The following is a 189752-nucleotide window of genomic DNA, read 5'->3' on the forward strand; positions in this document are numbered from 1 at the left end:
CTCCATTGTTCAGCGGATTACCGCCGCTCGCGCCCGCCCATGCTCAGAACCGCTTCCGTAGCCGCCGCATTGTGCGCGGCCTGCCTCACGTCCGCCTGCGTGCATATCGGCCCCTCGCGTCTGAAGGCCGATCAGGTCGACTATGCACGCGCGCTCGGCGACGCGAAGAAGCGCGCGATCCTCGCCGCCGTGATCGGTCTGCGCTACGGCGATGCGCCCGCGTTCCTCACCGTCAGCAGCATCATCGCCGCCTACACGTTCGACACCACCGGCGGCGCGACGCTCAACGCCGGCTCGGGCACCATGCCGAACTACGCACAGGCGACCGGCAGCGTGTCGTACTCGAACCGGCCGACCTTCACGTTCACGCCGACCACCGGTGAAGCGTTCGCGTCCGCCTATATCCGGCCGCTCGCGCCGGCGCTCGTGTTGCCGCTCGCCGAGGGCGGCGTGCCGATCGATCTGCTGTTGCGCATCACCGCGCAGTCGATCGGCGGTCTGCGCAACGGCGATGTGCTCGGCGGCAACAACAGTGCGGGCGCGCCGGGCTTCTTCGAATTGCTGCAGGCGTTGCGTCGTCTGCAACTGGCGGGCGAGCTGAACGTGGAGACGCGTCAGCTCGATGTAAAGGCCGATCTCAAAGGCGGCCAAAGCCCCGCATTGGCCGTGTTTCTGTCGATCGGTGCGACCAGCAGCGGCGAGTCGCCGGGCACGGCCGCCGATGTCGCGCGCGTGCGCAGGCTGCTGCATCTGTCTACGAAGACACGTAGCTATGAGGTCGTGTATGGGCCGTCGTCGACTTCCGCGAAGGGCGAGCGCATTACCATGGTCACGCGCTCGGTGCTCGGCATCCTCAGCGATCTCGGCGCGCAGGTGCAGGTGCCGCAGGAGCGCATCAGCGACGGTTCGACGAAGCCGACGGTCGGATTGGTCGGCGGTGAAACCAGGCCGACGATTATCGTGCACTCGGGCAACGCCGCGCCGGCCGATGCTTATGTGTCGATCGCATATGGGCCTTCGGTATATTGGGTCGAGCGCAATGACTTCGATTCGAAATACGCGTTTACAGTCGTGCAGAATCTGATGGCGCTCGCGGAATCGGATACGAGCAGTAAGGCGCCGGTGGTGACCATTCCGGCGAATTGACGAGTGAATGAAAACCTCTCACCCGCCGCTCACCCGCCGCCCTTTCGCGGCAAAGGAAAAGCCATGCAAAAGATCCCCGTTACCACGGCCTTGTTCATCGCAGGCTTTGGCCCGATCGTGACCGACGCCCAGCCAAGCCGCGATCTCTACCGCCGCGCCTTCGGTATCCCCTTCAAGGAAGAGAACGGCGGCTATCTGCATACGGAGAGTTTGAACGGCGCAAACTCTTTCGCGTTGTGGCCGCTCTCTCACGCCTCTCAGTCGTGCTTCGGCACGCAATCGTGGCCTGCCGACGTACCCATTCCGCAAGCCTGGATCGAGTTCGATGTCGACGACGTCGAAGCGGCAACGGCAGAACTTGAATCGCAAGGGTATCGAATGCTGGTCAGGAACCGGACTGAGCCGTGGGGCCAGACTGTCAGCCGCTTTATCGGGCCGGAAGGATTGCTGACCGGCATCACGTTTACGCCATGGATGCGTGACAAGAAATGATCGCGGCCGCCGTGCCGATTAGGAACGAGTGTGCATCAGATTGCCCGGTTAATTCCGAAAATCGATATTCACCATTGTGAATAATGCGCATAACTATCAGCCTTCGCTTTCCTAAACTTGGAGTTTCGCGACACTGACGGAAACGTACGAGAGCATCGCGTTTGCGTCGAAATCGCAATCCATCAAAGGAGAAGCGCTTCATGAACAAGGCAACCAGCACATTGATCGCGGCCCTCGCCGCGCTGATGCTGTCGGGCGGCGTATATGCACAAAGCAACAACACGCTGGCGACTCCGTCCACGAAGTCGCCGGCCGCTCCAACGAGTGGCTATGGCACGCCTGGCGCCACCGGCACGGACAGCGGCGCGGCGTCGCCGACCTCAGGCCAGCCGATGAACACGATGAGCACGGACGGTAGCTCGACGTCCCGCCAGCCCGCTTACGGGGTCAACAACTCACTGGCGACCCCATCCACGAAGTCGCCAGTCGGCCAATAAGCGCAAGCTTGGCTGGCAACACCGCGCGGTAAATCGGACGTCGCCTGTGCCCCAGGCATACGGTCGTTCGATCCGCGTATACGTGAACTCGCCGCGCGCGACCTCCGTGGGCGCTGACCTAGAATAAAAGCATGGTCGCGACCCAACGAGGAGGCTGCCATGACACTCACGCTAACGTCGCAAGCCTTCCGACAGAGCGGCGAGATTCCGGTGCAGCATACCTGCGAGGGCGCCAATGTATCCCCGCCGCTCGCGTGGTCCGGCGTACCCGCGAACGCAAAAAGCCTGGCGCTGATCGTCGACGACCCCGACGCGCCGAGAATGACCTGGGTGCATTGGGTGCTCTACAACATCCCGCCGACAGCCACCGGGTTAGCCGATGGCGCTGATGCACAGCCTTTGCCGGGCGGCACGCTCGAAGGCACCAATGACTTCAAGCGTGCCGCTTACGGCGGCCCGTGTCCGCCCGTTGGACGTCACCGCTATTTCCACAAGCTGTACGCGCTCGACACCGTATTGCCCGATTTGAAAAGCCCCAGCAAGGCTGCGCTCGAGAAGGCCATGCAAGGGCACGTACTCACGCACGCCGAACTGATCGGCACCTATCAGAAGCGATGAGCGCAGACGAAGAGAATCCAGCGGTTCCGGTGCCCCAGAATCAGTGCGACGACACGTAAGCCGTATCAGCGAATGCCGCCGGGATCGCGAAGCTCTCGCGCATCCGCCTCGCCTCCGCGGCCGGCGTCAAGCCAAACAGACGCCTGAATTCCCTGCTGAACTGGGACGGGCTCGCGTAACCCACAGCGTGTCCCGCCGCCTCCGCCGTCAGGTCGTGGCGCACCATCAACAGGCGGGCCTGATGAAGGCGCGTCGACTTCACGTATTGCATCGGCGACACCTGTGTAATGGCCTTGAAGTGGCTGTGGAAGCTCGGAATGCTCATACCCGCTTCGTCGGCCAGTTGCCTTACGTCGAGGGGCTGCGCATAGCTTGCATGAATCACGCGCAGTGAGCGGCCTATCTGGCCGAACTGTCCTCGCATCGCCAAAGCCTCGCGCAACGAGCTTCCCTGGGCTCCGGTGAGCACGCGGAAATACAGTTCACGCAGCAGCCCGGCACCCAATACAGCAGCTTCGAGTGGCCGATGCATCGCCTCGAGAAAGCGCAGCACGGAAGCTTGCATCGCATCATCCATCGGCGTCGACATCATGCTCTGAGGTGCTGGTGGGCGCTCAGCCTCGCCTTCGCGGTCGATGCGCTCCGCGAGTTCGGCGGCCAATGCGAAATCGAGGTGCAGATACAGCGCGAGCAGTGGATGCTCCTCGGTTGCGTCGGTCTCCATGCTGAACGGCACAGGCACGGATACGGCCAGATAGTGGCTCTCGTCATACAGGTACAGCTGGTCGCCGAAATAACCACGCTTGCGGCCCTGGCAGACGATCACGATACCGGGGTCGTACAGCACCGGCGTGCGGGATAGCGCCCGGTTCGACCGCAAGATGCGGACGCTCGGCAGCGCCGTCAGGTTGTAGCCCTCGTCGGGCGCCAACGCGCGCAGCAACGCAACCATGCGTTTCTGGCTTCGCGAGGATAAAGCTGGGTGCTGGGTCGAAGCGCGGATTGTGCTCATAGTTTTGTGCAAGAAACTCAGCGGAATTCGGCTTATTTTGCCTCGTTTGTCAGATTAGCATGCACTCTCCAATCGACATTCGGGAGAAGCTTCAATGGCATCCAGCAAAACCCTGCTCATCACCGGCGTCAGCAGCGGCTTTGGCCGCGCGCTCGCACAAGAAGCGCTGGTGCTGGGTCACAAGGTCGTCGGTACGGTGAGAAGTGCCCAGGCAAAGCGCGAATTCGAGTCCCTGGCCGCGAACGCCGCTTGCGCACGCGTGCTCGACGTGACCGACTTCGACGCGATCGACGGCGTCGTGGCGGAAATCGAGGCCAGCGTCGGACCCATCGACGTGCTGGTCAACAATGCCGGCTACGGTCACGAGGGCATCATGGAGGAATCGCCTCTGTCGGAGATGCGCCGACAGTTCGATGTGAACGTGTTCGGTGCAGTCGCCATGATGAAGGCCGTCCTGCCATTCATGCGTGCGCGCCGCCGCGGTCGCATTGTGAATATCACATCGATGGGCGGCTACATCACGATGCCCGGAATCACTTATTACTGCGGCAGCAAGTTTGCGTTGGAAGGCATCTCCGAGGCGCTCGGCAAAGAGGTCAAGCCCTTCGGTATTGCCGTGACGGCGGTGGCGCCGGGCTCGTTTCGCACTGACTGGGCGGGTCGCTCGATGACTCGGACGCCCCGCTCGATTCCGGATTACGACGAGATCTTCAATCCCATCCGCCAGGCCCGCGAGGAAAAAAGCGGTAAGCAATTGGGAGATCCTGGGAAAGCGGCGCGGGCAATGCTGGCCGCCATCGCAGCGGAACATCCGCCCGCACATCTTTTGCTCGGTAGCGACGCACTCGGGCTCGTTCGAGACAAGTTGTCGGCGTTGAACGCGGAAATCGGCGCGTGGGAGGCCACCACCGTTTCGACGGATGGCTAATGACCGAAGTCTTGTTGACGCTGTCGGGCGGCCTCACTGTCAGGCAGCCGAAGCGTTCCGCTCTTGCAAACGCAGACCGCATGGCGATGCCCGCGTCGGCCGCGGCGGCGGAACATCTGACAACATGCTGCTGGAGTAGATACCGACAGTGGGATCCTTCATCCGCTAGCCCAACTGCAATGGGTTTTCAACGTTAGCAAACCAGGCCGCCTGATGACGGCATCGTCGACACACGGAGGCAGCACCATGAACGTTCGCAATCTGCCCGCCCATCCCGTCCAGTACAAGACTCGACAGGTCGGTGATGTCGAAGTGTTCTACCGGGAAGCCGGTCCGGCAGACGCGCCCGTGATCCATGCTGCTGCATGGTTTTCCCACGTCGAGCCATATGTTCCGCGATCTGATGCCGCTGCTGGCCGACCGCTACCGGCTCGTCGCACCGGATCTTCCTGGCTTCGGTCAGACGAAGGCGCCGCCGCGCGGCGAATTCGACTACACGTTCGACAATCTCGCCAAGGTCATCGACGCTTTCACCGAGATGCTGCAACTCAGTCGCTACGCGATCTACGCATTCGACTACGGTGCGCCGACCGGTTACCGGCTCGCTGTTGCACATCCCGAACGTGTGACGGCGATCGTCAGCCAGAATGGCAATGCCTATGTGGACGCGATATTCCATCGGCGGAAGTCCATTTGCTGGATGCCGGACACTTTGCGCTCGAAACGCACGGCGCGGAAATCGCCGCGTATATCGACGAATTTCTTTCGCGCAAGCTGTCGCATAGTCGTGCGTGATCGGCGATAAACGTGCAAACCTGCACAACGCGTGGAAAGTTTCCTTTGTGTGCGACGCGCGACTTTGCCTACACTTCGTCTCACTCGCTCGAGTGATGTAGATAGAAGCTGTTCTTCGCAAATCGGCACGCGCAGTCTTCACCCTCTGGAGCTCGAATCATGAAATACGATCCCACGGACACCGCCGTTGTGTTTATCGATCCCCAAATCGATGTGCTCAGCCTTTTGGGGAAGAACTGGGGCGCTGTTGGAGCCAGCGTGACGGAAAACCGGACCGTCGAAAACATGCTGCAGATATTCAAGGCGGCAAAAGCGGCGAAATTCAGCGTTTTCATCTCGCCGCATTACTTCTATCCGACCGATCGCACGTGGAAATTCAATGGCCCGCTGGAGGCGGACGAGTTTGCAACCGGCACTTTTGCTCGCACAGGCGCACTGAATCTGAGCGGATTCGAGAAATCGGGCGCTGATTGGCTGGAGGAGTTCAAGCCGTTCATCGACGATGGGGAAACCATCGTCGTGAGCCCGCACAAGGTTTTTGGTCCGCAAACGAACGACCTGACGCTGCAGCTTCGCAAGCGCAACGTACAGAAGGTCGTACTGGGCGGCATGCTCGCCAATATGTGTGTCGAGGCTCACCTGCGCGACCTGCTCGAACAGGGCTTCGAAGTATCCGTCGTCGCCGATGCCACAGCGGGACCGCGGCATCCGGTTTGGGGCGACGGTTATAAGGCTGCGTTGACCAACTTTGCGTTTCTTGCGCACGCCGTCGTCAAGACCCGGGACGTCGTTGAGGCAATGACTCAACGATAGATCAGCAGACCGGCGCAGGAACACGCTCGATGCTGATCAGGTGAAAGGGCCGCCTCAACTTGAACCCCAAGCGTTCATACAAGCCGATCGCAGCATGATTGTCATTGCGAACATGCAGGAACGCCGTGTCCCCGCGTGCCTCGATGTTCCTGCGCAAGACATTCACGAGTCGGCCTGCGAGGCCCTTGCCGCGATAGTCGTTATGCACGCAGACCGCGCTGATCTCGACATAACCATCGACCTGCATGCGCTCACCCGCCATCGAACCACCTTGCCGCAGATGCCCCTGTCGGGTCGTCAACGCAGACCAGATGGGGGTGCCCAGAATATGTTGGGACGGCTGATTCATATCGACTCCTTGTGCTCGTCAAACGGGTTTCGGTGACGAGTAATGTAGGTGCGCCGTTCCCGCTGTACCATTGCGGTAAATGTCAACTTTGATAGCGTTTACGCCATGAAGCTGGCGTCCTCGCCCTCGACGACGTGTTCGATACCGGCCTCACTGCGGTACTGAATGCCATCAACACCGCAAACGATCTGGCGGCGCAGCAGGACCCGCACTCACGGCCCGTCGACCTTCGTGTGGTGGAAATGAAGCGTTAGGTGCGCACGGCGCTCGAAATGCGGATGTCGGTCGAGGCGCCGAGCGCAGCCGACGGGTTCGATCGGGTCATCGTGCCTGCGCTGGGAGGAGTTTTGCCATGACTGAACCTGTCGATGCCGCTGCCGATACCGGAGCAAGCGGGTTTCAGGGTGTCACGCGACGCGTGCTCGAACGTATGCCGATGCCGGGAAGTGGTCAGGAACTCGTTCTGACCGAGGTGACTTACCCACCCGGTGGCGTGGCCCCGCTGCACGCGCATCCGGTTGGTGGAATCGTCTACATACTGGAAGGCGTAGCCGAGTCTGCATACGGCAGCGACGCTCCCCGACGATACTCGGCCGGCGCGTCTTTGCAGGACAGGACGGACGTGCCACATACGCTTTTTCGCAACTGCGACCCGGAACGCCCACTTCGCTTTCTGACAATTTGTGCACTGGAGCCCGGCCAGTCATACGTCATCGAGCTTTGAAGATCAGTTGCGCTGCGGACGCTTCGGTGGCATTGTCACCCTCGACGCTGGCCGAAGTTGCCGCTGAAGCAGGCACGGTGACAAGCATTGGAGGTAATTCGCGACCGCTTTGAATGTGTGCGATAGCGCACCAAATCGTCCCGATGTTGGGGGAGCATTGCGAGGCACTCCCTACCCACCAACCGGCGCTGCCGGTTGTGGGTACCCGCGTGTTGTTGTGGCGTTAGCTCCTCACATCACCCTGTGCAGGTTGCTACGGAATCGAAATTCAAATGCTGAACATCGATCTGAGGTCACAACTGCAGACGTATCTGCGAAACCTTCGCAGACCCGTCGAATTGATCGTGTCGCCGGGCGGTAGTCAAACATCGCACTTAATGCTGGCGATGCTGAACGAAATTGCGTCGTTGACCGACCTGGTCACGGTCGTCGAGGAGCAGCACGGCGACGAGCGCAAGCCCTCCTTTTCAATCAGGCAGGTGGGAGCAGATGCCTGCATTCAGTTTGCCGCCACCCCAACAGGGCCTGAATTTTCGTCCCTTGTCCTTGCAATCCTCCACGTTGGCGGGCATCCGGTCGTCGCAGACCATACGACCATCGAACGGATTCGAACACTGGAACGTGACTACTATTTCGAAACCTATATTTCGTTATCGTGCGGCAGCTGTGTGGACGTCGTGCAAGCGCTGAACATGATGGCGGTGATCAATCCACGGATTCACAACGTTACGATCGACGGCGGAATTTTTCAGAGTGAGCTGTCCGCGCGTGATATCAGCGTCGTGCCGACGATCTACATGAACGGCGAAGTTTTCGGCGAGGGGCGCAGCAGCTTCGTCGAGCTCGGCGCAAGACTTCTCGACATAGAAATGAGCATGCGAGCGGCACTGCGTGCGGCGAGCAAGTCGTAACGCCGCCCCTGCAAACCGCGAACGACACCAGCATCGTCATGCCCTCGCTCGCCAGATCGCGCACGATATTGGGTACCTCGGAGACCGGCGTGGGGTCCAGTACCGAAGTAATTTCATCGAGAAACAGCACCATCGGGTCCATCGCCAACGCGCGCACGAACGCCACGCGTTGCTGCTGACCGCCCGACAAGCGATCCGGATATTCCTTCGCCTTGTGAGCGAGGCCAACGCGCTTGAGCAGCGTCATCGCGCGTTCTTCTGCTTCGTCTTCCCGCTGTTTCAGAACGCGAATCGGCGCGAGCGTCACGTTCTCGAGAACGCTCATGTGCGGAAACAGGGGCAAAAGCCCGGCTGGTCTCACTTCAAGCGTTTCCGGTAAGAATGCGGGCAAACACCTACTTGGCGCCGCCCAGCTGTGGATGCAACAGCCCTTAACTGCCCCAACTCAGCCACGCCTGACTTCCCCGGCTGTAGAGGACATCACCGCATCACCCGGATGCCATTACGCGCAGCACCGGGTGTCCGTCTACGTTCTTCAGCGGGAAATATGAGTGATGGGTGGCAGGGTCGATTGCGACTACATGCGCGTTTGGACCGAGCCGACCCTCAGCGATTTTGGCAACGTGCGGGCCTTTGACATTGAAGATCGAGACAACGCCATCTTCGCCAGCGACATAGACCCTCCCCAGACCGGGATCGAACGCGAGCACGTCGGGGTCCTTGCCGATGGGGAATGACTGGACGACGCGCCGTGCTTCCATATCGAAGACGAGCAGTTTGTCATTGCCCTGACAGGCGACAAAAGCAAGCCGGTCTATCGAATCGATCAACAGTCCATGGTTGTGATCGGCCCCCGGGAGGGCAAACCGGGCGACGATCCTGTCGACTGTCGGGTCAATTTCAACCAGTTCATTGCGCGTCTGCACGTTGACAAAGATGTGATGCGATTGCGCATCGTATTGCGTGTTGCCAACCTCTCCACCAAGCGGAATGGTCGTGATGCGCTGGTTGGTCCGGACGTCAACGACTGTCTCCGTGCTCCCAGTCTCGTCTGACGCGTAAAGCTTATGCACATCCGGCGCGTAAGCCATCCCGTCCGGGTAATGTCCGCCCGGCATGCGCGCGACGATCTTGAGTGTTGCTTCATCGATGGCCACAATCTCGTCCGTTCCCGTCGCCGAGGCATACACGCGCGACATCCCGGGAATGGCGAGCACGCCATGCACCGATGAAACATCAGGAATCCGTGCGACCACGCGCGAAGCATTCACATCAACGACAATCACCTCTGCGTCGCCGAGGTGCGCGATGAACAGCAGATGGCGCTCGGGATCGTAGCTTTCGTAGTCAAGCCGCGTGGCGCGACCCGGCAGCGGGATATCAGCGACGTGTGTCAGTGGGAGATTGTTGACCTCCTGCCCGGCAGCGGGCGGAATCATATGCACCAGCACACCCAAGGCTGTACACAGTCCGAGTAGGACGAGGTACAGGAGCACCGCCGGGCGCAAACGCCAAGGTTGAAAGATTTTCATCAAACCCTCCTGCGGCACGACGGCCACCGCTGCGCGCGAATGGCGGCTGCGGTGGCATCGCGCAGAATATGGCCGCGCAGCGTTAGCGCGTGATTGCGGCCTGCGCATCCAGAGCCGCCTTGACACCCCTGGCCAGGTCGGCGGCCTTACCCTTGCCCCAGTAATGCAGGAACATGATGCGGGGCGACTCGCCCGTCATATGCTGATGGATGGCCACGATATTGATCCCCGATGCGCGCATGCTCTTGAGTACCGCCTGCAGCTCGCTTTCACGCATCGCGAAATCGCCATCGACAACCGCTTCGTCGTCTATGCCGGCGAAGGCGGCCCACGTGTTGACGCCCATCTCGTTGCCAACGGTGACGCCATGCATGGTGGCTGTCCTGCCGACGACCACCTTGAACATGCCGTTGTTCGTCTGGCCCTTCGCGCCGAACACCGCTTCCAGCGGTGCAGGGGTGATGTTGCTCTGCTCCGCAATGTGGCCAGCAAAGGCATTTTCTGGGTCGGTGTGGGCGGCCCGGACTTCAGCGATTCTGTCGTAGACCTCCTTGACGCCCTCCGCGAGCTTTCCGGCATCGCCCGTGCCGCCGATATGCATGAAGTACACCTTGGGCTGGTCAAAGAAGAAATGATTGTGAAGCGCCGTCACTTCCAGGCCGGCGTCGAGCGCTGCACTAATGGCTGGACCGACTTCATCTTCGAACAATACGGTGTCGCCCATCATCATGACCTGCGAACCGTGTGCCGGCTTGAATGCTGCATAGGACGTGAGTCCCATGAACGGTGGCATTGTCCAGCCGTCTACCTGGACCTTTACATCGTTGCGCGGTTTCGTGATCTTGAACACGCCCTCCTGTTTGGAAAGTGTGCCCTTCAGGCCGGTGATCTGTTCAATGCGAGCCGTGTCCATTGACGCAGGCTGCCGTGCATTGGCTGAGCTGGTAAACGCACAGACACTGGTGGCGATCATCAATGCATGCGAGAGGCGTCTTAACGATGACATCAGAAATTCCTCCTTGAACTGGGTGCATCCAGTACGCAGCATTTTTTTGCTCTTCGGGAACTGCGCTCTGTCTGGTTTCCTCCCGCCTGCGTGGTGGAACTAGTCCGGGCCGTTTCGTTCAGCGATCCGGTTTGACGTGACGGAAGACGAAAAGTAGCGAAAGGTCATACGCGATCTTGAGCGCGCCGCAGGCGACAAGCGGCGCGCCAAGCCACCCGATGCCAATCAGGCCGCCCGCCAGAGACGGTGCGAGCGATGCAGCGAGGCTCCGTGGTACCGAAGTGAAGCTTGCCGCGGCGGACCGCTCGGCCGGCGTAACGACGGCCATCACGTAGGCGGTGCGCGTGGGAACATCCATCTGGGACAACGCGCTGCGCGCGAGCAGCAGCGCCAAAGTCACTGGCAACGAAGCAGTAAAGGCCGCGGCGATGAGGCACAGGCTTGCCGGGATGTGCGTGAACACCATCGTATTGAGCAGCCCGATCTTGCTGGCGAGTCGCGGTGCAGCCAGTTGGGAGAGAGCGGTAAGCAGCCCTGCCCAGAAAAAGAACTGGCCCGCCGCGCCCGCGGACAGGCCGAAGCGTTGCATGAGCCACAGCGACATCAGTGAATTGACGACCAGACCGCCGGCAAACGCATCGACGCTGAACAGCAACGCCAGACGTGTCACGATGCGCCGTGACTTGCCGAGCGGTGCGCTCAGGCCAGAAGTGTGTGCGCCAGCAGGCGGCAAGCGACGATAGAGCAACCAGATCGCACCGCCCGTCGCCGCATACACGATGAACATCGTGCGCATGGCCGTGAGTTCCGCCATGTGTGCATGTGCTACCAGCCACGCGGGCACGCCCGCTGCGAGCGAACCGACTGCGGCTGAAACGGCACCGACCAGGCTGTAGCGGGCGAATAGCGCCGTTCGTGCATCGCCCGTCGCCATCCCGGCAAGCTGGGATTGTTCGAGGGGGAGAAAAAGGCTGACGTCGCCAGAGCTTGGGTTGAGCGTACCAACAAAGGCGACGATGAGCAGAGGCAGCAACGACGATAGCCCCGCAAAGCCAAGGCCAGTCGCGACCATCAGTACAGCGGCGAAAATAAACATCCGGCGTGCCGCAAAGCGATTGGCAAGCACACCCACCGCGATCGTGGCCACTGCGGAACCGACCAGCGTCGCGGTGCTGATCAGCCCGACGTCGACCTTGGCGAACCCAAGCGCAAGCAGATATGCGGGTAACAGCACCGCGATGAAACCGTCACAGAGGCCCCGCAGTCCACGGCTTACCAGCAGCAGTTGCGCCGCGCGGTCGGCTCCTGCTGGCAACACCCGTCTTGACATCCGCGCTGCCAGCGAAACAGTGTGACCTTCCTCACGTGTGTTCATTGCTGCTCTTGCACCAGGCATACAGCGCGTCGTAGACGATCATGCCTTGTCGCAACTGCTCATGATCGTCTGTGAAATTGCGTGACAGGCCGATAGAGATGGCATAGAGCCCGGTCGCCTCAGGAGCCAGACCGAGCCGGCTGGTGTCGGCGCCTCGCACGATGCGCGCGAGCCTGATCAGCGCGGGTTCGTCCAGTTGATATTTCTGCAGGAAGGCATCGAAACTGCAGAGTTCGCCGTGATGACCGAGTTCGACGTCCGGCACATCGAAGGGAATCGCCCCTGTTTGCTGAGCGAGGCGCATAACCTCGTCGCGAGGCACGTAGAGGAACTCCGGTTCCTTGTCGATGAAACGGGCAATCAGCCACGGGCAGGCGATACGGTCGACTTTGGGTCGTTCGCGCGTAATCCATTTCATAACGCTGCTCCTCCTTGAACACAGCTGTGACAAAACGCTTGATCAGTCGTCGTCTTCCTCGTCGCCCCGCGTCGCGACGACCTTTCCGGTCTCGTCGAGAATCAGAGTCTGTTTCTGGTCGCCTGAGCAGCGCTCCATTAGCCGTGCGCATGGATGAGCGGGTATACAGCAAGACCGATGAGGGCCGCGGCGATGACGATGATTGGCTCCTGCAGCTTCTTGAAACGCCACAGCAAGAGCACGGTTGCGAGCGCGAGCAGAACAGTCGGCACGTCGACGATTGAGCGCCGTGCAATCACGATCACCGAGCCGGTAATGGCGCCAACAGCAGCGGCAGTGATACCGTCGACGAACGCCTTGACGGCGGGCAGCTTGCCGTACTTCTTGAAGTATGGTGCCGGCAGCACCGTGAAGAGATAACAAGGCAGGAAGGTGCCGAGAGCCGCCACGCAGGCGCCCGCGAGTCCTGCGACCAGATAGCCGATGAAACCAACCGTGATCACGACCGGTCCCGGCGTAATCATCGCGACGGCCACAGCATCGACAAACTGCTTGTCGTTGAGCCAGTGATGCTCGGTGACCACCCCACCGTAAAGGAACGGGACGATTGCCAGCCCGGAGCCGAACACGAAAGCGCCCGCCTTCATAAAGAACAGCCCGATCTGGCCGAGCAGCGGCCAGTCAAGACCACTGAGCATGCCGCTCGCAGCCGGCAGCTGGGCGGCTGCGGCTGCGTTCAGTCCGCCCCTGCTCAACCATTTCGGTGGGGCAACGACGAACCAGTTGATGAGGCCGCCCGCAATGAACAGCCACACGATCTCCGATTCGGTGATGACGGTCACCGCCGCGAGCGTCAGGTAGATCGCCCACAGCAGCCTGTTCCTGCCGATGGTCTTCGTGGTGAGCTTGTACGCGCTCATCGCGATGATCCCCACGACTGCGGCACCGACCCCGTAGAAGGCAGCCTGCATCCATGAGAGACCGCCAAAATGAGCGTAGGCCCAGCCAAGGCCAACCACCATCAGGAACGACGGCAGCACGAAGGCGATACCGGCGAGCGTTGCACCCACGATGTGATAGTGCACGTGGCCCATATAGATGCCGAGCTGTGCCGCGAGTGGTCCCGGCATCATCTGCGCGAGCGCCAGTCCCTCACGGTAGTCCGACTCGCTGATCCAGCCGCGCCGTTCAACGAGGTCGCGGTGCATGTAGCCGACGAGCGCCACAGGTCCGCCGAATCCGAACGTGCCAAGCTGCAGCATGTACAGGACCAGTTGGCTGAGCGTGTAACCTGGAGCCGTCACCGTCGCGGTGTTCACGATCGTCCTCCAGCGTCCCTGCCTTTCGCGGCCGACGCAAAGTGCGTGTAAAGCGAATCCAGCACGCGGCCCATTTCATCAAGCAACTGGTCATCATTCGGCGCGCGTTCCCTCGCCCCTGCCATCACGGCTTCGAACCCAGTGGCTTCGGGCACGGGGGCGCCACCCACGTCGAGCGCGTGAACCATCTCGCCGAGCCGCAGCAGCGCGGGATCCTTGTCGAGACCGAAGCTGACGACCAGCACTTCGAACGTCACGCGTTCGCCGACGTGGGTGAACGCGGCGCCGTCGAAGTCGAAACCAAGCACATTGGGTGGGCAGGCACTGGGCGATGTGAGCCAGATGAAGTGCGCATCGCGATCGATGAAGCGCCGGATCAACCAGGCGCTTGCTACGCGGTCGACCCACATGTGTTGCCGCGTGGCCCACGTGCGCCCCTTGTAGTCGATTACTGACAGGCTTCGGATGGGCCGCTCGGCGGAATGGGGTTCACCCGGCGAAAGCACGGTATCGACCAGACCGATGAAGTCCTGCCACGCCGCCTCGGCGCGAGTTGCGGAGTCGCCCGGAAAGAAATCGATCGCGACGATGCTTTCGTAATCCTTTCGCAGACGCCGAAGCAGCTTCGTAAGGTCCGCCGCTGAATGGCCGGAAACTGTCTTGCGTGCGTCCTTCAGCGTGCGCATGAACTCAGCATGGTCGTCACTGCGATCGAAAAGTGCCCGGAATTCCGCTTCCTGCGCGGCGTCGAGGCTCGCCGCGCGTAGCAGGTGCGCGGTGCCGCCACTATCAGCGATGGCTCCTGCGAGTTCGCGCAGCACCTGCTCGCGCTCTTCCGTGTGAGGCAGCAGATAAATGCCGTCCCGAAGCACAGCGCAGCCACGGGCCTTCAGCGCACGCCAGTAACGCATCCGCGCGGTAGCGTTCTCTGTCGGGAGAGTCAGCACCAGTAGCGACCAGGTTGAAAGTGTAGTCATGTAGATTACGTTACATTGCAGTAACGCTCCCTACAAGTTAACTTTTTGCTGCGTACGACGAATTGCATCCGTCACCCCGGCAATGGTCGGTAAACTGTCCCTTCTGCCGCGAACATGAGGTTGAAGTTGTGAGATCAGGATATGGCGCGATATTCACCGCGTTGGCCGCTGCGGCGCTGTTCGGCGCCGCGACACCGCTGGCCAAGGCGCTGCTCGGCTCGGTCAGCCCATTCATGCTCGCAGGCTTGTTTTATCTCGGTAGCGGCCTGGGGCTTGGCGTCGGCATCGCGTGGCGCGCGTTCCGATCGCGCGGGCGTCAGTCCGGCTCGCACCATCGCATCACCAAAGGCGAGCTGCCCTGGCTGATCGGGGCGATAGCGATGGGCGGCGTCGCCGGGCCCGCACTGCTGATGCTGGGTCTGTCGACCACACCAGCGGCAACCAGTTCGTTATTGCTCAACCTCGAGGGCGTGTTGACCGCCGTGATTGCCTGGGTGGTCTTCCGGGAAAATGTCGACCTTCAGGTTTTTCTCGGGATGGTGGCGATCGTTGCGGGCGGCGTGCTTCTGTCGTGGCATCCCGGACAGGCAGGCGTGCCGGTAGGTGCGTTACTGATCGTCGGCGCGTGTCTGTGCTGGGCAATCGACAACAACCTGACGCGCAAGGTCTCGGCGAACGATGCGATGGTGATCGCGTGTCTCAAAGGGTTGGTGGCCGGTCCCGTGAATCTCGGCATCGCGATCGCGGCTGGCGCTGCGCTGCCGTCAGCAGGAACCATGACCGCAGCGATGCTGACCGGGCTCGGCGGTTACGGCATCAGCCTCGTGCTGTTCGTTGTTGCGCTTCGCCATCTTGGTACCGCGCGTACAGGTGCGTACTTTTCCGTTGCGCCGCTTTTCGGTGTGATCCTTTCGCTGATCATATGGCCCGCCCTGCCCAACCTGTCTTTTTGGATCGCCGCGGCCCTGATGGCGCTGGGCATCTGGCAACATGTGCGCGAGCGGCATGAGCACGAGCACCGTCATGAGTTTCTCGAACACACGCACCGGCATCGCCATGACGAGCATCATCAGCACGAGCATGATTTTCCTTATGCCGGTGACGAGCCGCACACGCACCCTCACGTGCATCTGCCTATTACCCATTCGCACGCGCATTTCCCCGATATTCATCATCGGCATCAGCACTAGTTGGGCGCACGAGGATCGAACTAGTCCAAAGTCGAGAATGCGTCTGGCGTGAAGTCTGCGATTTCATCGAGCAGAACGTCGAGTTCAGGCACGAGGTTTTCCGGGGTCGAGTTGCGAAGGCCGCCGGCTATAACGCGTCTATCCACGCGCTAATCGCGGCGTTAACGTCGCCACTTCGGTCCTGCATGATCCAATGACCCGTATCGGTCCATACGTCCACTTTCGACTCCGGATGCGAGAACCAGGCGCGCATGCGATGCGCCTGCTCGGGGTCGCGACACAAGTGATAGACGGGAACGGTAAGGCTCCTGCAGAACGTTGCGCTCGCTTCTCCGATGCCGACCTGATCGCTGCCGAAGAACAGCGGACCGAAGGATTCGCGCACGACATGCGCCGGCATGCCCTGCACGCGCCTCGCGTGCCAACGTTTGAATGCCGGGTCGGTGTTGCGGTCGTAAACATGCTCAAACAACGCTCGAACAACGATGCCGGGATCGCTCGCATTCAGGTCATGCGTGGTTTTCGCAAAGAGCTCGGCAGCAGCGCCGGAAAAGCCGAGCGCGCCATCGACGGACACGACCGCGCTGACCAGATCGGCGCGCTTTGCGGCGAGTCGGGCGGCGATCTGGCCGCCCATCGAATGTCCGACGAGAATGAATTTCTGTCCGGGATGCTGTGTTTCGATAAGCGCCTCGATGTCCGCGACGTAGTCGGCGGGCGCATAACTCCCGGACGGCATCAGTTCCGACCTGCCATGCCCGCGCAGATCGACAGCGACGACACGGAACCTGCTTTCGAAGAACGGCAGTTGCCAGCTCCAGTCGTGGGAATCGCAGGTCCAGCCGTGGATGAACATGACGCTCCTGCCCGTGCCTGCCTCGGTCGCGAACAATGTGGCCAGTGGTTTCGTTGCAGCAAAGGCTTCATGGTTGCCGAGAGTGGCCGCAATCGCTGCCGCACCGGCGACCTTCAGCATGTCACGACGCGAAAGTTCGCGCAGTTTGATTTCCATGTGTCGTCCTAACCTACGCATAAAAAAACATGAACGAACGCGGGCGGCTGTGTGATTTTAATGAGCGCCACGCACGAAGCGATTACCTTGGCGCCATGTTATACATCGGATATCTACAGTCAATTACGCACCTTCGGGTGCGCAGATATACAGGAGGATACCGGCATGACTTGCGAGGTGGACCAGGTGTTCTTTGCGGACTGCGCGGCGCGATCCTTTTTCGATCAGGTGGCGAACAAATGGTCGGTGATGATTCTTACGCTACTGACGCAGAAGCCAACGCGTTTCAATGAGATCAAGCGTCGGCTGGAAGGGATCACTCACAAGGCACTCACCCAGGCGTTGAGGCGTCTCGAACGCAATGGCCTGATCGCTCGGGAGGTGCTCAACACTTCGCCCGTGGCGGTCGAGTATTCGATCACGGACCTCGGGCGGACGCTCCAGGTCCCGTTTGGCGCAGTGTATGACTGGTCGATCAAGCACCTGCATGTGATCGAGCAGGCGCAAAGAGATTATGACCAACATGCATTGGGGGAGCGATAGGCTTGTCAAATCATTCGGCCAGACTCGACATCGGTCATTCGCAATGAGCGGGACGGCGGTGTCCACGCGTGCCGAACAGCACGGTTTACCGCTGCCCCCGCGAGTCCGGCTGAACGCTATCTTCCGGCGACGTTTCGACGCCATCGTCAGGCGCCGACTGCACGTTTTCTTCCGGAAACGACCCGATACTCTGCACGGCAGGCGGCTGCACGCGTTCGACCACGACGGGCGGACTGGCACTTGCCGCCGGCGCCTTGCGCTGCAGATCGCTCGAAACGCTGCTAAGGCCCGTGCCGACGGTCGAGGTCGTGGTACTCGCGCTCTTGAGAATGCCCTGCGGGCCGAACATGAACACGGCTGCGGAGCTATGTGTGTCGGAGCCGCCAACCAGCGACCCGATGAACGGAAGAAAGCTTTCCGGGTGAGGCCGCGAGGTCACGTAGGTGTAGACGAGTAACGTCGAGCCGTCGTCCAGCGCACTCTCTACCGAAGCGGGACCGAGCGCGGCCACGACTTCTTGCAGCGTAGTCACGCCCGGCTTGAAGTTCGACATCTGTTCCGGGCTCACATCGACACCGGCCGACACGCATCCGGCCAGCACCGCACCGCAAATGAGCCCAACGACCTGACCACGTTTCATGGCCCCTCCTACCAATCATTCTAGGTCGCTGGTTCCATTGCGGGGAGGCGCGAGCCTCCACCGCCGCCGCCTCGCTCAAAACCGATGCCGCAACCCCGCCAGCACCGCGATCTGACTATTGCGCCCCGCCCCAGCCGGTCCGAAGAAGTTGATTGCGACGGTGCTCGCATCGCCGGCCAGACGCTGATAGACCATCGACATATGCAGATCGGTGCGCTTCGACAGCAGGTAACTGATGCCCGCGTCCACCTGATGCCATTTCGGCCGGTCGCCGGTTGCGAACGACGTCGCGCCGGTGCCGGTATAGCCACCGCCATCGGTGAAGATGTAGCCGAGCCCCGCCATCAGCGCCGGCGTGAAGTAGTAGCGCCCGTTGATCTCGTAGTTGTTGACACGCAGGCTGTGGCCGCCGCGATAGTCGAGCAGCGTGTTGGTGAAGATGAAGTTCACGTTTGCAGCGCCGAACGTATAGCCGGCGCCGAGCGCCGAGATCCGCTGACGCTCGACGAAGCCCGCGTTATAGAAGATGCTGGTCGAGCCGCTGTACTCGTCGCCGATCGCGCCGGTCGGATTGTTCCCCGACGCGAGCCCCGCCGACGGATTGTTCAGTTGCAGGTAGCTCGCAACCACGTGCAGCGGCCCGCGCAGGTAGTCGACCCCGAAGCCGTACGCGCGGTTGTTGGCGAAGCCCTGGCCGGCGTCGCCGCCCGCCTGGTTGCTGAACGCGTAGAGCGCGCCGAGCTTCAGACCCGTAAGCGGACTCACCTCGTACTTGACGCTGTTGTTCAGGCGAAACGTCTGGAAGCTGTCGTCGACGTCGCCGATGTGGGCGCCGTAGATGCTGCCGAACATCAGCCAGGACATCAGCGGCGCGACGTAGTCGAACGTGTAGTCGTACTGGCGGCCGAGCGTCAGCTTGCCGTACTGCGTGCTCGCCAACCCGACGTACGCCTGCCGCCCGAACAGCCGGCCGCCCTGCGACGACGTGCCGTTCAGTCCGCTGAAGCCGGCTTCGAGCTGGAACACGGCGGACAGGCCGCCGCCGAGGTCCTCGCGTCCGAGGAAGCCGAAGCGATCGCCGCTGCCCCAGCCGGTCGCCATCGACCAGCGCGAGGCCCCTTGCGCCTTGATCGACGACGCGACCGTATTCGTCCAGGCAATGCCCGTATCGATGATGCCGTACAGCGTGACCGAGCTTTGCGCGTCGGCCGTGAGCGGCGCCGCGAAGGCGCAAACCACCGCAGCAGTGCAGACTGCTGTTTTCATTGTGCTTCTCCGGTTTCGATTTAATCGGGTGATGCGGATGAAAGGCGCCAGCGAGCCGAGTGCGCGACGGTGCGCCGCGCACAGCCGGCCCTGCCGCCGCTGCGAGTCCTACCGCTCTGCCGCGGACAGCGGCGGCTCGGCGCCGCCCGCCAGATCGTGCTCGGCGAGGCCGTCGTCGTGCGCATCGCCGGGCCGGTACATGCGACCGAGCACGAACATCAGCGCCGCGACGGTGACGACCGGCAGCGCCGCGACCTGAAATAGCTCGCGCACCGGCAGATGTCCGGCGAGCAGCATCCCGCCGATCATCGGGCCCGAGATCGAGCCGATCTTCGCGACGCCGATCGCGGTGCCGGTGCCTTTCGAGCGGAAGCTGGTCGGATAGACGATCGATGCGACCGCATTGAGACCCGCCTGGGTGCCGGCCACGCAGAAGCCGACGCCGAACACGGCTGCGGTCAGCAAAGCCGTATTCAGGTCCATGCCGAGCGCCGCGACGAGCGGAAAGCCAACCAGCGGCAAACAGGTGACGAGCCGCACGCCGTGGCGATCGATGAAGCGCATCAGCACGAGGCCGCCGAGCGTGCCGCCGACCGAGAACAGCGTGGTCATCAGCGCGGCGCGATGCGCGGCGACGCCGGTCGCCTCGATCAGCACGGGCAGCCAGTTCTGCAGGAAGAACAGCGCCATCGAATTCGCGATGTACGCGAGCCACAGCGCGGTCGTCACATAGCGCAGGCGGCCGGCGAACAGCATGCGTGGCGAGAACCTGGCGACGCGGCGCTCGTCGGTGACGACGAACTGCGCGCCGGGCGGCAACGCGAGTTCGGGCCGCACCCGCGCGGCGGTCGCCGCGATGCCGTCGCGGGGCCAGCCTTTGAGCACCTGATAGCGCAGCGACTCCGGCATCACGAACGACAGCCCGGCCGCCACCACGAGCGGCGCGAGCCCGCCGACCACGAATACCGCGGGCCAGCCATAGTGCGGCACGAGCCACACGGCGACGCCGCCGCCGAAGCCCGCGCCGAGCGTGTAGCCGGTGAACATCAGCGTGACCCAGGTCGCGCGCAGCCGCTTCGGCGCGAATTCCGACACCAGCACGAACGCGTTCGGCACCGCGCCGCCGATGCCGATGCCCGCCGCGAAGCGCAGCCACAGCAGCTGGTCGACACTCGCGGCCCATGCGGTCGCGAGCGTGATGAGCCCGTACCAGCACGCGCCGAGCAGGATCGCGCGCTTGCGCCCGATCCGGTCGCCGATATAGCCGAACAGGATCGAGCCGACCATGATGCCGAAGATGTTGGCGCCGAACACCGGACCGAGCACGCTGCGCTCGATGTGCCACGCTCGAATCAGCGAAGGCGCGGCGAACGCCAGCGCACTGAGCTCGTAGCCGTCGGTCAGCATCACGAGCCATGTGGACGCGATCAGCAGGATCGCGAAGCGGCCGATCCTCTGTTCGTCGATCAGGCGCGACACGTCCACCGCGCGCGCATCGGGCAGGGTTTGAATCATCGTCTCCTCCAGAGGTGCCGCGTCGGCGGCCGGGCAACTCCCGGCGCGTCGCGCGGATCCGTCATATCGTCTCTAGCCGGCGCGGCAGTGGGTGCTCGTCACGAGCCTCCTCGCGGAGCTCGCGCTGCACCTCTTTGGTATTGCCGCGCCGCCGGCGGGTCGTGCGTCAGTTCTTCAGATGCGGCGGATCGATGCGATCGACGTTGTCCGCGAGCCGCTCGCGCAGCCTGCCGCGATCGATGTCGTGGACACTGCCGCCGTCGGCGAGATCGAACGCGTGCGCGGCCGCCGCGCCCATCGCGATGCACGGACCCATCACCCGCACGCTCGACAGCGCGGTCGCATCCGCGTCGATGCAGCGGCCGGCGGCGATCAGGTTGTCCGCGTCCTTCACGACGAGGCTGCCGAACGGCACGGTATGCAGGTGGTCGTCGCCGAACGGCTTCCATTCATAGCCTTCGGCGCGATCGTGCAATTCGATCGGCCACGACGTGCGCGCGACCGCGTCGGGAAACTGCCGGGCGGCGATCACGTCTTCGGAACTCAACTGCTGCGCGCCGACGATCCAGCGCGTCTGCCGGATGCCCGGCAGGCCGTAGCTGCGGATGTGCGCGTTGCGATAGATACGCGGATACTCGCCGCGCAGAAACTCGAACGCGCGGTCCGCCTGGTCGCGTCCGATGAGCGCCGTGTGCGACGCCGCCATCGGTTCGAGCGGCGTCTCGATGTGCGTCATGTTCGCGATGCCGATATTGCGGCCACGGAAATAGAACACGAGCCCGTCCTTGCGCTCCAGCCCATACGCGTGCGCCTTTTCCTCGACGCGCTCGCGAAACGCGGGCGGCGTCGGCAGATCGGTTTCGTCGAGGTTCTCGAGCACGATCATCTGCGTGCCGCGAATCGGCGTTTCCGGCTCCTGGCAGTCGAAGCCGGCCAGCCACGTGAGCGCCGCGTCGCCGCTCGCATCGACGAAGCCGTTCGCCGCGATGCGCACGTCGCCGTAGCGCGTCGCGACTTCGAGCTCGCGCACCCGCCGCCCTTCGCGCACGACGTCGCGCAACACCGCGCCGAGCACGACCGTGATGCCGGCGTCGAGGATCTTCTGCTCGATCCAGCGCGCGAGCGCGACTTCGTCGTACAGCACGACGGTCGTCAGCGGCCCTTCCTTGTAGTGCAGCGCGCCCTTCTCGCCGAGATCGCGTAGGATGCCGTCCGCGATGCCGTGCGTCACCTGGAAGCGCTGCGGCCCATTCGAGAACAGCCCGCAGAACGTGCCGATGATCGAGTTGACCGCCTGGCCGCCGAGCGCGGGCAGGCTGTCCACCAGCACGACCTTGCGGCCAAGCGCGGCCGCTTCGAGCGCAGCCGACGTGCCGGCGATGCCCGCGCCGACGATGCACACGTCGGCGTCGAGTTTCCAGCCCGTCGGTTGGCCGCCGCGGCGGACGATACGAGTACCAGTCTTCAAAACATTTCCTCCTTGAAAAACCATCGCGGTTGCGCGCGGCGAGATCAGGCGCGGCTGCGTTTGAGCACTTCGACGACGCCACGCTCGGCATCGACGCGCACCCAGTCGCCGGTTTCGATCACGTCGAGCGGATCGATGTCGAAGTCGGTCAGCGACGGCGCATGGCTCACCACCGCGCCGAGCGCGATCTTCGTGGTCATCTCGTTGAACAGCATCGCGGCCGGCGCGGTGCCGGCGATCCGCGCGATATGGAACTGGCTCGACCAGCCCGACGAGCCCTTCGCGCCGGGAAACACCAGCACCTTGTTCGCGAAGCTCTGGCCGCGCAGTTCGTGACGGGTCTCGATGATCGTGCCGGTGCGCGGGTCGATGCCGCCCCAGCCGGAGATGCGGTCGCGCGTGACGAGCGCCTCGCCCTCGACATAGCCGCCGACCACCTTGCGGCCGCGCAGCACGATCGGTGCGGCCGGCTCAGGTGCGGCCGGCTCAGGTATGGCCAGCTCAGGCGCGGCCGGCTTCTCGTTGTTCATGCTCATGCGGTCAGCCCTCCAGTCCAGCGGCCGCTCACCGCGGCCTCGATGCAATCGGCCGTGGTGCCGAACCAGGCCTGCACGCCCATGATCGCGGGCAGGTAGTGCGCCTGCTTCGCCGAGTCGAGCGCGACGACGCGCGTGCCCTTCGGCATCACGCGGCCGATCGCCGAGCAGGTGTCGGTCATCAGCACGCCGCCCGCGTCCTCGATCAGCTTCGTATAGCCGGCCTGGTCCGCGAGCTGACGGGTCGCGCGCGCGGTGAAGATCCACAGTTCGGTATTCGCGCCGATGCGGCGGCCTTCGAGTAGCTGGCAGACCTCCCAGATCTGCTCGATCGAATAGTGCGGACAACCGAGCATCACGAAGTCGACCTGCGCGTCTTTCGCGGTGGTGTTCACGCGCTCGTACGCGAGGCGCCGCTCGGCCGCGCCGTAGCGAATCGTCTCGAGCGGCTTGCGGCCGCGGAACGGTTCGTCGCGCGTGCGCGCCTCCGGTGTCTGGCCGACGATGTGATACATCTCGACACCGCCCGAGGACGCCGCGGCCGCGCCGAAGTGCTTGAGCTTCGGCAGGTTCGGCACGTCGCGCAGCCCGTCGATCACCGGAATGCGGTCCTGCACGAGTTCGCCGACGTAGTAGCCGAGCAGCCCCCAGTCCTGCACCGTCTTCACGTCGATGCCGAGCTCGATCAGATGCGTGCCGCCACGGTTTTCGTCGAGGTGCAGACCCCAGTACGGAATCTTGCCGGTCAGCATCGCGGCGCCGGTGCTCTCGCGCCCTTCCGCGTTGGTGCGCGCGCCGAGCACCGCGTTGATGTAAATGACGGCCGACGATTCCATCCACGCGCAATGCTCGCCGCGCACCGGCACGTTGCCGGTCAGGTACGGCGCACAGGTGTTCAGCGGCTGGATGCCGAGCCGCCCCGTGAACGCCTCGCCCTGGCGGTACAGCTTCACGACCTCGCTGTCGATGCCCTGACGCTGCGCATGCTGCGGGTCGAGCCCCTGCTGCAGATGGCTGCTGAACACCCTGGCCTTCGGCACCTCGACCACCTCCGGACTATCGAGGTTGAATTCGGAAAACACCGCGTCGAGGCCGCCGTGCTTCGCCGCGTAATCGCGCAGGAACGGCATCGTCGCGCCGACCGTGCCGCACACGTTGTTCGTGTCCACCAGCCTCGGCGCGCCAAGCGCCTCGCCGTAGCGCACCAGCAGATCCATCGCGCGCTGCACGGCCGCGCCGTCGCGGCCGTCGAGCATCGCCCGTTCGTCGTCGTTCAGCTGCATTTAGCTCACTCCGTGGGCAGGTTCGAGTTGCTCCGCTTGCGGCGCCGCGTGCCGGTCGATGTCCACCGTCGTCGCGCGCCGCAGCTCGCGGCGCACCGACAGATCGTGACGGCGGCCCCGGTGCAGCGTGCAGCGGTTGTCCCAGATCACGAGGTCGCCGGGCTGCCAGCGATGCGAATACACGAAGCGGCGCGCGGTCGCGTGTTCGAGCAGGTCCATCAGCAGCACGCGTCCTTCGGCAAGCGTGCGATCGGCGATATGCGTCGCGTGCGCGCCGATGAACAGATGCCGGCGTCCCGAACCGGCGTGCTTGCGCACGAGCGGCCAGCGCACCGGCGGCAGCGCGTTGCGCTGCTCTTCGCTGTAGTCGGTGTCGCCGAGCAGGAAGCGCGAGTGCAGCGCGTAGTGCTCCGCTTCGAGCCCTTCGAGTTCGCGCTGCTCGCGCGGCTCGAGCGCATCCCACGCGGCGCGCATGTCCGCGTATTCGGTCTCGCCGCCCGACTCCGGCACGACGACCGCGTGCAGCATCGAATAGCGCGCGGCCGGCTGCTGAAACGAGCTGTCGCTATGCCACAACTGGTTCGCCAGATTGCCGACGATGCGCCGGTGCGCGCGGTCCGCGATCTGTCCGGACTCGTCGACGTTCGAAATATCCGCGAGCTCCTGGTACGCGAGCCGCGCATGCGGACGCGCGACGCGCTTGAAACCGAGATCGAGCGGCCCGAGCGAGCGCGCGAACGCGAGCTGCTGATCCTGCGTGAGCGGCTGAGCGCGGAACACCAGCACCGCGTAGCGGTTCATCGCGGCGTCGATCGCGCACGCGAGCCGTTCGGAAACCGGCGCCGTCAGATCGATGCCGCTGGCGAGGCCAACGAAATCCGGATGCGCGGCGTCAATGGGCACGACTTCAAGCGACATGGGCTGCTCCTGTTTGAGAGTTGTCCGGCGCGGCATCGTCGCGGCGACGATGCAGACGGCCGAGAGCGAACGCGAGCACCGCGACGAACGCGACCGGCACCGCGCCGAGGAAGAACAGTTGCTCGACCGGCAGATGCGCGGACATCAGCATCCCGCCGATCACCGGCCCAGCGATCGCGCCGATCTTCTGGATGCCGACCGCCGCGCCCGTGCCTTTCGCGCGCAGCGCGGTCGGATAAACGAGCGCCGCGACCGCGTTCAGGCCGAACTGGGTGCCGACCACCGTGAAGCCGGTCAGGAACACGGCCGCGACCAGCATCGGACCCGGCAGCCCGGTGCCGAGCAGCGCGACGAGGGGCGTGCCGACGAGCGGCAGCGCAGTGATGATGATGGCGCCGCGTGTGTCGACGAAGCGCATCAGCGCGAGGCCGCCGAGCGTGCCGCCAAGCTGGAACATCGTCGATACGAGCGCCGCCTCGCGCGGTGCAAGGCCGACGCTTTCGATCAGCACCGGCAGCCAGCTGCTGAGGAAAAACAGCGCCATCGAGTTCGCGATGTACACGGCCCACAGCACCGGCGTCAGCGCGCGCAGCCGTCCCGCGAACAGCAGCCGCAGCGAGCCGTCGCGGCCGTCGCCATGTGCGTCACCGCCCGAAGCGCCGCCGGTCACGAAGCGCGCCCCCGGCGCGACGTGGAAACCCGGCGCGATCCGCGCGACGATTCGCGCCACTTCGGCGTGACGCCCCTTGAGCGTCAGAAAGCGGATCGACTCGGGCACCGCGAACCACAACATCGCGCTCGACACGAGCGGCGCGATGCCGCCGATCACGAACACCACCTGCCAGCCGAACTTGGGCACGAGCCAAGCGGACACGAGGCCGCCGACGCTGCTGCCGATCGTGTAGCCGGTGTACATCAGCGTGACCCACGTCGCGCGCCAGCGCTTCGGCGCGAACTCCGTCGTGTACGCGATCGCGTTCGGCACCACGCCGCCGATGCCGATGCCCGCGAGGAAACGCAGCACGAGCAGCTGGTCGAGCGCGGTGGCGCGCGACGCCGCGAGCGTGAACCCCGCAAGCACGACGCTGCCGATCACGATCATGCGCTTGCGGCCGATCACGTCGCCGAGATAGCCGAGCACGAACGCGCCGATCATCGTGCCGAACACGAATGCGCCGAACACCGGGCCGAGCACGCCGTGCTCGAGATGCCACGCGCGGCTCAGCGCCGGGGCCGCGAAGGCCATCGCAGCAAGGTCGTAGCCCTCGGTCATCATCATCACGCCCATCGCGACGATCAGCAGCATGCCGAAGCGGTTCGTCTGCTGACGCTCGATCACCGTGCCGATGTCGATTACGGTCTGGTCGCCCATCTCAACGCTCCCGCGCCGGGCGGTCCGCGCCGAGCACCGCGCCTTGCGGCATCGTGCCAACCGTCGCGCGATAGATCTTCAGCCAGCCGGTGTCGTTGACCGGCGCGGGACGCTGCCACGCGGCGCGGCGCCGCGCCAGCTCGGCTTCGCCCACCTTCAGATCGCAGACGCGCCGCTCGAGGTCGATCTCGATCGTGTCGCCGTCCTCGACGAACGCGAGCGGGCCGCCGGTCGCCGCCTCCGGCGACACTTCCGCGACCACCAGCCCCTTGCAGACGAGGCCGGACAGATGCCCGTCGGTCAGCATCGCGACCTGCTCGGACAGGCCCGCGCCGTCGATCGCGAACACCACGCGCGACGCACCGCCGCCCATCGCCGGGCCGCCGCACACGCCCGCGCCGCGCATCACGACGACCTTGCCCGGTTGCACGCGGCCATCCTTGATCGCCGCGATCGCATCGTCGGAGGTGGAGAAGCAGATCGCCTCGCCCGTGAAGTGGCGCTGCTTGGTCGGCGAGATGCCGAATTTCACGATGCCGGCTTGCGGCGCCAGGTTGCCGCGCACCAGCACGATGGCGGGATGGTTCGCGAACGCGCGCTCCGGCGGGCGGATCACGTCGTCGTCGGCGATCCGGACATCGGCCAGGTTGTCCTTCACCGTGCGGCCGGTCACCGTCAGCGCGCCGGTGTCGAGCCACGCTTCGAGCCGCTTCATCACGCCGCGCCCGCCGCCCGCCGCCTCCAGTTGCTCGATCGTGTGCGAGCCGACCGGACGCACGCCGGTCAGCACCGGAATCTGCGCGGCGAATTCCTCGAACAGCGCGTACACGTCGACATCGAGCTGGCCTTCGGCCGCGACCGCCTGCAAGTGCTTGACCGTGTTGATCGAGCCGCCGACCGCGAGCACCGTCTTCACCGCATTCGCGAACGCGCCGCGCGTGAGGATGTCGCGCGGCTTCAGGTCGTCGCGCACCATCTCGACGATACGCGCGCCGGCTTCGCGGACGAACGCGAACATCCTGTCGCTATTGGCGGCGACCGGCGTGCTGCCGGGCAACGACATGCCGAGCGCCTCGCTGACCATGTGCATCGAGTTCGCGGTGCCGAGACCGGAGCACACGCCCGGCCCGCGAATCGCGTTCTGGCTCATGCCGATCAGGTCTTCGACGGGCAGCTTGCCGGTAAGCGTATGCATCGCGCCGACGAACACGTCCTCGATGTCGACATGCTCGCCGCGGAATTCGCCGCTCGGCTGATAGCCGCACGCGACGACGATGCTCGGGATGTTCAGCCGCGCGGCGGCCATCAACTGGCCCGGCACGGTCTTGTCGCACGACGCGAGGCACACCATGCCGTCGAGCTGCGCGCCTTCGACGGCCACTTCGATGTCGTTCGTGACGAGGTCGCGCGCGGCCAGCATGTACGCGCCGCGCGCGCCCGCGCCGGTGATGAAGTCGCTCGGCGCCGCGGTGCGGATTTCGAACGGCAGCGCGCCCGCCGCGCGGATCGCCTGCTTCAGTTGCGCGGCGATGCCGTCGAGGTGGCTAAAACAGGTAGCGAGTTCGGACGAGGAATTGACGATGGCGATCTTGGGCTTGTCGAGGTCTTCCTCGCTGATGCCAAGATTGCGCCATTGGGCGGCGCGCACCGCGCCGAGATAGGAACCGCGCGGGAAATTGCTGCGCAACGGGCGTTGCGGCTTGCGTCCATCGGACATGGCGTCTCACTCCTTTGTTGTGGAAACGATGTTAGGAAGCACGATAAAATCCGTCAATTATGTGACATCGATAGGCATCATCCAAACCATGGATATTCGTCAGGTCGACCTGAATCTGCTGAAAGTGTTCGATGCGCTGCTGAAAAAGCGGCATGTGACGCAGGCGGGCGTGAGCATCGGGCTCAGCCAGCCGGCAATGAGCTATGCGCTATCGAAGCTGCGTGAGCTGTTCGAGGACCCGCTGTTCGTGCGCACGGGTCGGGGCATGGAGCCGACGCCGCGCGCGCAGGCGCTCGGCGATCCGGTTGCGCGGCTGCTGGATCTCGTGCAGACCGAAATCCTGCCGATGCCCGAATTCCGTCCGGCCGAGTCGTCGCGCAGCTTCGTGCTGTGTATGTCGGACATCGGCGAAATGGTGTTCCTGCCGCGCCTGCAGAACTTTCTCGACAAGACCGCGCCGCACGTGAGCATCAAGACGGTCGCGCTCAGCATGCCGGAGTTGGAAGAAGGTCTGGCGAGCGGCGACGTCGATCTCGCGATCGGCTACTTTCCGGGTTTGAACAGCGAGTCGCTGAAGCGCAAAGCGCTGTACCGGCATTCGTACGTGTGTATCGCGCGCGAAGATCATCCGGAAATCGGCGACACGCTGTCGCTCGATCAGTACCGCGCGGCCGCGCACGTGATGGTGCATCCCGAAGGCCGCGAGCAGGACGTGCTCGCTCGTACGCACGAACGCCTCGGGATTCGCATCAACGTGCGCTTCAGCGTGCCGCGTTTTATCGGCGTGCCGTTCGTCGTCGCCGGCTCGGACATGATTGCAGCGGTGCCTCAGGCGGTCGGGCGGCGCTTCGCGGAGTTCGTGAACGTCAAGCTGCTGCCGCTACCCTTCCCCGCGCCCAAGTACGACTTTTATCTGCACTGGCATCCGCGCTTTCATCACGAGCCGGCCAACCGCTGGATCCGCGATGCGATGAGCGAGCTGATCAAGGGGCCGATGCAGCACGAGCCGTTGCCGAATACGAAACGGACGCGCCTGAACGCGGCGCTGTAGCGCACGCCGTTACGGCGCTACGCGCTCATGATGCGGCAGTGGCGTCGCTCGCGTGGATCAGCAGAATTGGCGTTTGCGTGATTTGCAGGACCCGCCCAGCGACGCTGCCAAGTATCCAGCGTGTGATGCCGCGCCTGCCATGCGTACCCATCACGATCAGTTGCGCCTCCCAGCCGCCCGCCTCGCGCACGATCGCATGCGCAACGTCATCGTCGGTTCGGTTCGTCCTGACGAGCGCCGTCGAGACCCGCGCCGACACGCGCGCCAGAATCGGCTCCGCAGCGGCTATTGCCTCGTTGCCTTCGCCGACGAACGAGTCCTCGAGCGAATCGATGGGGATCCAATCGGAGAGTCGCACCGCGCGATCGATCACATAAACCGCTCGCAATTCGGTGCCGGACGTAGCGAACCGTATGCCGTACTGCAACGCGGACATCGACTGAGAACTTCCATCGACCGCGAACAGGATGCGCTCGGGCAGCTCGCTATGTGTCGTGCTGTAGCTCTGCGGGACGACCAGCATCGGGCAGCGCAGACGTCTCGTCAGCCGTTCGGACACCGTACCCTCGGCCCAACGCTGCAAGCCTTGATGTTGACGCGCGCCTACCACCATCAGATCGGCTCTCCATGTGTCGGCCGCATCGATCAGGGCATCCACGACGTCGTTACCGCGTTTCGCGAGGTCGATGACTTCTGAGTCGATACGGGCATCACACGCGGCTAGCGATCGTGTCGCTCGTTCGAGCGCCTCGACCGCATCGCGGAGCAATTCGTCGCGCGCCAGGTCCAGCATGTGGCCGACGCGCCGGCCCGTCGGAAAAAGCGTATGGGGATTCTCGGCCACGCTCACGAGGCGGACGTCGCATCCGGCGGGAAGGAGGTTTCGCGCGTAGTCGAGCGCCTGTCGAGAGGCTTCCGATGAATCGACTGCGATCAACACTCTGCGCGGCAGCGTCGAGATGGCGTCGCGTGAATGGAGAGAATTCATGGTTGGCTCCGTACTCGCAGTTTTGGCGGCGTTCCGATCACCATCCTACTGCCGAAGACTCGTGGTTGGTTGATCAGGATCAACTGCTGCGGGCCGATGGTCGATTAGGCGCGGCGTCGATTCCAGGAGGCCAGTTCCTGCAGATGCGACAGGGTTGGACCTGGCCACGAGGACGTTTCTGTCTGCGCGAGATCCCACACAACACACGTCATTTAGCCCGCTGAAATCCCCAATGCCGTCGACCTTGCATTCCGGTCCTGGCAAATTACCCTTCTAAAGCTAGCCGTTCGGGATTGAATGTACTGCTCTGAGGTGCGTTCCGACCACCCACGAGCACAGCTCGTCTGCTGTTATCTCTTCAGGAACTCCGACCATGCCCGACCGGCAAACAATCATCACGCAGCTCAAGGAGCTCGGCCGCGGCCAGCTCGAGAACTTCAATATGTCCGAGCCGCAGCGCAAGGCGAACGCGAAAACCGGTGCGTTGCCAGTCGCGGGCTACTCGCCCGACAATGGCTACTGTCATGGCGTTTGCGTGGACTGGATCCGGCGCGTGTTGCAGGGCGGGCGGCCGCGCTTCGGCCCCAACCCGGAGAAAAACGCCAAGGCTAGCTACGACTACCATACGCGGCGGCAGGGGCAGGCGAAGCGGCAGGGGTACGCCTGGGCCAGCTTCGACAAGATCACCAACCACTACATCGATCTCGCGAATGTGCAGAAGCAGAGCAACAAGGCTGCCTACGATCAGGCCTACGACAAGTACGTCAATGACTATCAATTGATGTCTGACGTGTACCAGCAACTGATTAGCGATTACAACGACCACATGTACCTCGGTGAGGCACACCAGGTGCAGATCGGCTACGGCGCCAAGCTGCAGAAGATTTTTCCGCAGTTGAAAACACCGCCGGCGGTGCTCACAGTGCTTCAGCTCGATCAGCTTTCGGAGAGGGTCCTGGAGAGACACAATGCACTGGAGGCACCGGTGCAGGCAACAGCGCCGTCACTCTCGGACACTCACAAGAGTAGCTTCGCCGCCTTCACGAAAAACATCGACGCGAAATTTCCGAAGAAAAGGAAGTTCGGCGGCATCGCGCTGCTGCAGAAGAGCCCGATGAAGCAGTATGGTTCACTGCTAGCGGCGATCGAGGATGTGACGAACCCCGCGCCGACGGACTTCTCGATCGGCCGTGCAATGACGCTCGGGTTCGGCATGCAGAATGGCAACGAAGACTCGGGACACGCAGTCGCCCTCTACTGGCATCCGGGTGACTTCTTCATCCTGCTGGACCCGAACTACGGCATGTTCATCTACGAGCGGCTCGCCGGCGCGAAGTCGGTCGGCTCGGCGCTGAGTTACCTGTTCGGCACCGCTTACCCGGAGCCCGGCGTAGTGGTGACGAATGGCGTCGACTACGAGATCTACGCGAAACGCGACGCCTGAGCGGCCCCTCTGCGATGCCCCGCTCATCGCACAGGGCCGTCCACGATCAAGCCGGGGGCGCTTGCCGTTCCTCCGACGTCATCATTTCCCCCGGGCGGCGCAGCATCTTGTCGACCTCGCCCGCGTGCATCTCTTCTACGTGGATCATCTGACGGGCGAACTCCTCGAGTGCCACCGAGCGGTCTTCCACCAGCGCCAGCAGGTCGCGATACAACTGCAACGCGACATTCTCGGCTTGCAACGACTCGCGAAGGATCGAAGCGATATCGAAGGTATGCGAGTCGAGCAGAGGACCGATCGCCAGCGACGGATAGGCGCCCAGCGTGGTGATCCATTCGCCCGCCTGCTGCGCGTGCAGCAACGATTCATCCGCCTGAGCGCGCAACCACTCCCTGATCGGGATGCGTCCGAATCCGAAAACAAGGAACGAATAGTGCGTATATCGGACGACGCCGGCCAACTCGGATTCGAGAATCCGGTTCAGCACCGCAACCACGTCCTCCTTATTGATCTCGGCCATTTGAACTCTCCTTTCACTCAAACCGTCGCCGCACGCTCAAGCACCCTTCCCCTTCTTCACCCGCTCGATCTGCTGCTTCGCCGCCTGATACACCGCATCAGGCGTGAAACCGAACTTCTTCTTCAGATCCGCAATCGGCGCCGACGCGCCGAACGTATGCATGACGACCTGCGCGCCGAGCCGCCCCGTATACCGATCCCAACCGAGCGACGCAGCCTGCTCGACCGCGACGCGCGCCTCGACGTCCGCCGGCAGCACCGACTCCTGATACGCGCCGTCCTGGCGCTCGAAGATGTCCCACGACGGCATCGACACGACGCGCGCCGCGATGCCCTCGCTCTTCAGCTTCTCGTACACGTCGGCGCAGATCGACAGCTCGCTGCCGGTCGCCATCAGGATCACCTCGGGCTTCTTGCCATCGGGCGCATCGGCAAGCACGTACGCGCCGCGCTTGACGCCGCTCGCTGACGCATAGCGGCTGCGGTCGAGCGTCGGCAGCGGCTGGCGCGACACGACGATGCACGCCGGCCGATGCGGCTGCGTCAGCGCGACCCGCCATGCTTCGGCCGCTTCGTTCGCATCGCCGGGACGCAGCACCGTGAGGCCGGGCACGCCGCGCAACGATGCGAGCTGCTCGATCGGCTGATGCGTCGGACCGTCTTCGCCGACGCCGATCGAATCGTGCGTGAACACATAGATGGCCGGCACTTCCATGATCGCGGACAGGCGGATCGGCGGCTTCATGTAGTCGCTGAAGATCAGGAACGTCGAGCCGTACGCACGCAGATTCGAAAGCGCAAGCCCGTTGACCACCGCGCCCATCACATGTTCGCGAATGCCGAAGTGCAGATTGCGGCCGCCATAGCTATCCGCCTGGAAGCTGCCGGCGCCTTCGAACTTCAGGTTGGTTTTCGTCGACGGCGACAGGTCCGCCGCGCCGCCGATCATCCACGGCACGCGCGCGGCAATCGCATTGAGCACCTTGCCCGACGATTCGCGCGTCGCGATGCCCTTCGGGTCCGCGTCGAAGCTCGGGATGTCGTTGTCCCAGCCCTGCGGCAATTCGTGCGCCTGCATCTGCGTGAATTCGCGCGCGAGATCCGCGTACTGCTTCTTGTAGCTGTCGAACTTCGCCTGCCATTGTTCGCGCGCCGCCTTGCCGCGCGCGCCGATGCCTTGCGCGAAACGTTCGTGCACGCCCTCGGGCACGTAGAAGAACTTGTCCTCGGGCCAGCCGTAAAACTTCTTGGCCAGCGCGACTTCGTCGACGCCGAGCGCTTCGCCGTGCGCGGACGCGGTGTCCTGCTTGTGCGGCGCGCCCCAGCCGATGATGCTGTGAACCACGATCAAAGTCGGCCGGTCGGTCACGCTCTTCGCCTCGATCAGCGCCTTTTCGAACGCGGCGGTGTCGTTCGCGTCCCCGACGTTCAGTGTGTGCCAGTTATAGCCGTGAAAGCGGCTCGCTACGTCGTCGCTGTACGCGAGGTCGGTATGGCCTTCGATCGTCACGCGGTTGCTGTCGTAAATCCAGATCAGGTTCGACAGCTTCAGATGCCCCGCCAGCGAGGCCGCCTCGTGCGAGATGCCTTCCATCATGTCGCCGTCGCCGCACAGCGCGTACACGCGGTAATCGAACAGCGGCGCGTCCGCGCGGTTGAAGTGGTTCTCGTACCAGCGCGCGGCCATCGCCATGCCGACGCTATTGCCGAGCCCCTGGCCAAGCGGTCCCGTGGTGGTCTCGACGCCGGTCGTCATCCGGTACTCGGGGTGGCCCGGCGTATTGCTGTCGATCTGGCGGAAATGCTGGATGTCGTCGAGCGACACGGCCGGCGCGCCGGTCGGCTTGCCGTGTTCGTCGACGGCTTTCACGTTGGCCAGATGCAGCAGCGAATACAGCAGCATCGATGCATGCCCGACCGACAGCACGAAGCGGTCGCGATTCGGCCACAGCGGCTCGTCAGGGTCGTAGCGCAGATGGTGTTGCCACAGGTGATAGGCGATCGGCGCGAGCGCCATCGGCGTGCCGGGGTGGCCGGAATTGGCCTTCTGCACGGCGTCCATCGACAGCGTGCGGATCGTGTTGATGCACAACTGGTCGAGGGAGGGATCGTTTTGCATGGGACGCTCCTTGTTCGGCAATTCGGGAGACGGCCGACGCACACCGCTGAGCGCGCGGACGGATCGGCGCATCGTGTCGACATGGAAAACGCGCGCGTCCAGGCGTGTCCCCAGGGACGCGAAGCCGCACGTGGAACCGCACACGTGCCGAAGTTACTGCCGAAAGCGCGCGGGAAAATCGCGGCGAAGCCCACAGATGATGCGCCTAACCGCGCAACTCTGCACGCCACCCCGCAACAGACCGGCTGCTTCGCGAACGACGAAGTTCACGCCGCCTGCAGCCAAAGCTCGACCACCGGACCATGCTTGCCGTCGATCGGATCGAGCGGCGGAAACGGCAGCGCCAGCATGTCGGTGAGTTCCTGCGGCGTCAGCGCTTCGCGGCGGATGTCCCACTGCTGCCCCAACGGATAGCCCGCCACCACCTGAAAATGCGGCTCGAACGATTGCAGACAATGACCGGTGCCAGCCGGCAGCAGCAGCACGTCGCCCGCATGCAGCCTCACCACCCGTCCGCCCGGTCCGCCGACGATCACTTCGGCGCTCGCGTCGGTCACGCCGAGCACCTCGTGCGCGGTCGCGTGAAAGTGATGGAAGTCGAAGATGCTGTTGCGCCACTGCGCGGGCCATGCATTGCGCTCGAACAGGATTTCGAACGCGGCGGGCAGATTGCCGCTGCCGGGCGACAGCGCGCGCCGGTACAGCACGACCGGCAGCTTGCTGTTGTTCGGCACCCAGTCGTGCGGTTCCAGCATGAAAGCTTCGTATTCGGTCTGCGCGGCGTCGAAGCCGTGCTTTGACTCGTTGAACATGTTTGCTCCTGGCTTGTGATGCGGTTGCCGCGAACCGGCGGTCCAGCGTCGGCTAGCCGCCGCCGATCCCCTGCAGCACCTTGCCCGTGCCGCCGCACACGGTGCAGCGAGCACCGTCGACCTTGCCGGTGCCGTGGCAGGCGCGGCAAATGTCTTCGCCCGCGCCTGGTGTGTTGGGCGGCGCTTCGTCGCCGGGGTTCATCGATTCGGTTGAATTGTCCGGTTGCATGCGCTTTCTCCGGTTGAAGGTTGAAGGATTGGATGCTCGGGCTGGCTCGCAACGCACCGCGTCATTGCTCAACCCGGCTGCTTGCGATGCGATTCGCGCCCGCCGCCGCCCGGCGGTTCGGCGTGCTCGCCGGTGCCGAGCGGCACTTCGGCGCCGTGCCGCGGGCTCTCGCTCGAGCGTGGCGGGTTGGTCGCTTTATCCACGCCGGTCTGCACGACCGGTTCGATGCCGAGCGGACTCGGCTCGACGTAGTGGGTGCCGCTCGGTTTGTTGCGGGCCTTGACTTCGTCGGACACCGCGGGCGCGGCGCGCTGATCTGGCCGCGCGGACTGCTCGCCGCCTGGTGTCGCGCCCGGCTGCTGGGTGTCGGTGTTGGTCGATTGGGGATCTGGCATCACGCCCTCCTCGTGGGTTCTGCCGTCGATTCGCGTCGTGACGCGGCATCTCGAACGGGCACCTGGTTAATGCAGCAACATTCGAGCCTTGCCGCCGAAGTCCGAGCGTAGCGCGACAGGCACGGCCATTGCGATTTCGATGGCGGTAGCGCCGCCCGTTCGCTTTGTAAAAAGTAGGACCCAAAGGAGAACCCCATGAGCATCACGACTATTCGCGTATCCGACACCGAGGTGCAAGTCGAGCGCACGCTGTACACGTTCGCGCAAAAGAGCGACGCCGATGCGTTCCAGAACTGCCTCGTCGAAGGTCCGGTCGACACCTGCTATCGCGATCATCCGCCGCTGTCGACGCGCCCCACCGTGCCCGACGAACATCCGGCCGATCCCGCGCGTGGCAGCACGATTTCGCCGTCGCTCGGCGGGATGCCTTGATCGCGTCTGCGCGTGTTGCGGGACAAGCACCACACCGGCTGCGCGCGCTCAGCCTTCGGGTGCGGCGCGATCGGCCGCGACGATCTCGCGGCCATACGCAATCGCGGCGCGGCGAGCTTCGTCGGCGGTCGCATAGGGGCCGATCTGCGGTGCGCCGTCGAACGGAAACAGAATCCGCCTGTCCGCTTTCCTCACGACCCTCAGTCCACCTATGTATCGGCCGTCGCCTGTTCCGTGATAGCTGGCGAAAATCTCGAACTCGTCGTCAGCAACGTCGGCCTTGTGTCGCGCCATGTGCGTTCCTCTGCCTGTGTTTTGCGGGGGGATGTCCGATGCGAGCCGGGCGCGCGCGGTCATCGCGATGCGGCGTGTGCGAAGTTTCAGCAAGTGGTGTTCCACACAACGGCACCCGTCGCCATGCGGCACGAGCATTGCGCGTCTGAACGAAGACTTTGTGGAGACCCTGATGGATTTACCTGACACGAGCCGGCAAGCGCCCCGTGCAATCGGGACATTCGACCTGGACGCACGACCCCTGACGCGGATTTCGATGCAGTCGCCGCATCTGCATCTGCATGTGCCGACGCCGCCCGAGGTCGACCCCGAGATCCCGCCTAAGACGCCGCCGCCGAACATCGACCCCGATCCGGTCCCGGACGACCCGCTCGGCGACCCCCACGAACCACCGGAAGGCGACCCGCCCGCGGCACCGCCGCCGTTGCACGCATGGCGCCGGCGACTGCACGGAGATCGAAGCTTGCCATGAGCGCGCCCGACCTGGACGACAACCTCACTGTCTATCGGCGCGCGACACAGAGCGGGACCACCGAATGGTGGCGCGTGACGATGCGAAGAATCTTCGCGCGACGCGGCGTTACGGGGTGGCCGCCCGCATCGTCGCGATCGGAGTCAGGAATTCCGACACGCCGGTCAGGATGATCTGCACGCCGATGCACAGCAGCAGGAACGCCGACACCCGCAATGCGACCTTGGTGCCCTCGACGCCGAGATAGCGCGCCAACACGGTCGCGCGGCTATAGATCAGATAGACGCAGACGGCCACCGCGAACGTGATCGCGACCGACGCGATGCCCGAGATCACGAACGCCGACAGCTTGTGCGTGCGATTCGCGGACAGCGCGATCGCGGTCGCGATCGAGCCGGGCCCGGTGGTCAGCGGCACGGTGAGCGGAAAGAACGCACGGGCCTTCGCGGTCTCGGCATCGACGCGCTTGACGTCCGTCTGCTCGGCCGGCGTGTCCGGTGCATTGAGCATCTGCCAGCCGCCCACGGCGAGCGCGAGCCCCCCGCCGATGCGCAACGCCTCCATCGAAATACCGAAGAAATGCAGGATCGGCGTGCCGATGAAGAACGCCACCAGCAGCACGCAGGCGGCGTTGATCGCGACCTTGCGGGCAAGCGCGTCGCGCTCGTCGAGCGTCAACGATGCGGTCCGATCCAAAAAAACGAACGCGCCTCCGAACGGATTGATGATGCTGATCATGCCAATGAAACCGAACATAATGTCCGAGATCAGACTTTCGACCATGTGCTTGTCCGTGTGTCTACGTGTGCCTGCATGTTCTCGCGCGGGTTCGCGCCTGGGCGCGGCGCCGGTCATGAATCCAGCCCGCCTCGCGCGGTCCGGAAAATGCTGCAATGCTCGCAGATCCTATCGCGGCGCGCCAGTCGCCCCAGTAATTAAGCCGCGCGATACCTGGCGCGTCACGTCGCGTCCCGCTTTGCACCGCAGCATTCCGCGCGGGAAAGATGCAATTGCAACGGTCGAAACCTCACATTTATTTTGACCGACTTTACGGGAGCGAAGCATCCGGCATACAGTCATCAGCGAAGCCGGAATTTCAACGACACATAACTACTGGTTCGAGGAGTTGCCCGCATGCTTCTTCGTGTACTTGCCGCGTTGCCGTTCATCGGCATTCTGGTCGGCGTTACGTTTGTCAATCGGGTCGAGCCCATCGTGCTCGGCATGCCGTTCGTGCTGGCCTGGATCGTCATGTGGGTGGTGTTGAGCGCGATCATCATGGCGATCGTCTACAACCTCGATCCGTCCAACCGGCGCGTCGCCGCCAATGGCGAGGAGGTTCGCCCATGAGCGCACTCGTCATCATCGCTGCCGTTACGCTGTTCGCGCTGTTCCTCGGCGTGCGCGCGAGGCGCGGCCACGACATGAGCCTCGAGCAATGGAGCGTGGGCGGCCGCAGCTTCGGCACCGCGTTCGTGTTCCTGCTGATGGCCGGCGAAATCTATACGACCTTCACGTTCCTCGGCGGCAGCGGCTTTGCGTACGGCAAGGGCGCACCGGTCTACTACATCCTCGCGTACGGCACGCTCGCGTACATCCTGTCGTACTGGATGCTGCCGCCGATCTGGCGCTACGCGAAAGCGCACCGCCTCGTGTCGCAGCCGCACTTCTTCTCGCGCAAATACGAAAGCCCGGCGCTCGGCACGCTGGTCGCGCTGGTCGGCGTTGCCGCGCTGATTCCATATCTGGTGCTGCAATTGAAGGGCCTCGGCATCATCGTCGCGACCGCGTCGTATGGCGTGATCTCGTCGACGGCGGCGATCTGGATCGGCGCGATCGTCGTGACCTCTTACGTGATCGTGTCGGGCGTGCGCGGCTCCGCATGGAACTCGGTGGTCAAGGACCTGCTGATTCTCGCGATCGTGCTGTTCCTCGGCATCTATCTGCCGCTGCATTACTACGGCGGCTTCGGCGCGATGTTCCGCACCATCGACGCCGCCCGTCCCGGCTTCCTGACCTTCCCGGCGCACGGTTCGAGCGTCGTGTGGTTCCAGTCGACGGTGCTGCTGACCGCGCTCGGCTTCTTCATGTGGCCGCATACGTTCGGTTCGATCTTCACGGCGAAGGACGAGCGGATCTTCCGCCGCAACGCCGCGATCCTGCCGCTCTATCAGCTGATCCTGCTGTTCGTGTTCTTCGTCGGCTTCGCGGCGACGCTGCGCGTGCCGGGCCTGAAGGGCGCCGACATCGACCTGTCGCTGTTCCGCCTGTCGCTTCAGACGTTCGATCCGTGGTTCGTCGGCGTGATCGGCGCGGCCGGTATCCTGACCGCGCTGGTGCCGGGATCGATGATTCTGACCTCGGCCTCGACGCTGCTCGCCAACGACGTCTATCGCGGCATGGTGAACCGCAAAGCGTCGGATGCATCGGTCGCGATGATCGCGCGCGTCCTCGTGCCTATCGTGGCGCTGGTCGCGGTCTTCTTCACGCTGAACGGCGGCGAAACCATCGTCGCGCTGCTGCTGATGGGCTACAGCTTCGTCACGCAACTGTTCCCGGCCGTGATCTGCAGCCTGTTCCCGCACAACCGCGCGACGAAGCAAGGCGCGTTCTGCGGGATCATCGCGGGTGTCGCGGTGGTCACGCTGACCACGACGCTGCACTGGAGCGTCGGTCAACTGATGCCGTTCCTGCCCGAGGCGCTGAAGGACGTCAACATCGGCTTTCTCGCGCTCGCGGTGAACGTGATCGTGTTCGTGATCGTCAGCGCGGTGACGCAGCCGAGCGCGGCCGAGCAGGAGAAGCACGCGTCGGTGCATTGAAAGACAGCTACGGCTGATGCATCTGAAGGGGCTGTTCGCTTCGGCGACAGCCCCTTATTCTTCCGGTTCACGGTTCGACCGCTCATCCCTCGATCCACGGAGCCCCGACATGTCCTACGTTCTCTACTACTCGCCCGGCGCGGCCAGCATGCCCGTGCACTGGATGCTGCTCGAAATGGGCGTGCCGTTCGAAGCGCGCCTCGTCGATATCGACGCGGGCCAGCAGCATGATCCCGAGTATCTGCGTTTGAATCCGGCCGGACGCGTGCCGACGCTGGTCGTCGATGGCGTGCCCCGGCATGAATCGGCCGCGCTGCTGATGCTGCTCGCCGAGCGCCACGCCGACGCCGGGCTCGCGCCCGCGCCCGGTTCGGCCGCGCGCGGCGAATGGTTCGAGTGGATGATCTACCTCGCGAACACGCTGCTGCCCGCAATGCGCGACTGGTTCTACGCCGGCAGCGACGGCGACCCGGCCGGCGCCGACGCGGTGCGCGCGCTCGCGCAACGCCGCATCGAAACAGCGTGCGAGCGGCTCGACGCGCATTTCGCGAGCGGCCACGCGTACCTCGCGGGCGATATGCTCAGCACCGCCGATCTGCTCGCGCTTGTGCTGATGCGCTGGACCCGCAACATGCCGCACCCGGCGACGGTGGGCTGGCCGCATCTCGCGGGCTATATCCGCAGGCTGCGCGCACGGCCGGCGTTCATCGAACTCAATGAGCGCGAGAAGCTGACCGAGTGGCGCAACGAAGCTCAGTAACGCCCGGCAGCTTCACATCGTCGCTTCCCTGCCCGTCTGCGCCGCGAATGCGAAGCCGTTCTTGCCGTCGCGCTTGACCTGATACATCGCGGCATCGGCGGCGGCGATCAGACGGCGGTGATCGTCGACGTCGTCGGGATAGCTCGCGATGCCCACGCTCGCGCGCACGCGGCCGATTCCCATCTGCTCGTCGGTCTCGACCACGCAGGCCATCAGCCGGCGCGCGATCTCGGCGAGCTCGTCATCGCCGGCGAAGGTGCGCACCAGCACCGCGAACTCGTCGCCGCCGATGCGCGCGACCAGATCGCCTTTGCGCACCGACGCGCGAAACCGCTCGGACACCGCGGCGAGGAACTCGTCGCCGGTGCGATGCCCGAACGAATCGTTGACCTGCTTGAAGCCGTCGAGGTCGATATACAGCACGGCGAGGCGCGGCTCGACGGCCGCGGTCCGCGCATTCCTGGCGGCGGCGTCGAGCGCGCCCAGCAGCTTGCGGCGGTTCGACAGGCCGGTCAGCGAATCGTGCAGCGACGCCAGTTCGAACTCGTGCGACTGCCCCGCGAGCTGGCGGTTGCGCTTCGCGTACATGCCGAGCGCGGTGATCAGCATGCAGAACAGCAGCGCGGCGAGCGCGATCAACGTGCGCGCGACGTGCGCGACGCGCAGCCGCACGTCGGCGCTCGACGCATCGCGTTGCGCGCGCCAGTAGGCCGAGACGCTGCCGAGCACCGCCGCGACGGCTTCGGGCGTCGCCTGGGTCGGTGACATCGACGGAATGGGGGGCGCCGGCGACGGACTCGCGTTGACGAGCGCCGCGAGCGACGCGAAACGCCGCGCGAGTTCCGCGCGCGCCGCGTCATAGGCCGGCACGAACGACGCGTCGTGGCTCGCCGGAGTGTCGGCCATGCGCTTCCACGCGGCCAACTGTTCGCGCGCGCTGTCGACGCGCTCGACGGCTTCGAGCACGAGGCCCGCGTACTCCTGCTTCAGCTGATCGGAAAACACCGTGCGCATCTGCGTCGCCACATACAGCAGGCCGAACAGCAGACACAACAGCGCGGCCACGGCGACGCTCGCGGGCCCCGGCCGGAAGCGCCATACCGGCGCGCGCGCGCGCGCGGCGCCGCGCAGCCCCGCTTGCCCCGCTGACCCGGCGAGCGCGTGCTCAGGGGTGGGAGTAGGGATCTCGTTGCTGTCGGCCGTTGTCATGTTGACGATAGCTCACGCGTCGAAAGAACTGTCCGATCCGCGCAAACAGACCGCCGTTGTGCTGCGACGACGCGCGCCGCTCCTGCTGCGCGACGCGCGTTTCTTTCGCATGTTGACCGCCCGCGGGCTTCGCGGTCGAATTCGCGACGTGCCGCACGGAGCGCGGCGGTGGCGTCGGAACAATCGGGGCGGTGGGCGGGTCGTCCGACAGACCGGCCGACAGATCCGCCGAGGCATCGACCGGCGTATCGGCCAGCGCGGCGGTGAGATTCGGGTCAGGCGTACTCGGGTGGATCTGACCGGACCACACGGCCGGGTTGGTGTCCTCGAAGCCGCCGTTCGCGCCGGCCGTTGCCAGCGCGACATCCGACGCGGTGGGCTGCGCGGCTGATTGCGCGGTGGCGGGCGTGGCGACCTCCTGCGGCGCGTGCGCGACGGCCACCGTCGGCACCGCGGGCGCCGACGAACCGAGCGCCTGGCGTGCGCCCGCGATGGCATCCGCGTAGGTCTGCTGATCCTGGTTGAACCAGACACCGTAGGCGACGGTGCCCATCACGCCGAAGGTCAGCGCGCCGGCTGCCGCGAGGCACAGCGCGAGGCGGCCGAAGCGCGGCGGCGGTACGCCCGATTCGTCCGTGCCGTCGGGTTCGAAAGAGGAACGGCCGTCCGTGGTGGAATGACGCAAGTCGGTATCGTCGGGATCGGTAGCCATCGCAATACGCTCCGGGTATGCCACTTCCTGCTGACAAGCTGGCGCACTGGCGAGCCGCCGCGTAAGCCGCGCTCGCGGGCTGCCGCCGCACGCAATGCTCAATGAATGTAACCCTGTCGCGAACGGCCGACAACACAGCAGCGTTGCGTTTCCGCCTCGCTTCCAGGTGCTTCAAACGACGCCGTCAGACACCGCGTGAGTTGGCAAAAAAGTGCGCAAAGCTGGTAAAAACTCCAACTCCGCTAATCGCTCGACAGCCAGCCCCCCGCCCGCCGTCACCGCGACGCCCGATGCGACGCGGGCTCCGCGAAACGCGCCATCGCGGTCGCCGTTTCGCATGCAACAAGCGGGCCTGAAGGCGCACTCATGCGCGACCCCGATAGCGCCGCTTGAAACCCTCGTGAGACAGAGCGCCGCGCGCCCTTAAGCAGCATCGCGCGAACCTGCTACCGTGCGAATTCCCGAAGCCGTTCGCGCCCGGTGGTAAGGTCACCTGCCGCATGTCGCGAACGCGCGCCATGCCTCACCCGGCCCGGCTTGACGCGGCCCCGGCCCACCTCATCGGTCAGCATGAGAATCATGTCGAACAGGTATCAGCACAAACCACTCACGCCGTTGCGCCGCGCGCTCGCGCGCTTTTCTCTTTCAGAAACCGCCAAGTACACGAAGCTGACGCTCGGCCTGTGGATCGGTTTCGGCATCCCGTACCTGCTCGGCTTTCCCGACGCGGCCGTGCCGCTCGCCGGTTCGACGATGCTGACGCTGGCGCTCGGTAGCTCGATTTCGGCGGCGCGAAGCTACTTCTACAAACGGGTGTTGTCCAACGTGGTGGCGATGCCGATCGGCACGCTGCTGATCTGGCTGACCGCGCCGCACCTGTGGATGGGTGCGGCGCTGCTGCCGCTCGTGATCTTCAGCATCGTCGCGCTGCGGCCGTCGCTGTTCCAGATGACCAGCATCACGGTGCCGATCACGCTGGTGCTCTATACCGGCGAACATCTGCCGCTGCTCGAACAGCGCCTGATTGGCGTGGTACTCGGCATGTTCCTCGGCTTCGTGATCCAGCAGATCGCGTTTCCGCCCGATCACGGCTATTGGGCGAACACGCTCGTCAACGACGGCAACGAACTGGCCACCGATGTCGTCGCGCAACTAGCCGCGGGTCAGCTCGACAAAGCGCAGATCAAGCCGGCGGCCTCGAAGCTGCGCACGCTGAGCACGAACCTGAAGCAGGCGCACCTGCTGCTGAAGACCGACCTCGAGCAGGCGTGGGTGTCGCCGCATCTGAAGCGCAACGCGGTGCGGCTGCCGGTGTTCGCGTGCTATCACGAGACTTTCGATTCGCTGGTCAACTTTCTCGAAACGATGGACACGTTTCACGATCAGTTCGCCGCGCTCGACGCCGGCTGGCGCGAAATGTTTTTCGCGCGGCTCGCGCGGCTCGTCAGCGCCCACCGGCAACTGGCCGAGGCGGCGGACCTGCGCGTCGAGCCTGCGCCGCTCGACGCGCCGCCGCTGCATATGGAGGACCTGCGTCAGCTGACCGAGGACCTGCCCGCGTCGAACGTGTTTACGAGCGTGTACCTCGGGCATCTGACCGGCTACGGGATTCTGCTGTGCCGGTTGAGCGCGCTGCATACCGCGTGAGCGGCGCGGGTCGTCCGGTTCACCGCTCATTGCACGGTGATGGTCGCCCTCATGTTCGGATGGATGCCGCAGAAGATCTTGTACACGCCCGGTTTATCGAATTTGAATTGATAGGTGTCGTCCTGATCGAGCGCGGCCGAGCGGAACAGCCCCGCGTCGTTGACTACGGTGTGCGGCTCGCCGTCGAGATTTTTCCATGTGACCGTCGCGCCCGCCTTGACGGTCAAATCCGTCGGCGTGAAATTAAAGTTTTTCATGAACATCGCGTTAGGCGTCGACGCGACGGTCTGCTGCTGCGCCGCCTTCATCGGCATCGGCATCTGCATCGGCATGGTGGTTTGCGCGAAGCCGAGCCGCGGCGACATCGCCAGGAGCGCGGCACTGCCGAGCGCAACTGCGAGTACTCGGCCCATCAGATTGGTTGGCATCATTGATCTCCTCGAGCGTAAAAGTAGCGGGTGCGGTCAGGCGAGCGTCGTGTCGTCGAGCGTCGCCTTCAGCGGATGCCGCGCGATACTGACGCTCGTCACGCCGAGCATCTTCGGCAACTGGTCGCTCGCGACCTTCAGCGGCCCCGGGCCATCGCCCTGGCCGGCGGTCGGTTGCGGATAGGCGGTCGAGCGCGCGGTATGGAACGTCACGTTGCCTTCGACCTTCGTCACGATCTGGTGAATGTGACCGTTCAGCACCGTCACCGAACCGAAGCGCTTCAGATAGTCCATCGCCTGTCCGGCGTCACCGGTGCCCCAGCCCCACGGCTCGTAGATCGTCCACATCGGCATGTGCGCGAACACGACCACCGGGGTGCTCGACGAGCGGCCTTTCAGATCGTTTTCGAGCCATTCGAGCTGCTCGCTGCCGAGACCGCCGAGGCCGTTCGGCTTGAAATGCATCACGTTGACGAGGCCGACGAAATGCACGCCCTGGTGATCGAAGCTGTAATAGCCGCGGTTATCCGACGCCTTGCCGAAACGGCTGAAGTACTCGGTGCCGGGGCCGTCGGTGACGTCATGCTCGCCGGGGACCGTGTGCAGCTCGGTGATCTTCAGTCCCGACATCAGCTGCGCGGCCAGATCGAATTCAGAGGGCTTCGACAGGTGCGTGATGTCGCCGGTGTGAATCGCGAGCGGCGGCCGCGACGGCATCGCGTTGACGTAATCGATCGTCTGTTTCAGCGTGCCCGCGACGTCGGGATTCGCTTCCTTGTTGAAGCCGATATGCGTGTCGCTGATCTGCAGGAAAAGCGGCGTGCCCGCTGCTGGCGTCGCGGTTTTGGCGTCGGCTGCGAGCGCGAGTTCGACCGGCGTCAGCACGCCGCCCGACAGCATGAACACCGTGCCCAGACCACCGAACGCAAGACACTTCAGCACGCCGCGACGCGCCGGATCGAATGAATGTTGTGACGACATGATGACCTCACGATAGGGATTCGCCGAACCACCCGGTTCGTGAGGCATGACTGTCGTGTCGCGGGTTTTATTCCCGTGTTGTGTGGCGTTTGCGGGACGCGGCGAGTGTATGCAAATGGAAAGCAGCCAGTAAACGACGAGAAGGATTGCACACTGGATTGCGCATCGCGTCAGCCGCCGACCGCCGCGATGATCCGCGCGCGCATCGCGGCGTCGGGCAGCGGACCCGATCCCGCGCGCACGTTGTCCGCCATGTATTGCGGCCGCCCGGTGCCCGGAATCACGACTGTCACCGCCGGCTGCGCGAGCACGAATTTCAACAGAATCTGCGCCCAGCTCGTGCAGCCGATTTCGGCGGCCCATGCGGGCAGCGGCGTTTTTATCACGCGCGCGAGCAGACCACCACCGCCGAACGGCTGATTGATCACGACGCCGATGCCGAGTTCGGCCGCGAGCGGCAGGATGCGTTGCTCGGCCGCGCGATCGTCGGCGGCGTAGTTGATCTGCACGAAGTCGGGCTTCTCGCTGCGCATCACCGCCGCGACGTCGTCGAACGCGCTCGACGTGTAATGCGTGATGCCGAGATAGCGAATCCGGCCGCGCGCTTTCCAGTCGCGCAAGGTCGCGAGCTGTGTGCGCCAGTCGAGCAGATTGTGGATCTGCATCAGATCGACATGCGGCTGCTGAAAACGCCGCAGCGATTCCTCCATCTGCGCGATGCCGGCTGCGCGTCCCTCGGTCCAGACCTTGGTGGCGACGAAGGCCTTGCGATGCGCGTCGAGCTGAGTGAGCAGCGCGCCCGCGACCGCTTCCGACGAACCGTACATCGGCGAAGAATCGATCACCGAGCCGCCCGCTTCGAACAGGATGCGCAGCACCTCGGTGAGTTGGGCGCGCGCGGCGGCATCGTCGCCGACGTCGAAGGTGCGCCACGTGCCGCAGCCGATCACGGGCAGCGCTTCGCCGGTAGACGGGATCGCGCGGCGGTTCATGCGCGGTAAGGTGGTATCGGCTTGCGCGGGTGTTTCAGTCTGCGCGGAGGTGACGCGCGATAACGCGAGCGTTGCCGGTAACCCGAGCGCCGCGCGCAGAAAGCGGCGGCGGCGAGCGTGGTTCGACGAAAGTGCCATAGCGGGTAGCTGCCCTCGTGCATGGAAGTTCGACCGTCATCGCAGCGGCTAAAGCACACCCCGCCGCGCGAATTCGACCGCGAGGCCATCCGCGTCGACGAACCGGTAGCCCTGCAAACCAGCCGCGAGCGCGCCGTCCACGTTGGCCTCGCTGTCGTCGATGAAGAGCGTCTGCGTTGCGGCCGCGCCGAGCCGTTCGACGCAGCGCAGATAGGTTTGCGTGGCGGGCTTCGCCGCGCCGAACGCCGCCGACGAATAGACGTGCGGTCCAAAGAGCCGCGCCACGGGCGGATTCAGATAAGCGATGTGATCGGTCAGCAGGCGGCAGTTATTCGTCAGTATCGCGATGCGGCAACGCTGCGCCGCGCGCGACGCCAGCGCGAGCACCGCTTCGTTTGGCCTGATCGACGCGAGTCGCGCGTCGAGCCATTCGGCGCGGCTCACCGGATAACCGAGCAGCGCGCCGAGTTCGCGCAGATATTCGTCGTCGCTGATTTCGCCGCCGTCGGCGCGCGCCTCGAGTCCCGAGCCCCAGATCGCATGACGCACGGTCTCTTCCCTGCAGCCCGCGACCGCCGCGAGACGCTCGACACGCGCGGCGCGGTCGTAGTGCGACAGCACACCTTCCAGGTCGAACAGAAGCAGCGTGACGGGTGCGCTCATGCCGTCGGTCTCCCGGGTTGAAGTTTGCGCGATGCGCCGTGCGCGATGCGCTTTTTGCGCGCTACGCTGCGGCCTAACGTGTTTTCTGCCGCAACGGCCTGAAGAACTTGCGAATCTCGGCCGCCAGCAACTCGGGCTTTTCCATCGCCGCGAAGTGCCCGCCAGCAGGCATTTCGCTCCACTGCACGACGTTGAAGGTCCGTTCGAGCCAGCTGCGCGGCGGATGATTGATCTCCTTCGGAAAAAGCGCGAAGCCAACTGGCGTGTCGATGCGCTCGCCGTCGGAGAAACGCATCGGCTGCAGGCGGTTTTCCCAATACATCTGCATCGCCGGACCGATGCACTGCGTGAACCAGTACAGCGAGATATTGGTCAGCAGCTCGTCGATCGAGAACACGCTTTCGACGTCGCCGCCGCAATCGCTCCACGCGCGAAACTTCTCGCCGATCCATGCGGCGAGTCCCACCGGCGAGTCGTTCAGCGATGCGGCGACGGTCAGCGGCTTGGTGCTGTGCTGATGCGCATAGCCGCCTTCGAGTGCGGCCCAGTCGTTCTTCTCGCGCAGATAGTCCTGCTCGGCCGGCGTCAGCTCCCGCTGCGCCGCGCCGATCGCGGGCTCATAGGAACTCGGCAGGAAGTTCAGGTGGATGCCGTCGACCACCCGCGGATGATGCGCGGCCAACGCGATCGACACGCCCGCGCCAAGATCGCCGCCCTGCGCGCCGAAGCGCTCGTAGCCGAGCCCGCGCATCAGCGACACCCACAGGTCCGCGACCTGGAACGCGGACATGCCGGCTTGCGCGGGCGCAGGCGAAAACGCGAAGCCCGGCAGCGACGGCGTGACCACGTCGAACGCGTCGGCGGGATCGGCGCCGAACGCGGCCGGGTCGCACAACTGATCGAGCAGCGCGTGAAACTCGAAGAACGAACCGGGCCAGCCGTGCGTGATCACGAGCGGATAAGCCTGGAAGCCCGGCGTCACACTCGCGGCGCGCCGGTGCGCGAAGTGCACGGTCTGGCCGTTCACGTCGGCGAGAAATTGCGGCAGCCGGTTCAACTTGCGTTCGGCCGCGCGCCAGTCGAATTGCCCAGCCCAATAGCTCGCGAGTTCGCGCAGCCAGGCTGGGTCGGCGCCCTGCTGCCATGCGGGCGCGGGCGTCGCGGGCGCCCAGCGGGTCGCGCGGATGCGGCGGCGCAGATCGTCGATGTCCTGATCGGCGATCGCAATCTCAAACGGGTCGATCTGCATGGGGTCGTCCTGGGTCGGTTGGCGGCTCAACGTCATCGTACGCGCGTCGAATGAAAGCCGGATAATGGGCGTCCCTTCCGTACGATTCATTGACCGACCCACAGGAGATTGACGCGATGTCCGCTTACGAATCCAAGGTGCCGCGAGTGCTGCTGACGAACGACGACGGGATCGACGCGCCCGGCCTCGCCGTGCTCGAAGCGGTGGCCGCCGAGCTCGCGCACGAAGTCTGGGTGGTCGCGCCCGAGCACGACCAGAGCGGTACCTCGCATTCGATCAGCCTGCATTCGCCGCTGCGCGTGAGCCGCCAGGGCGAACGCCGTTACGGCGTGACCGGCACGCCCGGCGATTGCGTCGTGATGGGGGTTCGTCATTTGATGCGCGAGGCGCCGTCGCTGGTGCTGTCCGGCGTCAATCGCGGCGGCAACCTCGGCATCGAAACGATGTTCTCCGGCACGGTCGGCGCGGCGATGACGGGTCTGCTGCTCGGGCTGCCGTCGTTCGCGCTGAGCCAGGTATTCGCCGATCGCGAGCGCGTGCGCTGGGACACCGCGCGCACGCTCGCGCCCGGCGTGATCCGCCAGTTGCTCGCGATCGAGCATGCGGCGCCGACCTGCCTGAACATCAACTTCCCGGACGTCGATGCCGCCGATGCGGGTCCTCTGACGCCGACGCGCCAGGGCGTCGGGCTCGTCAGGGACATCGAGGTATTGCCGGAAGTCGATCCGCGCGGCATCGCGTATCACTGGCTGCGCTTCGATCGCGGCCCGCGCGAGAACGAGGCCGACAGCGAAACGGCGACGGTCGCGGCGGGTCGCGTCTCGGTCACACCGCTCGCGTTCGATCGCACCGACGAAGCCACCTTCGCGCGGCTCGCCGCGTCGTTGATCTGACGGTTGCACGGAACGCGGCGCAATACCCCGCTTCAGTGCGCTCCAGGTCCCGACGGTGCGGGTCTGCCGAACGCGGGCATCGTGCCGTTCTCTCTCGCGCGCGCGAGTTCGGCCTGTACCTCGGCGCGGGTTTTGGGGCCGCTGTTGACAATCGCTTCAGTCGTGGCCTGGCTGCTTTGCCCCGAGCGCGGCATCGACCATGCCGATTCGACGCCTTGCGTTGCATGTTGCGGCGACTGCCGTACCTCCGGCGCGACGCCAGCCGCTTTCTTCCCGGAGCGCTCCGCAGTAGAACTTTTCCGGTGGCTGCTGCCCCGCGCATGATTACCCGATGTCGTCGCAGCGCTTTGCGCTGAACGCGGTTTCGTCGTGGTGCCCGATGCAACCTGGCTATGGTGTGAGCGCACCGTCTTTGCCGCAGGCGGCGCCTGGGTCCGGTTCGAACTGACCGCGGGCTGTGGCGGGAGATTCGCCGGCTGCGGCTGTGGTTGCACCTGCGGTTGCGGCTTGTTCGACTCCCGCGCGAACTGGAGCGCCGCGATGGCCAGTGCGTCGCCTGCCTGCGCTCCGATCGATGGCGCCGGCTGAGACCGCAACGCAGTCACGTCGTCGGGCAGCGCATGGTGCCGCGCCGCCGCCCCGCCCGTCGCGCCGACACTCCGTTCGCCATCGGCGACGAGGCTCACGTCCCGGCCAGACGACCAGTCGTTGTCCAGCTGCGACACGTAGGCCCCAATCGTCACCGCGCCGAAGACGAGACCCGTCAACACGATCATTCTCGGTTCGCTATACAAGGCACGCTCCCCCTTTCGACAGAACGACGACCCATTAGTCAAAGTGTCGGCGATCCGAAGAACAGTGTTTCGCTTTTAGACCCAACAACTGACGAATCGGCGGATCTGGTCGTGCATGTGTCCGAAACCGACGGGCATTCTTCTGTCCAAACGGGCCCTTTAACCGGAGTGCCAGGAGGGCTCAAACGAGCGGTCCTTCCTCGGTCTTGCCGCGCATCGCGACGGCAACCGAACTGCCGACGATCAACGCGATACCCAGCATCGAGATCCCGCCGATCGTCTCGCCCCACGCCAGATAGCCGAACAGCGCGGCCCACACGATGCTCGTGTAGTTGTACGGCGCGAGCGCGCCGGCGTCGGCATCGCGGAACGCCATCGTCATCAGCAACTGTCCCGCCGTCGCGAGCGCGCCGAGCAGCGCCATGATCGCGAGCGCATCGAACGACGGTGTGCGCCACGCGAAGATCAGCGACGCGCCCATCACCGCGGTGCCGACCAGCGTGAAGTACAGCACGGTCGTGCCCGAATCGTCGCTCGCGTTGATGCGCTTGATCTGGATGATCGACAGCGCACCGCACAACGCACTCGCGATCAGCAGCGCCGGGCCGAGCCAACTCGAATGCGAGCCGTCCGGACGCACCACCAGCAGCATGCCGGCGAAACCGACCGCCGCGGCCAGCGCGTCGCGCGGCTTCAGCGTTTCGTGCAACAGCAGCGGCGCCAGCACGATCACGAGCAAGGTCTCCGAATAGACGATCGCGACCGCCTCGCTGAGCGGCATGTACGGCAATCCCGCAAAGAACAGGCCCGATGAGCCGAGCAGCGTCAGCGCGCGCAGGGTCTGCCCGCGCACGTCGAGTTGCCGCAAGCGCGTGACGAGCGGCTTGCCGCGCAGACACATCGCGACGGCCGGGAACAGACCGAACAGCATGCGGAAGAACGTGACCTCGTTGGCCGGATAGGCGAGCGCGAGCGATTTCGCCAACGCGTCGACGAGCGCGAAGCAAAGCATCGACACGAGGATCAGCGCGACGCTGCGCAACGGTACGGCGCTCGGGCGGACGGCGACGACGGGCGGCATGGACGGTTCGGGTTGAACGTGGGTGATGGGAAACAGGATTATGCCCGCGCTCGCGCGCGCCCTCGCGCGTACGCCGCGCACCCGCTTTGGCAAATCAGGGAATCCACCGATACTGGTCAGACGAACTAATAATATTATTCATAGCGATTTATGCGCCGTTACATCGGCGCTTCAAGCGCCTACGTCGTATGCATTTTTAATAATAATTATGACCATCGATCAAGCGGGGACCTCTGGAGATACAGGTGCGCAATTTCTATGTACTGGCCGCGCTCGCAATGCTGAGCGCCTGCGGCGGTAATGACGGATCGCCCAACGTGTCCGCTACGGCGGACAAGCAGGTGAAAGCAATCGATGCGACAGCGGCTGCGGCCGACACAGCCGACGTGCAGAACGAGTTCAAGGCTGCCAAAGCCATCCCGGTGGGCATGAAAACGACCACCCCGCCGCTCGTGATCGCCGACCCGACGCTGAATCTGGCGCCGTACACGCCCCCGGCGCCGCCCGCCCCGACCGCGACGACGACGTTGTCGTTCGGCGATTTCACGAGCTACCTCGCACCCGGTTCGGCGAGCGCCTGGCACCCAGGCGCGAGTGCGTCGACGCTCGCGATCGACGCGCCGCCCGCCAACGGCACCGGCGCCGGCGACAAGGCGGTCGCGCTCGGCACGACCTACGCGAGCGCTTCGTACGAAGCGGACGTGACCGTCACCGCGCCGGTCGGCACGGGCCCCGCGAACGCCGGTTTCGTCGTGCGCACGACGAAGCCGACCGCGGGCGGCCCGGACAGCCTGACCGGCTATTTCATCGGTCTCGACACCGGCTCGCATGCGCTCGTGGTGGGTCGCGAGAACAACAACTGGACCAATTTCATCCAGTATCCGGTCGCCTCGATCGTCGGCGGCAGCACGCATCACCTGAAGGTGACGACGAGCGGCAACGCGATCCTCGTCGACCTCGACGGCCAGCGCGTGGTGAGCGCCAACGACGCGACCAACGCGCTGCCGGCGGCCTTCCAGTCAGGCAGCTTCGGCGTGCGGCGCTTCGGTGTCGGCGCGTCGTTCAGCAACATCACGATCCATACGTATCCGGCCGTGACCTCGCCCGTCTACGATTTCTCGAAGGTGGTCGGCGCGGTCTACACGCCGTCCAACGCGGTCAACGCGATCGACTTCTGGGAGAACTACGACCCCGAGATCGTCAACCGCGAGCTCACCTATGCGCAGACCTACGGCATGAACACAGTCGCCGTGTACCTGCACTATCTGGTGTGGGCCAACGATCGCGTGGCCTTCCTGAGCAAGTTCGAAAACCTGCTGACGATCGCCGCGCGGCACGGCATCAAGGTCTCGCCGATCTTCTACGACGACTGCTGGAACCCCAACCCGCAATACGGCGCGCAGCCCGCGCCGGTGTGGGGCGTGCATAACAGCCAGTGGGTGCAGTCGCCGGGCACGCCGGTCGAGCAGGCGTATTTCCAGGCAAGCGCGTCGAACCCGGCGATCACCTACAAGCAGAGCCTTGCGAACTACATCACCGACTTCGTCGCGCCGCATCGCAACGACCCGCGCATCATCTTCTGGGAGCCGATGAACGAGCCGGGCTGCAGCGGCAATGGTTCATTGCGGAACACGCGCGCGGTGATGATGAACGATGCGCGCATCGCGATCCTGAATGCAGGCGCAACGCAGCCGATCAACTCGCCGCAGGTGCAGGAAGACGAAGGCACCTACTTCTCGGATTTCTACGGGTTCCATCCGTACAACAACCCGTACACGGGTCCGGTGAATGGCAGCAACATCAACGCGATGAACTCGGAGACGCTGCAACGCGGCTTCACGGGCACGACCGGTCAGACGATGCCGGGTATCGTCGCGAACTACGGCGGCACCACCGGCTTCATCGTGTGGGAGCTGATGATCGGCCGCACCAATACGCGCTTTCACTGGGGCCAGACGCCGAGCGCACCCGCGGCAGTCGAACCGGCAACGCCCTTCCAGGGGACCTTCTACCCGGACGGCCATCCGTGGCAGACGTCGGAAACGCAGGCGCTGACGGGCGGCTTCGACGTCAAGCTGCCGGTGCTGCAGATCGCGTACTACAACGATCCGACCTTCAGCGCGGCGCCGGTGAAGACGTCGATCACGCCGCTGATCGACTTCGATCTGAACACCGAGCGCGGCACCGATTCGCCTGATGCATCGGCCGGCGTCAACGCGACCAACTACGGCGTGCGCTGGACCGGCGCGCTCAAGGCGGCGCAGGACGGCGAATACACGTTCACGATCAACAGCGACAATGTCGCGCGTCTGTGGATCAACGGCGTGAAGGTGATCGACAAAACGGACACGACGCCGGGCAGCGCTTCGGGCAAAGTCCATTTCGCCGCGAACCAGAGTGCGTCGATCAAGGTCGAGTACGTGCACGGCAGCGGGGCGGCAAGCATGCATCTGCTGTGGTCGAACCCGGCTGCGAAGAGCCCTGATGTGTTGAAGATCGTGCCATCGGATTCGCTGGTGACGTCGAGCTGATAGAGATGGTTGTGCCGGGCGGCGCGGTGGCATCGACGCCGCGCCACAGCGCCGGCCAACCCAAAAAAGAACGCGGCGCACCGGAAAATCCGCTGCGCCGCGTTCTTTTTAGGCAAGGCTTTTAGCAAGCTCGAGCAGTTAATTTCTCAAAGCCAAAGCCCGTTCCAAATGCCACTTCAAACTGCATAAATTTCCGGATTATCCGCAAGCGACAAAAAGTTACCGGTATTCCCATCGAGTGCGAGCATTTCGCCGCTTTCGATATTGAAGATCCAGCCATGGAGCCGCAGCGTCTTGTTCACGAGCCCGACCGCCACCGACGGATGCGTGCGGATGTTGGCGAGCTGCGCGATCACGTTGTCCTTGACCAGCGCCGCGAGACGCTCCGCATCCGAGTGATAGTGACGCGACGCGTTGATCGCTTTCGCCGCATCCGCGTGACGCAGCCAGCTCGCGACCGCCGGCATGTGCTCCAGATTCGTGCAGGACGAGATCGCCGTCATCGCGCCGCAGTTCGAATGGCCGCAGATCACGATGTCGGTCACGCCGAGCACGGCGATCGCATATTCGACGGTCGCCGACACGCCGCCCGGCTCCGGGCCGTACGACGGCACGATGTTGCCCGCGTTGCGGATCACGAACAGTGAGCCCGGCTCGGTCTGCGTCAGCAGCTCCGGCACCACGCGGCTGTCCGAACAGGTCACGAAGAGCGTGCTGGGATTCTGCGCAGTCGATAAACGCTTGAAGAGCGCGCTTTGCTGTGGAAAGACCTCGCGTTGAAAGCGGATCAGACCTTCGATGATTTCCTGCACGATTTTCTCCAGAGAATCGAAGAGACGGATTTAAAGTTTGCCGCGACTATACCGCAGCCTTTCACTCGTCGCGCGAATCACCGTGCTAATCGTCGGACGCTCCAGCGGAAAATTGCCAGCGAAATAATGGTGTGCCTGGACGCGCCAAAAAAAAGACCCGGCTGCCGGCAGCCGGGTCCAACTCTCTCGCTCACACGCATGAAGCAATGTGTGCGTCGATACTGTAGCCGCGCCGGCGTCGCGGATATAGCCGCCGCGGTGGAAGAGTCCTTTCCACCGCGGCGCGAATCAATTGACCCGATCCGCGCTAAGCGGGTCGCTCAGTCGAAATCGCGCGTCTCGAGTTCCACGGACCGTCCCCCGTTGCGTTCGAGCACCCGCCGCGTAGCATTTTCAATGCGGGCGCGGTTCGCCTCGAACGTCCCCACCAGATCGTGAGCGGACGGGGCGCCGTTGCCGAGGCTGCCGTTGCCGAAATGGTCGTTGAGCGCGTCGAGCGACACGCTGCACCATACGTCCTTCCCGTCCACATTGGCCTCGTAGGCGACGCGCGCAGCAGCCACCACTTCCCGCCGTCCGGTGAATTCGATCCTCATGATTGTCCTCCGTGTGTCAAAGGGAAATCCGAATACGCAACGCTCATGCCCAAACCGGCCGGCTGCCCGGCTGCCCTGGCGCGAGCACGCATTCTGCGCAAGGTGCATACTCCTGAGCGGCCGTCGTGCGCGGCCGCGCCGATGCGCCGCAGCAAGGCCTCCTCCGGGCCGTCGACGCACTCAACATACCGATACTACGCCCTTCATGTCCCGCAATACTCAATCTTCACGCCCGCTCGTGATCGCCGCCGTGATGGCCTCGATGGCGATGGTCGCGATCGAAGCGACCATCGTGTCGACCGCGATGCCGCAGATCGTCTCGCAACTCGGCGACCTGCATTTATACAGCTGGGTGTTCTCGTCGTTCCTGCTCACGCAGACCGCGATGACCGTGGTGTTCGGCAAGCTCGCCGATCTCTACGGACGCAAGCCGGTGATCCTCGCGGGCATCGCGATCTTCCTCGTCGGCTCGGTGCTCGCCGGCTTCGCATGGTCGATGCCGGCGATGATCGTGTTCCGGCTGATCCAGGGCATCGGCGCGGGAGCGATCCAGCCGGTCACGCTGACCATCGTCGCCGATCTGTACCCGGCGCGCGAACGCGGCAAGGTGCAGGGCTATCTCGCGAGCGTGTGGGCGATCTCGGCGGTCGTGGGTCCGATGGTCGGCGGCTTCATCATTCACAACCTGTCGTGGGCGTGGATCTTCTGGATGAATGTGCCGATCGGGCTGGCGTCGGCGGCGGGCTTCATCGCGTTCCTGCGCGAATCGGAGCGGCACGCGCGGCCGTCCATCGATCTCGCCGGCGCGGCGCTGTTCATGGCCGCGATCGCCGCGCTGATGATGACGCTGACCTACGCCGGCGACGATGCATTCGCGCCCGCCTCGCTCGCGGGCGGCGTGTTCGTGCTGTGCGTGCTGCTATTCGTGCTGCAGGAGCGTCGCGCGGCCGAACCGATGATCTCGTTCGCGCTATGGAGCCGCCGCCCGATCGCCGCATGCAACAGCGCGACGGTGCTGGCCGGCATGATCCTGATGGGCGCGACCACGTTCCTGCCGATGTACGTGCAGGGCGTGCTGCATCGTTCGCCCGTGGTGGCCGGCCTCGCGCTGACGATGATGATGGTGGGCTGGCCCACCGGCGCGACCTTCGCGGCGAAGTCGTTTCACCGGCTCGGCTTGCGGCGCATCCTGATCTGCGGCAGCGCGTTCGTGCCGCTCGGCGCGGTGCTGCTGCTGTTCCTGTCGCCGGGCGCGTCGCCGCTCGTCGCCGGATTCGCGTCGCTGATCATGGGCTTCGGCATGGGGACGTCGAGCGTCAGTTCGCTCGTGCTGATCCAGGAGATCGTCCGGATGGACGAACGCGGCAGCGCGACCGCGTCGAACCTGTTCTCGCGCAATCTCGGCAGCACGCTCGGCGCGACGCTGTTCGGCGCGGTGCTGAACTTCGGGCTCCGTCATTCGCAAGGCACCGCGACGGTCACGTCGGACCAGCTGAAGGCGCTGCTGCAGAACCGCGCCGCCGATTTCGGCGACAGCGATCTCGTCAGGCTGGTGCTGCACCAGTCGCTGCATCTGACCTTCGTGTCGATGTTCGTGATCGGGCTGTTCGTGGTTGCGCTGCTTTCGCTGGTGCCGGTGATCCGATTCGGCGAGGACAAGCCGGCACCGCTCAAGACCCTGGCGCCGCTCGAGGATTGAGTCGCGCGGCGGCGCGAACCACTTGCGTTCGCGAGCGCTACGAGCCGCGCGCCGGCAGCGTCGCCGCGAAGAAATCACGCACCTGTGCCGCGGTTCGCGCATGAATCACGGCGCGGTCGACACCCGGTCCGTCCTTGCAGATGGGCGCCAGACGCTCCATCACCTCGGGCTCGCACACATCCATGAAGGTATAGTGCGAGGCGCCCGGGAGCATCGTCACCGTGGCTTGCGGCATGAAGCCCGCGATGCGGTGAATATTGGTGTTGACGGGCGCGGTCGTATCCGCCTCGCCCGCGAGCAGCGCGACCGGAATCGTCACTTCCTTGAACGACGAACTGTTGAACGCCTCGCCGAGCGCGGGTGCGATCGCGAATGCCGCCTTGACGCGCGGATCGCGATACGAGTCGCCCGAACGCGCGCGCGATGCATTCGTTTCTGCCGATAGCCCGTCGACCGTCAACGCGGGCGCGCCCGGCGCGTGCGCGAGACTCGCGGCTTCGGGCGGCGTGCAGATCGCATCGGCTTCGGGCGACGTGCAAAAGCGCTCGAACGCCGCGCTGTCGGTACGTGCGCCCGCGACTACGAGCACCGTGTAACCGCCGAGCGAAAAGCCCAGCGCGCCGATCCTCGTCGTGTCGATGCGCGGACCGAAACGCGGGTCCGCGAGCACGCCGTCGAGCACTTCGCTCAAGTCGGTCGCGCGCTCCCACCAGAGGATGAAACCGTCGCGCGTGCGCGGCTCCAGCGCGTTGTTGCCCGGATGATTGACGCCCGCGACGATATAGCCCTGCGCGGCCAGCGACGCCGCGAGCCAGTCGAGACTGTCCGCGCTGCCGCCGGTGCCGTGCGACAACAGCAGCAACGGGTATTTGCGCTGCGCGTCGGACAGCGGCGCATCGTCGGCGGCGGCGTGGCCGATGAACATCGGATGGCCTGGCGCGCCGATATCGTGACGCGTCTCGGCTTGCGCCGCATCGGCCGGATACCAGATGCGCGTGATCAACGCCTGTGTTTGCGCGCCACGCCAGTTGCGGGCCACGGCGGGATGAAACGCGCGGCTCGTCTCGCCGACATGCCAGTCGGCGGAAGCGGTTTGCGCGTTGGCGTACGCCGGCGACGCAGCCCACAGCGCGCCGCACAGCACCCCCGACAATGCCACGCTCAACGACACCACCACCGCGCTCGACAGCGCGGCACAGCCTCGACGCATCATGGTTAGTCCTCGCGAATGGGGATCAGCAGATCGGTGATGCAGGGGTCCAGCGCGCCGCGATCGGGCGCGCTTCGATACAGTTCGAGCCCGGGCCGCTGATCGCGCCGGTAGCCACTGCGCGGCAACCAGCCGCTGTACAGTGCCCTGAAAGTGGGCGAGATCAGCGCATAAGGACCGATGAGGCGGTGCACCGCGTATAGCCCGCCTTCGAGCCGCAGCGGCTCGATGCCCGGCGGCGGCGTGGCCACACGCGAGCGTTGCGCGGCTTCGTCGAGCCGCTGCATCGCATCGCTGAACGCCGCCTGCGACCCCGCGACGACTCCCGCGTGATAGCAAAACCCGCCAGCGATCGACGGATCGCGCGCGCAGATGCCGACGCGCTGCTGCAACAGCGGGTTCTCGTCGCAGCGCAACGTCGTCATCAGCGTGTGGAAGGTCTGGCCGATCGTCGCGACCGGGCCGTCATGGCGAAGGCATAGCACGTCGAGCGGTGCGATCTCGATCACTTCGACGGATGGTGATGCGGGGGTGTTCTGGTTTTCAGCGTACTCGTCGCGGCGGCCGTCAGCGCCTATGCCATCGCCGTCGCCGCGCGGCTCGATGCGCGCATGCCCCGTTCGCCGTGTCCGCGCGGATGCCGCCGAAGCCGCCGGATTCGCCACCAGATGCCGCTGCCGCGTCCTGAACTCGCTCGGCGATACACCAGTGAAATCGCGAAACGCACGTGCGAACGCTTGGGGACTGTCGTAGCCAGCGTCGTGCGCGACCGCGGTGACCTGCGCGGCGTCGGTCAGCCGTTGCGCTGCCTCGGCGAGCCGCAGACGCTTGACGGTATCGGCGACGCTCTCGCCCATCAACGCGCGATAAATCCGATGGAAGTGATACGGCGACATATGCGCGACGGCCGCGAGGCTGCTGAGCGTGTGCCGCGCGCCGGGCTCGACCAGAATGGCCTCGACCACGCGAGCGATCCGTCGACGGTAATCACGTTCGGTGCTGGGCTTCATCATGGCGCCACGATAGCGGTCTGCGCGCCGGGTGGCGGTGCAGAACTTGCGGATTTTCGCGCTTTCGCGCTTTCGCGTTTTGGCGTTTTGCCAGGAAACGGGCCGCCAAGCTCTCGCGCTGCGTCACATTATGATCGACAACGCACGCCGCTTTCCGACACCAGACGGGCTTTCACGGCGCCATCAATTGCCGCTCCCATACAGCGTCGAATCGGCGAAACCTTCGGCGGCCAGCACCTGCCCGACCAGAATCAGCGCGGTCCGCTCGATCGCGCTGCCCCGCACTTTCGCGACGATATCGTCGAGCGTGCCGGTGATCTTTTCTTCGTCGGGCCAGCTCGCGCGATAGATCACCGCGATCGGACACGCGCCGCCGTAATGCGGCCGCAATTCATCGACGATGCGCGCGAGATGCCGCACGCCTAGGTGAATCGCCAGCGTCGCGCGATGCCGCGCGAGATCGGCCAACTGCTCGCCTTCGGGCATCGATGTTTTGCTCGCGTAGCGCGTGAGGATCAGTGTCTGCGACACGCCGGGCAGCGTCAGCTCGCAGCCGAGCGCCGCCGCGCATGCGGCCGTCGCGGTCACGCCGGGTACGATTTCGTAAGGAATGTCCAACTCGCGCAAGCGGCGGATCTGCTCGCCGATCGCACCGTACAGCGACGGATCGCCCGAATGCACGCGCGCGACATGCTGGCCCTTCGCGTGCGCCGCCGCGAGCAGCGCGACGATCTGGTCGAGATCGAGTTCCGCGGTGTTGACGACCTGTTCGGCGCTGTGACCTTCGAGCACCGCCGCCGGCACCAGCGACCCCGCATACAGGATCACCGGACAACTGCGCACGAGACGCTGCCCTTTCACCGTGATCAGTTCCGGGTCGCCCGGACCCGCGCCGATAAAAAACACTGTCATTCAGTACTCCAGTTATTTGCTCACTGATCCGAAGCCGCTTGCGCGTGCGCGGGCAGCGCATCGAGAAGATCGGCAATGGTGGCGAACTCGCGATCGACGTCGGGCAACACCGGCCGTCGCAGCATGATCACCGGCAAGCCGCGTTCGCGCGCAACTTCGAGCTTGGCCTCGGTCGCGCCGCCGCCGCTGTTCTTGCTGACGACGACGTCGAACGCCTGCAGCGCGAACAGCGCGCGTTCGCCGTCGAGCGTGAACGGTCCGCGCGCGGCGAGGATGCGCGAGCGCGCGGTGTCCGGATGCGAATCGAGCACGCGCACGGTCCAGAATTGATACGGCGGAATCTCGTCGAGATGCGCGAGCGGTTCGCGTCCGAGCGTGAATAGCGGCCTTCTGAAAGGGGCGAGCGCGTCGATCAGTGCGTTCCAGTCATCGACGATGCGCCAGTCATCGCCGGCTTGCGGCTGCCACGCCGGACGCCGCAGCGCCCAGCACGGGACCTTCGCGACGCGACACGCCGCTACGGCATTCGCGCTGATCCGCGCCGCGTACGGATGCGTCGCGTCGATCACGAGGCCGATCGCTTCGCTCGCGAGATAACGCGCCAGCCCCTCGCTGCCGCCGAAGCCGCCGACGCGCACCGCGCACTTCAGGTCGTTGGGCACCTTGCCGAGCCCCGCGAGAACGTACACATGCGCGGGACCGAGTTGGCGCGCGATCTTCAGCGCATCGCCGGTGCCGCCGAGCAACAGGATGCGGATCATCGGGCGACTCCGACGAACTTGCCCTGCCGGTCGATCGCGAAGATTTCGACGCTGACCTGCGGCGGCACGATATCGCGTGCAACGGCCAACGCGTGCTGACAGACGATATCGCCGAGCGGCACCTGTTGCGCGTGCGCGAGCGCGAGCGCCTGCTGGCTCGTGTTGGCCGCGCGCATCGCCGCTTGCAGCGCGGCGTCGGCGCCATGCCCGGCGGCCCAGCCGGCGAGTTGTTCGAGATCGATGCTGGAGTTGCGGCTATGCAGATCGAGATGGCCGGCCGCGAGCTTGCTGAGCTTGCCGAAGCCGCCGCAAATGCTCAGACGCTCGACCGGCGCGCGCTTCACATGCTTGAGCACCGCGCCGACAAAATCGCCCATTTCGATCAGCGCGATATCAGGCAGGCCGTAGTGCGCGCGCATTGCGTCCTCGCTCGCGTTGCCGGTGCAGGCGGCCACATGCATATAGCCGTTCGCGCGCGCAACGTCGATGCCCTGATGGATCGACGCGATATACGCGGAACACGAAAACGGCCGCACGATACCGGTAGTGCCGAGTATCGACAGTCCACCGACGATACCGAGACGCGGGTTCATCGTTTTCAGCGCGAGCGCTTCGCCGTTTTCCACGCAGATCGTCACTTCGAAGCCGCCTTGATACGCATGATGCGAGGCGAGTTCGTCGAGGTGCTGCGTGATCATCTGGCGCGGGACCGGATTGATCGCCGGTTCGCCAACCGCCAGCGTGAGCCCCGCGCGCGTGACCGTGCCGACGCCCGGCCCCGCGCGAAAAATCACACCGGGCTCGGGCACGAGGCGCACGCGCGCGAACACCAGCGCGCCGTGCGTCACGTCGGGATCGTCACCGGCATCCTTGATCGTGCCGGCCTCGGCGATCCGTTCGCCGTCCGTCTCCACGAGACGGCAGAACGTGAGCCGCATCGGCACATGCTGGCCCTTTGGCAACACGATCTCGGCGACCTCGCTGACCTCGCCCGCCAGCAGCAAACGCGCGGCCGCCAGCGACGTCGCGGTCGCGCAGCTGCCGGTCGTATAGCCGCTGCGCAGCGGCGCCGGCTGTTCGGGGGTTTCGTCGCGCATCACGAATCGGCTGATGGATTGGCGGGCTTGGTCACGTCGAGCAGCGTGATCGGCAACGCCTGGCGCCATGTATCGAAGCCGCCGAGCGGTTGCGCGTGCGCGAGCGCGATGCGTGTCAGCGTGCCGCCATGCTGCTCGCGCCACGCGGCGAGCACCGCCTCGCCTTGCAGCGTGACCGCGTTCGCGACGAGCCGGCCGCCGTCGCGCAGTTGCGCCCAGCAGGTGTCCAGCACGTCCGGCACGGTTACCCCTCCGCCGATAAACACCGCGTGCGGCGCGGGTAGCCCCCGCAACGCGTCCGGCGCGCGGCCCGCCACCAGTTGCAGACCGGGCACACCCAGCGTATCGCGATTCTGCTCGATGAAGCGCTGCCGCGCGTCGTTCGCCTCGATCGCGATCGCACGACAGGTGGGATGCGCGCGCATCCATTCGATACCGATCGAACCGCTGCCCGCGCCGACGTCCCACAGCAACTCACCAGGCGCGGGCGCGAGGCGCGCGAGCGTGATGGCGCGCACGTCGCGCTTGGTCAACTGGCCGTCGTGGATAAAGGCGTCGTCGGGTAAGCCGCAGGTCAGCGGCAGACGCGGTGCTTGCGCGGACGCGCGGCAGTCGAGCGCGATTAGATTGAGCGCGGCCATCTCGCCGCCCGGCCATTGATCGGCGCGGCCATCGACACGCCGTTCGCGTTCACCGCCCAGATGTTCGAGCACGGTCATCTGAGTTGCGCCGAAACCGCGCGCATCGAGCGAGGCCGCCAGCGCCGCCGGGGTGTGGCCGTCCGCGCTCAGCACGAACAGGCGCGCGCCGTCGTGCAGATGCGCATTCAGCGTGGCAAGCGGCCGGCCGACCAGCGACACGGTCGCGACATCCTGCAACGGCCAGCCGAGCCGCGCGGCCGCGAGCGACAGCGACGACGGCGCGGGCAGCACGCGCAATTCGCCGGCCGGCAACTGCCGCGCGAGCGTCGCGCCGACGCCGAACAGCATCGGGTCGCCGCTCGCGAGCACACATACCGGATGCGGACGCTCGGCGAGCAACGGCGCGAGATCGAACGGACGCGGCCACGCGGCACGGCGCGCGGCGAGCCGCGCGGGCAGCATCGCCAGATGGCGCTCGCCGCCGTACACGACCGACGCGCCCAGCAACGCACGCCGCGCGGGCCGCCCCAATCCGGCGAAGCCGTCGTCGCCAATGCCCACTACGGTCAGCCATGCCGGCATGCATCCATCCTCATCAGTTGCGTCGAATCTTCAGCGATTGCACCGCGCCGCGTCGTGCATGCGGCTGCGCGCAGGCTCGGACGGCGGGTTGCGAAAGTCCGCATGATACCGCCGCCATGCGGCCCGCGGGTCTGCGGCAAGGCGCCATGCGTCGCGACCGGCGGCATCGCGCGATGGCCGGCAAACAGGCGCTGCGGCCATTGCGTAAAGATATAATGGCCGCTTTCATTGCCCACGGTCAGCCCGAAGCGCTTTCGGCCGCATGGTTCACGCCGGCCTTCATCGGGCAGCATGCAGCGAGGCCGCCACCATGCCGTCGCGCGACGCTAAACCCGGTGCCCCATTGAATCGAGCTTCGCCTCCCCCCGTTTCGTCCCACGCGGTCACGTCACCGCGGTCCTCGGCATGTCCGGGGTTGCTGCGCATCGTCTCCGCGCGCGACGGCGGCATCTGCCGCATCAAACTGCCCGGCGGCGTGCTGAGCGCGGCGCAGGCACACGCGATCGCCGATGCGAGCACACGGCACGCGAACGGCGTCGCCGAGTTGACCAATCGCGCGAATCTGCAACTGCGCGGCGTGCGTCGCGGACACGAAGCTGCGTTGAGCGCAGCGCTGATTGGCGCGGGACTTGGACCGGCCGCCGCGAACGACCCGCACACCACCGTCCCCGCCGCGCTCAGCTACGCCGACGACGTCCGCAACGTGATGATCAGCCCCGCCGCCGGCCGCGATCCGCACGCGCTGATCGACACGACGCCGTTGTGCGCGGAACTGCTCACGCTGCTGCAAAGCGATGTGCGCTTCGCCGCGTTGTCGCCGAAATTCGCGCTGCTGCTCGACGGCGGCGAACGACTCGCGCGAATCGGTCATCCGCATGACGTGTGGCTCGCGGCGTCGGCTGACGAAGAAGGCGTGCGCTTCGTGTTCGGCCTCGCTGGGTGCCCCGGCTCGACAGGCGACAACGCGAACGCCGGCGACCATCCCGATGCCAACGGCACGGGTGCGCTCGCGGCCGCACCACCGTCGCGCGTGCCAGTGCTCGTGCGCGCGTTGCTGCACACGTTCCTCGACCTCGCCCCAGCCGACGCGACCCGCATGCGCGACCTGCTCGCCACGCACTCCGCCGATGCGCTGCTGCAGCACGCGCAACGCTACGTCGACTTCCCGCTCGCGCGCGACGCATCGCTGCGCGACTGGCAACGCCACATTCCCGCCGACGCGTCATTGCGGCTCGGCGCGCACGCACAGCGCGGCGGCGGCATGTGGCACGTCGGCGGCCAACCGCCGCTCGGCCGGATCGACGCGGCCACGCTGCGCGACGTCGCCGCGCTCGCGCAACAACACGGCAACGGCATGCTGCACGCAACGCCATGGCAAAGCGTGCTGCTGCCCGACATCGCGACCAACGCCGTGCCCGCGGTGCTCGCGAAGCTGAGCGCACTCGGCCTCGCCTGCGATCCCGCGCAGGCCATCACGCATGTGATCGCCTGCGCCGGTTCGGCCGGTTGCGCGAAGGGCCTCGCCGACACCAAGACCGACGCGCTGCAACTCGCCGAACGCTTGCCCGCCGGCGTCGACGTGCATCTGACCGGCTGCCCGCGCTCGTGCGCGGCCGCGCATCGCGCGCCGTACACGCTGCTCGCCGCCGCGCCCGGCCGCTACGACCTTTATCGACGCGACGACCATCACCCCGGATTCGGCCAATGCGTCGCGCCCCAACTGACGATCGACGAGGCCGCCGCGCTGCTTGCGCGCCTCGCCCGGAGTACTTCCCATGCTTGATTACATTCGCGACGGTCAGGAGATCTACCGCCAATCGTTCGCGACGATCCGCGCGGAGGCCGACCTCGCGCGCATCCCCGCCGACCTCGAAAAACTCGCGGTGCGCGTGATCCACGCGTGCGGCATGGTCGACGTGATCGACGACCTCGCGTTCTCCGACGGCGCCGGCAGCGCGGGCCGCCGTGCGCTCGCGCAAGGCGCGCCGATCCTCTGCGACGCGGGCATGGTCGCGCAAGGCATTACGCGCCCGCGGCTCGCCGCAAACAACGAAGTGATCTGCACGCTGACGCACCCGGATGTGCCAGCGATGGCGCGCGAGATCGGCAACACGCGCTCGGCCGCCGCGCTCGAATTGTGGCGTCCGCATCTGGCGGGCAGCGTCGTCGTGATCGGCAATGCGCCGACCGCGCTGTTTCATCTGCTCGACATGCTCGATGCCGGCGCGCCGAAGCCCGCGCTGATTCTCGGCTTTCCGGTCGGCTTCGTCGGCGCGGCGGAATCGAAAGCGGCACTCGCGCAAAACAGCCGCGGCGTCCCCTATGTAGTCGTGCATGGACGGCGCGGCGGCAGCGCGATGGCCGCCGCCGCGGTCAACGCGCTTGCGACGGAGGTCGAATAAATGACGAGCCAGCTAACGAGCCGCGGAAGGCTATACGGCATCGGCGTCGGTCCCGGTGACCCGGAATTGCTGACCTTGAAGGCGCTGCGGCTGCTTAAAGCGGCGCCGGTGGTCGCGTATTTCGTCGCGAAGGGCAAGAAGGGCAACGCGTTCGGCATCATCGAGGCGCATCTGCACGACGCGCAGCAGCATCTGCCGCTCGTCTATCCGGTCACGACCGAAGCGCTCGAACCGCCGCTGTCGTACGAAGCGATCATCGCGGACTTCTACGACACCGCCGCCGAAGTCGTCGCCGGCCATCTCGACGCGGGCCGTGACGTCGCCGTGGTCTGCGAAGGCGATCCGTTCTTCTACGGCTCGTACATGTATCTGCACGACCGGCTCGCGGCGCGCTACGACAGTGAAGTAGTGCCCGGCGTGTGCTCGATGCTCGGCGGTGCGGCGGTGCTCGGCGCGCCGCTCGTGTATCGCAATCAGAGCTTGTCGGTGCTGTCGGGCGTGTTGCCCGAAGACGAATTGCGCCGCCGTCTGGCCGATGCCGACGCGGCGGTCATCATGAAACTAGGCCGCAATTTCGACAAGGTGCGGCGCGTGCTCGACGAACTCGGACTCGCGCAGCGCGCGCTGTACGTCGAGCGCGCGACGATGCGCAATCAGCGCATCGTGCCGCTCGCGGAAGTCGATCCGATGGCGTCGCCGTATTTCTCGCTGCTGGTCGTGCCGGGGCAGAAATGGCAAGGATGAACGCGCCCGCGATCGTGATTCTCGGTACGGGCGCGCTCGCGACGGCGCGGCGGATTCAGGCGCTGTATGTCGAGCGTGGCGCGCATATCGCAGCGGGCGTTGCTCCTGATTGCCAGGTCCACGCGCTGCAAGGCCGCGTCGAGGCCGACGTCTCGTACAGCGAACTCGGCACGCATCTGCGCGAGCTGTATGCGCGCGGCACGCCGATCGTCGCGTTGTGCGCGGCCGGCATCGTAATTCGCTGCCTCGCGCCGCTGCTGTCGAACAAAGGCGCCGAGCCGCCGGTGCTCGCGCTCGCCGAGGACGGCAGCGCGGTCGTGCCGCTGCTCGGCGGCCTCGCGGGCGTCAACCTGATGGCGCGCGACATCGCCGCCGCGTTGGCGGTGCAGCCCGCGATCACGACGAGCGGTGAATTGCGTTTCGGCACCTGCGTGCTCAATCCGCCCGATGGCTATGCGCTCGCCGATCTCGGCCAGGGCAAGCGCTTCGTGTCCGATCTGCTGGCGGGCGAAAGCACGCGCATCGAAGGCGACGCGCCGTGGCTCGACGACGCGCAACTGCCGCGCTCGGAGTCGGCACGTCTCGCGATTCGCGTGACGCCGCGCGCGTGGGAGGGGCGCGAAGACGAGCTCGTGATTCATCCGCGCAGCGTGGTGGCGGCTGTCGTCGGCGACGATGCCGAGTCCGCCGATGCGATCGTCGCACGCGTGCGCGCGGCACTGAAAGGGCACGGTCTCGCGATGCTTTCGCTCGCGGCCTTGCTCGCGCCATCGACGGGCATGGCCGACCCGGCGCTTGCGCAAGCGGCACGGCTTCTCGATGTGCCGCTACGCTTCTCCGATACCAGCGCCGAACCGGGCGAATCGAGTGCCGCACGCTTGCTGCAGACCGCGCTACGTGTCCCCCACGAAACGCTGCACGACGACGCTGACCCGAACGTCGCGCTCGCTCTCTCCCCGCTCGCCATCGACCCAGTGACGCTCGGCCGTGCCCGCGGCCGCCTGACCGTGATCGGCCTCGGCCCCGGTTGCGCCGAACTGATGGTCCCGGCCGCGCGCACCGCGTTGAACGAAGCGACCGACATCCTCGGCTACGACACCTACGTGAAAATGGCCGGCCCGCTGCGCGCCGATCAACGCGTGCACGGCACCGACAATCGCGAGGAAATGCAGCGCGCGCGACACGCGTTCGAGCTCGCGAGCGAAGGCCGCTCGGTCGTGACGGTGTCGTCGGGAGACCCCGGCGTGTTCGCGATGGCGGCCGCCGTGCTCGAAGCGCTCGAAGCTTCTGGCAACGACGCATGGGCGGCCGTCGAACTATCGATCGTGCCGGGTGTATCGGCCGCGCTCGCGACCGCGGCGCAGGCCGGCGCGCCGCTCGGCCACGACTTCTGCATGCTGTCGCTGTCGGACAACCTGAAGCCGTGGACGATCATCGAAACCCGCCTGCGCCATGCGGCGCAAGCCGATCTGGTGATGGCGTTCTACAACCCGATTTCGCGCGCGCGTCCGTGGCAACTCGACAAGGCGCTCGATATCGTGCGGGAATATCGCGCGCCATCGACGCAGGTGGTGCTCGGACGCGATATCGGCCGGCCTGGCGGCACGTTGCGCACAGTGACGCTCGGCGAGCTTCGCTCGGCCGACGTGGATATGCGCACGATGGTGATCGTCGGGTCGTCGCTGACGAGAATATTCGCTTGTGGCGATAACGGCGCGCAGTGGGTGTACACGCCGCGGTGGTACGAGTAAGCGGGCCGTACCGGGTGGTGCCGGCCCGTCCCGCTCACGCCACCTTCAAATCCTGCACCGCCCGCTGCCTGACGCCCAGGTCGTCCCACAACTCCGGATGACACGTGAACACCAGAATCTGATGCCGCGTCGCCGCGTCGATCAATACGCGCTTGAGCGCGTCGCGGCGCGCCGCATCGGTGTGGACCGCGGCATCGTCGAGCATCAGCAGAGTGGGCCGGCCTGAGGCCTGCAACAGGTCCGCGTACGCGAGCCGCGTCAGGATGCCGAGCTGCTCGCGCGTGCCGAAGCTCAGCGCGTCGAGCAGTTCCGCGCGGCCGTCGCGATCGAGCATCGCCGGAATCAGATCGTCGCCGAGCGCGAGGCTCGACTGCGGAAAAATCCGCTTCAGATAATGACCGAGCCGCTCGGTCAACGGCGCGCGCAGTTGTGCCAGCGCGGCGTCGCGTTCGTCGACCAGCACCTCGTCGAGCAGACTCAGCGCGCTCGCGCGCAGGCTCAGTTCGTCCTTGCGGCGCGTGGCCTGCTCGACCTGCGCTTCGAGCGCGGCAAGCCGTTCGCCAAGGCCCGATGCGCCCATCGTTTCGAGCTGGCTACGCAGTTCCGCGATGCGCAGTTGACGCTCATGCTGCTCGTTGCGCGCCAGTTCCGCCGATGCGCGATAGCGCTTCGCCTCCGCCACGGGGTCGTCCAGACGCGCCGCATCGAGTTCGCGTTCGCGCTCGCCGCGCTGGTTCTTCAGCGCATCGACCTTCACGCGCTGCTCGACGATATGCGCCTGCCACTGCGCGCGATTGCGCCGGAACGCTTCGTCGTTCAGCTGCGCTTCTTTGCGCTGCAGTTGCGCCGTCAGCGAATCGGCCTTCGCGACGCCGGTGGATTGCGCGCCCGCCGCTTGCGCGAGCACCTTGCGCGCGGCCTCCAACGCGTCGCGCGCGATGTCGGCATTGCGGCGCGCGTCCTCGAGCGGCGGCGCCGCCGACACGTCGGGCAGACCGGCCAGGCGCTCGCTCGACGCCTGCAAGCGCGCCGCCGTCGATGCCAGCGCCGCGCGCAACGCATCGATGCCTTGCGGCGCATGGACCTCGAGTATCCTCGCCTGGCTCTTCTGTTGCGCGACCAGCGTTTTCCATTGCTCGTGACGCGCCTGCGCATCGGCCACCGACGCAACGCCGAGCGTGAGCAGCAACTGCGCGTGCTTCGCTTCGAGCGATGCCAGTTCCGACAATCGCGCGGACAGATCGGACACACCCGGAATCACGCGCAATTCGCCAAGCTCGCCGAGGCCGATGCGCTTTTCTTCATCGACACGCAGCACGCCCGTGCCGCTGATCGTCTCACCGCCGACGCGCAACTCGCCGTTCAAGCTGTATTCGATGCGCGTCATCGCCGCCTCGGTCCGCGCGCGCAGCACGGTCAACTCACCATCGAGCGCGACGAGGCGCTTGAACTGCGCGTCGTCGAGTTCGAGCGCTGCCGCGTCGCGCGCGGCCTGCAGCACCGCCATGTTTGCCTTGTCCGCCTCGCCGATCGACGCTTCGAGCCGCTGGCTCTCCGCCCGATAGAAATCGACCTGGCTGCGCAGATCGGCGGCGGTCACGGCCGCGTTCGAGAGTTCGAGCGCACGGTTCGCCTCGGCGGCTGCCTGCTCGAATTGCGCCACGCGGCTTTGCGCCTGCGCATGCGCGGTTTGCGCGGCCGCGACCTCGGCGCGCGCCGCGTCGAGTTGCTCTCGTTCGCGCGCGATGGCCGCTTCGAGTTCGAGCGCGCCCTGCTCCTGCTGCACCGACAACGCGAGCTCGGCCTCGCCGATCTTCAGCGACTGCGCGAGCCCTTCGAGACCGCGTTCGAGTTGCTCGACCGCCACGGCGCGTTGCTGCGCGAGCGCGGCCTTCTGCTCGTGAAGCTCCCACGGACGCCGGCGCTCGGCGTCGTCGAACGCCTGCTGTTGTGAGGCGAGCCGCGCGATGTTGTCGTCGAACTGCTGGCGCTGCTGTCGCAACTCGTCGCGGCTCGCGATCAGCGCGGCGAGCTTCTGCTCCGCCTCGGCGAGCGGCCCGGTGGACTTCTGCGTGCGCGCGGTCAGCAGTTGCCGCAGCTCGCGCTGCACGGCCGCGATCAGCGCGTCCTCGCCGCCCGCTTCGCGGCCGCCCGACAGTTGCGTGAGCGCGTCGCGCAGATACTGCGCCGCGTGCCCGGTCGAATCGCGCATCTCCTGCGTGCCGCCTTGCTGCACCCACAACAGACCCGGCACGCCGGCGTTCTCGGCTTTCATCGGACCGCGCGCCGCGCGCGAGAAGCCGAGCAGCGCGGCGAGCTTGTCTTCGGCTTCGTCCTCGCTATACACGGCCTGACCGATCCTCAGCTCGCAGCGCTGACGCGACACGAACTGCTTCGACAGACGGCACGCTACCCCATCGAGCTCGAAGCTGACCTCGACCGACGGCTGCCCGTTCGCGAGTCCCCACGGCAACAGGTCCTTCAGATGCGAGGCCTTGTAGCGTTCGAGGAACACCGTGCGCACCGCTTCGGCAATCGTGCTTTTGCCGGCCTCGTTCGGGCCGACGAACAGGTTGAGACCGGGCTGCAGATCGTCGATCACGAGCTGCCCGCCGAACTGCCTGAATTCCTGAATCGCGATACGTTGCAGCTTCATGCGCAGGCTCCTTCACGCGGCGCTTCAGGTTGCCGATCGCGCGCCTGCGCGGGTGGTGCGGCATGGGAATCGCGGTGCCACTGTTCGCGCTGAAAGCGCGCCAGCAGCAGCAACGCTTCCGCCGCGCGCCGCGCCTGTTGCGGATCGACCTGTGCGTCTTCCTGCAAGGCGCGCAGCCGCGCGACCACCTTCGCGAGATAGCCGCTTTGCGCGCCGAGTTCGGCGAGATCGTCGGCGGTGGGCAGCACGTGCAGGCTGCTCAGATCGGCACGCAACGCGCGCACGCACGCGCGAGCCTCTTCGACCGCGACATGCAGCGCCTCGGCATCGGCAAGCGCCGCGGTGCCGCCGACCTCGATGCGCAGCACGTCATTCGCGCCGAGTTCGGCGAGGCGGGCTTTCAGTGCGTCGATGTCGGTCGGCACCGAAATCGTCTCATCCCAGCGATGCCAGCGGTATTGCCCGACTCGCACCGCCTCGACCTGCGGCGACGCTCCCGGCTCGCTTATCGTGACGTCGAGCACGAAGCCCGGTTCGTTCGCGCGGAAACGGTCCTGTTCGTGCGTGCCCGCGTACCAGGTGCGTTCGTCGACGCGCAGATGGCCGTGCCAGTCGCCGAGCGCCAGATAGTCGAGCCGCGCGCTCACGGCGCGCGTCGGCGCGATCGGGTTCGACGAATCGATGCCCTCCTGCAGGATGCCGCCGACGCTGCCATGCGCAAGCCCCACGCGGTGATAGCCGGGCGGCGTCTCGGTGGAATCGAAGAATGCGGTGGTGTCGTCGTAGGTGATGCGCTGCGTGAGCGGCGCGCACAGCAGCGCGCAACGGCACGCATCGAGCAGCACGACGCCGGTTTGGAGCACGATGCGCACGTTCGGCGGCACGCAATTGAGCCGCTGCGCGCGGGTCCACACGCTTTCGACCAGCGCCGCGTCGTGATTGCCCGGCAGCATGATCCAGGTTCCGGAAAACGCTTGCAGTGCGCCGAACAAACGACGGATCACGGTGTCCGACACCGTCTGCAGGTCGAACACGTCGCCCGCGACGAGCACCGCGTCGACGTTGCGCGCGGCCGCTTCTTCGGCGATGCGGCGCACGGTGTCGAAGCGAGCTTGAGCGAGATGCGCGGCCTCGTCCGGTTCGAACTGACCGAACTGCGTGCCGATCTGCCAATCCGCGGTGTGCAGAAACCTGATCACTGTGCCTCCATTGCGATTGCGTTGCGCCGTCTTGCGTGAGGCTCGACGACGAGCCCAACCGCGAATGTTACCTTGCCGAAGCCCCGGCGCGTATTGCATGCGCGTATCCAGGCTGGACGCGTGCGCGGGCCGTACCGCATCATTGCAACCGAACCGGCTGCCCCGCCCACCTTTCAGCCGCCCGCCGCCCGACACGATCAACCGCGCCCGATGGACAAGACCACCGAACTGAAGAAGGCCAAGCGCACGCCCTTACTGCTGCTGCTCGCGGCCGCCTGCGTTTTCGTCGTCACCGCGTTCCTGCCGCGCGGCCTGTGGGTCGACGGCATCAAGGCCGTCGCCGAGGCCGCGATGGTCGGCGCGCTCGCCGACTGGTTCGCGGTCGCGGCGCTGTTTCGGCGCGTGCCGATTCCGGTCGTGTCCGCGCACACCGCGATCATCCCGCGCAACAAGCACAAGATCGCCGACAACCTCGCGCACTTCGTGCAGGACAAGTTTCTCGACGTGCCGTCGCTGGTCGGTCTGATCCGCCGGCACGATCCGGCGCAGACCATCACCACGTGGCTCAGCGAATCGGCCAACACCGCGCGTCTCGGCGACTACGTGGTGCGCCTCACCGGCGGCATCCTCGAGGTGGCCGACGACGCGCGCATCCAGAACTTCATCAAGGACGGCCTGCGCGACGTGCTCGCGAAGGTCGATCTGTCGCAGTCGCTCGGCGCGGTCCTCGACACGCTGACGCGCGACGGCCGTCATCAGGAACTGCTCGACACCGCGATCGATCAGGTGATCGCGGTGCTGCGCGAGGCGCCGGCGCGCGAGTTCATTGCCGCGCGCATCGTCGATTGGGTGAAAAGCGAGTATCCGACGATCGAGAAGTTTCTGCCGTCGGCGTGGATCGGCGACAAGGGAGCAGAGGCGATCGCGAGCGCCGCGAACCGTATGCTCGAACAGATCGCCGAGAACCCCACGCACGAGCTGCGCGACAGGTTCGACCGGGTCGTGCAGAAGCTGATCGTGCGGCTGAAGACCGATCCGGTTTTCCTGCAACAGGGCGAAGCGCTGAAGCGCTATCTGGTCGAAGGCGAGGCTTTCAGCAGCTACGTGAAGGACATGTGGGGCGAACTGCGCGCGCGGCTCAAGCGCGACCTGCAAAGCACCGACTCGGCACTGCATGCGCGTGTCGCCGCGATGGGCGCGTGGGTCGGTCGCGAACTCGCGCGCGATCCAGCGCTGCGGCAATCGCTGAACGATCACCTCGAAGAAGCCGCGCGCGCGATGGCGCCCGACTTCGCGCAGTTCCTCACGCGCCATATCAGCGATACCGTGAAGAACTGGGACGCCCATGAGATGTCACGCCAGGTCGAGATGAATATCGGCAAGGATCTGCAGTACATCCGCATCAATGGGACGATCGTCGGAGGATTTATCGGCTTGCTGCTGTACGTGAGCTCGCAGTTGCTGGAGATGTTGCGGGTGCATGTAGGCTGACGATTCGCGCTCATTGAGCCACCCGACACGTAGACGCGCGTGAGCCCTGCTCGCACCAAACCGCCTACAATTCGGGCATATGTCTTGCGGACGACCAGTGCTCCGCTCGGTCGTCAACGCGTCCCAACCGGAATTGTGTTTACATGAAAATATCGCTGCCGCCGCCGCATGGGCGCCCCAATCGCGTTTATCCGCCGGGCACGCCGGGCCTGCATGGCCTCGTGTCGCTGATCACCGGCGTGGTGGTGGTGTGCGCGCTGTACTTCGGCCGGGAGGTGCTGATTCCGATCACGTTGTCGGTGCTGCTGAGCTTCCTGCTCGCGCCGCTCGTGCAGATGCTGCGGCGTCTGCACATGGGCCAGTTGCCGTCCATCTTCATCGCGGTGCTGTTCGCTCTCGCGTCGCTGCTCGCGGTCGGTGCGCTGATCGGCGCGCAGCTGGTGCAGCTCGCGAACGCGCTGCCGCAGTACCAGGAAGCGATCGAGCAGAAGATCGAAACGGTGCAGGAAAAAACCGTGGGCCGCGCCGATTCGCTGATGAGCAGCGCCGCCAGCGCGCTGCAGCGCATGGCGCCGTCGCGTCCCGCGCCGCCGCGCCCCACTGGCCGCGCCGCGCGCAACGCGCCGCAGGTGCCGCAACAGGTCGAAGTACACGAGCCCGCGCCGACGCCGGTGCAGCTCGCGCAGCGCGCACTGACGCCGGCCATCGCGCCGATCGAGACGACCTTCATCGTGCTCGTCGTGACGATCTTCATCCTGTTGCAGCGCGAGGATTTGCGCGACCGTCTGATCAGCCTGTTCGGCTCCCGCGATCTGCACCGCACGACCACCGCGATCAACGACGCCGCCGGGCGCCTGTCACGCTATTTCGTCGCGCAGCTCGGCGTGAATCTGAGCGCGGGCGGCATCATCGCGATCGGGCTCGCGATCATCGGCGTACCGGGTGCGCTGCTGTTCGGCGTGATCGCCGCTTTGCTGCGCTTCGTGCCATACATCGGCATCTGGATCGCCGCGATCCTCGCGGTGTTTCTCGCGGCCGCGATCCAGCCGCAATGGACGATGGCGGTCCTCACGCTGATCCTGTTCATCGTCGTCGACGTGGTCGCCGGGCAGATCGCCGAGCCGCTGCTGTACGGTCATCGCTCGGGCCTGTCGCCGCTCGCGGTGGTGGTCGCGGCGATTTTCTGGAGCTGGCTGTGGGGGCCGATCGGCCTCGTGCTGTCGACGCCGCTCACGCTGTGCGTCGTCACGCTCGGGCGCTACGCGGACCGCTTGAACTTCCTGACCGTGCTGCTCGGCGATCAGCCCGCGCTGACGCCCGCGCAGAACTTCTATCAGCGCCTGCTCGCCGACGATCCGCACGAGGCGATCGTGCAGGCCGAACGGCTGCTGCGCGAGATGTCGCTGATCGACTACTACGACAAGGTCGCGCTCGAAGGCCTGCGGCTTGCGCGCAACGACGCGCAGCGCGGCGTGCTGATGCCCGAGCAGTTGCAGCGGATCAACGACGCGCTCGCCGATATCGTCGAGAACCTCGAAATCGCCGACGGACTGCGCGACACGCTGTCACCAGTCGAACCGGCTGACACGGGCAATGCGCTGCTTGCCGGGGCGCCGGACCTCGCGTCGCCGGGCGCGGGCGCCTCGGAGCGCTACGGCAGCGATCTGCGGTCGCGCTCGCCACAGTCGGACGAAGCGAGCAAGGTCGCAGTGTTGTGCGTGCCCGGCCGCGGCGCATTCGACGAAGTGACGACGGCCATCGCCGTGCAACTCTTGAACCGCCAGGGTTTCGCGCCGCTGATGGCGACGCACTCGGGCTATCGCAGCGCGCGCGCCGATGAGCCGAGCTTCAAGGACACCTCGATCATCTGCATCGTGTCGCTCGACGCGCCCGAGTCGCCGCCGTATCTGCGCAACATGCTGCGGCGCACGCGCGAATGGCGGCCGCGCGCGACGCTGGTGGTCGGCGTCGGCGACGCGCCGGACGACAGTGTCGAACTCGATGCGGGCGGCGAGCTGCATGCGTCGCCGACGTTCCGCGCGATGATCCAGGCGTGTCACGCGGCGACGAGTGGGCAGCCCATGCGACAGCAATCGCAGGCGGCCAGCGCGGGCTGAGACCGCGCTGGATCAACGCGTCTGCTCGCTGCTCAGCAATCGTTCGAGCGGCTCGGGCAGACCCCGATTCGGCTTGACTGGCGGCTGGGCGAAACTGCCCTTCGTCGCCTTTTTCGGACCTAACCGGATAAGGCCCTCGAGCTGCGTAATCGCACTCGATACACCATCGACCACCGGCACCGGCAATTCGTCACGTATCTCACGTGCGAGACCCGCTAGCGGCGCGCCGGCGATGATGATGACGTCGGCGCCGTCATCGTCGACGACCTGGTTGCACAGCGCCTTCAGTCTCGCTGCGTGATCCTGCTGCACGCTGCCGATATCGTGCAACGGCTCGTCGAGCGCGCGGATGCTGGCGAGCCGGCTCGCCAGATGACTGCGCTCGACAGTCTCGCGGTACCACGCCTTGATTCGCGGCGAGATCGCGATGATCGAGAAGCGCTGCCCGAGCGCTGCCGCAGTCAGCAATGCCGACTCGGTCAGCCCGACTACCGGCACGTCGAGCAGTTCCTTGATGCCCTGCAGGCCCGGATCGCCGAACGCCGCGACCACCACACCATCGTAGCTGCCATGGCGTTCGGCCGCCATGCACGCGCTCGCGTACGCGCCGACCAGCGCTTCGAAGCGGGTCTCGATGTAGGCAACGCCGAACGGCGCGGTCGCAACCTCGATCTCGGTATCAGGCGAAGCACTGCGTTGCGCCTCCGTCTGGATCAGCGCCGATACACTTTCGGAGATATTCGGATTGATCACCAGGATCTTCATACTGCTCTCCACTTCAGAGGTCGACGTACTGGGGCTTGCCAGCGGCCAGAAAGCGGCCCCGGCCCGCTTCCGGCTCGAGATAGCGCCCGCTCTCGACCAGCAGTTCGCCGCGTGACAGACAGTGCTTCGGCCAACCCTGGACGGTGCGTCCCTCGTACGGCGTGTAGTCGACGTTGTGATGCAGCGCGTCGTTCGCAATGGTGATCTGCTTGAGCGGGTCCCAAAGCACGATGTCGGCGTCGGCGCCGACGGCGATCGTCCCCTTGCGCGGATAGAGGCCGTACAGCTTCGCGGGATTCAGCGACGTCAGTTCGACGAACTTGTGCAGCGACAGCTTCCCGCGGTTCACGCCATCGAACAGTAGCGCCAGGCGGGTTTCGATGCCGGGGATGCCGTTCGGGATGTGCTCGAACGACACTTCCTCGCCACCGGGCTTTTTGCCCTGCGGATCGTCGTATGAGAACGGCGCGTGGTCGGACGAGAAGACGCTGAATACGCCGCGCTTTAATGCGCTCCACACGGCCTTCTGGCTGGACGAGTCGCGTGGCGGCGGACTGCAAACGCACCTGGCGCCGTGATAGCCGTCCTCGTGGCCGAGATCTTCGGCCGTCAGGTAAAGGTATTGCGGGCAGGTCTCGGCATAGATGTTCAGGCCGCGCTGCTGCGCCCATTCGATCTGTTCGATCGCGTCCTGTCCCGACACATGCACGATCAGAATCGGCACGTCGACCAGTTCGGAGAACGCGATCGCCCGATGCGTCGCTTCCCGCTCGACCACCGCCGGGCGCGACAGCGCGTGATACTTCGGCGCGTGCTTGCCGGCTTCGGTGAGCCGGTCGGTCAGCCACGCGATGCAATCCGAATTCTCGGCATGCACCATGACCAGCGCCTGGTTGCGGCGCGCCACATCCATCACCTCGAGGATCTCGCGGTCGCTGAGCTTGAGATCGTCGTAGGTCATATAGATCTTGAACGACGTGTAACCGGCGGCGATCAATTCCGGGAGTTCGCTTTCCAGCACCTTCGGTGTCGGATCGGAGACGATCAGGTGGAACGCGTAGTCGGTGACCGCGCGGCCTTCGGCGCGGCGATGGTAGTCGGCCACCGCGGCTTTCAGCGATTGCCCTTTTGCCTGCGCGGCGAACGGGATCACGGTCGTGGTCCCGCCGCACACGGCAGCACGGGTGCCGCTGTTGAAGTCGTCCGCCATCTTCAGCCCTTCCGGCATGGGTTGATCGAGATGGCAGTGCGCGTCGATGCCGCCGGGCAACGCCAGCAGGCCGGTGGCGTCGATCTCGCGCCTGCCGGCATCGAGATCGCGGCCCAGCGCGACGACGATGCCGTCCTTCACGCCGATATCGCAATTGAAGCGCTCGGACGCGGTTACCACGTCCGCGTTGCGGATTACCAGGTCGTACATGGTTGTCATGACGGTCCTCTCAAAGGACTTCGGAGAACAGGCGGCCCCAGCTTGCAAGCCGGGTCGTATCGTAGCCAGCCAGCTTCAACGATTTCCACACCACGGTGGAGATCGTGTCGTAGAGCGGGACACCGTGGTGCCGCTCCACTTCCGCCGCCAGATGCGCAGCGTGCAGGTTGGTGCAGAAAGTGACGATCGCTTCCGGCCGGTGCTCGGCGACATCGCGGATCTGTGCACGCAGCGTCTCTTCGCTTACCTCGGAGAACTCGAAGTTCGCCTTCAGGCCGAGGTGGTTTTCGGATGAGCAGTCGATGCCGCTGTCGCGGTAATTGGCGACGATCTTCTGCTGGACATCCTTCAGATACGGACTGACCAGGCCGAATTTCTTCACGCCGGTCTTGTCCAGAATCTCGTTCAGCGCCAGTACCGACGTGGTTGCGGGAATGCCGGTCGCTTCCTGGATTTCGCGGCACAGGCGGCGGTCGGTCTCGAAACCGAGCCAGCCGGACGAGGTGCCGTTCCATCCGATCACGTCGACCTTGGCGTCGGCCAGCAGCCGCGCGGCCTGAATGATGTTGGTGGTGTCGAACTGCCCGAGCGCCTGCCCGGATAGCGAGATTTCGGTGACCTTGAAGCGGGAAAAATGGGCACTGACACCGGGCAACTGGGCCACCATCGCGCTCGTGATCGGTTCGAGCGCGGTGTTGGACGACGGTGTAAGCATGCCGAGCATGACGCGTTTGCTCATGATGAAGTCAGCAATCAAGTGTTAAGGGTGAAAAAAGTCCGGCTTAGACGGGCAATTTGCGTTCGTAGTCGATCAGCGTCGAACAGACGAGGAGCCCTCCGCCTGCTGCGGCGAAAAACATCAACGCCAGAAAATACGAACCGGTGGCCTGCACGATCAGGCCGACGATGATCGGAACCAGAACGCCGCCGATATTGCCGCCCAGGTTCATGAAGCCGCCGAGAAAGCCGACCTTGTCGCGTGTCCCGAGGATGGACGGCAGGCACCAGTAAAGACCGCACCAGCGCAGGAAGAACAACGTGGAGGCCAGCAACACCACCACCGTCGCGGCATTCCCGACATAGGCGACCGAGAAGATCGACACGGTTGCCGCCACCGCGGCGATTCCGAACAGCGTGCGCATCACGCGGTTGGGCGAACCGCCCGCCGCCTTCCACTTGTCGGCGATCCAGCCGCCGATCAGTTCGCCGACGAAGCCGCTGAAGAAGATCGCGAAACTGGCTCCGCCCATCTGCTGGATATTGAAGCCGTGAACCTTGTTCAGATAGTTCGGCATCCAGGTGAGCAAGCCGTAAAACAGCGAGTTGAAGCACATCCAGCCAAAGAACATGCCCCACACCGAGCGATACCGGAAAAAATCCAGGCTGCGGCCGCTGGCATGAACCGGCTCGCTGAGGTGCTCTTCCTGCAGTGCCGCTTCGAGATACTCGGCTTCGGCCTGATTCACGGCCGGATGCTCACGCGGGTTGTTGCGGATGTAGTACCAGGCAAACAGGCCGGCGAGCATGGTTCCGATACCGGCCACCACGAAGGAAGTGCGCCACGATCCGAATTCGCTGATCAGCCCGGAGATGATCACCGCGCCGAGTGCCGCTCCCAGCGGCGCGCCGCCGTCGAGCAGCGTCGCCCCGCGGCCGCGTTCGTGCCGCGTCATCCACATTGCGTTGAGCTTGCCGCCCGCCGGATAGATCGGTGCTTCGGCAGCGCCCAGCCCCAGCCGCGTGAAGATCAGCGCGGTCGCCGACGTGCAGACCGCGGCAATGCCCTGGAAGAAGCCCCAGAACAACGTCGCACAGGCGATCACGATGCGCGGTTTGAAACGGTCAGCCAGCATGCCCCCTGGAATCTGCATGAACGCGTAGGTCCAGAAGAACGAACTGAGGATCAGTCCCTGCACTGCCGGGGCGATATGAAACTCCTTGGCGATGAGGGGCATCGCGACGGACAGCGAGGCCCGGTCCACATAGTTGATCGAAATCAGCATCAGCATGATCAGGAAGATTTTCCAGCGTACGCCGGTCCTGACCTCGGCCTGCACGGCCGCATTTACGGTTTGCATCTGTGTCTCCTCCGTTCGCCTGATCATGGCTTTGGGGTCTCATGTCTGTGTCCAGGGATCGCTCCGGGACCAGTGCGCTGCATGCGCAAGCGCAGTATATGATGCCTAATTATGGATTACAAGCGCTGTATTTATTTGATTTCAATACTTTTTTTATTTTCTGTAGATAGTCGGCCGAAGCTGTAAGACAATTAAGCGAAGACCGAAGATGCAAAAACGGAAACAGGCGACATGGACATGAATTCACTACCGGCTGATACACGCAAGCGCGTCAGCCTGCGCGGCACGGGTATGTACGCGGCAATCGCCGAGCGGTTGCGCGAGATGATTCTCGAAGGTGAATTGGCGCCCGGCGAGCATATCGACGAGAAAGCGCTGTGCGAGCGGTTCGACATCTCGAGAACGCCGGTACGCGAGGCGCTCAAAACGCTCGTGACCGAGGGGTATGTGACCCACCGGCAGCACATGGGCTTTCAGGTCGCACCGATCAACAAGGCCGAGATTGCCGCCATCTTCGAAGTGCTGCATGGACTGGAGGAAACGGCCGGACGGCTCGCGGCGCAGCGCATCGACGACAAGCAGATGAAGGTGCTGATGGAGCGCCATCGCACCATGGAGACGTACCACCGCGAAGGCAAGCGTACGGCCTACTACCGCGCGAACCAGAAAGTGCATCAGCACATCGTCGACGTCGCCGGCAATCCGGTGTTATCTGACATGTACGCATCGTTGATGAGCAAGATTCACCGCGCGAGAGGTGCGGCTAATGCCGATGTGCTGCGTTGGGCCGAGTCCCTCGGCGAACACAGTGAAATACTGGACGCGCTATCCAGACGCGATGGAGCATGCCTCGCCCGCTTACTGCGCGAGCATTCGGAACACACCGCCGCGGAAGTGATGAAAGTGCTCGAAACCGCAAAAGGGAACGAGTAGTGAAGGTCTGTGAAACCCGCATTGGCTTGAACGCCGTGGGTGCAGACATTGGACGTGGGCACCGCCTCACGGTGACCGCCGTCGACGTGCAGAATTTCTCCCGTGATGAACGGTGCGGAATCAAGGAAGAGAATCGCGTCGGCGATATCGCTCATCTCGCCCATGCGTCCCAGCGGGTGAAAGGCGCCCAGCGCCTGATGGGTTTCCGGCGCGTGCATCGGTGACTTGATGATCCCCGGCGCGACGGCATTCACGCGAATCCCTTGGCTCGCGTACTCGATCGCCAGCGACTTCGTGACAGCGTTCAGACCGCCCTTCGTCAGGGCCGCGAGTGTCGAATACACGCCACTGATCGCAGCGTCGACAGCGCTGGACGTGACGCTAACCACGTGGCCGCTCGAATACCTTTCCATTTCGGCGATCGCGAGTTGCGGTTTCGCATAAACCTGACATCACCCCTTTTTGGATTGCGCCAGCCACTGGTCCAGACTCACGCGGCCAATCCGCGCATCGCCGAGCGGCACCAGCGACTGTTCCTCGACGCGGCCGCCGAAGTAGCGTGCATCCTGATCCGCCACAACCGCGCGCGGGTCGCCGACAGACTTCAAATAACGGCTGACGATCGCGGCAAACGGTTCACGGTCCGGGCCCGCGATATCCACGGTGCCGTTCAGTGGCGTGGCTAGAGCGACCTGCGCGAGGATCGCTGCGACGTCATCCGCGGCTATCGGCTGGAAGAGTCCGTCCCCAACGCGCACCGTCCCGCCTTCGGTGCCGGCATCGGCAATCGCGCCGATGAATTCCATGAACTGGGTCGCGCGCACGATCGTGTAGGGCACACCCGCTGCTTCAATTGCCTCTTCCTGCGCGACCTTGGCAACGAAATAGGCGTTTTCCGGCGTGCGCTCGCAGCCGACGATCGAAAGCGCGACGTGATGGCGTACCCCTGCCGCCACTTCGGCTTTGCCGAGGTTGCGCGTCGAGGCGCGGAAAAAGTCGAGCACCGCCTGAGGCTCCCAGGAAGGCGCGTTCGCCACATCCACTACGACGTCCGCGCCCGCGAGCGCGTTGCTCAGCCCTTCGCCCGTTACCGCGTTCACACCGGTACGCGGCGACGCAGCAATTGCCTCGTGACCCGCCTCGCCGAGCAGCTTGACGACGCGCGAGCCGATCAGCCCGGAACCACCGATTACGACGATTTTCATGGGACATCCTCCAGATATGAGTCAGTTGGCACGGGCAGACGGCTGGCGGCTGTTTCATCGAGGGAAAGCGCTCGCCGCCGTCGCATCGTGTGAGGCTATTGTGGGAAGATCATGAACCATCGAATAGTGCCAAGAATTGTCGAATGGACCAGGACATCCTGATTCTGGTCCACTTGCTGGCCAGACAGTCATGACCGTGCCGCCTACTGCATTCACCGTCGATATCGATCGGCAACTCGAGTTACCGATCTACCAGCAGATCTGCGCGCGCTTCAGAACCGCGATCGCCGCAGGGCATCTGCGTTCGGGCGATCGTGTGCCCGCGCTGCGCAGCCTCGCTACGCAACTGAACACGGCGCGCGGAACGGTTGAACTGGCCTATACGATCCTCGTCGACGAAGGTTATCTGCAGATGCGCGGTGCGGCTGGCACGTTCGTGTCGCCCTCTCTGCCAGCTACCGTGACGCGCACGCGTACGCAAAGCGCAAAAGATTCGAACGGCAAGCCAAGCGCTAAAACGGCTACCGCACCTCGGACGCCGGGCGAATCCCACGGCGCGCAACCGGCGCCGCGCCAGCTTGCCATTGCGGCCGCCATGAGCGGCGAGCCCCGGCCGTTGCAACCCGGCCTGCCCGCGCTCGACGCATTTCCGGTCAAGGTTTGGAATCGCCTCGTTTCGCATCGCGCACGCAGCGGCGAGCGCGCAATGCTCGCGTACCCGGACCCTGCCGGCTACCGGCCGCTGCGCGAGCACATCGCCACGTATCTTGGGCTGTCGCGCGGCGTGACCTGCCTGCCGGACCAGGTGTTCGTGACGGGCGGCTACCGTGCGACGCTCGAACTCGTATTGCGCAGTCTCGCCCGCCCGAACGACAGCGTGTGGTACGAAGATCCGGGCTATCTGCTCGCGCGCGGTTTTCTCGCCGAAACCGGCGTAAAGCTCATCGCAGTGCCGGTGGACGATGAAGGCATCGACGTGGAACACGGCACACGGCTGGATGCGCAGGCGCGCTTCGCGCTGGTCACGCCGTCGCATCAGAGCCCGCTCGGGCACACGTTATCGCTCTCCCGGCGCATCGCGTTGCTGGACTGGGCAGAGCAAGCGTCCAGCTGGATCGTCGAAGACGACTACGACAGCGAGTTCCGCTATCTGGGCCGGCCGTTGCCGGCATTGAAGAGCCTCGACCGTCACGATCACGTGATCTATTGCGGCACCTTCAGCAAGGTGATGTTTCCCGGCCTGCGGCTCGCGTATGCGGTGGTGCCGGAGCGGGCCGTCGAGCGTGTCGGGCGGGTGGCACGCAGCATGAACGCCGGATCGCCAACCCTGTTGCAGGCCGCTTTGGCCGACTTTCTCGAACGGGGGCATTTCGCGCGACATCTGAAGCGCATGCGTGCGCTATACGCGGAGCGGCGCGTGTTGATCGTGCGCGCGCTGGAGCAGGCGTTCGGCGAAAGGCTGATCGTCAAATTGCCGCCAGGGGGAATCCAGTTCGCCGCACAGTTCGCCGAGGGCCCTGATGGCCCGGTCGACGACGTCGCGTTTGCGGCGCGCGCCCGCGAAGCCGGCTTGGCCGTACTGCCGCTTTCGATCTGGTACGCGAATGGCCGCACAGCTCGCACGCCGCGTGGCCTGGTGATGGGCTTCGCAAACATCGCCAATGCAGCCGAAGCGGGCCGCCTCGCGCGGACCTTGCGCGCGTGTCTGGACCGCTGACGACGGGCGAAGGTTCGGGTCTTTACCAGTCGTCACACGTCGCGCCGTCGTACCCAAAATGAGGACAGCCGCGCACGCACGCTGCCGCATACTGCACCGATAACGCAAGCAAACTGGAGACACGCATGACCCGTCCGTTCAAGCCCTATCCGTTCGCGCCGCGCCGTTATCCGGCCGCACTGCCGCCGCTCGTCGACGGACGCGATCCACAAACGCGCGCCGTCGCGATCGTCGGCGGCGGTCCCGTCGGCATGACGCTCGCGCTTGCGCTCGCGCGCCAGGGCGTGCGCTCGGTGCTGATCGAGGCCGACGACAGCGTCTGCACCGGCAGCCGCGCGATCTGCATCTCGCGACGCAGCCTCGAAATCTTCAAGCGGCTCGGCGTCGTCGATGGGTTTCTGCAAAAGGGGCTGGCGTGGACCGGCGGGCGCAGCTTCTATCGCGACACCGAGGTGTTCCGCTTCGCGATGCATCAGGACGACGAGCAGTCGCTGCCGCCGATGATCAATATCGCGCAGTATCAGATCGAACAGCTGCTGCTCGACCAGATCGAACGGCACGGCGATCTGATCGACGTGCGTTGGCAAACGCGTGTGACGGGCCTCGTGCAACGGCCGCAAGGCGGCGCGACGTTGACGCTGCGCAGCGCCGAATCTGCCGATTCGAAAGGCACGAGCTGGCAGATGGACGCCGCGTGGGTCGTCGCCTGCGACGGCGGACGCAGCACGATCCGCGACCTGCTCGGGCTGAAGCTCACCGGCACGACCTACGAAGGCCGCTACGTGATCGTCGATATCGAACTCGACAGCACGCGCGCGACCGAACGTCTCGCTTATTTCGATCCGCCGTCGAATCGGGGCTCGACGGTGCTGGTGCACAAGCAGCCCGACAACGTGTGGCGCATCGACTATCAGTTGCGCGACGACGAAGACCCCGACGCCGCCGTGCTGCCCGAGAACGTGATGCCGCGCGTGCAAAACCTGCTCGACTCGATGGGCGAAACCGGCGCGTGGTCGCCGATCTGGATCACGATCTACAAGGCCAATGCGCTAACGCTCGAACGCTACCGGCACGGCAGCGTGCTGTTCGCGGGCGACGCCGCGCATCTGGTGCCGATCTTCGGCGTGCGCGGCGCGAACTCCGGCATCGACGACGCCGACAATCTCGGCTGGAAGCTCGGCTGCGTGATCAATGGGAACGCTTCGCCAGCGCTGCTCGATAGCTATAGCGACGAACGTGTGTATGCGGCGCGCGAGAATCTCAGCTACGGCATGAAAAGCACCGAATTCATGGCGCCGCCGACCTTCGCGTTCGATCTGCTGCGCACGGCCGTGCTCGGACTCGCCGAGCATCATGCGGCGGTGCGGCCGCTGATCAATCCGCGCCAGACGCATGCGATCGCGTACCGGCAATCGCCGCTGAACTTCGCGGGCGACACGGCCGATGCATTCGATCGCGGTCCCGCGCCCGGCACCGTGCTGCCCGAGTGCAGGCTGCTCAAACAATCGCAGGATGGCGCACGGATCGGCATTCATCTAACCGACCTGCTCGGGCCGTGCTTCACCGCGCTGCGCTTCGACGCAGACCACACGAACGACGCTGAGTCGTGGCAGCAACTGCAAAGCACGCTAGCCAGCCAGGGCATTCCGTTCAACCTGATCGACATCGTCACCGCCGAAGCGCGATCGACGAACGGTCCTCGAGCGATCGACCCGACCGGCCGCCTGCACGACATGCTCGGCGCACAGCCCGGCACTGTCTATCTGATCCGCCCCGACGGCCACGTGCTGGCGCGCTGGCGCAAAGGCAGCCCGGCCGCCGTGCGGCACGCGCTCGATGCCACGCTGACGCCGCAGAACTAACGCGCAAGGACCCTCGACACCATGACCGATTCCGATCTCGACCTCGTCTATACGACGCTGTGCAACACGCTGACCCACGAAGGCGAAGCGCAGGCGTCGCTTTATCTGGCGCGCCTCGCGCTGTTGTGTCTGACCGAACTCGACGACCCGCGGCGGGCGTTGTCGTTGATCGAAGCGGCGAAACTGCCGGCCGCCGCCGCGGCCTAGCGTCGGAAAAAGAAACCGCCTCCCCGGAGGCGGTGGCGAGCCGATTATTTTTCCGCGAGCCGATGACTGCCGCCGTGCGGCTCAATGCGATAGCGCTGGCGAATCTCCTTCAAATGATCGAGATCGCCGGGATGCTTGCCGTCGGGAAAATCGACTTCGGCGATGCTGTGGCCAGCGCTCGCCTTGAGCATTCCACGCTTTTGGCCGCCGCTGGCCAGCACGGCGATCGCTTTGATATTGCCTTGCTGATCGTATTCGATATGGACCTTCATGGGGGACTCCTCGTCATGTTCGATGGAATTGAGCGAATGCACAGCGGCCAGGTTCAAATTGCGTCGGTCCATGCAATGAAGAGTCCGTAGGAAGCAAAGTCGGTTGCGCTCGTGTTATGCACCTCCAGCAGCGCGACACGATTGCCCTCGGCATCGCAATCGTTGGAAAGGTTGCGGACTTCGATGTTCTTGTCCCACGGCAGTCCCGACAGGGGGATGGCTGCCGCCCACAGGATTTCGCCGTAGTTCATCGGACCCACCCACCAGAACGCGGAGTCGCCCGCATTCAGATCGACTCCGCTGCCGACCAATTGGCCATTTACATTGATACCCATCGCTGTCTCCCAGTTGCAAACGGCCACAGCGACGCGTAATTGCCCGTGTGCCCGTGGCGGTCGTTACACCGCTGACTAGAGGACGGCAACGTTGGATGTGTTTTGAACGAAGTCCGGTATTCCGCGAGTGCCAAAAAAAAACCGCGCGATCAACGCGCGGCTTTTCTTCCTTCCCAGACCCGAAGGCGCTACGACGACAACCTCACTGCTTCGGATACAAGCCCAACGTACTCGCATGCAGCCGCGCGAGCCCGAGCAACGCATCCGTATAAGGCGTCGGCACGTGCGTCAGCTGCCCAAGCTCGCGCACCGCGCCGACCAGCGCGTCGAGTTCGACCGCCTTGCCGGCCTGCACGTCCTGCAGCATCGACGTCTTCATCGCGCCGAGCTTAAGCGTGACCGCGTGACGGTCATCGGGCGCCTGGTCGATCGGGATGCCGAAGCGCGCGCCGATTTCCTTCGCCTCCAGCATGATGTGCGTGACGAAGCCGCGCACGAGTTCGTCGCCGAGAATCCGGTCGGTCGTTGCGCCGGTGATCGCGCTGACCGGGTTCATCGTCATGTTGCCCCATAGCTTGAACCAGACGTCGCGCTGGATCTGCGCGGAGGCCGTGGCATGGAAGCCCGCCGCCTGCAACAGCGCGGCGAGCAGTTCGACACGCTCGCTCGGCTTGCCCGACGCCTCGCCGACGATCAGCCCATTGCCCTGGTGATGCCGGATCACGCCGGGTGCGTCGATCAGGCAACTGGCATGCACGACACAGCCGACCGTCTGCGCGGTCGGGATCGCGGCGGCGATCGCGCCGTCGGGGTCGATCGTCTTCAGGCGCTGGCCGGCGAGCTCGCCGCCGAGGCCGTCGCAGAACCACCACGGCACGCCGTTCATCGCCGTCAGCACGATCGTCTCGGGGCCGAGCAGCGGTTTAATATGCGCGGCCACCGCCGCCATCGCCGGGCCCTTGACCGCGATCACGACGAGCTCCTGCACGCCGAGGTCGGCCGGCTTGTCGCTCGCCTTCACCTGCTCGGCGTAGATCACGCCGCCTTCGATCAGCCGCAGACCGTGCTGGCGCACCGCGTCGAGCGTCGCGCCACGCGCGACCACGCTGACCTGATGCCCCGCCTGCGCGAGCTTCACTCCCATCCAGCCGCCGATCGCGCCGGCGCCGTAGATCGCTACTTTCATCGCTTGAATCCTTGCCTGTTGCTGTGTTTATCGCAGCGTTGATTGTCGCGCTCTTTTGCGGGTGGCTTCAATCATTGCCGGTAGCTCGCATCGATCCGGTCGACCCGCCGCACCAGCGCATCGAACACGTCCTGCCCGGCGCCGTGGCGCGGGTCGAACTGCAGCGCGTCGCGCGAACAGCGCATCGCGACCTCCTCCGGCACCGGCCGCGCGCGGCCCATCGAAAACGTCGCCATCTGGATTTCGCACGCGCGATTCAGCGTCCACAGAATCGCGAAGGTCTGCGGCAACGTCCGGCCCCACGATAGCAGACCGTGGTTGCGCAGGATTACCGCCTGTTTGTCGCCGATATGCGCGAGCAGCCGCGGGCCCTCTTCCGCGTGAATCGTGATGCCTTCGAAGTCGTGATACGCGATCCGGTCGTGCAACTGCGCGCTATAGAAGTTGGTTTGCTGCAGGCCCTCTTCGAGACAGGCCACCGCGACGCCCGCTGTCGTATGCGTATGCATCACGCAGTGCGCGTCGGGCAAGCCCTCGTGAATCGCCGCATGCACGACGAAGCCGGCCGGATTCACCGGATACGGCGAGCCGTCGAGCACCCGCCCGTGTGCATCGATCTTCACCAGATTGCTCGCGGTGACTTCGCTGTAGTGGAGCCCGAACGGGTTGATCAGGAAGTGGCGCTCGGCGCCGCTGACGGTTTCGGGCACGCGCAGCGTGATGTGGTTGTAGATCATCTCGGTCCAGCCGAGCAGATCGAAGATCCGGTAGCACGCGGCGAGCTGCACGCGCGCCTGCCATTCGTCCGGATGCATCGCGGCCGGTCTGGACGAGCTCGCCGGTTGCGCTTCGAGGGTCGTGGCCATCGTCAGTGTCTCCATGATTGTGGTTGTGACGGCGCGGCCATGCGCGCCGCCACCTGTTCACGCGTGCTGCAACGGCGGCTGAACCGCCGGACGGCTTCAGGCGCCCGACACCACCGCCGCGATCGACGACGCGACATAGTCCGCGTTACGCGCGTTCAGCCCGGCGACGCACATGCGGCCCGAGCGCAGCACGTACACCGCGTATTCGTTGCGCAGACGCTCGACCTGGCTTTCGGACAGGCCCGTGTACGTGAACATGCCGCGCTGCGCGACATAGCGCGCGCGCATCACTTCGTCGACGCGTCCGTCGAGCCCCGCGTGGATCACGTTGCGCATCGCCAGAATGCGCTCGCGCATCGTGCCGAGCTCGGCTTCCCACGACGCGCGCAGCGTCGCATCGGCGAGCACGTTGGCGACGAGGCGCGCGCCGTGCGTCGGCGGATTGCTGTAGTTCGCGCGCACCGCCGACATCAGTTGGCCCGCCACGCGCGCCGCTTCGTCGGCGCTCTTGCAGACCACGCTCAACGCGCCGACACGCTCGCCGTACAGCGAGAAATTCTTCGAGAACGAGTTCGCGACGATCAGCGGCACGTTCGCGTCGGCTAGCAGGCGCACGGGTGCGGCGTCTTCTTCGAGGCCCGCGCCGAAACCCTGGTAGGCCATGTCGACGAACGCGATCAGCTTGCGGCGCTGCAAAACCGGCGCCAGTTCCGCCCATTGCGCCGGGCTCAGATCCACGCCGGTCGGGTTATGGCAGCACGCGTGCAGCAGCACGACGTTCTTTTCCGGCAATGCGTCGATCGCGGCGAGCATCTCGGCGAAACGCAGGCCACCCGTTTGCGGGTCGTAGTACGGGTAGGTGTTGACCGTCAGGCCCGCGCCTTCGAATATCACGCGATGGTTTTCCCAGCTCGGGTCGCTGATCCACACCTGCGAGCCGCCGAAATAGCGCTTCAGGAAATCGGCGCCTACCTTCAGCGCGCCCGAGCCGCCGAGCGTTTGCAGCGTCGCGATCCGGCCTTCGGCGCGCGCCGCGCTGTCGGTGCCGAACACCAGCGCCTGCGCGGTGTCGCGATACAGAGGCAGACCCGCCATCGGCAGATACGAGCGCGGGCCGATCGCGTCGAGCAGCGCGGTTTCGGCGCGGCGCACCGCGTCGATCACCGGCAGCTTGCCGGCGTCGTCGAAGTAGATGCCGATGCTGAGGTTGACCTTGTTCGGCCGGGGGTCCAGCTGAAAGTCTTCGTTCAGGCTCAGAATCGGGTCGCCCGGATAGGCGGGAATATGGTCGAACATGACGGGTCCTTGAAGGCGGCCTGTGCAGGCCTGTTGTAGCGGTCGTCCGCGCGCCGCGCGATGACAGGGCAAACCTTGAGTCTAAGCGGGTTTGCCGCGCTAAGTCGACCCGCACGAGTGTCGGTCGCCGGCGCGCCGCGCACAATCAATCGTTTTTTCACGATTCGTAAGTTTTTCTTTAGAATCGATCGTATGCCTCTTACCCGCGTCACGATCCGCCAATTCGAAGCGTTCCTCGCCATCGTCGATCTGCACAGCATCGGCGCGGCGGCAGAGCGGCTCGGGCTGACTTCGTCGGCGGTCAGTCAATTGCTTGCCGAACTCGAAACGGAGCTCGGCTTCCGGCTGTTCGATCGCACCACGCGGCGTGTCGCGCTGTCCAGCGCGGGGCAGGACTTTCTGGCGTCGGCCGAATCGGTGCTGCGCCACGTGCGCGCGGCCGCCCAGTCCGCCGACGACATCCGCAATCGCGCGGCCGGCATCGTGCGGGTCGGCGCGCCGCTCGTGATCGCATCGACGGCGCTGCCTGCGGCGATCGCCGAATACGCGCGCGACAAGCCGAAGGTGGTCGTGCGGGTCTGCGATACCGTGGTCGAACAACTCGTGGAGCGCGTCGAGAGCGGCGACATCGATCTCGCGATCGGCCCGAACCGGCAAAGCGGGCCGCGCGTGCGCTCCGAGGCCGCGTTCGCGAGTCCGTGGGTCATGTGGTGCGCGGCCGCGCATCCGCTCGCCGCTCGCCGCCGCGTGCAGTGGCAGCATCTGCGCGACGTGCCGATCGTCGCGACCGGCCGCGACCATGAGCGCGCGGTCGATCAGATGCGCGCCAATCTGCCGGTCGAGGCGCGCATCATTCCGGTCGATGTCGTCGATAACGTGACCACCGCGTTCGGCCTCGCCGCGCAAGGGCTGGCGGTCACGCTCGCGCCGGCCTATGTGGCGCCGCTCGCGCGCACGTTCGGGCTCGTGATGAAGCGCATCGTCGATCCGGAAACGATTCGCGAGGTGTGCGTGTATCGCTCGACCGAACGGGCGCTGTCGCCATCGGCCGATGGTTTCGCGGATTTCGTGATGCCGTGGTTGAAACGCTGGGATCGGGAGACGCAGGCCGAGGCGCGGGGTAAGCGGAGTTGATGCGCGATGCGACGCGTCGCGCATCTAGGGCTGCATACACAGCGCGAACAGTTGCCGCTGATTCGAAATCCCCAGCCGCGCATACGCGCGCTTCTGATACGTGACGACGCTCGCCGTCTTCACACCCATCTTGCCGGCAATCTCGGCGGCGCTCGCGCCTTCGAGCGTGCCACGCAACGCGTCGAGCTCGCGCGGCGTCAGCGTCGGACATGCGCGCCGCACGCGCGCGAGCATCGCCGCGCCGGTGCCCTGCTGATGCTGCCCGTTCAGCGCGTAATGGCCCTTCGCCGCATGCGCGAACAGCGGCGCGACGCTTTCGATCCGCTCCAGATCGCCCGGCGTGAACACGCCGTACGCGCGGTCGCGATACAGGTTGATCGACAGCCATACGCTATCCGCGGGCTGAACCAACAACGACAGCCGGTCCGATACGTTCGGCTGCGCGTAGCAGGCCGCCCGATACGCTTCGTTTTCGATTTCGTCGCCGCGCTGCTGATGCAGCACCAGCCCATCCCGTGAAGCACTGCGCCGCCTGTCATGGGTCTGGCCGATGATCGCGCGATTGCCGTCGAGCGCATAAAAATGCGCGGCGTAGCGTTCGGCGACGTCGCGCAGAAAATGCCCGCCGCGATGATCGGCCGCCGACACCGTACGCGGCCGCGCATCGAACTCATACGCGAAGATCGTGCACTGCGAGACCGGCAGCGACAACGATTCCCCAACCGTCTGCAGAATGCTCGCGGCGAGCGCGTCGGCATCCGGGTGGGAGATCGCGATGACGAGGTCGGTGGCGCGCGCGGTGCTGATCTGACCGCTGCGCTGCGGTGATGCGAGGCGCCAGGAACGCATGATGGGGATTGGTGCTTGCGCTGCGTGGATTGGGTTGCGGCAAGCGTAGCACAGCCGGTGCGCGGCGCAGGTCCGCCGGCGTGATCCAGTCGTCAGCGACGCCTTATCGCCGGGTAAACGACCCCCGCTGCAACGCCACCACCCTCGGCAATTCGATCGTAAAGGTCGTGCCGGCCTCGTCGCTGGATACGACGCTGACGTCGCCGCCATGCATCCGCGCGATCTCCTGCACGATGTGCAGACCGAGCCCGAGCCCTTCGCGCGAGCGCGCGCCGTTGCCGTTCGACCCGAACGCCTTGAACAGATGCGGAAACACCTCGGCCGGAATCGTGCCGCGATTGGACACCTTCAGCCGCACGCAATCCTCGGCGTCGCCATCGACCTCGACGCCGATATCCCCCTCCGGCGCGCCATGATGCAGCGCATTGCTGACGAGATTCGACACCGCCTGCCACACGAGATCGGTATCCCACGCGCCGGCCGTATTGCCGGTGCAGGTGAACACGATCTGCTTGCCGCTGTCCTGCGACGCGAATTCGTCGATCACCGCGCGGCACAGCGTCGCCAGTTCGATCGAGCGCGGCTGCAACGGCAGACGTCCGCCTTGCAGGCGCGCGAGGTTCAGCAGCTGATCGACCATCCGCGCCATGCGCAGCGAGCTGTTCTTCACGCGCGCGGCGACGGTCGCGGCCTGCTCGTCGGCGGCCGTGCGCATCAGGTATTCCGCGGACGCGAGCACCGCGCCGAGCGGCGTGCGCAGATCGTGACTGAGCACCGCCATCAGCATTTCGTTCGCTTCGAGCATCTGACGCGTCGTCACCAGTTGCGCGGCGAGCTGGCGCTTCTGCTGCTCCAGCTGCACGAACACGTCGACCTTCGACTGCAGGATGCGCGGATCGAACGGCTTGTACAGGAAGTCGACCGCGCCCGCCTCGTAGCCGCGGAACGTGCGCGACGCGTCCTGCGCGGTCGCGGTCAGAAAGATGATCGGAACGTGCGAGGTGCGCGGGCTGCCGCGCATCAGCGCGGCCAGCTCGAAGCCGTTCATGCCGGGCATGTTGACGTCGAGAATCGCCAGCGCGACTTCGTGCTTGAGCAGCAGATCGAGCGCGGCGGTGCCGGAGTCGGCGACCAGCACCGCGACGTCGGGCCGCGCGAGCAATGCTTCGAGCGCGGTGATGTTGTGGGCGATGTCGTCGACGATCAGGATGTTCACAGGTGAGTTCGTCATGGCATCGGATCAAAGGGGAGTCGGCAGCGCGGCAAGGCGCCTGGCCAGGGTTTCGGGGTTGAAAATCGCATCGGCGGCGCCACGCGCGATCGCCGCGCGCGGCATTTCCGCCGCACCGGCGCTGGCGGGGTCCTGCACCCATGCGGTGCCGTCGAGCGCGCGCACGCGTTCGAGGCCGAGCGCGCCGTCGTCGTTGGCGCCGGACAGCAGGATCGCGAGCAGCCGCTCGCCGTACACCGCGGCGGCCGATTCGAACAGCACGTCGATCGACGGCCGCGAGAAGCGCACCGCCGCATCGGTCGACAGCGCGACCGTGCGGTCCACTTCGACGAGCATGTGGTAACCGGGCGGCGCGACGTGCACGCGGCCCGGCAGGATCAGCTCGCCGGCATCGGGTTCGAGCACCGGCAGCGCGCAGCGATGCGCGAGCGCCGGTACCAGATAGCTCGGCGAATCGGGCGGCAGATGCATGACGACCATCACGGCCGCCGCGAAGCGCGCGGGCAACGCGGCGAGCAGCACGTTGAGCACCTCGATGCCGCCCGCCGACCCGCCGATCACGACCAGCTCGTAACCGCGCGGCTCGCGCGCGCGCGCGGCGCCGCCGGCATCGGCGGTATGAGTCATGGCAGGTTCGACGTTCGAAGATGGCATCGCGACCTCGCTAACGCTTCTGATAAATGCGCTCGGCCGCGCGGAACTCGTCGAACGCCGGATAGTGACGCGAAAACCGCAGGCTTTCCTTGCTGCCCAGGCCGAGAAAACCGCGCCGCACCAGCGCGTTCTCGAACAGCCCCAACGCGCGATCCTGCAGGCCGCGATCAAAATAGATCAGCACGTTGCGGCACGACACCAGATGCGCTTCGAGGAACACTTCGTCGGTGGACAGGCTGTGATCGGCGAACACCACCCGCTCTTTCAGCGAGCCGGCAAAGCGCGCGCCGCCATACGCTGCATGATAGTAGTCCGACAGCGAACGCGTGCCGCCCGCCGCCAGATAGTTCTGCGTGAAGCCCTGGATGCGTTCGAGCGCATAGATGCCCGCCTCCGCGCGCGCGAGCGCGTCGGGGTTGATGTCGGTCGCATAGAACAGCGTGCGCTCGGTGAGGCCCTCCTCGTCGAACAGGATCTTCAGCGACCACAGCTCCTCGCCGGTGCTGCATCCCGCGACCCACACCTTGACCGACGGATAGGTGCGCAGACGCGGCAGCACATGTTGGCGCAGCGCGAGGAAATACGACGGATCGCGAAACATGTCGCTGACCTGCACGGTCAGGTACCGGAACAGCCGCGAAAATTCGTTGCCGTCGCGCATGATGCGGTCCTGCAACTGCGACAGCGTCTCCACGTTGAATTCATCGAGCGCCTGCGCGAGGCGGCGGCGCAGCGACGACATCGCGTAGTGGCGAAAGTCGTGCTGATACTTCAGATAGATCGCCTCGAGCAGCAGCTTCAGCTCGATGTCGAAATCGCTGAGACGCTGCGGTACGTCAGATGCGGACGGTTTCATCGCGTTTCTCGTCTGCGTGCTTGCGCTCGCGCTCTCAGCGCTGCCGCAGCCACACGCGGCACAGCGCGACGAGCTTGTCGACGTCGATCGGTTTCGACACGTAGTCGTCGGCGCCGGCTTCGAGGCAGCGCGTGCGATCGTTCGCCATCGCCTTGGCGGTCAGCGCGATGATCGGCAGATGCGCGAAGCGCGGATTGCGGCGAATCTCGCCCATCGCGGTCAGGCCGTCCATCTCGGGCATCATGACGTCCATCAGCACCAGATGCACTTCCGGTCCGTTCTCCAGTTCGTCGAGCGCCTCGCGGCCATTGCGCGCGATCAGCAGCTTCGCGCCGAGCGGTTCGAGCACGTGCGACAGCGCAAAGATGTTGCGCACGTCGTCTTCGGCGAGCAGGATCGTGCGGCCCTCGAACGCATTGTCACGTTGCCGCACGGTGCGCAGCATACGCTGCTGCTCCGGCGCGAGCGACGACTCGACGCTGTGCAGGAACAGCGTGACTTCGTCGAGCAGACGCTCCGGCGATTTCGCGCCCTTGATGATGATCGACTTCGAATAGCGGCGCAGCCGGTGTTCCTCTTCGTCGGACAGCATGCGGCCCGTGTAGACGATCACCGGCAGCGATGCGTGTGCGGTGTTGGCGGCGAGGCGTTCGAGCAGATCGTAGCCGGTGCCGTCGGGCAGCGCGAGATCGGTGACGACGCAGTCGAACGCCAGCGCCCCCAATTGCTCGAACGCCTCGGCGAGTGTCGCGACCGCGACGATCTCGGTGTTCTCGCTTTGCAGCAGCGCGCGGATGCTTTCGCGCATCGGCGCGTCGTCCTCGATCACCAGCACGCGCTTCAGGCGCTGCTGCAGCCGCGCTTCGAGGCGGCGGATCGCGGCCTCCATCGTCGAGCGCGCGGTCGGCTTCAGCGTGTAGCCGATCGCGCCGAGGTGCAGAGCCTTATCGGCGTGATCGGTAGCCGACACGATATGAATCGGAATGTGGCGCGTCAGCGGATCGTTTTTCAGCCATTCGAGCACCGTGAGGCCCGAGCGGTCCGGCAGACCCACGTCGAGCAGCACCGCCGCCGGCCGCATGTCGCGCACCAGCGCGAGACCGCTGGCGGCGTCGCTCGCGTGCACGAAGTCGAAGTCGAGTTCGTGCACGAGATCGCGCAAAATCGCCGCGAACGGCGGATCGTCTTCGACCGCGACGATCAGACGACCGGCGCGCGTGCGGTTGTCGCGATCGTCCGCGATCGGCGCGGCGGCGGCGGGCGCGGCCGTGCCGGGCAGCAACGCGTCGCGCAACGCGATCGGCGACGCCCGGTTTGCCAGGCCATTCGCCGGCGAGATCACCGCGGCGGGCGCGGCGTCGAGCGGCGTGTGCAGCAACGGCGCTTCCGCCGTCGCCTGCGCGCCAATGCCCGTGCCGGCGTTGATCGCGCTGCCCGCGGCCTCGCGCGCATCGAGCGGCAGCCACAGCGAAAACACGCTGCCCTTGCCCACTTCGCTCGCGACCGTGATGCGCCCGCCCAGCAGCCGCGAGAATTCACGCGAAATCGACAGCCCGAGGCCGCTGCCGCCGTATTGACGGCTCGTCGAACCATCGGCCTGCTGGAATGCCTCGAAGATCATGTCGAGCTTGTCGGCCGGAATGCCGATGCCCGAATCGCGCACGTCGAAGCGCAGCACGTTGTCCTCGACCTTGGCGACCTCGAGCGTGACCTCGCCGCGCTCGGTGAACTTCACCGCGTTCGACAGCAGGTTGCGCAGAATCTGCGTGAGCCGCTGACCGTCGGTGACGAACGTATCCGGGGTACCCGGCAATTTGTCGAAGGCGACCCGCAAGTGCTTGGTCGCCGCGATCGGCCGGAACATTTCGTCGAGCGATTGCAGCGTCGCGTCGATCGACACCGTTTCGGGTTCGACCGTCAACTGCCCCGCCTCGACCTTCGACAGGTCGAGAATATCGTTGATCAGCACGAGCAGATCGCTGTTCGACGCGTGGATCGTCTCCGCGTAGCGCACCTGCTCGTCGGTCAGATTGCCGCTGCGATTTTGCTGCAGCAGCTTCGCGAGAATCAGCGAGCTGTTCAGCGGCGTGCGCAATTCGTGCGACATATTCGCGAGGAATTCGGACTTGTAGCGGCTCGACTGTTCGAGGCGCTCCGCGTTGGCCGCCAGATCGTTCTGCGCGCGCAGCAGATCCGATTTCTGGCGCTCCAGCCGCTGCGCGTATTCCTCGAGTTGCACGTTGGTCTGTTCGAGTTCGGACTGCTGCGCTTCGAGGCGCCGTTGCGAGTCCATCAGCGCGCGGCCGCGTTCCTCGAGACCTTCGTTGGAGACCCGCAACTCCTCCTGCTGGACCTGCAACTCCTCGTTCAGCTGCTGCGTCTCGGCGAGCGCATCCTGCAGGCGCTCGCGATACAGCGCCGCTTCGAGAAAATCGCCCATGCTGTGGCGGATCAGTTCCATGAACTCTTCGTCGCGCGGCCTCACTTCGCGCAGGAAGCCCATTTCGATGACGCCGTTGACCTGGCCGTCGTTGTCGATCGGCAGGATCAGCAGATTGCGCGGCGCGCCGCTGCCCGTCGCCGACATGACCCGCACATAATCGGCGGGCACGTCGCGCAAAACCAGTGTGCGGTGCGAGCGCGCGGCCTGGCCGACCAGCGTTTCGCCTTCCTCGAAACTCGGTGCGGCGGTCTGTTCGCTGTCGCGGCTGTATCCATACGCGGCGATGCGGCGCAGCGTGCCGCTTTGCCGGTCGCGCACGTAGAGCGCGGCGACGACCGCATCGAGATATTGGGCGAGAAACTCGAGCATTGCGCGGCCAACGAGCGGCGCGCTGGTCTGACCGACCACCTTGTCCGCGAGCAGGCGCTGGCCCGAGCGCAACCAGACCTGCTGCTCGAGCAGCGTGGTCTGCTCGGCCTGCTGACGCAGCACGTTGTCGTAGGTCTCCGACAGGTCCAGCAGTTCACGACGCCCCCGCCATGCGAGCAGGCCGCTGACGACGAGGCTGAACAGCAGGAACAGGCCGACCAGCGTCCCCGTCACATTGCGCGTCGCTTCGGCGCGCTGCTGGCGCAGGCGCAATTCGACATCGAGAAAATCGCCGAATTCGCGGCGTATTTCGTCGAATTCGAGCTTGCCGCGCCCCGCTGCGATCGCGCTCTCATAGTCCAGGTTGCGGCGGCGCGCGTCGATGGTCTCTTCGGCGAAGCGCGTCCAACGCTGCTGCAACGCCTCGATCTGCTTGAGCCGCGCGATCTGCAGCGGGTTGTCGGCGAGCTGCTTTTGCAAGCTTTCGAGCTGCGCCTTGAATTTCGGACCGCCGTTTTCATACGGCGTGAGGAAGCTCTCGTCACCGGTGATCAGAAAGCCGCGCATCGACGATTCGCGATCGACCGCGAGTCGCAGCATTTCGTTGGCGTCGCCGATCACGCGCTCGGAGTGCTCGGCCCAACTCATCGTCGACACGAGATAAACGATCAGGCCGACGAACAGCGCCATCGTGACGAGGCCGACGCCCAAAGGCAGCGCGATATTGCGGCGAAGGATGCGGCGGAAACGGAGTTGATCGACGGCCTGCGATGCGGTCATTTTTTCTGTAGGTGGCATGGCGAATCGGGTCGATGCGGAATATTTTGCGGGTCTGTGCACGGTGGTGAGTACCGCGAAACGACCGCCGTCATCATACAAGGACGACACTCATCCTGTATCGGAAGGCGGCAGGTCGAGCCTTGCTGGCAGGACGCGGTTCGCTCGCGCGATCGGTCGCGTGCGGCGGGCAATGCAAAAAGAAACCTGGCCGGCTCGCACCGGCCAGGTTCCTGCATCGAACGCACGTCATCGACACGCCGCATTGCGGCTACGCCCAGCGTCTTTAGCGGCTCACGCGGCAGCGCAACCTCCCGGCCCGCTCAGGCCGGCACCAATTCCGCCTGCGCCGCGCGCGACCAGACGCGATGCTGCCCGGCAGCCTTGATGAACGCCTTCAACACATCGGCCGATTGCGAATCCTCACCGGTCGCGACGCCGTCCGACTGCGCGGGCAACTGCGCGGCCGTGAGCAGATCGCGGCCCGCGCCGAGCGCCGCGATCGCCTTCAGATGCTTGAACGCTTCGAGCACGAAGTGCCGCGCATCGCCCGACTGCGACAGCGCCTTCGCCCCCTTCTCGCCGCCGACGACGATTACCGCGTCGAACATCACCGACGGCAGCCCGGCGATCGTCGCGTCGGGTGCGAGGCCATCGATCCCGGCGAGCGTCGGCGCGATCAGCATCGGCGTCGCGCCTTCACTCTTGAGCGCCTGCTGCAGCTGTTTGATCGCAGCCCCATCTGAGCCGGGCGCAGCGAGCAGCGCGATCTTGCGGGTCTTGATGCCCGGCTTCACGCGATTGAGCAGACTCAACGCCGGCGACGCCTTCGGCCCCACCAGCTTCGCCGTGCCCTGCTTCGGCGCCGGCAGACCGAGTCCTTCGGCCACCTTCGCGGCGAGACCGGCGTCGAAGTTCGCGAGGATCTCGTTGACCTGGCGCGCGCGAATCTCGGGCTTCGTCACCTTACCGAGCTCGAACTGATAGGCCGCCGCGATATGGTCTTTTTCCGGCTGCGACATGCTGTTGTAGAACAGCGCGGCCTGCGAGAAATGATCGGCGAACGAGTCGCTGCGCACGCGAATCTTCGTGCTCTCGACGCGTTCCTGATAGCTGTCGAAGCCGCCATCTTCGGCGGCCGGATCGGTTTCCTTCGGCCAGCCGTCGTTCAGCGAGTTCGGCTCGTACGACGCCTGACCGACGTGGATCGCCTGCCGATGCATCGCATCGCGCTGATTGTTGACGGACGGACAGACCGGCCGGTTGATCGGAATCTCGTGAAAGTTCGGGCCGCCGAGACGGCTGATCTGCGTGTCCGTGTAGGAGAACAGACGTCCTTGCAGCAGCGGGTCGTTGGTGAAATCGATGCCCGGCACGATGTGCCCCGGATGGAACGCGGCCTGTTCGGTCTCCGCGAAGAAGTTGTCCGGATTGCGGTTGAGCGTCATCTTGCCGATGATCTGCACCGGCACCAGCTCTTCAGGAATCAGCTTGGTCGGGTCGAGCAGATCGAAATCGAACTTGTGCTCGTCGGCTTCCTCGACGATCTGCACGCCCAGTTCGTACTCGGGATAATCGCCGCGCTCGATCGCTTCCCACAGGTCGCGCCGGTGAAAGTCCGGGTCCTTGCCCGCGAGCTTCTGCGCTTCGTCCCACAGCAGCGAATACGAGCCTAGTACCGGCCGCCAGTGGAACTTGACGAAGCGCGCCTTGCCCTCTGCATTGACGAAGCGGAACGTGTGGACGCCAAAGCCTTCCATCGTGCGCAAGCTGCGCGGGATCGCGCGGTCCGACATCGTCCACAGCACCATGTGCGCCGATTCGGGCACGAGCGAAACGAAGTCCCAGAACGTGTCGTGCGCGGAGCCGCCGGTCGGCATTTCGTTCGGTGCTTCCGGCTTCACCGCGTGCACGAAATCGGGAAACTTGATCGCGTCCTGGATGAAGAACACCGGCATGTTGTTGCCGACCAGATCGAAATTGCCTTCCTGCGTGTAGAACTTCGTCGCGAAGCCGCGCACGTCGCGCACCGTGTCGGCCGAGCCGCGCGGTCCTTGCACGGTCGAGAAACGCACATAGACCGGCGTTTCGGCGGCCGGGTCCTGCAGAAACGCGGCCTTGGTGTACTCGCGCATCGATTCGTAGACCTTGAAGACGCCATGCGCGGCCGAGCCGCGCGCGTGTACGATCCGCTCGGGAATGCGCTCGTGATCGAAATGCGTGATCTTCTCGCGCATGATGAAGTCTTCGAGCAGCGACGGACCGCGTGGCCCCGCGCGCAGCGTGTTCTGGTTGTCGGCGATCTTGACGCCCTGATTGGTTCGCAGCGCCTCGCCTTGCGGCTTCACGCGATTGCGTTCGAGATCGTTCGATTTCGCGTCGTTCGACTGCGCCGCCCCGTTTGAGTGGGCCGCGGGCTTCTGGGTATTCGCTTTACCTGCCATGGGAATCGACTCCTTGTGTTCGGGCGCGCGGCGACGAAGGCGTCGCGGCGCGCGATTACGGAGTCAGCAAGGGCCATACCTACGAAGTCGCAGCGCAATGGCGGCGCGGCGGCGCTAGATCAGAACCGGTAGTTGATCGATACGTCGGCGACGCCCGTCGCGCGGCTGCGCGTGATCGGACTTTTGCCCGCGCTGCCGACGAGCTGCTCGAACGCGCCGTCGGCGGTCGCGAACCAGTGCTTGCTGAACAGCCAGATCGCGCTGACACCGAAACCCACCGACTTGAAGCCCGCGCTCGCGTGATACTGCGGATACTGCGAGTGAGCGGCCTGCTCCTGATTGACGCCGAACCAGCTGTTCATGTACTTGGAGTCCGCGAGCACCACGTTCGGGCCGGCGAACCAGAAGAACTGCCTGGTGCTGCCGGGCATCGGCATATAGGCACCGAGATCGCCGATCCAGCCGTTCGATCCGCCGAAATAGCGGCGGATATCGGCGCGCAGCACGAGCGGAAAATCCTTCGAAATGACGTACTCGCCCGAGAGCTTCAGACCCACCGCCGGGTTGATGTTGCCGAGCCCGTTGAGTTCCTGCGGATCGTCCTGGGCGCGCCGGCCGAGATCGTAGACTGCGGCGAGACTCATGCGCCAGTTCTCGCCCTGCGCGAAGTTCACGCCGAAGCCTTCGCCGCTCGACAGAAAGAGCAGATCCTTGTACCGCACGTCGATGCTCGGACCGGCCACCAGGTGATAGCGGTCCGATCCCTCGAAGCGCGGCTGGAACGACGTAGCCACGCCGAAGCGCAGTTGCCAGTCGGGAATGTTCGGCTGCCACATCTTCTGCAGCGGAACGCCCACCGAGTATTGCCATTCGCCGAGCGGCGACGGCGTCTGCGCGAAGACCACACCCGGCACGCAGGCCATCGCACTCAAGGTCGCGGCGACGAAGAAGCTCGCCGCGATGCCGGTTTGTTTATGGCGGGGCGAGGCGCCCCGCTTCTTTCTACGGCTGTTCACCACCGGAAGCCTCCGATCCGCTCGTCGCGATGAGGTTAGGTTTTCGCCCGGGGTCCAGCGCGGACCCAAAAAGCACGGACGACCGCCGCACCGCTACTTACGGCGTGTAATTTTTCCAATCGATGACGCGGGCGGCGCGATGCGCACGAGGCGCGGCGAGCCCGCGTGACCCACGCGGTCGTATGGCCACTGCGCATGATCCTTGCGCGCCGCGCTGACCCGGACAATGGCCCACGGAACATGGCTTCGCAAGATATGCGCCAAGTCTGTGGAAGATTGATGACGAGCGCGGCGCAACCGTTCGGCCGGGTCATTGCCCTGCTTGAACGAGCACCGGCTTGTCGCGATACAGGCTGGGGAACAGGCGCTTCAGGTTGGCGATTTTCGGCATGTCATTGAACACGATATAGGCCGAATCGGGATGCAAGGTCAGATAGTTCTGGTGATACGACTCGGCCGGATAGAAGCCTTTGTACGGCTCCGTCTTCGTGACGATCGGCGCGGGGAACACGTGCGACTTGTCGAGCTGCGCGATGTAGCTTTGCGCGACGCGCCGCTGCGCATCGTTCAGCGGAAAGATCGCGGAGCGGTATTGCGTGCCGCTGTCGGGCCCCTGACGATTCAGCTCGGTCGGGTCCTGAACCACCGAGAAATACACCTGCAGCAACTGGCCGTAGGTGACCTTGCCGGGGTCGAAGGTGACCTGCACCGATTCGGCGTGCCCGGTGTCGCCGCCGCTGACGGTCTCGTACTGCGCGGTGTCGCGTGAGCCGCCCGAGTAGCCGGACACCGCCCTCGTCACACCACGCACGTGCTGGAACACGCCCTGGACGCCCCAGAAGCAGCCACCCGCGAGCACCGCGGTTTCCTCGTGCGCGGTGCTGGCCGGGAGCGGTTCGTCGAGCGCGGGCGGTGCGATCACGACGGCGTTCTCCGCCGGGAACGCGACGCGCTGCGCGAGCGGCGACGCAAAGGCGGCGGCGCCGAGCAGCAACGACAACGCGGCCGCACGTGAGCGTTTCGAGTTGCCGCCGAGCGATGTAAGGGATTGCGGTCTGTTGCCAGTCATGGTGGTCGCTCCGAAAAAGTGCCGACGCGCGCCCGCCTTGCCACCGTGCTGCCAGGCCGCACGCGGGTGCGCCGAAGCTTGGTCGCGCGGGCGCGGCGTTTATGACAGCATGCGCGCTTTTGCGGCCGGCTGCGCGGCGTGGTGACCGAGCGGATTACAGCGGAAATTTCGTGGTCGACAGGATTTCCTTCAGCACCATGAACGAGCGGATCTGCCGCACGCCGGGCAGATACAGCAACTGCTCCGCGTGCAGGCGATTGAAGCTGTCGCTGTCGCGCGTGCGGATCACCATGAAATAGTCGAACTCGCCGGTCACCACGTGGCACTCCATGCAGCCGGCCACCTTCTGCGCGGCCTTTTCGAATTCGGCGAACGACTCAGGCGTCGAGCGATCGAGCACCACGCCGATGATCACCAGCATGCCCGCGCCCGCCGCCTTGGGGTCGAGCAGCGCGACCACGCCTCGAATCAGCCCCGATTCCTTCAAGCGCTCGACGCGCCGCAAACACGCCGGCGCGCTCAGCTTCACCTTCGCCGCGAGCGCCACGTTCGAAATGGACGCGTCGGTCTGCAACTGCCGCAGGATCGCGCGATCGATGCGATCGAGCGCGTGTTGTCGATCGGAAGGTTTCGATCCAGCACGAACTTTTGTTGCGCTAGTGGCCATCTTTGCGAAGTTTTGTGAGGAAGCGGAGATTTCCTGATTTTTAAAAATAGGTCCGGCCGATTTTTTTCGCAAGCTCATTTCCGACGGTTTTTTCTAACATGAACTCTCGGAAATCACCCACCACGGAGCCCCGATGAACCTGCAACGATTCCCCCGCTATTCGCTCACCTTCGGGCCGACGCCGATCCAGCCGCTCAACCGTCTGAGCAAGCATCTCGGCGGCAAGGTCAAGCTCTATGCCAAGCGCGAAGACTGCAATAGCGGCCTCGCGTTCGGCGGCAACAAGACCCGCAAGCTCGAATATCTGATCCCCGACGCACTCGCGCAGGGCTGCGACACGCTGGTGTCGATCGGCGGCATCCAGTCGAACCAGACGCGCCAGGTCGCGGCGGTTGCCGCGCATCTGGGTCTGAAGTGCGTGCTCGTGCAGGAGAACTGGGTCAACTACTCGGATGCGGTCTACGACCGTGTCGGCAACATCCAGATGTCGCGCATGATGGGCGCCGACGTGCGGCTCGTGCCGGACGGCTTCGACATCGGCTTTCGCAAGAGCTGGGAAGACGCGCTCGACAGTGTGCGCGCCGCCGGCGGCAAGCCGTACGCGATTCCGGCCGGCTGCTCGGATCATCCGCTGGGCGGGCTCGGCTTCGTCGGCTTCGCCGAAGAGGTTCGCCAGCAGGAAGCCGAATTGGGTTTCAAATTCGACTACATCGTCGTGTGCTCGGTGACGGGCAGCACCCAGGCGGGCATGGTGGTCGGTTTCGCCGCCGACGGCCGCGCCGAGCGGGTAATTGGCATCGACGCCTCGGCGAAACCGGCGCAGACGCGCGAGCAGATCACGCGCATCGCGAAGCGGACCGCCGAGAGCGTCGAGCTGGGCCGCGACATCACCGCGAAGGACATCGTGCTCGACGAGCGCTACGGCGGCCCGGAATACGGTCTGCCCAACGACGGCACGCTCGAGGCGATCCGATTGTGCGCGCGGCTCGAAGGCATGCTGACCGATCCGGTGTACGAGGGAAAATCGATGCACGGCATGATCGACAAGGTCCGTAACGGCGAATTTCCGGCCGGCTCGAGCGTGCTGTATGCGCACCTGGGCGGCGTGCCGGCGTTGAGCGCGTACAGCTTCATCTTCCGCGACGGTTGATGGGGTTTAGAAGATTTAGCCGACGGGCGTCCGCGGTTCGGCCGCGAGCTTTTTCCTCAGATGCGTGCGCAGAAACTCGACGAATGCCCGGATCGTGACCGAGCTTTGCCGATGCTGCGGATACACCGCATAGACACCCGTCGCCGACGGCAGGAATGCTTCTAGCACGGGCACGAGCTGTCCGCTGGCGAGCGCATCGGCGATGATGAAATCGGGCAGCCGGACGATTCCCAGTCCCGCGACGGCCGAATCGCGAATCAGCTCGCCGTTATTGGCCCGCAACGGGCCGCGCACCTCGACGCTCTTCGCCGCGCCGTCGACGCGAAACTCCCAGCTCACCGCGCCGCCATGGCCGTACAGCAGACAATCGTGATTCGCGAGATCTGCCGGCACGGCCGGGCTGCCACGCCGCCGCAAATAACCGGGGCTGCAGCACGCGATCATCCTCACGTCGATCAGCTTCTGCGCGATCAGCGACGAATCCGCCAGCGTGCCGATACGGATCGCCATGTCGAAGCCCTCGCCGACCACATCGACGGCGCGGTCGCTCAACTCCATATCGAAGCGCACGTCGCGATGCTCGCGCAGAAACGCGGCGACGAGCGGCGACAGATGCGTCATGCCGAACGACATCGGCGCGCTCACGCGTAGCAGCCCGCGCGGCCCGGCACGGCGCAGCGACATCGCCTGCTCGGCGTCCTCGACCTCGCCGAGGATGCGCTTGGCCCGCTCGTAGAACTCCTGGCCCAGATCGGTCACCGCCAGCTTGCGCGTATTGCGAATCAGCAGTTGCACGCCGAGCGCCTCTTCGAGCGCCATCACACGGCGGCTCACGAACTGTTTCGACAGCGACAGCCGGTTTGCCGCGGCGGTGAAATTGTGGGCGTCGACGGTCGCGACGAAGATCCGCATGTCATCGAGTTGCATCGTATTGTCCACTCCAACGCGACAGTGTTTCCGATTTTACCCTGATTATAACGATCCGGATTGACCTACACTGTCATTCATCGATCGCAGCCAAACACCTGGCCCGGATCACACGACAAAACTCAAGGAGAAAACAGCATGCTCGAAATCAGACACGCCAACCAACGTGGCCGCGCGGAACACGGCTGGCTCAGCTCGCGCCATACGTTTTCGTTCGCGCACTATCACGATCCGAAGCAGAACGGTTTCTCGGACCTGCTCGTGATCAACGACGACCGTGTGGCGCCGGCGCAAGGCTTCGGCAAGCATCCGCATCGCGACATGGAGATCTTTTCGTACGTGCTCGAAGGCGCGCTCGAACACAAGGACACGATGGGCACGGGCTCGGTGATCGTGCCGGGCGACATCCAGTTGATGAGCGCAGGCACCGGCGTGGCCCACAGCGAATACAACCATTCGAAGAGCGAGCCGGTGCACTTCCTGCAGATCTGGATCGCACCGGCGCAGCAAGGCACGCAGCCGCGCTATCAGCAACAGCACTTCGGCGCGGCCGACAAGCGCGGCGTGCTGCGGCTGGTGCTGTCGCCGGATGGTGCGGACGGTTCGCTGCAGTTGCAACAGGACGCACGTGTGTATGCGGGTCTTTTCAACGGCGACGAAACCGCGCGGCTCGAACTCGCGAAGGACCGTTATGCGTATGTTCATGTGGCGCGCGGCAGCGTCACGGTGAATGGCGTCGAGCTTGGCGAGGGTGATGGCGCACGGGTGCGTGGCGAAGAAGCGCTGACGTTCACGCAGGGCCGCGACGCGGAAGTGCTCGTGTTCGACCTGCGCAACATCGAGACCTCGGCGTTGTGGGCATAAGCGCTCCGCTTGCGCCGCTAATGACTCCATCTTGATCTGGCTCGTTGGACGACAATGTCCAGCGAGCTTCAACTCTCTACCCTAACGGGAAAAATCATGCGCTATACGCTGTTTGAAAACCAGAAAGACGCTGTGGTTCTCGTCGCCCGAATCCTGCTGATGGTGCTGTTCGTGATGTTCGGCTGGTCGAAGCTGACCGGCTTTTCCGGCACCGTCGCCTATATGACGTCGACCGGCGCGCCTGTGCCGGAGTTGTCCGCCGTTATCGCGGTGGTGATGGAATTGGTCGTGGGCGTAGCGCTGCTAGTGGGTTTCTTCACGCGACCGCTGGCGCTGCTGCTTGCGCTGTATACGCTCGGCACCGCGATCATCGGCCACCACTACTGGAATATGACGGGCGCGATGCAATACGACAACATGATCCATTTCTACAAGAACATCGGCATCATCGGCGGCTTGCTGTTGTTGTGCGTGACCGGCCCCGGCAAGTATTCGTTCGACCGTCGTTGATACCGATTGCCGCGCTTTAACGAAAAAGGCCCGCATGCCGCGGGCCTTTTTTCGTGCGCAAACTGAAACGGCGGCCCGCGGGCCGCCGTTTGCGTCTCTGATCTACCGGATCAAACTGCTGCTTCGGCTTCCGCTTCGCTGACCGCCGCGACTTCTTCGCTGTGGCGGATCAGGTGATCGAACGCGGACAGCGATGCCTTCGCGCCTTCGCCTACCGCGATCACGATCTGCTTGAACGGCACCGTGGTCACGTCGCCGGCGGCGAACACGCCCGGCACCGACGTCGCGCCGCGCGCATCGACGACGATCTCGCCGTGCTTCGACAGTTCGACCGTGCCCTTCAGCCATTCCGTGTTCGGCACGAGACCGATCTGCACGAACACGCCTTCGAGTTCGACCTTCTTCACGTCGCCCGAAGCGAGGTCCTTATAGACCAGACCGTCGACCTTCTTGCCGTCGCCGGTGATTTCCGTGGTCTGCGCCTGGGTGACGATCTTCACGTTCGGCAGGCTGCGCAGCTTGCGTTGCAGCACTTCGTCGGCCCGCAGCGTCGCGCCGAATTCGAGCAGCGTCACTTCGCGCACGAGACCCGCGAGGTCGATCGCCGCTTCGACACCCGAGTTGCCGCCGCCGATCACCGCGACGCGCTTGCCCTTGAACAGCGGGCCATCGCAGTGCGGGCAGTAGGCGACGCCGTGATTGCGGTACTCGCGCTCGCCCGGCACGTTGATTTCGCGCCAGCGTGCGCCGGTTGCGAGGATGATCGTCTTCGCCTTCAGCACCGCGCCGTTCGCGAGACGCACTTCGTTGATGCGCCCCGGAATCAGCGCTTCGGCACGCTGCACGTCCATGATGTCGACGTCATAGGCCTTCGCGTGCTGTTCGAGCGCGGTCGCGAACTTCGGGCCTTCGGTTTCGGTCACCGACACGAAGTTTTCGATCGCCAGCGTATCGAGCACCTGGCCGCCGAAACGCTCCGCCACGACGCCAGTCGCGATGCCCTTGCGCGCCGAGTAGATCGCCGCCGCAGCGCCCGCAGGGCCGCCGCCGACGATCAGCGTATCGAACACCGGCTTCTTTGCCAGTTCCTTCGCGGCGCGCGCACCGGCGTTGGTGTCGAGCTTCGCGAGGATTTCCTTCACGCCGCTGCGGCCCTGGCCGAAGGTTTCGCCGTTCAGGAACATCGTCGGTACCGCCATGACCTGGCGCGCTTCGACTTCGTTCTGGAACAGCGCGCCGTCGATCGCGACGTGACGGATGCGCGGATTGATCAGCGCCATCACGTTCAGCGCCTGCACGACTTCCGGGCAGTTCTGGCACGACAGCGAGAAATACGTTTCGAATTGATAGTCGCCGTCGAGGCTGCGGATCTGTTCGATCACCGCATCGTCGAGTTTGACCGGATGGCCGCCGACCTGCAGCAGTGCGAGGACGAGCGACGTGAATTCATGACCCATCGGAATGCCGGCGAAACGAATGCCCGCTTCCTTGCCCGCTTCGCCGATCGAAAACGACGGCTTGCGCTCATCGTCACCGCGACGCTCGATCACCGTCACGCGCTCCGACAGAGTCGCGATGTCGTTCAGCAGGGCCAGCAGCTCCTGCGACTTCGCGCTGTCGTCGACCGATGCGACGAGCTCGATAGGCCTGCTAACTTTTTCGAGGTACGACTTCAGTTGAGTCTTGAGATTGGCGTCAAGCATGGCGTTGCGATTCCGTGACGAGGGGTGTTGGTGTCCCGGCGCCGCACACATCCGGATAGGACATGCTGGGCCCGGGGAACGCGCGAAACGCCGTAGCAGGCGATTCGCGCGGTGATGCGCCGGGAAGATCCCGGCAGATGCAGACTGCGAGTGCAGCGTGAGCTGCGCGGACCTTAGATCTTGCCGACCAGGTCGAGCGACGGGGTCAGCGTTTCTGCGCCCGGCGTCCACTTGGCGGGGCACACTTCACCCGGGTGAGCCGCGATGTATTGCGCAGCCTGAACCTTGCGCAGCAGTTCGCCAGCGTCACGGCCGATGCCGTTGTCGTGGATTTCGCACAGCTTGATCTCGCCTTCCGGGTTGATCACGAACGTGCCGCGCAGCGCGAGGCCTTCTTCTTCGATCAGCACGTCGAAGTTGCGCGAGATAGCGAGCGTCGGGTCAGCCAGCATCGGGTACTTGATCTTCTGGATCGTGTCCGATGTGTCGTGCCAGGCCTTGTGCGTGAAGTGCGTATCGGTCGACACGCTGTAGATTTCAACGCCAATCTTCTTGAACTCTTCGTAACGATCGGCCAGGTCGCCCAGTTCGGTCGGGCACACGAAGGTGAAGTCTGCCGGGTAGAACACGAAAACCGACCACTTGCCCTTCAGGTCTTCTTCAGTGACGGTCTTGAAATCGCCGTTGTGGTAAGCCTGTGCTTTGAACGGTTTGACTTGACTGTTGATGATCGGCATTTGCGGAATCCTCTTTGGAGGGTGGTTGGAAAGTAGAGCCAGTATGTCAGACTACACTTAATAGGTAAAGTGGATTGTATTAATGACTTCGATAGTCAAGCCCTATTAATTTTGGCGGTTCAGACTATCGGTCGAATGGCCGGGCGATTCAGCCCTTCAGAAGCCGCCACAGCGTGGTTCGGCCGATGCCGAGCGCGCGGCTGGCGGCGGCGCGATTGCCGCCGGATTGTTCCAGGGCACGCAGCGCATCCTCGCGGGTGGGGCTGGCGCGGGGCGCCGTGCTGCCAGGGCTAGCGTCCTGAGACGCTTCCGTGATTCGCTCGTCCCCAGCCGGCCTGATCCGGCTGAACTCGGGAAATACCGCCAACCAGTCTGGCAAGGCGTCGGCGGTCGAGTTCCCGGACAACTCGCTGGTCACGTCGCCGATATAAATTGCCGCGCGCGCCAGCAGATTTTCCAGTTCGCGGACGTTGCCGGGCCACGCGTAATTCGCGAAAAGCGGGTCGAGAAACGCGAGCACCCGCTCGAGCGCCGCCGCCGACAAGCCGTATTGCAGCGCGCTGCGCTCCAGCAGATGCCGCGCCAGCGGCGCGATGTCGGCGCGGCGTTCGCGCAGCGGCGGCAATTTTATCTGAAGCAGATTTAATCTGAAATACAGATCCGCGCGAAACGCGCCCTGCTCGACGAGCGCGTGCAGATCGCGGTGCGTCGCGGCGATCACACGCACGTCCACCGGGGTCGCGCGGCCCGCGCCAAGCTTCATCACCTCGCGTTCCTGCAGCACGCGTAATAGCCGGCTTTGCAGCGCGGCCGGCATTTCGCCGATTTCATCGAGAAAGATGGTGCCGGTGTGCGCGATTTCAAATAGTCCCGGCTTGCCGCCGCGCCGCGCGCCCGTGAACGCCCCTTCCTCGTGCCCGAACAGCTCGCTTTCGATCAGCCCCTCGGGCAGCGCCGCGCAGTTGAACGCGACGAACGGATTGCCGCGCCGCCGGCTTGCGTTATGGATCCCCTGCGCGACCAGTTCCTTGCCGGTGCCGCTTTCGCCGCTCAGCAGCACGGTCGCGTCGTGCGCGGCGCCGGCGCGCGCGAGCCGGCGCACGCGCTCGAGCGCCAACGACTCGCCGATCAGATCGTCGAGCCGATGCCGCGCGACCAGATGCCGTGGGCGCTGGCTGGTGCGCAGCGAACGGTCGATCCGCTGCGCAACCAGCGCGTCCTGCGCGGTCACGACAAAACCCGCCCGCGCGCCCTGCTCGACGATCGGCACACAGTTGACGATCAGCGCGCGCCCCCCGATCTGCTCGATGCGTTCGTCGACCGGCTCATCGGCGACCCGCGTCTCACGCAACAGCGGCGCGAGCGCGCGTCCGACCCGCGCGGGGGTGTCCTCGTCGTCCTTCGGCGCCTCCTGCGCCGGGCCTAAACCGAGCAGGTCGAGCATCGCCGGGTTGACGGCTTCGAGCTGGCCGGCTTCGTCGAACGCGGCGACGCCGTCGCGCAGGTGCGCGACGATCGTATTCAGGCGCACCCGCTTCGATTCCTTCTGCCGGCTCACGCGCGCCAGTTCGACCGAGCGCTCGAACGCTTCCTCGACCGCGGCGAGCGAGTACAGGAACACGCTTTCCATGCCGGCCTGCTGCGCCAGATCGCAGGCCATGCCCGCGCCGACCACCACGCGGCAGCCCTGCGCGGCGAGTTCATCGACCGCGTGCCGCACTTCGTCGATCGACCGGTACGCGCGCTGCCGCAAATCGACGTTCAGCAGCGGGCTCAGGTCGGCCAGTTCCTGCGCGATCGCTTCATGCAGCACCAGCCCGATGCGCGCCTGCGGCCACGTGGCGGTGGCGCGCGTGATCGCGCTCAACACGTCGAAGCCGTTCACCTTGACCATCACGACCGGCACGCTGAGGTTTTCGCGCAGATACGCGCCGTTCGAGCCGGCGGACAGTACGACATCGACGGAACCTGCGTCCACGTATGCCTGCAACGCGGCGACGGCAGCGCCATAGCCCTCCCGCACCGTGAAGAATTTCGCGCGGCCGGCATAGCGCGGCGCTACCGCCTCGCAAAGCGATTGCAGTCGGCTGATACTGACGAGTGCGACGCCGGGGCGCCCGACATCGACGGCGGGGCTCGGGTTCGCGACGAATGGGCTAAACGTGGACACCGTGTTCTCCTTGATTGAAACGTTCCGCGAAACGTTTCATGAAACGTTCCACCGATTTTGCCACGAACCTCCGCGCCGAGCCCACAGCGCGCAAACCCTTGTTCCATCGGCACAACGCGCGGAACATCGGCCAATGGCACGTTTCCTGCAGAATGTCACCCGCGTTCCACTACCGATTTCCCTTCTGGAGACCCGCATCATGACCACCACTTCCGCCACCCGCCGCGCCGCGTTCCGCGCCAAGGTCAATCAGCGTCAGGGCCTCCTCGTGCCCGGCGCGTTCAACGCGATGAGCGCGCGCGTGATCGAGGACGCCGGCTTCGAGGCGGTCTACATCACCGGCGCGGGCGTCACCAACATGTCGCTCGGTCTGCCCGATCTCGGCTTCATCGGCCTTGCCGAAGTCGCCGAGCACACCGCGCGCATCCGCGACGCGGTCGCGCTGCCGCTGATCGTCGATGCCGACACCGGCTTCGGCAACGCGCTGAACGTGCGTCAGACCGTGCGCGTGCTCGAGCGCAGCGGCGCCGACGTGATCCAGTTCGAAGACCAGGTGATGCCGAAGAAATGCGGCCACTTCTCGGGCAAGGAAGTCGTCGCGACGAGCGAGATGGTCGGCAAGATCCGCGCGGCCGTCGACGCGCGCGAGGACGCGAACCTGCAGATCATGGCGCGCACCGATGCGGCCGCGGTCCACGGCATCGAGGACGCGATCGAACGCGGTCATCGCTTCATCGAGGCGGGCGCCGACATCCTGTTCATCGAGGCAACCGAATCGCTCGCCGACATCGAGCGTCTGCCGGGGTTATTCGACGTGCCGCAGCTGATCAACATCGTGATCGGCGGCAAGACGCCGGTGCAGTCGCGCGACGCGCTCGCGAAGCTCGGCTACGGCATCGTGCTGTACGCGAACGCGGCGCTGCAGGGTGCGGTGCTCGGCATGCAGCGCGCGCTCGGCACGCTGCAAAGCAATGGCCGCCTCGACGAGGACGCGACCATCGTCGCGCCGTTCAGCGAGCGCCAGCGGCTCGTCAACAAGCCGCTGTATGACCGGCTGGACAAGGAGTACGCGGCGAAGGACTGACGCAACGGCGGCGGCGCGGCGGCGCGCTGCACGCCTGCGTGAAAGGGGACCCTTTCTTGCGTTAGGATTCAGGGCTGGAAAGCGTGGCTGAAAATCAGCCAAGCTGATGTTCCCGCCAGCCCGAAGCATAAAAACGCACACGAAAGGTCATCTCAAGCACCATGAAGTCACACGCTTCGCGCGCCGCGCGCCGGCCCGTCAATGGTCTTTGCGCGCGCCTCGGCGCGCCGCGGGAGCTCGCGCGATGAGCAGCAGCGGCACCCGCACCGCGCACGTCGGCTGGCTGCCTTACATCGTCGCGGCCACCTTCTTCATGGAGTACCTCGACACCACGGTGATCGCCACCGCGCTGCCGCAGATGGCGCGTTCGTTCGGCGTCGGCCCGAACAGCCTGAGCCTCGGCATGACCGCCTACATGCTCGCGCTCGCGATCTTCATCCCCGCGAGCGGCTGGGTCGCCGACCGCTGCGGCGCGCGCACCGTGTTCGTCAGCGCGATCGGCGTGTTCACGGTCGCGTCGGTGTTGTGCGGGCTGTCGCAGAACGTGCCCGAGTTCACGGCCGCGCGGCTGCTGCAAGGCATCGGCGGCGCGATGATGGTGCCGGTCGGCCGTCTGATCGTGGTCCGCAGCACCGAGAAAGCCCGCATGATGCAGGCGATCTCGACGATCACCTGGCCGGCCATCGCGGCGCCGGTGGTCGGCCCGCCGATCGGCGGCTTCATCACGACCTACGCGTCGTGGCGCTGGATCTTCCTGCTGAACGTGCCATTCGGCCTCGCAGCGATCGCCGTCGCGCTCGCCATCGTGCCGAATCTGCGCGGCACCGAACGCAAGCCGCTCGACGTCGTCGGCCTGCTGCTGAGCGGCGTCGCGCTGACCGCGATCCTGTACGGCGCGGAGCTCGCGAGCCAGCCGGCCACCAATGCGTGGCTCGCGATCGCGGTCGTGGCGGGCGGTCTGCTGGTCGGCGCGATCGCGTTCCTGCACGCGAAGCGTCATCCGCATCCGCTCGTCGACGTGTCGACGCTGAAGGTGCCGACGTTCTCGGTGACGGTCATCACCGGTTCGTTCACGCGCATCGGCATCGGCGCGGTGCCCTATCTGATGCCGCTGCTGTTCCAGGTCGGCTTCGGGCTGTCGGCGTTTCGCTCGGGTCTGCTGCTGCTCGCGAGCGCGGTCGGCAACCTCGGCATGAAGGCGCTGACCACGCGCATCCTGCAGCGCTACGGCTTCCGGACGGTGGCGATCGTCGACGTCGTCGTGGCGGGCATTTTCATCACCTTGTGCGGACTGCTGACGCCGGACGTACCGCTGGTGTTGGTGCTGATCGTGGTGTTCGTGTACGGCGTCACGCGCTCGATGCAGTTCTCGACGCTGGCGACGCTCGCCTACGCCGATATCCAGCAGACGCAGATGAGTGCGGCGAGCACGCTATGGAGCGCGGCCATGCAAATGACGATCGGTCTGGGCATCGCGTTCGGCGCGGTGTCGCTGCGCGTCGCGGCGCTGTTCAACGGCGAGACGACCGGCCACGTGTTCACGCTCGACGATTTCCGCCTCGCGTTCCTGTTCGCCGGCGTGCTGACGCTGCTGTCGGTGATCGGTTATATGGGGCTCGCGCGCAATGCCGGCCAGAGCATTGGCGGGGGTTCGCGCGGTGGCGAGACTACCGCGAAGGGCTAAGGGCACACGCTGCCGCTACGCGAAACAGGAGACACCCCATGCAAGCCAGCGAACTGAAGATATCCAGCCGCATCGACGATCTCGACCTCGACATGGTCTACGCGTTCCTGTCGCAGGAAACGCCGTGGGCCAAGGGCATGCCGCGCGCGACCTTCGAGCGGGCCGTCGCCGGTTCGCTCTGTTTCGGCGGATTTGTCGACGGCGAGCAGATCGCGTTCGCGCGTCTGATCACCGACGAGGCGACCTTCGCTTACCTGTGCGACGTGTTCGTGCTGCCGGCGCATCGCGGCCAGGGCTATGCGTCGGCGTTGATGAAACATATCTTTGCGAGCCCGTCGCTCGCCAGTCTGCGCAGAGTCGTGCTGGTCACGACCGACGCGCATCACGTCTATGCGCCGCATGGGTTCACGTCGCTCGCGAACCCCGAGCGGTATATGGAGCTGCATCGGCCGGATGCTTATAAAGCGGCCGAATAGGCGCCGCGTCAGCCATACGCGCGCTCGCGCATCCACTTCGTCATGATCCATTTGTCGCCGGCCAGCACCGGCGCGCCGCCGTGCAGCGTCGACGGGTCGAGCTGGCGCTCACCATTCATGTAGCGGAAATACACCGCACCGCCCACCCGCGCCGCGACCGACAGGCCCGCTGAGGGAAACACCGTCTCTCCGCCGTCGGCGACGTCGTTCAGATAGATGATCAGTGTCGCGACGCGTTGGCCGCCCTGCGCGGTGTGCACCGCGCTGCCGGGCTGATCGGGCGCGAAGAAGTCGAAATGCGGGCTGTACTCGCCGTTCGTGCCGTAATGAAGCACCTGCAGGCCTTCGCCGTTTTCGAGCGGCAAGTTCGTCAGGCTCGCGATGCGTCGTTCGATTCGCGCGATCAACCGGTCCTCGCCGCGCCGATACCAGACGCCTTCGCTGGTCCGGCTGCGGATCACGTCTTCGTGGCCGGTGAGTGGATTGACCGTCGTCGAGCGTTTCAACCGATGCCGCGAGCGTTCGATCAGATCCGCGCATTCCACGGCCGACAGCACGTCGGCGAACACGACCAGCTGCGGGCGCTCGCAGCGGAGTAACACGCGTACCTCGCGGTCAGCGGCGCGGATCAGGTTGCCGCGTGCAACCGGCGCAGCGTCGTAGCGATAAGGATTGGTGGCGGGATCGGCGACTGTGGCGGGCGCCGCGGGGCGGCACGCGCGCCGGTCGAACGCATGGTGGACCGCGACGCGGGCCTCGCCGTCGGCAAAGCCGGCTTGCACCATCGCGTCGATCATCGAGCCCGGCGCGCAGCCGCGCGCGACATTGCTGCTCAGCCATTCTTGCCAGGCGGCATCGACGACTCGCATAGCGTTTCCTGTGCGGCGGCCCGGCAAGGAGTGCGGGCGCGCGCGTGCTTCGATCATAGCAAGCGCGATGCGCGCGCCGCACGCACGCGGCTAGCCGCGCTCGCGATTCAACTGCCCGCGATAGTGCAGCAGCCCCCGGCGCGCCTGCTGCCTGAGCATCCGCTGCACGAACGGCGACCAGCCGAGCAGCGTGCCGCGCATGCCCATCGCCTGGCGCATCCACAGCCACAGATCGAAGCGGTCGCGATGCTCGACGATGAGCCCGTCGCGGAACACGAAACGCGCTTCGATCCGGTTGACGACGTCGCGCCCGGTTTGGACGAAACGGTAGCGCGCCACCCACTGCGCGCGGCCGGTACGGTCGTCGGCCTCGATGTCGCTGAAGGTCAGCGTGAAGTCCTGCGCGTGCTTGACGAGCATGCGCCACATGTCGCGCACTTCGTCGCCGACCAGTTCGCCGAAGGCGGGGTCGCTGAAGACGGCGTCGTCGGCATAACAGGCGACCATGGTCTCGGCGTCGCGTTGCTGGAAGGCGGTGTAGAAGCGTTCGATCAGCTCGGTGTTCGGATGGCTCATTGATGTCGTGTGGTGTATTGCGGGAGCGCATCACGTGTCATGCGCGCGCAGAGGCGCGCCGCGCTCCGAAAAGACAGCCCGCGCGCGGTAGGCGGCGGACCTGGCGCACACGATATAGGAAAACGGCGCGAATGGGGGACCGGCGCGAGCCGACGACGGCTTTCCCCTTCCGATACCGCCGCCTGGAAACGCGCCACCTCCGCCCGCCCGGCGAGCCCCCACACCACCGCCGCCACCGACGCCGCGACGAGCGCCGCCACTCCCAGCGCCGCCGCAAAACCCGCGGCGAAGAACCCACACGTAGCGCGCGCCGCCGGCCGCGAGCGCGGTCAGCAGATTGCCGAGCGCGATCAGCAGTATCCGTGGGTGGCCGGCCCGGCTCCGATGCCGCGCTCAAGGGTCGTGCACGACGGCGGTGTCGAGGATCGCAAGGGGCTGCTGGTCGCCGCGCCACCGGGCGCGGATATCGCTGAAGCGGATCTGCGAGCGTCGCGAGTTTCGTCGAGTTGATCGCGCGGCTGCATCCCGAGCACGTCGCGCAGCTTCGCCATCCGCCGCCTTCGGTGTTCTGTTTGCGGCACGGCTGAGCGCACCGATAGCGCCGACGCGATCGTGGGCTTCACGAGCGGATCAGTTTCGCCGGTTCGGCGATCTGCTTCGCGCAGCTTCGACGCGCCTCTTCCTCGACGTCACGATACAGCCGGATGATGGTTTCGCCGACCGGCGTCAGCGTGCAGCCGCCCGCCGCTCTGACCGCCCTGCTCCGATTGCGTGGCCGGCGACTTCAGCGAGCGATTCAGCTTGTCGATCAACAGCCACGCGCGCCGATACGACATATCGAGACTCCGCCCCGCCGCCGAGATCGATCCATAGTCGCGCACCGCCTCGAGCAGATCGACCTTGCCTGGCCCGAGTGCAACCGCATCGCCGCTACGGATGCGCATTCTGAAGCGCACTTCGGGACGCGCCCTGGTGGACTTCGTCGCCGGAGCGGCTCTGCTTTTAGCGGGTTTTGCGGTGTCGGCCGTGCGCGCAAGCATACACGAACGGTTTCGCGCCGAGCCCTCAGTGGCGCGCTTCAAGGCTGCCGTGGAAAGCAGTACCCGTAGTCCTCGCAGCCCGGGCAACCCGGCGCGGGTCCCGGCTCCAGACCCAACGGGATCGCGCATTGCGATGCGAGGAATTTCTTCCAGCGCAGGTTATCGTTGTTGCGCTCGACCAGCGTCGGGAAGTAGCGCGTGAGCATCCACGTCACGTCATCGCGGCCTGCGAGACCAAGGTCGCGCCATAGATGATGCGGACGCAAACACGCATGGGCGATGCAGTCGTTCATCAACGGATCGTCAGGCATGGCTGATCAAACTTCGTCCGCATACGCGCGGCCTCGAATCTCGGCCAACGACGTATCGACCAGCAAGCGGCCCGTATCGAACACCGTCTCGAGCACTTCGTCCCACTCGCCCGCCACCGTGCGCTCGTCCCACACGGTCGGCAACGTGACCGTCCGGTACTCGCCGCTGGCGCGATGGCGCAGCAAAGCGAGCCGGCCTTTCTTCGAGCGCTTGGCGTGATCGGTGACCGGGTCCTTCGACACATCGTGCCACGTGTCGCCGAGCCGGATCGCGGAGCACTTCATCGCGAAGCGCTGCGTATCGCGGTTGATCTTCTGCAACAGCGCGCCGCCCATGCCGAACACGATGTTGTCGGCGGCGAAGCCGGCCTCGTCCATCGCGGCGAGAATCGCGGGGATCGAATCGGGGTTCACCTCGTCACCCTGGATCACGCGTACGTGGTCGAGCACGCGCCGCCCTTTGCTGTTCGTCTGCGAGCCGAACGACGCCTCCAGCGAGCGCAGCGTGTACAGCACGATCGTGCACGGATCGCCGGAGTCCGGGCGAATCACCAGCGTGCCGCCGGAATCGAGCACGGCCTGCTTCAGCTCGCCGCCCCATGCGTTCAGCGCGGCGAACAGGTCGTAAGAGTCGGACACCACCGAAACGATCGCGCCCGGCTTGCCGAAGCGGTCAATCATGTTGCGATACGCGTCGACTTCGCGCTCGCGGCCCCACGCCGTGATCGTGCTGTGCTCGGCCGCGGGCACCGAGAACGCGGCCATGCTGTCGTGGTAGTAGTGATTCGCCGCAACCACCCCGAGCACCGTATCCGAGCCCATGAAGCTGACGAGGTGCGCCGCGCCGCCGATCGCCGCCGACTCCCCGCTCGACACGCCGCGCGCACCGAAATCGTGCAGCTTGAACGGCAGCTGCGAAAGATCGTCGCTGCTTTTCAGCAGAGCTGCGCGGATCGTCTGGCGCAGATGCCAGCTTTGCGTCGCGACCGTGATCGGATACCACACGCGCATCAGCATCGTCTCCAGATACGACGCGAGCCAGAATACGTGGGGATCGTCGCATTCGACGGTGACCAGCACGTTGTGCGTCGGCACGACCGAGCCTTCGGGCACCGCGCGAATCCGCACCGGCAGATGGCCGCCGTATTGCTGCACGACGTAGCGCCAGCCCGCTTCGTTGAACGGCTCGCCGTGCGCGCTGAAGAACGCGCGCGCCTGGTCGATCATCGCGCCGGTGACGGGCCGGCACAGGTATTCCTTCAGCAGCATCTGCAAGCCGAAAAACAGCGTGCGCTCGTAACGTCCGCCGCGCGATTCGATATACGAGAACATTGCCGTCGCATCGGGCGGATATTGCAGAAAGTGCGATGCCTTGTACGAATCCGTATTCAGAATCGGATTGGACAGGATCGACGCGAGGTCGCTGAAACCCTGCGCGTTTTGCATGGACGGTGCTGCGCTCACGTGATTTTCTCGCTGGAATGACCGGACGGCGCGAGCCTGCTCGCGGCTTTCGAAACTCTGACGCCGCCGCTCTACCTGTTCAAAAAGGCCGGGGGAGGACCCTGTATCTCACCTTACTACGGTATGCGCGATAGCGCTCGTCGTCGGACTAGATGCCCGGCTTCAATTGCGGCGGCAGATTCGGCCACGTCGCGAGCAGCCGGCCGAGCATGCTTTTGCGGCGCTCGGCACCGGCCGGCCACAGCATGTTCGCGAGCAGGACGATGCCTTGCGCAAGCCCGCTGTCGCGCGCGCACGCGACGAGCGGCACACCGAGGCTCAGCGCGTCGTCGACGTGCTGATCGTCGCGCGGCAGTTGATGCGCGACCCTCGCGCCGAGCGTGCGTTCGAGCATCGGCAGATTGATCTGCGCGTCCTTGTCGTATTGATTGACGACGACTCGCACCTTGCTGGCCGGATGCCCCAGCTCGCGAAAGATATCGAGCATGCGGCGCGCGCCATGCAGGTACAGCGGGTTCTGCCGCACCACCATGCAGATCGCGTCGCTGTGCGCGAGCGCGCGGATCGTCAACGGATTCAGGCTCGGGCCGACGTCGATCAGCACCGCGTCGTAGCGCGGGCGCACCAGCGTCAGAATCCGCTCGAGTTGGCCGGGCAGCAGTTCGGCGGCCTTCAGCGGATCGCCGGCGCCGGCGAGCAGGTCGAGGTTCGGACGCACGTGCATCGCGCACGCGTCGAACAGCGCCGCGTCGAGTTGCTCATTGCGCGAGCACAGATCGGCGAGCGTCATCGGCGGCGGGCGATTTGCCATCAGCAGGCTCGCGTCGGCGAATTGCTGGCTCAGGTCGATCAGCAGCACGCGCCGCTCACGCTGCGCGGCGAGCGCGCACGCGAGGTTGACCGCGATCAGCGTGGTGCCGCTGCCGCCCTTGCTCGACGCCAGCGTGACCACGCGCGCGCGGCGCCGCTGAGGCGCGCGACGCCGCGCTTCGATCTGCGCGAGCGCATCGGCGACGGCCTGCGCGTCGAGCGGCCACGACAGCACCTGCCGCACGCCGACGCGCAGCGCCGCGCCGATCAGCGCGCTGGACGGCGCCGGCGTCACCAGCATGCAATGGAGCGTCGGCGCGCAGGCAAGCGCTTCCTCGACGCCGCCAAGTCCGCGGACGTTCAGATGGGCGTCGTCGACGATCAGCAGGTCGGCTGTGCGGAGCATGCGCGCGTGGATCGGCAGTTGCCGGGCCGAACCGTACGCGGTGTGCAGCCGATAACGCACGCCGCTCTGTTCGAGCCGCGCGACGATGCGCTGCGCGTTTTCAATGCTCGCGGCAATCAGGAAGATGTCGATCATGGCAGCTCTGCGGCGCTTGGCGCGTCATGCGCGGTTTTTATTCAAGTCGTCTGTTCACGATTGACGACGCAGGCTTCGGCGCGAACTCCTTACCGCGGCGCTCCTCCGTGAAAACCATGAGCCGGCAAACGGTGTTATCGAATTCCCGTACGGCCGTCGCGAGCCGGTATCGAGCAGCAGGCGTCAAACGTCGTTTTCATCGTCGTCGCGCCGATGCGCCGCGCTGCGTTCAGCGCGCACCGGCCTCTCGTACAGCGCGTCGCGCAGCACGCCACGGCGGATCTCCGCCTGCGCGCGGCGCTCGAGCGCCTCGGCGACGACGAGCGTCAGCAGATCGACGGACGCCCCCGCCGCCTGCGCGAAAAAGCGCGCGCGCGACGCCGCGACGTACCGCCGGTAAGTGCGCCCCGTTCCCTCCGAAGCGGCCGGCCTGCGAATCAGTTGTGGTTTCATGACAGCCCCCGATGTCGATCGGATTTGCGCCAGGTGACGCCGCTTCGTTGCAGCGCCCCGGCCGTCGGGCCAGGTCGCCGTGCCCGTGCCAACTCACGGACACGGCCCCTGGTTCACCTCGTACATTCGTCTCTCTGTGGAGACGATGGCCTCTCTCCCCGCTTCATCGCGCCGGCCGGTCCTGATCCGGCGCTGCCCCTTCCCTTTGCGGCGCGTCGCTCGCGAACGTTGCCAGCGCGTTGCCTGTCGTTATCGCCATCCTTTTCGCGTCGTCAGGACAAAAAGTCGAAAAGGAAAAACGGCGAAGTCGATGCCCTTTTTGTGGTCCGGTTTTGAATGGCCGTCACACCGGTCCGCCACTCAACCGTTTTTCTCACGTATTTAATAAGGCCCCGCCGCGCTCCCGCAGACACTTGATGGCTTCCCCGACCATGCCTGCGAGTGAGCTTTTTACCGCCGGTCTTTTTTAATCCGGTTTTCCCCGTACCGTCGACCTGGCTGCAAACATTTTTCTGTGCAGACCTTATTGCAACGCTTATGCCAACCCGCTTAACAATCGGTAAGGCGCCCGTCAAAGCTTCACGCTGCGGGGAAATCGGTTTGCTTTCGACGCGCCGCGAGCCCGCCCGATTTTTTTTGCGCAGCGCGCATTGATTCGTTTCTGACACGCCAATTCGCCGCGCGCTGGCGGCAAAGCGCGCCCCCCGCTGTGTCTCGCCAGCCTGCAGGGTGGCCGCGGGGCCGGCCACACGTGGCTTCGCCGTTCCGCAAGGCCGGAGAAGCGTCCTGCCGGGCACGGCAAAGCGTAGTCGACTCGTGCTGTCCAATCTGTCGCAACTGTGAAACACGACTGCTTACGCCTCGTCAGTTATAGCCACTCCTTAATACCAGGGCAATTGCTATGCAATGTGCGATTCCTCGCATATCCGGCCTTGACCGTTTATTCATTAGTGATCCGTGTTAATCGGCAAACCAACACGCATTGCTTATCCATGTTTCTTTATCTGGCGCTTTCAGGCGCTTTCGCTTATCGTTAGGCCATGCGCCAATCAGAGCGCTTGTATCAGGTCAACGAGGCAAGCCACGGTTCAAGTGGTTTTCACGATTCGGGGATAAAGTCGCCGGGCAGTTTCAGCAATGAACGACAAGGTCGCCGCCATTGCATGAATCGGTCCGCCATGCAGCGCGTTCCGGTTCGCGCCGCGCTTGCAGTGTCCCTTGTTCGTGATCGCTGCTGCCGTGAATGCGTCGCAGCCGGACTGCAGTAACTGGCCGCCTGAATCTCACAACGCCGCACAGCAGTCCTGAGGATCGAACGGGGGGAATCATGACTACGACTTGCACGCCGGCCGAGATGGAACGCACGGTTCTGTACGTGGCGAACGCGCCCGACCAGAAACTCGTCGAGTTTCTGGCCGCGTCGGGATGGCAAGCCGTGCACGCAAAAAGCACGGTTGTGGCCGAACGCATGATCGAACGCGGCAACATCAAGGTCGGTCTGGTTCAGCTGCCCGAAGATTGCACGTCCCAGCAGCTATCCGCGTTCGCGCTGTGCATGCGCCGCGTCGAGACCAACTGGGTCGCGCAGATCGTGCCGGGCCAGGCCGACAACGAACTGGTCAGCCGTTTCATCCTCGATTACTGCTTCGACTTCGTCACGCAGCCGTGGCTCAACGAGCGGCTCGTGTTCGCGCTCGGCCATGCGCATGGGCTGTCGAACCTGCGTCAGCCGCGCGTCGCGCCCGAGCCGTCGGTCGGCCGTCACGGCATGGTCGGTCAATGCGAGCCGATGCAGCAGCTCTACCGGCGCATCGACAAGTGCGGCGTGACCGACGCACCCGTGTTCATCGCAGGCGAATCCGGCACCGGCAAGGAGCTGACCGCTCGCGCTATTCATGATCGCTCGCCGCGCGCGGGCCGCACGTTCGTCGCGATCAATTGCGCGGCGATTCCGCCGAGCCTGTTGCAGGCCGAACTGTTCGGCCACGAGCGCGGCGCATTTACCGGCGCGCTGCAACGCAAGATCGGCCGCATCGAGAGCGCGCATGAAGGCACGCTGTTTCTCGACGAAATCGGCGACATGCCGCACGAATGCCAGGCGGTGCTGCTGCGCTTCCTGCAGGAAGGCACGATCGAGCGGCTTGGCGGCAACGGTCCGATCAGCGTCGACGTGCGCGTGATCTCGGCCACCCACGTCGACCTGGAGCGCGCCGTCGAAGATGGCCGTTTCCGCTCCGACCTCTATCACCGGCTGTGTGTGCTGCGCCTCATCGAACCGCCGCTGCGCGAGCGCGGCGGCGACATCAAGCTGCTCGCCAATTACGCGCTCAGCATGTACAAGCAGGACGGTGCGCGCAAACTGCGCGGGCTGTCGAGCGACGCGATCGTCGCCATGTCGAACTATCCTTGGCCCGGCAACGTGCGCGAGCTGATCAACTGCGTGCGCCGCGCGGTCGTGATGAGCGACGGCCGCTTCATCACGGCGAGCGACCTCGGCCTGCCCGAGGCCGACAACGGCCCCGCGGTCACGCTCGCGGAAATCCGCAGCAAGGCCGAAAAGGATGCGATCGAGAACGCGCTGCTGCGACACGGCTACAAGCTGTCCGATGCGGCCGCCGAACTCGGCATTTCGCGCGCGACGCTGTACCGGCTGATGCACGCGAACCGGCTGCATCAGGAGCCAGCCGGGCGCGGCGCGAGCAGCGGTCCCGATGCCGGCGACGAAGCCGAGCGCCAAACCTCGTCGGTGGCATGTGCGCGGATTTAAGCGTTTTTTGTAGTGAACGCTTAGCAGCGCATGCTGACGGCGATTGATCAAGGAAAACTCACAAGCGCTCTGCTTACAGCTAGCGCAATCATCCAGCGCGTCCTCGCGCCACCGCCAGCATTGCCACCCGGCAAGCGGCCCCTCGCCCGTTGCGCCGCCCCGCCCACGGGGCCTTCCGGGCAGGCTTTCTGCTGACTTCGCCAGGCCTGCCGGCCATCATCGGCTATGCTATCGGCTCAACGCCCCATCCGGCGAGCGCCGCCCTCGCGGCCCTTTCGCCCGTCCGGCGGGCCTCCGCCGTAGGAACTTCGGCGCCCGAGCCCGTGTCCGTCCGGGGTCGCCCCGCTGAAACCGCCCTACGTTCCGGCAGAATCGTCCGCCCTGGCTTCATCCCGCTCTACACCCCATGCAAAAATTTCTCCGTATCTGTTTTTTCATTTTTCTGGTCGCCGGCGCGGCGCCCGTGTTTGCCGCCGCGCCTGAGCCCGCCCATCCCACGTCCGCTTCCGCCGCCGTCACGCTGACACCCCAGCAGGCCCGCGACGCGCTCTCCGTCCTGAACGACCCCAAGCGCCGCGCGCAGGTCGCCGATACGCTGCAGGCGATCGCCGCGGCTGGCGCATTGAGCGCGCCGCCCGCTTCCGCGCCGGCAGCGGCGTCGGCACCGGCCGCCGCCAGCGGCGCAGCGTCGCTCGTGCCGGCCGCGTTCAAAAGCAATGGCCTCGCGTCGCAGATCGCGCGTCAGGGCGCGCATTACGCGAGCTATCTCGCGACCTCGCTGCGCGGCTCGGTCGCCGCGCTGCTCGATGTCGCGTCGGTGCGCGCGTGGTGGAACTGGCAGTTTGCCAACCCGCACGCGCGCGTGGTGCTGTTCAAGGTGCTGTCGTCGCTGCTCGCCGCGCTGATTCCCGCACTGTTGCTCGAATGGCTGACGCGCCGGCTGCTGCGGCGCATCTACCGGGCGATCGCCGCGCGCCGCGAAGCCGCGCAGCACGATGACAACGACAGCGCGCCGCCGTCCACGCGTGCCGCCGGCGCCGCGCCGGCCGGTCATACGCCGACGAACACGCCGCCGCTGCCCGCGATGTCGTCGGTGCCGCAGGTGCTCGAGGCAGAGGCGCAAGCGGTCGCCACGGGCCCCGCCGCGCCGTACGCGACGCCATCCGAGAAAGGCCGCGCGATCGAAGCCGAAGGCAAGCGCAACGCGACGCACCACTGGACGCTGCTGCAACGTCTGCCGCGCGCGTTGCTCATTACGCTGGTTCGCCTGATCCCGCTGGTGGTATTCGTCGCCGCCGCAAGCGCGGTGATTTCGATCATCACCGACAACGGCACGCCGCAGGACCGCGCGCTCGATTCGCTGATCGACGTCTATGTGGTGTGCCGCTGCGTCGTGATCGTCGGCGCGTTCTTTCTGCAGCCGAGCGCGCCGCGTCTGCGGCTGCTGCGCATGGGCGATGCATGGGCCGCGTTCATCCTCGGCTGGATCGTGCGGATCGTCAGCGTGGTGGGCGCCGGCGTCGCGCTAGCCGAAGTCGCGCAGGCGCTCGGCATGAACGACGCCGCGCATCTCGCGCTGCTGAAAGTGGTCGCGCTGGTCGGTCACGTGATGATCTCGATCCTCGTGCTGCGCTGTGCAAAGCCGGTCGCCAGCCGGATCCGCGATCGCTTCACCGCGCACGAGTCGTTGCAGATGTTGGGCAACGCGCCCGCGGACGCGTGGGCCTGGGTTGCCGTGGTCATCGTGATGGGCCTGTGGTTCGTGTGGGCCTTCGACGTACGGAACGGCTATCACGCGCTCGTGAATATCGGCGGCATGACGCTCGCGATACTGATCGGCGCGCGGCTCGTGTCGATCGTGAGCTTCGGTGCGCTCGCGCGCATCTTCCACGTGCAGGACGAAGCGTCGCGCTCGCTCGTGCATCAGCACGCGTACCGTTACTATCCGGCGCTGCGGCGCGTGATCAGTTGGGTCATCGGCGTCGTCACCGCATTCGTGCTCTTGCAGGCGTGGGGCGTCGACGTCGTCGATCTGTTCCGCAGCGGCACGATCGGCCACCGCCTCGCCTCGGCGCTCGCGACGATTGCCGTGGCCGCGATCATCGCGCTGGTGGTGTGGGAGGTGGTCAACGTGTCGGCCGAACGCCGCCTCGACAACTGGACGAGCAGCGGCGATCTGGTGCGCGCCGCGCGCCTGCGCACGCTGATGCCGATGCTGCGTAGCGCGCTGTTCTGCGTGATCGCGCTCGTCGTCGTGCTGACGGGGCTGAGCGAACTCGGTGTAAACATCGGGCCGCTGCTCGCGGGCGCGAGCATCTTCGGCGTCGCGCTCGGCTTCGGCTCGCAGAAGCTGGTGCAGGATTTCATCACCGGCATCTTCCTGCTGATGGAAAACGCGATGCAGGTCGGCGACTGGGTCACGCTTGCGGGCGTGTCGGGCACCGTCGAATATCTGTCGATTCGCACCGTGCGCCTGCGCGGCAGCGACGGCTCGCTGTTTACGGTGCCGTTCAGTTCGGTGTCGACCGTGAACAACACGAATCGCGGCATCGGCAACGCGGCGGTGCGCGTGAATATCGTGTTCGGCCAGGACGTCGAGCGCGCGATCGACACGCTGAAGGAAATCGGCGCATCGCTGCGCGCGGATGACAAGTTCAAGGACGGCATCCTCGCGGACTTCTCGTTCTGGGGTGTCGATGCGGTCGACGGTTCGGCGATCACGCTGGCCGGCCAGATGCAATGCCGCGATACCTCGCGCTGGGGCGTGCAACGCGAGTTCAACCGGCGCATCCTCGAACGCTTCAGCGAGCTCGGCATCGAGATCGCGAATCCGCAGCGTCATCTGCTCACGTGGGACCCGGCGAGCAAGGCCAAGGTCGATGCGGGCGTGCCGCGCATCCACCACGTTGGACAGCCTGATGGCGGCGACCACACTCCGCACAAGGGCGACGCGCCGCTCGACGATCAGATCCCAGTCGATCCGAGCCCGGCCGGTGGACCCGGTACACCCGCCAATCCGGGCTCGACCTCGCCGCACGCATGACGTGACGCGTCGCGCCTCGAGCGCGTAACGGTTCGCTAGCGCGGCGCAGCGCTAGCGAACCTGCCACCAGCGCGGCAGCAGGCGCCGCACTTCCGGCCTGCGAAAGCGGTCGTCGATCAGATGCACGACGCCGCGATCCTGTTCGGTGCGGATCACGCGCCCCGCCGCCTGCACGACTTTCTGCAATCCCGGGTACAGGTACGTGTAGTCGTAGCCATTGCCGAAGCGCGCATCGAGCGCGCGGCGCATCTGCTCGTTGACGTCGTTGACCTGCGGCAGCCCGAGCGTCGCGACGAACGCGCCGATCAGTTGCTGTCCGGTGAGATCGACACCTTCCGAAAACGCGCCGCCCAGCACCGCGAAGCCGATTCCCTGATTCATCGTCCTGAAGCGCGCGAGAAACGCATCGCGCGCGGCTTCGTCCATGCCGGGCTCCTGCGTCCACACCGGCAAACCGGGATGCCGCTCGCGCAGCAGCGCGACTACGCGATGCAGATAATCGAAACTGCTCAGGAACCCGAGATAGTTGCCGGGCTGCGTGTCGTACTGCTTCGCGATCAGCTCGACGATCGGCGCGAGCGATCGCTCGCGGTCACGCCAGCGCGTCGATACATGAGCGGCCACGTGCACCTGCAACTGCTCCGCGCGAAACGGACCTTCGACGTCGAGCCATTGCGTGTCGTCGGCGAGCCCAAGCGTGTCCCGATAGAAATGCTGCGGATTCAGCGTGCCGGAGAACATCACCGTGGTACGTGCGGCCGCATAGCGCGGCGCGAGAAACGGCGCGGGAATCACGTTGCGCACGCATAGCGTCGCACTGGTTTTGTCGCGCGGCGCGTAACGGTCGGCGCTCAATGTCACGTCGAACATCGAGTGCTCGCCGAACTGCTCGGCGAGCGCGACGAAGTGCATCGCATCGAAGAAAAACCGCAGCGCGTGTTCGTCGATCGACAACGGCGCGTCGGCGAGCTGATCGGTCACTACGCCAATCAGATTCTGCGCGGCGGACAGCAATTTGCCGGGTATCTCCGCATACAGCTGGTAGCTCGCCGTCTGCGCGCGCTTGAGCGCATTCCACTCGCGCTGCAAGCGTTCGAGCGGCTTCTTCAGCGCTGCCGGCGCGCTGTTGCGCGCGAGCCGGAACGCGCCTTGATCGAGCGACGCGGTATACATGCGCCGCGCGCGTTCGAGCAGGTTATGCGCTTCATCGACCAGCACGCCGACGCGCCACTGGTTGATCTGCGTGAGCGCATGCAGCATCGCGCTCGCGTCGTAGTAGTAGTTGTAGTCGCCGACGATCACATCGGCCCAGCGCGCGAGCTCCTGCGCCAGATAATACGGACAGACGTCGTGCGCGAGCGCGGCCTCGCGCACCGCCGCGCGATCGAGCCGCGGCGTCGCCAGCGCGGCGGCGCGCGCCGCATCGAGACGATCGTAAAAGCCGCGCGCGAGCGGACATGACTCGCCGTTGCAGGCTTTGTCCGGATGCTCGCAGGCTTTGTCGCGCGCGACGAGTTCGAGCGTTCTGAGCGGCAGCGGCGCGCTCTGGTGCAGCGAGTCGATCGCATCGAGCGCAAGCGCACGGCCCGGCGTCTTCGCGGTCAGAAAGAACACGCGATCGAGCCGGTCTTCGCCGCAGGCTTTCAGCAACGGAAAAATCGTCGCCAGCGTTTTGCCGATGCCGGTCGGCGCCTGCGCCATCAACGGCTTGCCGTCGCGCGCCGCACGATACACGGCCACCGCGAGCTCGCGCTGCCCACGGCGAAACTGCCCATACGGAAACTGCACCTTGACGAGCGCCGCATTGCGCGCAGCACGGTGCGCGTCTTCCTGCACGGCCCAATCGAGAAATCGTTCGCACTGGTCGACGAAGAAAATTTCGAGTTCGCGCGCGCTGTGCTGCTGTGTCAGCACGGTTTCCTTCTGACTGCCGATATCGAAGTACACCAGCGCGACCGTCAGCTCGCCGAGCCCGCGCGCCCGGCACAGCAGATGCCCATAGACGAGCGCCTGCGCCCAGTGCAGCACCCGATGATTGGCGGGCATGCGCGCGAGATCGCCGCGATAGGTCTTCACTTCTTCGAGCCGGTTCGCGATTGGATCGTAGCCGTCCGCGCGGCCGCGCACGGTCAGACTGCGATGCGTGCCCGTCAGCGTGAGCTCGGTTTCGTAGCCGCTCGCGCGACGGCCGGCGACCATCTGATGACCGGCAATGCCTTCGAGCGAAGTCGGCGCGGGCGTGAAGCGCAGGTCGAGATCGCCGCGCCGCGCGGTGAATTCGCACATCGCGCGGACAGCCACCACGTAGCTCATACGACGCGCTCCGCTGCGGCTCGCGTCGCGACGTCCGCTTCGCCCTGTGCCTCTTGCCCGGCCCAGCGCACGTCGACGACGCGCACCGGCATGCCGTGTTGCGCGCAGTACGCGAGCCAGCGGATCTGGTTGTCCTGCAGACGATCGCCGGGGCCTTTCACCTCGATCAATTCATAGCGACGCTCGGCCGGCCAGAACCGGATCAGGTCGGGCAAGCCGGAACGATTGCCGCGAATGTCGCGCAGCAAGCGCTCGAACCACAGCTTCAGATGTGCGGCAGGCAGACAGTCGAGCGCGAGCGCGACGAGTTCAGGCGTCAACAGTCCCCAGAATACGAACGGCGACTGCATACCGGTCTTCTGATGCAGATGCCGCAAAATCGTGTCGCGATAGACGCCGCTATCGAGTTGCGCGAAGCACGCCGCGAACTGGGTGGCGCGACGCGCGTGAAAATCGGGCGCGTGCAGATCGGCCGGTTCGCGCTGGAACGGATGAAAAAACGCGCCGGGCAGCGCCGCGAACACCGGTTCCCAGCACAGCAGGCCGAACAGCGAGTTGATCAGCGCGTTCTCGACGTAGTGCACCGGCGCAGCGTCGCTGCTCAGATGATCGCGCACCGCGTATTCGACGGGCACCGGCGCGTCAGGCTTCAGCAGCACCAGCGTGCCGCGCTCTACAGGCCGTGCCGCCGCCGCGCGCGGCACGGGCACGCCGCATTTGCGCCGCAAGCGCGGCAACATCCGGGCGACACGCTGCGCCTCCTCTTCGCTCTCGGGCGCGGCATCGGCCTGCAAGGCCAGCGCGAGCGCTTCGCCGTAACGCTCGCTGCGCTCGAACACGCGCATGCGTCGATGACGCGCACCCGGCCACGCGCATGCGCCGTACACCTCGAGTGCGGTGTCCCACTGCTCGCGCCGCTCGCAATCCTGGCCGATCCGGAACAGCAGTTTCGCGCGACGCGTTTCGAGCCACGGATTCGCGGTATCGATCGAGCGGACGGTCGTGATCAGTTCTTCAAGCGTGGCGGCGCCGGTGTCGACCGGCAGCCATTCGAGCGCTTCGCGGCACGCGTGCAGCGCGAGATAGACGTCGATGTCCGCGCGTTGCCGAAACGCCCGCGACGACGGTCCGAACGCGACCTTCTCGTACTGGAACACGCCAAGATCGGCGAGCACGAACTCCGACCAGTCCTGATATAGATTGCCGAAGAACATTAGCCGCAAGCGATCGCACAACGGCGCGATAGCGACGTGCAGCACCCGGTCCGTTGTAGCGCCGTGCCACGCGGCAAGCGGACGTGATGGGCATGCTTGCGCTTCGCCGTTTTCAGTTTCATAAAACACGCGCAGCGTTTCGAGCAGATCCGGTTTGCGCAATGCCTTTGCGCCGGGAATTCGCGCGATCGCGTCCGCGAACATCTCCAGCAATTGCGCACGTGTACTGAGGGCAAACAGATCGTCGAGTGACAGAGCCGGTTCGATGTCGATCCAGCGATGCTCCGTCATCGGCATCGCCGCCTGCAACGGGCAGCCGATTTCCTCATAAACGAGGCGGCTCGCGCGAAACAGCATGCCCTTGCGCATCAGCATGCGCCCCAGCAACGCACGCGAGGCCTGCGGCAATGTCGCGAAAGTGCTCAGAAAAGCGTGCTCTTCGTCGTCGAGCAGGTCGTCGTAACGCGCGGCGAGCCACGCCAGCGCGCACTCGAAATTCACCAGGTAGTAAGGGGCGTCAGAGCGGATCTCTGAGCGAGCATCGGTTGCCACGGACTTTGTGCAGGACCTGTATGTTTATACAGTGATGATAGCAAAGTCCGGCGCGGCAACCGCCGTGCATCAGCCCGCGAGCCACACGACCGTCAGCGAACGCACGCCCTGCGCGCCGCGAATCAGTACGCCCTCGATATCGGCGGTGGCCGAGGGGCCGGTAACCAGCGCCGCGTAGCGAGCGCTGCGGAAATCGTCGCGACGATAGACGTCTTGCAGTCCATCGAGCAATTGCGCCGGATCGAGCAACACGACCAGATGCTGGACGATGTAGCCTAAGGCATTGACCACATATTCGCGCTCGCTGAACCACACCGAGCCGGTTTCGGCGACGCCAAAGCGCGCGCGCACCACACCGATGTCGACATCCTGTAGCGACGCGGGGTCCGTATCGGCGCGGATCACGCGCGTGCCAGGCACTTCGGCGCTCGCCGATGCGATCGATGCAGCCGCGCCAAAGCGCTCGCGAATCAGATCGCTGACGTCGCTCGCGCTCGCTGCTTCGACGCAAGTACCGCCCATCGTTTGCAACGCCGCTGCGAATCGCGCCCGCAGATCGCCGCCAACCGCATCGAACAGCGGCACGTCGGGACGCGGCCGCGCGGTCGGTTGCGCGGCGCGTACTTTGGCAAGAAAAGCCTCACGCGTTGTCATTGCCGCCTCCGCGATTCTTCTTGTACCAGGCATGAAAAGTCATCTTCGGCGCTTCCGGCAATTCGCGCTGCCGGCCCCAGATATTCAGAGGGTTGTACAGCACGAAATTCGGCAGCCGCCGCAACGCGCTGCCCATCGACGCCACCGTCGCGCGATACAAGGTCGGACTCGATAGTAGACGCCCCGCCATCTTCAGCACTTCCTGCTTCACGAACGGCACTTCGTGCTGCTCGGCGATCACCGCGCGCCATTTATAGATCTGCTCGTGAATGTTGATCTTAACCGGACACACGTTCGTGCAACTGCCGTTGAGTGTCGATGCGAACGGCAACGCGCTATAGCGCTTCAGATCGAAAGTCGGATTGATGATCGCGCCGATCGGCCCAGAATAGGTGCCGCCATACGACAGGCCGCCGCTGCGTCGATACACCGGACACGTATTCATGCACGCGCCGCAGCGTATGCATTTGAGCGAGTACCAGAAGTCCTCCATCGCGAGCCGTTCGGAACGGCCATGATCGACGAGGATGAAATGCATCTCGGTGCCCGGCCGCGGCGCACGAAAATGCGACGTGTACTGCGTGATCGGCGAACCCAACGCACTGCGCGACAGCATGCGCACGAACACGCCGAGGTCCGACACCTTCGGTATCAGCTTCTCGATTCCGATCGATGCGATATGCAACGGCGGCACGTTCGCCGAAAGATCGGCATTGCCTTCGTTCGTGCAGACGACGACCGTGCCCGTTTCCGCCACCGCGAAATTGCAGCCGGTCATGCCAGCCGTTTTCTCGCGCACGAAATAAGGCCGCGTATTCATGCGCTGACTTTCGGCCAGATAATGGATGTCGCTATTCTTCGGATCGGTGCCGATGGTACGGCCGAACAACTCGGCCACGTCCGCGCGCAGCTTGTGGACGGCCGGCACGACCATATGACTCGGGTCCTGATGATCGAGTTGCTGGATGCGCTCGCCGAGGTCCGTCTCCATCACCGTAATGCCGCGCGGTTCGAGGTACTCGCGCATCCGGCATTCGTCGGTCAGCATCGACTTGCTCTTCACGAGCGTCGTCATGCCGCGCTCGGACATCAGCTGGTGGACGATCGCGTTGTGCTCTTCCGCGCTCGCCGCCCAATGCACGACCACGCCATTGGCCTCAGCGGCCGCCGCGAACTGCTCCAGATAGTCGGCCAGATGCGACAGCGTGTGTTCCTTGATGCCCGACGCCAGCGAGCGCAACGTTTCCCATTCGGCAATGCCGTGCGCCTGCGCGTCGCGCTTCTCGCGCAGGTCCCACAGACGCTTGTCGTGAAACGCGACATGCTCGGTTTTGCCGATAAAAGAACCCGCGGCTTTGGCGTGATCGACGCGGTGATGGTCGCCGCTCATGCGCGTGCTCCATTGAGAACCTGCGCGATATGAATGAAGCGCGCGTCGGCCTTCATGCGTTCGGCGCAACCCTGTTGGTGCATCAGGCAGGACATATCGCCCGAAACGATGTACTCGGCGCCCGCATTCAGATGGTCGCGCACCTTGTCCTGCCCCATGCGCACCGACACCGCTTCTTCGGTGACCGAGAACGTGCCGCCAAAACCGCAGCATTCGTCGGGCCTCGCCGGCTTCACGAACTCGATGCCTTTCACGCCTTCGAGCAGTGCACGCGGCTTTGAAAACGGCGTGCCGGCAATTTCCGACGCCGACGCCTGCTTCAGATGACGCAGCGCGCTGCAACTGGTGTGCAGACCGACGCGATGCGGAAACTCGGCCCACGGAAATTCGCGCGCGCCGATCACGTCGTGCAGAAACTCGACCAACTCGTAAGCGCTTGCGCGCACCTTCTTCACTTCATCGGTCTGCTCGAGCGCGGTCAGATGCTCTCGCACGTGATGAATGCAACTCGCGGACGGCCCGACGATGTAGTCGTAACCGGCGAAGTTGCGCGCGAAGAGTCGCTCGGTGGCGGCGGCGTCCGCATGGGCGCCGCTATTGGCCATCGGCTGGCCGCAGCAGGTCTGCTGTTGCGGATAGTCGACCTCGATGCCGAAACGTTCGAGCAGTTCGAGCGTCGCGATACCGACCTCGGGATAGAACGCGTCGATAAAGCAAGGGATAAACAGCGCGACTTTCATAGGGTCTTCAGGAAATGCGGCGGGGATGATGCCGGTTGACCGGTGCGGCCCGTTTGGCCGGTCTTGGTCATGTTGGTCTGACCAAGACTATAAGAAAGTCGGTTGACGGTGTCAATTCGAGCGGCCCGATCACTACACGCGAGTAAGCGCGACCTCCGCCAGCGGAAGCGAGCCGCCGCGTTTGTTCTCCAGCACAACCGCTCAAACCGACTCCCGCAGCACCAGCCGGTGCTGCAAGATACGCGGCGCGGGGCGTCGACCGTCCAGCAGCGCCAGCAGCATTTCGGCGGCCGCGGCGCCCAGTTCGACCATCGGCTGGGCCACGGTCGTCAGCCCCGGCTCAAAGATGTCGGCGATGGGCACATCGTCGAAGCCCATTACCGCGACGTCGTGCGGCACCCGCCGGCCGGCCTTGCTAAAGCACTTGATCGCGCCGATCGCCAACGTGTCCGACACGGCGAACACCGCGCTCGGCGGGTCCACCACCGCCAGCAGACTTGCCGCCGCCTGGCTGCCGGCGGCGTAGCTATTGTCGCCAGTCACACAGACAAGCTCGGGCGCAGGCGCGAGCCCCGCGCGCAGTAGCGCTGCGTCATAGCCCTCGCGGCGCTGACGCGCATACAGGAAGCGCTCATCACTGGTGATGAAGCCGATGCGCCGGTGGCCCTTGTTGATCAGGTACTGCACGGCGTCCGTAGCGGCCTGGCGGTGATCGATGCTGACATAAGGCACATCACTACCCGGCATGAACTCCGAGCAATTGACCCACGGCTTGCCATTCGCCGCCTCGCGCCGGGCTGCCAGGTCGGACATCGGCACGAGGTTGATGACGCCATCGCTCAGACTGCCGAGCAGCGTCGGCAGCGACGCGTCCGCCGTGCCCGTCCAGGCTTCCAGGTCCGCCGGAAGCAGCGTGTAACCGGCCTGGCGACTGACCGCGGCGGCCCCGCGCACGATCTCGGCGTAATAAGGGTTGGCGAAATCCGGCATCAGCATCAGCAGAATGCGGCTCTGCCCGGTGCTCAGGCTGCGGCCGAACGGATTGACGCGGTAGTCCAGTGCGCTCACTGCCGCCTCGACCCGCTCACGCGTGGCCGCCGACACGGGCTTCGTCCCGTTGAGCACACGCGAGACCGTGGCAATAGATACGCCAGCCTCGCGGGCAACGGCTTCGATAGAGGGTTTGCTTCGCATAGGCAATGATTGTAGCACCGCCGGGAAAATTTTTTCCCAACGCGCGTTATTCAGAAACGAAAACGCTCAGAGATTAAGACGCGGATTGGCTGAGATGTGGGTCTCCCAGCCTGCATAGGGTAAAGCCCATGTTCCGGAGAAACGGGAAAGCGCTTACCCTCTGACCTGCACCGCTTCACAGCAATCGCTGCTCCCATCCGCACCGCATCCCCTTGACTCCTTGGACTGACGACCATGAATCAAGCCTTGCCCATTTCCATCCAGATTTACAGCCTGCGTAATGCGGGCGATCTCGACCGGCAGTTCGACATTGCAGCCCAAGCCGGATTTCGCCACGTCGAGCTGATCGGGTCCTTGCTGGAAGATGCGGCCGACACCCGGAACAAGCTTCAGGTGCGCGGCCTGAGCGCCTCGTCCAGCCACCTCAGCATGGCCATGCTGCGTGAGCGTTTGCAAGAAGTTGTCGCGGCGTGCGAGACCATCGGTTTCACGCAGTTGGTCATGCCCGCAGTGCCGCCAGCCGAGCGCGACAGCGACGCCGCATATTGGCGGGCGCTCGGCAGCGAGTTGGGCGAGTTCGCTCATCGGCTCGCCGATCAGGGCATCGGTCTCGCTTACCACAACCATGATTGGGAACTCAGAGCGAAAGAGAACGGCACAACGGCGCTGGAACTGTTGTTCGAGTCCGCCGGGGCCAGCCCGCTCGGCTGGCAGGTGGATGTTGCCTGGCTCGTGCGCGGCGGCGCCGATCCGCTGCCATGGCTGCGTCGTTATACGGGCCGCGTGGTCTCGGCTCATGCGAAAGACCTCGCGCCGGCGGGTGAAAAACTCGACGAAGACGGCTGGGCCGACGTGGGTCACGGCGTGATGGACTGGCCCACGCTGTCCGCGGCCTGCCGCGAAGCGGGTGCGCGTTTCCTCGCCGCCGAGCACGACAATCCCAGCGACGGCGAACGCTTCGCCCGCAATGCCTTTGCCTATCTGCACCAGCTCGGAGCCTGATCCATGAAACCTGTCCTCATCGGCGTCATCGGTTGCGGCAACATCAGCGATGCGTATTTCACCGGCGCGGCGAATTCGGAGTTCGCCCGCGTCAAGGCTTGCGCCGACCTGCGTCCGGAGGCCGCCCAGGCCAAGGCCGCGCAGCACGGTGTGGCCGCGATGTCGGTGGACGCGCTGCTGGCCGACCCCGACATCGAAATCGTCATCAACCTGACGGTGCCGCACGCGCATGTGCCGGTGAGCCTGCAGATTCTCGAGGCCGGCAAGCATGTCTACCTCGAAAAGCCTTTGGCTACCGATTTCGCGTCCGCACGCGCGATGCTGGCGCGAGCCGAGGCGTCAGGGTTACGCGTGGGCTGCGCACCGGACACTTTCTTCGGCGCGGCCCATCAGGCCTGCCGCGCGGCGCTCGATGCCGGCCGCATTGGGCGCGCCATAGGCGGGGCCGTGGCGGTGTTGTCCCGCGGCATGGAATCCTGGCACCCCAATCCAGAGTTTTTTTTCAAGCCGGGCGGCGGTCCCATTCACGACTTGGGCCCGTATTACGTGACCCAACTGGTCAACCTGCTGGGACCGGTAGCACGCGTGAGCGCGTGCGCGACCATCGGTTTTCCACAGCGCATCATCTCGAGTGAGCCGCTCCGCGGCCAGATCATCGAAGTCGAGGTGCCCACGACGGTCAACGGCATCCTGCATTTTGCAAGCGGAGCCAACGTGTCGATGAGCGCCTCGTGGGACGTGTGGGCCCATCAGCGTGCGCCCATCGAGATCTATGGCACCGAAGGCACCCTGCTGGGCGTCGACCCGAATTTCTTTGGCGGAAGTCCGCGCGTGGCTGAACGTGATAGTGGCTTCAAGCCGCTCGACACACAGCATCATGCCTTTGGCGTCGACAACTTCACGTTGAGGAGTGGCGCGCGCGTGGCCAACTACCGCGCCGTGGGCGTGCTGGACATGGCGCTGGCGTTGCGTCGGGATCGGCCGCATCGCGCGAGCGGCGAACTGGCTTTACACGTGCTGGAGGTGCTGGATGCCTTCGAACGCTCTTCGCGCGAGGGGCGGCACATCGATATCGAGACCGCCGTGCAACGGCCCGTCGTCGTGCCATTGGGGCGAGGCGAAGAGGTGTTTCTCGGCGACCGACTCGCCTAGCCCCGGTCGCCCGAAGTTTCACGTGGCCGGGCAACTCAGGAAATCACCGCAGCCGACGGCTTCGTCGCATCGTCGTTGTAAATCTCGCGCACGAAGGCCAGATGCCGCTCGGCTGCCTTGCGTGCTTTGGGCGCATCGCGTGCGACGACCGCGTCGTAAATCGCCTGGTGCTGGCTCATCAACTGCTTTTCCATCGCATCGTCGTAATCGATCAAGCGATGATACTGGCGCATGCCCTCGCGAATCAGCGTGTGAATGCCGTGCATCACATGCGCCAGCGCGACGTTGTGCGTGGAGTCGGCGATCGCGAGATGAAACGCGGCATCGAGTTCGGCGAGATTCGCGCGATCACGCGACAACGACGCAGCCTTCAACGCCTCGAACGCCGCGCGGATTTTCTTCAGGTCGGTGGCGGTTGCGCGCTGCGCGGCATAGACCGTCGAAATCGCTTCGAGCCCCTGGCGCAACTCCAGAATGTCGGCACTGGTACGCGGATTCTGCAGCAGCAGTTCGGCAAGCGGCTTCGAGATGATCGGCGCGGTCACGTCGACCACCGTGAAACCGCCGCGCCCCGACGTTTCGATGTACCCGTCCGCCTCCAGCCTGATCAGCGCCTCGCGCAGCGACGGCCGCGACACGCCGAGCTGCGACGCGAGATCGCGCTCGGCCGGCAGCCGGTCACCGGGCATCAGCGAGCCCTCCGAGATCAGTTGCTTGATCTGGTCGGACACCACGTCGGAAATGCGCTTGCGCGCGAAGGACGGAATCGGGGTGAATGGCATAAGCGGCAAACGGTGAAGCGCGGTTGACGAAGCGCGCGGCTACTGCACGGTGCGTGGAATTATACCGTTCGATATCGTGCGCCGATGCGCCGATCTCAACGCGGCTGTGCCGTATAAAAGCTCACGAGATCACGCTTCATCGCGTGCATCGCGGCATCGTCGAGGTACACCATGTGGCCGGTCGGATAGTAGGCGATGCGCACGTTCTCGCGCAGCGACCGGTCGAGGCCGAGATGCGCGAGCGCGTATTCGGTCGCGTAGAACGGCGTGGCGAGATCGAAGTAGCCGTTCAGCGATAGCACCCGCAACTGCGGATTCTGCCGCATCGCTTCGGCCAGATCGCCGCCCGCGTACGGCAGTTCCAGCCGTTCGCCCCACCATTCGCGATGTTTCCAGTCCCACTGCTTCAACGCGTCGTCGCTGAACACCAGATAACGGTCGGTCGGCGTGTAGTGCAGGTCTTCCGACAGATGCTGATGGAGCGCCGCATTGAACGCATTCGACACGCTGCTCACCGACGCATCGAAATCGGGATCTTCCGCTGCATCGTCGTAATTCCGGCCTTCGACACGCGCATCGTAGCGCCCTACGCTGCGCGACTCGTTGCGCAGCAACTCGTTTCGAAAACGCGTCGGATAAAGACGCAGACGGTTGCGCTTCACGAAGCCCACGTCGAGACCGGTGAAGTACGCGACGCGCGCGGCGATCGCGTCGCGCTGATCGTCGGGCAGCGCATCACCCTGATCGAGCGCCTGCGCATACGGTCGCGTGCGAACGCGCGCACTTCGTCGAGAAAGGCCGGTAAGCTCGCGGCCTTCGGCGTGACCTTGTCGTGATACCACGCGATCGCCGCGAAACTCGGCAGATAACTCACGCTCTTGAAATCGGTGCCGGGCGTGAACGCCGCGGAATTGAGCACCGACGACAGCAGGATCACGCCGTTCAGCGCGATATTGTTCTGCCCCAGCTGATAAGCGAGCATCGCGGCGCGCGCGGTGCCATAAGATTCGCCGAACAGGTACTTCGGCGAATTCCAGCGCTGATTCACCGTCAGATAACGGTCGATGAATTGCGCAAACGCACTGACGTCCTGATCGACGCCCCAGAAGTCCTTGCCCGTGCCATGCCCGACCGGTCTCGACAGGCCCGCGCCGACCGCGTCGATGAACACGAGGTCCGAGACATCGAGCAGGCTGTCGGGGTTGTCTTCGAGCGTGTACGGCGCGGGCGGCGTGCTCGCGGGGCTCGCGGTGCGCACGCGTTTCGGGCCGACCGAGCCCATCATCAGGAATACGCTGCCAGCGCCGGGACCGCCGTTGAACAGAAAGGTGATCGGACGCGTCGCCGGCGCTTTGGTCGGCACCGTGTACGCGACATAGAACACGCTCGCGGTGGGCGCGCCGGACTTATCGTGCAGCAACAGATTGCCGGCGCTCGCCGTGTAGTCGAGCTTGCGACCGTTCAAGCGAAGCGAATGCGTGGTCACGCTGGTGGTTTCGGGCGGCACCGGAACGGCGGGCGCCGACGCCCTGTCGTTGTGAGGCCTCGCCGTCGCGTCGCCCGAGTCCGGTGCATTCGATGCGGCAGTCCGCTTGTGCGGCTCGTTCGATTCGCCGACCTGCTGCGCGGGCGGCGCGGATGCTGCGGCGTCCGTGCCTGCCCTCGCATCGGCCTGTCCGGCTGCCATGCACGGTTCGCCGAACGACACCGCAGCGGCGACCGAAAACGTCACCGTCAGCGCGGCGGCCGGCAATCCCGCTGTCAGCAAGCGGCGCAATGAGGAAGAGAAGCGAAGAATCATGAAGTCGTCCGCGACGAGTCGAAATGCGCTGGAATCCGTCTAGCCTGATTCCGGGGCAAACCCGGCGTTCGATTCTTGACGCAAGTTTGCGCGGCGTCAACCGCCGGTGTCACGGCACGCTCCAACATTTCATAGCGCTTTTTCCTCCACATGGCGCACACCTGCGCAGTCATGGCAGAATCGACAACGCCTTCGTCGCCTCGCCGAGAATACCCAATGGATCAACTGGTACTGGACACATTCGACGCTGCCGCGCTGATCCCCGGCTTTCGCGCGCCGCACCTGCCGCAGGAGCAGCCGGACCCCTCGACCCTCGACGCCGCCGAGCACGCGATGCGGCACTGGACGAGCGCCGTCAACGGCCCGCTGACGCCCGGCTCCGACGTGCACCGGCACGAAATGTGCCGCATGTTTCGCGAAACCTTCAATCCGTATCGCCCGTCCGTGCTCGCATGGCCGCCGCTCGAAGCCGCGACGCTCAAGCGCATCGTCGAGCTGCCGATCTGGGACATCGCCGTGCAAACCGAAGGCAGAGCGCGCCTGCGCATGGCCGCCTACGCGGCGACGCTCGACACCCCGGACCTGCGCGACGCGCTCGCGCTGAACGCGTGGGAAGAAAACCGCCATAAGGAAGTGCTGTCGCGCATGGTGCATGCATACGGCATCGAACTCGCGAGCGAGCCGCCGTACGTCTATCCGAAAGACACGGAACGGGCTTACCTCGTGACCGGCTATAGCGAATGTATCGACAGCTTCTTCGCGTTCGGCCTGTTCGAGGTGGCGCGGCGCTCGGGTCTGTTTCCGCCGGAACTGACCGAGACGTTCGAGCCGGTGATGCAGGAAGAGTGCCGCCATATTCTGCTGTTCGCGAACTGGGTCGCCTGGCATCGCGCGCAGCTTTCGTGGTGGCAGCGCATCCGCTTCGAGCTCAAGGTGGCGGGCGTGTGGGCGTTTCTGATCTGGGAGCGTATCGGACTCGCGCGTGCGATGGATGCCGATGGCAACGTCCACGAGCACGACAACAACTTCACGGTCAACGGCGCGCAGTCGGTAACGGATGTCGATATCAGCGTGCCCGAGTTGATGCAACTGTGTCTTCAGGAAAACGAACGTCGCTTCGCGGGGTATGACCCACGGCTGTTGCGGCCCGAAACGATGCCGCGGCTGGTGCGCTTCGGCTTGAAGTTCGTGCGCAAGAAAAAGTAAACCGCGAGTAAGCCGCGCTGAGCGCGCCAGCGTTCAGCCGGCGCGCGCCCCACGTTCGAGAACTGCGAATCGCCGCTTGACGGTCGAAGTCACGCGCCATCGAAGCGAATGGCGCGGCAGTCATGCCCGCGTCAGGCTGGCGCCATGCTGCTTGCGTAAGCTGGGAACCCAGGCAAACGACAAGGAGCGCGCAATGGAGTCCTTCCCGCTGTTCATCGTCGGCTCGCCCCGGTCCGGCACGACCTTTCTTTGTTCCGTGCTGAACGCGCATCCTCTGATCCAGCTGACCAACGAATGCCGGGTCTTTGCATTGCTGAAGGACTTCCTCGAAGTCGGCTGCCATCGCGCCGACCTGCTCGGCGAGACTTCACGCGACCGCCTGCTCGGATTCGGCCGTCGTACGCTGGGCGGGTGGGTCGAGCGCTTCTATCGCGAAGAGTTGAAGTTCGGCGCGCCGATCTGGGGCGACAAGCATCCGTCGTACGCCGACCCTACGGTACTGTCGGGCCGAACGGGTTCGATCGAGCGCCTGCCGCGCTCCGGTTCCTGCTTGCGTCTGATACGCGAACTGCTGCCGCAGGCGCGCTTCATTCATATCCACCGCGATCCTCGCCACGTGGCCAATTCGCTCGTGCACAAGCATTGGACCGGATCGATCGAAGACGGCATCCGCGTGTGGGGGCAATACGTCGGCGAGATCAACGCATTCTTCGAAGAGATACCAGCGGCTCACGCGCTGACCGTGTCGTACCGGAAAGTTATCGAAGAACCGCGTGAGACGGCGGCCAGCATCGGGCAGTTTCTCGGCCTCGCGGATGCATCGCCGATCAGCGACTTCCTGATCTCGCAACGCCGTTCGCCGACGCCGTTCAGCGATCCGGTGACCGATATCGGCGATCTATATCTGATTCCCGATACGGCCGCGAGCGACGACACGCTGCTCGCTCTCGCGGGAACCCAGGCGCGACGGCTGGGTTATGCGGCGGCCTGAGGTTGCCTGAGGTGCCCGCTCAGCCCCGCACCCCTTCCACGAACCGCGCGATCCTGTCGCACGCCTCGATCAATCGATCCTCGCCCACCACCAACCCCAACCTGACGAAGCCGTTCGCCGTCTCCCCGAACGTACTCGCGTCGAGCACGGCCACGCCTTGCGCGCGAAACAGCTGCCAGGTGAACTCGGTCGTATCGAGCCCGGTTCCGCTGACGTCGACCATCACGAACATGCCGGCTTCGGGCAACAGGCATCGCAAGCGCGGCACGCGATGCAAGCGCTCGAACACGACGTCGCGCCGCCGCCGGTAGATCTCGCGAATATCGGCGACGAACTCCGCCCTGTTCTCCAATGCCGTCAACGCGGCCTGCTGGATGAAGCCCGGCAGGCCGTACAGCATCGCGAGCGCGAGCCGCGCCATGTGCTCGATCAGCGTCGCGGGCCCGATTGCCCAGCCGACGCGCCATCCCGCCATCGCGTGCGACTTCGACAGGCTGCCGATCGTGACCGTGCGCTCCGCCATGCCGGGCAGCGACGCAATACTCACATGGTCGCGTTCGAACGTCAGTTCCGCATAGACCTCGTCGGACAGCACCCACAGGTCGTGCTCGCACGCGAGCCGCGCGATGCGCTCGAGATCCGCGCGCTGCATCACGACGCCGGTCGGATTGCACGGCGTCGCGAAGAAGATCGCCTTCGTGCGCGGCGTGATCGCCGCTGCGAGCGCGTCGCAGTCGACGTGAAACGCGCGCGCCGGATCGACCGGCACCGCGACCAGCGTCGCGCCCGCCGCGCGCACGCAGGCCTCGTAGGTCAGATACATCGGCTCGGGAACGATCACTTCGTCGCCGGCTTCGAGCAGGCACAGCGACACCGCGAACACGCCGTTTTGCGCGCCGGCGGTCAGCACTACGTTGGCCGCGCTTACGTCACGGCTCGTGGTACGCGCGTGCTCGGCGGCGATCGCGGCGCGCAGCGGCTCGCGACCGGCCATCGCCGTATAGTGCGTATCGCCGTCGCGCAGCGCATCGATCGCGCGCTCGACGATCGGCGCGGGCGTCGAGAACTCGGGGTCTCCTACGCTCAGCACGATCACGTCTTCGCCCCTCGCAGCCGCCTGCTGCGCGACCCGATGAATTTCCCACGCCGACGTGCGGCGCCCTTGCAGCCGCTCGACCAGATTCGAATACTTCATTGCGCTCACCCGTTCCATTCGACCCGCCAATGTAAAGGCACGCCGGCGAAACGTCCAGATACGAAAAAGGGTCATGCGAGCGGACAACCTCGCATGACCCTGTGCGCAATGTACTGCTGTTTGAACGACTGCCTTGCTTTGCTTCAAACCCCCGTTAAAACTTCGGTGCGTTAAAGCTGCCGGCGCAGTTCCGCCGGCGGCACCTTCATCAGATGCCGGTATTTCGCCACCGTGCGCCGCGCGACCAGCACGCCCTGATCCGCGAGCATCTTCGCGAGCGTCACGTCCGACAGCGGATCGCGCGTGTTCTCCGCGGCGATCATCTCCTTGAGCAGCGCGCGCACCGCGGCGGCCGAACAGGTGCCGCCGCTTTCGGTGCCGAGCTCGCGCGGGAAGAAATGCTTGAATTCGAAGATGCCGCGCGGCGTCGCCATATATTTGTTGCCCGTCGCCCGCGAGATCGTCGATTCGTGCAGGCCCAGCTCGTCAGCGACGTCGCGCAGCACCATCGGCTTCAGCGCGATCTCGCCGTACTGGAAGAAGGCCTTCTGATGCGCGACGATGCATTCGGCCACCCGCTGGATCGTATCGAAGCGCTGCTGCGCGTTGCGGATCAGCCAGCGCGCTTCCTGCAGCTGCTGTGCGAGCGGCGAGCGGCTCGCGCCGGCCGACTGCGCGAATAGCTGTGCATACATGCGATGGATTCGCGCGCGCGGCTGCACTGCCGGATTGATCGACACGACCCACTTGTTGCGCGCCTGACGCACGATCACGTCGGGGACCACATAGTTATCCTCGGCGCGGCCGTAGCAATTGCCCGGCTTCGGATCGAGCTTGCGCACCAGCGCGCAGGCCACGCGCAGTTCCTCGGCGCTGCAGCCGATCTGCTTTTGCAACTCTGCCTGTTCGCGGCGCGCGAGACGTTCCAGATGATGCTCGGCGATTTGCCGCGCGACGTCGCGCCCTGGTGTACTGGCGGGCAGCGCATTGATCTGCAGCGTCAGGCATTCCGATAGCGATCGCGCGCCGAGCCCCGGACGATCGAGCGATTGCACGAGGCGCAACGCCACCAGCAGTTCTTCCTCGGTCAGCGTGGGCTCGAGATCGACGCTGTCGGCCAGGTCGGCGAGCGACTGCCGCATATACCCGTCTTCGTCGAGTGCCTCGATGATGAAACGGGCCACCGCGCGATCGCGGTCGTCGAGCCGGTAGAGGCGCAACGCGTCGTGCAACTGCTCGCGCAGCGTGGGTTGCGAGCGAGCCCATTCGGCCGGGTCGCTGCCGTCCGCGTCGCCGTTCTGGCGCGCCGAACTGCGCGAACCGTAGTCGCCGGAAAAATCGGCGGGCATGTCGTCCTGGCCCGCGCTTTCGAGCGTATCGCTAGCGGAGTTTTCCGCCGCCAGTCCGTCCGGTTCGGCGGCGGCTAGCGTATCGGCGGCGGGCACGTTGGCGTCTTCGCCATCAGCTGGCGTCGTGCCGGCGAGCGCGACGTCCTCTGCTTCGGATGAGTCGTATTCGAGGAACGGATTGGTGTCGAGCGCCGTGCGCAATTCCTGCTGGAACTCGAGAGCCGACAATTGCAGGAGACGCACCGACTGCTGAAGACGAGGCGTCAGTGCAAGCGACTGCCTTGTGCGTAGTTCGATTGAAGGCATTGGAGTAGATCCCGTTCGTTGGTAGTGAAAGACTCAATGAGCCGAGTGCACTCTTCAATGCAACGTCCGTACCAAGTCGCGCAAGACGCTGTTTTGATTACGCTTTGTTTATTCAGGCGGGTGAAATGACCGGACCGCGAGAGCCGGTTTTTACAAACGGCAGGCAATTTCCGGTCCCTTTCTTCACACCTCGGGCGGCCTCGCGCACGGTCGCGCCGCGGGCCTATTCGTCAGTCGAAAAACCCCGATGGATGCGGCTTTCGCGAACGGCATCACCGGGATCGCAGCGGCCGGGCACGATGCATGCGGGGCAGCGTTGTGCGGACGGACGCCGCCTTTTGCAAACACGCCAGTCATGCGGAGGCGAGGACGGCGCCCGGTGTCGAGAAACGGGCCCCTGACGGTACCGTAGCGGCCACGACCCACGTGTGTCATCAGCGGCTTACGCCGCGATCGGCCACCGGCAACAAGACCGCCATTTTCATCACCACCTGAAGGAGAAAACCATGAAGACGATCCAGCTTCTGAAGACCGCAGGCAGTATCGCTGTCGTCGCGTTCGCGCTGAACGCGAACGCCCAGACCAGCGCTTCGGCTCCGCCCGCGGCGTCGGAAAGCGTCGGCCAGCATATCGACGACGGCACCATTACGACCAAGGTCAAGGCCGATCTGCTTGCCGCGAAGAACGTCAAATCGACGCATATCCACGTGAAGACCCGCAAGGGCGTCGTGTGGCTCACGGGTTCGGTGCCATCGGCCGAAGACAAGACCGCCGCCGAGGATGTCGTGCAGAACGTGAAGGGTGTCGAGAGCGTGAAGAACCATCTGAAGGTGGCCGCCGACTGATATCCGCATGATCGGTTCACGCCGATTCGACTGAGCGGAACGAAAAAGAGCCGGCTGCGGAGCCGGCTCTTTCTATTGCATCGATGCGTCGATCAACGCTTCATCGCCGCATACCGGTCGCGCAGATCGCGCACGCGATCATGATTTTGCAGTACACCCTGGTATTGCCGCTCGACGATCGCACGCACATCGGCCGGCAAATCCTTTTCGAGCGCATCGTGATAGCGCTTCTTCGCGACGTCCTCGCCCTTTTCGCACTCGGCGAGAATCGCATGGTCGCTGCGATCCGAAACCGCCGATCTGACGTCGACCCAGCCGCGATGCAGGGCACCGGTCATGCTGCCGCCGGTTTCCGGCTTGCCGCCGAGGGTCTGAACGACATCCTGCAACTCCCGCGCGCCGCGCGAGCACTCGTCTGCTGTCGAGCGAAACAGCATCTTCAGCTCTTCGTCGTGCGCATCCTCGGCTGCCTTCATAAAGCCCTTTTCGCCATCCTTCGACGTTTCGACCAGGTCATTCAATACGGAAACAACGTTGGTAGCCATTCAATACCTCCAAGGGTTTCGTTCATCGCGGAATCCGCCGCGCGGAGCTTTTTATGCGCGTCGCGATGAATCGGTTCGACGCGCGGCGGGCTGCATTGAATGGCACGCATCACGCGTGCCCGGCATGCACGCTTGGCGCCGCGTCTCGATCTACGCTGGAGCGGCACCGCGGTTGCTAATCCAATCGATTCGGCAATCTATAACGACAGGGGGAATCGCGATGAAAAAATCCGGCAGCATCAAATTCCTGGCGGCGGTCGCAATCGTCACTTCGGCTACCGTGATGCAGATTCGCGCGCACATTGCGTCGCCGGACGCGGCGGCGCCTGAGCCGCATGCAACGATATCAACGTGCGGTCGCTCGCATGACGGCATCACGCCGGCCTCATGCTGGCCGACGAATAGCGAAAGGCAGCTCGAACGATTTCAGCCGCCGCACGACACGCGGCAACCATGGGTGTAGCGCGACGTCGAAATCGCGCGGTAAACCGAAAACGGCCCGATCATCGTCATTGGGCCGTTTTCCGTTGGCATCCCGCATCGCTTACATCACTCGCGCTTCTCCGCGAATTCCTTGATCGGTTCGGGCGTCTTCAGCGGATCGAAATCGGCCCAGTGTCCCTGCTGCCAGCGGCCGGTCGCCTTCTCGATCGACACGCCGCCCGCTTCACGCAGCACGCGTGCGGCATCGAGCTGATTGTCGGGCGACACGTGCACGGCGACGAGCACGCCCGATTTGCGGGCCTCCTCGTGATACGGCACGCGATAGTCCGATTTGCCATGCTCCTTGGTGCGCAACATCGCGCCGATCAGCGAGCCGACATACGCACCGACGCCCGCCGCAATCGGCGACACCAGCAGCGGTGCAGAAAACGCCGCGAAAATCGCGACGCCGATCACCGCGCCGATGACCGCACCGATCGTCACGCCCATGCCTCCGCCTTTAGGCGCCTCTCGCGCCCCGGGGTCGGTATCCGTGTCGCCTCCGATCGGGAAACGTGCGTGCTGGCCGCGCGGATTGACGAAAAACAGCGTGACGTCCTCTTCGACGAAACCCGCCTCGAAAAGCTTTTGCGCCGCGCCTTCCGCTGCCGGAAACGTCGTGAAGCGTGCTGCGACGATGAGTGACATTACGCCTCCTTTATCGTTGATTAGCGTTCGCGGACCATACCGTCGCCGGGGGTGGCGCGCGTGACGAGCAGCGCGCCCAGTCGGTGCGACACGCGGCAGCCCTACGACGCCGCGGTGCCGCGATCCGGTTCCATGCCTTCCACTCTGAACAGTCCGCTATGCAACACCACGCTTTCTCCGTTGTTCTGGTCGAGCGCTTCCGCGCACACCGAGCGGATGCGCTGTCGGCCTCTGTCGAAAGCGGCCATGACCGCCGGTTCGAGCGCGGATTCAGCGCCGAAATGATCTTCCAGCGCCTCGGCGGTGATCGCGCAGACCACCGGCTCGCCATCTACACGCGCGAGAAAGCGCACTGTCAGATTGGCGCCGTCGAAGAGCGGGTCGTCGTCGGGGAAAGTGATCTGCATCAGAGAGTCCTCATAAGCAGGCCGTGGCAGGATCGCGTTCATGACGCGCCCTTCAATTTGCCGGCCAGTTGCTGCGCCATCTCGAGGTGATGCTTGATGGTCGGCAGCGCTTGCGTGGCCGCGGCCTTCAGTTGCGCGTCGGTGCCGCTTTCGCTTTGCTGCTGGAACAGGTCCACCGCACGCTGATGCGCTTCCACGCCGACCTGCTCGACGTAGGCCGCATCGAACTCGGAGCCCTTCAACGTCTGCAGTTTGCCGACCAGCGCGGAATCCGCGGATGGGGTCGGCTTGAAGCCCTTCTTCGAGACCAGCGCGGCCATTGTGTGCGACAGCTTCGTGTGGTCGGTCATCATCTGTTGCGCGAACTTCCTGACCTGCGGATCGTTCGAGTTCTTCAGCGCGATCTTGCTGGCGGCGATTTCGGTGGCGTCCGACTTCGACGCTTCGAGCACGAACTGCTGATCCGCGGGCGACAGCGTCGTTTTACCGGCCGGCGCAGCACTCGCGGGCGCATCGCTCGCCTGCGCGCTGGCCGTGTCGATCGTTGCCGCGCTCGCGCCCAACGCGGCTAGCGCGGCACTCAGCACTTGTAGGGAATACCGGAATTTCATGCACTTTCTCCCTGTCGAATCGGCGATGCGCAGTGTCGAATCGGCAAAGCGCTGGCGTCGAAGCCAGCGCGCCGCCTCGATCAAGCCGCCTTGCGCTTCGTCAGTTGCCCGATCAGCGTCCTGTTGAATGCGGGCAGGTCGGCGGGTTTGCGGCTCGAAATCAGATTGCCGTCCTCGACCACTTCCTGATCGACCCACGTGCCGCCCGCGTTACGAATATCGTCCTGCAGGCTAGGCCAGCTCGTCACCGTGCGCCCCTTGATGATGCCCGCCGATACCGGCAGCCACGTGCCGTGGCAGATCACCGCGATCGGCTTCTTCGCGCTGTCGACCGCCTTGACGAAGGCCTGCGCCTGCGGCACCAGTCGCAACGCGTCGCCGTTCACGACGCCGCCCGGCAACACCAGCGCGTCGTAGTCCTCGGGACGGGCTTTGTCGAACGTCGCATCGACATCGACGGTGTCGCCCTTGTTGACGTGCCTGAAGCCCTGGATCTTGCCCGGCTTCTCCGAAATCACGTGCACCGTCGCGCCCGCCTCGGTGAGCGCGCGTTTCGGCTCCACGAGTTCCGCCTGTTCGAAACCGTCTACGGCGAGTACCGCTACCTTGTAGCCATTCAGTGCATCAGTCATGTGTCTTCTCCTTGCTGTGGCGCCGCGGTCATGCGCTTGCTCGTTATGCATGTGCATAGCGCGGCGCCTTTACTAAAGCGTTGTCACGCAAAACACGTGCCCGGCTGCGCCGACTGGCGCAAGCCGTGTAGTGTGCGAAACGCAAGCTGGTCAGGCGTCGGTTCCCTCTTCACCTGATCCCTCCGCGCCCGGAGGCACCCGTGGATCGACGATGTGGTCGGCGTCGATATCGCGATCCGCTTCCAACGTCGAATCGCCGTCGGCCGACGCACGCTCGCCGGTACCTGCGCGGTCGGTATCGCTGGCGAGTTCCGCGTCGCCGGTTTCGAGCGCGTGATTGTCGAGCTCCGTATCGACGTCGAAATCGTGACGCTTCGCGCCCGCGACGTCGCTGCCACTGTCGGACGAGTCGCTGGGACCCAGCGCGCCCGTCGTGTCGGAGGTTTGCTTGACAGTCCGCTGCGGTTCTTCATCGGGATTGAGTGTGCTGCTCATGAAAGCCCCCTTTCAGTTGATTACGCCAACCATTTCGCAAGGACCGTTCCGCTCGAGCGCCCCGGTGCTGTGTCAATGGCATCCCCCTTGCTTCAGCCGCTTGAAACTTCTACTTGCGACCATGGCTACCGCGACTCATTCAACGACAGCATCACGCAACCCGGCGACCGCGAACGGCAACACCGCACCGCAGCCGATGCCACCGGGCCTGCGCCACGCCGACGACACCAAGCCCGGCTACACCCGCAAGCGGGAGCGGAACGGCTTTATCTATTTCGACGTGAACGGCAAGCGCATCGTCGATGAGGACGAGATCCAACGCATCAACTCGCTCGCGATTCCCCCCGCCTACGAAAACGTGTCGATCTGCCCCGATCCGCGAGGTCACCTTCAAGCGACCGGCCGCGACGCGCGTGGCCGTAAGCAGTACCGCTACCATCCGCGCTGGCGCGAAACGCGCGACGCCGACAAGTACGAACGGATGGCCGAGTTCGGCCGGGCATTGCCGAAAATCCGTGCGCGTGTCGCGCGTGACCTGAAGCTGACCGGCATGCCGCTCGACAAGGTCGTCGCGGCCATCGTGCACCTGCTCGACACGACGTTGATTCGCGTCGGCAGCGCCGAATACGCGCGCGAAAATCATTCATTCGGATTGACGACGTTGCGCAAGAGGCACGTGAAGATAAAGGCTGGTCAATTGGGCTTCCAGTTTCGCGGTAAGAGCGGCATCGAGCACGACGTGACTGTGGACAATCCAACCGTCAAGCGCATCGTGCGGCGTTGCGCGGAGCTGCCCGGCCACGACCTGTTCCAGTATCTCGACGAAGACGGCACGCGCCACAGCGTCGGCTCGAGCGATATCAACGACTACCTGCGCCGCGTGAGCGGCGCGGACTTCACCGCGAAGGACTACCGCACCTGGGCCGGCAGCGTATACGCGCTGGCGGCATTGCGCCGATTGATGTGCAGCAGCGCAGCCGAAGCGCGCGGCCATATCGTCGCGACCGTCAAAGAGGTGGCGACGCTGCTGCGCAATACGCCCGCTGTCTGCCGGCGCTGTTATATCCACCCGGCGATCATCAGCGCGTTCGAGGCCGACGAGTTGCGCAGCCTCGCGTCAGGGCAAGCGCGCCGCGGACTCAAGGTGGATGAAGTGGCCTTCGCGGTGCTGCTCGCGCAGGCGGAAAAGCGCGCGGCGAAACTCGCGCGCGCAACCGGTGCCAAAGGACGCAAGGCCCGGGAGTCGTCGGCCGACGACAGCATCAACGGTTCGCTGACGAGTCTGCTGAAAAAATCGCGCGTGGCGCGCAAGAAAACCCCCGACGCGAAACGCGAAAGCGGCGCGGCCCCTTTGCACACCGGGCTGGAATTGCCATCTGAATCGAAACCGGCGGCCCAGTGACGGGCTCGGCGATGAATCGGCGAAGGCTCAAGCCTCTTCCTCGAATGCCGCCATCACGAGCCAGACATCGCGCTCGCCGTCGCGTATTTCGGCCGCCAGCGCATACTCATCGCCTGGCGAACAAACCCGCGCGAGCGTGTTATGCGCGACTTCACCGTTCTCGAACACACGCTCCGACAACGGCCGCACTTCCTGCTTGCCTTCGAACATCGGCTGTTGCCGACGATACACGAGCGTCTCGGATTTCCAGTTGCTGAAGCACTCGCGAACGTGCGCGAAGTCCCCGCCGCAGATGTTCGCCTGATAATGAATCTTCCTGATCACGATATTCTCCCCCCGATGCGAAGCGGCATCGTCCGGCGTCACAACGACCGCAACGGTTCATTGCCGCTTCCGCATCGATCCAGCGTTACTGTCCCTTTGTATCGCTGCTGGCATCGGCGCCGGGCATGTTCGTCGTGTCGTTCATCGGCTTCTTTGCGTTCGACTTCTTGTGATGGTGTTTCATCGACGAAGTCGAGCCCCCGGTGCTGCCCATTGCATTCGATGCGGGCTCGTTGCCCGCCGTCGGCGCAGCGGTCGCCGCGCCATGCGCATTGCCGCCGCCGGCGCCGCCATTGCCGTTGCCGCCGCCCGTCTGCGCGAACGCGGCGCCCGACGCCAGGGCGCCCGACGCGGCCACACATGCCGCTACCAGCCATGCCTTCGGATACTTGCTCATCTGGCTTCTCTCCATCAAGTAAAAAGGACGGTTGTGATCCTTCAGTTCCTGCCGCAATCACTGAAAGTCGAGCAAGGCCTATGCCGCGCGATGCATGCGTCGTATGCGCTCATCGCGCTTCGCTGGGCAGCGCTTGCGTCGGCATGGACGCAATAATTGCAAACGGGCTCGCATCCTTTACGCGCGCGGCGCCTCGTCGGGGGAATGCGGCGCCGGGTGGTATCGAGTAATTGCGGAGCAACGGCGGAGTAACTGCGCAGCACGGCTCGATGGAACGGCCGTTGCTAAATGCCTCGGTACATTCACCCCATCAAAGGAGCCCATCATGGTGATGCAGACCCAGACGCAAGGCGCGAACATCGTCGGTAAAGGCGCCGCGACCGCGGAAGGCCCAGGCCCGGACGTCATGGCCGCGGCCACGCTCGACGGCAACAAGGTCATCAGCAGCGACGGCGAGCACATCGGCAAGATCAAGGACATCATGCTCGACGTGCGTTCAGGCCGCATCGCGTATGCGGTGCTGTCGAGCGGCGGTTTTCTCGGCATCGGCGACAAGCTGCTGGCGATTCCGTGGAGCGCGCTGACGCTCGATACTCAGGAGAAATGCTTCGTGTTGAACATGGTGGCCGAGCGCGTGAAAAACGCACCGGGATTCGATAAGGATCACTGGCCATCGATGGCGGATCAGACGTGGGCCACCACAGTGCATCAGTACTACGGCAGCGAACCGTACTGGGGTGGCGACGTCTATACGAACCGCAACGACGTGGGTGTCGGCGACATTCCCCCGGGTTCGTCGGATGCACCCGAGTCCGGTGGCGTGAAGCTCTGATCGCCGAACCGACCACTTCCGATGCGTGGCCAGTGCGGCGTTCCGCTTCAGGAGAGAACACAATGGCGACCCGAAAGAGCAGCAGCAGATCGAAACGCCCTGTGTCGCGTGGCAAGTCGGGACGGCCGCCGCGCCAGCGCCATGCGCAGGCGCAGGCCGCGCATCGCGCCAAAACCGCGAAGTCGAGCGGCGCATCCGGCGCAAAGAAATGGTCGCATCACGTGATGGAAACGAGCGACGCGATGGACATCGAGAAGGATATTTTCAAAACCGGCAGCGCGGAGTCCATCGCGCGATCGTTGAAGCACTCGTCGACGGCGAGCCGTCGACGCAAGGGCACGCCGTTTCAATCGGCGATGTCGATGCTCAATTTCTACATTAATCGAGCGGGTCGAAACCTGCCGAAGGAGCGGCGCGATACGTTGCAACAAGCCAAGCGGAAGCTGCGCGAAGCGTTTGGACGCGAGCCGCGCTGAACTGCCGGGATCGCGGCGGCATTACGCGGCCAGACGCTTCAGTCGGTGCCCGGCTGAATGCCGAAGGCACTCTGCACGGCCTCGAATCGCGAATTGACGTTCAGTTTCTCGAACACATTCTTCATATGCCATTTGACCGTCTCGGGCGCCAGATTCAGCGATCGCCCGATTTCCTTGTTGGACAGCCCGCGAGCGACGTAGCCCAGTATTTCGAGTTCGCGCGCGCTCAGTGTGCCCGGCGTCACCTTGTTGCCGGCATAGCCCGGCGAAGATGATGGCGTGTCATCCGCTTCGTCGAAAGCCGACAGCACCGTGCCGATATACGTCGCGTGCCCGCTCGCGATTTCCGATGGCGTGCGGCGAAACCGGTCCAGCAATGCACGCATCGGCGCTCCCTCGTCCACGAAGCTATTGATCATCCCCATCGCGCCGCCGATCCGCAGCGCGTTTCCCAGCGCCGCGAACGCCTGGTCCGAAGCACCGTTCTGCTCGTGCGCGAGAGCAAGCAGCAACGAAACCACGGCCTCGGCATAGCGCCAGCCCAGTGCAACCAGATTGTCGAGTAAGCGCGAAAGAAAACCGACGGCGTCCGCGGCGGCATTTTCGGCGAGCAGAACACGGGCTTGCAGCACACAGTAGCTTGACCACGTTTCCATCGCCGAGCCCCGTCGCCCTTCGCATATCATCGGTACGCTCGCGCTCAGTTCGTCGGCGACCTGTCGCGCCTCGATCACCCTACCGTCGGCAAGCAGCTGCCGAACGGATTCCGCATCGCACGCGAGCTTCAGACGCAACCATCGACGGGTAATCGCGAGCTGTCGACCGTCCTCGAGTACGGCCAGCGCCGGCCCCTTTTTGCCATCGCGCCACAGCAGGCGCGACGAGGTGAGCATATAGCGCATCAACGCGGCGAGCGGCGAGCTCTCCAGCGCGATGGTCATGCGACCGTCGATCAACTTCCGCGCCTTGGACAGCTCGTTGCACTCGTAGTAAATCGACGCAAGGCAACCGGAAACCGCGGCCGCGGCCGCCGACCACTCCCCCAGCTTGTCTTCGGAGTAGCGCATTGCGATCTCCATCACGCGCCTCGCATCGGGAAGATCGCCGTGTATCAGTGCGGCGACGCCGTACACCGCGTCGCGCAGCATATCCGCGCTGTTCGGCTTCCGGCTGAGCCCAACCTGATCGACCCGCGCTCTCCACACGCGCGAGATATAGGCGAACTGCCCTCTATACATCAAGCCGAAAATCTCTGCGCTTTGCCCGTATTGGCGAACCCAAGGTTCCGCAGGCGCCGTCGATGCCTCGACGGCACGCCCGAGTTCCAGCGCATGCTCGCTGTCATCGTTCACACAAGCGATCACCGCGCGGATCGCGTTGATCTCCGCCCACGCGATCTCGTCGGCTACCGTCCGATCATCACGGGCCATACGCTCGAACTCGTCGGCAATCTCGCTGATCTCCTTCGACGCGCGCGCGGTTTCGAGCGACATCGCGAGTGCCCACGCTTTCGCCAGACGCAAGCGCAGTCGACCCACGATCACGTCCGGCGGAAGTTTGCGAATCCAGCCCGGCAGCATGAACGGGTCGCCGCGTTGAAGCATCTCCATCGCACAGTTTTCGGCCCACTGCGCCGCCTGCCCGATGTCGCCCGCGGCCAGCGCATGTCGCACGGCTTCGGGCCACAGGCGCGCCCGTGCGAACCAGAGGCTGGCCCGGCGATGCAGTAACGGAACCTGTCGTGGCGTCTGACGCATCAGACGGCGGCGCAGCGCATCGCTCAGCAGCGCGTGATAGCGATACCAGCTTTGCGTTTCATCGAGCGGCCGGATGAACACGTTATGACGCTCGAGCCAGTCGAGCTTCTCTCCGCTGTCGCCTTCTCCCCCCATGACGTCGTCGCAGAGCGTCGCGGTAAGCCGTTCGAGAATCGACGTGTACAGCAGAAACGTCAGCATATGCGGCGGCAAATGCGCAAACACCGTATCGTTCAGATAGCGATCGATGCCGAACCGGGAACCGGCGAGATGACTGGCGAGCGCGGCCACGTCATCGACCCGGTTCAGTCCGAGCGAAGCCAGTTGTAAGCCGGCAACCCATCGCTCGGTCGCGCTGTTCAACAGTTCGACGCTGTTGCGGTTGAGCAGCGCATTACCGGTGTGCTGGAAAAACGCTTGAGCATCGTCGAGCGAAAAGCGCAGATCGTCGACGGTCACACGTGAAAGTTTGTCGGGCGAGCGCAGCGCGCTCAGCGACAACGCCGGTTCGCCGCGCGCGCCGAGCAGCACGTGCAGGTTGTCGGGCGCGTAGCGCAGCAGGCGCGACACGATCGCGAGAACGGGTTTCGCGCTGAGGCGGTCGACGTCGTCGAGCACGAGGAAAACCCCGCGGCCGTATGCGGCGATGCCATTGAGCAGCACTGAAATGAGCGTTCTGACCGGCGTGTGCGCATCGTTATCGAGGAGTTGCTGCGCCTGCCACGCGATCTCCTTCGACGCCCGACAAACCGTCGCCACCAGATAGGCGCCGAGTTGCTGCGGATCGTCGTCTTCCGCATCGAGACTGAGCCACGCAACGGGACGCTTCTTTCTCGCTTGCGCTTCGCTCCACGCGGCAAGCAAAGTCGTTTTGCCGAAACCCGCGGGCGCGGTCACGACCGTAATGTGACGCGGACGTCGTTCATCGAGTCGCCGGAGCAAGGCCGGCCGTTGCACGCAACCCGCGGGAAGACGCGGCGGCATCATCTTGGTCTGGATCAGCGACACGATCCATTCACGCTCGAAACTATCAGCGGGTGTATTCATGAGTGGTCCTCTCACCGGCTATCCGTGAGAGGCATGGAGGGGTCGTTGTGAATTTGTCTTGAAGATACGCCGAACCGTGTGACGACTCAATGCAGAACCGCGCAACGAGCCGCGAGGACCGGTATCCGCTTCGGGTCGCACAGGGTCCGGTCGAATCGCTAGCGCAGATTGCTTCGCGCGCGCTGCGCGGGCGTGCCGATCTCCGCGACGGGATCGTCCGGTTCGCAGACCTCCGGGGCCTGCGCAACCGCACTGCCGGCATCGACCTCGTCGAGCCGGTAACCGTGCGTATAGACGGTCGTCAATCGCACGCCGTTGTCCGGCCGCAGCGCCAGCTTGCGTCGAAGCCGGTAGATGTGCGTGTCGATCGTGCGCGAGGTACTGTCCAGTTCGCGGCCCCACGCAAGCTTTGCCAGAAGCCGTTTGGAAACGACCCGTCCGACGTTCGCGAAGAAATAGGCGGCCACGTCGAATTCCTTTTCCGTCAACAGAATCGATTCGCCGTGCAGAAAAACGCTGCGCTGCGTGACGTCGAAGATATATGGCCCAACCGCGATGGCGCTTTCCACTTTTATGCTGCGCCGTGTGCGACGCAATAGTGCGCCGACCCTTGCCCCCAGCTCTTTGGCCCGGAACGGCTTGACGACGTAGTCATCCGCGCCGGCGTCCAGCGCCTGCACGATGTCGACTTCCAGAAGCCGGCTGGTCACGAACAGCACCGCGGGTTCGCGGCCCAGATGACGGCGTATCCAGTACAGCACCTCGAAGCCGCTCATGCCCGGTAATTCCCAGTCGAGCACAACCAGATCGACCTCGTTGGTCTGCAGAAAACTGATTGCGTCCTTGCCCCGTTCGACCTTGCTGATTCGATGTCCGGACTGTCCGATTTCCCTTTCGACCGAATCAGCTTGTACGGGATCGTCTTCCACCAACAGGATATTCATCTATCACCTTTTTTCCTTCTCGCTGCCGACTGGAAGACCGGCCCCCCACAAATGCGGCGAAAGACATTTGTATCGGGAATTCCACTCACACGAGCAACCAGTTCAAACAGGACGAAAAAGCCAACCTACAAATCGCATACGGCACCGGGTAAGCGTGAGCGGCCAGTTGAGCCGGTCCCGTAGGCCTTGTGAATTTCGAGAAGAACGATAGAGCCAGTCGCTTTTCAAATCCCCCCCTTCGCGGAGGGGGGATGGCGTTTTGGAAGGGGGGGTCATCTAGCGTGGTCGGCCCCCCGACTATGTTCGAACGGTCCGTGTCACCACTGATATCCGACACCGGCGCCCACCACACTGCCCGAAGCGCTCGTACTGACGCCGCCCTTGACCTTCAGGTTGTCGGTCACGCGCGCAGGGAAGCCGATCGCAACCGGGCTGTGTAGCCCTTTTGTAGTTGCCCGAGCCGATTCCGACCGCGAGGGTCCTGCTGGGGTCGACGTCAGGGATCATCGTCAGCGCGGTCGCGCCGGCGATGCCGGCGAGAATGCGGTGTAAGCGTCGCGATCGACGACTTCGGCGCGGGGTGCTGGTCTCTCGGCATTCTTCACCATCCCGGCATCGACACGTTGAAGCTGGACCGCAGGTTCATGCGCGATGTTCGGGACGATGCGAATTCGAGAGTCGTGGTCGAATCGCTGATCGAGCTTGGAAGACGACTTGGGAAGCGGGTCGTCGTAGAGGGTGTCGAAACGGCCGCAGATCGCAGCCGAACAGATAGGCAGGCTGGTTGCTCAGCTTGGCCTCGTTCTTTGACCAGATGCGCGTTCCAGCCCCCAGGTTTTGACGGCGAAATGATCGCGGCCGAGGCCCGCGGCGGCGCGCCACAAATGCACCGTCGCCACCACCGGCCCGGCCGGGATTAGCTTTACACTCCGCTCCCGCCCACGGTCCGCTGACTCTTCCACTGCCCCTGCTGCACCTCGAACAGCGTATAAGGCGGCTTGATCAGATCTCCATGCGGATCGAACGCGATCTTCCCCGTCACGCCTGTTATGTTCACTTTCGGGAAAGCCGCGACGATCTTCGCGCGATCGAGCGAGTCCGCGTTCTGGATCGCCTGAATCATCGCCAGCGCGGCGTCGTAGGCGAACGGCGCATACAGCTCGACGTCCTGATTGAAACGCGCCTTGTAGCGCTTGCCGAACTCCTGCGCGGACGGCAGCTTGTCGAGCGCAGGACCGGGCTCGAGATCGCGCGTGCCCTCGCCCGCGTTGCCCGCAATCTGCAGGAACGCGTTGCTCTTCAGCGCCCCCGCGCCAAACAGTTGCGCGGGCATGCCGAGCGAGCGCATCTGCTTGACCAGCATCGCGCCCTGCTCGTCGAGTCCGCCGAAAAAGATCAGGTCGACGTTTTTCTGCTTCAACGAAGTCAGGATCGCGCGCAGATCGACCGCCTTGTCGTTCGTGAATTCGCGATCGACGACATTGCCGTTCGCCTGCTTCGCGCCCTTCTCGAAGGCATCGGCGAGACCCTGGCCGAACGCGGTGCGATCGTCGATGATGCCGATGCGCTTCGCCTTCAACTGCTGCACCGCGAACTCGCCTGCAATCACACCGCCCACGCCGTCGTGACCCATCGTGCGGAATACGTTCGCGAAACCCTGTGCCGTGAGCGCCGGATTCGTCGAGCCCGGCGTGATCATCGCGACGTTCGCCGTGTGATAGACGGCCGAGGCCGGAATGCTGCAGCCCGAGTTGTAATGGCCGATCACGCCGACCGCGCCGTCGTCGACGAGCTTCTGCGCGACCTGGATCGCGATGCGCGGATCGGCCTGATCGTCCTGCACGTCGAGCACGTATTTGACGGGTTTGCCGCCGATCATCGGATGCTTCGCGTTTGCTTCGTCCACCGCGAGCTGCGCGCCGTTCTGCAGATCCTTGCCGACCCGCGCGACCGGTCCGGTCAGCGGTCCGACGAAGCCGATCTTGACGATTTGCGGCTCGGCGCCGTACGACGGCGCATGCGCGCACAACATCCCAAGGGCGAGTGCGACAACCAGGTTTCTGCGTTTCATGATGTCCGTCCTCTTCCGTGCAGCAGTTGCGGTGGTTAAAAACGACGCGGGCTATAAGGCGCGAGATCGAGCGGCGGCACGCGTCCCGCCACCAGATCGGCGACGACGCTGCCCGTCACGCCGCCCAGCGTGACGCCCAGATGCTGATGACCGAATGCGTAGACGACGCGCGGCGACGCGCTCGACGCTCCGACGACCGGCAGACCGTCGGGCAGGCTCGGCCGGAAACCGAGCCAGTCGCTATCAGGCTGCGTCAATTGCGGCAGCGCGAGCCGCGCGGAGCGCGTGATCAGATCGAGCAGCGCGGCATTGCGCTGCGGTCCATAGCCGCCCAGTTCGACGGTGCCCGCCGCGCGGATGCCGCCGTCCATCGGCACCATGTAGAAGCCGCGCTCGGCCCAGCCGCACGGCCGTGAAATCAGCGACGAAGTGCCGGGGAAGCGCACGTGATAGCCGCGCTCGGTATCGAGCGGTACGCGGTCGCCGCATTGGCGCGCAAAGCGGCCGGAAAATGCGCCGGCACAGACGACCGCTTGCGCGGCATCGTATGCGCGACCCGCTTCGTCGACGATGCGCACGCTGGCGGCGCCCGGCACCAGCGCGCGAACCGCGACGCGCTCATGCCTGAGACCGCGAGCGAGCAACGCCGCGTGCAGCGCCTGCAGAAAGCCGCGCGGGTCGCCGAGGAACCAGCTGCCGTTGAACAACGTGCCGTGCGCAAAGATCGGCGCGAGATTCGGTTCGAGTGCGGCGATGCCGGCGCGGTCGAAGTTTTCGAAGCGCACGCCGAGCGAGCGGCGCAACGCGAGCGACGGCTGGGCCGCGTCGAACGACGCCGCATTCGAATACAGGTACAGGCATTCGCGCGGCCGCACGAAGCACGACAGGTCGTCGCTTTCGAGCATCTCGCGGTAACCGTCGAACGCGCGCGACAGCAGGCTTGCGAGCGCTTGAGCGCTGTGCTCGTAGCGCCGCGGCATCGACGCCCATAGAAAGCGCGCGAGCCAGGGCGCGAGTTGCGGCAGATAGCGCCAGCGAATCCGCAGCGGACTCGTCGGCGAAAACAGGAAACGCGGCAGATTGCGGAACACCGCCGGGTTGTTCACCGGAATGCAGCCGTAGTTGGCGAACGTGCCCGCATTGCCATATGACGTGGCCTCGCCCGGACCCAGTGCGTCGAACAGCGTGACGTGGTGACCGTCGCGCATCAGCCAGTAGGCGCTCGACACGCCGATGAAGCCCGCTCCCAGCACGGCGACTTCGCTCATCGCGCTCGCCGGCCGGCCGCACTGGCCGCCCGACCCGAACTTGCGCCGGATGCACCGACCGGCAGGAGCGTGCTCTGCTGCTCTGTCACGACCGTCCCTCCTGTACTACAGTTGCGCGTCGTCTTTGGACACAGCGCCACACAAATCATGATTTAATACTCACACAAAGTTTTTTTGTGTGCAATTAATTTGGCTTTGTGTGGACTTAGGTACTTTCCCCGAGCGAAACGGGCTGGCATCGTGCAGTTCGAGGTACTTCCGGTTGCCGATCCGACTCCGAAGGGGTTTAGTATTGGCTTGTCCCGCACGCTCGGACGAGTTTTTGTATGGAGATTCACGCTGGATGAAAAGCGCCATTGACCACACAAACGGTGAGGACGTTCTCCAGACAAAGGGCCGTCAGCCGACTTATCTCGAAGTGTCGCGCAGCCTCGAGGAAAAAGTCCGCAGCGGCCTCTACCCGCCGGGCAGCCGTCTGCCGCCGCAGCGCGAACTCGCGTTGGAGCTGGGCCTGAATGTCTCCACCGTGTCGCGCGCGTACAAGGAGTTGCAGGCGCGAGGGCTGATCGTCGCGAGCAAGCGGCGCGGCTCGATCGTCACCGGCGGCGCCATGCCTGCCGTGCATGCCCGCGGTGACAACACATCGGCAAGCGGCCACGCCGACGCGAACGCCGTGCTCGACCTGACCGTGAACCGGCCTGCCACCGGTGAATTCCTCACCCAGCTCGCGCGGACGATGGCACAGATCGCGCACGATCCCCGCTATCCGCAGACTCAGGAATATCAGCCGCCGCAGGGCCCCGAATGGGCGCGGGCCGCGGGCGCGCAATGGCTCGCCGCGCCCGGCTTCACGCCCGGCGCCGACAGCGTGGTCGTGACGAGCGGCGCGCAGCATGGCCTGTATGCGGTGCTGAGCAGCCTGATGGGACATGAAGGCGTGATCCTGTCGGATCAGCTGACCTACTACGGCCTGAAAGCCCTGGCGCCGGTGTTTCAGTTCGAACTCGTCGGCATTCCGAGCGACGACGAAGGGCTGCTGCCCGACCGTCTAGAAGACGCGTGCCGGCATCGGCGCGTGAAGGCGATCTTCACGGTGCCGAATCTGCAGAACCCGACCGTCGTGACGATGAGCCTCGCGCGCCGCGCGGCGCTCGCCGACATCGCGCGCCGGCATCACATCGTGATCATTGAAGACGACGTGTACGGCCCGCTGCTGCAAGCGCGCCTGCCGACGATTGCGAGCCTGTGCCCCGAGTTGACCTTCCACATCACGTCGACGTCGAAGATCCTCGCACCGGGCCTGCGCATAGGCTATCTGCACACGCCGCCGCATGGCGCGGCGCTGGCCGCGGAAGCGGTGCGCACGACCGCGTGGATGCCCGCGCCGCTGTCGACGCTGATCGCCACGCGCTGGATCGAGGACGGCACCGCGCAGACGATCCTCGACGCGCAACGCACCGAGTTGCGCGCGCGCCAGGAGATCGCGCGCGAATTACTGCCCGCCGAGCATCTGAAGAGCGATCCCGCATGCATGTTCGTGTGGTTGCGCGTGCCGCCGCCGTGGCGCTCGGACGATTTCGCGGCCAACGCGCTCGCCCGCGGCGTCAACACGATGCCGGCCTCCGCGTTCGCGGTGGATCGCTCGACGGTCGAACACGGCGTGCGCATCAATCTCGCTTGCGCCGAGTCGCGCGAGCAGTTGACGCGCGGCCTGCAAATTCTCGCGCACACGCTGCGCGACCGGCCGCGCGCGCTGTTCGGCACGATCTAGACTGCGGTGGAAGCATCGGGCGGAGCCGCTAGAATACGGCACGACCCTGCCCCTGCCGAGCCGCCTTCATCCGATGACTCCGTCCGACGATTCAAGCCCCTCCTCGCGCACGCCCGCCGCTGATGCGCTGTTCGCGTTCCTGAAGACGCTGCCGCTCGGCGACCGCTTGATCGAGGGTGGCTTCATGGCCGTGCAGGCGGTGGCGGGCGCGAGTCTGGCGTTCGGCATCGGCCGCGCGCTGCACACCGAGCAGGCGTTCTGGGCCGCGATCACCGCGATCGCGGTGAGCCAGCACAGCTATATCGACACTCGCAAGCTGTCGCGCGACCAGTTCATCGGCGCGATGGTCGGCGGCATCTGCGGGCTGATCGGCACGCTCTTGGGCGGCGGCCATTTTGCCGCGTACGCGGCGACCGTCGCGGCCGCGATCCTGATCTGCTGGGTCGTCAACGTCGGCAGCGCGGCGCGCCTCGGCGGCATCACGGCTACGATCATGCTGCTGGTGCCAGGCATCGGTCCCGCGTGGGACAAGGCCTTTCTGCGGCTTGCCGAAGTGACGCTCGGGACGGTCTGCGCGCTCGTAGTCGCGCGGCTGATGGCGTCGCTCGAAAGACGTGCGTTCAGAAAGGGCGAAACGCCCAAATAGAATCACACGCGCGCGTCGATTCTTTGGTCAGTCGTCCGGAGCATCGTCCGTTTGCGTGCGGCGCCGGTAGCGTCCCGGCGTCACGCCGACGCTTTGCGCGAACGCCTTGCCGAACGCCGCCTCCGACTGATAGCCGACCGCCTCGCCGATGTCCGCGGCGCTGCGTTGCGTGCGCAACAGCAGGTCGCTGGCGATCGCCATGCGGATCTGCGTCAGAAAATCCATCACGGTCACCCCCGCGCGCTCGTTGAAGCGGCGCGCGTAGGTCGCGCGCGACATCGCGGCGCGCTCGCCGAGTTCAGAGATGGTCCACGCGCGTTCGGGCGCGTCGAGCATCGCTTGCACCGATGCGCCAAGCCGTCCGTCCGTCAGCAACGCGAGCATGCCGGCGCTGTTCGCATTGCGCTCGCCGTGCACGCGCAGTGCCATCGCGAACAGCGCGTGGCTCAAGGCCGTGACGATGGTCAGCGCGCCAGGCTGACGCCGCGCCGCTTCATTGCGCATCAAGGTGATCACCGTTTGCAACGCATCGAGCGTTTGCGCGTTCCCGAGCGACACGTGCAGCGGATCGGGCAGCGCATTGAGCAGCAACGCCGACGAACCGGGCGCATAGACGAAGCGGCCGCACAGCAGATCGACGCCGTCATGAATCGCGGTGTGGTTGGGCGTCTGCGCGGATGTGGCGGCTTCCTCACCATCGTTGCGCCGCACCGGCAGCATACCGTCGTGCCCGAGCGTCAGCGGCAGGCCGCCCGCCGAGCGCATCACGTCGCGCACGCGATGCGCGGCGCCACGCGGAAACATCATGAAATCGCCAGCCTTCAGTTCGAGTTGCGCGCCGGCCGCGGTCTCGATCACGCAACTGCCGTCGAGCACCAGATGAAACGGCGCGACACCCCCCTCCAGCGGCGCGTGATCGATATCGAATGCGCCCGATAGCAGGCAGCGAAGATCGAGGCTCGCTTGCGGGCGGGCAAGGTCGATCAGGCGACTGAGCGTGTCCATGAGACGAGCGCGCTAAAAGTTGAGTGGAATGAGTATTCAGGATATCGCGGCGCGGCGCAATACTGTTTCCACGACGACGGCAACCGCCGTCGCGCAACAGACCAAGGAGCACTGCCATGTTGAACTGGATCGATTACCGCAAGGAACTGTTCGGCCGTATCGGCGAAATGTCGAAACTCGCGCCGGAGAGCGTGAAGGCGTATCAGGCGATGTCGAGCGCCGGTCAGAAGACCGATCTGCTCGGTGCGAAGACGCGCGAGCTGATTGCGCTCGCGGTTGCGGTGAGCCTGCGCTGTGACGGCTGTATCACGGTCCATACGGCCGAGGCGCTGAAGCACGGCGCGACCCGCGAGGAAATCGCCGAAGCGCTCGGCGTCGCGATGGCGGTCAACGCGGGCGCGACGCTGGTGTACTCGGCTCGCACGCTGGACGCGGTCGCCGCGCATACGCAGGGGTAAGCGAGTCGATGATGAGCCGGGGCGCTCGCTAAATCATCGTTTGGCGTAACACGCCGCATCGGCCGATCATGTTCGGCGATGCGGCGCGCGGCCTTTGTTGAAGCAATTTATGAAGCGCGTATCAGCCTGCTCGCGACCTTTCGTCAGAACTGGATCGTCGTGCGCAAGCCGAGAACCGCTTCGTTCCTGATGCGCTGGGACGAATCGTCCGGGTCCGGAATCCCGCCGCCCGGCCGCCAGAAGTACTGGAAGTCCGCTTGCAGCATCCACCACGGCGCGACCTGGTATTGATAGGTGGCTTCGAGCACGGTCTCCGCGCTGCGCGACGGATAGCCCGGCGTGTACAACGCCTGCGCGCTCGCCAGATTCTGCGCGTGCGAGCCGATCTTTGCATAGCCGAGCGCGAGCCCGACCACATCGTTGTCGCGGCCCTTGAACGGCGCCTTTAGCGTGACGCCCGCGTTGACGCCGAGATCGACCAGATTACGATCGCCCGGCGCACCCATGATGCGAGCGAACACGCCGACCGACTGCGGACTGTCGGGGCCCGCGCGCCACACCATCTGATCGGCGACTGCGTAGAAGCTGTAGTTGCCGCGATGACTCGTCGGCACGCCGTTGCTCGCCGGATTCGCCAGCGACAGGCCGCCGGTGTCGAAACCCTGATCCGCGAAGTGGTTGCTGTTGTACCAGAAGCCGAGCTTGTAGGTGCCGGGCAGGCCAGCCGGCCTCGGATCGGAAGAATTCGCCGACAGCTGGTTGATCGCGTACTGCAATTCGCCGATCACGAGCGCGCCGTTGCCGAGATTGAAGTTCGTGCCGCTCGCGTTGAGCTTTTGCGGATCGCCGACGCCTGGCGCCGGATTGCCGTCGAATACGCCGCCCAACACTGTGACGCCGTTCGCGAACGATGCGCGCGCCCTCACACCGAGCGACGACAGCGGATAGGCCGGCCCGCCCGCGGGCAGATCGACGGCCGGCAGCACCGGCCAGCCAAACGTTGCGTTCATGAAGGTGGCTGCGTACTGGCTGACCATGAACTCCTGGTCGAGACTCTGCTGGCCGATCTTCACATCGACGTTGCCGAGCGACTGCTGATACCACAGTTCCCACAGACGGGTGGCGGCGTCGGCTTCGATCCCGCTCGCGGTTTGCAGTGTTTGCAGATTTCTGGCGGTCAGGCTCGTGCCGTGAATCTGCAGACCGGAGACATTGAAGGTGCCGCCCGGCAATCCGAAGGCCTTTTCCGTATCGACGACGAGTCCGAACCCGGTCAAGCCTTGATAGGCACCGCCGCGATTCGTGCCGCCCGACAGGTTGCCCATGTACTCGCTGGTCTCCTGCAGATTGAACGTCACACCGTAGTTGCCGAGCCAGGGACGCAGGCCGCCCATTTCGCCGAAGAGGTTCGAGCGCTCCCACAGTCCGCTCGGCGCTGCGACGGTCTGATCGGCGGGCGCCGCGTTGTCCGTGGCGCCGGGAACCGGTGCGGCCGGTGCAGTCGATGGTGCTGTTTGCGCAGGCGTGGCTTCGCCGGGTGTCTGCGCGAACCCGCAAGGAACGAGGCCGAGAGAAAGGACCGCAGTCACCGCGATGGAACCGCCGGAGCCCAGTAGTCTGTGCTTGTCGATATTTTTCATCGGTTATTGGGGATTGGAGTTATGGGCGGATCGCTCCGTCGTGATTCGCACATGCGCACCGAGGTGTGCGAAAGATCCGGCAAACAGCAAGCGCAAATGCGAAAGCGCAACCGCCTGTGCAGGCAGGCTCGCAGACGACGATCAAAAAAGAGCAGGCGTGCTACAGAAAACCGGCAGCAAGGCCGCTTGGAATTGAAGCGCGCTAACCCGACTTGGGGCGAGTTAGCGGCGAAGGAGTGAACCTGCGGCGACTATCTCGCGGTGGTGCTGCCGGCGCTGGCCGGCATCGGACTTCCACTTTCTGGACAAGGGTCCATGGACGACTCCTTCGATACGTTGGGGCGGATTGTATTGACATGCTCCGCAAAAGCGCAAGTAAAAATCGCGCAAAGACGACATCGGGTTCTTGGGGGCTCGCGCAATGATTCTCAAACTCGTCGAGCAAGCCTTCGTTGAAAAATGTTGGCTCTGCTTACAGAACCAGGTTGACTCCGGGTTTTTACCGCGTCTAGAATTCGCCCGTCTTCCCGAATGAGGCTGATGCCTTGGACACCTGCAGTAGTCAATCTTCGAACAGTTTCACTGCCTGACCGGCAGAACGTCCGCGCCCTCTTCCTCGCGCCGCCGTTCCGCCAGCAGGCAGAACGGTGCGCGCCGTAGCAAAGCTCCTTCGTGCACCTCGATCATTAGCGCCATGTGGACGCGGCCTTCCCTCGTCCGCACTGGCACGCCCTCGCAAGCCTTCTGGTTTGCGGCCGACGCTCGCCCATACCCGCGCCTGCTCGCGGGTTCGGGCGAGTCCGGCAGAACCACGCTGCGCGCCTGCGCGCAGTTCAACCCGACGAGGAGCCGACATGCCCGACGGTGACAGTTGTTGTTTATGCCACTTGCCTTCAGCCTTACAGAAGGAAAGCAGCTAGCACCCTGACGCCGCGCCAAGCGTGCGACGTTGGACCGTCTGCCCGCTTTCCGCTTGCCGCGTCGCACACGACGCGCGGAGAAACGTCATGAATTTCGCTCTGCTTTTGCCGCATCTGCCTTATCGCAACGAGTCGCGTGCTCACTACGAGTCGCTTCTATCGCTCGCTCCGGTCCGATCGAATCGGCTCGCCACGCTGTGGCGCCGCATCGGCTCGCTGTTCTCTTAAGTTCTGCCAAGCTGGTGTCACGAATCAACGCCATCATCGAAAGATTGTGGCGTTGCCTCGTCGTGACCGTTGTTTGCTGAACAGTCCTTTTATCAACTTGCAATTCGTCATGTTCCAACTCAACGATCCGTCGCGAATCGATGCGCAGGCCACCACCCTGTACGGCGTCACGACTTCGCTGCTCACAAATACTCACGGCCACGGAGGTGATTGATGGAGTTCGGTTTCAATCTGAACCGCACCGCCAATGCATCCGCCCGGCGGCTGCTTCCAAACGGCTGGGACTTCGTCGCATTCCCGCTGATCATCTGCCTGATCGCGATGGCGTCGATCGGCTTTCACGAGACGCTCGCGCCGATGTCGACGCTAAAGACCCAGGCGATCTCGCTCGATCCGGCCAACCTGCCCGAGTACGCGATGCGCACCACGCTGCGCATGCTCGCGGCGATGGTCGCCTCGCTGATCTTCACGCTGGTCTACGGCACGCTGGCCGCCAGGAGCCGCCGTGCCGGCCTCGTGCTGGTGCCGATTCTCGACATCCTGCAGTCGGTGCCGGTGCTCGGCTACATCTCGTTTACGGTCACCTTCTTCCTCGCGATGTTCCCGGGCCGCGTGCTCGGCGCCGAGCTCGCCGCGATCTTCGCGATCTTCACGAGCCAGGCGTGGAACATGACGTTCAGCTTCTACCAGTCGCTGCGCACGGTGCCGCGCGACCTCGATGAAGTGTCGCGCGGCTTTCACCTGACCTCGTGGCAGCGCTTCTGGAAGCTCGAAGTGCCGTTCTCGATGCCGGGCCTGATCTGGAACATGATGATGTCGATGTCGGGCGGCTGGTTTTTCGTGGTGGCTTCCGAAGCGATCACGGTCGGCAACAACACGATTACGCTGCCGGGCATCGGCGCCTACCTCGCGCAGGCGATCAGCGACAAGAACCTGCACGCGATCGGCTGGGTCATCCTCGCGATGACGGTCGTGATCCTCGCCTATGACCAGCTGCTGTTCCGTCCGCTCGTCGCGTGGGCCGACAAGTTCCGCATGGAGACCACGAGTTCGGGCAACGCGCCGCAGTCCTGGCTGCTCGACATGATGCGGCGCACACGTCTGATTCACCAGTTGCTGACGCCGGCGGGCGTGATGCTCGCGAGCACCGCGCGCATCCCTTTGCGTGTGCCTTTCGCGAGCGTCCGGCGTGCCAGCCGAGCGCGCAGCGACACGTCGACACGCGTCGCAGACATCGTGTGGGGCGTGCTCGTATTCGTGCTGACGGTCTATGTGATCTATCGCGTCGTCGCCTATGTGCGTACCGGCGTGACGCTCGACGAGGTCGGTCACGTGTTCCTGCTCGGGCTCATCACGCTGCTGCGCGTCGCCGTGCTGATCGCGATCTCGTCGCTGATCTGGGTGCCGATCGGCGTGTTGATCGGCCTGCGTCCGGCGCTCGCCGAGAAGGTCCAGCCGCTCGCGCAATTTCTCGCCGCGTTTCCCGCGAATCTGCTGTTCCCGGTATTCGTAATCGTGATCGTGCGCTTTCATCTGAATCCGGATATCTGGCTGTCGCCGCTGATCGTGCTCGGCACGCAGTGGTACATCCTGTTCAACGTGATCGCGGGCGCGACCGCCTATCCGAACGACTACCGCGAGGCGGCCACCAATTTCCGCATCCGCGGCTGGCAATGGTGGCGCCAGGTGATGCTGCCGGGCGTGTTCCCTTACTACGTGACCGGCGCGATCACCGCATCGGGCGGCGCGTGGAACGCGAGCATCGTGTCCGAGTTCGTCCAGTGGGGCGATACCAATGTGGTCGCACACGGCCTCGGCGCCTATATCGCCGAGACGACCGCCGCCGGCGACTTTCCGAAAATCATCCTTGGCGTCGCCGTGATGGCGCTATTCGTCACGCTGTTCAACCGCGCGCTGTGGCGCCCCCTGTATGCCTTCGCCGAATCAAGGCTCCGACTCGACCAGGAGTGAACCCATGCAAAACGTCATTCAAGCCATTCCCGCCGACCTGCCCCAGTCGTCGCCGCGCGTGGGCGCGCAAGTGCTGAACATCGAGCACGTGAGCCGCGGCTTCCATAAAAATCAGAGCGAGCTGCTGGTGCTCGACGACGTGAATCTGACGCTGCGCGAGGGCGAGATCGTCGGACTGCTCGGCCGCTCGGGCTCGGGCAAGTCGACGCTGCTGCGTATTATCGCCGGTTTGATCCGGCCGACGAGCGGCAACGTGACCTATCTGGGCAAGCCGCTCGACGGTCCAGCCGAGGGCGTCGCGATGGTATTCCAGACCTTCGCGTTGTTTCCGTGGCTGACGGTGCTGCAGAACGTCGAAGCGGGGCTGGAGGCACTCGGCGTCGGCGTCGAGGAGCGGCGCACGCGCGCGCTCGCGGCGATCGATCTGATCGGTCTCGACGGCTTCGAAAACGCGTATCCGCGCGAACTGTCGGGCGGCATGCGGCAGCGCGTCGGCTTCGCACGCGCGCTCGTCGTCGATCCGACCATCCTGCTGATGGACGAGCCGTTCTCCGCGCTCGACGTGCTGACCGCCGAAACGCTGCGTACCGACCTGCTCGACCTATGGAACCAGGACCGCATGCCGATCAAGTCGGTACTGATCGTCACGCACAACATCGAGGAAGCCGTGTTCATGTGCGATCGCATTCTCGTACTGTCGTCGAACCCCGGGCGCGTGGTGGGCGAGACCGTGGTGCCGTTCGCGCATCCGCCCAACCGGCTCGACCCGGATTTTCGCGCGCTCGTCGACGAAATCTACGCGAAGATGACCGCGCGCCCCACTGGAGCCGCGGCCAGGCGCGAACTCGAACCCGGCAGCTGGTTGCCGAACGTGTCGACGAACCTGATGGCTGGTCTGATCGAAACCCTTGCGGCAGCGCCCTATAACGGCCGCGCCGACATGCCCGAGATTGCGCGCACGCTGCAGCTGGAAGTCGACGACCTGTTCCCGATCGCGGAGATGCTGCAGTACCTCGGCTTTGCCGAAGTCAGCGAGGGCGACGTGTTTCTCACGCCGCCCGCGCACCGATTCGCCGAGGGCAGCACGCAGGAGCGCAAGATCATGTTCGCCGATCATCTGTTGCAATGCGTGCCGCTCGCCGCGCGAATCAGGAAGGTGCTCAACGAACGGCCCGGACATCGCGCGCCGCGCGTGCGCTTCGAGCAGGAACTCGAGGACCTGCTGTCCGACAGCGCGGCGCAGGAAACCCTCGATGCGGTGATCGACTGGGGCCGTTACGCGGAAATCTTCTCGTACAACGACAAGACGGAAACCTTCAGTCTCGCGGATGTCGAGACCTGAGCGGGGACCGAAACGAAATGGCCGCGGATAACCTGACGGAGGTGCTCCGCGGCCATTTTTCGGTTCGCACCGACCTTCACGGATTGATCTCGCCCGCACCGTGCCGGCCACGCAGCCGCGCGGCGATGCGGCCGAACGCGTACCACTGCTGCGCGATCAGCCCATCCCCATACGAGCGCGCGGTGCCATGCGGCGCGGGCAACTGATCGCGGATGCCGGTCGGCTCGACGGCGCGCGCCCACGACGCGGTGCCGAACAGCATGTCCCACCACGGGAACAGCACGCCGAAGTTGCAGCCGTAGCGGGTGCCTTCGTGGCCATAGCCAATTGCATGATGACGCCGATGAAACGCCGGGCTCACGATCAGCCGTTCGAGCAGCCATCCATACGCGAGGCGCGCATTCACGTGCTGCACGCTCTGCATGAAATTGCCGAGCGCGACGAGCACGACGAACTGGTTTGGCTGCACGCCGATGAATAGCGCAATGGCCGCAAAAAACACCGCTTGCAAGATGTCGTCTAAAAAGTGATTGCGGTCGTCGGCCCACAGCGACATCTGCCGCTGGCTGTGATGAACCGCATGCAGTTCCCACCACACGCCGAACCGATGTTGCCAGCGGTGATACCAGTAGCCGGCGAAATCGAGCGCGATCAGGTAGATCAGAAACGACACGAGCGGCTGATCGGTGACGCCCGGCCACAAATCATCGACCTCGATGTTGGGCACGTCGTGGATCGCCATCAGGCTCTGCCAATGGTTGAAGAACGGCTGTAGCAGAAAGAAGAATGCAAGATTGATGATGCCGAGCTTGGCGATCCACGTGTAGATCACGTCCGCGCGCAGCGCCCTGCGGTCCGCCCAAGTCTCTACCGGGCGCAGCGCTTCGAGCGGGCGCAACAGCAGATACGACACGACTATCTGCAACGCGCCGACGATCACCCAGTAGAGCGCGTCGTAAGTGTCTTCGTCGTAGCCCATCAGATTGAAGCGGTAGAAGATCGGCTGGACCACGTCGACGTACAGCAGCGTCTGCAGGGCTGAGATGCCGATGTCGAGTTGAGCGGCGAGTTCGTGAAACATGTAAAGCCTTTCGGGTTGCCTCAGTCGGGATTGGGTGCGTAGACCGGCGCGCGGTTGGCGAAATACAGTCCGTGCGGCGAGCGCCCCACCGCGATCGTATCCACCAGCCGATGCGTGCTCAGATCGATGACGCCGACGTGCCTCGCGAAGCGGAACGTGACCCATAGATAGCGCCGGTCCGCCGATAGTTCCATGTCGTCAGGGCCCGGCATCAAACCGGTGATGTCGGCCACTTTGGTCAGCGTGTTGTAATCGAGAATGCTGATCGTGTTCTCCACGCGATTCGACACGGCGATGTGCTGGCCATCGTCGAGATTGCGGAAGTTGTGCGCGCCGCGGCCCGTGTGGATCTTCTTCACGAGTTGGCGGTTTTTCCAGTCGACCACCGCGACATTGTCTTCACCGGTCATGCCGACGAGCAGATAACGATCGCCCGGCGTCATCCAGAGTCCGGCTGGCGTCTTGCCTACATGCAGCTTCCACGACACTGACTGTGTCGGCAGATCGATCGCCGCGACCTCGCCGGTGTCCTGGAGCGTGACGAACACGGTGCGGTTATCGGCTGAAAAGGTCAGGTGGCTCGGTGTCTTCGCGAGCGCAATCCGCTTCGCGAGCGTCACGCTCTCGCCATCGTAGTGATAGATATCGATGCGATCGAGCCGCAGGCCCGCGGTGACGAACCACTTGTGGTCGGGCGAAAAGCCGAGCTGGTACGGATCTTCGATGCCCTCGACACGGCGTTGCACCTGGCCGCTGTGCGGGTCGACGAACATCAGGTCGTTCGAAATCGCATCCGCGACGATCAGCGAACGGCCATCGGGCGTGATCATCAGATGATGCGGTTCCTTACCGGTCGGCTCGGTGCCGATCACTTTGTGGGTGACGGGATCGATCAACGTGAGCTGCGCTTCGCCGGAGTCGAGCACGATCACGTTGTCGGCGGCGTGGGCGAGATGAGGCGTTGTCAGCGAACAGCAAGTCAACGCCGCGAAAGCGCAGGCTTTTGTAATCGAAGCGAATGCGAATGTCACGAACCGGATAGGAGTCTGAAATACGACACGTGGGCATCGGTGCGGCCGATGCGGAAGACGACCTGCCGTATGAAGTCTACGCGCAATCGCGTGGCAAATGTGATGACCGTCGCCGCCGCGCGAGCATCAAATTCGCGCGGCCCAACGAAGACGATTCAGGCTTTCCTCAGCGTTCGCGAGAACGCCGTCGCGCTATCGCTGCACGACGTGCCGAACCTCGGCCAGTTGTTGCCGGCGCTGCTCGCCCTGCCGCTCCAGCATCCAGCCCGGATACTCGGCTGGCAGCGCGCTGACCTCGGCGAGCTTCGCGAGCTCATCGGCGGATAGCGCGACGTTGGTCGCCGCGATGTTGTCGTCGAGCTGCTCGATTTTCTTCGCGCCGACGATCACCGTGCTGACGACACGCTGATGCAGCAGCCACGCCAGCGCGATCTGTGCGACCGATACGGTCTTCGCCGCGGCCATCTCGCGCATCACGTCGATGCAGTCGTACGCGCGTTCGCGATTGACCGGCGGAAAATCGAAAGTCGTGCGACGGCTGCCCGCTTCGCCCTGCTGTTCACGTCCGTATTTGCCGCTCAGAAAACCGCCCGCGAGCGGACTCCATACCATCAGGCCGAGGCCTTCGCTTTGCAGCATCGGCACGAGTTCGCGTTCGAGATCGCGGCCCGCGAGCGTGTAATACGCCTGCAGCGTTTCGAAGCGCGCGGCGCCGAGCCGCTCTGCGATGCCGAGCGCCTTCGCAATCTGCCATGCGGCCCAGTTCGACACGCCGACATAGCGCACGTGGCCGTGCTGCACGAGCGTATCGAGGGCGCGCACGGTCTCTTCGATCGGCGTGGCCGGATCGAAACCGTGGATCTGATAGAGGTCGACGTGATCGAGTTGTAGACGCTTCAGGCTCGCCTTGATGCCGTCGAGGATGTGATAGCGCGACGCACCGCGCGCGTTGGCGAACTCGCCGGTCTGGCCGAACACCTTGGTCGCGATCACGACCTTGTCGCGCGGCACTTTCAGGTTTTTCAGCGCGTTGCCCGTGATCAGTTCGGACAGGCCGCCCGAGTAGACGTCGGCCGTGTCGATGAAATTGATGCCCGCGTCGAGCGCCCGGCCGACCAGCCGCTCCGCGTCGCTTTGCTGCAGATCGCCGATCTGCCGCCAGATGCCTTCGCCACCGCCGAAGGTCATCGTGCCCAAACACAACTCCGATACAAACACACCGGTACGGCCCAACTGGTTATATCGCATCGTCGACGCTCCATCGTGGGGACAGGGAGAATTGTGAAGCGTACTGCAAATGCCGGAGGCTGGCAGGACGGGCGCACGCGGCGAGACTACGAATTCCAGCAGTTACGCAACGCCCAACGCGCCGCACACGAGCGCCGAAAACCTGCGAGACTGACCGCTATTGCGTCGTCAGCGTCGAATGGCCCGCAACCGCAAAAACGGGCGACATTAGCGGGTACTGATCCAGCCGCCCCCACTGGATATCCCCCGCGCCGCCCTCATCTACACGAGCATGACTTCGGCAAAAACTTCCGCCGCACTCGACGCGGCGCCCCGCTCCCGCAAGGCCCGCTCCACTGCGAGCGCGGCGCAGCCCGTCGCACCCGCCTTACCGCCAGCCCCGCAGGCGCTCGCCGGCTTTCACCCGGCCGTTGCCAACTGGTTCCAGAAAACCTTCACCGCCCCGACCGACGCACAAGCGGCCGCCTGGCCGCAAATCCGCAGCGGCCGCTCGACGCTGGTCGCCGCGCCGACCGGCTCCGGCAAGACGCTGACCGCGTTCCTGTCCGCGCTGAACGACCTCGTGTCGCAAGGCCTCGCGAACGACGGCGCGCTGCCCGACGAAACGCTGGTCGTCTACGTGTCGCCGCTGAAGGCGCTGTCGAACGATATCCGTCTGAACCTGCAACTGCCGCTGCAAGGCATCGCCGCCGAACTCGACGCGCTCGGCCTGCCGCCGCTCGACATCCGCACCGCCGTGCGCACCGGCGACACCAAGCAGCAGGAACGCAACGCGCTGAAAAAACGCGCGCCGCACATTCTCGTGACGACGCCCGAGTCGCTGTACGTGCTGCTCGGCTCCGATTCGGGCCGCCGCATGCTGGCGACGGTGCGCACGGTGATCGTCGATGAGATTCACGCGCTCGCGGGCAGCAAGCGCGGCAGTCATCTCGCGCTGAGCCTCGAGCGGCTCGACGCGCTTTGCGAGCGACGCCTGCCGCGTATCGGCCTGTCGGCGACGCAAAAACCGGTCAGCGCGGTCGCGCGGTTTCTGGTCGGCGGCGCGAGTCTGGATAGCGACGTGCCGGCCGAATGCGCGGTGATCGACGTCGGCCACGTTCGCGCGCGCGACCTCGCGCTCGAGATCCCGCCGGTGCCGCTCGAAGCGGTGATGGCCAACGAAGTGTGGGAGCGCGTCTACGACCGGCTCGCCGAGCTGGTCGCGCAGCATCGCACGACGCTCGTCTTCGTCAACACGCGCCGCATGGCCGAGCGCGCCGCCCGCCATCTGACCGAGCGGCTCGGCAAGGACGCGGTCGCCGCGCATCACGGCAGCCTCGCGAAAGAACATCGTTTCGACGCCGAACAGCGCCTGAAACGCGGCGAGCTGCGCGTGCTGATCGCGACCGCGTCGCTCGAACTCGGCATCGATATCGGCGACGTCGATCTCGTCTGCCAGATGGGTTCGCCGCGCGCGATCGCGCCGTTCCTGCAACGCGTCGGCCGCTCGGGGCACCACGTCGGCGGCATGCCGAAGGGGCGGCTGTTTCCGGTCTCGCGGGACGATCTGCTCGAATGCGCGGCGCTGCTCGATTGCGTGCGGCGTGGCGAGCTCGATGCGTTGCGCATCCCGCGCGCGCCGCTCGACGTGCTCGCGCAACAGATCGTCGCGGAGGTGTCGAGCGCCGAGTGGAGCGAGGATGCGCTGTTCGAGATGCTGCGGCGTGCCGCGCCGTACGCGGATCTGCCGCGCGAGCAATACGACGCGGTGCTGCGCATGCTCGCCGATGGCTACACGAGCCGCCACGGTCCGCGTGCCGCGTATGTGCATCGCGATGCGGTTAGCGGCACCTTGCGCGGCCGGCGCGGCGGCAAGCTGGTCGCGGTGACCTCCGGCGGCACGATTCCCGAAAACGCCGATTACGCGGTCGTGCTCGAACCGCAGGCGCTCAATATCGGCACCGTCAACGAGGACTTCGCGGTCGAAAGCCTCGCCGGCGACGTATTCCAGCTCGGCAACGCGTCGTACCGGATTCTGCGCATCGAAAGCGGCCGCGTGCGGGTCGAGGATGCGCAAGGCCAGCCGCCGAACATTCCGTTCTGGCTCGGCGAGGCGCCAGGACGCAGCGACGAGCTGTCGTTCGCGGTCGCGAGATTGCGCGCGCAGGTCGAAGCCTTGCTGACGGAGAGCGAGACACAAGCAACAACGGCAACCGCCGTAGCCGCAAGCGAACGCGAGCCCGCCGCGCCGCGTCTCGACCACGCTATCGCCTGGCTCGCCGACAACCTCGCGCTCACCGAACCGGCCGCGCGCCAGATCGTCGAATACCTCGCGCGCGCCCGCGCCGCGCTCGGCGTGCTGCCGACGCAGAGCACGCTCGTGATGGAGCGCTTCTTCGACGAATCGGGCGGCACCCAGCTCGTGATCCACTCACCGTTCGGCAGCCGCGTGAATCGCGCGTGGGGGCTCGCGCTGCGCAAGCGCTTCTGCCGCAGCTTCAACTTCGAGCTGCAGGCCGCGGCCACCGAAGACGCGATCGTGCTGTCGCTGACCGGCAGCCACTCGTTCGTGCTCGACGATGTGTGGCGCTATCTGCATTCGAACAGCGCCGAGCATCTGCTGATCCAGGCGCTGCTCGATGCGCCGTTGTTCGGCGTGCGCTGGCGCTGGAACGCGACGACCTCGCTCGGCCTGCCGCGCTACACGGGCGGACGCAAGACCGCGCCGCAACTGCAGCGCATGCGCAGCGAGGATCTGCTCGCAAGCGTGTTTCCCGAGCAGGCCGCGTGTCTGGAGAACATCGTCGGCGAACGCAAGGTGCCGCGCCACCCATTAGTCGACCAAACCATCGACGACTGCCTGCACGACGCGATGGACAGCGAACGCTGGCTCGCGCTGCTACGCCAGATCGAGCGCGGCGAGCTGCGGCTCGTCGCGCGTGACCTGCCGGCGCCGTCGCCGCTCGCCGCCGAAATCCTGACCGCGAAGCCCTATGCGTATCTGGACGACGCGCCGATCGAGGAGCGCCGCACCCAGGCAGTGCTGACCCGCCGCTGGACCGACCCGGAAAGCGCCGACGATCTCGGCGCGCTCGACGCCGCCGCGATCGACAGCGTGCGCGACGAGGCCTGGCCACAAGCTCGCAACGCCGACGAAATGCACGAAGCGTTGACGGGCCTTGCGTGCATCACAGAAACCGAGGCGCGTACACAGGAGGATTGGCCCACCCTGCTTGCGGCATTGGCGAAAGCCGGCCGGGCGACGCGCTTGCCGCTGGCCGCGCAAGCAGACGCAAGCACGGGCAACCACAACGTCAGCGAAGGCGCACTGTGGCTGCCCGCCGAACGCGTGACCTGCTTCGAAGCGCTCTACCCCGGCATCGCGCGTAGTCGCTATGAGCCGCCGCTGAGCGCGCCGAAGGGCTACACCGAAAGCTGGAGCGCCGACGACGCGCTCGTGGACGTGCTGCGCGCGCGGCTGACCGGTTTCGGCCCGCAGACGGTCGACGCGATCGCGCGCCCGCTCGGTTTGCCGGCCGACCGGATCGAACCGGCGCTGATCCGTCTCGAAGCCGAAGGTTATCTGTTGCGCGGGCGCTTCACGCCGCACACGAGCCACGAAGAATGGTGCGAGCGACACCTGCTCGCACGCATCCACCGCTACACGGTCAAGCGGCTGCGGCGTGAGATCGAGCCGGTCGAGCGGCACGACTTCATGCGCTTCCTGTTCGAATGGCAGCATCTGACGCCGACCACGCGCGCCGAAGGCCGCGACGCGCTCGCCGCCGCGCTGGACCAGCTCGAAGGCTTCCAGGCCGCGGCCGGCGCATGGGAGGAGGACATCCTGCCCGCGCGGGTGCGCGCCTACACCAGCAGTTCGCTCGATGAGCTATGCCGCGCCGGCAAGATCGTCTGGACCCGCCTGACCGAGCGGGCGCGCGGCGCAGCCGGTCCGGTCCGCGGCACGCCGATCGTGCTGCTGCCGCGCGCGCAGTTGCGCGCGTGGCGCGCGCTGCTCGATCCGGCGCGTCAGGTCGAGTTGTCGGCACTCGCGCAAAGCGTGCACGACACGCTCGCGCAACACGGCGCGATGTTCTTCGACGAACTGCTCGCCGAGGTGCGCGTGCTGCGCATGGAGCTGGAAAACGCGCTCGGCGAGCTGGTCGCGGCCGGCCTCGCGAACTCGGACAGCTTCGCGGGTCTGCGCGCGTTGCTCAAGCCGGTCGCCAAACGCAACGCGTTTTCCAGCAGCCGGCGCGCGCGAACGAGTGCGCTGATCGGCGGCATGGACGACGCCGGGCGTTGGGCGCTCGTAAGCCGCCCGTCCGCCGTCGCGCCGGAACATCCGTCCGAGCGACGGAGTCAGTTGCCGCCCGAGGTGCTCGAACACGTCGCGATGACGTTGTTGCGCCGCTACGGCGTGGTGTTCTGGCGCGTGCTCGAACGCGAGGCCGAATGGCTGCCGCCGTGGCGCGATCTGCTGCGCGTGCTGCAGCGGCTCGAGGCGCGCGGCGTGATCCGCGGCGGGCGTTTCGTCAACGGGCTCGCGGGCGAACAGTTCGCGCTGCCCGAGGCGATTCCGCTGCTGCGCGAGGTGCGGCGGCAAGCGAACGACGGTGCACTGATCTGCGTCGCGGGAACCGATCCGCTGAATCTCGTCGGCACGCTGCTGGTCGGCGACAAGGTGCCGGCCGTGGCCGGCAACCGCGTGCTGTATCGCGACGGCGTGGCGGCGGCCACGCTGGTGGCCGGCAAGTTCTGGTTCGACGCGGCGCTCGACGCCAATCCGATCGAGCGCGAACGCGCCCGCGCGCTGCTCACACATCGCTTCTAACGACGTCACCGTGGCGTCGTTTCGCCACGCCCTCATGCCGCCGCGCGCGGCCGCGCCGGCCCGTGCCCAGGGTTAGCAAAACGTTAATGTTTCTTCGCTCGAATTGTCACGCTTAGATACAATGGGGCAGTTTCACTTTAGTATGAGGAAGACCGTCTGCCGCCGCCCGCCTTGATACGGACCGCCGGCACTCTCCGGGGATTTCATGAGCGACGAGCTACACGACCAGGTGCTTCACGCGCGGTTCGGCACGAGCAGCCCTCGCTGGCGCCTTGCGGCGGCGAGCGACACGCTGGAAATCGTGCCGGCCCACGGCCACGCGGCTGTCGGCGTCGCCATTCCCCTCACCTCTTCCCAAGCCTCCCAGGTCCGCGCGCTGAGCGGCGTCACCTCGCACGTAGTCGTCGACGTGCAGCTGGACGCCGCGCCGCTGCGGCTGCATCTGGTCGGCAAGAAACTCGATTGTCATCGCTGGGGCGGCACCGCCTCGACCCATGCCGACACCGAATCCGTCGCGCGCGCACTGCTGCACGGTCTGTCGTTCGCCGAACAGGTCGTCTCCGAGGTCAATTCGGTCGTCGTCATCGTCGACCGGCACGGCCGGATACAGCGCTTTAACCGGCTCGCCGAGGAGCTGACCGGGCTCAAGGAAGAGGACATCATCGGCCGCAGCGTCTGGACGCTGTTCATGTCGTCCGACGACGGCGCGGTCTCGAACCAGGTCAGCGCGCACTTCTTCAACCGTGGCGAACCGTACGAGATCGAACGGCGCATCAAAACGGTGCATGGCGAGCGGCTATTCCTGTTTCGCAACAAGTTCGTGCGCAGCGGCAGCGGCATCGAAGACCAGTTCCTGATCTGCTCGGGTACCGACATCACCGAGCAACGGCTAGCACAAGACCGTCTGATCGAGCAGGCCACCACCGACCCGCTCACAGGCCTCGCCAATCGCAATGCGATCCAGGAGCGCATCCAGATCGCGATCGAGCAGGCCGCGCCCGGCGAAACCATCGGCGTGCTGTTTCTCGATCTCGACAACTTCAAGAAGGTCAACGATCACTACGGCCACGTGTTCGGCGACCGGCTGATCTGCGATGTGTCGGACGCGATCCGCAACTGTCTGAATCCGGGCGACTCGCTCGCGCGTCTCGGGGGCGACGAGTTCATCGTGCTCGCCGCGAAGGGCTCCGCGCATGGCCTGGAAAACACCGCGCAGCGCATTCTCGATCGCATGCGCATGCCGTTCGCGGTCGGGCTCGTCGAGGTCTACACCGGCTGCTCGATCGGCATCGCGCGTTGGCCCGAGCACGGCGAAACCCTCGAATCGCTGATCCGTTCGGCCGACACCGCAATGTACGTCGCGAAGGACGAAGGCAAGCGCACGCATCGCGTGTTTTCGCCGGACATGAACCGTCGCGTCGCTGAGTTCATGTGGCTCGACACGAATCTGCGCCGCGGGCTCGAGGAAGGCCAGTTCGCGCTGCACTATCAGCCGAAGCTGAACCTCGCCACGGGCGCCGTGCAAGGCGCGGAAGCGCTGGTGCGCTGGAACTCGCCGGAGCGCGGGCAGATCATGCCTGCGGAATTCATCCGTTATGCCGAGGAATCCGGCTTGATCGGCGTGCTCGGCCGCTGGGTGATGGAGACCGCCGCGAAACAGGCGGCCCGCTGGAAGGCGGCCGGCTATGATCTGCGCGTCGCGATTAACGTGTCGGCGCGACAGCTCACGGATACGGCCGTGGTCCGCCATTTCACCGAGGCGTTGCAGCATGCGAGTCTCGATCCATGCCTGATCGATCTCGAGTTGACCGAAAGCTGTCTGATCGAAAACGAAGCGGCCGCGATCGAACTGATCAAGCAGTTCCGCCAGCTCGGCGCGCAGGTGCATCTGGACGACTTCGGCACCGGCTACTCGTCGCTGTCGCAACTCGGCCGTATTCCGCTCGACGTGATCAAGCTCGACCGCAGCTTCACGCGCTCGATCCACGCTGACATGAAGGCACAGGCGCTGGTGCGCTCGATGGTCGCGGTCGCGCAGGAACTCGATTTCCAGGTCGTCGCCGAGGGGATCGAAACCGAAGCGGAAGAAGCCTTCATGAAGGGCCTGGGCGTCGATTACGTGCAGGGCTTCCTGTACGCGCGGCCGATGCCCGCCACCGAGTTCGAGCGCTGGCTGCTCGATCGGCGCAAGCTCAGGCTAATCGCCTGAGCCTTGCCGTCGCGCGCTTCAGCCGAGGCGCGCGGACCAGCCTGCCACTTCGTCCGCACTCATCCCGACGGCGCGCGCCGCGGAGTGGATTTGCGCCCACGTAGCGGCGTCGATCGGAATGCCGGCGGCCTCGCGTTGCGCGCGCGTGACGCGCTCGGGCTCTCCGGGTTCGTAGATGCGCTCGGTGCCCGCCGCGAGCGGCGACGCCTTCACCCACGCGAGGAACGCATCGGCTTCGGCTTGCGCATCTGGCGCATCGAATGCGGCTGGATCGATGATCACCGACAACATGCAGTTGATGATCGCGTGCGTGGTACAGAGCGTGTCGGCGTGCGTCGTGAAGCCGCCCGACAGCGCGCCGCCGAAAATCTCGCACATCGCCGCGAGCCCGAAACCCTTGTGGCCACCGAACGGTGTCAGCGCGCCGAACGGCGCTTCGTGCATGACTTTCGGTTCGAGCGTGGGCATGCCTTCGTGATCGATCAGCGCCCCGGGTGGCGTGTGCTTGCCCTGGTTATACGCGACGCGCGTCTTGCCGAACGCGATCGTGCTGGTCGCGAAGTCGAGCACGAGTGGCGGTTTGCCGGGGCGCGGATAAGCGGCGCAGAAGGGATTCGTGCCGATGCGGCGGTCCGCGCCGCCGAACGGCGCGACGAGCGGATCGCCCGCCACGTTGACGAAGTGGAACGACACCAGACCGGCGCGCGCGCACTGCTCGGCCCAATGCCCGATGCGGCCGATATGGTGCGCGCCGCGCAAGCCCACCGCGCAGATGCCGAGCCGCCGCGCGCGCTCGATGCCCCGCTCCATCGCCTCGAACGCGATCACCTGACCGAAGCCCTTGCCGCCTTCGACGGTCAGCACCGCGCCCGCGTCCTTGACGACGTCGGCATGTCCATTGAGTTGCAGTTGCTGGTCGGCGAGCGATTCGACATAGCGCGGGATCATGCCGACGCCATGCGAGTCGTGCCCGGTCAGATTCGCGGCCACCAGATGATCGGCGATCAGCTCCGCTTCGCGCGGCGCACTGCCCGCTCGCTCCCAGATCGCTCTGACGTAGGCATGCAGTTGATCGGCCGGAATCCGGGGCGTGTTGGTTTGGGCAGTCTGGGAGTCGCTCATTCAGCGTGTCGGTGTGGTTCGAACGGAAGGGAGCATCAGTAAACAACGGGCCCGGGTCGCACCCGAGCCCCACTCAAACGAGGCGACAACTCACGGCGCCGCCGCGATCACTTCGGCAACCGCGGCCGTCAGCTTCTTGCCGTACGGTACGTGCAGGAATTCGTTCGGTCCATGCGCGTTCGACTTCGGCCCGAGCACGCCGCACACCATGAACTGCGACTTCGGGAAGCCCGCCTTCAGCACGTTCATCAGCGGGATCGTGCCGCCGAGTCCCATGTACGCGGCATCGGCGCCGAAGTGCTGACGCGATGCGTCGCTGAGCGCGCTGGCCAGCCACGGTGCGACCTCCGGTGCGTTCCAGCCGCTCGCCGCGCCCGCATCCGGCTTGAACGTGACCTTTGCGTTGTACGGCGGATCGAATTCGAGCAGCGCCTTCAGTTCGGCGACGGCCTTTTCCGCTTCGATGGTCGGCGGCAGACGCAGCGACAGCTTGAACGCGGTGCGCGGACGCAGCACGTTGCCGGCGTCGGCGAGCGCGGGCAAGCCGGCCGCGCCCGTCACCGACAGCGACGGACGCCACGTCGAATTGAGCAGCGCCTCCTGCGGATCGGTCGTGGTGGGCAGCACTTGACGGCCGTCCTGCCCGCACGCCCACGGCATCTTCTTCCACACGTCATCGCCGAGAATCCTCGCGGCAGCCTCCGCTTCGCGCAGACGATCGGCCGGCACCGGGCAATGAAAACCCTTCGGCAGCAGCGTGCCGTTCGCGGAGTCTTCGAGACGATCGAACAGTTGCCGCATGATGCGGAAGCTCGATGGCACGATGCCGCCGTAGACCCCCGAGTGAATCCCCTCGTCGAGCACCTGCACTTCGAGATCTCCGGCGACGAGTCCGCGCAGCGACGTGGTCAGCCATAGCTGATCGTAATTGCCCGCGCCCGAATCGAGACACACGACCAGCCCGACGTTACCGAGCCGCTCGCGCAGCGCGTCGACGTAGGGCAGCAGATCGTAGCTGCCCGACTCCTCGCAGGTTTCGATCAGCCCGACACAACGCGGACGCTCGACACCTTGCGCATCGAGCGCGGCGAGCGCCGTCAGGCTCGCATAGATCGCGTAGCCGTCGTCCGCGCCGCCGCGGCCGTACAGCTTGCCGTCCTCGAGCTTCGGCGTCCACGGACCGAGGTCGTTGCGCCAGCCATCGAACTCGGGCTGCTTGTCGAGGTGGCCGTAGAGCACGATGGTTTCGGTGCTGCCCGAGCGCGTCGCGGCGGTCTCGAAGAAGATCACCGGCGTGCGGCCCGGCAGGCGGATCACTTCGAGCTTCAGGCCGCGCACCGGTTGCTGCTCGGCCCATTTCGCGGCGTCGGTGATCACGCGCTCAAGGTAACCATGCTTCGCCCAGTCGGGATCGAACGCCGGGCTCTTCGCCGGCACCGCGATGTAGTCCGTCAGCGCGGGCACGATCTCGTCGTTCCACTTGCGCTCGACGAATTCTCGTAGCGTGTCCGGGTTGAGTTGGGCCTGCTGGGTCGTGTCGTCGTTGATCATAATCGGGTCCGTGAAGTACTGTTCGGTCGAAACGATCATCATAGTCCCGATGCGTGTCGGGCTGAACCCCTTGCGGTAATTGGGTGGCGACTGCAACGCGCAGGGTGCGCGGCGGGCGGCGGCCATTCGCGCGACAATCACTACATGCCTCGCGCATCAGGAGCTTTTATGGGTGGCAACGTGGCCGTTCAGGCCCTCGGCGCGGCGTTCGCGCTAGCGCTGTATTTTCTGCCGGCGATCATCGCGGACCGGCGCAAGCGTCGTGACGTGCTGACGCTCGCGCTATTTAACGCCTGCCTCGGCTGGACCGTGCTTGGTTGGGTGCTCGCGCTGTATTGGGCGCTACAGCCGAATCCGGCGCAGACCCTTGCGAGCGACATCGTCGAGACTCGCAAGATATCGACCTTGCGCGCGTTTTCATCGGCACTGACGCTGCGCGGGCGGCGACGCGAGGCCGCGCGCGACCGGCCCGAGCGCTGAAACGATTCGGGCGGCTCCAGCAATACGAGCAATACACGAACAACAGGAAACGGATTGATTGAAGCGCACGTGCGTCATTCAGGCCGCGCGCCCGATGCGACTCCACTGTACCGAGCCCGCCGGAATGGAGCGCGGTTCCGCGCGCACCGCTTGCGCGGCAAAGGTTTCATGACGCAGTTCGCCGTGTTCGTCGAACCACTCGCAGATCAGCCAGTCGCCCGGATTGCGCGCGACCGGACCTGCGTACGTGACGGTCATGCGCGGGCCACCTTCTTTTAACTTGACGACGTCGCCCACATTGAAGGCGGCGGATGTTGTCTGGAATGCGTCAATGGTAGCGGTCAGCATCTTGGGTCCCCCTATCTTGAGCGTTTTTAACTTGAGCCCGGCTTTATCGACTTCGACCTGTTGAATGGGTACTCTAAAGTTTAGACAGATTAACAATCGAATTTAAACGCGGCAAGCGCTTTTTATTGATACCGTTTTCACGGAACCGGGGTTGATGCCCAATGGTTTAAGTTCCCGGCATTCTGAAACATTCTCCGGCGAAAACGTTGCGGCTAACCCTATGTGCGCTACCGCACAAATGCAACAGTTACTGCAGGCCGCTTGCAGGCCGGTAGGAAATACGAGACGGGTTTCGTCTGATTAGAAAACCTGACGCGATAGCGTTGAGCGGTTAATCAGAAAGACCCGTTTGATCTAAATCAGAATTACCTGTGAACGAGTAGATCGCCGGTAAATGCCGTGTAGTTCGTTATACCGCTTCGTTCAAATTGAACGATTTTCCGAGCGAGCCAGCAAATGAAAACGATTACCAGCGGCTTAATTTCAAACTGCCGGAGCGACTGAGCGCCGTACGCTTTGCTGATGCCGGACCAGCAGCACGCTCAGGCCGATGCACACGAACATCAGCGCGGCATTGATGGCGAGGCTCAGCTGAAACGCGTGTGCATAAGACGCGGGGGCCGCGCTGCCACCGAGCGCGCCGAAGAACGCGCCGCTGACCGCCGCGGTGCCGAACGCGGAGCCGATCTGCAGCGTCGACGACACCACACCCGATGCAAGCCCCGCCTTCTCGGGCACCACCTCCTGCAGCACGATGCGCATGATCGACGGCAACAGCAGACCATGTCCGACACCCGCGCACACCAGCCCGCAGTAGAACAGCAGATCGGGCGTCGCGGATCGGGTCGCGGACCAGCCGGTCACGGTGAAGCCGAGCGTCATCATCGAGAAACCGAGCGTCAGCACATGCGCGCCGATGCGCTTGACCACGGCCGGCGAGGTCAGCGGCCCGATCACGAAGCCGAGCGCGAAAGGCATGATCGCGATGCCCGACGCGAGCGGCGTCCAGTGCAGGCCGGTCTGCAGGAAGATGCCGTAGGTCAGGAAGAACGCGCTATTGCAATAGAACAGGAACGCGAGCACCAGACCGAGCGCGAACGCGCGATTGCGGAACAGTTGCAGATCGACGAGCGGATGGCCACCGCCGCGCTCGACGCGCCGCTCGGTCGCGACGAACAGCGCGAACACCGGCACCGCGAGCGCGAACATCGCGAAGGTCCACGCGGGCCAGCCGGCTTCGCGGCCATGCGTCATCGGATAGATCAGCAGCAACAGCACTGCCGACAGCAGCGCGACGCCCTTCAGATCGACGCCTGTATGCGTGGCCGGCTGGTTCTCCGGCACGAACTTCCATGTGCCGATGAACGCCGCGATGCCGATCGGAATGTTGATCAGAAAGATCACGCGCCAGTCGAGCCCGAACGGGTGATACGTAATCAGCGCGCCGCCGCCGAGCTGCCCGACGATCGACGACAAGCCGAACACGAAACCATACAGACTCATCACGCGCGTCTGCTGATGCAGCGGTACGACCGCGCGAATCGTCGCGAGCACTTGCGGCGCCATCACCGCGGCCGCGATGCCTTGCACGATGCGCGCGATCACCAGCATATGGCCGCTCGTCGCGAAGCCGCACAAGGCCGACGCGACGACGAATGCCGCCATGCCCGTCATGAACATGCGACGGCGGCCGAACAGATCGCCGAGGCGGCCGCCCGTGATCAGCAGCACCGCGTAGGCGGACGCATAAGCCGAGACGACGAGTTGCAGTTGCGCGTCGCTCGCGTTGAGGCCCGTGCGAATCGACGGCAGCGCGAGGTTGACGATGAAGTAATCGAGCGGCGCGAGAAAGGCGCCGACAAACAGCACCGCGAGCGCGAGCGCCTGGCGCGGGAAGCCGGGCGCCGCCGCTTTGGCGGCCACAGCCATGCCTGCCATCGCTGGTCCAGGACCGGTCACGGCCCCGGCCGCGCTCGCCGCGCCGCTAGCGGATCCACCGAATGCCGCCGGAGCGGACTTGATTGCTTCGCTTTTCATGACCGAACGTTCAAGAAATAGTTAAAAATTTTGCAGCTGCGTTCGCGAACGAGCTGCTACACCAGCGCGCGCATCGCCACATCGACGATATCGATCAGCGCGTCTTGCTCATGCGCGACCCGTCCCATGACCCGCATGCCCTGCATCACGCATAACAGGAAATCGCCGACTGCTTTTTCGTCGAGTGTCGAATCGAACGCGCCGCTCGCCTGCCCGCGAATCACCGCCGCCGCGAGCAAGGTCGCCATGCGGCGCTGAATCGCGGCGACGCGCGCGCGCAGCACTTCGTCATCGGACTGCATTTCGAGCGTCGTATTCGTGATGAAACAGCTGCGCCGGCCGCTCAACCCGCACGATACCCGCGCGTAGTGCAGCAGCGCATCGCGCAACGCCTGCGCCGGATCAGCCGTCGCGCTCAGTCGCTGCGCAAGCCGTGCGACCGCGCCTTCCGAATAATGCTCGAGCGCGGCGAGCATGATGCCGTGCTTGTCGCCGAACACGCCGTACAGGCTGCCGCGCAGCAGACCGGTGGCCTTGCACAGATCGTCGATCGACGTCGCGTGGTAGCCGTGATCCCAGAACACCTGGCTTGCGTTCGCCAGCACGGTGTCCGTGTCGAACTCGCGCGGACGGCCCCGCTGAGATGTTTCGCCGGCTTTTTTCGCGGCTTGCCTGGAATGACTCAATTGCGATGACCTCGTTGCTGCGTTGGCGTCGGTCTGTGGATATTATGACTGAATATTCAATAAATCAAGGAAGGCCTTCCGTAGGCCTATTCGCGTCGGTATCCCTGCACAATAGAAGGGGAAAAAGCTGCAATAGACTCAAAAACCGTGCGGTCGTGCGGACAAAAGACTCGCGAAATTGAAAGCGGAGTGAAGACATCGACGCGAGGTACTTTTTCCGCATCCCGCTTCACTCCGAACGCGTCCAGGTCTAATCTGGCGTCGGACCCGATCCCTGTTTGGGGGCAGTCAAACTCCGTTTGCGTGGCCCCACTAAAAACGCATACCGCGAAGGCTCGCCGCGGTTCAATCAAATATAGGTCTCAGTGGCCGTTAGTCGGAGGCAATCCTTCAGACTGTCCGTCGCGGCGTGGCAAATGACGCGGAGAATCAGATGGCAGACCCCAGCGGCGATCGCGCAGGGTTCATCATCAAGTCGTCAGTCAAGGCAGGAGTGTGATAACGCCGCTTATCACGGCCCGCCCCGCCCTCGCCGGCCTGCCCGCATCGCAACCGGGGCTTTCCCCGTCCCCGGTGCGTAGGACCGCCCTGCCCGGTCGTGACACGCGGGCCGGGTCCCGTGCCGCGGTCTTTCACCCAGGGCATGCAGAGGATTGCGTCAGGGTTCAGACCGGATCCGTTTCCTCCATGTCTCCACATGGCTTCGGGGCCCGCCGCGCGCGGGCTTTTTTTGTTGGCCCGGCATCTGCACGCGTGGCCAGCGCGGGAGTTGGCCACACCGTCGGCCCCCTCCGCCGGCAGTCGCCCCCTTGCCCACGATCGGGTCGCCGCGGTTCCAGCGGCAGGTATCAGAGTGCAACGGCCATACCGGGCCTTCGTCAATGGACTCGTCCTCGGCCAAAGATGCTTTGTGGGACTACCGGAGAAAGGTCCGTTTAGCTAAAACGGAATTTCCAACTCTGTGCGAAGGAGACGGAAATGCCCACGAACCAAGCAGTCCCACAAGCCGAGAATACGGCGATCGAGGTCGAACTGTACATAAGCTTCGAGCTCGGCGACAAATCCTGGAAGCTGACCGCCAGCGATGGTCGGCACGGCCCGAGCCGCTATAGTGTGCACGCGGGTGACACCGCTGCCGTACTCGACTGTGCACGTCGAGCCAGGGAGCGTTGCGGCCTCGAGCCGAAGGCCAAGGTTCACTCCTGCTATGAGGCCGGGCGCGACGGGTGGTGGCTGCACCGCTGGTTGAGCGGGCAAGGCATCAACAACGTCGTGGTTGATGCTGCCAGCATCGAAGTGAACCGACGCGCAAGGCGGCCCAAGAACGATCGCCTCGATGGTGACAAGCTGCTTGCCATGCTCAGGCGCCATCACGCCGGCGAGCGCGTGTGGGCGATGCTGCGCGAGCCCACGCCCGAGCAGGAAGACGCTCGCCGCACGCACCGCGAACTCGCCCGGCTGACCCAGGAGCGCATCGCCCACATGAATCGCATCCGCTCACTGCTCGTGCTGCACAACGTGCGTCCGCAGGTCATCATTGGCGGGCGCGACTGGGCACGCTGGTGGGCCAACCACCGGAGCAGGTGCCGCCCATCCTATGCGGCGAGATCGAGCGTGAGAGCGCGCGACTGGCGCTGGTCAGGCAACAGATCAAGCACCCGCTGGTGGCACAACTGGCGCGGCTGCGTGCGATCGGCTCCAAAAGCGCCTGGGTGCTGGTCAAGGAAGTGTTCGGCTGGCGACGATTCGCCAACCGGCGCGAGGTCGCCGGGTGTCTCGGGCTGACACCTACTCCCTACGACAGCGGAGATAGTCAGGTCGAACAGGGCATCAGCAAGGCAGGCAATCACCGGGCGCGCACGATGCTCGTCGAACTGGCGTGGCGCTGGCTGCGCCGGCAGCCCGGCAGCCCGGCAGCCCCCTGACTGAGTGGTTCAACCGGTGCTTTGCGGGCAACGGCAAGCGCATGCGATGGGTGGGCATCGTCGCGCTGGCACGGCGTCTTGCCATTGCGCTATGGCGCTACCTGGAACACGGCGAGATCCCGGCCGGGGCCTCGCTCAAACCTGTTGTCCCCTGACGTGCCAGGTCAACATCGTTCGCGTGGTATCGCAAAGAACACATCATGATCAGAGGTCGACACGCCCGTACCGTCGGCGGGTCACCGCACGGTGACCGAAGCCAAAGATGGGGCGCGCCGATAACTGGGGTTTGCCAGTGCGCCTTGCGCGCATGCTGCATGAGGTGCAGGCTGTCTATGCACTGCACGGATAGAAGTTCGTTCCGGCACTGGCTGGAACGCTCGCCACACCCCGACCTTGGATCAGGATCGAACCACCGTGCGACACGACCGCTTCACATCACCAGCGATCCAAAGGTCCCAGGATGAAATCTGGTCCGTTTACCTGACGAGCGAACACGGCTTGACAAACAGGTCCGCATAGAAGCTGACGGTCGTGTGTCGGCGCTGACATGCCTGCTTGCGGTCGCTCACCGGTCGTTCGCGGAGACGGGGCGACGAACGGCCGCAACCGAGTTCAGCGAATGCGTACTCTCGACCCTCAAGAGACGGTCAGGCGTACCGAAAGCGGTCTTCCAGCCAACGATGCTCAGCTTCACGGCGAGGTATCAGTGGAGGAGTTTGAGCAGAGCGCCAAGAATTATGATCGTCAAAGAGACCGCCGGTATGCTCGAACGCAGGTGAACACGCGTCGGTCACGTGCGCTTCAAGTACGCGGCTTGACGCTCATACCAGGCTTGCGGATAGCGGAGCAGATCGTCGTCGTATTGGGGAGTGTATTTTCCATAGCCGATGAAGTCGTAGTAAATGCTCATCGCCTCTGCTTGTGACGACGCCCAAAACGTCCAGACCCATTCACTACCCGGCTCATTGAGAGCCCGAGCGCCATCTCCGTCCGGCCCATACGCGATGCACGCGGGAAGAGCGTTACCGTGCCCGTCCGGGCAAAGCCAAACTTCGTGAAGGTAACCCAGTGTCTTCCTCATCCCATACCGTCTGCTAGTGTTTTCCTGTGTGAAGTGTCGACGATCTACCGGGTGATGTCGAGCGACCGAAACTGGCCGAGGCCGTGTAAAAACGTCTGGGCCGGCAGGCCGGAAGAGCACCTGTGAGACCGCGTCTGCGCAGTTCCGGTTTGCCAGCGACTGACCGGATCGCGTTATGCGAGCAATCATGGTCAGGCGTGAGATCACACGCCTGCCAGCTTCATCGCTCGCAATGTCTTTGCAAATCCGAGAATCCTGATGACGCGCTTGAGGTTGTATGCCAGCACATGCAAGCTCATTTCAGTCGATACGTACCCGAGCCTGCGCGTCTGGAAGTGGGTTGAGCCCATCCAGTGCTTCAGTGTGCCGAACACGTGTTCGACCGTTCGACGTCGTATTGTCATGGCGTCAAGCTGGCGATCAAGTCTGAGTTGCATTCTCTCGAGTACCGCTTCGTGTTCCCACCGGCGAATGCGCCGGTAAGGAGCCGGCGTGCACTGGTTTCTGAGCGGACAGCGCGGACAGGCGCTGCTCCAGTAGGTCCGCAGTTTCAGCAGATTGGCACTCTCAAAGGACGTGTACCTGTAT

Annotated in this window: 167 protein-coding genes and 8 pseudogenes; 62 read left to right on the plus strand and 113 right to left on the minus strand. The window is 64.9% G+C overall.

The window, feature by feature from the left end:
• Positions 1-39: 39 nt before the first annotated feature.
• From ACLFKU_RS12155 to ACLFKU_RS12170, 4 genes are all read left to right on the plus strand, one after another.
• On the plus strand, positions 40-1146 hold the full coding sequence (locus ACLFKU_RS12155; RefSeq protein ID WP_410849240.1) for a hypothetical protein: 1107 nt from the start codon (positions 40-42) through the stop codon (positions 1144-1146).
• 63 nt (positions 1147-1209) lie between these two features.
• Positions 1210-1638 (plus strand): VOC family protein, encoded by a 429-nt coding sequence (locus ACLFKU_RS12160; RefSeq protein WP_368583609.1) that lies wholly within the window; start codon positions 1210-1212, stop codon positions 1636-1638.
• 200 nt (positions 1639-1838) lie between these two features.
• A complete protein-coding gene (locus ACLFKU_RS12165) occupies positions 1839-2135 on the plus strand; it encodes a hypothetical protein (RefSeq protein WP_410849241.1) in 297 nt (98 codons plus the stop codon).
• A gap of 159 nt (positions 2136-2294) precedes the next feature.
• Positions 2295-2753 (plus strand): YbhB/YbcL family Raf kinase inhibitor-like protein, encoded by a 459-nt coding sequence (locus ACLFKU_RS12170; RefSeq protein ID WP_410849242.1) that lies wholly within the window; start codon positions 2295-2297, stop codon positions 2751-2753.
• 40 nt (positions 2754-2793) lie between these two features.
• Here the strand turns inward: ACLFKU_RS12170 and ACLFKU_RS12175 are convergent, their stop codons facing one another.
• Positions 2794-3765, minus strand: a complete 972-nt coding sequence (locus ACLFKU_RS12175) for an AraC family transcriptional regulator N-terminal domain-containing protein (protein WP_410849243.1) — start codon at positions 3763-3765, stop codon at positions 2794-2796.
• Between the two features lie 94 nt (positions 3766-3859).
• On the opposite strand from ACLFKU_RS12175, the gene ACLFKU_RS12180 reads away from it, so the two are divergent.
• The 3 genes and pseudogenes from ACLFKU_RS12180 (at position 3860) to ACLFKU_RS12190 (ending at position 6301) form a co-directional block, all read left to right on the plus strand.
• On the plus strand, positions 3860-4693 hold the full coding sequence (locus ACLFKU_RS12180; protein ID WP_410849244.1) for an oxidoreductase: 834 nt from the start codon (positions 3860-3862) through the stop codon (positions 4691-4693).
• Between the two features lie 246 nt (positions 4694-4939).
• Positions 4940-5366 (plus strand): annotated as a pseudogene (locus tag ACLFKU_RS12185) (alpha/beta fold hydrolase); the annotation flags it as partial.
• A gap of 281 nt (positions 5367-5647) precedes the next feature.
• Complete coding sequence (locus tag ACLFKU_RS12190) at positions 5648-6301, plus strand: cysteine hydrolase family protein (RefSeq protein WP_410849245.1); 654 nt, start codon at positions 5648-5650, stop codon at positions 6299-6301.
• Between the two features lies 1 nt (position 6302).
• Here ACLFKU_RS12190 and ACLFKU_RS12195 read toward each other — a convergent pair whose 3' ends face one another.
• On the minus strand, positions 6303-6650 hold the full coding sequence (locus ACLFKU_RS12195; RefSeq protein WP_410849246.1) for a GNAT family N-acetyltransferase: 348 nt from the start codon (positions 6648-6650) through the stop codon (positions 6303-6305).
• 352 nt (positions 6651-7002) lie between these two features.
• On the opposite strand from ACLFKU_RS12195, the gene ACLFKU_RS12200 reads away from it, so the two are divergent.
• Together ACLFKU_RS12200 and ACLFKU_RS12205 are read left to right on the plus strand one after the other, a co-directional pair.
• Positions 7003-7374, plus strand: a complete 372-nt coding sequence (locus ACLFKU_RS12200; RefSeq protein WP_410849247.1) for a cupin domain-containing protein — start codon at positions 7003-7005, stop codon at positions 7372-7374.
• Positions 7375-7646: 272 nt separating this feature from the next.
• On the plus strand, positions 7647-8285 hold the full coding sequence (locus tag ACLFKU_RS12205; protein WP_410849248.1) for an alkyl hydroperoxide reductase: 639 nt from the start codon (positions 7647-7649) through the stop codon (positions 8283-8285).
• 28 nt (positions 8286-8313) lie between these two features.
• Here ACLFKU_RS12205 and ACLFKU_RS12210 read toward each other — a convergent pair.
• The 7 genes and pseudogenes from ACLFKU_RS12210 to ACLFKU_RS12240 form a co-directional block, all read right to left on the minus strand.
• Positions 8314-8622 (minus strand): annotated as a pseudogene (locus tag ACLFKU_RS12210) (ATP-binding cassette domain-containing protein); the annotation flags it as partial.
• A gap of 151 nt (positions 8623-8773) precedes the next feature.
• Positions 8774-9817, minus strand: a complete 1044-nt coding sequence (locus ACLFKU_RS12215) for a hypothetical protein (RefSeq protein ID WP_410849249.1) — start codon at positions 9815-9817, stop codon at positions 8774-8776.
• 82 nt (positions 9818-9899) lie between these two features.
• Positions 9900-10730: a DUF1259 domain-containing protein gene (locus ACLFKU_RS12220; RefSeq protein WP_410849359.1), complete on the minus strand. Its 831-nt coding sequence runs from the start codon at positions 10728-10730 to the stop codon at positions 9900-9902.
• 211 nt (positions 10731-10941) lie between these two features.
• A complete protein-coding gene (locus tag ACLFKU_RS12225; RefSeq protein ID WP_368583621.1) occupies positions 10942-12198 on the minus strand; it encodes an MFS transporter in 1257 nt (418 codons plus the stop codon).
• A complete protein-coding gene (locus tag ACLFKU_RS12230) occupies positions 12185-12616 on the minus strand; it encodes a chromate resistance protein ChrB domain-containing protein (RefSeq protein WP_410849250.1) in 432 nt (143 codons plus the stop codon). Before ACLFKU_RS12230 ends, ACLFKU_RS12225 begins: the two co-directional genes overlap by 14 nt.
• 137 nt (positions 12617-12753) lie before the next feature.
• Positions 12754-13935 (minus strand): chromate transporter, encoded by a 1182-nt coding sequence (locus ACLFKU_RS12235; protein WP_410849251.1) that lies wholly within the window; start codon positions 13933-13935, stop codon positions 12754-12756.
• Positions 13932-14912 (minus strand): chromate resistance protein ChrB domain-containing protein, encoded by a 981-nt coding sequence (locus ACLFKU_RS12240; protein WP_410849252.1) that lies wholly within the window; start codon positions 14910-14912, stop codon positions 13932-13934. The genes ACLFKU_RS12235 and ACLFKU_RS12240 overlap by 4 nt, the downstream gene beginning before the upstream one ends.
• A 128-nt stretch (positions 14913-15040) precedes the next feature.
• Here ACLFKU_RS12240 and ACLFKU_RS12245 point away from each other — a divergent pair, with 128 nt between their 5' ends.
• Positions 15041-16102 (plus strand): DMT family transporter, encoded by a 1062-nt coding sequence (locus ACLFKU_RS12245; RefSeq protein ID WP_410849360.1) that lies wholly within the window; start codon positions 15041-15043, stop codon positions 16100-16102.
• A 127-nt stretch (positions 16103-16229) separates the two neighbouring features.
• Here ACLFKU_RS12245 and ACLFKU_RS12250 read toward each other — a convergent pair whose 3' ends face one another.
• Positions 16230-17114 carry an alpha/beta fold hydrolase gene (locus tag ACLFKU_RS12250; RefSeq protein ID WP_410849253.1) on the minus strand — a complete coding sequence of 295 codons (885 nt, stop codon included), beginning with the start codon at positions 17112-17114 and terminating at the stop codon, positions 16230-16232.
• Positions 17115-17279: 165 nt separating this feature from the next.
• Between ACLFKU_RS12250 and ACLFKU_RS12255 the strand changes: the two genes are divergently transcribed.
• Positions 17280-17657 (plus strand): winged helix-turn-helix transcriptional regulator, encoded by a 378-nt coding sequence (locus ACLFKU_RS12255; RefSeq protein WP_410849254.1) that lies wholly within the window; start codon positions 17280-17282, stop codon positions 17655-17657.
• Between the two features lie 85 nt (positions 17658-17742).
• Here the strand turns inward: ACLFKU_RS12255 and ACLFKU_RS12260 are convergent, their stop codons facing one another.
• The 9 genes from ACLFKU_RS12260 to ACLFKU_RS12300 all read right to left on the minus strand — a co-directional run bounded on the left by ACLFKU_RS12260 (position 17743) and on the right by ACLFKU_RS12300 (position 28372).
• Positions 17743-18297: a hypothetical protein gene (locus ACLFKU_RS12260; RefSeq protein WP_410849255.1), complete on the minus strand. Its 555-nt coding sequence runs from the start codon at positions 18295-18297 to the stop codon at positions 17743-17745.
• A 75-nt stretch (positions 18298-18372) separates the two neighbouring features.
• Positions 18373-19563, minus strand: coding sequence for a porin (locus ACLFKU_RS12265; RefSeq protein WP_368583628.1), 1191 nt, complete (start codon positions 19561-19563; stop codon positions 18373-18375).
• A 108-nt stretch (positions 19564-19671) separates the two neighbouring features.
• Positions 19672-21078 (minus strand): MFS transporter, encoded by a 1407-nt coding sequence (locus ACLFKU_RS12270; protein ID WP_410849256.1) that lies wholly within the window; start codon positions 21076-21078, stop codon positions 19672-19674.
• Between the two features lie 166 nt (positions 21079-21244).
• On the minus strand, positions 21245-22570 hold the full coding sequence (locus tag ACLFKU_RS12275) for an FAD-dependent oxidoreductase (protein WP_410849257.1): 1326 nt from the start codon (positions 22568-22570) through the stop codon (positions 21245-21247).
• 20 nt (positions 22571-22590) lie between these two features.
• A complete protein-coding gene (locus tag ACLFKU_RS12280) occupies positions 22591-23082 on the minus strand; it encodes an aconitase X swivel domain-containing protein (RefSeq protein ID WP_410849258.1) in 492 nt (163 codons plus the stop codon).
• Positions 23079-24365 (minus strand): aconitase X, encoded by a 1287-nt coding sequence (locus tag ACLFKU_RS12285; protein WP_410849259.1) that lies wholly within the window; start codon positions 24363-24365, stop codon positions 23079-23081. Before ACLFKU_RS12285 ends, ACLFKU_RS12280 begins: the two co-directional genes overlap by 4 nt.
• Positions 24366-25283 carry a TauD/TfdA dioxygenase family protein gene (locus ACLFKU_RS12290; RefSeq protein ID WP_410849260.1) on the minus strand — a complete coding sequence of 306 codons (918 nt, stop codon included), beginning with the start codon at positions 25281-25283 and terminating at the stop codon, positions 24366-24368.
• Entirely contained in the window at positions 25273-26655 is a 1383-nt protein-coding gene (locus ACLFKU_RS12295) for an MFS transporter (RefSeq protein WP_410849261.1), read from the minus strand. Before ACLFKU_RS12295 ends, ACLFKU_RS12290 begins: the two co-directional genes overlap by 11 nt.
• A gap of 1 nt (position 26656) precedes the next feature.
• The gene (locus tag ACLFKU_RS12300) at positions 26657-28372 is read right to left on the minus strand and encodes a dihydroxy-acid dehydratase (RefSeq protein WP_368583634.1); all 1716 of its coding nucleotides are present in this window, start codon (positions 28370-28372) and stop codon (positions 26657-26659) included.
• 88 nt (positions 28373-28460) lie between these two features.
• On the opposite strand from ACLFKU_RS12300, the gene ACLFKU_RS12305 reads away from it, so the two are divergent.
• A complete protein-coding gene (locus ACLFKU_RS12305) occupies positions 28461-29423 on the plus strand; it encodes a LysR family transcriptional regulator (protein WP_368583635.1) in 963 nt (320 codons plus the stop codon).
• 25 nt (positions 29424-29448) lie between these two features.
• Here the strand turns inward: ACLFKU_RS12305 and ACLFKU_RS12310 are convergent, their stop codons facing one another.
• Complete coding sequence (locus tag ACLFKU_RS12310; RefSeq protein ID WP_368583636.1) at positions 29449-30411, minus strand: universal stress protein; 963 nt, start codon at positions 30409-30411, stop codon at positions 29449-29451.
• Between the two features lie 373 nt (positions 30412-30784).
• Between ACLFKU_RS12310 and ACLFKU_RS12315 the strand changes: the two genes are divergently transcribed.
• On the plus strand, positions 30785-31855 hold the full coding sequence (locus ACLFKU_RS12315; RefSeq protein ID WP_410849262.1) for a hypothetical protein: 1071 nt from the start codon (positions 30785-30787) through the stop codon (positions 31853-31855).
• Between the two features lie 46 nt (positions 31856-31901).
• On the opposite strand, the gene ACLFKU_RS12320 is transcribed toward ACLFKU_RS12315, so the two are convergent.
• From ACLFKU_RS12320 to ACLFKU_RS12340, 5 genes are all read right to left on the minus strand, one after another.
• Entirely contained in the window at positions 31902-32375 is a 474-nt protein-coding gene (locus tag ACLFKU_RS12320; RefSeq protein WP_410849263.1) for a bacterioferritin, read from the minus strand.
• A 36-nt stretch (positions 32376-32411) separates the two neighbouring features.
• On the minus strand, positions 32412-34493 hold the full coding sequence (gene tkt / locus ACLFKU_RS12325) for a transketolase (protein ID WP_410849264.1): 2082 nt from the start codon (positions 34491-34493) through the stop codon (positions 32412-32414).
• 266 nt (positions 34494-34759) lie between these two features.
• Positions 34760-35305: a cupin gene (locus ACLFKU_RS12330; RefSeq protein ID WP_410849265.1), complete on the minus strand. Its 546-nt coding sequence runs from the start codon at positions 35303-35305 to the stop codon at positions 34760-34762.
• A 52-nt stretch (positions 35306-35357) separates the two neighbouring features.
• Positions 35358-35534, minus strand: a complete 177-nt coding sequence (locus ACLFKU_RS12335) for a hypothetical protein (RefSeq protein ID WP_176123809.1) — start codon at positions 35532-35534, stop codon at positions 35358-35360.
• Between the two features lie 68 nt (positions 35535-35602).
• Positions 35603-35929, minus strand: a complete 327-nt coding sequence (locus ACLFKU_RS12340) for a hypothetical protein (protein WP_410849266.1) — start codon at positions 35927-35929, stop codon at positions 35603-35605.
• A 195-nt stretch (positions 35930-36124) separates the two neighbouring features.
• Here ACLFKU_RS12340 and ACLFKU_RS12345 point away from each other — a divergent pair, with 195 nt between their 5' ends.
• Positions 36125-36361, plus strand: a complete 237-nt coding sequence (locus tag ACLFKU_RS12345) for a hypothetical protein (RefSeq protein ID WP_410849267.1) — start codon at positions 36125-36127, stop codon at positions 36359-36361.
• Between the two features lie 48 nt (positions 36362-36409).
• Here ACLFKU_RS12345 and ACLFKU_RS12350 read toward each other — a convergent pair whose 3' ends face one another.
• Positions 36410-36655, minus strand: a complete 246-nt coding sequence (locus tag ACLFKU_RS12350) for a DUF6723 family protein (protein WP_368583643.1) — start codon at positions 36653-36655, stop codon at positions 36410-36412.
• A gap of 172 nt (positions 36656-36827) precedes the next feature.
• Between ACLFKU_RS12350 and ACLFKU_RS12355 the strand changes: the two genes are divergently transcribed.
• Positions 36828-37127, plus strand: a complete 300-nt coding sequence (locus tag ACLFKU_RS12355; protein ID WP_368583644.1) for a hypothetical protein — start codon at positions 36828-36830, stop codon at positions 37125-37127.
• 108 nt (positions 37128-37235) lie between these two features.
• Here the strand turns inward: ACLFKU_RS12355 and ACLFKU_RS12360 are convergent, their stop codons facing one another.
• Positions 37236-37910: a MarC family protein gene (locus ACLFKU_RS12360; protein ID WP_368583645.1), complete on the minus strand. Its 675-nt coding sequence runs from the start codon at positions 37908-37910 to the stop codon at positions 37236-37238.
• 351 nt (positions 37911-38261) lie between these two features.
• Between ACLFKU_RS12360 and ACLFKU_RS12365 the strand changes: the two genes are divergently transcribed.
• From ACLFKU_RS12365 to ACLFKU_RS12375, 3 genes are all read left to right on the plus strand, one after another.
• Positions 38262-38477 carry a DUF3311 domain-containing protein gene (locus tag ACLFKU_RS12365; RefSeq protein ID WP_013091742.1) on the plus strand — a complete coding sequence of 72 codons (216 nt, stop codon included), beginning with the start codon at positions 38262-38264 and terminating at the stop codon, positions 38475-38477.
• Entirely contained in the window at positions 38474-39949 is a 1476-nt protein-coding gene (locus ACLFKU_RS12370; RefSeq protein WP_368583646.1) for a sodium:solute symporter, read from the plus strand. Before ACLFKU_RS12365 ends, ACLFKU_RS12370 begins: the two co-directional genes overlap by 4 nt.
• Positions 39950-40058: 109 nt before the next feature.
• On the plus strand, positions 40059-40709 hold the full coding sequence (locus ACLFKU_RS12375; RefSeq protein WP_410849268.1) for a glutathione S-transferase family protein: 651 nt from the start codon (positions 40059-40061) through the stop codon (positions 40707-40709).
• A 12-nt stretch (positions 40710-40721) separates the two neighbouring features.
• Here the strand turns inward: ACLFKU_RS12375 and ACLFKU_RS12380 are convergent, their stop codons facing one another.
• Entirely contained in the window at positions 40722-41918 is a 1197-nt protein-coding gene (locus ACLFKU_RS12380; RefSeq protein WP_368583648.1) for a diguanylate cyclase domain-containing protein, read from the minus strand.
• Entirely contained in the window at positions 41875-42630 is a 756-nt protein-coding gene (locus ACLFKU_RS12385; protein ID WP_410849269.1) for a hypothetical protein, read from the minus strand. The genes ACLFKU_RS12380 and ACLFKU_RS12385 overlap by 44 nt, the downstream gene beginning before the upstream one ends.
• 579 nt (positions 42631-43209) lie before the next feature.
• Here ACLFKU_RS12385 and ACLFKU_RS12390 point away from each other — a divergent pair.
• The gene (locus tag ACLFKU_RS12390) at positions 43210-44277 is read left to right on the plus strand and encodes an FUSC family protein (protein WP_410849270.1); all 1068 of its coding nucleotides are present in this window, start codon (positions 43210-43212) and stop codon (positions 44275-44277) included.
• Between the two features lie 26 nt (positions 44278-44303).
• Here ACLFKU_RS12390 and ACLFKU_RS12395 read toward each other — a convergent pair whose 3' ends face one another.
• The 5 genes from ACLFKU_RS12395 to ACLFKU_RS12415 form a co-directional block, all read right to left on the minus strand.
• On the minus strand, positions 44304-44705 hold the full coding sequence (locus tag ACLFKU_RS12395; protein WP_410849271.1) for a cupredoxin domain-containing protein: 402 nt from the start codon (positions 44703-44705) through the stop codon (positions 44304-44306).
• A gap of 36 nt (positions 44706-44741) precedes the next feature.
• Complete coding sequence (locus tag ACLFKU_RS12400; RefSeq protein ID WP_410849272.1) at positions 44742-45686, minus strand: metallophosphoesterase family protein; 945 nt, start codon at positions 45684-45686, stop codon at positions 44742-44744.
• Positions 45687-45856: 170 nt separating this feature from the next.
• A complete protein-coding gene (locus tag ACLFKU_RS12405) occupies positions 45857-46816 on the minus strand; it encodes an aldo/keto reductase (protein ID WP_410849273.1) in 960 nt (319 codons plus the stop codon).
• 48 nt (positions 46817-46864) lie between these two features.
• A complete protein-coding gene (locus ACLFKU_RS12410; RefSeq protein WP_410849274.1) occupies positions 46865-47479 on the minus strand; it encodes an HAD family hydrolase in 615 nt (204 codons plus the stop codon).
• A 73-nt stretch (positions 47480-47552) separates the two neighbouring features.
• Positions 47553-48728 carry an epoxide hydrolase family protein gene (locus tag ACLFKU_RS12415; protein WP_410849275.1) on the minus strand — a complete coding sequence of 392 codons (1176 nt, stop codon included), beginning with the start codon at positions 48726-48728 and terminating at the stop codon, positions 47553-47555.
• A 116-nt stretch (positions 48729-48844) separates the two neighbouring features.
• Between ACLFKU_RS12415 and surE the strand changes: the two genes are divergently transcribed.
• On the plus strand, positions 48845-49621 hold the full coding sequence (surE, locus tag ACLFKU_RS12420) for a 5'/3'-nucleotidase SurE (RefSeq protein ID WP_410849276.1): 777 nt from the start codon (positions 48845-48847) through the stop codon (positions 49619-49621).
• Positions 49622-49653: 32 nt separating this feature from the next.
• Here the strand turns inward: surE and ACLFKU_RS12425 are convergent, their stop codons facing one another.
• A complete protein-coding gene (locus ACLFKU_RS12425; RefSeq protein ID WP_410849277.1) occupies positions 49654-50397 on the minus strand; it encodes a DUF4148 domain-containing protein in 744 nt (247 codons plus the stop codon).
• 199 nt (positions 50398-50596) lie between these two features.
• On the minus strand, positions 50597-51496 hold the full coding sequence (locus ACLFKU_RS12430) for a DMT family transporter (protein ID WP_368583658.1): 900 nt from the start codon (positions 51494-51496) through the stop codon (positions 50597-50599).
• Between the two features lie 245 nt (positions 51497-51741).
• On the opposite strand from ACLFKU_RS12430, the gene ACLFKU_RS12435 reads away from it, so the two are divergent.
• Positions 51742-54027 carry a PA14 domain-containing protein gene (locus ACLFKU_RS12435; RefSeq protein ID WP_410849278.1) on the plus strand — a complete coding sequence of 762 codons (2286 nt, stop codon included), beginning with the start codon at positions 51742-51744 and terminating at the stop codon, positions 54025-54027.
• Positions 54028-54203: 176 nt separating this feature from the next.
• Here ACLFKU_RS12435 and ACLFKU_RS12440 read toward each other — a convergent pair whose 3' ends face one another.
• Together ACLFKU_RS12440 and ACLFKU_RS12445 are read right to left on the minus strand one after the other, a co-directional pair.
• A complete protein-coding gene (locus ACLFKU_RS12440; RefSeq protein WP_368583660.1) occupies positions 54204-54839 on the minus strand; it encodes a carbonic anhydrase in 636 nt (211 codons plus the stop codon).
• Between the two features lie 320 nt (positions 54840-55159).
• Complete coding sequence (locus tag ACLFKU_RS12445; RefSeq protein WP_013091756.1) at positions 55160-55435, minus strand: DUF1488 domain-containing protein; 276 nt, start codon at positions 55433-55435, stop codon at positions 55160-55162.
• A 205-nt stretch (positions 55436-55640) separates the two neighbouring features.
• On the opposite strand from ACLFKU_RS12445, the gene ACLFKU_RS12450 reads away from it, so the two are divergent.
• Complete coding sequence (locus ACLFKU_RS12450) at positions 55641-57134, plus strand: MDR family MFS transporter (protein ID WP_410849279.1); 1494 nt, start codon at positions 55641-55643, stop codon at positions 57132-57134.
• 37 nt (positions 57135-57171) lie between these two features.
• On the opposite strand, the gene ACLFKU_RS12455 is transcribed toward ACLFKU_RS12450, so the two are convergent.
• The 6 genes from ACLFKU_RS12455 to cbiE all read right to left on the minus strand — a co-directional run bounded on the left by ACLFKU_RS12455 (position 57172) and on the right by cbiE (position 63347).
• The gene (locus ACLFKU_RS12455) at positions 57172-58347 is read right to left on the minus strand and encodes an alpha/beta hydrolase family protein (protein ID WP_410849280.1); all 1176 of its coding nucleotides are present in this window, start codon (positions 58345-58347) and stop codon (positions 57172-57174) included.
• Between the two features lie 2 nt (positions 58348-58349).
• Positions 58350-59357, minus strand: coding sequence for a GyrI-like domain-containing protein (locus tag ACLFKU_RS12460; RefSeq protein ID WP_410849281.1), 1008 nt, complete (start codon positions 59355-59357; stop codon positions 58350-58352).
• Positions 59358-59537: 180 nt separating this feature from the next.
• Positions 59538-60266 (minus strand): precorrin-4 C(11)-methyltransferase, encoded by a 729-nt coding sequence (gene cobM, locus ACLFKU_RS12465; RefSeq protein ID WP_410849282.1) that lies wholly within the window; start codon positions 60264-60266, stop codon positions 59538-59540.
• 20 nt (positions 60267-60286) lie between these two features.
• The gene (locus ACLFKU_RS12470) at positions 60287-61027 is read right to left on the minus strand and encodes a cobalt-precorrin-6A reductase (protein ID WP_410849283.1); all 741 of its coding nucleotides are present in this window, start codon (positions 61025-61027) and stop codon (positions 60287-60289) included.
• Positions 61024-62124: a cobalt-precorrin-5B (C(1))-methyltransferase gene (locus ACLFKU_RS12475; protein WP_410849284.1), complete on the minus strand. Its 1101-nt coding sequence runs from the start codon at positions 62122-62124 to the stop codon at positions 61024-61026. The genes ACLFKU_RS12470 and ACLFKU_RS12475 overlap by 4 nt, the downstream gene beginning before the upstream one ends.
• Positions 62124-63347, minus strand: coding sequence for a precorrin-6y C5,15-methyltransferase (decarboxylating) subunit CbiE (gene cbiE, locus ACLFKU_RS12480; RefSeq protein WP_410849285.1), 1224 nt, complete (start codon positions 63345-63347; stop codon positions 62124-62126). Before cbiE ends, ACLFKU_RS12475 begins: the two co-directional genes overlap by 1 nt.
• Positions 63348-63657: 310 nt before the next feature.
• Between cbiE and cobG the strand changes: the two genes are divergently transcribed.
• The 4 genes from cobG to cobJ are packed head-to-tail and all read left to right on the plus strand — an operon-like array spanning position 63658 to position 68244.
• Positions 63658-65130 (plus strand): precorrin-3B synthase, encoded by a 1473-nt coding sequence (gene cobG / locus ACLFKU_RS12485; RefSeq protein ID WP_410849286.1) that lies wholly within the window; start codon positions 63658-63660, stop codon positions 65128-65130.
• A complete protein-coding gene (locus ACLFKU_RS12490) occupies positions 65123-65749 on the plus strand; it encodes a precorrin-8X methylmutase (RefSeq protein WP_410849287.1) in 627 nt (208 codons plus the stop codon). Before cobG ends, ACLFKU_RS12490 begins: the two co-directional genes overlap by 8 nt.
• Complete coding sequence (locus ACLFKU_RS12495; protein WP_368583669.1) at positions 65750-66493, plus strand: precorrin-2 C(20)-methyltransferase; 744 nt, start codon at positions 65750-65752, stop codon at positions 66491-66493. It begins immediately after the preceding gene.
• Positions 66490-68244: a precorrin-3B C(17)-methyltransferase gene (cobJ, locus tag ACLFKU_RS12500; RefSeq protein WP_410849361.1), complete on the plus strand. Its 1755-nt coding sequence runs from the start codon at positions 66490-66492 to the stop codon at positions 68242-68244. Before ACLFKU_RS12495 ends, cobJ begins: the two co-directional genes overlap by 4 nt.
• A gap of 34 nt (positions 68245-68278) precedes the next feature.
• On the opposite strand, the gene ACLFKU_RS12505 is transcribed toward cobJ, so the two are convergent.
• Positions 68279-70900, minus strand: a complete 2622-nt coding sequence (locus ACLFKU_RS12505; RefSeq protein ID WP_410849288.1) for an AAA family ATPase — start codon at positions 70898-70900, stop codon at positions 68279-68281.
• Entirely contained in the window at positions 70897-72099 is a 1203-nt protein-coding gene (locus ACLFKU_RS12510; protein ID WP_410849289.1) for a metallophosphoesterase family protein, read from the minus strand. The genes ACLFKU_RS12505 and ACLFKU_RS12510 overlap by 4 nt, the downstream gene beginning before the upstream one ends.
• Positions 72100-72309: 210 nt before the next feature.
• On the opposite strand from ACLFKU_RS12510, the gene ACLFKU_RS12515 reads away from it, so the two are divergent.
• Together ACLFKU_RS12515 and ACLFKU_RS12520 are read left to right on the plus strand one after the other, a co-directional pair.
• Positions 72310-73590: a DUF445 domain-containing protein gene (locus ACLFKU_RS12515; RefSeq protein WP_410849290.1), complete on the plus strand. Its 1281-nt coding sequence runs from the start codon at positions 72310-72312 to the stop codon at positions 73588-73590.
• 143 nt (positions 73591-73733) lie between these two features.
• The gene (locus ACLFKU_RS12520) at positions 73734-75707 is read left to right on the plus strand and encodes an AI-2E family transporter (protein ID WP_410849291.1); all 1974 of its coding nucleotides are present in this window, start codon (positions 73734-73736) and stop codon (positions 75705-75707) included.
• Positions 75708-75719: 12 nt separating this feature from the next.
• Here the strand turns inward: ACLFKU_RS12520 and ACLFKU_RS12525 are convergent, their stop codons facing one another.
• The 4 genes from ACLFKU_RS12525 to ACLFKU_RS12540 are packed head-to-tail and all read right to left on the minus strand — an operon-like array spanning position 75720 to position 79979.
• Entirely contained in the window at positions 75720-76472 is a 753-nt protein-coding gene (locus ACLFKU_RS12525) for an aspartate/glutamate racemase family protein (RefSeq protein ID WP_410849292.1), read from the minus strand.
• A gap of 13 nt (positions 76473-76485) precedes the next feature.
• Positions 76486-77901: a dihydropyrimidinase gene (hydA, locus tag ACLFKU_RS12530; RefSeq protein ID WP_410849293.1), complete on the minus strand. Its 1416-nt coding sequence runs from the start codon at positions 77899-77901 to the stop codon at positions 76486-76488.
• A 10-nt stretch (positions 77902-77911) separates the two neighbouring features.
• The gene (locus ACLFKU_RS12535; RefSeq protein WP_410849294.1) at positions 77912-78640 is read right to left on the minus strand and encodes an aspartate/glutamate racemase family protein; all 729 of its coding nucleotides are present in this window, start codon (positions 78638-78640) and stop codon (positions 77912-77914) included.
• 43 nt (positions 78641-78683) lie between these two features.
• Positions 78684-79979: an MFS transporter gene (locus tag ACLFKU_RS12540; RefSeq protein ID WP_410849295.1), complete on the minus strand. Its 1296-nt coding sequence runs from the start codon at positions 79977-79979 to the stop codon at positions 78684-78686.
• A gap of 231 nt (positions 79980-80210) precedes the next feature.
• Between ACLFKU_RS12540 and ACLFKU_RS12545 the strand changes: the two genes are divergently transcribed.
• Complete coding sequence (locus tag ACLFKU_RS12545; protein ID WP_410842466.1) at positions 80211-80912, plus strand: GntR family transcriptional regulator; 702 nt, start codon at positions 80211-80213, stop codon at positions 80910-80912.
• 74 nt (positions 80913-80986) lie between these two features.
• Here the strand turns inward: ACLFKU_RS12545 and ACLFKU_RS12550 are convergent.
• Positions 80987-81343 (minus strand): annotated as a pseudogene (locus ACLFKU_RS12550) (SDR family NAD(P)-dependent oxidoreductase); the annotation flags it as partial.
• A gap of 21 nt (positions 81344-81364) precedes the next feature.
• Entirely contained in the window at positions 81365-82117 is a 753-nt protein-coding gene (locus tag ACLFKU_RS12555; protein WP_410849296.1) for an SDR family oxidoreductase, read from the minus strand.
• A 190-nt stretch (positions 82118-82307) separates the two neighbouring features.
• On the opposite strand from ACLFKU_RS12555, the gene ACLFKU_RS12560 reads away from it, so the two are divergent.
• From ACLFKU_RS12560 to ACLFKU_RS12570, 3 genes are all read left to right on the plus strand, one after another.
• A complete protein-coding gene (locus ACLFKU_RS12560) occupies positions 82308-83834 on the plus strand; it encodes a PLP-dependent aminotransferase family protein (protein ID WP_410849297.1) in 1527 nt (508 codons plus the stop codon).
• A gap of 125 nt (positions 83835-83959) precedes the next feature.
• Positions 83960-85696 (plus strand): FAD-dependent oxidoreductase, encoded by a 1737-nt coding sequence (locus ACLFKU_RS12565; RefSeq protein ID WP_410849298.1) that lies wholly within the window; start codon positions 83960-83962, stop codon positions 85694-85696.
• Between the two features lie 21 nt (positions 85697-85717).
• Complete coding sequence (locus ACLFKU_RS12570; RefSeq protein WP_368583801.1) at positions 85718-85903, plus strand: hypothetical protein; 186 nt, start codon at positions 85718-85720, stop codon at positions 85901-85903.
• 44 nt (positions 85904-85947) lie between these two features.
• On the opposite strand, the gene ACLFKU_RS12575 is transcribed toward ACLFKU_RS12570, so the two are convergent.
• The 5 genes from ACLFKU_RS12575 to ACLFKU_RS12595 form a co-directional block, all read right to left on the minus strand.
• Entirely contained in the window at positions 85948-86247 is a 300-nt protein-coding gene (locus tag ACLFKU_RS12575) for a hypothetical protein (RefSeq protein WP_368583800.1), read from the minus strand.
• Complete coding sequence (locus tag ACLFKU_RS12580; protein WP_410849299.1) at positions 86229-86510, minus strand: hypothetical protein; 282 nt, start codon at positions 86508-86510, stop codon at positions 86229-86231. The genes ACLFKU_RS12575 and ACLFKU_RS12580 overlap by 19 nt, the downstream gene beginning before the upstream one ends.
• A 202-nt stretch (positions 86511-86712) precedes the next feature.
• Positions 86713-87696: a 2-dehydropantoate 2-reductase gene (locus tag ACLFKU_RS12585; RefSeq protein ID WP_410849300.1), complete on the minus strand. Its 984-nt coding sequence runs from the start codon at positions 87694-87696 to the stop codon at positions 86713-86715.
• A gap of 71 nt (positions 87697-87767) precedes the next feature.
• Positions 87768-88562 (minus strand): class II aldolase/adducin family protein, encoded by a 795-nt coding sequence (locus tag ACLFKU_RS12590; RefSeq protein ID WP_410849301.1) that lies wholly within the window; start codon positions 88560-88562, stop codon positions 87768-87770.
• 96 nt (positions 88563-88658) lie between these two features.
• Positions 88659-89858: an amino acid aminotransferase gene (locus ACLFKU_RS12595; RefSeq protein ID WP_410849302.1), complete on the minus strand. Its 1200-nt coding sequence runs from the start codon at positions 89856-89858 to the stop codon at positions 88659-88661.
• 192 nt (positions 89859-90050) lie between these two features.
• Here ACLFKU_RS12595 and ACLFKU_RS12600 point away from each other — a divergent pair, with 192 nt between their 5' ends.
• Complete coding sequence (locus ACLFKU_RS12600; RefSeq protein ID WP_410849303.1) at positions 90051-90992, plus strand: LysR family transcriptional regulator; 942 nt, start codon at positions 90051-90053, stop codon at positions 90990-90992.
• Positions 90993-91016: 24 nt separating this feature from the next.
• Here ACLFKU_RS12600 and ACLFKU_RS12605 read toward each other — a convergent pair whose 3' ends face one another.
• From ACLFKU_RS12605 to ACLFKU_RS12645, 9 genes and pseudogenes are all read right to left on the minus strand, one after another.
• Positions 91017-91841, minus strand: coding sequence for a helix-turn-helix transcriptional regulator (locus tag ACLFKU_RS12605; RefSeq protein ID WP_410849304.1), 825 nt, complete (start codon positions 91839-91841; stop codon positions 91017-91019).
• A 103-nt stretch (positions 91842-91944) separates the two neighbouring features.
• Entirely contained in the window at positions 91945-93072 is a 1128-nt protein-coding gene (locus ACLFKU_RS12610; RefSeq protein ID WP_410849305.1) for a response regulator, read from the minus strand.
• Positions 93073-93081: 9 nt separating this feature from the next.
• On the minus strand, positions 93082-93699 hold the full coding sequence (locus ACLFKU_RS12615) for a chemotaxis protein CheB (RefSeq protein WP_410849306.1): 618 nt from the start codon (positions 93697-93699) through the stop codon (positions 93082-93084).
• A 37-nt stretch (positions 93700-93736) separates the two neighbouring features.
• Positions 93737-94582, minus strand: coding sequence for a CheR family methyltransferase (locus ACLFKU_RS12620; protein ID WP_410849307.1), 846 nt, complete (start codon positions 94580-94582; stop codon positions 93737-93739).
• Between the two features lie 34 nt (positions 94583-94616).
• Positions 94617-98174 carry a response regulator gene (locus tag ACLFKU_RS12625; RefSeq protein ID WP_410849308.1) on the minus strand — a complete coding sequence of 1186 codons (3558 nt, stop codon included), beginning with the start codon at positions 98172-98174 and terminating at the stop codon, positions 94617-94619.
• A 320-nt stretch (positions 98175-98494) separates the two neighbouring features.
• Positions 98495-100627: pseudogene (gene katE / locus ACLFKU_RS12630) on the minus strand (catalase HPII); the annotation flags it as partial.
• Positions 100628-100734: 107 nt separating this feature from the next.
• Complete coding sequence (locus tag ACLFKU_RS12635) at positions 100735-101634, minus strand: MipA/OmpV family protein (RefSeq protein ID WP_410849309.1); 900 nt, start codon at positions 101632-101634, stop codon at positions 100735-100737.
• A gap of 307 nt (positions 101635-101941) precedes the next feature.
• Positions 101942-102700, minus strand: coding sequence for a peptide-methionine (S)-S-oxide reductase MsrA (gene msrA / locus ACLFKU_RS12640; RefSeq protein WP_368583788.1), 759 nt, complete (start codon positions 102698-102700; stop codon positions 101942-101944).
• Between the two features lie 154 nt (positions 102701-102854).
• Positions 102855-103367 (minus strand): Lrp/AsnC family transcriptional regulator, encoded by a 513-nt coding sequence (locus tag ACLFKU_RS12645; RefSeq protein ID WP_368583787.1) that lies wholly within the window; start codon positions 103365-103367, stop codon positions 102855-102857.
• A 133-nt stretch (positions 103368-103500) separates the two neighbouring features.
• Here ACLFKU_RS12645 and ACLFKU_RS12650 point away from each other — a divergent pair, with 133 nt between their 5' ends.
• Positions 103501-104517: a 1-aminocyclopropane-1-carboxylate deaminase gene (locus ACLFKU_RS12650; RefSeq protein ID WP_410849310.1), complete on the plus strand. Its 1017-nt coding sequence runs from the start codon at positions 103501-103503 to the stop codon at positions 104515-104517.
• A gap of 15 nt (positions 104518-104532) precedes the next feature.
• On the opposite strand, the gene ACLFKU_RS12655 is transcribed toward ACLFKU_RS12650, so the two are convergent.
• Positions 104533-105444: a LysR family transcriptional regulator gene (locus ACLFKU_RS12655; protein ID WP_410849311.1), complete on the minus strand. Its 912-nt coding sequence runs from the start codon at positions 105442-105444 to the stop codon at positions 104533-104535.
• 138 nt (positions 105445-105582) lie between these two features.
• Between ACLFKU_RS12655 and ACLFKU_RS12660 the strand changes: the two genes are divergently transcribed.
• Positions 105583-106308, plus strand: coding sequence for a pirin family protein (locus ACLFKU_RS12660; RefSeq protein ID WP_368583784.1), 726 nt, complete (start codon positions 105583-105585; stop codon positions 106306-106308).
• A gap of 96 nt (positions 106309-106404) precedes the next feature.
• Positions 106405-106818: a DoxX family protein gene (locus ACLFKU_RS12665; RefSeq protein ID WP_176123767.1), complete on the plus strand. Its 414-nt coding sequence runs from the start codon at positions 106405-106407 to the stop codon at positions 106816-106818.
• A gap of 110 nt (positions 106819-106928) precedes the next feature.
• On the opposite strand, the gene ahpF is transcribed toward ACLFKU_RS12665, so the two are convergent.
• The 3 genes from ahpF to prpR all read right to left on the minus strand — a co-directional run bounded on the left by ahpF (position 106929) and on the right by prpR (position 111428).
• Positions 106929-108521: an alkyl hydroperoxide reductase subunit F gene (gene ahpF / locus ACLFKU_RS12670; RefSeq protein WP_410849312.1), complete on the minus strand. Its 1593-nt coding sequence runs from the start codon at positions 108519-108521 to the stop codon at positions 106929-106931.
• A 173-nt stretch (positions 108522-108694) separates the two neighbouring features.
• The gene (ahpC, locus tag ACLFKU_RS12675) at positions 108695-109258 is read right to left on the minus strand and encodes an alkyl hydroperoxide reductase subunit C (RefSeq protein WP_368583782.1); all 564 of its coding nucleotides are present in this window, start codon (positions 109256-109258) and stop codon (positions 108695-108697) included.
• 148 nt (positions 109259-109406) lie between these two features.
• Positions 109407-111428, minus strand: a complete 2022-nt coding sequence (gene prpR, locus ACLFKU_RS12680; RefSeq protein WP_410849313.1) for a propionate catabolism operon regulatory protein PrpR — start codon at positions 111426-111428, stop codon at positions 109407-109409.
• Positions 111429-111627: 199 nt separating this feature from the next.
• On the opposite strand from prpR, the gene ACLFKU_RS12685 reads away from it, so the two are divergent.
• From ACLFKU_RS12685 to ACLFKU_RS12695, 3 genes are all read left to right on the plus strand, one after another.
• Positions 111628-112512 (plus strand): oxaloacetate decarboxylase, encoded by an 885-nt coding sequence (locus tag ACLFKU_RS12685; protein ID WP_018438163.1) that lies wholly within the window; start codon positions 111628-111630, stop codon positions 112510-112512.
• 244 nt (positions 112513-112756) lie between these two features.
• On the plus strand, positions 112757-114196 hold the full coding sequence (locus tag ACLFKU_RS12690; RefSeq protein WP_410849314.1) for an MFS transporter: 1440 nt from the start codon (positions 112757-112759) through the stop codon (positions 114194-114196).
• 38 nt (positions 114197-114234) lie between these two features.
• A complete protein-coding gene (locus tag ACLFKU_RS12695) occupies positions 114235-114672 on the plus strand; it encodes a GNAT family N-acetyltransferase (protein ID WP_410849315.1) in 438 nt (145 codons plus the stop codon).
• 8 nt (positions 114673-114680) lie between these two features.
• On the opposite strand, the gene ACLFKU_RS12700 is transcribed toward ACLFKU_RS12695, so the two are convergent.
• Positions 114681-115541 (minus strand): 2OG-Fe(II) oxygenase, encoded by an 861-nt coding sequence (locus ACLFKU_RS12700; RefSeq protein WP_410849316.1) that lies wholly within the window; start codon positions 115539-115541, stop codon positions 114681-114683.
• Positions 115542-115631: 90 nt separating this feature from the next.
• Positions 115632-116117 carry a nuclear transport factor 2 family protein gene (locus tag ACLFKU_RS12705; protein ID WP_368583776.1) on the minus strand — a complete coding sequence of 162 codons (486 nt, stop codon included), beginning with the start codon at positions 116115-116117 and terminating at the stop codon, positions 115632-115634.
• 39 nt (positions 116118-116156) lie between these two features.
• Between ACLFKU_RS12705 and ACLFKU_RS12710 the strand changes: the two genes are divergently transcribed.
• A complete protein-coding gene (locus tag ACLFKU_RS12710) occupies positions 116157-116627 on the plus strand; it encodes a hypothetical protein (protein ID WP_410849317.1) in 471 nt (156 codons plus the stop codon).
• Between the two features lie 109 nt (positions 116628-116736).
• On the opposite strand, the pseudogene ACLFKU_RS12715 reads toward ACLFKU_RS12710, so the two are convergent.
• The 6 genes and pseudogenes from ACLFKU_RS12715 to ACLFKU_RS12740 form a co-directional block, all read right to left on the minus strand.
• A pseudogene (locus tag ACLFKU_RS12715) lies at positions 116737-117157 on the minus strand (winged helix-turn-helix domain-containing protein).
• Positions 117158-117195: 38 nt separating this feature from the next.
• A pseudogene (locus tag ACLFKU_RS12720) lies at positions 117196-117441 on the minus strand (nitrogen fixation protein NifQ); the annotation flags it as partial.
• Between the two features lie 33 nt (positions 117442-117474).
• Positions 117475-118914 carry a nicotinate phosphoribosyltransferase gene (locus ACLFKU_RS12725; protein WP_410849318.1) on the minus strand — a complete coding sequence of 480 codons (1440 nt, stop codon included), beginning with the start codon at positions 118912-118914 and terminating at the stop codon, positions 117475-117477.
• A 166-nt stretch (positions 118915-119080) separates the two neighbouring features.
• A complete protein-coding gene (locus ACLFKU_RS12730; protein ID WP_410849319.1) occupies positions 119081-120283 on the minus strand; it encodes a CpaE family protein in 1203 nt (400 codons plus the stop codon).
• A 183-nt stretch (positions 120284-120466) separates the two neighbouring features.
• Positions 120467-120736, minus strand: a complete 270-nt coding sequence (locus tag ACLFKU_RS12735) for a hypothetical protein (protein ID WP_410849320.1) — start codon at positions 120734-120736, stop codon at positions 120467-120469.
• 272 nt (positions 120737-121008) lie between these two features.
• On the minus strand, positions 121009-121485 hold the full coding sequence (locus tag ACLFKU_RS12740) for a hypothetical protein (RefSeq protein WP_410842467.1): 477 nt from the start codon (positions 121483-121485) through the stop codon (positions 121009-121011).
• A 578-nt stretch (positions 121486-122063) separates the two neighbouring features.
• Here ACLFKU_RS12740 and ACLFKU_RS12745 point away from each other — a divergent pair.
• Both ACLFKU_RS12745 and ACLFKU_RS12750 read left to right on the plus strand, forming a co-directional pair.
• Positions 122064-123503, plus strand: coding sequence for a sigma 54-interacting transcriptional regulator (locus tag ACLFKU_RS12745; protein WP_410849321.1), 1440 nt, complete (start codon positions 122064-122066; stop codon positions 123501-123503).
• Between the two features lie 406 nt (positions 123504-123909).
• Positions 123910-126546, plus strand: a complete 2637-nt coding sequence (locus ACLFKU_RS12750; RefSeq protein WP_410849322.1) for a mechanosensitive ion channel domain-containing protein — start codon at positions 123910-123912, stop codon at positions 126544-126546.
• A 51-nt stretch (positions 126547-126597) separates the two neighbouring features.
• Here the strand turns inward: ACLFKU_RS12750 and ACLFKU_RS12755 are convergent, their stop codons facing one another.
• The 6 genes from ACLFKU_RS12755 to ACLFKU_RS12780 form a co-directional block, all read right to left on the minus strand.
• On the minus strand, positions 126598-128859 hold the full coding sequence (locus ACLFKU_RS12755; RefSeq protein WP_410849323.1) for an ATP-dependent DNA helicase: 2262 nt from the start codon (positions 128857-128859) through the stop codon (positions 126598-126600).
• On the minus strand, positions 128856-130625 hold the full coding sequence (locus ACLFKU_RS12760) for a VRR-NUC domain-containing protein (protein ID WP_410849324.1): 1770 nt from the start codon (positions 130623-130625) through the stop codon (positions 128856-128858). Before ACLFKU_RS12760 ends, ACLFKU_RS12755 begins: the two co-directional genes overlap by 4 nt.
• A 69-nt stretch (positions 130626-130694) precedes the next feature.
• The gene (locus ACLFKU_RS12765) at positions 130695-131279 is read right to left on the minus strand and encodes a LutC/YkgG family protein (RefSeq protein ID WP_410849325.1); all 585 of its coding nucleotides are present in this window, start codon (positions 131277-131279) and stop codon (positions 130695-130697) included.
• Positions 131266-132669: a lactate utilization protein B gene (locus ACLFKU_RS12770; protein WP_410849326.1), complete on the minus strand. Its 1404-nt coding sequence runs from the start codon at positions 132667-132669 to the stop codon at positions 131266-131268. Before ACLFKU_RS12770 ends, ACLFKU_RS12765 begins: the two co-directional genes overlap by 14 nt.
• Positions 132666-133409: a (Fe-S)-binding protein gene (locus ACLFKU_RS12775; protein ID WP_368583764.1), complete on the minus strand. Its 744-nt coding sequence runs from the start codon at positions 133407-133409 to the stop codon at positions 132666-132668. Before ACLFKU_RS12775 ends, ACLFKU_RS12770 begins: the two co-directional genes overlap by 4 nt.
• Positions 133410-133610: 201 nt before the next feature.
• A complete protein-coding gene (locus ACLFKU_RS12780; protein WP_410849327.1) occupies positions 133611-134603 on the minus strand; it encodes a LacI family DNA-binding transcriptional regulator in 993 nt (330 codons plus the stop codon).
• Between the two features lie 234 nt (positions 134604-134837).
• Between ACLFKU_RS12780 and ACLFKU_RS12785 the strand changes: the two genes are divergently transcribed.
• Positions 134838-135605, plus strand: a complete 768-nt coding sequence (locus tag ACLFKU_RS12785) for a sugar phosphate isomerase/epimerase family protein (RefSeq protein ID WP_410849328.1) — start codon at positions 134838-134840, stop codon at positions 135603-135605.
• Between the two features lie 3 nt (positions 135606-135608).
• Positions 135609-136757, plus strand: coding sequence for a Gfo/Idh/MocA family protein (locus tag ACLFKU_RS12790; protein ID WP_410849329.1), 1149 nt, complete (start codon positions 135609-135611; stop codon positions 136755-136757).
• Positions 136758-136792: 35 nt separating this feature from the next.
• Here ACLFKU_RS12790 and ACLFKU_RS12795 read toward each other — a convergent pair whose 3' ends face one another.
• Together ACLFKU_RS12795 and ACLFKU_RS12800 are read right to left on the minus strand one after the other, a co-directional pair.
• Positions 136793-137539, minus strand: coding sequence for a FadR/GntR family transcriptional regulator (locus ACLFKU_RS12795; protein ID WP_410849330.1), 747 nt, complete (start codon positions 137537-137539; stop codon positions 136793-136795).
• Between the two features lie 95 nt (positions 137540-137634).
• Positions 137635-139340: pseudogene (locus ACLFKU_RS12800) on the minus strand (S10 family peptidase).
• Between the two features lie 216 nt (positions 139341-139556).
• Between ACLFKU_RS12800 and ACLFKU_RS12805 the strand changes: the two are divergent.
• Both ACLFKU_RS12805 and ACLFKU_RS12810 read left to right on the plus strand, forming a co-directional pair.
• Complete coding sequence (locus tag ACLFKU_RS12805; RefSeq protein WP_368583758.1) at positions 139557-140546, plus strand: ferritin-like domain-containing protein; 990 nt, start codon at positions 139557-139559, stop codon at positions 140544-140546.
• A gap of 193 nt (positions 140547-140739) precedes the next feature.
• Positions 140740-141537, plus strand: coding sequence for a sulfotransferase family protein (locus tag ACLFKU_RS12810; protein WP_410849331.1), 798 nt, complete (start codon positions 140740-140742; stop codon positions 141535-141537).
• Positions 141538-141556: 19 nt separating this feature from the next.
• Here ACLFKU_RS12810 and ACLFKU_RS12815 read toward each other — a convergent pair whose 3' ends face one another.
• Entirely contained in the window at positions 141557-142732 is a 1176-nt protein-coding gene (locus ACLFKU_RS12815; RefSeq protein WP_410849332.1) for a pyridoxal phosphate-dependent aminotransferase, read from the minus strand.
• Between the two features lie 170 nt (positions 142733-142902).
• A complete protein-coding gene (locus ACLFKU_RS12820; protein ID WP_410849333.1) occupies positions 142903-144387 on the minus strand; it encodes an RNA polymerase factor sigma-54 in 1485 nt (494 codons plus the stop codon).
• 506 nt (positions 144388-144893) lie between these two features.
• Between ACLFKU_RS12820 and ACLFKU_RS12825 the strand changes: the two genes are divergently transcribed.
• Positions 144894-145232 (plus strand): BON domain-containing protein, encoded by a 339-nt coding sequence (locus ACLFKU_RS12825; RefSeq protein ID WP_176106060.1) that lies wholly within the window; start codon positions 144894-144896, stop codon positions 145230-145232.
• A 92-nt stretch (positions 145233-145324) separates the two neighbouring features.
• On the opposite strand, the gene ACLFKU_RS12830 is transcribed toward ACLFKU_RS12825, so the two are convergent.
• The gene (locus tag ACLFKU_RS12830) at positions 145325-145777 is read right to left on the minus strand and encodes a PA2169 family four-helix-bundle protein (protein WP_176106061.1); all 453 of its coding nucleotides are present in this window, start codon (positions 145775-145777) and stop codon (positions 145325-145327) included.
• Positions 145778-145876: 99 nt separating this feature from the next.
• On the opposite strand from ACLFKU_RS12830, the gene ACLFKU_RS12835 reads away from it, so the two are divergent.
• Complete coding sequence (locus ACLFKU_RS12835) at positions 145877-146107, plus strand: hypothetical protein (protein ID WP_410849334.1); 231 nt, start codon at positions 145877-145879, stop codon at positions 146105-146107.
• 219 nt (positions 146108-146326) lie between these two features.
• On the opposite strand, the gene ACLFKU_RS12840 is transcribed toward ACLFKU_RS12835, so the two are convergent.
• From ACLFKU_RS12840 to ACLFKU_RS12860, 5 genes are all read right to left on the minus strand, one after another.
• On the minus strand, positions 146327-146908 hold the full coding sequence (locus ACLFKU_RS12840; protein ID WP_176367096.1) for a hypothetical protein: 582 nt from the start codon (positions 146906-146908) through the stop codon (positions 146327-146329).
• A gap of 101 nt (positions 146909-147009) precedes the next feature.
• Entirely contained in the window at positions 147010-147357 is a 348-nt protein-coding gene (locus tag ACLFKU_RS12845; protein ID WP_410849335.1) for a DUF1488 domain-containing protein, read from the minus strand.
• Positions 147354-147926, minus strand: a complete 573-nt coding sequence (locus ACLFKU_RS12850; protein WP_368583752.1) for a DUF4142 domain-containing protein — start codon at positions 147924-147926, stop codon at positions 147354-147356. The genes ACLFKU_RS12845 and ACLFKU_RS12850 overlap by 4 nt, the downstream gene beginning before the upstream one ends.
• Before the next feature lie 80 nt (positions 147927-148006).
• Positions 148007-148558: a type 1 glutamine amidotransferase domain-containing protein gene (locus tag ACLFKU_RS12855; RefSeq protein WP_410849336.1), complete on the minus strand. Its 552-nt coding sequence runs from the start codon at positions 148556-148558 to the stop codon at positions 148007-148009.
• Positions 148559-148708: 150 nt separating this feature from the next.
• Positions 148709-149053: a chemotaxis protein gene (locus ACLFKU_RS12860; protein WP_410849337.1), complete on the minus strand. Its 345-nt coding sequence runs from the start codon at positions 149051-149053 to the stop codon at positions 148709-148711.
• 121 nt (positions 149054-149174) lie between these two features.
• Between ACLFKU_RS12860 and ACLFKU_RS12865 the strand changes: the two genes are divergently transcribed.
• Positions 149175-150455, plus strand: coding sequence for a DNA topoisomerase IB (locus tag ACLFKU_RS12865; protein ID WP_410849338.1), 1281 nt, complete (start codon positions 149175-149177; stop codon positions 150453-150455).
• Positions 150456-150482: 27 nt separating this feature from the next.
• Here the strand turns inward: ACLFKU_RS12865 and ACLFKU_RS12870 are convergent, their stop codons facing one another.
• Both ACLFKU_RS12870 and ACLFKU_RS12875 read right to left on the minus strand, forming a co-directional pair.
• Positions 150483-150779 carry a hypothetical protein gene (locus ACLFKU_RS12870; RefSeq protein WP_368583748.1) on the minus strand — a complete coding sequence of 99 codons (297 nt, stop codon included), beginning with the start codon at positions 150777-150779 and terminating at the stop codon, positions 150483-150485.
• Between the two features lie 85 nt (positions 150780-150864).
• Positions 150865-151176: a hypothetical protein gene (locus ACLFKU_RS12875; protein ID WP_368583747.1), complete on the minus strand. Its 312-nt coding sequence runs from the start codon at positions 151174-151176 to the stop codon at positions 150865-150867.
• 325 nt (positions 151177-151501) lie between these two features.
• On the opposite strand from ACLFKU_RS12875, the gene ACLFKU_RS12880 reads away from it, so the two are divergent.
• Positions 151502-152008 carry a PRC-barrel domain-containing protein gene (locus tag ACLFKU_RS12880; protein ID WP_018438199.1) on the plus strand — a complete coding sequence of 169 codons (507 nt, stop codon included), beginning with the start codon at positions 151502-151504 and terminating at the stop codon, positions 152006-152008.
• Between the two features lie 62 nt (positions 152009-152070).
• Complete coding sequence (locus ACLFKU_RS12885) at positions 152071-152484, plus strand: DUF3175 domain-containing protein (protein ID WP_368583746.1); 414 nt, start codon at positions 152071-152073, stop codon at positions 152482-152484.
• Positions 152485-152522: 38 nt separating this feature from the next.
• On the opposite strand, the gene ACLFKU_RS12890 is transcribed toward ACLFKU_RS12885, so the two are convergent.
• The 3 genes and pseudogenes from ACLFKU_RS12890 to ACLFKU_RS12900 form a co-directional block, all read right to left on the minus strand.
• On the minus strand, positions 152523-155288 hold the full coding sequence (locus ACLFKU_RS12890; RefSeq protein WP_410849339.1) for a LuxR C-terminal-related transcriptional regulator: 2766 nt from the start codon (positions 155286-155288) through the stop codon (positions 152523-152525).
• A 158-nt stretch (positions 155289-155446) separates the two neighbouring features.
• Positions 155447-156232, minus strand: a complete 786-nt coding sequence (locus tag ACLFKU_RS12895) for a response regulator transcription factor (RefSeq protein ID WP_410849340.1) — start codon at positions 156230-156232, stop codon at positions 155447-155449.
• Positions 156233-156549: 317 nt separating this feature from the next.
• Positions 156550-156769: pseudogene (locus ACLFKU_RS12900) on the minus strand (YadA C-terminal domain-containing protein); the annotation flags it as partial.
• Between the two features lie 59 nt (positions 156770-156828).
• Here ACLFKU_RS12900 and ACLFKU_RS12905 point away from each other — a divergent pair.
• Positions 156829-157152, plus strand: coding sequence for an EAL domain-containing protein (locus ACLFKU_RS12905; RefSeq protein WP_410849362.1), 324 nt, complete (start codon positions 156829-156831; stop codon positions 157150-157152).
• Between the two features lie 2 nt (positions 157153-157154).
• Here ACLFKU_RS12905 and ACLFKU_RS12910 read toward each other — a convergent pair whose 3' ends face one another.
• Together ACLFKU_RS12910 and ACLFKU_RS12915 are read right to left on the minus strand one after the other, a co-directional pair.
• Positions 157155-158303: a branched-chain amino acid ABC transporter substrate-binding protein gene (locus tag ACLFKU_RS12910; protein WP_368583743.1), complete on the minus strand. Its 1149-nt coding sequence runs from the start codon at positions 158301-158303 to the stop codon at positions 157155-157157.
• Positions 158304-158338: 35 nt separating this feature from the next.
• Complete coding sequence (locus ACLFKU_RS12915) at positions 158339-159571, minus strand: NAD(P)/FAD-dependent oxidoreductase (RefSeq protein WP_410849341.1); 1233 nt, start codon at positions 159569-159571, stop codon at positions 158339-158341.
• A gap of 343 nt (positions 159572-159914) precedes the next feature.
• On the opposite strand from ACLFKU_RS12915, the gene ACLFKU_RS12920 reads away from it, so the two are divergent.
• Together ACLFKU_RS12920 and ACLFKU_RS12925 are read left to right on the plus strand one after the other, a co-directional pair.
• Positions 159915-161342: a PLP-dependent aminotransferase family protein gene (locus tag ACLFKU_RS12920; RefSeq protein ID WP_410849342.1), complete on the plus strand. Its 1428-nt coding sequence runs from the start codon at positions 159915-159917 to the stop codon at positions 161340-161342.
• A 73-nt stretch (positions 161343-161415) separates the two neighbouring features.
• Positions 161416-161988 carry an FUSC family protein gene (locus tag ACLFKU_RS12925; RefSeq protein WP_410849343.1) on the plus strand — a complete coding sequence of 191 codons (573 nt, stop codon included), beginning with the start codon at positions 161416-161418 and terminating at the stop codon, positions 161986-161988.
• 27 nt (positions 161989-162015) lie between these two features.
• On the opposite strand, the gene ACLFKU_RS12930 is transcribed toward ACLFKU_RS12925, so the two are convergent.
• Positions 162016-162993: a cupin domain-containing protein gene (locus ACLFKU_RS12930; protein WP_410849344.1), complete on the minus strand. Its 978-nt coding sequence runs from the start codon at positions 162991-162993 to the stop codon at positions 162016-162018.
• Positions 162994-163109: 116 nt separating this feature from the next.
• Here ACLFKU_RS12930 and ACLFKU_RS12935 point away from each other — a divergent pair, with 116 nt between their 5' ends.
• Positions 163110-163451, plus strand: a complete 342-nt coding sequence (locus tag ACLFKU_RS12935) for a carboxymuconolactone decarboxylase family protein (protein WP_368583739.1) — start codon at positions 163110-163112, stop codon at positions 163449-163451.
• Positions 163452-163594: 143 nt separating this feature from the next.
• Here the strand turns inward: ACLFKU_RS12935 and ACLFKU_RS12940 are convergent, their stop codons facing one another.
• Positions 163595-165091: a carbohydrate porin gene (locus ACLFKU_RS12940; RefSeq protein ID WP_410849345.1), complete on the minus strand. Its 1497-nt coding sequence runs from the start codon at positions 165089-165091 to the stop codon at positions 163595-163597.
• A gap of 1007 nt (positions 165092-166098) precedes the next feature.
• On the opposite strand from ACLFKU_RS12940, the gene ACLFKU_RS12945 reads away from it, so the two are divergent.
• The 3 genes from ACLFKU_RS12945 (at position 166099) to ACLFKU_RS12955 (ending at position 169552) form a co-directional block, all read left to right on the plus strand.
• A complete protein-coding gene (locus ACLFKU_RS12945) occupies positions 166099-166239 on the plus strand; it encodes a hypothetical protein (protein WP_368583737.1) in 141 nt (46 codons plus the stop codon).
• Between the two features lie 213 nt (positions 166240-166452).
• Positions 166453-168210, plus strand: a complete 1758-nt coding sequence (locus ACLFKU_RS12950) for an ABC transporter permease (protein ID WP_410849346.1) — start codon at positions 166453-166455, stop codon at positions 168208-168210.
• Positions 168211-168214: 4 nt separating this feature from the next.
• Positions 168215-169552, plus strand: coding sequence for an AAA-associated domain-containing protein (locus ACLFKU_RS12955; RefSeq protein ID WP_410849347.1), 1338 nt, complete (start codon positions 168215-168217; stop codon positions 169550-169552).
• Between the two features lie 76 nt (positions 169553-169628).
• On the opposite strand, the gene ACLFKU_RS12960 is transcribed toward ACLFKU_RS12955, so the two are convergent.
• The 3 genes from ACLFKU_RS12960 to ACLFKU_RS12970 form a co-directional block, all read right to left on the minus strand.
• The gene (locus ACLFKU_RS12960) at positions 169629-170633 is read right to left on the minus strand and encodes a sterol desaturase family protein (RefSeq protein WP_410849348.1); all 1005 of its coding nucleotides are present in this window, start codon (positions 170631-170633) and stop codon (positions 169629-169631) included.
• A gap of 20 nt (positions 170634-170653) precedes the next feature.
• On the minus strand, positions 170654-171643 hold the full coding sequence (locus tag ACLFKU_RS12965) for a YncE family protein (RefSeq protein ID WP_410849363.1): 990 nt from the start codon (positions 171641-171643) through the stop codon (positions 170654-170656).
• Positions 171644-171856: 213 nt separating this feature from the next.
• Entirely contained in the window at positions 171857-172912 is a 1056-nt protein-coding gene (locus ACLFKU_RS12970) for an aldo/keto reductase (protein WP_410849349.1), read from the minus strand.
• Positions 172913-173183: 271 nt separating this feature from the next.
• Between ACLFKU_RS12970 and ACLFKU_RS12975 the strand changes: the two genes are divergently transcribed.
• Together ACLFKU_RS12975 and pdeR are read left to right on the plus strand one after the other, a co-directional pair.
• Positions 173184-177725 carry a DEAD/DEAH box helicase gene (locus tag ACLFKU_RS12975; protein ID WP_410849350.1) on the plus strand — a complete coding sequence of 1514 codons (4542 nt, stop codon included), beginning with the start codon at positions 173184-173186 and terminating at the stop codon, positions 177723-177725.
• 205 nt (positions 177726-177930) lie between these two features.
• Complete coding sequence (gene pdeR, locus ACLFKU_RS12980; RefSeq protein ID WP_410849351.1) at positions 177931-179934, plus strand: cyclic di-GMP phosphodiesterase; 2004 nt, start codon at positions 177931-177933, stop codon at positions 179932-179934.
• Between the two features lie 18 nt (positions 179935-179952).
• Here the strand turns inward: pdeR and ACLFKU_RS12985 are convergent, their stop codons facing one another.
• Complete coding sequence (locus ACLFKU_RS12985; RefSeq protein ID WP_368583730.1) at positions 179953-181056, minus strand: malate/lactate/ureidoglycolate dehydrogenase; 1104 nt, start codon at positions 181054-181056, stop codon at positions 179953-179955.
• A 90-nt stretch (positions 181057-181146) separates the two neighbouring features.
• The gene (locus tag ACLFKU_RS12990; RefSeq protein ID WP_368583816.1) at positions 181147-182607 is read right to left on the minus strand and encodes a M20 family metallopeptidase; all 1461 of its coding nucleotides are present in this window, start codon (positions 182605-182607) and stop codon (positions 181147-181149) included.
• Between the two features lie 168 nt (positions 182608-182775).
• On the opposite strand from ACLFKU_RS12990, the gene ACLFKU_RS12995 reads away from it, so the two are divergent.
• Complete coding sequence (locus tag ACLFKU_RS12995; protein ID WP_410849352.1) at positions 182776-183087, plus strand: superinfection immunity protein; 312 nt, start codon at positions 182776-182778, stop codon at positions 183085-183087.
• 78 nt (positions 183088-183165) lie between these two features.
• On the opposite strand, the gene ACLFKU_RS13000 is transcribed toward ACLFKU_RS12995, so the two are convergent.
• The 4 genes from ACLFKU_RS13000 to ACLFKU_RS13015 all read right to left on the minus strand — a co-directional run bounded on the left by ACLFKU_RS13000 (position 183166) and on the right by ACLFKU_RS13015 (position 187640).
• Positions 183166-183435 (minus strand): YodC family protein, encoded by a 270-nt coding sequence (locus tag ACLFKU_RS13000; protein ID WP_176123714.1) that lies wholly within the window; start codon positions 183433-183435, stop codon positions 183166-183168.
• Between the two features lie 483 nt (positions 183436-183918).
• Complete coding sequence (locus ACLFKU_RS13005; protein WP_410849353.1) at positions 183919-185472, minus strand: MFS transporter; 1554 nt, start codon at positions 185470-185472, stop codon at positions 183919-183921.
• A 56-nt stretch (positions 185473-185528) separates the two neighbouring features.
• Complete coding sequence (locus tag ACLFKU_RS13010) at positions 185529-186158, minus strand: TetR/AcrR family transcriptional regulator (RefSeq protein ID WP_410849354.1); 630 nt, start codon at positions 186156-186158, stop codon at positions 185529-185531.
• 939 nt (positions 186159-187097) lie between these two features.
• On the minus strand, positions 187098-187640 hold the full coding sequence (locus tag ACLFKU_RS13015; protein WP_410849355.1) for a hypothetical protein: 543 nt from the start codon (positions 187638-187640) through the stop codon (positions 187098-187100).
• Positions 187641-187741: 101 nt separating this feature from the next.
• Between ACLFKU_RS13015 and ACLFKU_RS13020 the strand changes: the two genes are divergently transcribed.
• Positions 187742-188083: a transposase gene (locus ACLFKU_RS13020; protein ID WP_410849356.1), complete on the plus strand. Its 342-nt coding sequence runs from the start codon at positions 187742-187744 to the stop codon at positions 188081-188083.
• Positions 188084-189367: 1284 nt separating this feature from the next.
• Here the strand turns inward: ACLFKU_RS13020 and ACLFKU_RS13025 are convergent.
• A partial coding sequence (locus ACLFKU_RS13025; protein WP_410849357.1) for a transposase occupies positions 189368-189752 on the minus strand: 385 nt, incomplete at its 5' end.

The sequence above is a fragment of the Paraburkholderia sp. EG304 genome, assembly GCF_046543485.1.
Taxonomy (GTDB): Bacteria; Pseudomonadota; Gammaproteobacteria; order Burkholderiales; family Burkholderiaceae; genus Paraburkholderia; species Paraburkholderia youngii.

Coding starts and splice junctions, on each gene's coding strand:
- ACLFKU_RS12335 (WP_176123809.1), bottom strand. CDS start 35,534: ATGCAACCGGACAATTCAACCGAATCGATGAACCCCGGCGACGAAGCG.
- ACLFKU_RS12365 (WP_013091742.1), top strand. CDS start 38,262: ATGCTTCTTCGTGTACTTGCCGCGTTGCCGTTCATCGGCATTCTGGTC.
- pdeR (WP_410849351.1), top strand. CDS start 177,931: ATGAGCGACGAGCTACACGACCAGGTGCTTCACGCGCGGTTCGGCACG.
- ACLFKU_RS12540 (WP_410849295.1), bottom strand. CDS start 79,979: ATGCAAACCGTAAATGCGGCCGTGCAGGCCGAGGTCAGGACCGGCGTA.
- ACLFKU_RS12655 (WP_410849311.1), bottom strand. CDS start 105,444: ATGCAACTCGATGACATGCGGATCTTCGTCGCGACCGTCGACGCCCAC.
- ACLFKU_RS12970 (WP_410849349.1), bottom strand. CDS start 172,912: ATGCGATATAACCAGTTGGGCCGTACCGGTGTGTTTGTATCGGAGTTG.
- ACLFKU_RS12730 (WP_410849319.1), bottom strand. CDS start 120,283: ATGATCGACATCTTCCTGATTGCCGCGAGCATTGAAAACGCGCAGCGC.
- ACLFKU_RS12470 (WP_410849283.1), bottom strand. CDS start 61,027: ATGATCCGCATCCTGTTGCTCGGCGGCACCGGCGATGCGCTGAAGATC.
- ACLFKU_RS12945 (WP_368583737.1), top strand. CDS start 166,099: ATGAATTTCGCTCTGCTTTTGCCGCATCTGCCTTATCGCAACGAGTCG.
- ACLFKU_RS12840 (WP_176367096.1), bottom strand. CDS start 146,908: ATGTCACTCATCGTCGCAGCACGCTTCACGACGTTTCCGGCAGCGGAA.
- ACLFKU_RS12610 (WP_410849305.1), bottom strand. CDS start 93,072: ATGACGAACTCACCTGTGAACATCCTGATCGTCGACGACATCGCCCAC.
- ACLFKU_RS12395 (WP_410849271.1), bottom strand. CDS start 44,705: ATGCCAACCAATCTGATGGGCCGAGTACTCGCAGTTGCGCTCGGCAGT.
- ACLFKU_RS12590 (WP_410849301.1), bottom strand. CDS start 88,562: ATGGCCACGACCCTCGAAGCGCAACCGGCGAGCTCGTCCAGACCGGCC.
- ACLFKU_RS12755 (WP_410849323.1), bottom strand. CDS start 128,859: ATGAGCTACGTGGTGGCTGTCCGCGCGATGTGCGAATTCACCGCGCGG.
- ahpC (WP_368583782.1), bottom strand. CDS start 109,258: ATGCCGATCATCAACAGTCAAGTCAAACCGTTCAAAGCACAGGCTTAC.
- ACLFKU_RS12615 (WP_410849306.1), bottom strand. CDS start 93,699: ATGACTCATACCGCCGATGCCGGCGGCGCCGCGCGCGCGCGCGAGCCG.
- ACLFKU_RS12710 (WP_410849317.1), top strand. CDS start 116,157: ATGCGCGCGCAGAGGCGCGCCGCGCTCCGAAAAGACAGCCCGCGCGCG.
- ACLFKU_RS12780 (WP_410849327.1), bottom strand. CDS start 134,603: ATGCGAAGCAAACCCTCTATCGAAGCCGTTGCCCGCGAGGCTGGCGTA.
- msrA (WP_368583788.1), bottom strand. CDS start 102,700: ATGACTGGCAACAGACCGCAATCCCTTACATCGCTCGGCGGCAACTCG.
- ACLFKU_RS12935 (WP_368583739.1), top strand. CDS start 163,110: ATGTTGAACTGGATCGATTACCGCAAGGAACTGTTCGGCCGTATCGGC.
- ACLFKU_RS12255 (WP_410849254.1), top strand. CDS start 17,280: ATGACTTGCGAGGTGGACCAGGTGTTCTTTGCGGACTGCGCGGCGCGA.
- ACLFKU_RS12685 (WP_018438163.1), top strand. CDS start 111,628: ATGACCACCACTTCCGCCACCCGCCGCGCCGCGTTCCGCGCCAAGGTC.
- ACLFKU_RS12705 (WP_368583776.1), bottom strand. CDS start 116,117: ATGAGCCATCCGAACACCGAGCTGATCGAACGCTTCTACACCGCCTTC.
- ACLFKU_RS12230 (WP_410849250.1), bottom strand. CDS start 12,616: ATGAAATGGATTACGCGCGAACGACCCAAAGTCGACCGTATCGCCTGC.
- ACLFKU_RS12765 (WP_410849325.1), bottom strand. CDS start 131,279: ATGACAACGCGTGAGGCTTTTCTTGCCAAAGTACGCGCCGCGCAACCG.
- ACLFKU_RS12385 (WP_410849269.1), bottom strand. CDS start 42,630: ATGGCTACCGATCCCGACGATACCGACTTGCGTCATTCCACCACGGAC.
- ACLFKU_RS12265 (WP_368583628.1), bottom strand. CDS start 19,563: ATGAAAACAGCAGTCTGCACTGCTGCGGTGGTTTGCGCCTTCGCGGCG.
- ACLFKU_RS12270 (WP_410849256.1), bottom strand. CDS start 21,078: ATGATTCAAACCCTGCCCGATGCGCGCGCGGTGGACGTGTCGCGCCTG.
- ACLFKU_RS12155 (WP_410849240.1), top strand. CDS start 40: ATGCTCAGAACCGCTTCCGTAGCCGCCGCATTGTGCGCGGCCTGCCTC.
- ahpF (WP_410849312.1), bottom strand. CDS start 108,521: ATGCTTGACGCCAATCTCAAGACTCAACTGAAGTCGTACCTCGAAAAA.
- ACLFKU_RS12735 (WP_410849320.1), bottom strand. CDS start 120,736: ATGAAACCACAACTGATTCGCAGGCCGGCCGCTTCGGAGGGAACGGGG.
- ACLFKU_RS12430 (WP_368583658.1), bottom strand. CDS start 51,496: ATGCCGCCCGTCGTCGCCGTCCGCCCGAGCGCCGTACCGTTGCGCAGC.
- ACLFKU_RS12865 (WP_410849338.1), top strand. CDS start 149,175: ATGGCTACCGCGACTCATTCAACGACAGCATCACGCAACCCGGCGACC.
- ACLFKU_RS12940 (WP_410849345.1), bottom strand. CDS start 165,091: ATGAAAAATATCGACAAGCACAGACTACTGGGCTCCGGCGGTTCCATC.
- ACLFKU_RS12975 (WP_410849350.1), top strand. CDS start 173,184: ATGACTTCGGCAAAAACTTCCGCCGCACTCGACGCGGCGCCCCGCTCC.
- ACLFKU_RS12560 (WP_410849297.1), top strand. CDS start 82,308: ATGACCGTGCCGCCTACTGCATTCACCGTCGATATCGATCGGCAACTC.
- cbiE (WP_410849285.1), bottom strand. CDS start 63,347: ATGCCGGCATGGCTGACCGTAGTGGGCATTGGCGACGACGGCTTCGCC.
- ACLFKU_RS12355 (WP_368583644.1), top strand. CDS start 36,828: ATGGATTTACCTGACACGAGCCGGCAAGCGCCCCGTGCAATCGGGACA.
- ACLFKU_RS12960 (WP_410849348.1), bottom strand. CDS start 170,633: ATGTTTCACGAACTCGCCGCTCAACTCGACATCGGCATCTCAGCCCTG.
- ACLFKU_RS12305 (WP_368583635.1), top strand. CDS start 28,461: ATGGATATTCGTCAGGTCGACCTGAATCTGCTGAAAGTGTTCGATGCG.
- ACLFKU_RS12625 (WP_410849308.1), bottom strand. CDS start 98,174: ATGACCGCATCGCAGGCCGTCGATCAACTCCGTTTCCGCCGCATCCTT.
- ACLFKU_RS12885 (WP_368583746.1), top strand. CDS start 152,071: ATGGCGACCCGAAAGAGCAGCAGCAGATCGAAACGCCCTGTGTCGCGT.
- ACLFKU_RS12815 (WP_410849332.1), bottom strand. CDS start 142,732: ATGAAGTATTCGAATCTGGTCGAGCGGCTGCAAGGGCGCCGCACGTCG.
- ACLFKU_RS12300 (WP_368583634.1), bottom strand. CDS start 28,372: ATGTCCGATGGACGCAAGCCGCAACGCCCGTTGCGCAGCAATTTCCCG.
- ACLFKU_RS12570 (WP_368583801.1), top strand. CDS start 85,718: ATGACCGATTCCGATCTCGACCTCGTCTATACGACGCTGTGCAACACG.
- ACLFKU_RS12955 (WP_410849347.1), top strand. CDS start 168,215: ATGCAAAACGTCATTCAAGCCATTCCCGCCGACCTGCCCCAGTCGTCG.
- ACLFKU_RS12445 (WP_013091756.1), bottom strand. CDS start 55,435: ATGAGGATCGAATTCACCGGACGGCGGGAAGTGGTGGCTGCTGCGCGC.
- ACLFKU_RS12825 (WP_176106060.1), top strand. CDS start 144,894: ATGAAGACGATCCAGCTTCTGAAGACCGCAGGCAGTATCGCTGTCGTC.
- ACLFKU_RS12820 (WP_410849333.1), bottom strand. CDS start 144,387: ATGCCTTCAATCGAACTACGCACAAGGCAGTCGCTTGCACTGACGCCT.
- ACLFKU_RS12375 (WP_410849268.1), top strand. CDS start 40,059: ATGTCCTACGTTCTCTACTACTCGCCCGGCGCGGCCAGCATGCCCGTG.
- ACLFKU_RS12725 (WP_410849318.1), bottom strand. CDS start 118,914: ATGCAAAACGCGCAGGGTTTCAGCGACCTCGCGTCGATCCTGTCCAAT.
- ACLFKU_RS12490 (WP_410849287.1), top strand. CDS start 65,123: ATGCTTGATTACATTCGCGACGGTCAGGAGATCTACCGCCAATCGTTC.
- ACLFKU_RS12545 (WP_410842466.1), top strand. CDS start 80,211: ATGGACATGAATTCACTACCGGCTGATACACGCAAGCGCGTCAGCCTG.
- ACLFKU_RS12165 (WP_410849241.1), top strand. CDS start 1,839: ATGAACAAGGCAACCAGCACATTGATCGCGGCCCTCGCCGCGCTGATG.
- ACLFKU_RS12525 (WP_410849292.1), bottom strand. CDS start 76,472: ATGAAGATCCTGGTGATCAATCCGAATATCTCCGAAAGTGTATCGGCG.
- ACLFKU_RS12770 (WP_410849326.1), bottom strand. CDS start 132,669: ATGAGCGGCGACCATCACCGCGTCGATCACGCCAAAGCCGCGGGTTCT.
- ACLFKU_RS12775 (WP_368583764.1), bottom strand. CDS start 133,409: ATGAAAGTCGCGCTGTTTATCCCTTGCTTTATCGACGCGTTCTATCCC.
- ACLFKU_RS12785 (WP_410849328.1), top strand. CDS start 134,838: ATGAATCAAGCCTTGCCCATTTCCATCCAGATTTACAGCCTGCGTAAT.
- ACLFKU_RS12850 (WP_368583752.1), bottom strand. CDS start 147,926: ATGAAATTCCGGTATTCCCTACAAGTGCTGAGTGCCGCGCTAGCCGCG.
- ACLFKU_RS12515 (WP_410849290.1), top strand. CDS start 72,310: ATGGACAAGACCACCGAACTGAAGAAGGCCAAGCGCACGCCCTTACTG.
- cobJ (WP_410849361.1), top strand. CDS start 66,490: ATGAACGCGCCCGCGATCGTGATTCTCGGTACGGGCGCGCTCGCGACG.
- ACLFKU_RS13005 (WP_410849353.1), bottom strand. CDS start 185,472: ATGAAAAGCGAAGCAATCAAGTCCGCTCCGGCGGCATTCGGTGGATCC.
- ACLFKU_RS12495 (WP_368583669.1), top strand. CDS start 65,750: ATGACGAGCCAGCTAACGAGCCGCGGAAGGCTATACGGCATCGGCGTC.
- tkt (WP_410849264.1), bottom strand. CDS start 34,493: ATGCAAAACGATCCCTCCCTCGACCAGTTGTGCATCAACACGATCCGC.
- ACLFKU_RS12330 (WP_410849265.1), bottom strand. CDS start 35,305: ATGTTCAACGAGTCAAAGCACGGCTTCGACGCCGCGCAGACCGAATAC.
- ACLFKU_RS12400 (WP_410849272.1), bottom strand. CDS start 45,686: ATGTCGTCACAACATTCATTCGATCCGGCGCGTCGCGGCGTGCTGAAG.
- ACLFKU_RS12450 (WP_410849279.1), top strand. CDS start 55,641: ATGTCCCGCAATACTCAATCTTCACGCCCGCTCGTGATCGCCGCCGTG.
- ACLFKU_RS12880 (WP_018438199.1), top strand. CDS start 151,502: ATGGTGATGCAGACCCAGACGCAAGGCGCGAACATCGTCGGTAAAGGC.
- ACLFKU_RS12795 (WP_410849330.1), bottom strand. CDS start 137,539: ATGCCATTCACCCCGATTCCGTCCTTCGCGCGCAAGCGCATTTCCGAC.
- cobG (WP_410849286.1), top strand. CDS start 63,658: ATGCCGTCGCGCGACGCTAAACCCGGTGCCCCATTGAATCGAGCTTCG.
- ACLFKU_RS12875 (WP_368583747.1), bottom strand. CDS start 151,176: ATGAGCAAGTATCCGAAGGCATGGCTGGTAGCGGCATGTGTGGCCGCG.
- ACLFKU_RS12260 (WP_410849255.1), bottom strand. CDS start 18,297: ATGAAACGTGGTCAGGTCGTTGGGCTCATTTGCGGTGCGGTGCTGGCC.
- ACLFKU_RS12750 (WP_410849322.1), top strand. CDS start 123,910: ATGCAAAAATTTCTCCGTATCTGTTTTTTCATTTTTCTGGTCGCCGGC.
- ACLFKU_RS12180 (WP_410849244.1), top strand. CDS start 3,860: ATGGCATCCAGCAAAACCCTGCTCATCACCGGCGTCAGCAGCGGCTTT.
- ACLFKU_RS12605 (WP_410849304.1), bottom strand. CDS start 91,841: ATGCGTTCCTGGCGCCTCGCATCACCGCAGCGCAGCGGTCAGATCAGC.
- ACLFKU_RS12290 (WP_410849260.1), bottom strand. CDS start 25,283: ATGTCGCTTGAAGTCGTGCCCATTGACGCCGCGCATCCGGATTTCGTT.
- ACLFKU_RS12170 (WP_410849242.1), top strand. CDS start 2,295: ATGACACTCACGCTAACGTCGCAAGCCTTCCGACAGAGCGGCGAGATT.
- ACLFKU_RS12830 (WP_176106061.1), bottom strand. CDS start 145,777: ATGGCTACCAACGTTGTTTCCGTATTGAATGACCTGGTCGAAACGTCG.
- ACLFKU_RS12315 (WP_410849262.1), top strand. CDS start 30,785: ATGCCCGACCGGCAAACAATCATCACGCAGCTCAAGGAGCTCGGCCGC.
- ACLFKU_RS12645 (WP_368583787.1), bottom strand. CDS start 103,367: ATGGCCACTAGCGCAACAAAAGTTCGTGCTGGATCGAAACCTTCCGAT.
- ACLFKU_RS12985 (WP_368583730.1), bottom strand. CDS start 181,056: ATGAGCGACTCCCAGACTGCCCAAACCAACACGCCCCGGATTCCGGCC.
- ACLFKU_RS12950 (WP_410849346.1), top strand. CDS start 166,453: ATGGAGTTCGGTTTCAATCTGAACCGCACCGCCAATGCATCCGCCCGG.
- ACLFKU_RS12700 (WP_410849316.1), bottom strand. CDS start 115,541: ATGCGAGTCGTCGATGCCGCCTGGCAAGAATGGCTGAGCAGCAATGTC.
- ACLFKU_RS12250 (WP_410849253.1), bottom strand. CDS start 17,114: ATGGAAATCAAACTGCGCGAACTTTCGCGTCGTGACATGCTGAAGGTC.
- surE (WP_410849276.1), top strand. CDS start 48,845: ATGTCCGCTTACGAATCCAAGGTGCCGCGAGTGCTGCTGACGAACGAC.
- ACLFKU_RS12320 (WP_410849263.1), bottom strand. CDS start 32,375: ATGGCCGAGATCAATAAGGAGGACGTGGTTGCGGTGCTGAACCGGATT.
- ACLFKU_RS12380 (WP_368583648.1), bottom strand. CDS start 41,918: ATGACAACGGCCGACAGCAACGAGATCCCTACTCCCACCCCTGAGCAC.
- ACLFKU_RS12920 (WP_410849342.1), top strand. CDS start 159,915: ATGAAAAGCGCCATTGACCACACAAACGGTGAGGACGTTCTCCAGACA.
- ACLFKU_RS12855 (WP_410849336.1), bottom strand. CDS start 148,558: ATGACTGATGCACTGAATGGCTACAAGGTAGCGGTACTCGCCGTAGAC.
- ACLFKU_RS12405 (WP_410849273.1), bottom strand. CDS start 46,816: ATGGCACTTTCGTCGAACCACGCTCGCCGCCGCCGCTTTCTGCGCGCG.
- ACLFKU_RS12455 (WP_410849280.1), bottom strand. CDS start 58,347: ATGATGCGTCGAGGCTGTGCCGCGCTGTCGAGCGCGGTGGTGGTGTCG.
- ACLFKU_RS12410 (WP_410849274.1), bottom strand. CDS start 47,479: ATGAGCGCACCCGTCACGCTGCTTCTGTTCGACCTGGAAGGTGTGCTG.
- cobM (WP_410849282.1), bottom strand. CDS start 60,266: ATGACAGTGTTTTTTATCGGCGCGGGTCCGGGCGACCCGGAACTGATC.
- ACLFKU_RS12620 (WP_410849307.1), bottom strand. CDS start 94,582: ATGAAACCGTCCGCATCTGACGTACCGCAGCGTCTCAGCGATTTCGAC.
- ACLFKU_RS12295 (WP_410849261.1), bottom strand. CDS start 26,655: ATGGGCGACCAGACCGTAATCGACATCGGCACGGTGATCGAGCGTCAG.
- ACLFKU_RS12930 (WP_410849344.1), bottom strand. CDS start 162,993: ATGGACACGCTCAGTCGCCTGATCGACCTTGCCCGCCCGCAAGCGAGC.
- ACLFKU_RS12425 (WP_410849277.1), bottom strand. CDS start 50,397: ATGATCGTGTTGACGGGTCTCGTCTTCGGCGCGGTGACGATTGGGGCC.
- ACLFKU_RS12845 (WP_410849335.1), bottom strand. CDS start 147,357: ATGAACGCGATCCTGCCACGGCCTGCTTATGAGGACTCTCTGATGCAG.
- ACLFKU_RS12565 (WP_410849298.1), top strand. CDS start 83,960: ATGACCCGTCCGTTCAAGCCCTATCCGTTCGCGCCGCGCCGTTATCCG.
- ACLFKU_RS12555 (WP_410849296.1), bottom strand. CDS start 82,117: ATGAAAATCGTCGTAATCGGTGGTTCCGGGCTGATCGGCTCGCGCGTC.
- ACLFKU_RS12460 (WP_410849281.1), bottom strand. CDS start 59,357: ATGATGAAGCCCAGCACCGAACGTGATTACCGTCGACGGATCGCTCGC.
- ACLFKU_RS12310 (WP_368583636.1), bottom strand. CDS start 30,411: ATGAATTCTCTCCATTCACGCGACGCCATCTCGACGCTGCCGCGCAGA.
- ACLFKU_RS12505 (WP_410849288.1), bottom strand. CDS start 70,900: ATGAAGCTGCAACGTATCGCGATTCAGGAATTCAGGCAGTTCGGCGGG.
- ACLFKU_RS12575 (WP_368583800.1), bottom strand. CDS start 86,247: ATGGACCGACGCAATTTGAACCTGGCCGCTGTGCATTCGCTCAATTCC.
- ACLFKU_RS12220 (WP_410849359.1), bottom strand. CDS start 10,730: ATGGACACGGCTCGCATTGAACAGATCACCGGCCTGAAGGGCACACTT.
- ACLFKU_RS12860 (WP_410849337.1), bottom strand. CDS start 149,053: ATGAGCAGCACACTCAATCCCGATGAAGAACCGCAGCGGACTGTCAAG.
- ACLFKU_RS12790 (WP_410849329.1), top strand. CDS start 135,609: ATGAAACCTGTCCTCATCGGCGTCATCGGTTGCGGCAACATCAGCGAT.
- ACLFKU_RS12360 (WP_368583645.1), bottom strand. CDS start 37,910: ATGGTCGAAAGTCTGATCTCGGACATTATGTTCGGTTTCATTGGCATG.
- ACLFKU_RS12990 (WP_368583816.1), bottom strand. CDS start 182,607: ATGATCAACGACGACACGACCCAGCAGGCCCAACTCAACCCGGACACG.
- ACLFKU_RS12345 (WP_410849267.1), top strand. CDS start 36,125: ATGAGCATCACGACTATTCGCGTATCCGACACCGAGGTGCAAGTCGAG.
- ACLFKU_RS12520 (WP_410849291.1), top strand. CDS start 73,734: ATGAAAATATCGCTGCCGCCGCCGCATGGGCGCCCCAATCGCGTTTAT.
- ACLFKU_RS12215 (WP_410849249.1), bottom strand. CDS start 9,817: ATGAAAATCTTTCAACCTTGGCGTTTGCGCCCGGCGGTGCTCCTGTAC.
- ACLFKU_RS12340 (WP_410849266.1), bottom strand. CDS start 35,929: ATGCCAGATCCCCAATCGACCAACACCGACACCCAGCAGCCGGGCGCG.
- ACLFKU_RS12695 (WP_410849315.1), top strand. CDS start 114,235: ATGCAAGCCAGCGAACTGAAGATATCCAGCCGCATCGACGATCTCGAC.
- ACLFKU_RS12600 (WP_410849303.1), top strand. CDS start 90,051: ATGCCTCTTACCCGCGTCACGATCCGCCAATTCGAAGCGTTCCTCGCC.
- ACLFKU_RS12650 (WP_410849310.1), top strand. CDS start 103,501: ATGAACCTGCAACGATTCCCCCGCTATTCGCTCACCTTCGGGCCGACG.
- ACLFKU_RS12390 (WP_410849270.1), top strand. CDS start 43,210: ATGTCGAACAGGTATCAGCACAAACCACTCACGCCGTTGCGCCGCGCG.
- ACLFKU_RS12160 (WP_368583609.1), top strand. CDS start 1,210: ATGCAAAAGATCCCCGTTACCACGGCCTTGTTCATCGCAGGCTTTGGC.
- ACLFKU_RS12240 (WP_410849252.1), bottom strand. CDS start 14,912: ATGACTACACTTTCAACCTGGTCGCTACTGGTGCTGACTCTCCCGACA.
- ACLFKU_RS12585 (WP_410849300.1), bottom strand. CDS start 87,696: ATGAAAGTAGCGATCTACGGCGCCGGCGCGATCGGCGGCTGGATGGGA.
- ACLFKU_RS12895 (WP_410849340.1), bottom strand. CDS start 156,232: ATGAATATCCTGTTGGTGGAAGACGATCCCGTACAAGCTGATTCGGTC.
- hydA (WP_410849293.1), bottom strand. CDS start 77,901: ATGACAACCATGTACGACCTGGTAATCCGCAACGCGGACGTGGTAACC.
- ACLFKU_RS12200 (WP_410849247.1), top strand. CDS start 7,003: ATGACTGAACCTGTCGATGCCGCTGCCGATACCGGAGCAAGCGGGTTT.
- ACLFKU_RS12195 (WP_410849246.1), bottom strand. CDS start 6,650: ATGAATCAGCCGTCCCAACATATTCTGGGCACCCCCATCTGGTCTGCG.
- ACLFKU_RS12285 (WP_410849259.1), bottom strand. CDS start 24,365: ATGCAGCTGAACGACGACGAACGGGCGATGCTCGACGGCCGCGACGGC.
- ACLFKU_RS12225 (WP_368583621.1), bottom strand. CDS start 12,198: ATGAACACACGTGAGGAAGGTCACACTGTTTCGCTGGCAGCGCGGATG.
- ACLFKU_RS12995 (WP_410849352.1), top strand. CDS start 182,776: ATGGGTGGCAACGTGGCCGTTCAGGCCCTCGGCGCGGCGTTCGCGCTA.
- ACLFKU_RS12910 (WP_368583743.1), bottom strand. CDS start 158,303: ATGAAACGCAGAAACCTGGTTGTCGCACTCGCCCTTGGGATGTTGTGC.
- ACLFKU_RS12280 (WP_410849258.1), bottom strand. CDS start 23,082: ATGAGCATGAACAACGAGAAGCCGGCCGCGCCTGAGCTGGCCATACCT.
- ACLFKU_RS12805 (WP_368583758.1), top strand. CDS start 139,557: ATGGATCAACTGGTACTGGACACATTCGACGCTGCCGCGCTGATCCCC.
- ACLFKU_RS12660 (WP_368583784.1), top strand. CDS start 105,583: ATGCTCGAAATCAGACACGCCAACCAACGTGGCCGCGCGGAACACGGC.
- ACLFKU_RS12595 (WP_410849302.1), bottom strand. CDS start 89,858: ATGTTCGACCATATTCCCGCCTATCCGGGCGACCCGATTCTGAGCCTG.
- ACLFKU_RS12475 (WP_410849284.1), bottom strand. CDS start 62,124: ATGCGCGACGAAACCCCCGAACAGCCGGCGCCGCTGCGCAGCGGCTAT.
- ACLFKU_RS12925 (WP_410849343.1), top strand. CDS start 161,416: ATGACTCCGTCCGACGATTCAAGCCCCTCCTCGCGCACGCCCGCCGCT.
- ACLFKU_RS12175 (WP_410849243.1), bottom strand. CDS start 3,765: ATGAGCACAATCCGCGCTTCGACCCAGCACCCAGCTTTATCCTCGCGA.
- ACLFKU_RS12415 (WP_410849275.1), bottom strand. CDS start 48,728: ATGCAGATCGACCCGTTTGAGATTGCGATCGCCGATCAGGACATCGAC.
- ACLFKU_RS12190 (WP_410849245.1), top strand. CDS start 5,648: ATGAAATACGATCCCACGGACACCGCCGTTGTGTTTATCGATCCCCAA.
- ACLFKU_RS12350 (WP_368583643.1), bottom strand. CDS start 36,655: ATGGCGCGACACAAGGCCGACGTTGCTGACGACGAGTTCGAGATTTTC.
- ACLFKU_RS12275 (WP_410849257.1), bottom strand. CDS start 22,570: ATGGTTTTTCAAGGAGGAAATGTTTTGAAGACTGGTACTCGTATCGTC.
- ACLFKU_RS12205 (WP_410849248.1), top strand. CDS start 7,647: ATGCTGAACATCGATCTGAGGTCACAACTGCAGACGTATCTGCGAAAC.
- ACLFKU_RS12665 (WP_176123767.1), top strand. CDS start 106,405: ATGCGCTATACGCTGTTTGAAAACCAGAAAGACGCTGTGGTTCTCGTC.
- ACLFKU_RS12810 (WP_410849331.1), top strand. CDS start 140,740: ATGGAGTCCTTCCCGCTGTTCATCGTCGGCTCGCCCCGGTCCGGCACG.
- ACLFKU_RS13000 (WP_176123714.1), bottom strand. CDS start 183,435: ATGCTGACCGCTACCATTGACGCATTCCAGACAACATCCGCCGCCTTC.
- ACLFKU_RS12835 (WP_410849334.1), top strand. CDS start 145,877: ATGGCACGCATCACGCGTGCCCGGCATGCACGCTTGGCGCCGCGTCTC.
- ACLFKU_RS12580 (WP_410849299.1), bottom strand. CDS start 86,510: ATGGGTATCAATGTAAATGGCCAATTGGTCGGCAGCGGAGTCGATCTG.
- ACLFKU_RS12890 (WP_410849339.1), bottom strand. CDS start 155,288: ATGAATACACCCGCTGATAGTTTCGAGCGTGAATGGATCGTGTCGCTG.
- ACLFKU_RS12915 (WP_410849341.1), bottom strand. CDS start 159,571: ATGAGCGAAGTCGCCGTGCTGGGAGCGGGCTTCATCGGCGTGTCGAGC.
- ACLFKU_RS12370 (WP_368583646.1), top strand. CDS start 38,474: ATGAGCGCACTCGTCATCATCGCTGCCGTTACGCTGTTCGCGCTGTTC.
- ACLFKU_RS12745 (WP_410849321.1), top strand. CDS start 122,064: ATGACTACGACTTGCACGCCGGCCGAGATGGAACGCACGGTTCTGTAC.
- ACLFKU_RS12535 (WP_410849294.1), bottom strand. CDS start 78,640: ATGAGCAAACGCGTCATGCTCGGCATGCTTACACCGTCGTCCAACACC.
- ACLFKU_RS12690 (WP_410849314.1), top strand. CDS start 112,757: ATGAGCAGCAGCGGCACCCGCACCGCGCACGTCGGCTGGCTGCCTTAC.